This window comes from Amycolatopsis stemonae (assembly GCF_054781455.1).
The window spans coordinates 111,593-332,271 of record NZ_BAAGUJ010000007.1 but is presented as its reverse complement, the minus strand read 5'-3'; the positions used below and the strand labels follow the sequence as shown (position 1 = coordinate 332,271).

General features: G+C 72.2%; 225 protein-coding genes, 1 tRNA gene, 2 pseudogenes and 1 riboswitch. Of the genes and pseudogenes, 131 read left to right on the top strand and 97 right to left on the bottom strand.

All coding sequences use genetic code 11. The annotated features are described in order from the left end of the window. Positions 1-39: 39 nt before the first annotated feature. Positions 40-780, top strand: coding sequence for a Rossmann-fold NAD(P)-binding domain-containing protein (locus ACYVLJ_RS26845; RefSeq protein ID WP_460440781.1), 741 nt, complete (start codon positions 40-42; stop codon positions 778-780). A 187-nt stretch (positions 781-967) separates the two neighbouring features. Continuing rightward, the gene (locus tag ACYVLJ_RS26840) at positions 968-2,170 is read left to right on the top strand and encodes an LCP family protein (RefSeq protein WP_460440780.1); all 1,203 of its coding nucleotides are present in this window, start codon (positions 968-970) and stop codon (positions 2,168-2,170) included. Between the two features lie 4 nt (positions 2,171-2,174). Here the strand turns inward: ACYVLJ_RS26840 and ACYVLJ_RS26835 are convergent, their stop codons facing one another. From ACYVLJ_RS26835 to ACYVLJ_RS26785, 11 genes are all read right to left on the bottom strand, one after another. After that, on the bottom strand, positions 2,175-3,353 hold the full coding sequence (locus ACYVLJ_RS26835; protein WP_460440779.1) for an acyl-CoA dehydrogenase family protein: 1,179 nt from the start codon (positions 3,351-3,353) through the stop codon (positions 2,175-2,177). A gap of 1 nt (position 3,354) precedes the next feature. Continuing rightward, the gene (locus ACYVLJ_RS26830) at positions 3,355-4,260 is read right to left on the bottom strand and encodes a 3-hydroxyacyl-CoA dehydrogenase NAD-binding domain-containing protein (protein WP_460440778.1); all 906 of its coding nucleotides are present in this window, start codon (positions 4,258-4,260) and stop codon (positions 3,355-3,357) included. Then, the gene (locus tag ACYVLJ_RS26825; RefSeq protein ID WP_460440777.1) at positions 4,257-5,003 is read right to left on the bottom strand and encodes an acetoacetate decarboxylase; all 747 of its coding nucleotides are present in this window, start codon (positions 5,001-5,003) and stop codon (positions 4,257-4,259) included. The genes ACYVLJ_RS26830 and ACYVLJ_RS26825 overlap by 4 nt, the downstream gene beginning before the upstream one ends. Continuing rightward, on the bottom strand, positions 5,000-5,740 hold the full coding sequence (locus ACYVLJ_RS26820; RefSeq protein WP_451984015.1) for a crotonase/enoyl-CoA hydratase family protein: 741 nt from the start codon (positions 5,738-5,740) through the stop codon (positions 5,000-5,002). Before ACYVLJ_RS26820 ends, ACYVLJ_RS26825 begins: the two co-directional genes overlap by 4 nt. A gap of 13 nt (positions 5,741-5,753) precedes the next feature. Continuing rightward, positions 5,754-6,896 carry a CaiB/BaiF CoA transferase family protein gene (locus ACYVLJ_RS26815; protein WP_451984013.1) on the bottom strand — a complete coding sequence of 381 codons (1,143 nt, stop codon included), beginning with the start codon at positions 6,894-6,896 and terminating at the stop codon, positions 5,754-5,756. A 113-nt stretch (positions 6,897-7,009) separates the two neighbouring features. Continuing rightward, positions 7,010-7,915, bottom strand: coding sequence for a LysR family transcriptional regulator (locus ACYVLJ_RS26810; RefSeq protein ID WP_460440776.1), 906 nt, complete (start codon positions 7,913-7,915; stop codon positions 7,010-7,012). A 469-nt stretch (positions 7,916-8,384) separates the two neighbouring features. Further along, positions 8,385-9,734, bottom strand: a complete 1,350-nt coding sequence (locus ACYVLJ_RS26805; protein WP_460440775.1) for a sensor histidine kinase — start codon at positions 9,732-9,734, stop codon at positions 8,385-8,387. Further along, a complete protein-coding gene (locus ACYVLJ_RS26800; RefSeq protein ID WP_451984007.1) occupies positions 9,731-10,417 on the bottom strand; it encodes a response regulator in 687 nt (228 codons plus the stop codon). Before ACYVLJ_RS26800 ends, ACYVLJ_RS26805 begins: the two co-directional genes overlap by 4 nt. 42 nt (positions 10,418-10,459) lie before the next feature. Then, positions 10,460-10,648, bottom strand: a complete 189-nt coding sequence (locus ACYVLJ_RS26795) for a hypothetical protein (protein ID WP_451984005.1) — start codon at positions 10,646-10,648, stop codon at positions 10,460-10,462. Beyond that, entirely contained in the window at positions 10,645-11,064 is a 420-nt protein-coding gene (locus ACYVLJ_RS26790) for a hypothetical protein (protein ID WP_460440774.1), read from the bottom strand. Before ACYVLJ_RS26790 ends, ACYVLJ_RS26795 begins: the two co-directional genes overlap by 4 nt. Positions 11,065-11,129: 65 nt before the next feature. After that, entirely contained in the window at positions 11,130-11,678 is a 549-nt protein-coding gene (locus ACYVLJ_RS26785; RefSeq protein ID WP_451984001.1) for a TetR/AcrR family transcriptional regulator, read from the bottom strand. Between the two features lie 23 nt (positions 11,679-11,701). On the opposite strand from ACYVLJ_RS26785, the gene ACYVLJ_RS26780 reads away from it, so the two are divergent. The 6 genes from ACYVLJ_RS26780 (at position 11,702) to ACYVLJ_RS26755 (ending at position 15,753) form a co-directional block, all read left to right on the top strand. Next, the gene (locus ACYVLJ_RS26780; RefSeq protein ID WP_460440773.1) at positions 11,702-12,142 is read left to right on the top strand and encodes an SRPBCC family protein; all 441 of its coding nucleotides are present in this window, start codon (positions 11,702-11,704) and stop codon (positions 12,140-12,142) included. A 66-nt stretch (positions 12,143-12,208) separates the two neighbouring features. Next, complete coding sequence (locus ACYVLJ_RS26775; protein WP_451984164.1) at positions 12,209-12,784, top strand: TetR/AcrR family transcriptional regulator; 576 nt, start codon at positions 12,209-12,211, stop codon at positions 12,782-12,784. A gap of 39 nt (positions 12,785-12,823) precedes the next feature. After that, a complete protein-coding gene (locus ACYVLJ_RS26770; RefSeq protein WP_460440772.1) occupies positions 12,824-13,195 on the top strand; it encodes a winged helix-turn-helix transcriptional regulator in 372 nt (123 codons plus the stop codon). 42 nt (positions 13,196-13,237) lie between these two features. Next, positions 13,238-14,002 carry an isocitrate lyase/PEP mutase family protein gene (locus ACYVLJ_RS26765; protein WP_451983995.1) on the top strand — a complete coding sequence of 255 codons (765 nt, stop codon included), beginning with the start codon at positions 13,238-13,240 and terminating at the stop codon, positions 14,000-14,002. A gap of 31 nt (positions 14,003-14,033) precedes the next feature. After that, positions 14,034-15,044, top strand: coding sequence for an aminotransferase class V-fold PLP-dependent enzyme (locus ACYVLJ_RS26760; RefSeq protein WP_460440771.1), 1,011 nt, complete (start codon positions 14,034-14,036; stop codon positions 15,042-15,044). A gap of 112 nt (positions 15,045-15,156) precedes the next feature. After that, on the top strand, positions 15,157-15,753 hold the full coding sequence (locus ACYVLJ_RS26755) for a hypothetical protein (RefSeq protein ID WP_451984162.1): 597 nt from the start codon (positions 15,157-15,159) through the stop codon (positions 15,751-15,753). 6 nt (positions 15,754-15,759) lie between these two features. On the opposite strand, the gene ACYVLJ_RS26750 is transcribed toward ACYVLJ_RS26755, so the two are convergent. Beyond that, entirely contained in the window at positions 15,760-16,692 is a 933-nt protein-coding gene (locus tag ACYVLJ_RS26750; RefSeq protein ID WP_460440770.1) for a ferritin-like domain-containing protein, read from the bottom strand. A 109-nt stretch (positions 16,693-16,801) separates the two neighbouring features. On the opposite strand from ACYVLJ_RS26750, the gene rimP reads away from it, so the two are divergent. From rimP to ACYVLJ_RS26715, 7 genes are all read left to right on the top strand, one after another. Further along, positions 16,802-17,335 (top strand): ribosome maturation factor RimP, encoded by a 534-nt coding sequence (gene rimP, locus ACYVLJ_RS26745; RefSeq protein WP_460440769.1) that lies wholly within the window; start codon positions 16,802-16,804, stop codon positions 17,333-17,335. Then, positions 17,332-18,378 carry a transcription termination factor NusA gene (gene nusA / locus ACYVLJ_RS26740; protein ID WP_451983987.1) on the top strand — a complete coding sequence of 349 codons (1,047 nt, stop codon included), beginning with the start codon at positions 17,332-17,334 and terminating at the stop codon, positions 18,376-18,378. Before rimP ends, nusA begins: the two co-directional genes overlap by 4 nt. 110 nt (positions 18,379-18,488) lie before the next feature. Next, positions 18,489-18,773, top strand: coding sequence for a YlxR family protein (locus ACYVLJ_RS26735; protein WP_460440768.1), 285 nt, complete (start codon positions 18,489-18,491; stop codon positions 18,771-18,773). Positions 18,774-18,851: 78 nt separating this feature from the next. Beyond that, the gene (infB, locus tag ACYVLJ_RS26730; RefSeq protein ID WP_460440767.1) at positions 18,852-21,824 is read left to right on the top strand and encodes a translation initiation factor IF-2; all 2,973 of its coding nucleotides are present in this window, start codon (positions 18,852-18,854) and stop codon (positions 21,822-21,824) included. Positions 21,825-21,898: 74 nt separating this feature from the next. Then, positions 21,899-22,192 (top strand): DUF503 domain-containing protein, encoded by a 294-nt coding sequence (locus ACYVLJ_RS26725; protein ID WP_451983981.1) that lies wholly within the window; start codon positions 21,899-21,901, stop codon positions 22,190-22,192. 19 nt (positions 22,193-22,211) lie between these two features. After that, positions 22,212-22,688 (top strand): 30S ribosome-binding factor RbfA, encoded by a 477-nt coding sequence (rbfA, locus tag ACYVLJ_RS26720; RefSeq protein ID WP_451983979.1) that lies wholly within the window; start codon positions 22,212-22,214, stop codon positions 22,686-22,688. 4 nt (positions 22,689-22,692) lie between these two features. Beyond that, positions 22,693-23,517 carry an alpha/beta hydrolase gene (locus ACYVLJ_RS26715; protein WP_460440766.1) on the top strand — a complete coding sequence of 275 codons (825 nt, stop codon included), beginning with the start codon at positions 22,693-22,695 and terminating at the stop codon, positions 23,515-23,517. Between the two features lie 199 nt (positions 23,518-23,716). On the opposite strand, the gene ACYVLJ_RS26710 is transcribed toward ACYVLJ_RS26715, so the two are convergent. Continuing rightward, positions 23,717-24,337 carry a class I SAM-dependent methyltransferase gene (locus ACYVLJ_RS26710; protein WP_460440765.1) on the bottom strand — a complete coding sequence of 207 codons (621 nt, stop codon included), beginning with the start codon at positions 24,335-24,337 and terminating at the stop codon, positions 23,717-23,719. Further along, the gene (locus tag ACYVLJ_RS26705) at positions 24,334-24,876 is read right to left on the bottom strand and encodes a TetR/AcrR family transcriptional regulator (protein WP_460440764.1); all 543 of its coding nucleotides are present in this window, start codon (positions 24,874-24,876) and stop codon (positions 24,334-24,336) included. Before ACYVLJ_RS26705 ends, ACYVLJ_RS26710 begins: the two co-directional genes overlap by 4 nt. A gap of 131 nt (positions 24,877-25,007) precedes the next feature. On the opposite strand from ACYVLJ_RS26705, the gene ACYVLJ_RS26700 reads away from it, so the two are divergent. Together ACYVLJ_RS26700 and ACYVLJ_RS26695 are read left to right on the top strand one after the other, a co-directional pair. Continuing rightward, complete coding sequence (locus tag ACYVLJ_RS26700) at positions 25,008-25,235, top strand: hypothetical protein (protein WP_451983973.1); 228 nt, start codon at positions 25,008-25,010, stop codon at positions 25,233-25,235. A gap of 8 nt (positions 25,236-25,243) precedes the next feature. Beyond that, on the top strand, positions 25,244-26,380 hold the full coding sequence (locus ACYVLJ_RS26695; protein ID WP_460440763.1) for a flotillin family protein: 1,137 nt from the start codon (positions 25,244-25,246) through the stop codon (positions 26,378-26,380). Here the strand turns inward: ACYVLJ_RS26695 and ACYVLJ_RS26690 are convergent. Then, positions 26,377-27,408, bottom strand: a complete 1,032-nt coding sequence (locus ACYVLJ_RS26690; RefSeq protein ID WP_460440762.1) for a TRM11 family SAM-dependent methyltransferase — start codon at positions 27,406-27,408, stop codon at positions 26,377-26,379. The two genes, ACYVLJ_RS26695 and ACYVLJ_RS26690, sit on opposite strands and share 4 nt — an antisense overlap. A 25-nt stretch (positions 27,409-27,433) precedes the next feature. Between ACYVLJ_RS26690 and ACYVLJ_RS26685 the strand changes: the two genes are divergently transcribed. The 3 genes from ACYVLJ_RS26685 to ACYVLJ_RS26675 are packed head-to-tail and all read left to right on the top strand — an operon-like array spanning position 27,434 to position 30,906. After that, positions 27,434-28,423, top strand: a complete 990-nt coding sequence (locus ACYVLJ_RS26685; RefSeq protein WP_460440761.1) for a DHH family phosphoesterase — start codon at positions 27,434-27,436, stop codon at positions 28,421-28,423. Positions 28,424-28,433: 10 nt separating this feature from the next. Next, positions 28,434-29,573 carry a cytochrome P450 family protein gene (locus ACYVLJ_RS26680; protein WP_460440760.1) on the top strand — a complete coding sequence of 380 codons (1,140 nt, stop codon included), beginning with the start codon at positions 28,434-28,436 and terminating at the stop codon, positions 29,571-29,573. 13 nt (positions 29,574-29,586) lie between these two features. Beyond that, complete coding sequence (locus ACYVLJ_RS26675; protein ID WP_451984158.1) at positions 29,587-30,906, top strand: MATE family efflux transporter; 1,320 nt, start codon at positions 29,587-29,589, stop codon at positions 30,904-30,906. 117 nt (positions 30,907-31,023) lie between these two features. On the opposite strand, the gene ACYVLJ_RS26670 is transcribed toward ACYVLJ_RS26675, so the two are convergent. Continuing rightward, positions 31,024-31,827 (bottom strand): SDR family oxidoreductase, encoded by an 804-nt coding sequence (locus ACYVLJ_RS26670; protein WP_451983965.1) that lies wholly within the window; start codon positions 31,825-31,827, stop codon positions 31,024-31,026. Between the two features lie 156 nt (positions 31,828-31,983). On the opposite strand from ACYVLJ_RS26670, the gene ACYVLJ_RS26665 reads away from it, so the two are divergent. The 10 genes from ACYVLJ_RS26665 (at position 31,984) to ACYVLJ_RS26620 (ending at position 41,836) form a co-directional block, all read left to right on the top strand. Continuing rightward, the gene (locus ACYVLJ_RS26665; protein ID WP_451983963.1) at positions 31,984-33,309 is read left to right on the top strand and encodes an MFS transporter; all 1,326 of its coding nucleotides are present in this window, start codon (positions 31,984-31,986) and stop codon (positions 33,307-33,309) included. 44 nt (positions 33,310-33,353) lie between these two features. Continuing rightward, positions 33,354-34,259, top strand: a complete 906-nt coding sequence (gene truB / locus ACYVLJ_RS26660) for a tRNA pseudouridine synthase B (RefSeq protein ID WP_460440759.1) — start codon at positions 33,354-33,356, stop codon at positions 34,257-34,259. Between the two features lie 28 nt (positions 34,260-34,287). Continuing rightward, positions 34,288-35,271 (top strand): bifunctional riboflavin kinase/FAD synthetase, encoded by a 984-nt coding sequence (locus ACYVLJ_RS26655; protein ID WP_451983959.1) that lies wholly within the window; start codon positions 34,288-34,290, stop codon positions 35,269-35,271. Between the two features lie 86 nt (positions 35,272-35,357). Then, positions 35,358-35,831 (top strand): XRE family transcriptional regulator, encoded by a 474-nt coding sequence (locus ACYVLJ_RS26650; protein ID WP_451983957.1) that lies wholly within the window; start codon positions 35,358-35,360, stop codon positions 35,829-35,831. Beyond that, positions 35,831-36,334, top strand: coding sequence for a 2'-5' RNA ligase family protein (thpR, locus tag ACYVLJ_RS26645; protein ID WP_460440758.1), 504 nt, complete (start codon positions 35,831-35,833; stop codon positions 36,332-36,334). The genes ACYVLJ_RS26650 and thpR overlap by 1 nt, the downstream gene beginning before the upstream one ends. 146 nt (positions 36,335-36,480) lie before the next feature. After that, positions 36,481-36,750 carry a 30S ribosomal protein S15 gene (gene rpsO, locus ACYVLJ_RS26640; RefSeq protein ID WP_003084034.1) on the top strand — a complete coding sequence of 90 codons (270 nt, stop codon included), beginning with the start codon at positions 36,481-36,483 and terminating at the stop codon, positions 36,748-36,750. Between the two features lie 220 nt (positions 36,751-36,970). Then, a complete protein-coding gene (locus tag ACYVLJ_RS26635; RefSeq protein WP_451983953.1) occupies positions 36,971-39,217 on the top strand; it encodes a polyribonucleotide nucleotidyltransferase in 2,247 nt (748 codons plus the stop codon). 74 nt (positions 39,218-39,291) lie between these two features. Next, on the top strand, positions 39,292-40,656 hold the full coding sequence (locus tag ACYVLJ_RS26630) for a M16 family metallopeptidase (protein ID WP_460440757.1): 1,365 nt from the start codon (positions 39,292-39,294) through the stop codon (positions 40,654-40,656). Next, positions 40,653-41,393, top strand: a complete 741-nt coding sequence (dapB, locus tag ACYVLJ_RS26625) for a 4-hydroxy-tetrahydrodipicolinate reductase (RefSeq protein WP_460440756.1) — start codon at positions 40,653-40,655, stop codon at positions 41,391-41,393. The genes ACYVLJ_RS26630 and dapB overlap by 4 nt, the downstream gene beginning before the upstream one ends. After that, a complete protein-coding gene (locus ACYVLJ_RS26620) occupies positions 41,390-41,836 on the top strand; it encodes a tetratricopeptide repeat protein (protein ID WP_460440755.1) in 447 nt (148 codons plus the stop codon). The genes dapB and ACYVLJ_RS26620 overlap by 4 nt, the downstream gene beginning before the upstream one ends. Before the next feature lie 56 nt (positions 41,837-41,892). Here ACYVLJ_RS26620 and ACYVLJ_RS26615 read toward each other — a convergent pair whose 3' ends face one another. Further along, a complete protein-coding gene (locus ACYVLJ_RS26615; protein WP_451983945.1) occupies positions 41,893-42,411 on the bottom strand; it encodes a hypothetical protein in 519 nt (172 codons plus the stop codon). 86 nt (positions 42,412-42,497) lie between these two features. On the opposite strand from ACYVLJ_RS26615, the pseudogene ACYVLJ_RS26610 reads away from it, so the two are divergent. Next, a pseudogene (locus ACYVLJ_RS26610) lies at positions 42,498-42,959 on the top strand (GtrA family protein); the annotation flags it as partial. A gap of 72 nt (positions 42,960-43,031) precedes the next feature. Here the strand turns inward: ACYVLJ_RS26610 and ACYVLJ_RS26605 are convergent. Further along, on the bottom strand, positions 43,032-43,589 hold the full coding sequence (locus ACYVLJ_RS26605; protein ID WP_460440754.1) for a GNAT family N-acetyltransferase: 558 nt from the start codon (positions 43,587-43,589) through the stop codon (positions 43,032-43,034). Between the two features lie 100 nt (positions 43,590-43,689). Between ACYVLJ_RS26605 and ACYVLJ_RS26600 the strand changes: the two genes are divergently transcribed. Continuing rightward, positions 43,690-44,904 carry a winged helix-turn-helix domain-containing protein gene (locus ACYVLJ_RS26600; protein WP_460440753.1) on the top strand — a complete coding sequence of 405 codons (1,215 nt, stop codon included), beginning with the start codon at positions 43,690-43,692 and terminating at the stop codon, positions 44,902-44,904. Between the two features lie 64 nt (positions 44,905-44,968). Here ACYVLJ_RS26600 and ACYVLJ_RS26595 read toward each other — a convergent pair whose 3' ends face one another. After that, the gene (locus ACYVLJ_RS26595) at positions 44,969-45,931 is read right to left on the bottom strand and encodes a DUF4097 family beta strand repeat-containing protein (protein ID WP_460440752.1); all 963 of its coding nucleotides are present in this window, start codon (positions 45,929-45,931) and stop codon (positions 44,969-44,971) included. Positions 45,932-45,942: 11 nt separating this feature from the next. After that, positions 45,943-46,458, bottom strand: a complete 516-nt coding sequence (locus ACYVLJ_RS26590; RefSeq protein WP_451983937.1) for a toxin-antitoxin system HicB family antitoxin — start codon at positions 46,456-46,458, stop codon at positions 45,943-45,945. Between the two features lie 125 nt (positions 46,459-46,583). On the opposite strand from ACYVLJ_RS26590, the gene thyX reads away from it, so the two are divergent. The 6 genes from thyX (at position 46,584) to ACYVLJ_RS26560 (ending at position 53,474) form a co-directional block, all read left to right on the top strand. Continuing rightward, positions 46,584-47,336 carry an FAD-dependent thymidylate synthase gene (thyX, locus tag ACYVLJ_RS26585; RefSeq protein WP_451983935.1) on the top strand — a complete coding sequence of 251 codons (753 nt, stop codon included), beginning with the start codon at positions 46,584-46,586 and terminating at the stop codon, positions 47,334-47,336. Continuing rightward, on the top strand, positions 47,336-47,734 hold the full coding sequence (locus ACYVLJ_RS26580; RefSeq protein ID WP_451983933.1) for an ACT domain-containing protein: 399 nt from the start codon (positions 47,336-47,338) through the stop codon (positions 47,732-47,734). The genes thyX and ACYVLJ_RS26580 overlap by 1 nt, the downstream gene beginning before the upstream one ends. 125 nt (positions 47,735-47,859) lie before the next feature. Further along, a complete protein-coding gene (locus ACYVLJ_RS26575; RefSeq protein WP_460440751.1) occupies positions 47,860-49,101 on the top strand; it encodes a divalent metal cation transporter in 1,242 nt (413 codons plus the stop codon). A 77-nt stretch (positions 49,102-49,178) separates the two neighbouring features. Next, positions 49,179-50,663 (top strand): serine/threonine-protein kinase, encoded by a 1,485-nt coding sequence (locus tag ACYVLJ_RS26570; RefSeq protein ID WP_460440750.1) that lies wholly within the window; start codon positions 49,179-49,181, stop codon positions 50,661-50,663. Between the two features lie 103 nt (positions 50,664-50,766). After that, positions 50,767-51,780: a 4-hydroxy-tetrahydrodipicolinate synthase gene (dapA, locus tag ACYVLJ_RS26565; protein WP_451983927.1), complete on the top strand. Its 1,014-nt coding sequence runs from the start codon at positions 50,767-50,769 to the stop codon at positions 51,778-51,780. After that, the gene (locus ACYVLJ_RS26560; RefSeq protein ID WP_460440749.1) at positions 51,777-53,474 is read left to right on the top strand and encodes a ribonuclease J; all 1,698 of its coding nucleotides are present in this window, start codon (positions 51,777-51,779) and stop codon (positions 53,472-53,474) included. Before dapA ends, ACYVLJ_RS26560 begins: the two co-directional genes overlap by 4 nt. Positions 53,475-53,526: 52 nt before the next feature. Here ACYVLJ_RS26560 and ACYVLJ_RS26555 read toward each other — a convergent pair whose 3' ends face one another. Continuing rightward, positions 53,527-53,652, bottom strand: coding sequence for a hypothetical protein (locus ACYVLJ_RS26555; RefSeq protein WP_451983923.1), 126 nt, complete (start codon positions 53,650-53,652; stop codon positions 53,527-53,529). 157 nt (positions 53,653-53,809) lie between these two features. On the opposite strand from ACYVLJ_RS26555, the gene ACYVLJ_RS26550 reads away from it, so the two are divergent. Beyond that, on the top strand, positions 53,810-55,456 hold the full coding sequence (locus ACYVLJ_RS26550; protein ID WP_460440748.1) for a substrate-binding domain-containing protein: 1,647 nt from the start codon (positions 53,810-53,812) through the stop codon (positions 55,454-55,456). Here ACYVLJ_RS26550 and ACYVLJ_RS26545 read toward each other — a convergent pair. From ACYVLJ_RS26545 to ACYVLJ_RS26530, 4 genes are read right to left on the bottom strand one after another with little or no spacing between them, the layout of a single operon-like run. Continuing rightward, positions 55,410-56,780 (bottom strand): amino acid permease, encoded by a 1,371-nt coding sequence (locus ACYVLJ_RS26545; RefSeq protein ID WP_460440747.1) that lies wholly within the window; start codon positions 56,778-56,780, stop codon positions 55,410-55,412. The two genes, ACYVLJ_RS26550 and ACYVLJ_RS26545, sit on opposite strands and share 47 nt — an antisense overlap. A 41-nt stretch (positions 56,781-56,821) precedes the next feature. Next, complete coding sequence (locus tag ACYVLJ_RS26540) at positions 56,822-57,769, bottom strand: EamA family transporter (RefSeq protein ID WP_460440746.1); 948 nt, start codon at positions 57,767-57,769, stop codon at positions 56,822-56,824. Between the two features lie 49 nt (positions 57,770-57,818). After that, complete coding sequence (wrbA, locus tag ACYVLJ_RS26535) at positions 57,819-58,433, bottom strand: NAD(P)H:quinone oxidoreductase (RefSeq protein ID WP_451983915.1); 615 nt, start codon at positions 58,431-58,433, stop codon at positions 57,819-57,821. A gap of 33 nt (positions 58,434-58,466) precedes the next feature. Then, the gene (locus ACYVLJ_RS26530) at positions 58,467-59,282 is read right to left on the bottom strand and encodes a lysophospholipid acyltransferase family protein (protein ID WP_460440745.1); all 816 of its coding nucleotides are present in this window, start codon (positions 59,280-59,282) and stop codon (positions 58,467-58,469) included. A gap of 155 nt (positions 59,283-59,437) precedes the next feature. Here ACYVLJ_RS26530 and ACYVLJ_RS26525 point away from each other — a divergent pair, with 155 nt between their 5' ends. Further along, positions 59,438-61,909, top strand: a complete 2,472-nt coding sequence (locus ACYVLJ_RS26525; RefSeq protein WP_460440744.1) for a DNA translocase FtsK — start codon at positions 59,438-59,440, stop codon at positions 61,907-61,909. 36 nt (positions 61,910-61,945) lie between these two features. Further along, on the top strand, positions 61,946-62,383 hold the full coding sequence (locus tag ACYVLJ_RS26520; RefSeq protein ID WP_451983909.1) for a hypothetical protein: 438 nt from the start codon (positions 61,946-61,948) through the stop codon (positions 62,381-62,383). Here the strand turns inward: ACYVLJ_RS26520 and ACYVLJ_RS26515 are convergent. From ACYVLJ_RS26515 to ACYVLJ_RS26505, 3 genes are all read right to left on the bottom strand, one after another. Beyond that, the gene (locus tag ACYVLJ_RS26515; RefSeq protein ID WP_460440743.1) at positions 62,376-62,987 is read right to left on the bottom strand and encodes a nitroreductase family protein; all 612 of its coding nucleotides are present in this window, start codon (positions 62,985-62,987) and stop codon (positions 62,376-62,378) included. The two genes, ACYVLJ_RS26520 and ACYVLJ_RS26515, sit on opposite strands and share 8 nt — an antisense overlap. A 43-nt stretch (positions 62,988-63,030) precedes the next feature. Next, entirely contained in the window at positions 63,031-63,465 is a 435-nt protein-coding gene (locus ACYVLJ_RS26510) for a phospholipase (RefSeq protein ID WP_451983905.1), read from the bottom strand. Between the two features lie 102 nt (positions 63,466-63,567). Then, on the bottom strand, positions 63,568-64,071 hold the full coding sequence (locus ACYVLJ_RS26505) for an amino-acid N-acetyltransferase (RefSeq protein ID WP_451984156.1): 504 nt from the start codon (positions 64,069-64,071) through the stop codon (positions 63,568-63,570). A gap of 74 nt (positions 64,072-64,145) precedes the next feature. Between ACYVLJ_RS26505 and rimO the strand changes: the two genes are divergently transcribed. The 7 genes from rimO (at position 64,146) to ACYVLJ_RS26470 (ending at position 71,295) form a co-directional block, all read left to right on the top strand. After that, a complete protein-coding gene (rimO, locus tag ACYVLJ_RS26500; protein ID WP_460440742.1) occupies positions 64,146-65,582 on the top strand; it encodes a MiaB/RimO family radical SAM methylthiotransferase in 1,437 nt (478 codons plus the stop codon). Beyond that, a complete protein-coding gene (gene pgsA, locus ACYVLJ_RS26495) occupies positions 65,579-66,220 on the top strand; it encodes a CDP-alcohol phosphatidyltransferase family protein (RefSeq protein WP_460440741.1) in 642 nt (213 codons plus the stop codon). Before rimO ends, pgsA begins: the two co-directional genes overlap by 4 nt. Next, a complete protein-coding gene (locus tag ACYVLJ_RS26490) occupies positions 66,213-66,731 on the top strand; it encodes a CinA family protein (protein WP_460440740.1) in 519 nt (172 codons plus the stop codon). The genes pgsA and ACYVLJ_RS26490 overlap by 8 nt, the downstream gene beginning before the upstream one ends. 99 nt (positions 66,732-66,830) lie before the next feature. Next, on the top strand, positions 66,831-67,289 hold the full coding sequence (locus ACYVLJ_RS26485) for a helix-turn-helix domain-containing protein (RefSeq protein WP_451983897.1): 459 nt from the start codon (positions 66,831-66,833) through the stop codon (positions 67,287-67,289). A gap of 231 nt (positions 67,290-67,520) precedes the next feature. Then, on the top strand, positions 67,521-68,360 hold the full coding sequence (locus ACYVLJ_RS26480) for a PspA/IM30 family protein (RefSeq protein WP_451983895.1): 840 nt from the start codon (positions 67,521-67,523) through the stop codon (positions 68,358-68,360). A gap of 28 nt (positions 68,361-68,388) precedes the next feature. Then, positions 68,389-69,375, top strand: coding sequence for a phage shock envelope stress response protein PspM (pspM, locus tag ACYVLJ_RS26475; RefSeq protein ID WP_451983893.1), 987 nt, complete (start codon positions 68,389-68,391; stop codon positions 69,373-69,375). A gap of 477 nt (positions 69,376-69,852) precedes the next feature. Further along, a complete protein-coding gene (locus ACYVLJ_RS26470) occupies positions 69,853-71,295 on the top strand; it encodes an amidase (RefSeq protein ID WP_460440739.1) in 1,443 nt (480 codons plus the stop codon). On the opposite strand, the gene ACYVLJ_RS26465 is transcribed toward ACYVLJ_RS26470, so the two are convergent. From ACYVLJ_RS26465 to ACYVLJ_RS26450, 4 genes are all read right to left on the bottom strand, one after another. Continuing rightward, complete coding sequence (locus tag ACYVLJ_RS26465; protein ID WP_460440738.1) at positions 71,261-72,295, bottom strand: dihydroorotate dehydrogenase; 1,035 nt, start codon at positions 72,293-72,295, stop codon at positions 71,261-71,263. The genes ACYVLJ_RS26470 and ACYVLJ_RS26465 overlap by 35 nt on opposite strands. Before the next feature lie 68 nt (positions 72,296-72,363). Beyond that, positions 72,364-72,933, bottom strand: coding sequence for a GNAT family N-acetyltransferase (locus tag ACYVLJ_RS26460; RefSeq protein ID WP_460440737.1), 570 nt, complete (start codon positions 72,931-72,933; stop codon positions 72,364-72,366). 625 nt (positions 72,934-73,558) lie between these two features. After that, on the bottom strand, positions 73,559-74,368 hold the full coding sequence (locus tag ACYVLJ_RS26455) for a DNA-formamidopyrimidine glycosylase family protein (protein ID WP_460440736.1): 810 nt from the start codon (positions 74,366-74,368) through the stop codon (positions 73,559-73,561). Positions 74,369-74,371: 3 nt separating this feature from the next. Further along, positions 74,372-75,265 carry a ParA family protein gene (locus tag ACYVLJ_RS26450; protein ID WP_451983503.1) on the bottom strand — a complete coding sequence of 298 codons (894 nt, stop codon included), beginning with the start codon at positions 75,263-75,265 and terminating at the stop codon, positions 74,372-74,374. 106 nt (positions 75,266-75,371) lie between these two features. Between ACYVLJ_RS26450 and ACYVLJ_RS26445 the strand changes: the two genes are divergently transcribed. The 3 genes from ACYVLJ_RS26445 (at position 75,372) to ACYVLJ_RS26435 (ending at position 78,426) form a co-directional block, all read left to right on the top strand. Continuing rightward, a complete protein-coding gene (locus ACYVLJ_RS26445) occupies positions 75,372-76,097 on the top strand; it encodes a methyltransferase domain-containing protein (protein ID WP_460440735.1) in 726 nt (241 codons plus the stop codon). Between the two features lie 79 nt (positions 76,098-76,176). Beyond that, positions 76,177-77,391 carry a Y-family DNA polymerase gene (dinB, locus tag ACYVLJ_RS26440; RefSeq protein WP_460440859.1) on the top strand — a complete coding sequence of 405 codons (1,215 nt, stop codon included), beginning with the start codon at positions 76,177-76,179 and terminating at the stop codon, positions 77,389-77,391. Positions 77,392-78,018: 627 nt separating this feature from the next. Continuing rightward, positions 78,019-78,426: a DUF3040 domain-containing protein gene (locus tag ACYVLJ_RS26435; protein WP_460440734.1), complete on the top strand. Its 408-nt coding sequence runs from the start codon at positions 78,019-78,021 to the stop codon at positions 78,424-78,426. 145 nt (positions 78,427-78,571) lie between these two features. Here the strand turns inward: ACYVLJ_RS26435 and ACYVLJ_RS26430 are convergent, their stop codons facing one another. From ACYVLJ_RS26430 to ACYVLJ_RS26420, 3 genes are read right to left on the bottom strand one after another with little or no spacing between them, the layout of a single operon-like run. Then, entirely contained in the window at positions 78,572-81,070 is a 2,499-nt protein-coding gene (locus ACYVLJ_RS26430; protein ID WP_460440733.1) for a transglutaminase TgpA family protein, read from the bottom strand. Beyond that, positions 81,067-82,341: a DUF58 domain-containing protein gene (locus ACYVLJ_RS26425; protein ID WP_451983495.1), complete on the bottom strand. Its 1,275-nt coding sequence runs from the start codon at positions 82,339-82,341 to the stop codon at positions 81,067-81,069. The genes ACYVLJ_RS26430 and ACYVLJ_RS26425 overlap by 4 nt, the downstream gene beginning before the upstream one ends. Before the next feature lie 24 nt (positions 82,342-82,365). Next, positions 82,366-83,433 carry an AAA family ATPase gene (locus tag ACYVLJ_RS26420; RefSeq protein ID WP_451983493.1) on the bottom strand — a complete coding sequence of 356 codons (1,068 nt, stop codon included), beginning with the start codon at positions 83,431-83,433 and terminating at the stop codon, positions 82,366-82,368. A gap of 307 nt (positions 83,434-83,740) precedes the next feature. Between ACYVLJ_RS26420 and ACYVLJ_RS26415 the strand changes: the two genes are divergently transcribed. The 17 genes from ACYVLJ_RS26415 to ACYVLJ_RS26335 all read left to right on the top strand — a co-directional run bounded on the left by ACYVLJ_RS26415 (position 83,741) and on the right by ACYVLJ_RS26335 (position 102,183). Next, positions 83,741-84,091, top strand: coding sequence for a hypothetical protein (locus ACYVLJ_RS26415; RefSeq protein ID WP_451983491.1), 351 nt, complete (start codon positions 83,741-83,743; stop codon positions 84,089-84,091). After that, positions 84,084-84,623, top strand: coding sequence for a DUF3558 domain-containing protein (locus ACYVLJ_RS26410; RefSeq protein ID WP_451983489.1), 540 nt, complete (start codon positions 84,084-84,086; stop codon positions 84,621-84,623). The genes ACYVLJ_RS26415 and ACYVLJ_RS26410 overlap by 8 nt, the downstream gene beginning before the upstream one ends. 16 nt (positions 84,624-84,639) lie before the next feature. After that, positions 84,640-85,197 carry a PPE domain-containing protein gene (locus ACYVLJ_RS26405; protein WP_451983487.1) on the top strand — a complete coding sequence of 186 codons (558 nt, stop codon included), beginning with the start codon at positions 84,640-84,642 and terminating at the stop codon, positions 85,195-85,197. Continuing rightward, positions 85,194-85,940: an ESX secretion-associated protein EspG gene (locus tag ACYVLJ_RS26400; RefSeq protein WP_460440732.1), complete on the top strand. Its 747-nt coding sequence runs from the start codon at positions 85,194-85,196 to the stop codon at positions 85,938-85,940. The genes ACYVLJ_RS26405 and ACYVLJ_RS26400 overlap by 4 nt, the downstream gene beginning before the upstream one ends. A 519-nt stretch (positions 85,941-86,459) precedes the next feature. Beyond that, the gene (gene mraZ, locus ACYVLJ_RS26395) at positions 86,460-86,891 is read left to right on the top strand and encodes a division/cell wall cluster transcriptional repressor MraZ (protein ID WP_451983483.1); all 432 of its coding nucleotides are present in this window, start codon (positions 86,460-86,462) and stop codon (positions 86,889-86,891) included. Between the two features lie 210 nt (positions 86,892-87,101). Further along, complete coding sequence (rsmH, locus tag ACYVLJ_RS26390; RefSeq protein ID WP_451983481.1) at positions 87,102-88,055, top strand: 16S rRNA (cytosine(1402)-N(4))-methyltransferase RsmH; 954 nt, start codon at positions 87,102-87,104, stop codon at positions 88,053-88,055. Continuing rightward, positions 88,052-88,765 carry a hypothetical protein gene (locus tag ACYVLJ_RS26385; protein ID WP_451983479.1) on the top strand — a complete coding sequence of 238 codons (714 nt, stop codon included), beginning with the start codon at positions 88,052-88,054 and terminating at the stop codon, positions 88,763-88,765. Before rsmH ends, ACYVLJ_RS26385 begins: the two co-directional genes overlap by 4 nt. Then, positions 88,765-90,687: a peptidoglycan D,D-transpeptidase FtsI family protein gene (locus ACYVLJ_RS26380; protein WP_460440731.1), complete on the top strand. Its 1,923-nt coding sequence runs from the start codon at positions 88,765-88,767 to the stop codon at positions 90,685-90,687. The genes ACYVLJ_RS26385 and ACYVLJ_RS26380 overlap by 1 nt, the downstream gene beginning before the upstream one ends. A 236-nt stretch (positions 90,688-90,923) precedes the next feature. After that, the gene (locus tag ACYVLJ_RS26375) at positions 90,924-92,468 is read left to right on the top strand and encodes a Mur ligase family protein (protein WP_460440858.1); all 1,545 of its coding nucleotides are present in this window, start codon (positions 90,924-90,926) and stop codon (positions 92,466-92,468) included. Beyond that, positions 92,465-93,967 (top strand): UDP-N-acetylmuramoyl-tripeptide--D-alanyl-D-alanine ligase, encoded by a 1,503-nt coding sequence (locus ACYVLJ_RS26370; RefSeq protein ID WP_460440730.1) that lies wholly within the window; start codon positions 92,465-92,467, stop codon positions 93,965-93,967. The genes ACYVLJ_RS26375 and ACYVLJ_RS26370 overlap by 4 nt, the downstream gene beginning before the upstream one ends. Beyond that, positions 93,964-95,046, top strand: coding sequence for a phospho-N-acetylmuramoyl-pentapeptide-transferase (mraY, locus tag ACYVLJ_RS26365; RefSeq protein WP_451983473.1), 1,083 nt, complete (start codon positions 93,964-93,966; stop codon positions 95,044-95,046). The genes ACYVLJ_RS26370 and mraY overlap by 4 nt, the downstream gene beginning before the upstream one ends. A 1-nt stretch (position 95,047) precedes the next feature. Beyond that, entirely contained in the window at positions 95,048-96,454 is a 1,407-nt protein-coding gene (gene murD / locus ACYVLJ_RS26360) for a UDP-N-acetylmuramoyl-L-alanine--D-glutamate ligase (protein ID WP_451983471.1), read from the top strand. Then, a complete protein-coding gene (ftsW, locus tag ACYVLJ_RS26355) occupies positions 96,441-97,943 on the top strand; it encodes an FtsW/RodA/SpoVE family cell cycle protein (protein ID WP_460440729.1) in 1,503 nt (500 codons plus the stop codon). The genes murD and ftsW overlap by 14 nt, the downstream gene beginning before the upstream one ends. Then, on the top strand, positions 97,940-99,064 hold the full coding sequence (murG, locus tag ACYVLJ_RS26350; RefSeq protein ID WP_460440728.1) for a UDP-N-acetylglucosamine--N-acetylmuramyl-(pentapeptide) pyrophosphoryl-undecaprenol N-acetylglucosamine transferase: 1,125 nt from the start codon (positions 97,940-97,942) through the stop codon (positions 99,062-99,064). Before ftsW ends, murG begins: the two co-directional genes overlap by 4 nt. Further along, on the top strand, positions 99,057-100,445 hold the full coding sequence (gene murC, locus ACYVLJ_RS26345) for a UDP-N-acetylmuramate--L-alanine ligase (RefSeq protein WP_460440727.1): 1,389 nt from the start codon (positions 99,057-99,059) through the stop codon (positions 100,443-100,445). Before murG ends, murC begins: the two co-directional genes overlap by 8 nt. Positions 100,446-100,449: 4 nt before the next feature. Beyond that, the gene (locus tag ACYVLJ_RS26340; RefSeq protein WP_451983463.1) at positions 100,450-101,277 is read left to right on the top strand and encodes a cell division protein FtsQ/DivIB; all 828 of its coding nucleotides are present in this window, start codon (positions 100,450-100,452) and stop codon (positions 101,275-101,277) included. Positions 101,278-101,358: 81 nt separating this feature from the next. Further along, on the top strand, positions 101,359-102,183 hold the full coding sequence (locus tag ACYVLJ_RS26335) for a Rossmann-fold NAD(P)-binding domain-containing protein (protein WP_460440726.1): 825 nt from the start codon (positions 101,359-101,361) through the stop codon (positions 102,181-102,183). Here ACYVLJ_RS26335 and ACYVLJ_RS26330 read toward each other — a convergent pair. Next, a complete protein-coding gene (locus tag ACYVLJ_RS26330) occupies positions 102,180-103,349 on the bottom strand; it encodes an MFS transporter (protein ID WP_460440725.1) in 1,170 nt (389 codons plus the stop codon). The genes ACYVLJ_RS26335 and ACYVLJ_RS26330 overlap by 4 nt on opposite strands. Positions 103,350-103,427: 78 nt before the next feature. On the opposite strand from ACYVLJ_RS26330, the gene ACYVLJ_RS26325 reads away from it, so the two are divergent. From ACYVLJ_RS26325 to ACYVLJ_RS26305, 5 genes are all read left to right on the top strand, one after another. Then, positions 103,428-103,958 carry a CGNR zinc finger domain-containing protein gene (locus ACYVLJ_RS26325; protein ID WP_460440724.1) on the top strand — a complete coding sequence of 177 codons (531 nt, stop codon included), beginning with the start codon at positions 103,428-103,430 and terminating at the stop codon, positions 103,956-103,958. Positions 103,959-104,033: 75 nt separating this feature from the next. Continuing rightward, positions 104,034-104,228 carry a hypothetical protein gene (locus ACYVLJ_RS26320; protein ID WP_460440723.1) on the top strand — a complete coding sequence of 65 codons (195 nt, stop codon included), beginning with the start codon at positions 104,034-104,036 and terminating at the stop codon, positions 104,226-104,228. After that, positions 104,212-104,739 carry a DUF6879 family protein gene (locus ACYVLJ_RS26315; RefSeq protein ID WP_460440722.1) on the top strand — a complete coding sequence of 176 codons (528 nt, stop codon included), beginning with the start codon at positions 104,212-104,214 and terminating at the stop codon, positions 104,737-104,739. Before ACYVLJ_RS26320 ends, ACYVLJ_RS26315 begins: the two co-directional genes overlap by 17 nt. After that, positions 104,714-105,580, top strand: a complete 867-nt coding sequence (locus tag ACYVLJ_RS26310) for a helix-turn-helix domain-containing protein (protein ID WP_460440721.1) — start codon at positions 104,714-104,716, stop codon at positions 105,578-105,580. Before ACYVLJ_RS26315 ends, ACYVLJ_RS26310 begins: the two co-directional genes overlap by 26 nt. Before the next feature lie 110 nt (positions 105,581-105,690). Further along, the gene (locus ACYVLJ_RS26305) at positions 105,691-106,062 is read left to right on the top strand and encodes a hypothetical protein (RefSeq protein ID WP_460440720.1); all 372 of its coding nucleotides are present in this window, start codon (positions 105,691-105,693) and stop codon (positions 106,060-106,062) included. A gap of 43 nt (positions 106,063-106,105) precedes the next feature. Here the strand turns inward: ACYVLJ_RS26305 and ACYVLJ_RS26300 are convergent, their stop codons facing one another. Both ACYVLJ_RS26300 and ACYVLJ_RS26295 read right to left on the bottom strand, forming a co-directional pair. Further along, positions 106,106-106,540 (bottom strand): OsmC family peroxiredoxin, encoded by a 435-nt coding sequence (locus ACYVLJ_RS26300; protein ID WP_247024743.1) that lies wholly within the window; start codon positions 106,538-106,540, stop codon positions 106,106-106,108. Beyond that, on the bottom strand, positions 106,527-106,985 hold the full coding sequence (locus tag ACYVLJ_RS26295) for a MarR family winged helix-turn-helix transcriptional regulator (RefSeq protein ID WP_451983455.1): 459 nt from the start codon (positions 106,983-106,985) through the stop codon (positions 106,527-106,529). Before ACYVLJ_RS26295 ends, ACYVLJ_RS26300 begins: the two co-directional genes overlap by 14 nt. Positions 106,986-107,067: 82 nt before the next feature. Between ACYVLJ_RS26295 and ACYVLJ_RS26290 the strand changes: the two genes are divergently transcribed. Continuing rightward, a complete protein-coding gene (locus ACYVLJ_RS26290; protein ID WP_451983453.1) occupies positions 107,068-107,574 on the top strand; it encodes a DinB family protein in 507 nt (168 codons plus the stop codon). Here the strand turns inward: ACYVLJ_RS26290 and ACYVLJ_RS26285 are convergent. Next, complete coding sequence (locus ACYVLJ_RS26285; RefSeq protein WP_451983451.1) at positions 107,561-108,322, bottom strand: DUF1295 domain-containing protein; 762 nt, start codon at positions 108,320-108,322, stop codon at positions 107,561-107,563. The genes ACYVLJ_RS26290 and ACYVLJ_RS26285 overlap by 14 nt on opposite strands. Continuing rightward, on the bottom strand, positions 108,322-109,587 hold the full coding sequence (locus ACYVLJ_RS26280) for a class I SAM-dependent methyltransferase (RefSeq protein WP_460440719.1): 1,266 nt from the start codon (positions 109,585-109,587) through the stop codon (positions 108,322-108,324). Before ACYVLJ_RS26280 ends, ACYVLJ_RS26285 begins: the two co-directional genes overlap by 1 nt. A gap of 82 nt (positions 109,588-109,669) precedes the next feature. Between ACYVLJ_RS26280 and ACYVLJ_RS26275 the strand changes: the two genes are divergently transcribed. The 11 genes from ACYVLJ_RS26275 to ACYVLJ_RS26225 all read left to right on the top strand — a co-directional run bounded on the left by ACYVLJ_RS26275 (position 109,670) and on the right by ACYVLJ_RS26225 (position 118,785). Next, the gene (locus ACYVLJ_RS26275; protein WP_451983447.1) at positions 109,670-110,938 is read left to right on the top strand and encodes an NAD(P)/FAD-dependent oxidoreductase; all 1,269 of its coding nucleotides are present in this window, start codon (positions 109,670-109,672) and stop codon (positions 110,936-110,938) included. Continuing rightward, positions 110,932-111,666: a DUF1365 domain-containing protein gene (locus ACYVLJ_RS26270; protein WP_460440857.1), complete on the top strand. Its 735-nt coding sequence runs from the start codon at positions 110,932-110,934 to the stop codon at positions 111,664-111,666. The genes ACYVLJ_RS26275 and ACYVLJ_RS26270 overlap by 7 nt, the downstream gene beginning before the upstream one ends. Further along, complete coding sequence (gene sigK / locus ACYVLJ_RS26265) at positions 111,659-112,264, top strand: ECF RNA polymerase sigma factor SigK (protein WP_451983445.1); 606 nt, start codon at positions 111,659-111,661, stop codon at positions 112,262-112,264. The genes ACYVLJ_RS26270 and sigK overlap by 8 nt, the downstream gene beginning before the upstream one ends. Continuing rightward, positions 112,261-113,031: an anti-sigma factor gene (locus tag ACYVLJ_RS26260; RefSeq protein WP_451983443.1), complete on the top strand. Its 771-nt coding sequence runs from the start codon at positions 112,261-112,263 to the stop codon at positions 113,029-113,031. Before sigK ends, ACYVLJ_RS26260 begins: the two co-directional genes overlap by 4 nt. 242 nt (positions 113,032-113,273) lie before the next feature. Further along, positions 113,274-114,578 carry a cell division protein FtsZ gene (ftsZ, locus tag ACYVLJ_RS26255; protein WP_451983441.1) on the top strand — a complete coding sequence of 435 codons (1,305 nt, stop codon included), beginning with the start codon at positions 113,274-113,276 and terminating at the stop codon, positions 114,576-114,578. 74 nt (positions 114,579-114,652) lie between these two features. Beyond that, positions 114,653-115,357, top strand: coding sequence for a peptidoglycan editing factor PgeF (gene pgeF, locus ACYVLJ_RS26250; RefSeq protein ID WP_451983439.1), 705 nt, complete (start codon positions 114,653-114,655; stop codon positions 115,355-115,357). Then, on the top strand, positions 115,354-116,064 hold the full coding sequence (locus ACYVLJ_RS26245) for a YggS family pyridoxal phosphate-dependent enzyme (protein WP_451983437.1): 711 nt from the start codon (positions 115,354-115,356) through the stop codon (positions 116,062-116,064). The genes pgeF and ACYVLJ_RS26245 overlap by 4 nt, the downstream gene beginning before the upstream one ends. Before the next feature lie 96 nt (positions 116,065-116,160). Then, positions 116,161-116,757: a cell division protein SepF gene (locus ACYVLJ_RS26240; protein WP_460440718.1), complete on the top strand. Its 597-nt coding sequence runs from the start codon at positions 116,161-116,163 to the stop codon at positions 116,755-116,757. Positions 116,758-116,872: 115 nt separating this feature from the next. Continuing rightward, on the top strand, positions 116,873-117,148 hold the full coding sequence (locus ACYVLJ_RS26235) for a YggT family protein (protein ID WP_072477845.1): 276 nt from the start codon (positions 116,873-116,875) through the stop codon (positions 117,146-117,148). A gap of 52 nt (positions 117,149-117,200) precedes the next feature. After that, the gene (wag31, locus tag ACYVLJ_RS26230; protein WP_086670198.1) at positions 117,201-118,055 is read left to right on the top strand and encodes a DivIVA-like cell division protein Wag31; all 855 of its coding nucleotides are present in this window, start codon (positions 117,201-117,203) and stop codon (positions 118,053-118,055) included. A gap of 124 nt (positions 118,056-118,179) precedes the next feature. Next, positions 118,180-118,785, top strand: coding sequence for a hypothetical protein (locus ACYVLJ_RS26225; protein ID WP_460440717.1), 606 nt, complete (start codon positions 118,180-118,182; stop codon positions 118,783-118,785). A gap of 79 nt (positions 118,786-118,864) precedes the next feature. Here ACYVLJ_RS26225 and ACYVLJ_RS26220 read toward each other — a convergent pair whose 3' ends face one another. Further along, positions 118,865-119,629 (bottom strand): ArsR/SmtB family transcription factor, encoded by a 765-nt coding sequence (locus ACYVLJ_RS26220; RefSeq protein WP_460440716.1) that lies wholly within the window; start codon positions 119,627-119,629, stop codon positions 118,865-118,867. A 64-nt stretch (positions 119,630-119,693) separates the two neighbouring features. Between ACYVLJ_RS26220 and ACYVLJ_RS26215 the strand changes: the two genes are divergently transcribed. From ACYVLJ_RS26215 to ACYVLJ_RS26165, 11 genes are all read left to right on the top strand, one after another. Further along, complete coding sequence (locus tag ACYVLJ_RS26215; protein ID WP_460440715.1) at positions 119,694-120,992, top strand: MFS transporter; 1,299 nt, start codon at positions 119,694-119,696, stop codon at positions 120,990-120,992. Between the two features lie 236 nt (positions 120,993-121,228). Then, positions 121,229-124,396 carry an isoleucine--tRNA ligase gene (ileS, locus tag ACYVLJ_RS26210; RefSeq protein ID WP_460440714.1) on the top strand — a complete coding sequence of 1,056 codons (3,168 nt, stop codon included), beginning with the start codon at positions 121,229-121,231 and terminating at the stop codon, positions 124,394-124,396. Positions 124,397-124,478: 82 nt separating this feature from the next. Beyond that, on the top strand, positions 124,479-126,098 hold the full coding sequence (locus ACYVLJ_RS26205) for a penicillin-binding protein (RefSeq protein ID WP_460440713.1): 1,620 nt from the start codon (positions 124,479-124,481) through the stop codon (positions 126,096-126,098). Between the two features lie 84 nt (positions 126,099-126,182). Continuing rightward, positions 126,183-126,869, top strand: coding sequence for an ArsR/SmtB family transcription factor (locus tag ACYVLJ_RS26200; protein WP_451983423.1), 687 nt, complete (start codon positions 126,183-126,185; stop codon positions 126,867-126,869). 97 nt (positions 126,870-126,966) lie between these two features. Next, on the top strand, positions 126,967-128,445 hold the full coding sequence (locus ACYVLJ_RS26195) for a potassium/proton antiporter (protein WP_451983421.1): 1,479 nt from the start codon (positions 126,967-126,969) through the stop codon (positions 128,443-128,445). A gap of 338 nt (positions 128,446-128,783) precedes the next feature. Further along, positions 128,784-129,392, top strand: coding sequence for a M23 family metallopeptidase (locus tag ACYVLJ_RS26190; RefSeq protein ID WP_451983419.1), 609 nt, complete (start codon positions 128,784-128,786; stop codon positions 129,390-129,392). Between the two features lie 106 nt (positions 129,393-129,498). Then, positions 129,499-129,613, top strand: a riboswitch (SAM riboswitch). Positions 129,614-129,652: 39 nt separating this feature from the next. Next, entirely contained in the window at positions 129,653-130,987 is a 1,335-nt protein-coding gene (locus tag ACYVLJ_RS26185) for an aminotransferase class V-fold PLP-dependent enzyme (protein ID WP_460440712.1), read from the top strand. Positions 130,988-131,004: 17 nt separating this feature from the next. Continuing rightward, positions 131,005-131,583, top strand: a complete 579-nt coding sequence (locus ACYVLJ_RS26180) for a hypothetical protein (protein ID WP_460440711.1) — start codon at positions 131,005-131,007, stop codon at positions 131,581-131,583. A 4-nt stretch (positions 131,584-131,587) separates the two neighbouring features. Continuing rightward, on the top strand, positions 131,588-132,205 hold the full coding sequence (locus ACYVLJ_RS26175; protein WP_460440710.1) for a hypothetical protein: 618 nt from the start codon (positions 131,588-131,590) through the stop codon (positions 132,203-132,205). Positions 132,206-132,228: 23 nt separating this feature from the next. Then, positions 132,229-132,864 carry a signal peptidase II gene (gene lspA, locus ACYVLJ_RS26170; protein ID WP_460440709.1) on the top strand — a complete coding sequence of 212 codons (636 nt, stop codon included), beginning with the start codon at positions 132,229-132,231 and terminating at the stop codon, positions 132,862-132,864. Next, positions 132,861-133,790, top strand: a complete 930-nt coding sequence (locus ACYVLJ_RS26165) for an RluA family pseudouridine synthase (protein WP_451983409.1) — start codon at positions 132,861-132,863, stop codon at positions 133,788-133,790. The genes lspA and ACYVLJ_RS26165 overlap by 4 nt, the downstream gene beginning before the upstream one ends. Here the strand turns inward: ACYVLJ_RS26165 and ACYVLJ_RS26160 are convergent. After that, a complete protein-coding gene (locus ACYVLJ_RS26160; RefSeq protein WP_460440708.1) occupies positions 133,787-134,773 on the bottom strand; it encodes an AsnC family protein in 987 nt (328 codons plus the stop codon). The two genes, ACYVLJ_RS26165 and ACYVLJ_RS26160, sit on opposite strands and share 4 nt — an antisense overlap. A gap of 122 nt (positions 134,774-134,895) precedes the next feature. Here ACYVLJ_RS26160 and ACYVLJ_RS26155 point away from each other — a divergent pair, with 122 nt between their 5' ends. From ACYVLJ_RS26155 to ACYVLJ_RS26140, 4 genes are all read left to right on the top strand, one after another. Next, positions 134,896-139,854, top strand: coding sequence for a DUF885 domain-containing protein (locus ACYVLJ_RS26155; protein ID WP_460440707.1), 4,959 nt, complete (start codon positions 134,896-134,898; stop codon positions 139,852-139,854). Between the two features lie 43 nt (positions 139,855-139,897). After that, positions 139,898-141,103, top strand: coding sequence for a fumarylacetoacetase (gene fahA / locus ACYVLJ_RS26150; protein WP_460440706.1), 1,206 nt, complete (start codon positions 139,898-139,900; stop codon positions 141,101-141,103). Between the two features lie 101 nt (positions 141,104-141,204). Continuing rightward, on the top strand, positions 141,205-142,134 hold the full coding sequence (locus ACYVLJ_RS26145; protein WP_460440705.1) for a YihY/virulence factor BrkB family protein: 930 nt from the start codon (positions 141,205-141,207) through the stop codon (positions 142,132-142,134). Between the two features lie 85 nt (positions 142,135-142,219). Beyond that, positions 142,220-143,260 carry an LLM class F420-dependent oxidoreductase gene (locus ACYVLJ_RS26140; protein WP_451983399.1) on the top strand — a complete coding sequence of 347 codons (1,041 nt, stop codon included), beginning with the start codon at positions 142,220-142,222 and terminating at the stop codon, positions 143,258-143,260. Positions 143,261-143,267: 7 nt separating this feature from the next. On the opposite strand, the gene ACYVLJ_RS26135 is transcribed toward ACYVLJ_RS26140, so the two are convergent. Continuing rightward, the gene (locus ACYVLJ_RS26135) at positions 143,268-143,873 is read right to left on the bottom strand and encodes a class F sortase (RefSeq protein ID WP_451983397.1); all 606 of its coding nucleotides are present in this window, start codon (positions 143,871-143,873) and stop codon (positions 143,268-143,270) included. A gap of 225 nt (positions 143,874-144,098) precedes the next feature. Here ACYVLJ_RS26135 and ACYVLJ_RS26130 point away from each other — a divergent pair, with 225 nt between their 5' ends. Beyond that, on the top strand, positions 144,099-145,046 hold the full coding sequence (locus ACYVLJ_RS26130; protein WP_451983395.1) for a Ppx/GppA phosphatase family protein: 948 nt from the start codon (positions 144,099-144,101) through the stop codon (positions 145,044-145,046). Between the two features lie 40 nt (positions 145,047-145,086). Further along, the gene (locus tag ACYVLJ_RS26125) at positions 145,087-145,269 is read left to right on the top strand and encodes a hypothetical protein (protein WP_451983393.1); all 183 of its coding nucleotides are present in this window, start codon (positions 145,087-145,089) and stop codon (positions 145,267-145,269) included. On the opposite strand, the gene ACYVLJ_RS26120 is transcribed toward ACYVLJ_RS26125, so the two are convergent. The 3 genes and pseudogenes from ACYVLJ_RS26120 to ACYVLJ_RS26110 form a co-directional block, all read right to left on the bottom strand. Then, positions 145,250-147,685, bottom strand: coding sequence for a glycoside hydrolase family 65 protein (locus tag ACYVLJ_RS26120; RefSeq protein ID WP_451983391.1), 2,436 nt, complete (start codon positions 147,683-147,685; stop codon positions 145,250-145,252). The genes ACYVLJ_RS26125 and ACYVLJ_RS26120 overlap by 20 nt on opposite strands. Beyond that, positions 147,682-148,413 carry an HAD family hydrolase gene (locus ACYVLJ_RS26115; protein WP_460440704.1) on the bottom strand — a complete coding sequence of 244 codons (732 nt, stop codon included), beginning with the start codon at positions 148,411-148,413 and terminating at the stop codon, positions 147,682-147,684. The genes ACYVLJ_RS26120 and ACYVLJ_RS26115 overlap by 4 nt, the downstream gene beginning before the upstream one ends. Before the next feature lie 109 nt (positions 148,414-148,522). Beyond that, positions 148,523-148,855, bottom strand: a pseudogene (locus tag ACYVLJ_RS26110) (ArsR/SmtB family transcription factor); the annotation flags it as partial. A gap of 125 nt (positions 148,856-148,980) precedes the next feature. On the opposite strand from ACYVLJ_RS26110, the gene ACYVLJ_RS26105 reads away from it, so the two are divergent. Further along, the gene (locus tag ACYVLJ_RS26105) at positions 148,981-149,487 is read left to right on the top strand and encodes a PaaI family thioesterase (RefSeq protein ID WP_451983387.1); all 507 of its coding nucleotides are present in this window, start codon (positions 148,981-148,983) and stop codon (positions 149,485-149,487) included. A gap of 22 nt (positions 149,488-149,509) precedes the next feature. On the opposite strand, the gene ACYVLJ_RS26100 is transcribed toward ACYVLJ_RS26105, so the two are convergent. Further along, positions 149,510-149,986 carry a MarR family winged helix-turn-helix transcriptional regulator gene (locus tag ACYVLJ_RS26100; RefSeq protein ID WP_451983385.1) on the bottom strand — a complete coding sequence of 159 codons (477 nt, stop codon included), beginning with the start codon at positions 149,984-149,986 and terminating at the stop codon, positions 149,510-149,512. On the opposite strand from ACYVLJ_RS26100, the gene ACYVLJ_RS26095 reads away from it, so the two are divergent. Next, a complete protein-coding gene (locus ACYVLJ_RS26095; RefSeq protein WP_451983383.1) occupies positions 149,985-150,446 on the top strand; it encodes a pyridoxamine 5'-phosphate oxidase family protein in 462 nt (153 codons plus the stop codon). The genes ACYVLJ_RS26100 and ACYVLJ_RS26095 overlap by 2 nt on opposite strands. Here the strand turns inward: ACYVLJ_RS26095 and ACYVLJ_RS26090 are convergent. Both ACYVLJ_RS26090 and ACYVLJ_RS26085 read right to left on the bottom strand, forming a co-directional pair. Then, complete coding sequence (locus ACYVLJ_RS26090) at positions 150,443-150,778, bottom strand: hypothetical protein (protein ID WP_451983381.1); 336 nt, start codon at positions 150,776-150,778, stop codon at positions 150,443-150,445. The genes ACYVLJ_RS26095 and ACYVLJ_RS26090 overlap by 4 nt on opposite strands. Positions 150,779-150,965: 187 nt before the next feature. Beyond that, positions 150,966-152,123 (bottom strand): ROK family protein, encoded by a 1,158-nt coding sequence (locus ACYVLJ_RS26085; RefSeq protein WP_451983379.1) that lies wholly within the window; start codon positions 152,121-152,123, stop codon positions 150,966-150,968. Between the two features lie 142 nt (positions 152,124-152,265). Between ACYVLJ_RS26085 and ACYVLJ_RS26080 the strand changes: the two genes are divergently transcribed. Then, on the top strand, positions 152,266-153,006 hold the full coding sequence (locus ACYVLJ_RS26080; RefSeq protein WP_451983377.1) for a DUF427 domain-containing protein: 741 nt from the start codon (positions 152,266-152,268) through the stop codon (positions 153,004-153,006). On the opposite strand, the gene ACYVLJ_RS26075 is transcribed toward ACYVLJ_RS26080, so the two are convergent. Both ACYVLJ_RS26075 and ACYVLJ_RS26070 read right to left on the bottom strand, forming a co-directional pair. After that, positions 153,003-154,283 carry a carotenoid oxygenase family protein gene (locus ACYVLJ_RS26075; RefSeq protein ID WP_460440703.1) on the bottom strand — a complete coding sequence of 427 codons (1,281 nt, stop codon included), beginning with the start codon at positions 154,281-154,283 and terminating at the stop codon, positions 153,003-153,005. The two genes, ACYVLJ_RS26080 and ACYVLJ_RS26075, sit on opposite strands and share 4 nt — an antisense overlap. A 1-nt stretch (position 154,284) precedes the next feature. Beyond that, on the bottom strand, positions 154,285-154,845 hold the full coding sequence (locus tag ACYVLJ_RS26070; protein WP_460440702.1) for a hypothetical protein: 561 nt from the start codon (positions 154,843-154,845) through the stop codon (positions 154,285-154,287). A gap of 87 nt (positions 154,846-154,932) precedes the next feature. Here ACYVLJ_RS26070 and ACYVLJ_RS26065 point away from each other — a divergent pair, with 87 nt between their 5' ends. After that, complete coding sequence (locus ACYVLJ_RS26065) at positions 154,933-155,445, top strand: PadR family transcriptional regulator (protein WP_451983371.1); 513 nt, start codon at positions 154,933-154,935, stop codon at positions 155,443-155,445. 30 nt (positions 155,446-155,475) lie between these two features. Here ACYVLJ_RS26065 and ACYVLJ_RS26060 read toward each other — a convergent pair whose 3' ends face one another. Beyond that, entirely contained in the window at positions 155,476-156,186 is a 711-nt protein-coding gene (locus ACYVLJ_RS26060; RefSeq protein ID WP_460440701.1) for a zf-HC2 domain-containing protein, read from the bottom strand. Between the two features lie 31 nt (positions 156,187-156,217). Here ACYVLJ_RS26060 and ACYVLJ_RS26055 point away from each other — a divergent pair, with 31 nt between their 5' ends. Beyond that, a complete protein-coding gene (locus ACYVLJ_RS26055) occupies positions 156,218-156,769 on the top strand; it encodes a sigma-70 family RNA polymerase sigma factor (protein ID WP_451983367.1) in 552 nt (183 codons plus the stop codon). Positions 156,770-156,820: 51 nt separating this feature from the next. Here ACYVLJ_RS26055 and ACYVLJ_RS26050 read toward each other — a convergent pair whose 3' ends face one another. From ACYVLJ_RS26050 to mgrA, 4 genes are all read right to left on the bottom strand, one after another. Beyond that, positions 156,821-158,296 (bottom strand): sulfatase family protein, encoded by a 1,476-nt coding sequence (locus tag ACYVLJ_RS26050; protein WP_460440700.1) that lies wholly within the window; start codon positions 158,294-158,296, stop codon positions 156,821-156,823. Positions 158,297-158,366: 70 nt separating this feature from the next. Continuing rightward, a complete protein-coding gene (locus ACYVLJ_RS26045) occupies positions 158,367-159,236 on the bottom strand; it encodes an LLM class oxidoreductase (RefSeq protein ID WP_460440699.1) in 870 nt (289 codons plus the stop codon). Positions 159,237-159,252: 16 nt separating this feature from the next. Beyond that, positions 159,253-159,912 carry a TetR/AcrR family transcriptional regulator gene (locus tag ACYVLJ_RS26040; protein ID WP_460440698.1) on the bottom strand — a complete coding sequence of 220 codons (660 nt, stop codon included), beginning with the start codon at positions 159,910-159,912 and terminating at the stop codon, positions 159,253-159,255. An 89-nt stretch (positions 159,913-160,001) separates the two neighbouring features. After that, positions 160,002-161,030 (bottom strand): aldo-keto reductase family protein, encoded by a 1,029-nt coding sequence (gene mgrA, locus ACYVLJ_RS26035; protein ID WP_460440697.1) that lies wholly within the window; start codon positions 161,028-161,030, stop codon positions 160,002-160,004. Between the two features lie 63 nt (positions 161,031-161,093). Here mgrA and ACYVLJ_RS26030 point away from each other — a divergent pair, with 63 nt between their 5' ends. Further along, positions 161,094-161,975: an AAA family ATPase gene (locus ACYVLJ_RS26030; RefSeq protein ID WP_460440696.1), complete on the top strand. Its 882-nt coding sequence runs from the start codon at positions 161,094-161,096 to the stop codon at positions 161,973-161,975. Then, the gene (locus ACYVLJ_RS26025) at positions 161,972-163,339 is read left to right on the top strand and encodes a vWA domain-containing protein (protein ID WP_460440695.1); all 1,368 of its coding nucleotides are present in this window, start codon (positions 161,972-161,974) and stop codon (positions 163,337-163,339) included. Before ACYVLJ_RS26030 ends, ACYVLJ_RS26025 begins: the two co-directional genes overlap by 4 nt. On the opposite strand, the gene add is transcribed toward ACYVLJ_RS26025, so the two are convergent. Beyond that, positions 163,317-164,282, bottom strand: coding sequence for an adenosine deaminase family protein (gene add, locus ACYVLJ_RS26020; protein ID WP_460440694.1), 966 nt, complete (start codon positions 164,280-164,282; stop codon positions 163,317-163,319). The genes ACYVLJ_RS26025 and add overlap by 23 nt on opposite strands. Before the next feature lie 164 nt (positions 164,283-164,446). Between add and ACYVLJ_RS26015 the strand changes: the two genes are divergently transcribed. Then, complete coding sequence (locus ACYVLJ_RS26015; RefSeq protein WP_451983351.1) at positions 164,447-164,668, top strand: antitoxin; 222 nt, start codon at positions 164,447-164,449, stop codon at positions 164,666-164,668. A gap of 1 nt (position 164,669) precedes the next feature. Here ACYVLJ_RS26015 and recQ read toward each other — a convergent pair whose 3' ends face one another. Beyond that, a complete protein-coding gene (gene recQ, locus ACYVLJ_RS26010) occupies positions 164,670-166,508 on the bottom strand; it encodes a RecQ family ATP-dependent DNA helicase (protein WP_460440693.1) in 1,839 nt (612 codons plus the stop codon). 68 nt (positions 166,509-166,576) lie between these two features. On the opposite strand from recQ, the gene ACYVLJ_RS26005 reads away from it, so the two are divergent. Next, positions 166,577-167,014 carry a DUF6314 family protein gene (locus ACYVLJ_RS26005; RefSeq protein WP_460440692.1) on the top strand — a complete coding sequence of 146 codons (438 nt, stop codon included), beginning with the start codon at positions 166,577-166,579 and terminating at the stop codon, positions 167,012-167,014. Here ACYVLJ_RS26005 and ACYVLJ_RS26000 read toward each other — a convergent pair. Continuing rightward, the gene (locus ACYVLJ_RS26000) at positions 166,995-167,882 is read right to left on the bottom strand and encodes an SDR family oxidoreductase (protein ID WP_460440691.1); all 888 of its coding nucleotides are present in this window, start codon (positions 167,880-167,882) and stop codon (positions 166,995-166,997) included. The two genes, ACYVLJ_RS26005 and ACYVLJ_RS26000, sit on opposite strands and share 20 nt — an antisense overlap. 14 nt (positions 167,883-167,896) lie before the next feature. Further along, positions 167,897-168,631: a Rossmann-fold NAD(P)-binding domain-containing protein gene (locus ACYVLJ_RS25995; RefSeq protein WP_460440690.1), complete on the bottom strand. Its 735-nt coding sequence runs from the start codon at positions 168,629-168,631 to the stop codon at positions 167,897-167,899. Positions 168,632-168,898: 267 nt separating this feature from the next. On the opposite strand from ACYVLJ_RS25995, the gene ACYVLJ_RS25990 reads away from it, so the two are divergent. From ACYVLJ_RS25990 to ACYVLJ_RS25980, 3 genes are all read left to right on the top strand, one after another. Then, positions 168,899-169,567: a hypothetical protein gene (locus ACYVLJ_RS25990; RefSeq protein WP_460440689.1), complete on the top strand. Its 669-nt coding sequence runs from the start codon at positions 168,899-168,901 to the stop codon at positions 169,565-169,567. 2 nt (positions 169,568-169,569) lie between these two features. Further along, entirely contained in the window at positions 169,570-170,049 is a 480-nt protein-coding gene (locus ACYVLJ_RS25985; RefSeq protein ID WP_460440688.1) for a hypothetical protein, read from the top strand. Between the two features lie 70 nt (positions 170,050-170,119). Then, complete coding sequence (locus tag ACYVLJ_RS25980) at positions 170,120-170,629, top strand: mycothiol transferase (protein WP_451983337.1); 510 nt, start codon at positions 170,120-170,122, stop codon at positions 170,627-170,629. Here ACYVLJ_RS25980 and soxR read toward each other — a convergent pair whose 3' ends face one another. Next, positions 170,630-171,109, bottom strand: a complete 480-nt coding sequence (soxR, locus tag ACYVLJ_RS25975) for a redox-sensitive transcriptional activator SoxR (RefSeq protein ID WP_460440687.1) — start codon at positions 171,107-171,109, stop codon at positions 170,630-170,632. A 98-nt stretch (positions 171,110-171,207) separates the two neighbouring features. On the opposite strand from soxR, the gene ACYVLJ_RS25970 reads away from it, so the two are divergent. Then, on the top strand, positions 171,208-171,801 hold the full coding sequence (locus tag ACYVLJ_RS25970; RefSeq protein ID WP_460440686.1) for an NADPH-dependent FMN reductase: 594 nt from the start codon (positions 171,208-171,210) through the stop codon (positions 171,799-171,801). A 5-nt stretch (positions 171,802-171,806) separates the two neighbouring features. Here ACYVLJ_RS25970 and ACYVLJ_RS25965 read toward each other — a convergent pair whose 3' ends face one another. The 4 genes from ACYVLJ_RS25965 to ACYVLJ_RS25950 form a co-directional block, all read right to left on the bottom strand. Beyond that, positions 171,807-173,051, bottom strand: coding sequence for an FAD-dependent oxidoreductase (locus tag ACYVLJ_RS25965; protein WP_460440685.1), 1,245 nt, complete (start codon positions 173,049-173,051; stop codon positions 171,807-171,809). Between the two features lie 22 nt (positions 173,052-173,073). Next, entirely contained in the window at positions 173,074-173,571 is a 498-nt protein-coding gene (locus tag ACYVLJ_RS25960; RefSeq protein WP_460440684.1) for a hypothetical protein, read from the bottom strand. Beyond that, a complete protein-coding gene (locus ACYVLJ_RS25955; RefSeq protein ID WP_460440856.1) occupies positions 173,568-174,902 on the bottom strand; it encodes an ATP-binding protein in 1,335 nt (444 codons plus the stop codon). The genes ACYVLJ_RS25960 and ACYVLJ_RS25955 overlap by 4 nt, the downstream gene beginning before the upstream one ends. Before the next feature lie 65 nt (positions 174,903-174,967). Beyond that, positions 174,968-175,657: a response regulator gene (locus tag ACYVLJ_RS25950; RefSeq protein ID WP_460440683.1), complete on the bottom strand. Its 690-nt coding sequence runs from the start codon at positions 175,655-175,657 to the stop codon at positions 174,968-174,970. 110 nt (positions 175,658-175,767) lie between these two features. Here ACYVLJ_RS25950 and ACYVLJ_RS25945 point away from each other — a divergent pair, with 110 nt between their 5' ends. Both ACYVLJ_RS25945 and ACYVLJ_RS25940 read left to right on the top strand, forming a co-directional pair. Beyond that, entirely contained in the window at positions 175,768-176,673 is a 906-nt protein-coding gene (locus tag ACYVLJ_RS25945; RefSeq protein ID WP_451983324.1) for a phosphatase PAP2 family protein, read from the top strand. A 314-nt stretch (positions 176,674-176,987) separates the two neighbouring features. Beyond that, a complete protein-coding gene (locus tag ACYVLJ_RS25940) occupies positions 176,988-178,364 on the top strand; it encodes a pyridoxal phosphate-dependent decarboxylase family protein (protein WP_460440682.1) in 1,377 nt (458 codons plus the stop codon). Here ACYVLJ_RS25940 and ACYVLJ_RS25935 read toward each other — a convergent pair. Continuing rightward, on the bottom strand, positions 178,361-180,031 hold the full coding sequence (locus tag ACYVLJ_RS25935; RefSeq protein ID WP_460440681.1) for a thiamine pyrophosphate-dependent enzyme: 1,671 nt from the start codon (positions 180,029-180,031) through the stop codon (positions 178,361-178,363). The genes ACYVLJ_RS25940 and ACYVLJ_RS25935 overlap by 4 nt on opposite strands. Positions 180,032-180,033: 2 nt before the next feature. Between ACYVLJ_RS25935 and ACYVLJ_RS25930 the strand changes: the two genes are divergently transcribed. Both ACYVLJ_RS25930 and ACYVLJ_RS25925 read left to right on the top strand, forming a co-directional pair. Beyond that, positions 180,034-180,708 carry a GntR family transcriptional regulator gene (locus ACYVLJ_RS25930; protein WP_460440680.1) on the top strand — a complete coding sequence of 225 codons (675 nt, stop codon included), beginning with the start codon at positions 180,034-180,036 and terminating at the stop codon, positions 180,706-180,708. Between the two features lie 39 nt (positions 180,709-180,747). Further along, positions 180,748-181,593, top strand: coding sequence for an alpha/beta fold hydrolase (locus ACYVLJ_RS25925; RefSeq protein WP_460440679.1), 846 nt, complete (start codon positions 180,748-180,750; stop codon positions 181,591-181,593). Here the strand turns inward: ACYVLJ_RS25925 and ACYVLJ_RS25920 are convergent. From ACYVLJ_RS25920 to ACYVLJ_RS25910, 3 genes are all read right to left on the bottom strand, one after another. Beyond that, positions 181,567-182,577, bottom strand: coding sequence for a pirin family protein (locus ACYVLJ_RS25920; protein ID WP_460440678.1), 1,011 nt, complete (start codon positions 182,575-182,577; stop codon positions 181,567-181,569). The two genes, ACYVLJ_RS25925 and ACYVLJ_RS25920, sit on opposite strands and share 27 nt — an antisense overlap. Before the next feature lie 102 nt (positions 182,578-182,679). Beyond that, positions 182,680-182,964 (bottom strand): hypothetical protein, encoded by a 285-nt coding sequence (locus tag ACYVLJ_RS25915; protein ID WP_460440677.1) that lies wholly within the window; start codon positions 182,962-182,964, stop codon positions 182,680-182,682. A 184-nt stretch (positions 182,965-183,148) separates the two neighbouring features. Beyond that, complete coding sequence (locus tag ACYVLJ_RS25910; RefSeq protein WP_451983307.1) at positions 183,149-183,583, bottom strand: single-stranded DNA-binding protein; 435 nt, start codon at positions 183,581-183,583, stop codon at positions 183,149-183,151. A gap of 126 nt (positions 183,584-183,709) precedes the next feature. Between ACYVLJ_RS25910 and ACYVLJ_RS25905 the strand changes: the two genes are divergently transcribed. Continuing rightward, positions 183,710-184,321 (top strand): phosphate signaling complex PhoU family protein, encoded by a 612-nt coding sequence (locus tag ACYVLJ_RS25905; RefSeq protein WP_460440676.1) that lies wholly within the window; start codon positions 183,710-183,712, stop codon positions 184,319-184,321. A 211-nt stretch (positions 184,322-184,532) separates the two neighbouring features. Here the strand turns inward: ACYVLJ_RS25905 and ACYVLJ_RS25900 are convergent, their stop codons facing one another. Beyond that, positions 184,533-184,970: a zinc ribbon domain-containing protein gene (locus tag ACYVLJ_RS25900; RefSeq protein ID WP_460440675.1), complete on the bottom strand. Its 438-nt coding sequence runs from the start codon at positions 184,968-184,970 to the stop codon at positions 184,533-184,535. Between the two features lie 101 nt (positions 184,971-185,071). Here ACYVLJ_RS25900 and ACYVLJ_RS25895 point away from each other — a divergent pair, with 101 nt between their 5' ends. Beyond that, positions 185,072-185,497, top strand: a complete 426-nt coding sequence (locus ACYVLJ_RS25895; protein ID WP_451983298.1) for a nitroreductase/quinone reductase family protein — start codon at positions 185,072-185,074, stop codon at positions 185,495-185,497. Here the strand turns inward: ACYVLJ_RS25895 and ACYVLJ_RS25890 are convergent. The 5 genes from ACYVLJ_RS25890 to ACYVLJ_RS25870 form a co-directional block, all read right to left on the bottom strand. Then, on the bottom strand, positions 185,494-187,608 hold the full coding sequence (locus tag ACYVLJ_RS25890; RefSeq protein WP_460440674.1) for a transglycosylase domain-containing protein: 2,115 nt from the start codon (positions 187,606-187,608) through the stop codon (positions 185,494-185,496). The two genes, ACYVLJ_RS25895 and ACYVLJ_RS25890, sit on opposite strands and share 4 nt — an antisense overlap. 36 nt (positions 187,609-187,644) lie before the next feature. Further along, entirely contained in the window at positions 187,645-188,466 is an 822-nt protein-coding gene (locus ACYVLJ_RS25885; RefSeq protein ID WP_451983292.1) for an ABC transporter permease, read from the bottom strand. Continuing rightward, positions 188,426-189,229 carry an ABC transporter ATP-binding protein gene (locus tag ACYVLJ_RS25880; RefSeq protein WP_451983289.1) on the bottom strand — a complete coding sequence of 268 codons (804 nt, stop codon included), beginning with the start codon at positions 189,227-189,229 and terminating at the stop codon, positions 188,426-188,428. The genes ACYVLJ_RS25885 and ACYVLJ_RS25880 overlap by 41 nt, the downstream gene beginning before the upstream one ends. Beyond that, positions 189,226-189,666 carry a MarR family winged helix-turn-helix transcriptional regulator gene (locus ACYVLJ_RS25875; protein ID WP_451983286.1) on the bottom strand — a complete coding sequence of 147 codons (441 nt, stop codon included), beginning with the start codon at positions 189,664-189,666 and terminating at the stop codon, positions 189,226-189,228. Before ACYVLJ_RS25875 ends, ACYVLJ_RS25880 begins: the two co-directional genes overlap by 4 nt. Before the next feature lie 79 nt (positions 189,667-189,745). Then, positions 189,746-190,069, bottom strand: a complete 324-nt coding sequence (locus tag ACYVLJ_RS25870; RefSeq protein WP_460440673.1) for an ArsR/SmtB family transcription factor — start codon at positions 190,067-190,069, stop codon at positions 189,746-189,748. 83 nt (positions 190,070-190,152) lie between these two features. On the opposite strand from ACYVLJ_RS25870, the gene ACYVLJ_RS25865 reads away from it, so the two are divergent. The 3 genes from ACYVLJ_RS25865 to ACYVLJ_RS25855 all read left to right on the top strand — a co-directional run bounded on the left by ACYVLJ_RS25865 (position 190,153) and on the right by ACYVLJ_RS25855 (position 192,741). Beyond that, on the top strand, positions 190,153-191,157 hold the full coding sequence (locus ACYVLJ_RS25865; protein WP_460440672.1) for a zinc-dependent alcohol dehydrogenase family protein: 1,005 nt from the start codon (positions 190,153-190,155) through the stop codon (positions 191,155-191,157). Positions 191,158-191,381: 224 nt separating this feature from the next. Beyond that, positions 191,382-191,939, top strand: coding sequence for a PspA-associated protein PspAB (gene pspAB, locus ACYVLJ_RS25860; protein ID WP_451983277.1), 558 nt, complete (start codon positions 191,382-191,384; stop codon positions 191,937-191,939). A gap of 166 nt (positions 191,940-192,105) precedes the next feature. Then, on the top strand, positions 192,106-192,741 hold the full coding sequence (locus ACYVLJ_RS25855) for a hypothetical protein (protein WP_451983274.1): 636 nt from the start codon (positions 192,106-192,108) through the stop codon (positions 192,739-192,741). Here the strand turns inward: ACYVLJ_RS25855 and ACYVLJ_RS25850 are convergent. Then, on the bottom strand, positions 192,660-193,289 hold the full coding sequence (locus tag ACYVLJ_RS25850; protein WP_460440671.1) for a hypothetical protein: 630 nt from the start codon (positions 193,287-193,289) through the stop codon (positions 192,660-192,662). The two genes, ACYVLJ_RS25855 and ACYVLJ_RS25850, sit on opposite strands and share 82 nt — an antisense overlap. A 75-nt stretch (positions 193,290-193,364) precedes the next feature. Between ACYVLJ_RS25850 and ACYVLJ_RS25845 the strand changes: the two genes are divergently transcribed. Next, positions 193,365-194,057, top strand: a complete 693-nt coding sequence (locus ACYVLJ_RS25845; protein WP_460440670.1) for a GNAT family N-acetyltransferase — start codon at positions 193,365-193,367, stop codon at positions 194,055-194,057. On the opposite strand, the gene ACYVLJ_RS25840 is transcribed toward ACYVLJ_RS25845, so the two are convergent. The 6 genes from ACYVLJ_RS25840 to ACYVLJ_RS25815 form a co-directional block, all read right to left on the bottom strand. Next, entirely contained in the window at positions 194,054-195,478 is a 1,425-nt protein-coding gene (locus ACYVLJ_RS25840; protein WP_460440669.1) for an APC family permease, read from the bottom strand. The genes ACYVLJ_RS25845 and ACYVLJ_RS25840 overlap by 4 nt on opposite strands. A gap of 85 nt (positions 195,479-195,563) precedes the next feature. Then, positions 195,564-196,841, bottom strand: coding sequence for a sensor histidine kinase (locus ACYVLJ_RS25835; RefSeq protein ID WP_451983262.1), 1,278 nt, complete (start codon positions 196,839-196,841; stop codon positions 195,564-195,566). A gap of 130 nt (positions 196,842-196,971) precedes the next feature. Then, positions 196,972-198,402 carry a carboxylesterase/lipase family protein gene (locus ACYVLJ_RS25830; protein ID WP_460440668.1) on the bottom strand — a complete coding sequence of 477 codons (1,431 nt, stop codon included), beginning with the start codon at positions 198,400-198,402 and terminating at the stop codon, positions 196,972-196,974. Between the two features lie 146 nt (positions 198,403-198,548). Further along, the gene (locus ACYVLJ_RS25825; protein ID WP_460440667.1) at positions 198,549-200,723 is read right to left on the bottom strand and encodes a xanthine dehydrogenase family protein molybdopterin-binding subunit; all 2,175 of its coding nucleotides are present in this window, start codon (positions 200,721-200,723) and stop codon (positions 198,549-198,551) included. Then, positions 200,720-201,682, bottom strand: coding sequence for an FAD binding domain-containing protein (locus ACYVLJ_RS25820; protein WP_460440666.1), 963 nt, complete (start codon positions 201,680-201,682; stop codon positions 200,720-200,722). Before ACYVLJ_RS25820 ends, ACYVLJ_RS25825 begins: the two co-directional genes overlap by 4 nt. Next, on the bottom strand, positions 201,669-202,121 hold the full coding sequence (locus tag ACYVLJ_RS25815; RefSeq protein WP_451983251.1) for a (2Fe-2S)-binding protein: 453 nt from the start codon (positions 202,119-202,121) through the stop codon (positions 201,669-201,671). Before ACYVLJ_RS25815 ends, ACYVLJ_RS25820 begins: the two co-directional genes overlap by 14 nt. A 192-nt stretch (positions 202,122-202,313) precedes the next feature. Here ACYVLJ_RS25815 and ACYVLJ_RS25810 point away from each other — a divergent pair, with 192 nt between their 5' ends. After that, complete coding sequence (locus tag ACYVLJ_RS25810) at positions 202,314-202,880, top strand: TetR/AcrR family transcriptional regulator (protein ID WP_451983248.1); 567 nt, start codon at positions 202,314-202,316, stop codon at positions 202,878-202,880. On the opposite strand, the gene ACYVLJ_RS25805 is transcribed toward ACYVLJ_RS25810, so the two are convergent. From ACYVLJ_RS25805 to ACYVLJ_RS25795, 3 genes are all read right to left on the bottom strand, one after another. Then, positions 202,877-203,227: a hypothetical protein gene (locus ACYVLJ_RS25805; RefSeq protein ID WP_451983245.1), complete on the bottom strand. Its 351-nt coding sequence runs from the start codon at positions 203,225-203,227 to the stop codon at positions 202,877-202,879. The two genes, ACYVLJ_RS25810 and ACYVLJ_RS25805, sit on opposite strands and share 4 nt — an antisense overlap. Before the next feature lie 73 nt (positions 203,228-203,300). After that, positions 203,301-204,791: a CoA-acylating methylmalonate-semialdehyde dehydrogenase gene (locus tag ACYVLJ_RS25800; RefSeq protein ID WP_460440665.1), complete on the bottom strand. Its 1,491-nt coding sequence runs from the start codon at positions 204,789-204,791 to the stop codon at positions 203,301-203,303. Between the two features lie 79 nt (positions 204,792-204,870). Then, positions 204,871-205,740 (bottom strand): Cgl0159 family (beta/alpha)8-fold protein, encoded by an 870-nt coding sequence (locus ACYVLJ_RS25795; RefSeq protein WP_460440664.1) that lies wholly within the window; start codon positions 205,738-205,740, stop codon positions 204,871-204,873. 250 nt (positions 205,741-205,990) lie between these two features. Here ACYVLJ_RS25795 and ACYVLJ_RS25790 point away from each other — a divergent pair, with 250 nt between their 5' ends. Continuing rightward, positions 205,991-206,770, top strand: coding sequence for a GntR family transcriptional regulator (locus ACYVLJ_RS25790; RefSeq protein ID WP_460440855.1), 780 nt, complete (start codon positions 205,991-205,993; stop codon positions 206,768-206,770). A 12-nt stretch (positions 206,771-206,782) separates the two neighbouring features. Here the strand turns inward: ACYVLJ_RS25790 and ACYVLJ_RS25785 are convergent, their stop codons facing one another. Further along, the gene (locus ACYVLJ_RS25785; protein WP_460440663.1) at positions 206,783-207,649 is read right to left on the bottom strand and encodes an EamA family transporter; all 867 of its coding nucleotides are present in this window, start codon (positions 207,647-207,649) and stop codon (positions 206,783-206,785) included. An 83-nt stretch (positions 207,650-207,732) separates the two neighbouring features. Here ACYVLJ_RS25785 and ACYVLJ_RS25780 point away from each other — a divergent pair, with 83 nt between their 5' ends. Further along, positions 207,733-208,614, top strand: coding sequence for a LysR family transcriptional regulator (locus tag ACYVLJ_RS25780; RefSeq protein ID WP_451983233.1), 882 nt, complete (start codon positions 207,733-207,735; stop codon positions 208,612-208,614). A 31-nt stretch (positions 208,615-208,645) separates the two neighbouring features. Here the strand turns inward: ACYVLJ_RS25780 and ACYVLJ_RS25775 are convergent, their stop codons facing one another. From ACYVLJ_RS25775 to ACYVLJ_RS25750, 6 genes are all read right to left on the bottom strand, one after another. Beyond that, the gene (locus ACYVLJ_RS25775; RefSeq protein WP_460440662.1) at positions 208,646-209,521 is read right to left on the bottom strand and encodes a CE1 family esterase; all 876 of its coding nucleotides are present in this window, start codon (positions 209,519-209,521) and stop codon (positions 208,646-208,648) included. Positions 209,522-209,591: 70 nt separating this feature from the next. Further along, entirely contained in the window at positions 209,592-210,569 is a 978-nt protein-coding gene (locus ACYVLJ_RS25770) for a sialidase family protein (protein ID WP_460440854.1), read from the bottom strand. Positions 210,570-210,668: 99 nt separating this feature from the next. Beyond that, entirely contained in the window at positions 210,669-211,238 is a 570-nt protein-coding gene (locus ACYVLJ_RS25765) for a hypothetical protein (protein WP_451983227.1), read from the bottom strand. Positions 211,239-211,356: 118 nt separating this feature from the next. Further along, positions 211,357-212,952, bottom strand: a complete 1,596-nt coding sequence (locus ACYVLJ_RS25760; protein ID WP_460440661.1) for a fibronectin type III domain-containing protein — start codon at positions 212,950-212,952, stop codon at positions 211,357-211,359. Positions 212,953-213,013: 61 nt separating this feature from the next. After that, entirely contained in the window at positions 213,014-213,982 is a 969-nt protein-coding gene (locus tag ACYVLJ_RS25755; protein WP_460440660.1) for an NADP-dependent oxidoreductase, read from the bottom strand. Positions 213,983-214,137: 155 nt separating this feature from the next. After that, a complete protein-coding gene (locus ACYVLJ_RS25750; RefSeq protein ID WP_460440659.1) occupies positions 214,138-215,004 on the bottom strand; it encodes a helix-turn-helix domain-containing protein in 867 nt (288 codons plus the stop codon). A gap of 61 nt (positions 215,005-215,065) precedes the next feature. Between ACYVLJ_RS25750 and ACYVLJ_RS25745 the strand changes: the two genes are divergently transcribed. Then, a complete protein-coding gene (locus tag ACYVLJ_RS25745) occupies positions 215,066-215,569 on the top strand; it encodes a MarR family winged helix-turn-helix transcriptional regulator (protein WP_460440658.1) in 504 nt (167 codons plus the stop codon). A gap of 59 nt (positions 215,570-215,628) precedes the next feature. Here the strand turns inward: ACYVLJ_RS25745 and ACYVLJ_RS25740 are convergent. Then, a tRNA-Leu gene (locus tag ACYVLJ_RS25740) sits at positions 215,629-215,702 on the bottom strand. 164 nt (positions 215,703-215,866) lie between these two features. On the opposite strand from ACYVLJ_RS25740, the gene ACYVLJ_RS25735 reads away from it, so the two are divergent. Together ACYVLJ_RS25735 and ACYVLJ_RS25730 are read left to right on the top strand one after the other, a co-directional pair. Continuing rightward, complete coding sequence (locus ACYVLJ_RS25735) at positions 215,867-216,481, top strand: ANTAR domain-containing response regulator (RefSeq protein WP_086851473.1); 615 nt, start codon at positions 215,867-215,869, stop codon at positions 216,479-216,481. Positions 216,482-216,515: 34 nt separating this feature from the next. After that, on the top strand, positions 216,516-217,037 hold the full coding sequence (locus tag ACYVLJ_RS25730) for a DUF4352 domain-containing protein (protein ID WP_460440657.1): 522 nt from the start codon (positions 216,516-216,518) through the stop codon (positions 217,035-217,037). 44 nt (positions 217,038-217,081) lie between these two features. Here the strand turns inward: ACYVLJ_RS25730 and ACYVLJ_RS25725 are convergent, their stop codons facing one another. Genes ACYVLJ_RS25725 through ACYVLJ_RS25710 form a run of 4 tightly spaced genes read right to left on the bottom strand, consistent with a single transcriptional unit; the run spans position 217,082 to position 220,650 of the window. After that, on the bottom strand, positions 217,082-217,795 hold the full coding sequence (locus ACYVLJ_RS25725; protein WP_451983209.1) for an ABC transporter ATP-binding protein: 714 nt from the start codon (positions 217,793-217,795) through the stop codon (positions 217,082-217,084). Continuing rightward, positions 217,785-218,558 carry an ABC transporter ATP-binding protein gene (locus ACYVLJ_RS25720; protein WP_451983206.1) on the bottom strand — a complete coding sequence of 258 codons (774 nt, stop codon included), beginning with the start codon at positions 218,556-218,558 and terminating at the stop codon, positions 217,785-217,787. Before ACYVLJ_RS25720 ends, ACYVLJ_RS25725 begins: the two co-directional genes overlap by 11 nt. After that, entirely contained in the window at positions 218,555-219,682 is a 1,128-nt protein-coding gene (locus ACYVLJ_RS25715) for a branched-chain amino acid ABC transporter permease (RefSeq protein WP_451983203.1), read from the bottom strand. Before ACYVLJ_RS25715 ends, ACYVLJ_RS25720 begins: the two co-directional genes overlap by 4 nt. Further along, a complete protein-coding gene (locus ACYVLJ_RS25710) occupies positions 219,679-220,650 on the bottom strand; it encodes a branched-chain amino acid ABC transporter permease (RefSeq protein WP_460440656.1) in 972 nt (323 codons plus the stop codon). The genes ACYVLJ_RS25715 and ACYVLJ_RS25710 overlap by 4 nt, the downstream gene beginning before the upstream one ends. Positions 220,651-220,679 lie beyond the last annotated feature (29 nt).

Sequence of the window (220,679 nt, the reverse complement as noted above, 5' to 3'; positions counted from 1 at the left end):
CGGGCACGCTAGCGCACGCGGGGCTGGGAGACTGCTGCGGTGAGCGGAACGGTGCTGGTGCTCGGCGGACGCAGCGAGATCGGGCTGGCCGTGGCGAAACGCCTGGCCGGCGCGGGCGGCAAGGTCGTGCTGGCCGCACGGCCGGGCGCGGACCTGACCGAGGCGACGACCACCCTCCGCGAGGCCGGCGCCGAAAGCGTCGCGACCGCCGGCTTCGACGCCGACGACCTCGCCGCGCACGGTCCCTTCCTCGAGCAGGTCGCGGCCGAGCACGGCCCGCTGGACGTCGTCGTGCTCGCCTTCGGCATCCTCGGCGACCAGGCCCGCGCCGAGGAGGACGCCGCGCACGCCGCCGCGATCGTGCACACCGACTACGTCGCCCAGGTCGGCGTGCTCACCCACGCCGCGAACCTGCTGCGCGCCCAGGGGCACGGCAGCCTGGTGGTGTTCTCCTCGGTCGCCGGGATCCGCGTGCGCCGCGCCAACTACGTCTACGGCTCGGCGAAGGCCGGGCTCGACGGCTTCGCGAGCGGCCTCGCCGACGCGCTCCATGGTTCGGGCGTCCACCTCTTGCTCGTCCGCCCGGGCTTCGTCATCGGCCGGATGACCGAGGGGATCAGCCCCGCGCCGTTCTCCAGCACGCCGGACCAGGTGGCCGACGCGACCGTCGCCGCGCTGGGGAAGCGGCGCGGGGTGGTCTGGGTGCCCGGCGTACTCCGTCCGGTCTTCTTCGCGATGCGGCTGCTGCCCCGCGCGATCTGGCGCCGGATGCCCCGCTGACCCCACTGTGGCCGCGACCACAGCACTTCCGCGTACGCGTTCCGGCACAGTCCGTCGCGAAACCCGCGGAACGGCTGCGCCGATCGGCTAGCGTCACGAGCTTTCAACAACTTTCTCAGCTGATTCCCAGCTAACGCGGTGATCCTCGAAGGAGGGGTTCCACCCGAGGGAAGCAAGGGGAAGTGTCGTGCTGCTGTCGTCCCGGGGGCGTCGCATCGGCGGGCGGGTCGCGCTCGGCGTCGTGTCGGCGCTGGTGCTCGGTGCCACCGGGTACCTGTGGTCGCAGCTGGCCAAACTGGACCACGGCCTGGTCACCGCCGACGTCATCCCGCCGTCCGCGCAGGTCGACGAAAACGACACCGTTCCCGGCGAACCGCTCAAAGCCGCCCAGAACATCCTGCTCGTCGGCATCGACGCGCGCACCGACGCCTACGGCAACCCGTTGCCACAGAACGTGCTCGACGCACTGCACGCCGGAAGCGGCGACGACGGCGGCGACACCACCGACACGATGATCGTGGTGCACATCCCGGCGGGCGGCGCCGCGGCGACGGCGATTTCGATCCCGCGTGACTCCTATGTGGACATCGCGGGCGGCTACGGCAAGCACAAGATCAACTCGGCCTACAGCCGCGGCAAGAACGCCGCGATGGCCGGCTTGCGCGCGCAAGGGCTTTCCGGCGCGCAGCTGGAGGTGGCGGCGAACGAGGCCGGCGCGAAGACCGCGATCGAGACGGCGCAGAAGTTCACCGGGCTGACGATCAACCACTACGCGGCGATCAACCTCGCCGGGTTCGACGCGCTGTCGCAGGCCGTCGGCGGCGTCGAGGTCTGCCTCAAGGCGCCGGTGCACGACAGCTATTCCGGCGCGGACTTCGCGGCCGGCCCGCAGACGCTGTCCGGGCCGCAGGCGCTCGCGTTCGTCCGGCAGCGCCACGGCCTGCCCAACGGCGACCTCGACCGGATCGCGCGGCAGCAGGCGTTCCTGTCTGCGATGGCGAAGAAGGTGCTGAGCGCGGGCACGTTCACCGACGTGGCGAAGCTGAACTCGCTGGTCGGCGCGGTGCAGGGGTCGGTCGTGCTGGACAGGGGCTGGGACGTCCTGAGCTTCGCGCAGCAGCTGCGGGGGATGAGCTCGGGGGCGATCGGGTTCGCGACGATCCCGGTGCAGAGCCTGTCGCTGCAGACGCCGTCGGACGGCGATGCCGTGAAGGTCGACCCGGCGCAGGTCCAGCAGTTCGTGCGCACGGCGATCAGCACCCCGGCGGTCCAGGCTTCGGGCGACGAGGCGACCGGCGGTGTGCGGCCGGTCGCGGCGACTTCGGCGCAGCCGCCGTCGTCGACCGCGAAACAGCCGGCGACCAGTACGGCCGCCGGCTGCGTGAACTAGCGCGTCACACGAACGCGGACTGCCCGGTGATCGCCTTGCCGACGATCAGGGTGTTCATCTCGCGGGTGCCTTCGAAGGAGTAGATCGCCTCGGCGTCGGCGAAGAACCGCGCGACGTCGTAGCCGAGCACGATCCCGTTGCCGCCGAAGATTTCCCGGCTCCAGGCGACGACTTCGCGCATCCGCGACGTGACGAACGCCTTGGCCAGCGACGAGTGCTCGTCCTTGAAGATCCCGGCGTCCTGCAGCCGGGCGAGCTGCACGAGCATGCCCCACGACGCGGTGATGTTGCCGAGGCTCTTCACGAGCAGGTCCTGCACCAGCTGGAACTTCGCGATCGGCCGGCCGAACTGCGTGCGCTCCTGCGAGTAGGCGAGCGCGGCTTCGTAGGCGCCGATCATCACGCCCAGCGCCTGCCAGGCGACGCCGCCGCGGGTGGCGCGCAGGATCTCGGCGACGTCCCGGAAGGAGTTGATGCCCTGCAGGCGGTTCGCCTCCGGCACGCGGACGTCGGTCAGCGTGATCTCGGCGTTCTCGACGATCCGGAACGCGGTCTTGCCCTGGATCTTCTCCGGCACGAAGCCCGGCATGTCCTTCTCGACGACGAACCCCTTGACGTGGTTGTCATCCAGGTCGCGCGCCCACACGACGACGTAGTCGGCGAAGGTCGCGTTGCCGATCCACTTCTTGGCACCGTTGAGGATCCAGGTGTCGCCTTGTCGCTTGGCCGTCGTGCGCATGCCACCGGCCACATCGGACCCGCCGAGCGGCTCGGTCATCGCGAACGCGCCGATCTTGTCCATGGCGGCCATTTCGGGGAGCCAGCGGTCACGCTGCTCCTGGTTCCCTCCACTGTAGATCGAGTACATCGCAAGTCCGTTGTGGACACCGAAGAACGTCGCCACGGACGCGTCGGTGCGGCTCATCTCCATCGCCATCATGCCGGTGAGCAGGTGGCTGACCGCGGGCTTGTGCTCGCCGTAGCCCTCGTAGGGCAGGCCCGCGAGGCCGCTCTCCCGGAACATCCCGATCAGTTCCTTCGGGAAGGTGCCGGCCTCCCAGTTCTCGTTCACCAGCGGCTTGACGTCGTGCTGCATGAACTCGCGCGCCTTGACGAGCAGCTTGTGCTCGTCGTCCGGGAGCAGCGCCTCGAAGTCGTAGAAGTCGGCGGTCAGGGATTCCATCTCAGTTCTCCTCCACTGCGTGCAGAACGGCCAGCTGCTTGCGGTCGCGCGTCTCGGCGAGTTCCGAGTACGTGGAGGAGCCGTAAGCCTGTTCGACGGCTTCGATCAGCCGTTCCTGCTCTTCCGGGCTCTGGCTGGGCGTGCCCAGGCCGGCCCACATCTTCTTCATGGACTTGCCGATGTGCTCGGCCATGTGCCGGTACCCGCCGGGACCGCCACCGAGGTGCGAGCCGAGGAACGGCCCGACGGTCGCCCAGCGGATCCCGAGCGAATTCGTGATGACCTTGTCGAGGTCTTCCGGCGTGACGACGCCCTGCTCGACGAGGTAGATCGCCTCGCGGCTGAGGGCGTTCTGCAGCCGGTTGCCGACGAACCCGGCGATTTCCTTGCGCTCCACGACCGGCGTCCGGCCGAGGAAGGTGTAGAACTCGACGGCCTTTTCGACGCTTTCCTGGCTGGTCTGCTCGCCGGGAACGACCTCGACGAGCGGGATCAGGTGCGGCGGGTTGAACGGGTGTCCGATGAGGACGCGGCGGCCGTCGATCTCGCCGGTGAACGCCGTCGACGGGATGGCACTCGACGAACTCAGCAGCAGCGCGTGCTTCGGCGCTTCCTCGACGAGCTGCTTGAAGAGGTCCTTCTTGAACTCGACGTTCTCGGGGCCGTTCTCCTGCACGACATCCGCGTCTTTCACGGCTTCGGTGACGTCGGCGGCGATGTGCACGCGGCTCGCCAGGTCGTCGGCGGTGGTGCCAAGGTGCGGTGCGAACGTCTCCAAGGCCTCCGTGACGGCGTCGGCGAGGTCGGGGCGGGGGTCGGTGACCCGGACGGTCAGGCCGTGGCTCGCGAACAACGCCGTCCAGGACAAGCCGATCGTTCCCGCGCCGATGACTGCGGCGTTCTTCATGACCGGACTCCCTTAAGGTAGTCGAAGACCGGCTTGACCGGGGCGAGCGTCAGGTCGGTGAGGATGTGGCTCGCGGACACGACCTCCAGCACGGGCAGGTCGGCCAGCGGGGCCAGGACGTGCTGGAACAGCTGCAGCCGCGCGGGGCCGGTGTAGGCCTCCTTGACCACGACGTCGGTGATCTCGGTGCGCACCAGCTCCTGCACGCGCGGGGTGCCGTCGTAGCCCGGGATCGTCTTGAGCATGAACGTCGGGACGGTGATCTGGCGTTCGGCCTCGCGGGCGTCCAGCTCGTGGTGCTTGTAGCCCATCGTCGCGGTCGCCACTCGGAGCGTCCCGTAGTCCAATGTGCCCACGAGGACACCGTTGTCGACATGGAGATCCGGGCTGCCGACGGTCTTCGGGTACGCGCTCACTTCGCGTCCGGAAGCCGTGGCGGCGAAGTTGTCGAGGTACATCGCGTGCAGGTACTCGCCGCGCTCGCCGTCGAAGCTGACCTCGATCGCCTGGCCGGACTCGGTGTACGGGCCGTAGCCCGAGACGTCGCCCATCTTCATGACTTCGAAGCGCACCAACGGTTCTTCGACCTTCAGCGGCTCCGGCACGACGGCCCGCAGGGCGTCGGCGTCGGTACGGTAGACGATGTTCAGGTACTCGCGGTCGGTGAACCTCGGGACCACGGGCGCGAACGCCGGGGCGGTCAGGGGGGTGGTCACGTGCTGCCGGACTTCTTCGATCTTCATTCGCCTGTCCACTTCGGAGCGCGGCGCTCGGCGAAGGCGGTCATGCCCTCGCGGACGTCGTTCGACTGCATCAGGTTCTTGATTTCTTCGCGCTGCGCGGCTTTCGGGTCCGCGGCCCGCACGATCTTCTTGACGGCGGCCAGCGCGAGCGGCGCGTTCTCCGCCAGCTTCTCGGCCAGCTGGAGCGCGACGGCGGCGGCGTCGCCGTTCGGCGTCACGCGGTTGACCAAGCCCAGCTCGCCCGCCCGGCGGCCGGTGACCGGCTCGCCGGTGAGCAGGAACTCCATCGCCAGGTGGTGCGGGATCCGCTTCGGCAGCCGGAGCACGCCGCCGCCCGCGGCGATCAGCCCGCGCTTCACTTCCGGGAGACCGAACTTCGCGTCTTCCCCGGCAACGATCAGGTCGCAGCCCAGCGCCAGCTCGAACCCGCCGCCCATGGCGAACCCTTCGACGGCGGCGATCAGCGGCTTGGCCAGCTCGGCCTCGGTCAGACCGCCGAACCCGCGGCCCGGGATGTCCGGGGACTCGCCCTTGAGCGCGGCCTTGAGGTCCATGCCGGCGCTGAAGGTGTTCTCGGCGCCGGTCAGGACGCCCGCTCGCAGCGTGGGGTCGGCTTCCAGCTCGTCGAGGGCCGCGGCCAGCCCGGCCGCGACGGCGGCGTTGACCGCGTTGCGGGCCTGCGGCCGGTCGATCGTGATCAGCAGGGTGCTGCCGATCCGTTCGGTGCGTACGTCCATCGTCTTGCTTCTTTCAGTTCAGTTCCGCGAGGACTTCTTCGGTGTCCTGGCCGGCCAGCGGGGCCAGGCGGCGGATCGAGCCGGGCGTCGCGGAGAACTTCACCGGGATGCCGACCGTGCGGATCGCGCCCTCGCTCGGGTGCTCGACGGTGTCGAGCAGGTGGCCGTCGCGGACGTACGGGTCCTCGTGCGCCCGGTCCAGCTCGAGCACCGGCGCCATCGGGATGCTGTGCTTCGCGCAGACCTCGGCCCACTCCCCGGTGGTCAGCGCCGGGGCGCACTCGGCGATCTGCCCGGTCAGCCACTCGTTGTCGGCGCGGTCGATCGCGTCGCCGTTCACGCGCGGGTCCTCGGCGAGGTCCGGGCGCCCGGCCGCGGCGAAGAAGTCGCGGAAGTTCTTCGGGTTGTACGGGATCACGCAGGCGAGGCCGTCCTTGGTGCGGACCGCGGCGTGGCCCTTCGTCATCGACAGGGCGAACCCGGTGGGGCCTTCGGCCGGCTCGTAGGTGTGCCCGGCGAGGTGCTCGACCAGGTTGAACGCGAGCAGCGTGTCGGTCATCGGGATCTCGATCTGCTGGCCCTGCCCGGTCCTGTCGCGGTGCACCAGCGCGGCGAGCACGCTGTAGGCGATGGTCAGCGACGACACCTTGTCGCCGATGATCGTCGGCAGGTAGACCGGCTCGCCCAGCGCGCGGTTGGCCACGTCGACCAGGCCGGAGGAGGCCTGCACGGTCTCGTCGTAGGCGGCGTTGCCCGCCTGGGCGGAGTCGCTGCGGAAGCCCTGCGCGTGGGCGTAGACCAGGCGCGGGTTGCGCTCGGCGACGTCGGCGTAGTTCAGGCCGAGGCGGCTCAGCGCGCCGGGGCGCATGTTGGTGATCAGCACGTCGGCGGTGTCGATCAGCTTGAGGGCCTGCTCGCGCTCGGTCTCGTCCTTGAGGTTGAGGGCGACGCTGCGCTTGTTGCGGTTGACGTTGAGGTTCAGCGCGGTCATGCCCGGCGTGGTCCGGTACTGGCCCACCCGGACGGTGTCCGCGGGGGACTCGATCTTGATCACGTCGGCGCCCAGGTCGCCGAGGATCTGCGCCGCGTACGGGCCCATCACCACGGTCGAGAGGTCGATCACGCGCACGCCGTCCAGCGGTCCGGTGCTGTTCATCGTTCGTCCTTTCGCGCTCTTTCGCTCTACTTACGAACGTAGGCGCGGCCGGCGTGAAAGGGAATGATCATGATACGCACAATGGTATGACCACGGCGGTCATACCGTTTCTTTTACGTGCTGAGGGGCTCCGCGAAGATCTCTTTGGCCGCTTTGACGAGTTCGCGCAGGTCGCCCTCGGTGCGGTCCCGGTGCCAGAGCAGGCCGGTGTCGAGCTGGGGCCGGAAGTCGGTGAAGGGCAGCACGGCGACGTTGTCGAGCCGGTAGCCGTGCATCGGGGACTTCGCGTCGAGCATGGAAATGGAAAAGGCCTCGCCACTGGAAATGATTTCGGACGTCCCGCCGTAGCCCGTGTTGGTCAACCGGATGCGTTTCTTGACGCCCAGTTCGTTCAATTGGTGGTCGAGCTGGTCGAAATACGCCGGGGTGATTTCCCCTGGTGAGGCGACGTACGGGAATTCCTTCAGCTCGGCCAGGCTGACCGAGTCCCGCCCGGCGAACCGGTCGGCGGGCACGACCGCGCCGAGCCGTTCCGACATCACCGGCAGCTGCTCCAGCGCCGGGTCGGTGACGGGCAGCCGGGCCAGGGTGAGCGCGAGCTTGCCCTCGTGCACGCCCTGGACGAGGTCGGCGGTGGTGCCGGGCCAGCGCTTGAGCTCGTAGCGGGCTTTGACCCGCTCGGCGAGGGCCTTGACGCGCTCGCGCAGCGCGGGGTGCACGCCGGCGGGCATCCCGAGGAAGACGGTGCTGCGCTGCGGCCGCATGGCCTCTTCCAGCTTCCACGGAATGGCCCCGACCTGCTCGAGGACGTCCCGCGCGAGCGGCAGCAACGCCGCCCCGGCGTCGGTGAGCGTGACGTGGTGGGTGCTGCGGTCGAACAGCTGCCGCCCCAGCTCGTGCTCGAGGTCCTTGATCCGCTGCGACAACGGCGACGCGGCCATGTGCAGCTTCCGCGCGGCCGCGGAGAAGTTCAGTTCCTCGGCGACCGCGACGAAGTAGCGCAGGTGCAGCATCTCCATGCCCCGACCCTACGGCCCACCCCGTGTCGACCCGCCAATCACGCGTGATGCCCCTCCAATCACGGCTGATGCCCGCCCGATCACACGTGATGCCCGCCTGATCACGGCTGATGCCCGCCTGATCACGGGTGATGCCCGTCCAGGTACGCGTGATGCCCACTCGATCACGCGAGCCTGTCCGGCCCGCGATCGGGGCGCCGCCGGGCCGCGACGGACCAGCGTGAGCAGCCGCTCGCCTCCGGGCAATGCGATGCCCGTGGCCGGCAGGAGGAGGTCCAGCTCGGTGACGTCGTCGGCCACCGCGTCGGCCGTCCGGCCGCGGCCGAGGAGAGCCGCCGCGGTCGGGCATGGACATGATCCGCGTCCGCGACGGCCGCGTCGTCGAGCACTGGGCCCTGATGGACAGATCAGAATGGCATCATGCGTGATCAGAGAGTCAACACGTGTGATTGGAGGGACGACACGGTGGTCAGGGCAGGGGGAACGTGATCGTGAAGGCCGCGCCGCCTTCGGGGGCCGGGCCTGCCGCCAGACTGCCACCCATGCGGGTGACCAGGCCGTGGACCAGGGCCAGACCGATGCCCGAGCCGACCGGGCGGCGGTCGCGGTAGCGCGCGTTCAGCACGCCGCGCTCGAACGCCACCGGGTAGTCCTCCGGGGCGAGGCCCGGGCCGCCGTCGCGGACCGCGAGGTGTGCCTCGGAACCGGACACCGACAGGGAAAAGACCATCGGGGCCCCCGCCGGGGTGACGCGCAAAGCGTTTTCCGCCAGTCCGTCGACCACCTGACGCAGCCGCCGCGCGTCCGCGACCACCGTGACCGGCGAAGCGGGCGCCGACACCGACAGCCGCACGTCCTCCCGCGCGCACCGCAGCTGCCAGACCTCCGCGCAGTCGCGCAGCAGCGCCGCCAGGTCGACCGACGCGAAGTCGAGCCGGAACTCGTCCGCCCCCAGCCGGGCCAGCTCCAGCAGGTCGGTGACCAGCCGCTCCAGCCGCAACGCCTCGCGCTGGATCGTCTCCCCGGCCCGCACGGCGTCCGGACCGGACGCGACGCCGTCCGCGATCGCCTCGGCGAACCCCGTCACGGCCGTCAGCGGCGTCCGCAGCTCGTGCGACACCGAGAGCAGGAAGTCCCGCTGCCGGGCCTCGCTCTGCGCCAGCGCGTCGGCCAGCGAATTCAGCGACCCGGCGACCTCCGCCACCTCACGCGGTCCCTCCACCGGCACCCGGACGTCCCGGCGCCCGGCCCGCAGCGAGCCCGCGGCAAGCGCGGCCCGCCGCAGCGGACGGCCCAGCAGCCGACCGGAGAAGAACCCCGCCAGGGCCGCGACGAGCAGCCCGATTCCCAATGCCAGCGCGATGTTGCGCACCAACGCGCGTTGCGTCGCTTCGGCGTTGCGGGCGGGCAGGACCAGGGCGAACGCCGCCCCGAGGGTCCCGACCGCGCGCGTCTCGACGAGGTACTGGGCGCCCGCGACCGTGACGCGCCCCGAGTGGTTCGCGCCGAGCCCGAGCTTGCCCGCGGCCTGCACCGCGACGCCGTCGCCGACCGCCTGCCCGCCCGCGCGCCGGACCACCACGGAGATGCCCTGGCCGCGCACGACGTCGGCGACCTTGCCGACGCCGAGCCGGTTCCCGATGCCGGTTTCGTCGAGCTGCGAGGCGACGACGTCGGCCTGCGCGGCCAGCGACGACTGCAGCACGTTGTCCGCGGTGGTCCGGATCAGCCGGGCGCCGACGAGCCCGGCCACGAGCACGGCCACGCCCGCGACGGCCAGGCACACCAAGGTGATCCGCCCGGCGAGGGTCCCCCTCATGCCGGGTCCGCCGCGTAGCCGATGCCGCGCACCGTCCGAATCGGACTCGACGTGCCGAGTTTCGCCCGCAGCTGCGCGACGTGGACGTCCACCGTGCGCGTCCCCGCCGCGGCGGCGTACCCCCAGACGGCGCTGAGCAGCTGGTCGCGCGAGAGCACCTGCCCCGGGTGCCGGAGCAGGTGCGTGAGCAGGTCGAACTCGGTGGAGGTCAGCACGACCTCCGTGTCGCCCGCCCAGGCGCGCCGGGAGGTGACGTCGACGCGCGTGCCGCCCACGGTGAACGTCTCCGCGGCCGGTGACGCGCCCGAAGCGCGGCGCAGCACCGTCCGCACCCGGGCGGCGAGCTCGCGCGGGCTGAACGGCTTGGTCAGGTAGTCGTCCGCGCCGATTTCCAGGCCCAGCAGGCGATCCAGCTCGTCGTCGCGGGCCGTCACGAACAGCACCGGCGTCCAGTCGCCGGCCGCGCGCAGCGCCTTGCAGATCTCGATCCCGTCCATTCCGGACAGTCCGATGTCGAGCACGATCGCGACCGGCTTCAGCCGCCGGACGGCGTCCAGCGCCCGGCCGCCGTCGGCCTCGACGTGCACGCCGAAGCCGTCGCGCTTGAGGTAGAGCGCCGCCAGTTCGGCGATCGCGGCCTCGTCCTCGACCACGAGGACGAGGCCGCGCCCCGGTGACCCCATGCCTGCTCCCGTCTCCGCCGTCAGTGGGGAGACGCTAGCCGGTCAGGGCGAGCCATCGCTGTTCATGTCGGATTCGACGCCGTTGAGCGTCGACTCGATCCCGCTGAGCTCGGCCGACGCGGGCGCGCCGGTCTCGGACGGCGAGCCGACCAGGTTGTCGCGGCAGGCCGAGCAACCGAGCGCGATGAGCGCGGCCGCCCCGACCGCGGCCGCGATCCTCGCGGCCCTCACTTGGTCGGCGCCGGGGCGGCCGGCTTGCAGTGGGCGGTGGCGAACGCGTCGAGCTTCTGCTTCGCCGCGTTCAGCTCGCCGATCTTGCCCTGGCGCTTGGTGGCGCGGTCGTCGAGCTTCTTGGCGCGGTCCTCGTGGCCGGCGGCGCGCTGGTCCTGGGCGCGTGCCTTGAGGTTCGCGACCGACCCGGCCACCTCCGGGCCGCCGTTGATCCGCTTCTGCAGGTTCTCGGCGCGCTTCTCCAGCTTCGGCACCCAGTCGCCGCAGACCTGCTGCGACTCCTCGGGGCTGAGCGTGATCGGCGCGACCGGCGCCGGCGACGTGGTCTGGGCCGAGGCCAGCGGCGCCGCCACCAGCAGGCAGGCCGCGCTCCCGCAGCCCGCCAGCGCCAGCCGCGTCCGGGTGGTTCCTCGCATCGTGTCTCCCTTGTGTCGTGCTTGTGAGGAGAACTTTCGCGGGGCGGTGTTCGGAGGGCGTCCGCCTAGTGTTCGGGCTGTGTAAAGGCGTGCTCGAAGAGGGCCTGGAACCTGGCCATCGCCGCGTCGACGGCGGCCCGGTCCCCGGTCGTGACGAGGTCGAGCAGCAGCCCGCGCGTGACGGCGAGGCCGAGCCGGGCGTACGCGGGCCGGTCGGCTTCCGGGACGCCGAGCTCGGCCAGCAGTGCCTCGACCGGGCCGAGCCAGTCGTCGATCACGCCGTCGAGGAACTCCGTTGTGCCCGGCGTGCCGCCGAGGGCCTGGCCGTAGAGCTGGAAGAAGAGCTTCTCGTTCGCGCGCAGGTCGTCGTCGGTGAGCCGGCGCCAGAAGCCCGCCGGGTCCAGGTCGGCCAGCGCCGTCCGCTGCCGGGCCTCCACCTCGCGCGCGACCGCCGTGAGCAGACCTTCCTTCGAGCCGAAGTGGTAGATCAGCATCCGGTGGCTGGTGCCCAGGTCGGTGGCCAGCGCGCGCAGGCTCCGGGCCGCGCCGCCGTGGTGGGCGATGCGGTCGATGGCCGCGTCCAGGAGCTTCCGGCGCGGGCTTGCGTCGATCATGTACCAAATGGTACACGTACCAAATGGTACAGAAGATTTCGGTGCGCGGCCGGACGTCCGCACCCGCCGATACGGTGTACGCCCTGCTCAGAGCCGGCGCGAGCTGGCCGTCGTGGTCGCCGCTGGGCTCGTTCGAGCTGGTCAGCGAGGGGACGGACGAGCCGGAAGGGCTGGGCGCGGTCCGCCTGTTCCGGACCGGCCGGACCCGCTCGTACGAGAAGATCGTCGCGCTGGAGCCGGGCCGCCGGTTCGGCTACGCGCTCGAACACGGCCTGCCGCTGCGGGACTACGTCGCCTACGTCGACCTTTCGCCGCTCGACGGTGGCACGGAGATCCACTGGCACTCGACGTTCACGGCGGAGATCCCCGGCACCGGCTGGTTCTACCGGCGCTTCCTCGGTGTGTTCATCAAGCGGGTGGTGGCCGGGCTGGTCGCCGCGACCGAGGCGCGCGTGGCCCCATAAAGTAGGCGCATGTCAGCGCCACGACGGGGATCGACCGGCCGCACCCAGGAGGAACGCAGCGCGGCGATGCGCGTCCGGCTGCTCGACGCGACGATCGACTGCCTCGTCGAGTACGGCTACGCGGGCACGACGACCACCCGCGTCGCCGACCGCGCCGGCGTCACGCGCGGCGCGCAGGTGCACCACTTCCCGACGAAGGCCGACCTGGTGACGTCCGCGATCCGGCACCTGGCCGAGAAGCGCACGCAGGTCGCGATGGCCGAGCTCGACCGCCTCCGCGCGTCGAGCGACCCCGTGGGCGACGCGTTGCAGCTGATGTGGGAGATGCACCAGGGGCCGGTGTTCTCGGCGACGGTCGAGCTGTGGGTGGCCGCCCGCACGGACCCGGAGCTGCGCGGGCAGATGGCGGTCGTCGAGCCGATCGCGACGTCCAGCCTGGTCGAGTTCGGCCGGGCCCTGCTGCCGGACCACGCGGAGCACCACGAGTTCCTGCACGCGGTGTACACGGCGATGGACGTCGTGCGCGGGATCCTCATCGCCAGCTGGGCCACGCGGGACCAGGACGAGCTGGAGGCGCGCTGGGAACGGGCCCGCCACCACCTGCGGATCCTGTTCACGGCCTTGATGGCCGCCACTGCCTGATCGGCGTGTTACTCTCCTGCGGAAAGTGAGGAGACGCGCGTGCTGTCGAACCCGTACGACCGCAACTGCCCGACCCGCCAGCTGCTCGACCGCATCGGCGACCAGTGGACGGTGCTGATCGTCGGTGCCCTGAAGGACGGCCCGCTGCGCTTCACCGAGATCGGCCACCGCGTCGACGGCATCTCGCAGAAGGTCCTGACCCAGACGCTGCGCAGCCTGGTCCGCGACGGCATCCTCACGCGCACGGCGTACCCGGTGATCCCGCCGAAGGTCGAGTACGAGCTGACCTCGCTGGGCCGCAACCTGTCCGAGCCGCTGGACGTGCTGGACCAGTGGGCCCGCCGCCACATGACGGCGGTCCAGGAGGCCCGGGACGCCTACGACGCGGAGCACACCCCCGCGTCGGCGTGAGTTCGGCGCCCGCCGAAGCTTCGCCCGCCTAGGTTCGAGGGCATGGACGACTTCCGTGCCCTGCACGTCCCCGGCAACCCGCTGCTGCTGCCCAACGCCTGGGAGTTCGGCGTCGGGGCCTTCCTCGCCGCGCAAGGCTTCCGGGCCCTCGGCACCACCAGCCTCGGCGTGTCCGCCGCTGCGGGCGAACCGGACGGCGCGCCGTCGACGCGGGCCGCGACCGTCGCCCTCGCGAAGCGCCTGGCCCGGTTGGACGTGCTGGTCAGCGTCGACATCGCCGACGGCTTCAGCGCCGATCCCGCCGCCGTCGCCGACCTCGCCGCGGAACTCGCCGAAGCGGGCGCGGCCGGCGTCAACCTCGAAGACGGCCGCGCCGACGGCTCGCTCGCCCCGGTCGGCGTCCAGACCGCCCTCATCGAGGCGGTGAAGGACCGCGTCCCGGGCCTGTTCCTCAACGCCCGCACGGACACCCACTGGGCCGGCGACCGCTCGGCCGGGACGGCCGAGGCGCGGGTGAAGGCGTATGCGGCGGCGGGTGCGGACGGCGTCTTCGTGCCCGGGCTCGCCGAGCCGGGCGACGTCGAGCGGATCGTCGCCGCCGGCCTGCCGGTCAACCTGCTGTTCCTGCCCGGCAAGGTCACCTTCGCCGGCTTGGCCGAGCTGGGGGTCGCCCGGGTCAGCCTGGGCTCGCTGCCGTACCGGATGGCGCTCGCCGCGGCGGCCGGGACCGCGCTGGCCGTCCGGGACGGCGGCGAGCTGCCGCTGAGCCCGCCCGGCTACGCCGACGTCACCGCGCTGCTGCCGTAACCGGGTTGCCGGGTCTGCTTGAGTCGGGGGCATGCGTGCCTTCGGAACCGACTTCGCCGTCCCGCCCGGCTACCTGAACACGCCGAGCATCGGCGTCCCGCCGGCGCCGGTGGCCGCCGCCGTGGCCGAGTCCGTCGAACGCTGGCGCACCGGCGCGACCCGGCCGGGGGAGTTCGACCCGTACGTCGACCGGGCGCGCGCCGGGTTCGCGCGGCTGCTCGGCGCCGAACCCGGGCGGGTCGCCATCGGCGCGTCGGTCTCGCAGCTGGTCGCCAACGTCGCCGCCGCGCTGCCGGCCGGCACCCGCGTGCTCGTCGCCGAAGGGGACTTCACCAGCGTGACGTTCCCGTTCGCGGCGCAGGACGTCACGGTGACCGAAGTGCCCCTCGAAGTGCTGCCGGAGCGGGTCGAGGGGCATGACGTCGTCGCGGTGAGCGTCGTCCAGTCCGCCGACGGCCGGATCGTCGACCTCCCGGCCCTGCGGGCCGCGGCCGGGGCGGCCGGGACGGCCGTGCTGCTGGACGCCACCCAGGCCGTCGGCTGGCTGCCCCTGGACGTCGCCTGGGCGGACTGGGTCGTCGCGGCGGGCTACAAGTGGCTGCTGTCGCCGCGTGGCTGCGCGTGGCTGTACGTGCGGCCCGACGCGGCCGGGCGCACCCGGCCGGTCGCGGCGAACTGGTACGCCGGGCAGGACCCGTGGGCGACCGTCTACGGCCTGCCGCTGCGCCTGGCCGGCGACGCCCGCGCGTTCGACCTCTCCCCGGTCTGGCTCGCCCAGGTCGGCGCGGCCGCGGCGCTCGAGTGGCTCGGCGGCCTCGACCTCGCGCAGGTCGCGGCGCACAACACCGGCCTGGCCGACCGGCTGCTCGAGACGCTGGGCCTGCCGCCGCGCGGCACCGCGATCGTCTCGCTCGACGCCGAGCCCGAGCGGGTCGCGGCCGCGGGGATCGTGTCGAGCCTGCGCGGCGGCCGGGTGCGCGTCGGTTTCCACCTCTACAACACCGCTGACGACGTCGAACGCGTCTTACGCGCATTCGAGTGAACGGCCACGCGGGGGTGAACTACCGTATGGACCCGTGGTTGGTGCGCATTTCACCCCAGGCCCGTCCGACACGGCCCCGCTGGGCGCGGTGCCCCCGCAGCCCCGCCCGCCCGTGCCGGGACCGCCGGCGCGCGACACCCGGTCCCTGCTGCTCAGGGGCGCCGGGCTGGTCGCGATCGCCGTCGTGTCCGGGCTGCTGTGGTTCCTGATCCGGCACGACTCGACGCCGGACGAGCCGGTCGGCCAGCAGCCGGCCCAGAACTCCGGGCTGTACAAGTTCACGCTGGTCTCCGGGCCGGCGAAGTCCACCGACTGCGCCGCGAAGTCGTACGGCAAGACCAAGGACTTCTTCCAGGACAGCCCGTGCCAGTCGCTGACCCGCGCGCTCTACACGACCGAGTCGGGCGGCGCGAAGGCGCTGGTGTCCGTGGTGCTGGTCGGGATGCCGGACTCGTCGAAGGCGAAGGCGCTCAAGACGCTGACCGAGCAGGACAACACCGGCAACGTCTCCGACCTGGTCCGGGACAAGACGTACAAGGAGCCGGGCACGCCGAGCGTCAGCAGCGAAGACGCGGCGTTCGCCTCGAAGGTGGACGGCACGAACACGACGATCGTGCTGGCCGACTTCTACGCCAAGCACACGGACGCGGCCCTGCTCAAGAAGATCGCGGACGACGCCCTGCGCCTGTCCGCGGACTTCCACTCCTGAGGCACCTCAGCCCGCTTGCCCGGGCAGGGCGATGGCCACCGGCTTCTCGTCCGCCTCGGAGCGCCACGGCGTCCCGCGCCGCGAAGCCGCCACCAGGGCGTGCAGCGCCGTCGTGCGCAAGGCGCCGTCGTCGGTGTGGTTCACCACGGCCAGCCACGCGTTCGCACAGTCGGCCTCGGCGGTCGCGACCACCAGGGCCGCCGACTTCGCGTCGGTCACCGGCTTCTTCGGCACGTACGCCGCTTCCGGCGCGACCGGCGTCGCCCCGGCCGCCGACAGCATCGTCTGCAGCAGGTCGCGGCGGACCGCGTGCTCCGCGGCGCCGGCCTTTTCGGCGTCCCCGAAGTCGCCCGGCAGGAACGCGCTGACCAGGCCGTACACCCAGACGGCGGCGTGCTCGGCGGCGAGGGCCGTCTGCAGCGGGTCGACCGTCTCCGCGGGCACGGCACCCGAGGGCGCGGCGGGGACCGGCGCGTCTTCGCCCGGTCCCAGCGCCGGGGCCGTGCGCTGCAGCGCCGCGCAACCGGCCGCCACCGCCGCGACCAGGCCGGCGCGGTAGCGCGGCAGCCCGCCGACGAGGTCTTCGGCCTGCTTGCGCGCGGTCGCCAGCCGCTCCTTCAGCTCGCCCAGCGCGGCCGGGGCCGGGGGCGTCGCGGACGCCGGCGGCTTCGGGCGGTTCAGCCGGTCCACTTCGGACTTCAGGGCGGCCGCGTGGGCCGCGCGCGCGTCGGCGAGCTGGCCGGCGACGTCGGCGTTCTCGCCCTTGGCCAGTGCCCGCGCGGCGGCGGCGTCCGCCTCGGCGGCGGCCAGCAGGGGCTGCAGCGGGTCGGGGCTCTCGTCGTAGCCGGGCCCGCAGGCGGCCAGGGGGACGGCCAGCACGGCCAGGGCCCCGGCGCGGAGGGCGGCTCGACGGGTCAGGTCGGTCGGTCTCGCGGTCACGTCGGCCCATCCTGCCAGGCCCCGGGGTGGCCCCGCCGCTCGCGCGGGGTGACCGGGCGACCGGATAAGCTGGTCCACCACCGACCCGCGCAACCTAGGAGAGCCCCACGTGCCAGGAGAACTCGCCAGCCGGCTTCAGCCGATAGTGGCCGAAGCCGTCACCGCCGCGGGTTTCGACCTCGACTCGTTCGAGGTGCAGCAGGCCGGCCGGCGCCAGCTGGTCAAGGTCGTCGTCGACGCCGACGACGGGGTCGGGCTGGACGAGGTCGCCGAGGTCAGCCGCAAGGTCTCGGCCGCACTCGACGAAAACGAGCACGTGCTCGCGAGCGCGTACACGCTGGAGGTCACCTCGCCGGGTCTCGACCGCCCGCTGACCCAGCCGCGGCACTGGCGGCGCGCGCGGTTCCGCCTGGTGAAGATCACCCCGGCGGAGGGCGCGCCGTTCGTCGGCCGGATCGGTCACGCGGGCGAAGCCGCCGCCCGCGTCCTCGAAGGCGGCAAGGTCCGCGACGTCCGCTACGCCGACGTGGCGAAGGCGGTCGTGGAGATCGAGTTCAAGCAGCCGCCCGCCGAGGACCTGAAACTGCTCGAAGACGACGCGTCCGGCATGATCGCGGCCGAGACGGAGAAGGGGTCGAAGTGAACGTCGACATCGCCGCGCTGCGGGCGATCGAACGGGACAAGGACATCCCCTTCGAAACGGTGATCGAGGCCATCGAGACGGCCCTGCTCACCGCGTACAAGCACACCGAGGGCCACGAGCCGCACGCCCGCATCGACATCGACCGCAAGACGGGCCTGGTGCGCGTGCTCGCGCACACGCTGACCCACGACGGCCAGGTCGACGAGGAGTGGGACGACACCCCCGAGGGCTTCGGCCGGATCGCCGCCACCACCGCGCGCCAGGTCATCCTGCAGCGGCTGCGCGACGCCGAGCACGAGAAGACCTTCGGCGAGTTCTCCACCAAGGAGGGCGAGATCGTCGCCGGCGTGATCCAGCGCGACGCCCGCGCCAACGCCCGCGGCATGGTCGTGGTCCAGGTGGGGGACACCGAGGGCGTGCTCCCGTCCGCCGAGCAGGTGGCGGGGGAGTCCTACGAGCACGGCAGCCGGATCAAGGCGTACGTGGTCACCGTCTCGCGCGGCAACCGCGGCCCGCAGATCACGCTCTCGCGCTCGCACCCCAACCTGGTGCGCAAGCTGTTCGCGCTGGAGGTCCCGGAGATCGCCGACGGGACCGTCGAGATCGCCGCCGTCGCGCGCGAGCCCGGGCACCGCACGAAGATCGCGGTCAAGTCCACCGTGCCGGGTGTCAACGCCAAGGGCGCCTGCATCGGCCCGGTCGGGGCGCGCGTGCGCAACGTGATGAGCGAGCTGGCCGGCGAGAAGATCGACATCATCGACTACTCCGAGGACCCGGCCCGGTTCGTGGGGAATGCCCTGTCCCCGGCGAAGGTTGTTTCGGTACGAGTCGTGGACGAGCGGGCGAAGACCGCCCGCGTCGTGGTGCCGGACTTCCAGCTGTCGCTGGCGATCGGCAAGGAGGGCCAGAACGCCCGCCTCGCCGCCCGCCTGACCGGCTGGCGGATCGACATCCGCAGCGACGCCGCGCCGGCGGACGACGAGGGTGATCAAGACCACGCCAGTCCGTCGCGGCCCGCCGCGACAACCGGTTCGGCTGAGTGAAGGTCGAAGCGCTAGACTCAGGAGTGGTTCGAAGCCCGCGGCGGGTAGCCGAGCACCAGCCCCACCGGAATTCCCCGGTGCGGACTTGTGTCGGCTGCAAGCGGCGGGCATTGATCGGTGAGCTGCTGCGCGTGGTCGCGGTGGCCGGGCGGGTGGTCGTCGACGAACGTCGGCGGCTGCCGGGCCGGGGGGCTTGGCTGCACCCCGACCCGGACTGCCTGGCCAAGGCCGAACGGCGGAGAGCCTTCCCGAGAGCCCTGCGGGCTCCGGGAGCGCTGGACGCCCGCGAGGTCCGCGAGCACGTCGAGCGCACCACCCCGCACCACGACCCCGGGACGTCCCCGGGGTCGCGAGGAATCAAGGAAGCAGGTCGACCCGTCATGAGTCAGCCGTGAAGCTGAAGCCATGAGCGTCAGACAATAAGGACGAGGTCAGCGGGTTCTCCGCCTGGCCTCCCCTAGATGAGGAGAGTTGTGCCAGGCAAGGCCCGCGTACACGAGCTCGCGAAGGAGCTCGGCATCACCAGCAAGGACGTTCTCGCGAAGTTGAAGGAACAGGGCGAGTTCGTCAAGTCCGCGTCGTCCACGGTCGAGGCGCCCGTCGCCCGCCGTCTCCGCGACGCGTATGCGCCCAAGGGCGCGAAGAAGCCCACCCCCGGCCCCTCGGCGCGCCCCGGCCCGCCGGCCGCGAAGCCCGCCGCCCCGAAGCCCCCCGCACCTGCCCAGCAGGCGCCGGCGGCCCAGGCGGCGCCCGCTCCGGCTCCGGCCGCACCCCAGCAGCAGGCGCCCGCGGCGTCGAAGCCGGCCACCCCGGGGCAGCGCCCCGGTCCCCGGCCTGGCCCGCGTCAGCAGCCCGCCGCGCCCGCACCCCAGCAGCAGGTCCCGGCCGCCAAGGCCGAAACGCCTGCCGCGCCCAAGCAGGACACCCCGGCCGCGCCCGCCCAGGGCGGCAACACCGGCTCGGTCGTCCCGCCGAAGCCGCAGGGCCCCAAGCCCGGCGGTCCCAAGCCCGGTCCGCGCGCGCCGCGGGTCGGCAACAACCCGTTCGGCGTCGGCTCCGGCTCGCCGGCCCCGCGTCCCCCGGCCCGTCCCGGCCCCGGTCAGGGCGGCGACAGCCGGCCGCCGCGGCCCGGTGGCGGTCAGGGCGGCGGTGACCGTCCGGCCCCGCGGCCCGGCGGTGGCGCCGGTGGCAACCGGCCGAGCCCGGGCAACATGCCCCCGCGCCCGAACCCCGGCATGATGCCGGGCCGCACGCAGCGTCCCGCCGGTCCCGGCGGCGGCGGTCGTGGTGGCCCCGGTGGCGGTGCCCGTGGCGGGCCCGGTGGCGGCGGTCGTCCCGGTGGCGGCGGCGGTTTCCGCGGCGGTCCTGGTGGCGGTGGCGGCGGCGGTGGCTTCCGCGGCGGCCCCGGTGGCGGCGGCGGTGGCGGCGGTTTCCGTCCCGGCGGTGGCACGGGTGCCCCGGCCGGTGGCGGCGGCTGCGGCGGTGGCGGAGGCCGCCGCGGCGGCCGGGCTGGCCGTGGCGGTACCGCGGGTGCCTTCGGGCGCCCGGGTGGTCCCTCGCGCAAGGGCCGCAAGTCGAAGCGGCAGAAGCGCCAGGAGTACATGGACAACATGCAGGCGCCCAGCGTCGGCGGCGTCCGCCTGCCCAAGGGCAGTGGCGAGACGATCCGGCTGCCGCGGGGTGCTTCGCTGACCGACTTCGCCGAGAAGATCGACGCCAACCCGGCTTCGCTGGTGCAGGTGCTCTTCCACCTCGGCGAGATGGTCACCGCGACGCAGTCCGTGTCGGACGACATCCTCGAGCTGCTCGGCGGCGAAATGAACTACAACGTTCAGGTCGTCTCGCCGGAGGAAGAGGACCGCGAGCTGCTGGAGACCTTCGACATCACCTACGGTGAGGACGAGGGTGGCGAGGAGGACCTGCAGGTCCGGCCGCCGGTCGTGACCATCATGGGTCACGTCGACCACGGTAAGACCCGCCTGCTCGACACGATCCGGAAGACGAAGGTCCGCGAGAGCGAGGCCGGCGGCATCACGCAGCACATCGGTGCGTACCAGATCGAGACCGAGCTCGAGGGCAACCCGCGGCTGATCACCTTCATCGACACCCCGGGTCACGAGGCGTTCACCGCCATGCGTGCCCGTGGTGCGAACTCGACCGACATCGCGGTGATCGTGGTGGCGGCCGACGACGGTGTGATGCCGCAGACGGTCGAGGCGATCAACCACGCGCAGGCCGCCAAGGCCCCGATCGTGGTCGCGATCAACAAGATCGACAAGGAAGGCGCGAACCCGGACAAGATCCGGCAGCAGCTGACCGAGTACGGCCTGATCGCCGAGGAGTACGGCGGCGACACGATGTTCGTCGAGATCTCCGCGCGGCAGAACATCAACATCGACGGCCTGCTCGAAGCGATCCTGCTGACCGCCGACGCCGCTCTGGACCTCCGGGCCAACCCGGACATGGAGGCCCAGGGTGTCGCGATCGAGGCGCACCTCGACCGCGGCCGCGGCCCGGTGGCCACCGTCCTGGTCCAGCGCGGCACGCTGCGCGTCGGCGACTCGGTCGTGGCGGGTGACGCCTACGGCCGCGTCCGCCGGATGGTCGACGAGCACAACGTCGACGTGACCGAGGCGCTGCCGTCGCGTCCCGTCCAGGTCATCGGGTTCACCTCGGTGCCGGGCGCGGGCGACACCTTCCTGGTGGTCGACGAGGACCGCGTCGCCCGGCAGATCGCCGAGCGCCGGTCGGCTCGCACGCGGAACGCGCTCAACGCGTCGCGCCGCAAGCGGGTCAGCCTCGAGGACCTCGACTCCGCCTTGAAGGAGACGAACAGCCTCAACCTGATCATCAAGGGTGACAACTCGGGTACGGTCGAGGCCCTCGAAGCCTCGCTGCTCCAGCTGGACGTCGGCGACGAGGTCGAGCTGAACGTGGTCCACCGCGGTGTCGGTGGCGTGACCGAGTCGGACATCGACCTGGCGACCGCGTCCGACGCGATCGTCCTCGGGTTCAACGTCCGGGCCCAGGGCAAGGCGACCGAGCGGGCCACCCGCGAGGGCGTCGACGTCCGGTACTACACGGTCATCTACCAGGCGATCGACGAGATCGAGCAGGCCCTCAAGGGCATGCTCAAGCCGGAGTACGAAGAGGTCGAGCTGGGCCGCGCGGAGGTCCGCGAGGTCTTCAAGTCCTCCAAGATCGGCACGATCGCGGGTTGCCTGGTCATGTCCGGCGAGATCCGGCGCAACGCCCGGGCGCGTCTGCTCCGCGACGGCACCGTCGTGGCGGAGAACCTGCCGATCAGCTCGCTGCGGCGGTTCAAGGACGACGTGGTCGAGGTCCGCGAGGGCTACGAGTGCGGTCTGACGCTCGGTTCGTACAGCGACATCAAGGTCGACGACCAGATCGAGACGTACGAGCAGCGCGAGAAGCCGCGCGCCTGATGTTCGGGGCCGGGTGCGTGCGGGAAGTCCCGCACGCACCCGGCGCTTCCCTACTACACCAAACCCGCTTGCCTATGTTCGTCGGAGCTCTCGAGCTCGACATCCTGCTCGGCGACGTCCATTCGCTGAAGCAGAAGCGGTCCGTGGTCCGTCCGGTGCTGGCCGAGGTGCGCAAGCGCTTCGCCGTGTCGGTGGCCGAGGCCGGGCACAGCGATCTGCACCGCCGGACCCTCATCGGGGTGGCCGTGGTCGCCGAAGGTGGCGAGCACGTCCGGGACGTGCTCGACTCGTGTGAGCGGTACGTGGCGAGCAGGCCGGAGTTCGAACTCCTGTCCGCCCGCCGCCGGCTGCTCGGTCCAGAAGATTAGCGCTTTCTAGGAGAACGACATGGCTGATCCTGCTCGGGCTCGCAAGCTCGCCAAGCGGATCTCGCAGATCGTGGCGTCCGCGATCGAACACGAGGTCAAGGACCCGCGGCTGGACCACGTGACCATCACGGACACGAAGGTCACCGGCGACCTGCACGACGCGACCGTCTACTACACGGTGCTCGGGGAGAAGCTGGACTCCGTCCCGGACTTCGCCGGGGCGGCCGCCGCGCTCGAATCGGCGCGCGGCGTGCTGCGCACCAAGGTCGGGCAGGGCACCGGCGTCCGCTACACGCCGACGCTGACGTTCGTCGCCGACACGATCCCCGAAGAGTCGAAGCGGATCGAAGACCTCCTCGCCAAGGCCCGCGAGGCCGACGCGGAGGTCGCGCGGCGCTCGGCCGGTGCCCAGCACGCGGGCGACGCCGACCCGTACAAGGCGCCTCGCGAGGAGGCGGACGACGACGAGTTCGCGGAGGAGGAGAGCCGGGGCTGACCCCGTGCTCTCCCGCCGCGGCCTGCTCGCCGGCAGCGCTCTGACGCTGCTGGCGGGCTGCTCGCCGGCGCCGTCCGGCCCGCCACCCGGGCCGCCCGCGGTGCCGGAGCCGACCCGCCCGTCGGCCCTGCACGACCCGGTGACGGTCCAGCGCATGAAGTCCGTCGCCCGCGGTACCGACGTCGACCTGGTGCTGATCACGCCCGAAGGCGTCCCGTCAGCGGGGCTGCCGGTGTGCCTGGCCCTGCACGGCCGCGGCGCGCGAGCCCGCACGTTCCTGTCGCTGGACGTCCCTTCGGCGTTGACGCAGGTGGTCCGCGCGGGCACCCCGCCGTTCGCGGTGGCGGCGCTGGACGGCGACCACTACTGGGTCGACACCGGCTCCGGCGACGACCCCCAGCGCATGCTCACCGAAGAGGTCCCGGGCTGGCTGACGGCCCGCGACCTGCGCCCGGCATCGGCGGCGTTCGGCATCTCGATGGGCGGCTTCGGCGCGTTGCGCTTCGCCCGCGCGCACCCGGACCTGAAGGCGGTGGCCACGGCGAGCGCGGCGCTGTTCGTCAGCTGGCCGGATGCCCGCAGCCGCAAGGTGTTCTCGGGCGAGGACAACTGGCGTGCCGAGGAACCGTTGCTGCACACCGGAGACCTGCACCCGGCCGGCCTGGGCGTGTGGTGCGGCGAGTCGGACCCGTTCGTGGGCGCGGACCGGAAGCTCGCGAAGACGGTGAACCCGGCGGTGGCCCGGTTTTCTCCGGGAAAGCACGAAGACGCGTACTGGCGGGCGATCCTGCCGGAGGTCCTGAAGTTCGTCGGGCAGCGGTTGTCGTGACGCACCCGCCTTCCGGCCTGACCAAGGCCGTCTGGACCGACGAGGACTTCCCGGTGGCACCTGGAAGGGCACTCGTTCGACCTCCGGCTGCGGGCTCGCGCGTTCCGGCAGTACTGCGCACGCCGCCGCGGCACGGGGCCCGGCAGGTGCTCACGCTCACCGAGCGCGGCGGGATCAGCTTCGCCGAGCGGTCGTTCGCCTAGTCCGGGACCGACGCGAACAGGATCGCTTGCGACACTTCCCTTTCCGGGTCGAGTGCCCACTCCGCTTCGATCCGGAACCCGGCGTCCCGCACCCGCTTCGCGAGCCACCACGGCTGGCGGAGGTGGACGTTCACGCGCATCGGGTGGCCGTAGCCCTGCGTCTTCAGGCGCGTGCCCGCCCCGACGTGGTAGCCGATCACCAGGTGGCCGCCCGGGCGCAGGACGCGGCGGAAGTGCCGGAGCGTCGCCGGGACGTCTTCGTCCGGAACGTGGATCAGGGACCAGAACGCCAGTACCCCCGCGACCGACGCGTCGGGCAGCGGCAGGTCCGTCATCGAGCCCACCTCGAACCGCAGCTCCGGGTGCGTCTGCCGGGCCAGGTCGATCATCGCCGGGGAAAGGTCGACGCCGAGCGCCTCGACACCCAGGGAAGCCAGGTGGGCCGTGAAATGGCCGGGGCCGCAGCCGACGTCCGCGATCGGGCCGTCGACCTGGCCGGCCAGCAACGTCATGGCCGCCTTCATGTGCGGTTGCGACGACAGGGCGTCCGCCGCGAACTCCGCGTAGCTCGAAGCCACCGTGTCGTACGACGCGCGGGTGTCCGCGAGCCAGGTCATCGGACGCGCAGCCCGTCGAGGACGATGCCGAGCGCGCGCCGCCAGTCCGGGGTCGCCGTCGCCGCGGCGAACACGATCGCCAGGTCCTCGCCGCGGAAGTCCGGCCGGAGCACCCCGGCCTCCTGCGCGCGCGAGACGATCCGGTCGATCCGGGAAGCGTTGGCCTGCTTGGCTTTCTCCAGTCCCGACGAAGGCTCGAACGCCCGCGAGCACACCTCGGTGAACCCGCGGTCGGTGACCTGCATGCGGACCGAACGCTCGAGGAAGAGCACGAAGCCGTCCCATGGGTCCTCGCGCTCGAGAGCCTCGTCGACGATCGCCCGCGCCTCTTCCAGCGTCGGCAGGAACGCCGCCTCGACCAGGTCCGCCCGCGTCGGGAACCGGTTGTACAGCGTGCCGATCGCGACCTCGGCCCGGCGAGCGATCTCGTCGAGCGGGGCGTCGACGCCCTTGGCGCCGAAGACCTCCCGCGCGGCCGCGACGAGCGCCTCCCGGTTGCGCCGGGCGTCGGCGCGCAGGGGGCGTTGCTCGACGGTCACGCTCCGGAGTATAGCCGTCCGGTTGCCTCCTGATCGGAACCTCACAGTGCCTGCCGCCCGCGGCCGGCGGGAGCACAATGGTGCCAGCGGGGGGAACCCGCACCGAGACGGCCATCGAGGGAGGTCGGCGCATGCACTCCGACCTGTCCCCGGCCGGCCGCACCGGAGTCCTCCTCGTCGGCACCCGCGGGCAGCGGGGCCCCGGGGAGGTGCTGATCAGGATCCGGGGTGGCTTGGAAACCTTCCTGGCCTGGTCCGACACGGAGCTGCCGAAGGGCACGACCGTCCTGGTCGTGGACACCCGGGGCCGGCGCACGGTCGACGTCGTGGCGTGGGACGCCTCGGACCCATCTGAATAAGGACAGCGATGTTCGGATATCGCGTTCCCGCCCCCAACGAAGCCATGCTCATCTCGGGGGGCAAGCACAGCAAGGGGACGTCGCCGTTCCGGGTCGTCACCGGTCACGGCGCGTTCGTCATGCCGGTGTTCCGGAAAGTCCGGTTCCTGACGCTTTCCATGAACGAAGCCGAAGTGACCGAAGTGTGCGTCACGAAACAGGCCATCGCGCTGACCGTGCGGGCGGTGATCGCGTTCAAGGTCGGCAACGACACCGAGAGCATCGTCAACGCCGGCCAGCGGTTCCTCTCCGACCAGGACCAGATGTCCGTGCTGACCGGCCGGATCTTCGCCGGGCACCTGCGCTCGATCATCGGGTCGATGACCGTCGAGGAGATCATCACCGAGCGGCAGAAGCTCGCGACCGAGGTGCTGGACGGCTCGGCTGTCGAGATGGCGAAGATCGGGCTCACCGTCGACGCACTGCAGATCCAGTCGATCGACGACATGAAGCTCGGCTACATCGCCGCCATGGCCGCGCCGCACAACGCCGCCATCCAGCGGGACGCCCAGATCGCGCAGGCCGTGGCGAACCAGACCGCGGCGGAGGCCGAGCAGAAGTCCCAGCGGACGCAGGCGGAGTACGCGCGGCAGACGTCGATCGTGCAGGCGCAGTACCGCGCCGAAGTCGAGGCTGCGCAGGCCGAGGCCGCCCAGGCCGGGCCGCTCGCGCAGGCCAAGGCGCAGCAGGAGGTCATCGACGCGCGCACCGAACTGGCGCAGCGCGAGGCCGAGCTGCGCCAGCAGCAGCTGGTCGCCGAAGTCATCAAGCCCGCCGACGCGGAGGCCGAGCGGATCCGCATCCTCGCGCTGGCCGAGGCGGAGCGGATGCGCGTGCAGGCGGAGGCGGCCGCGTCGAACAACCGGGTAGCGCTCGACCGGATGCTCATCGACCAGCTGCCGCAGATCGTCAAGGAGGCCGGGCGCGGGCTGTCCGGGGCGAACGTCAACATCCTCAACGGTGCTGACGGCCTCGGGGAGATGGCCGCGGGGCTCGTCGGGCAGGGACTGTCCATTCTGGACTCGGTGAAGCGCGGCCTGGGCACGCCGCCGGCCCCCGCGCCGGAAACGAACGGTCAGGCGCCCGCGGAGCTGACGGAGCGTTAGGAGGCGGGCTTCACCGCGACGACCAGGTCACGCAGGATGGCCTGGTCCACCCGGTGGGTGAACTCCGCCCACGGGCCGCCCTCGCGGACGTCGAGCCCGGCCTTCCGGAGGATCTCGACGAGGTCCTCGCGCGGCAGCACGGTGGTGTTCCACGAGATGCCGAGCGCGCCGCCGGGCCGCAGCACGCGGGTCCACACGGGAACGGCCGCCGCGAGCAGGTCCCGCGGGCTGCGCTGCAGGCCGGCTTCGCGGTGGCTGCCGTGCTGCACGCCGTACGGCGCGTCGGTGACGATCACGTCGCAGGAGTTCGCCCGCAGCACCTCGTCGGTGGTCAGCGTGTCGGCCTGGAAGTACGTCAGCTTGCGCGTGTCGCCCGCTTTGTAGTCCTCCTTGCTCAGCGCGTACTCGATGTCGAGCCGCCGGCCGAGCCGGACCTTGTTGCGCCGCAGCTGGCCCGACTCGGCGGTGTGCTTGACGCGCTTGGTCCGCAGCCACGTCTTGATGAACGCCTCGTAGGCCTCGAAGTCCTTGGCGTCGACGTCCAGGCCGGTGGCGTGCAGGCCGTACATCATCGCCTGGTTGAGCGTGGTGCCGCGGCCGCACAGCGGGTCGAGCAGGTACTGCGGCTTGCCCGGGAACGGGTCCGCGGTCGCCAGCAGGGTGACGTTCAGCAGGAGCTTCGTGAACGACTCGTTGGTCTTGCCCGGGTACTTCTGGATGGTCAGCAGGTCCGAGTCGGCCTTCGCCAGCGGCGTCACGGTGACCGGGCGCAGGACGCCGTCACCGAGCTCGAACAGCGCGTACAGCGCGGACAAATTGGACAGCAGCGCCAGGTCGCGCTCGCCCAGGGGCGCCGAACTGGTGAAGCGCACGTAGCCGACGCCGCCGAGCTCGACCTCCTCGATCCCGGACAGCTCGGCCGGCATCGCCGTGCCGAACACCGCCAGCTCGGCGCGCAGCAGCGCGGGCGAGGAGGCGGCGTAGACCCGATTGGCGGACGGGTGGACCAGGATCACGTACTCAGGCATCCCGCAGAGCGTAGCGTGACGCACCGTGACCTCTACTTTGGCGCAGGACATCCGTGACGCGGCCGCGCTGCTCGCGTCGGCCACCGACGTGACGGTGCTCGGCCACGTCCGCCCCGACGCGGACGCCCTGGGCAGCGCGCTCGCCCTCGGCCGGGCTTTGCACCGGCGCGGCGCCCGTGTCCGCGTCTCCTTCGGCGAGCCCGACGAGGCCCCGGAGACGCTGCGGTGGCTCGACGAGGACGGCCTGCTGACCCACCCCGACGACCTGCCGGACAGCGAGGCGCTGCTGGTCTGCGTCGACACGCCGGTGCCGAAGCGGCTGGGGCGGCTCGCCGGGCGCGTCGAGCTGGCCGGGCAGGTGCTGGTGATCGACCACCACGCGACGAACACGTACTACGGCGGCTGCAACGTGGTCGACGAGAGCGCCGAGGCCAGCGCGATCCTGGTGTTCCGGATCCTGGACGCGATGGGCGTCGAGCTGGACGAGCCCATCGCGCGCGGGATCTACGCGGGGATCGTCACCGACACGAGCGGGTTCCGCCGGGCGAGCCCGGAAACGCACCGGATGGCGGCGCGGCTGCTGGAGGCGGGCGTCGACCCCGAGCTGGTGGTGCGGCGGATCGTCGACGAGCGGCCGTTCTCGTGGCTGCCGATGCTGTCGTCGGTGCTGAGCGAGGCCGAGCTGGAGCCGGAAGCCGCGCAGGGCCGGGGTTTCGTGCACGCGGTGGTCCGCGTCGACGCGGCGCGCACGGTGCGCGGCGAAGAGGTCGAGTCGGTGATCGACGTCGTCCGCTCGGTGCGCGAAGCGGCGGTCGCGGCGGTGCTCAAACAGGACGTGACGAACCCGGCGCAGTGGCAGATCTCGTTGCGCAGCATCGGGATCGACGTCTCGGCGGTGGCCGCCGAGTTCGGCGGCGGCGGGCACCGGCAGGCCGCGGGCTGCACGATTCCGGGCACCGCCGAGGAGGTCCTGGCGGGCCTGCGCGAGGCCTTGGAGCGCGCGCCCCTGCTCTAGGCTGGGCCGGGTGGTGGTGCGGTTCGACGAGGAGTTCCTGAAGGACCCGGTGTGCGCGTACGCGCGGCTGCGCGCGGAAGGCCCGGTGCACCGGGCGGAGGCGCCGGACGGTTCGCCGGTCTGGCTGGTCACCGGCTACGACGACGTCCGCGCGGGCTTGGCCGACCCGCGGCTGTCGCTGGACAAGGCGCACTCGGCCACCGGCTACCGCGGGCTCTCGCTGCCGCCGGCGCTGGACAAGAACCTGCTCAACCTGGACGCGCCCGAGCACACCCGGCTGCGGCGGATCCTCGGCCGCGCGTTCACCCCGCGCCGGGTCGAGGCCCTGCGGCCGGCGGTCGAGGGGATCGCGGCGTCCCTGGCCGACGCGGTCACCGGCGCGGACCTGCTGGCCGAGTTCTGCGTGCCGCTGCCCATCCGGGTGATCTGCGAGCTGCTCGGCGTCCCGCCCGCCGACGTCACGCTGTTCCGCGAGTGGACGGACGCGGTTCTGGTGCCGACCGACGCCGAGCGGGCGCGCTCGGCGATGGGCTCGCTGTACGCGTTCCTGACGTCCCTGGTGGAGGCGAAGCGCGAGTCGCCTTCCTACGACCTGCTGAGCGTCGTCGCGGACTCGCTGAGCGCCGAGGAGATGCTGAGCGCGGCCTTCCTGCTGCTGCTCGCCGGGTACGAGAACGTGGTGCACGTGCTGGGCAACGGCCTGGCGGAGCTGCTGTCGGCCGGGCTCACGTCGTCCACTGTGGACGAGCTGGTCCGGTACGCGTCGCCGCTGCAGCTGGCGATCCGCCGGTTCCCGGTCGTCGACGTCGAGATCGGCGGCACGACCGTGCCGGCGGGGGAGACGGTGATGCTGGCGGTGGCCTCGGCCCACCGCGACGCGTCGGTGTTCCCCGACGCCGACGTCTTCGACCCGTCCCGCGCCGAGAACCCGCACGTCGGGTTCGGGTTCGGGCCGCACTACTGCCTCGGGGCGCCGCTGGCCCGGCTCGAGCTGGAGGTGGGGCTCTCGGCGTTGTTCTCGCGGTACCCGGACATGGCCCTGGCCGTGCCGTACGCGGAGCTGGAGTGGCGGTCGGCGTTCCGGAGCCGGTCGCTGCGGGCCCTGCCCGTGCGCTTCCCGCGGTCCGGAACTGTCGGGGGTGCCGGTTAGAGTCCGGTTCGTGGTGAATGTGGAGGAACGGGAGCGCGTCCCGGCCAAGCGCGTGCTGGGGCTGGCCGTGCCCGCGCTGGGGGTGCTGGCCGCCGAGCCGTTGTACGTGCTGGTCGACACCGCGGTGGTCGGCCACCTCGACGCGCTGTCGCTCGCCGGCCTCGCGCTCGGCGGGGTCGTGCTGGCGCAGGTCTCGGGGCAGCTGACGTTCCTGTCGTACGGCACGACGTCGCGCACCGCGCGGCTCCACGGCGCCGGCCGCCGGGCCGACGCCGTGCGCGAAGGCCTGCAGGCGACGTGGCTGGCCCTGCTGGTCGGGCTGTTCGTGCTGGTCGCCGGGCAGCTGCTGGCCTGGCCGGTCGCGCGGGCGCTGTCGGGCAGCGACGAGATCGCGACCGCGGCCGTGTCGTGGCTGCGGATCGCGTTGTTCGGCGCGCCGCTGATCCTGGTCACCATGGCCGGCAACGGCTGGATGCGCGGGGTGCAGGACGCCGCGAAGCCGTTGCGGTACGTGCTGGCGGGCAACGGCATCTCGGCCGTGCTGTGCCCGGCGCTGGTCTACTGGGCCGGGCTCGGGCTGGAGGGCTCGGCGATCGCGAACGTCGTCGCGCAGGTGATCTCGGCTTCGCTGTTCATCGCCGCGCTGGTGCGCGAGAAGGTCGGGCTGCGGCCGGACTTCAAGGTGATGCGCGCCCAGCTCGGCCTCGGCCGCGACCTGGTGCTGCGCAGCCTGGCGTTCCAGGCGTGCTTCGTCTCGGCGGCGGCCGTCGCGGCCCGGACGTCGACGGAGGCGGTCGGCGCGCACCAGGTGGTGCTGCAGCTGTGGACGTTCCTGGCCCTGGTGCTGGACTCGGTGGCGATCGCCGCGCAGTCCCTGGTCGGCTCGGCCCTGGGGGCCAACTCGGCGCGGCAGGCGCGCGGGGTCGCGGCGCAGATCACCGGGTACGGGCTGCTGCTGGGGTGCTTCCTGTGCGTGCTGTTCGCGGCGCTGTCGTGGGTGCTGCCGCACGCGTTCACGTCCGATCCGGGCGTGCTGGCGGAGATCCCGCACGCGTGGTGGTTCTTCGTGGCCCTCCAGCCGATCGCGGGGGTGGTCTTCGCGCTGGACGGCGTCCTGCTCGGCGCGGGCGACGCGGCCTTCCTCCGCAACGCGACCCTCGGCAGCGCGGCACTCGGCTTCCTGCCGCTGATCTGGGCGTCCCTGGGCTTCGGCTGGGGCCTGACGGGCATCTGGACCGGGCTTTCGCTGTTCATGGTCCTGCGCCTGGCGTTCGTCCTGGCCCGCTGGCGCTCGGGAAACTGGGCCGTGACGGGCGCGATCCGCCCCACCTGACCGTGCGCCAACAGGCATCACGCGTGTCCAGAGAGGCATCACGCGTGATCAGGCGGGCATCACCGTGATGCCTCTCCAATCACACGTGATGCCCGTTCAATCACGTGTGATGCCTCCTCACACACGGGCTTGGCGGACTCGGCGGTCCACCAGACGGCGCAGGACCGGGGCGACGAGCGGGCCGAGGGCGGCGAGCAGGGCCACCGACCGGTCCGGGTAGACGGCGTAGCGCTTCCGCTCCACCGCCCGGACGATCGCCGAGGCGACGGCGTCCGGCGGCATCGGGCGGATCGTGCCGCTGATCGCGGCCGTCTCCCGCGGCTTCCAGCGGTTCTCCTCCGCCAGCTGTGGCGTGTCGACGTCCGGCGGGTACACGCACGCGACGTGCACCCCGGCCGGGTTCAGCTCGTCCCGCAACGCCTCCATCAGCCCGCGGACCGCGAACTTCGCCGGCGCGTACGCGGTGTACCCGTAGATCCCGAGCACCGCGGCCGCCGACGAGATCGCGACGATCGAGCCGGCGCCGCGCCGGACCATCGACGGCGCCACGGCCCGGACCGCGTGCAGCGTCCCGAAGTAGTCGACCTCCACCATCCGCCGGAACACCTCGTCGTCCAGCTCCAGGAACTCGCCCGGACGCGCCTGGCCCGCCGACGTCACCAGCACGTCGCACGGCCCCGCGGCCGCCTCCAGCGCCGAGAACGCTTCCGCGACTTCGGCCTGCGAGGAGACGTCGGCCACGGCCGTCCGGACCGCGAACCCGCGTGACTTCAGCGACACCGAGGCCTTCCGCAGCCGCGACTCGTCCCGGGCCACGAGCGAAACCGACGCGCCGCGCGAGGCCAGCGCGGCCGCCGTCGCCAGGCCGATCCCGCTGGACCCGCCCGTGATCACCGCGTGCGCCCCGCGCAGTCCGGTCACGCCACCACCCCCGAACATGAATGAGATTCACATCGAACCATGTGGTGAACGCCACCGGGATAACAGCTATGTTTCGTCGTTGCTTAGGCGCTACAAGTACTAGGGACGGCAGCGTGGGCGTCCTGTGCCCCGAACGCGAAAACCCTGGAGGAACTTGTGCCGCCCGCCACCGGCCGCGCCACCGCCCGGTCCTGGCTCATCTGGCTCGCCGCCGTCACCGTCTACCTTCTCGCGGTCTTCCACCGCACCTCCTTCGGCGTCGCCGGGCTGCAGGCGGCCGAGCGCTTCGGCGTCGGCGCGGCCGCGCTCGGGACGTTCACCGTCCTCCAGGTCGGCGTCTACGCCGCGATGCAGATCCCGACCGGCGTCCTGGTCGACCGCTACGGCCCCCGCCGCGTCCTCACCGTCGCCGTGCTGGTGCTCGGCGCCGGCCAGCTCCTCCTCGGCGTCGCCCACTCCTACGGCCTCGGCCTGCTCGCCCGCGGCGTGCTCGGTCTCGGCGACGCGCTCACCTTCGTCAGCGTGCTGCGCCTGGTCGCGGCCCACTTCCCGGGCCGCCAGTACGCGCTGCTGACGTCGTTCACCGCGGCCGTCGGCTACATCGGCAACCTCGCCGCCACCGTCCCGCTCGCGCTCCTCCTCGACGGCGCGGGCTGGACGCCCACCTTCCTCGCCGTCGGCGCGATCACGGTCCTCTACACCGTCGTCGTGGCCCTGCGCGTGCGCGACGTCCCGGCCGGCGTGCCGGAGCCGGTCCGCGAAGCCGTCCCCCCGCGCCAGCTCGCCCACCAGGTCGCCGAGGCGTGGCGGACGCCCGGCACGCGCCTGGGCTTCTGGGTCCACTTCAGCACGATGTTCGCCCCCAACGCCCTGACCCTGCTGTGGGGCGTCCCGTGGCTGGTGCAGGGCCAGGGGCAGTCGAAGGCCACGGCCAGTGCCCTGCTCACCGTGTTCGTCTTCGGGTCGATGGCCGGCGGACCGCTGCTCGGCGGCGTGATCGGCCGCCACCCTTCGCTGCGGATGCCGCTGGTCGGCGGGTACATCGGCGGCGCCGCGCTGATCTGGGCCGTGCTGCTCGGCTGGCCGGGTCAGGTGCCCGTGCCGGTGCTGGTGCCCGCGTTCGCCTTCCTCGCCCTCGGCGGCCCGGCCTCGATGATCGGGTTCGCGCTCGCCCGCGACTACAACCCGCTCAGCCGCGTCGGCACCGCGACCGGCGTGGTCAACGTCGGCGGTTTCGTGGCGACGACCATCGCCGCGCTCGGCGTCGGCGTGTTCCTGCAGTGGACGGGCGGGAACTTCCGCGTCTCGCTGCTGGCGATCGTCGCGATCCTCGCGCTGGGCACGGTCCGGATGCTCGTGTGGTGGCGCCGCACGCGCGCCCACCTGTTCCTCGCCGAGGCACGCGGCGAGGAGCTGCCGGTGCGGATCACCCGCCGCCGCTGGGACGCCGCCTTACCCGAGACGCCGATCGTCGCGGCCTGAACGGCCTGATCGAACCACGACCGGCGGCCGCTAGGGTTTGCCGCGTGTCGAGCCCCAAACCGCCCCGCCGTCCCGCCCCGCCGCCCGGTCTGCTGATCGTCGACAAGCCTGCCGGCATGACGTCGCACGACGTCGTCGCCCGCGCCCGCCGGATCATGGGCACCCGCAAGGTCGGGCACGCCGGCACGCTCGACCCGATGGCGACCGGCGTGCTGGTGCTCGGCATCGAGCGCGCCACCAAGCTGCTCGGCCACCTGGCGCTCGACCGCAAGACCTACCTGGCCACCCTGAGCCTCGGCAGCAGCACGACGACCGACGACGCCGAGGGCGAGGTCCTCACGACCGCGGACACCAGGGCGACCACGGACGAAGACATCGCGAGCGGCGTCGAAAAGCTGACCGGCGCCATCCAGCAGGTGCCGAGCGCGGTCAGCGCCGTCAAGATCGACGGCAAGCGCGCCTACGCCCGTGTCCGCGCCGGCGAGGACGTCGTCCTCCCGCCGCGCCCGGTCACCGTCTACCGCTTCGACGTGCTCGCCGTCCGGCACGAGGACGACCACGTCGAGGTCGACGCCGTCGTCGAGTGCTCGTCCGGCACCTACGTCCGCGCCCTGGCCCGTGACCTCGGCGCGGACCTCTGCGTCGGCGGCCACCTCAAGGCGCTGCGGCGCACCACGGTCGGCCCGTTCACGCTGGCCAGGGCGCGCACGCTCGACCAGCTCGAGGAGCAGCCCGAGCTGAGCCTGGACCTCGACGCCGCGGTCGCCGCGGCCTTCCCGCGGCGCGACCTCGACGCGGCCACGGCGAAGGCGGTCCGGCACGGCCAGCGCATCCCCGCGGCCGGCCTCGAAGGCACGTACGGCCTCTTCGGACCCGACGGCCGGGTGCTCGCCCTGGCCGCCGACGAACAAGGTGTGTCCCGCGCAGTGGTGGTGTTGCTGCCCGCCTAGGGTGGCCGGTGAGAGACGGGAGTCTGACGTGCTGCGGTGGCGTGGGCTGGGGGACCTCCCCGGCGGCTGGGGCCGGTGTGTGGTCACCATCGGCGTGTTCGACGGGGTCCATCGAGGGCACCAGGAGCTGATCAGCCGGACCGTCGCGGCGGCGGCCGAACGCGGGCTGCCGAGCGTGATGCTGACGTTCGACCCGCACCCGTCGGAGGTGCTGCGCCCGGGCAGCCACCCGGCGCAGCTGACCACGTTGCGGCGCAAGGCGGAAATCGTCGAAAGCCTCGGCGTCGACGTCTTCTGCGTGCTGCCGTTCACCCTGGAGCTGTCCCGGCTGCTGCCCGAGGAGTTCGTGCACGAGGTGCTCGTCGACCGGCTGCACGCGGCCGCCGTCGTCGTCGGCGACAACTTCACCTTCGGCGCCAAGGCGGCGGGTGACGTCGCGATGCTGCGCACCCTCGGCCGCCGGTTCGGCTTCGCCGCGTACGGCGCCGAACTGCAGGGCAAGGAACTGTCCGAACAGGACCAGTCGGCGATCACCTTCTCGAGCACCTACGTCCGCTCGTGCATCGACGCCGGCGACGTGGTCGCCGCCGCCGAGGCGCTCGGCCGCCCGCACCGGCTGGAGGGCATCGTCGTCCGCGGCGACGGCCGCGGCCACGAACTCGGCTACCCGACGGCCAACCTGTCGACGCCGCGCTTCGCCGCCGTCCCGGCCGACGGCGTCTACAGCGCCTGGTTCACCCGCTCGGCCGACCCGAAGCGCCGGCTGCGCGCCGCCGTCTCGGTGGGCACGAACCCAACGTTCTCCGGGCGCGAGCGGACGGTCGAGGCGTTCGTCCTCGACGTCGACGAGGACTTCTACGGCCAGCACGTGGCGATCGACTTCGTGACGCGCCTGCGCGACCAGGTCCGCTTCGCCGACTCGGCCGGGCTGGTCACGCAGATCGACGACGACGTGATCGAGACGAGAAAGGCACTGGAGGTGCCCCCGGACGCCCCGACCGGGGGCGAATAGGGGCAATTCACGTTCACGCACGTGACAGCGATGGCAAGATGCTCACGGACGGTGTGTGCGCAACCGACAAAGGGGGAGCGGAACTGGTGGAGGACCACAAGATCGTCCAGCGGAACATCGCGTTGCAGCGCGAGTGGTACGGGGAGCCGCTCGGCGACCGGGTGCGCCGGCTCGTCGTCGCGTTCGACGTTTCGCAGGCGTTCCTGGCGGAGGTCCTCGGGATCAGCGCCCCCATGCTCAGCCAGGTGATGAGCGGGCGGCGGGCGAAGATCGGCAACCCGGTCGTGCTGGCCAGGATGATCATGCTCGAGCGCAAGATCCTCGTGCCCGAGGTCGCCGCCGGCAACCGCGACGCGATGCTGGCCGCCCTCGAGGACGTCCGCGACTCGCGGCCCACCGTCGGCCGCGACAACATCCCGGTGGTCTCCGAAGACCAGAAGGTGCTCGCCTACCTGCGCGACCTGGCCGAGGACGAAGACCTGGGCGAGGCCGCCAAGCGGCTCGACGACGACTTCCCGGCGCTGGCCGACCTGCTCCGCAGGGCGGGCAACGGCGCCTGATGCCGGTCCTGTTCAGCGCGCTGCTGCCGCCGGACGACGTGGTCGAGGCGGTCGCCGAGGCCCGCGGCGAGCCGGGGGACGGCCTGCGCTGGGAGCCGCCGGAGCGCTGGCACGTCACCCTCGCCTACTACGGATCGGACGACCCGGACACCCGCGCGGCCTGGCTGGCCGGGCGGCTGGCCGGGCGGCCCGCCGTCGACGTCCGGCTGGAAAAGGCCGCGACGTTCCCCGGGGTGCTGTGGTTGACTGTCGCCGGACCGGAGCTGACGCCCCTGGCGATCGCCGCGGGAGCCGGCGCCGAGGACCGGCCGTACCGGGCCCACCTGACGCTCGCGCGGTTCCCCCGGGAAGAACCCGGGCTCGCCGCGCGTTGGACCGAACGGTTCTCGGGTTTCACCAGCCGCAGCTGGTCCGCCGCCGAGGTGGCGTTGATGACCAGCGAGCGGGACCGGGGCGGCGTCCGCTACCGGGTGGCCCGTTCGTTCGGGCTGGACCGCGGCTGACGACACGCGGCTGAAGCCGCTGTTCAGCGGGCTGGTAACCTCAATGATCGGGTCCGGCTGCAGTCCGTGGCGGCCGTGACCGTCTTCCCGGCGTGCATCCGGCGTCCGGGGCCGCACGGCACTGATTATTTCGAGGAGCAACACAAGTGGCGCTGTCCACCGAAGAGAAGAAGTCGATCCTGGCCGAGTACGGCGTGCACGACTCGGACACGGGATCCCCCGAGGCCCAGGTCGCGCTGCTGACCAAGCGGATCGTCGGCCTCACCGAGCACCTCAAGGCTCACAAGCACGACCACCACTCCCGTCGCGGGCTCCTGCTGCTGGTCGGCCGTCGCCGCCGGCTGCTGAACTACGTGATGAAGGTGGACATCGAGCGTTACCGTGCGCTGATCCAGCGCCTCGGCCTGCGCCGATAGCTTTACCCGAGGGGGAGTGACCACGCGGTCGCTCCCCCTCGCCACAAAACGGCGCGAGCGCGCACGAGGGTCCGTCCGCCGGTCCTCGGTAGTGGTTCCCGGGAAGCGTCCCGGGGGCTTCGATCGAAGACCGGCCTCATTCCTCGAGCGTCCTCAGGCGAAACGGGTCCCAGGGTGGGAGACTCGCGCCGTACAGAGGAACCAAAGAGGAGAACTGTCTATGACCGACTCCACCGGAGTCACCGTGCACGAGACCGAAGCCGTGATCGACAACGGCCGGTTCGGCACCCGCACCGTCCGCTTCGAGACGGGCCGCCTGGCCAAGCAGGCCGCCGGCGCCGTGGTCGCGTACCTCGACGAAGAGACCATGCTGCTCTCGGCGACGACCGCGTCGAAGCACCCGAAGGAGCACTTCGACTTCTTCCCGCTGACCGTGGACGTCGAAGAGCGCATGTACGCCGCGGGCCGCATCCCCGGCGCGTTCTTCCGCCGCGAGGGCCGCCCGTCGACCGACGCGATCCTGACCGCCCGCCTGATCGACCGGCCGCTGCGCCCGTCGTTCACCGACGGTCTCCGCAACGAGATCCAGGTCGTCATCACCGTCCAGAGCCTCAACCCGGACGACCCGTACGACGTGCTGGCGATCAACGCCGCGTCGGCCTCCACCCAGATCGCGGGCCTGCCGTTCTCCGGCCCGGTCGGCGGCGTCCGCGTCGCCCTGATCGAGGGCCAGTGGGTCGCGTTCCCGACCTGGTCGCAGCTGGAGAAGGCGACCTTCAACATGGTCGTGGCCGGCCGCATCGTCGGTGACGACGTCGCGATCATGATGGTCGAGGCCGAGGGCACCGAGCACACGCTCGACCTGATCGCCGCCGGCGGCACCGCGCCGGACGAGGCCGCGGTCGCCGCGGGCCTCGAGGCCGCCAAGCCGTTCATCAAGGTCCTGTGCGAGGCGCAGCAGCGCCTGGCCGCCGAGGCCGCCAAGCCGACCGGCGACTTCCCGGTCTACCCGGCCTACCAGCCGGACGTCTACGAGGCCGTCGCGGCGATCGCCACCGACGACCTGGCCCGCGCGCTGCAGATCGCCGGCAAGCAGGACCGCGACCGCGCGACCGACGAGGTCAAGGCCGCCGTCCTGGAGAAGGTCGGCCTGGGCGAGGGCGAGGCCTTCGAGGGCCGTGACAAGGAGATCGGCGGGGCGTTCAAGGCCCTGACGAAGAAGATCATGCGCCAGCGCGTCCTGACGGAGAAGATCCGCATGGACGGCCGTGGCCTCACCGACATCCGGTCGCTCTCGGCCGAGGTCGCCGTGATCCCGCGGGCGCACGGCTCGGCGCTGTTCGAGCGCGGCGAAACCCAGATCCTGGGCGTCACCACGCTGAACATGCTCCGCATGGAGCAGCAGATCGACTCCCTCTCGCCGGAGACGACCAAGCGCTACCTGCACCACTACAACTTCCCGCCCTTCTCCACCGGTGAGACCGGCCGCGTCGGTTCGCCGAAGCGCCGCGAGATCGGCCACGGCATGCTCGCCGAGCGCGCCCTGGTGCCGGTGCTGCCGAAGCGGGACGAGTTCCCGTACGCGATCCGCCAGGTCTCCGAGGCGCTGGGCTCCAACGGCTCGACGTCGATGGGCTCGGTCTGCGCGTCCACGATGGGCCTGTACAACGCCGGCGTGCCGCTGAAGGCGCCGGTCGCGGGCATCGCGATGGGCCTGGTGTCCGACGAGGTCGACGGCGAGACGCGCTACGTCGCGCTGACCGACATCCTCGGCGCCGAGGACGCCCTGGGCGACATGGACTTCAAGGTCGCGGGCACCAAGGACATCATCACCGCGCTGCAGCTGGACACGAAGCTCGACGGCATCCCCTCCGAGGTGCTCGCCGCCGCGCTGAAGCAGGCGAAGGACGCCCGTCTCACCATCCTCGAGGTCATCGCCGAGGCGATCGACGGCCCGGACGAGATGAGCCCGTACGCCCCGCGCGTCACCAGCGTGAAGATCCCGGTGGACAAGATCGGCGAGGTCATCGGCCCGAAGGGCAAGATGATCAACTCGATCACCGAGGAGACCGGCGCCGACATCTCCATCGAGGACGACGGCACGATCTACGTGGGCGCGGCCGACGGCCCGTCGGCGGAGGCGGCGATCGACAAGATCAACGCCATCGCCAACCCGCAGCTGCCCAAGGTCGGCGAGCGCTTCCTCGGCACCGTGGTGAAGACGGCCGCGTTCGGCGCGTTCGTCTCGCTGCTGCCGGGCAAGGACGGCCTGGTGCACATCTCGAAGCTGGGCAACGGCAAGCGGATCGCCAAGGTCGAGGACGTGGTCAACGTGGGCGACAAGCTCCGCGTCGAGATCGCCGACATCGACAACCGCGGCAAGATCAGCCTGATCGTGGTCAAGGAGGACGAAGCCGCTCCGGCCGACGCGCCCAAGGCCGACGCCGAGAAGGCCGACGCCAAGTAAGACCAGCTCCGTCGAAGGCCCTCTCGCCGTTTCCCCGGCGAGGGGGCCTTCACGGCATCGTGAGTAAGGAACCCATGGCACGGCAGGTTTCCGGGCACGAGCAGCCCGTCGGCACCACCCGCACGCTCGAGTCCACTCCGGACGGTGCGGTCGTCAGGCGCAGCGTCCTCCCCGGTGGCCTGCGGGTGATCACCGAGCACGTCCCGGCGTCCCGCTCGGCCACGGTCGGGCTGTGGGTGGGCATCGGCTCCCGCGACGAGCCGGTGGCCGTCGCCGGCGCAGCGCACTACCTCGAGCACCTGCTGTTCAAGGGCACGAAGAACCGCGACGCCACGCAGATCGCCGAGGAGATCGACGCGGTCGGCGGCGAGTTCAACGCCTTCACGGCGAAGGAACACACCTGCTACTACGCGCAGGTGCTCGACGCCGACCTCCCGCTGGCCGTCGACCTGGTCACCGACGTCGTGTTCGAGGCGCTCTGCACCGACCGCGACATGGACATGGAACGCAGCGTCGTCCTCGAAGAGATTTCGATGCGCGACGACGACCCCGAGGACCTCCTGCACGAGACGTTCGTCAGCGCGATCCTCGGCGACCACCCGCTCGGCCGCCCGGTGCTCGGCACCGAGAAGTCGATCATCGGGATGGCGCCCGCGGCGCTGCGGAACTTCTACAAGCGCCGGTACACGCTGCCCCGGATGGTGCTGGCCGTGGCCGGGAACGTCGACCACGGCCAGGTGCTCCGGCTGGTGCGCAGGGCGTTGCGGGACAAGCTGACCGGCACCGCGACCCCGGTCGCGCCGCGCGAGGGCCGGGCGCGGATCAAGACGCTCCCGAAGCTCGCGCTGCACACCGACGACACCGAGCAGGCGCACGTCATGCTCGGCCTGCGGTCGCTGTCGCGCCACGACGAGCGCCGCTTCGCGCTTTCGGTCCTCAACGCCGCGCTCGGCGGGGGCATGTCGTCGCGGCTGTTCCAGGAGATCCGCGAACAGCGCGGGCTCGCCTACCAGGTGTACTCGTCGGTGGCGAGCTACGCCGACACCGGGCACATGGCCGTGTACGCGGGCTGCCAGCCGGAGAAGCTCGGCGACGTCGCCGGCGTCATCCGCGAGATCCTCGACAAGGTCGGCGTCGACGGCCTGACCGAAGCCGAAGTGGCCCGCGCCAAGGGCCAGCTGCGCGGCGGGATCGTGCTCGGGCTGGAGGACACGTCGTCGCGGATGTCGCGGATCGGCAAGAGCGAGCTCAACTACGGCCGCTACCTGAGCGTCGACGAGACGATCGCGCGCATCGACGCCGTCACGACCGAGGACGTGTGTGCGCTCGCTCGCAGTTTGTTCGCACGACCGGGCGGGGTCTCGGCGGCGGCGGTCGTGGGGCCGTACGCTCACGCCGACGACCTTCCTGACGACCTGCACGAGGTGATCGCTTCATGACCATCAACGTCGGTGTGCTCGGCGCGCGCGGCCGGATGGGTGCGACGGTGGTGAACGCCGTCGAAGGTGCTTCGGACCTGAAGCTCGTCGCGGCCTTGGACGCGGGCGACGACTTCGCGGCGCTGGCCGAGGCCGAGGTGGTCGTGGACTTCACCCACCCCGAAGCCGTCATGGACAACCTGAAGTACCTGGTGGAGCACGACATCCACGCGGTCGTCGGCACGACGGGCTTCAGCGAAGACCGGTTGGCGTCACTGCGTTCCCTGCTCGAGCCGAAGCCGTCGCTCGGGGTGCTGATCGCGCCGAACTTCGCGCTGGGCGCGGTTCTCGCGATGCGCTTCGCGGCCCAGGCGGCGAAGTTCTACGCGTCCGCGGAGATCATCGAGCTGCACCACAACCGCAAGGCCGACGCGCCTTCGGGCACCGCCGCGCACACCGCCCGGATGATCGCCGCCGCGCGCGCCGAGGCGGGCGTGGAGCCGGGCCCGGACGCGACGACGGCGGAGCTGGACGGCGCCCGCGGCGCGTCGGTCGAGGACGTCCACGTGCACTCGGTCCGGCTCCCGGGCCTGGTCGCGCACGAGGAGATCCTGTTCGGCGGCGAGGGGGAGACCCTGACCATCCGGCACGACTCGCTCGACCGGACGTCGTTCATGCCGGGCGTGCTGCTCGGCGTGCGCACCGTGGTGACGCGTCCCGGCCTGACGGTCGGCCTGGAAAACGTCCTCGACCTGTGAGGGCCCGCAACGTCGCGCTGCTGATGACGGCGGCGCTGGTCGTCTACCTGGTCCTGCTGGCCGACCGGGCGTTCGCGCTCTTCGGGTCCGGCACGGGGGCCGGGATCGCGCTGGGGATCGGCGTGCTGCTGCTGCCGATCCTCGGCGTGTGGATCATCGTGGTGACCTGGCGCAGCGGCGTGCAGGTCCAGCGGCTCTCCCGGCGGCTCGACGCGGAGGGTGCCCTCCCGGACGTCTCGGACCTGCCGCGCCGCCCTTCGGGCCGGGTGGACCGCGACGCGGCCGACGCGTGGTTCCAGGAGCGCCGCGCGGAGGTCGAAGCCGACCAGGAGAACTGGCGGGTCTGGTACAAGCTCGCGTACGCCTACGACATCGCGGGGGACCGCCGCCGGGCGCGCGAGACGATGAAGAAGGCCGTCGAGCTGGAAGCCGCCGACCACTGACCCCGCGACAACTGCGGTAGGAGCGCACCTCCGCATGCGGGCTCGGGTGGCCGGGGTCAGTGGTGCAGCCAGCCCGCGAACACCGCGGGGGACGCGGCGATCAGGCTGAAGCGGATCCACCGGCCGGCCAGGCCGGCGGTCAGGAACGTCGCGAGCCGCATCCGCACCACGCCGGCCAGCACGCTCGTCGCCATGAACGGCGGCAGGCCCACGAGGGAGCTCACGCCGTACGTCCCGGCCATCCAGTGCGGGTGCCGGTGGCAGCGCTCGCGCAGCCGTTCGAGCCAGGCGCGCACCCGCTTGGTCCGCAGCTGCCAGCGCACGCGCCGCGCCGTCATCGGGCGCTCGCGGTGCAGCCGGTCGTGCAGCGGCTTCGGCAGCTTGATCGTGCCGCGCGCGGCGAGGTAGTAGAGCGACTTCCCGGCGATCTGGCCGACCGCGACGGCCGCGCCGAGCCAGAGCCAGTGCAGCCCGGGCTGGCTCGCGCACAGCCCGATCAGGAACACTTCGGCGTTGATCAGCGGCACGATGGCCGAACCGAACGCGACGCCCAGCGTCAGCAGGATCCAGCTCATCGTGTCACCTCCCGAAATTCGTTCGCGTACTCCAAGTTATCAGTTCGAAATCCCCGCGCACTGGGGTTGACCCCCCTGTTCGGCGGGTGGTCCGCACCAGAAGATCACCTGCCGGACGGCCGGTGGTCACCTCCTGCTGGAACGCTGACGGGGTGGCCGCCGAGCACCTCACCACGCCCGCTGACCGATTCGGCGCCCGGTGCCGGGCGATCGTGCGTGTCCTGCCGCTGGGTTTGTCGCGGATCGTGGCCCCGACGTTTCTGGGCTTCTGCCTCATCAACGGGTTCACGTTCGGCGTCGACTTGGGGCTGCTGACCGTTTTTCACGGTCTGCTCGGCTGGCCGGTGTGGCTTTCGATCACGCTGTCGTACGTCTGCGCGTTCGGCTTGAGCTTCGTGCTGAACCGGACGTTCAACTTCCATTCCCGCGCCGCGGTCGGAATGCAACTCGTGCTTTACATAGGTGCGATTGGTGTCAATTATGCGGCGTTTTTGCTGGGTGTGGGCGCGGGCCTGACGGCATTGGGCGTCGAATACCACCTGTCACGGGTGCTCGCGGGCGCCTGCGAGGGCGTGTTCATGTACTCGGTGCTGCGGTGGGTGGTGTTCCGGGACGCCGGCTCAGGCGAGCGAGAGGTCGAGGGTGCCGGTGAGGCGGACCTCGCGGAGCATGCGCTCGCCGGTGTCGAGGGTGCGGACCGTGCCGTCGGGGTTCCAGCCGGCCCGGCGGTAGAAGCCGAGGGTGGCGTGGTCCCCCTGGGCGACCCAGGCGATGCCGCGCCCGGCACCGTCGGCCCGCAGCCCGGCGGCGGCGGTCGCGAGTAGCCGTCCGGCGTGCCCGCGGCGTCCCCACCGCGGCTCGACGAGCAGGGTGGCGATCAGGCCGGTGCTGTCCGCGTCCTCGGGCAGGCTGCCGTCGGCGGCGGAGACCTCGTCGTCGGGGGCGCGGCCGGCCACGCAGAAGCCGACGGTGAACTCGCCCTCCGTGGCGACGTAGACCTGGGTGGCGGGGAAGTCGATGGTCTCGGTCCAGGTACCGACGAGGTCCGCGGCGTCCAGTTCGGCCAGGGCGGCCTTGCCGAGGAGGTCTTCGTAGGCGGCGTGCCAGGTGTCGCGCTGGATGCGGGCGATCTCCGCGGCGTCGGACAGGTCGGCGGGGCGGACGGCGGCGTCGCTCATGGGCAGAAGTTAGCGCAGCTCCTCCGCTGAGGGCGGTGGTGGGGGCAGGGACGGAACGGTGCGCGGTTTTGTCGGTGGTGGGTGGCACCATGACGGCACCATGCAGACGATCAGCGTCCCGGCGGCCCGGAAGACCTTCCTGGCCGCGCAGGGCTTCAGCGACCCGCGTCCCACCGGTGTGCCTTCACGGCGTCACCTGAAACGCGTGCTTTCGCGTGTCCAGCTGCTGCAGCTGGACTCGGTGAACGTCGCGGTCCGGGCGCACTACATGCCGGTGTTCTCGCGGCTGGGTGCGTACGAGCCCGCGCTGCTCGACTCGGCGGCGTGGGCGCACTCGGCCCGGCAGCCGCGGATGCTGGTGGAGACCTGGGCGCACGAGGCGAGCCTGCTGCCGGTCGAGGACTGGCCGCTGATCCGCTCCGGCGCGAAGCGCGACGGCTGGTGGAAGCACTACGGCCCGCTGATCGAGAAGTCGCCGGGACTGGTCGACGAAATCCTGTCCGTGGTCAAGGAACTGGGCCCGATCGGAGCGGGCGGCATCGAGCGCGAGGTGGAGGCGGACGCGCAGCGGCGCGGGCCGGGCTCGTGGTGGGAGCGCTCGGAGGTCAAGCGCGTCTGCGAGTACCTGTTCGGCATCGGCCAGCTGACCACGGGCACGCGCCGGTCGTTCGAGCGCCTGTACGACCTGACCGAGCGGGTGGTGCCGCCGGAGATCCTGTCCCGCTCGGTGCCGGCGGACGAGGGCGCGCGCGGCCTGATCGAGCGGTCGGCGCGGGCCCTGGGCGTGGCGACGGAGACGGACCTGCGCGACTACTACCGCCTGGGCCCGGCCCCGGCCCGCCGGGCGGTGGCGGAGCTGGTGGAGTCGGGCGTCCTCGAGCCGGTGGCGGTCCACGGCTGGAAGGCGACGGCCTACCGGCACGTCGACGCCCGCACCCCGCGCTCGGTGACCGGCCGCGCGCTGCTGTGCCCGTTCGACCCGCTGATCTGGGAACGCGCCCGCACCGAGCGCCTGTTCGGGTTCAGGTACCGCATCGAGATCTACGTCCCGGAGCCGAAGCGGGTGTACGGCTACTACGTGTTCCCGTTCCTGCTCGACGGGTCCCTGGTGGCCCGCGTCGACCTGAAGTCCGACCGCGCGGCGGGCGTCCTGCGCGTCCAGGGGGCGTTCGCGGAGGACGGCGCGGACCTGGCGAGGGTCCTGCCGGAGCTGGCCGGGGAGCTGAGCCACATGGCGGAGTGGCTGGGCTTGTCGGGCGTGGCCGTGGGTTCCCGCGGCGACCTGGCTGCGGGGTTGAAGAAGCTGGTGCGCTGAGGTTCCCGGCAGCGAGAACGGGTCGTTCCCGGCCCCCACCGGGAACGACCCGTTTCCCCCTTACTCAGCCGGCCGCGCGCGTCACCACGGCGTTGCCGGAGCCCGTGCGGGCGCGGACCTTCAGCTTCACGCCGCTCTCGGGGGCGGTGTCGGCGACGTCCAGCTCGCTGGACACCTTGCCGCCGCTGGAGGTCAGGTCGACCTCCGCCGCGGTGCCGCCGCGGATGCCGATCCGGACTTCGCCCGAGCCGGTGATCAGGTCGAGCGTGCCGGACGCCGCGTCGGCCACCGACAGGTCGCCGCTGCCGGTGCGGGCCATGACCTCGCCCGAAACCGCGCCCAGCCAGACGTCGCCGGTGCCGGTGGCCAGCGTGGCGGAGCCGGCGATCGACGACGCCTCGACGTGGCCGCTGCCGCTGCGCAGCTGCAGCCCGCCCAGCGTGGGCCCGAGCTTGATGGCGCCGCTGCCGGTGCGGATCGTCGCGGAGCCGTCGGCCCGGTCGAGCTTCACCTCGCCGGACCCGGTCAGCAGGTCGACGCGCCCGGCCGAGCCGGTCACCGTGACGTCCGCGGCGCCGGCCCGCACGTCCACGTGCGAGCCCGCCGGCGCGCGCACGGTCACCGACAGCGCGACGTTGCGCAGCTGCCACGCCTTGGGCGCCTGGACGACCAGGCGGTTGCCCAGCTTCTCGATCCGGCTCTGCCGCACGGCCTCGGCGGGGGAGGCCCCCGACGGGTCGACGCCGAGCTGGTCGCCGAAGCGTTCGCCGACCCAGGACAGCAGGCTGTTGACCCCCGCCACCCACGGCTGCTGCTCGCCCTGGTCGTGCCGCAGCTCGACGCGCGCGCCGGAGTCGCCTTCCAGGACGACCTGCACCCGGCCGATCGTCACCCCGAGGTCGAGCTCCAACGGGCCGTCGGCTTCGAACTCGTCGATCCGCACCAGCTCGTCGTTCGGCTGCCCGGACGCCTGCTCTTCGGAAGCCTTCGGCTCTTCGGCCGGTGTGGTCTGGTTCTCGTCGGTCATCTTCGATCCCCTCAGCCCTCGACCCAGCCGTGCAGGTGCGACCCGGACCGGCCGCCCCCCTTGCCCTGGTGCTTCTGGCCCGCACCGAGCGAGCCGTGCCCCAGCGCCCCCTGCACCGCCTGGGAAACGAACGTGTTCAGCGAGACGCCCTGGGCCGCCGCCGCGCGCTCGGCCTGTCCCTTGATCTGCTCGACCAGCCGCAGCGTGATGCGGCTGATGTCACCGCCGTCGATCGGTGGCGGCGGCGTGGTGTCACGTGGTGTCTCGCGCCGCGGCGCCTCTTCGGCGGCTCCGGTGACGACCACGCGGACGTCCCGGCCGTCCAGCCGCACGTCGACCACCTGGCCGGGCAAGGCGGCCGTGACCTCGGCGGCGAGGTCGGAAAGGGCGTTCATCAGCGTCAGGCGGACGGCGGGTTCGATCGCGGAGGACAGCAGCGCGGCCGCCCGCCGGGTGTGCTCGTCCCCGGCGGCAGCCGTGTTCGCGAGGTCCTCGCGAAGGTTGGCGATGTACGGCGTCAAGTCCATGACACCACTATGACGTCATCGGTGACGTCAGTCAAGGAAGCCGGTGACGCCACCGTGTCCCCCGGGAGTGGGCGCCCGGCCGCGGTTAGGCTGCCGGAGGGAGCCGGCGGAAGAGGAGTGCGGACGTGGCCGAAACCGTGTCACCGAGGGTGCAGCTGATCGCGAAGACCGAGTTCTTCCCGCCCGAGGACGTGCCGTGGTCGACCGACGCGGACGGCGGCGAAGCGCTCGCCGAGTTCGCCGGCCGGGCCTGCTACCAGTCCTGGAAGAAGCCGAACCCCGCCACCGCGACCAACGCCGGCTACCTCGAGCACATCATCGACGTCGGCCACCTGTCCGTGCTGGAGCACGGTTCCGTCACCTTCTACCTGACCGGCATCTCGCGCTCCCTGACCCACGAGCTGATCCGGCACCGCCACTTCTCGTACTCGCAGCTTTCGCAGCGGTACGTGCCCGAGCGCGACGCGGAGATCGTCGAGCCGGAGATCATCGCGAACGACCCGGTGCTGCACGAGAAGTTCCTCGCCGCGGCGCAGGCGAGCGTCGACGCCTACACCGAGCTCCTGGCCGGCCTCGAGGAGAAGTTCGCCGACGTCCCGAGCGCGACCCTGCGCCGCAAGCAGGCCCGCCAGGCTGCTCGCGCCGTGCTGCCGAACGCGACCGAGACGCGCATCGTCGTGACCGGGAACTACCGCGCGTGGCGGCACTTCGTCGCGATGCGCGCCACCGAGCACGCCGACGTAGAGATCCGGGAGCTGGCCGTGGAATGCCTGCGACAACTGCAGAAGGCCGCCGCGAACGTGTTCGCGGACTTCACGATCTCGACGCTGCCGGACGGCACCGAGATCGCCACGAGCCCGAAGGTGCTCGAAGGCTGATGAAACGTCTCGCGATCGACGTCCGGCCCGGTGAATACGCTGTCGTCCGCCTGCCCGCGGACGCCCCGGTGCCCCCGGAACTGCTCGCGCCCGGCGAAGCGGCCTTCGTGTCGGTGACCCGGACGCCCGACGAGCTGTCCGTGATCTGCCCGGCCGGCCGCGAGCCGGCGGGCAGCACGGCGGCGGAGGACGGCTGGCGGCTGCTGTCGGTCCGCGGCCCGCTGGAGTTCACGCTGACCGGCATCATCGCCGCGCTGGCCTCGGAGCTGGCGGCGGCCGGGGTGGCGCTGTTCTCGATGTCGACCTTCGACACCGACCACATCCTGGTCCGCGGCACCGACCTCGACCACGCCGTGAAGGCGCTGCGCGACTCCGGCCACGAAGTCGCGCACGCCTGACGCTTTCCGGCGGGATTCCCGGGTAACCCGCGGGTGACGGTGGGAGCCGTCACCCTTGAAATCGAAAGTTCGGCGTGCCTAAACTTCGATTTGGGATCCCCGACACCCGGTGAGAGGCAGGCGTCATGGCGGTCACGGAGGCGGCCCGGCCGAGACTGGGGGCGCGCCTGCGCACCGGCTCGGCCCTGCTCGGCCCGGCGTTCGTGGCCGCGATCGCGTACGTCGACCCGGGCAACGTCGCCGCCAACATCAGCGCCGGCGCGCGCTACGGCTACCTGCTGGTCTGGGTGATCGTCGCGGCCAACCTGATGGCCGTGCTCGTGCAGTACCTGTCGGCGAAGCTCGGCCTGGTCAGCGGCATGTCCCTGCCGGAAGCGCTGCGCGCCCGGCTGTCCGGGCCCGCGCGGCTGGCCTACTGGCTGCAGGCCGAGGTCGTCGCCATCGCCACCGACCTCGCCGAGGTCGTCGGCGGCGCCATCGCGCTGAACCTGCTGTTCGACCTGCCGCTGGTGGCCGGCGGCCTGATCACCGGCGCGGTCTCCCTGACCCTGCTGGCGGTCCAGGACCGCGGCGGCCAGCGGACGTTCGAGCGGGTCGTCACCGGCCTGCTGCTGGTGATCGCGATCGGCTTCCTGGCGAGCCTGTTCGTCGAGCCGCCGTCGGCGTCGGGCGCGCTCGGCGGGCTGGTCCCGAAGTTCGAGGGCTCGGGCAGCGTCCTCATCGCCGCGGCGATGCTGGGCGCGACGGTGATGCCGCACGCGGTCTACCTGCACTCCGGCCTGGTCCGCGACCGCCACGGCCGGCCCGAGGGGGCGAACAAGCGGCGGCTGCTGCGCGCCACCCGCGCCGACGTCGGCTTCGCGATGCTGCTGGCGGGCGCGGTGAACCTCGGCATGCTGCTACTGGCGGCGACGAACCTCCAGGGCCTGACCGGCGTCGACAGCATCGAAGGCGCCCACAGCGCGGTCGCGACGGCGCTCGGCCCGGGCATCGCATTGATGTTCGCGATCGGCCTGCTGGCCTCCGGCCTGGCCTCGACGTCGGTCGGCGCGTACGCGGGCGCGATGATCATGCAGGGGTTGCTGCACAAGCGGATCCCGCTGGTCCTGCGCCGCCTGGTCACGCTCACCCCGGCGATCGTGGTGCTGGCCCTGGGCGCCGACCCGAGCGCGGCCCTGGTCGTGTCGCAGGTGGTGCTGTCGTTCGGGATCCCGTTCGCCCTGGTGCCGTTGATCCGCCTGACGGCGGACCGGCAGCTGATGGGCCCGGACGCGAACCACCGGCTGACGACGATCGCGGGCGCGGTCGTGGCGACGGTCATCATCACCCTGAACGTGGTCCTGATCCTTCTCACGGTCACCGGCTGAGTCACGAATTCCGCGGAACCCCCGGCCGCGCGCGACGGTCCGACTAGCATCTGCGCGACCGCTGCCGAAGGAGCACCGTGACCGACGAACAGACCCGTCCGTATCCCCCGCAGGCGCCCGCCACGCCTGGTCAGCGGGTCGTCGCGGGCCGTTACGCCTTGCTCGGCGAGCTCGGCCGGGGCGGGATGGGCGTCGTCTGGCGGGCGCAGGACCAGGTCATCGGGCGGCAGGTCGCCGTCAAGGAGCTGCGGCTGCCCGACGCCGAGTCCGCCGCCGTGTTCTCCGAACGCGCCCTGCGCGAGGTGCGCACCGGGGGCCGGCTCAACGATCCCGCCGTCGTCACCGTCTACGACGTCGTCACCGACGGGGGCACCACCTTCATCGTGATGGAGCTCGTCGAGGCGCCGAGCCTCGCCGACCTCGTGCGGCAGCGCGGGCCGATGCCCGCCGCCCAGGCCGCGCAGCTGGGGGAGCGGGTGCTCGCCGCGCTGCAGGCCGCGCACGCCGCCGGGGTCGTGCACCGGGACGTCAAGCCGGCGAACATCCTCGTCGCGCCCGACGGCCGCGTGAAGCTCACCGACTTCGGGATCGCCCACGCCGTGGACGACCCGCGCCTGACCACCAGCGGCATGATCGTCGGCTCGCCCGCCTTCATGGCGCCCGAACGCGTCGAGGGCCGCGAAGCGCTGCCCGCGTCCGACCTGTGGTCGCTCGGCGCGACGCTGTTCTTCGCCGTCGAAGGCACGATCCCGTTCGAGCGCGCGACCACCGCCGCGACGCTGCACGCGATCATGACCGAGATCCCGTACCTCACGCGGGGCCAGGGCCCGATCGCCGCGGCCGTCCTCGGCCTGCTCGTCGCGAACCCCGACGCCCGCCTGACCGCCGCCCAGGCCCAGCACCTCCTGACCACGGCGCAGGGCGTGCGGCCCACGCCGCCGGGCGGCACCGCCATGGTCCAGCCGATGACGCGGGTCGCGCCGCAGCCGCCGAAAAAGGCCACGCGGGCCCTGTGGCTTTCGGCCGCCGCCGTCCTGGTGGTCGGGGCCCTGCTCGGCGGGTTCTTCGCGGGCAAGGCCTTCGAAGCCCCGGCCGTCGACCAGCAGAAGCAGCCGACCATGACGTTCGGCCTCGGCGGCCAGCTGCGGGCGGAGATCGGTTCCAGCTACCCTTGCTACAGCGCCCCGGTCCAAGAGGGCGGGATCATCAGCAGCGACAACGAAGTCACCTGCGACAAGAACCACACGCTCGAGGTCTACGACACCGCGGACGCGATCGCGGTCGGGAACTGGACCGACGAAGACGCCGCGGTCGCGGCTTACCCCGGTCTCCCGGCGGTCACCGCGGTCGCCGAAGCCCGCTGCGCGACGTCGTTCCGCTCCTCGATCGTCCCGGAGGCCAAGCGGGACGGCCTGATCTACCGGGCCCTCGTCCCCACCCAGGCGGAGTGGCAGAGCGTGCCCGACAAGAGCGGCGAGTACCCGACGCGCGAGTTCTACTGCCTGCTCACCAGGGCCGACGGCGGGCCGATCACCGCGCCGATCGTGACCAAGGTCAAGTAGAAGTTCCGCGACGAGCGGCCGGGTCCCGGAAATCCTCCGCACTTCGCCGGACCGGGCCAGGTCGACGCGTTTTTCGCCGGGGGTACGGGGTACCGTCTCCTCCATGTCCAACCCACCTACCGCAGCACCCGGCCGGCCCTTCGGGCGCGTGCTCACCGCGATGGTCACGCCCTTCGACGCCGAAGGCGCGCTGGACCTGAAGCGGGCGCAGGAGCTGGCCGAGCACCTCGTGGAGCTGGGGAACGACGGCCTCGTCATCAACGGCACCACCGGCGAGAGCCCGACCACGAGCGACGCGGAGAAGCAGGACCTGGTCCGCGCCGTGGTCGAGGCCGTCGGCGACCGGGCGACCGTCGTGGCCGGCGCGGGCACCAACAACACCGCGCACAGCATCGAGCAGGCGAAGCAGGCCGAGGAAGCCGGCGCGCACGGCCTGCTGGTCGTCACCCCGTACTACTCGCGGCCGAGCCAGGCCGGGCTGTACGCGCACTTCACCACCGTCGCGGACAGCACCGGGCTGCCGGTGATGCTCTACGACATCCCGCCGCGCTCGGTCGTCCCGATCGAGGTCGACACGCTGCTGCGGCTGGCCGAGCACCCGCGGATCCTGGCGGTCAAGGACGCCAAGGGCGACCTGATCGCCGGCTCCGAGGTCATCGCCAGCACCCACCTCGCGTACTACTCGGGCGACGACGGGCTGAACCTGCCGTGGATCTCCGTCGGCGGCACCGGCGTGGTGAGTGTGATCGGTCACGTCGTCGCGGGCCGGATCCGCGCGATGATCGACGCCTACGAGACCGGCGACACCTCCACCGCGCGCACCAACCACCGCGCCATGCTGCCGGTGCTGCGCGCGATGTCGCGGGTCGGCGGGGTCGCGTTCAGCAAGGCGGCGCTGCGGCTGCGCGGCTTCGACGTCGGCGAGCCGCGGCTCCCGATCGTCGCGCCGACCACCGACCAGACCGCGCTGATCGCCGCCGATCTGACCCAGGGCGGCGTGCCCCTGGGCGACACGGCGGCGCAGGACTGGCATGGTGAGCGGGTGGCACAAGCAGACTCGAGGGCCGCCTACACGGCGCCGACCTCGCACACCAGCGTTGGGACCCTGCCTCGGTGAGCTCACTTCCCCCAGGTCCAGGCCCCACCAACGCCCCGCCCGCACTGCCCGAGGGAGCCCTGCGCATCGTCGCGCTGGGCGGCATCGGCGAGGTCGGGCGCAACATGACCGTCTTCGAGTACGCCGGCCGGCTGCTCATCGTCGACTGCGGGGTGCTCTTCCCCGAGGACGACCAGCCCGGCGTCGACCTGATCCTGCCCGACTTCCGCGCGATCGAGGACCGCCTCGACGACATCGACGGCCTGGTGCTCACCCACGGGCACGAGGACCACATCGGTGCCGTCCCGTTCCTCCTGCGCCTGCGGCCGGACCTGCCGATCTACGGCTCGAAGTTCACCAACGCGCTGCTCGCGGCGAAGGCCAAGGAGCACCGGCAGCGGCCGAACCTGATCCAGGTCCGCGAGGGCGAGCGCCGCGACGTCGGCGCGTTCAACCTCGAGTTCTTCGCGGTCAACCACTCCATCCCGGACGCGCTGGCCGTGGCCATCCGCACCCCGGCGGGCGTGGTCCTGCACACCGGCGACATCAAGCTCGACCAGCTCCCGCTCGACGGGCGCCTCACCGACCTGGCCGGGTTCTCCCGGCTCGGCGACGAGGGCGTCGACCTGTTCTGCGTCGACTCCACCAACGCCGAGGTCCCCGGGTTCGTCATGCCCGAGCGCGACATCGGCCCGGTGCTCGACGACGTCATCCGCAAGGTCGACCAGCGCGTCATCGTGGCCTGTTTCGCCAGCCACGTGCACCGCGTCCAGCAGGTCCTCGACGCCGCGCACCGGCACGGCCGCCGGATCGCGTTCGTCGGCCGGTCGATGGTCCGCAACATGGGCATCGCGGCCGAGCTGGGCCTGCTGAACGTGCCGGACGGCCTGCTCGTCGACCTCGACCAGGCGAGCACCCTGCCGGAGAGCAAGGTCCTGTTCGTCTCGACGGGTTCCCAGGGCGAGCCGCTCTCCGCGCTGTCGCGGATGGCGCGCGGCGAGCACCGGCAGATCTCGATCCGCGCGGGCGACACCGTGGTGCTGGCCAGCTCGATGATCCCGGGCAACGAGACCGCGGTGTTCGGCGTGGTCAACGGCCTGACCCGGCTGGGCGCCAACGTCGTCCACCAGGGCAACGCCAAGGTCCACGTGTCCGGCCACGCGTCGGCGGGGGAGCTGCTCTACCTGTACAACGCGGTGCGGCCGAGCAACGTGATGCCGGTCCACGGCGAGTGGAAGCACCTGCGCGCCAACGGCGAGCTGGCGATCCGCACGGGCGTCGCGGCGGAGAACGTGGTCATCGCCGAAGACGGCGTGGTCGTCGACCTGATCGACGGCAAGGCGTCCCGCACGGGCCGCGTCGAGGTCGGCCACGTCTACGTCGACGGCCTGTCGGTCGGCGACGTCGGCGAGTCGACCCTGTCCGACCGGCTGGTCCTCGGCGAGGGCGGCTTCATCGCGATCAACGTCGCGGTGGACTCCAGCACGGGCCGCGCGGTCAGCAGCCCCACGGTGGCCGGCCGCGGCTTCTCCGACGACCCCAAGGCCCTGGCCGCGGTGGTGCCGCTCGTGGAGATGGAGCTGGCCCGCACGGAGGCCGAAGGCATCACGGACACGCACCGCATCGCCCAGGCGGTCCGCCGGGTGGTCGGCCGCTGGGTGGCGGACACCTACCGCCGCCGCCCGATGATCGTCCCGACGGTCATCCCGGTCTAGTCCGAAGCCCGCGAAGGCCACCTCGAGTCCTCGAGGTGGCCTTCACGGTTTTTCAGCGCGTGACCTTGGCCAGCAGCAGCGCGAGGGCCACGGTGGCGGTCTGGCGCAGCAGGGCCCGGCGAGCCCTGCGTTGTTCGACGCGGTTCGGTTTCATCGAGTACCCCCAGTGGTTCGCCACCCAGTGTTCCGCGCGAGCCGCGCGGTGACATCCCACTCGGGGACGGGCCGGGTCCTTCGCGGGTATGAGGTTTCGCTTAGGCCGTTTGGGCCACGAGCCACCGCTTTGCCGGGCGCTAACCTGGTCCCACTTCGCCTCGGGAAGAGAGGCCGCGCCGATGGGACGTCACTCGCCGGACGGAAGAAGACGCCGGCTGCTGGTACCCGTGTTCGCGACCGCCTCCGTGCTCGTCCTCGGGACCGCGGCCTGGGTGACCGTCTCGGTGGTGACCGCGAAGCCCGCCTGCGAGCGGCCGGCGAAGGTCCTCGTCAGCGCGTCCGCCGACATCGCGCCCGCGCTCTCGCTCGTCGCGGGCGGTCTGAACCTGCAGTGCGGCAGCGTCGAGGTCCAGACCAGGGACGCGACGTCGGCGGCCGAGCGGCTCGCACTCTCCGACGGCAGCCCGCGACCGCAGGTGTGGGTGCCGGACTCGACCCTCGCGCTGCGCCGCGCCCGCCAGCTCGGCGCGTCCGACGTCCCGGAAACCGGGGCGTCGGTGGCCAGTTCGCCGGTGGTGCTGGCCGTCGCCCAGGACGTCGCGAAGGGGCTCGGCTGGCCGGAGCGCACCCCGACCTGGGCGGAGATCCTCGGCGCGCCCGGTGCGGTGCCGGGGATGCCCGATCCGGCGCGCGACCCGGTCGGCGCGGTGGCCTTGCTCGGCCTCAAGGAGAGCGTCAAGACGGCCACCGAGCCCGCGGGCGCGTACGTCGCCTTGCTGCGGAAGTTCTCCGCCAACACCCTCGGCGGGGAGACCGACCTGATCGCGCGGCTGCCGGGCTCGAGCGGCAGCGGCGGCACGGCCGCGGTGACGGTGTTCCCCGCGTCGGAGAACTCCTTGCTGCGCCACAACATCGAGGACGCGTCGTCGCCGCTCGTCGCCGTCTACTCGACCGCGGTGCCCACTTTGGACTATCCGTTCGCGGAACTGGGCGGGATCTCGCCGCAGCAGCGGCCGATCGTCGAAGCGTTCCGTGACGCGGTGCTCGGCGACGCGGGTGCCGACGCCATCGCGAAGACGGGCCTGCGTGCCGCGGGCGGGCAGGCACTGCGCGAGCACTCCGACGACCCGCGGGTGTCGCCGCCCGGGATCCGCGTCGCGAACCTGCCCGCCGCCGCGGCGATCGACGAGCTGCTGAACCAGTGGGCCGGGGTCAACCTGAGCGCGCGGGTGCAGGTGCTCGTCGACGTCTCCGGGTCGATGAACGCGCAGGTGCCGGGGACCGGGCTGAACCGGATGCAGGTGACGATGCAGGCCGCGGCGAAGGCCATGCACCTGTTCAAACCCGCGACGCAGCTGAGGATGCTGGCGTTCTCGACCCGCCTCGACGGCGACAAGGACTACCGCGAGCTGCTGCCGATGGCGCCGGTCGCCCAGCACCTGGCGAGCGGCGCGCTGGACAAGCTGGCGCAGGTGAAGGCGACGCCGGACGGCGGCACCGGGCTGTACGACAGCGTGCTGGACACCTACCGCACCGCGCGGCGCGAGTGGGAGCCCGGCCGGCTCAACCTCGTGATCGTGATGACCGACGGCCGCAACGAGGACCCGCACGGGATTTCGCGCGCGGACCTGCTGACCGAGCTGGCGAAGCTGCAGGACCCGCGCCGCCCGATCCCGCTGATCGGCGTCGGCATCGGCCCGGACGCGGACAAGGCCGAGCTCGACCAGCTGACCGCGGCGACGGGCGGCCAGGCCTTCGTCGCCCCGGACCCGGCGAAGATCACGGACGTGTTTTTCGGGGCGCTGAGCCGGATCGCCGGCGGATGAGGGCGTAGCCGCCGAGGATCACCGCCAGGCTGATCAGGCTCAGGAACAGCTGCGACCGCGCGTCTTCGTCCACGAACAGCATCGACGCCACCACGACGAGCGTCAGGGCCAGCGTCAGCCAGCTGAGCCACGGGTAGCCCCACATCCGCAGCTGCAGCTTCTCCGGCGCCTCCGCCTCGAGCTGCCGCCGCATGCGCAGTTGCGAACCGCAGATGATGGCGTACACGAACAACGCCACCGCGCCCGCCGAGTTGATGATGAAGGAGAAGATCTTGTCCGGGGAGACGTAGCTCATCACCACCGCGACGTAACCGACCGAAGTGGACGCCAGGATCGCCTTCCACGGCACGCCGCGCGCGTTCGTGTCCGAGATCCACGACGGTGCCCACCCGTGGCGCCGCAGGGCGAAGAGCATGCGGGATGCCGTGTACAGCCCCGAATTCAGCACCGACAGCGCCGCCGTCAGGACCACGGCCGAGACGATGGTCGATGCCGCCGGGACGCCGAAGCGGCCGAACGCCGCGGCGAACGGGCTCGTCTCGCTCGGGATGTCGCGCCACGGCGTGATCATCACCAGCAGCGCCACCGAGCCGACGTAGAACACGATGACGCGCCACACGATCGTCGAGGTCGCCTTGCGGACCGCCGTCTCGGGCTGGTCGGACTCCGCCGCCGCGATCGTCACGATCTCCGCGCCGAAGTAGGAGAAGATCACGATCACCACGCCGTGCACCACCGAGAAACCACCGTTCGGCACGAAGCCGTCGAGGCCGATGTTGCCCACCGAGAAGTGCGCGCCCGGCCAGAGCCCGAGCACGAACAGCAGGCCCAGCACCAGGAAGACCACGATCGTCGCGACCTTGATGGAGGCGAGCCAGAACTCGGTCTCGCCGAACGAGCGCGCCGACGCCAGGTTCGTGGCCGTGAGCAGCAGCATCAGCGCCAGCGAGAACACCCACTGCGGAACCCCGGGGATCCAGCCCTGCAGGATCTTCGCGCCGGCCACGGCCTCGAACGCGACCACGCCGACCCAGAAGTACCAGTACAACCAGCCGATCGTGAAGCCCGCCCAGCCGCCGAGCGAGTCCCGGGCGTAGTCCATGAACGAGCCGAGCGCGGGCGCGGCCGTCGCCATCTCGCCGAGCATCCGCATGACGAGCACGACGAGCAGCCCGCCGAGGGCGTAGGACAGCACGGCCGCCGGGCCGACGGTGTGGATCACCGCGCCGCTGCCGATGAACAGGCTCGCTCCGATGATGCCGCCGAGGGCGATCATCCGGACGTGCCGCTGGCGCAGTTCGGGGCGCAGCCCAGTGGTCGACATGGTGGGGAATTGTCGCACTTCGGCGGCACCCCGTGAAGAACTCAGCTCGTGAGGATCTCCGACTTCCGCTGCACCAGGAACGCCCCGGCCAGCAGGATCGCCGAGCCGAGCAGCTGCGGCCAGGTGAGTTCCTCGCCGATCAGGGCCCAGGCCGCGACGGTGGTGATCACCGGCTCGACCAGGCCGAGCACGCTCGCCACCGACGCCGGCAGGTGCCGCAGCGACGAGATCCCGCAGACGTAGGCGAGCACCGTCGCCACCAGCACGAGCAGCACCATCAGCAGCCAGACGGGCGGGCGCCACGCGCCGAATTCGACGTCCACGGCGAGCAGCCCGACCGGCCACGTCCACGGCGGCGCGACCAGGCTGATCAGCACCGCGCCGAGCACCATGCCCCAGGTGACCAGGCCGAGCGGGTCGATGGCGGCCACCGCGCGCTCGCCCAGCAGGAAGTACCCCGCCGAGCACAGGGCCGCGCCGAAGCCGGCGAGCAGCCCGAGGCCGTTCAGCGTGACGCCCTGCCAGACCTGCGCGACCAGCGACAACCCGGCCATCGCCAGCGCGATGCCGCCCCACACCGACCGCGGCAGCCGGTGCCGCCGCACGAACCGCACCCACAGCGCGATGAGCACGGGCGAGACGAACTCGAGCAGGATCGCGATGCCGACCGGGATCCGGCCCGCGGCGACGAAGTAGAGCAGCTGCACGCCGGCCACCCCGAGCAGGCCGTAGCCCGCCAGGACGGGCAGCTCGGCCCGGCGGACCCGCAGCTTCCGCGGCGCCACCAGCGCCACCCCGGCGAGCAGCACGAACCCGGCCAGGCCGATCCGCATCGCGGCCACCTGCTCCGGGCTGAACCCGGCGGACATCGCGGACTTGCCCAGCGTGCCCGACGTGCTGAAGAACAGCGCGGCGAGCAGGACGAGCGTGGTCCCGCGGCCGCGGTGGGCGACGTGGGGAGGCGCGAGGACGGGCAGCTCGGTGGTCACGTGCGCGACTGTAAGCGCCGCGACGTGACTGCCAAAACGCTTTTTCCGGTTACTCGGCTTGCTTGAGCCCGGTCGCGATGTGCGTCGTGATCGTGGCCAGCCGCCGCCCCTGGAGGCGCAGCGCACCGAGGGCCAGTTCGTCCGGCGCGGCGGACTTGCGCGACACGAACGAACCGCCGTACGGGTTGCCGGACTCCATCAGGTGCGGGTCGGTGTAGCCGAGCGGGACGACGATCGCGCCCCAGTGGTAGAAGACGTTGTTGATCGCCAGCAGCGTCGACTCCAGGCCACCGTGCCGGGTGGAGGCGCTCGTGAACGACGTCGCGACCTTGTCGGCCAGCTTCCCCTGCGCCCACAGGCCACCCGTGCTGTCCAAATAGGACTTCAGCTGGGCGGTCGGGCCGCCGAACCGGGTCGGGCTGCCGAACGCGAGCCCGTCCGCCCAGACGAGGTCGTCGAGGGTGGCGAGCTCGTGGTGCGGCCCCGAATCGACCCACGCCTGCCAGCGCGGGTTCTTCGCGATCGCGTCGGCGGGCACCGTCTCCGGCACGGTCCGCACCCGCACGTCGGCCCCGGTCTCCCGGGCACCGGCGGCGAGCGATTCGGCCAGGGCGGCGGTGTTGCCGGTCGCGCTGTAGTAGACGACGAGGATCCGTGTGCTCACGTCCGCGACTCTAGGCGTGCCGGGCGGGCCGTCTCAGATTCCGGACGTCGGCTTCCACGGGCTGACCGTGTCGGTCGGCCGCGTCGGGTCGTGGAAGCGGGGGCGGTCCAGCTCGTCCGCGCGCAACGGGACCAGGCCGTCGGCGATCGCGCGCATGATCTTCGCGTGGGCGCGCACCCCGGCGCCCGGGCGCTCCGGCTCGACGTCCGACAGGTCGACGGGGTCGCCGAAGTGGACCTTGAACCGCGGCCGGCGCAGCGGGGCGCTGAGTCCCGAACGGGCGAGGGGGACCAGGTCGGCCGGGCCGTTGACCGTCTCCGTACCCCAGTAGACGGCTTCGTGCGCGCCCCACTGGCTGATCGGGATCACCGGGACGTCCGCCGCCAGCGCCAGCCGGGCCGCGCCGGTCTTGCCGCGTTCGGGCCAGAGGCCGGGGTCGTGGCTGATCCGGCCCTCGGGGTAGACGATGATCGGCTCGCGCGTGGTCTTCAGCGCCTCGACGGCCTCGGCGAACTGCCCGACGGCGGTCGCGGCGACCTTCCGGTCGACCCGCAGGTGGCCGCTGACCCGCAGCGCCGGCCCGATCACCGGGGCGTCCAGGATGCCGCCGGCCAGCATGAACCGCGGGTTGATGCCGATCCGCTTGCACGCCGCCATCAGGACGAACGCGTCGAACACGCCGATGTGGTTCGCGGTCATCAGCAGCGGCTTGCCCCGCAGCCGCGCCGGGATCCGCCCGCTGACGGTGAGCCGCCCGACCAGGTTCACCAGCCCGCGGTCGATGTTCAGCATGGTCCGCCAGATGGCGGGGGCTCGGCGAGACGTGTTGTCGGAGTGCAGCGCGACCATGGGGCAGAGCATGGCAGACGCCGATTTCACCCGAATGCGCACTGGCCGGATCGGTTCACCCGGATGGCCGCTCAAGGCCGGTGTGAGGCAGAAGTTCACCCTGGGCCGAGAGTGGCGCATGGGACGAACGGCCACGGCCGGTTACCGTAAAAGGCATGGCTGGGTCGGCGACGAGGAAGCGAAGCACGGGAAGCGGCGCGAAGGGGGCAGCGGCGCGAAAGCCGCGTACACCCGCGAAGTCACGTCCCGCCGCTCGCAAGCCCGCACCGCGCCGCAAGACACCCGGGGTGTTCGGGAAGGGCGTCCGCGGGACCTGGAACCTGCTGGCCAAGGGCCTGGGCACGCTGGCCCGCACGGTCGGCCGCACCCGCGAACTCGAGCCCGAGCACCGTCGTGACGGGCTCGCGCTCGGCCTGATCGCGCTGGCCATCGTCGCCGCCGTCGGGGTCTGGTGGCGGGCCGCCGGGCCAATCGGGGCCGGGGTCGAGATCGCCACCCGGACCGTCCTCGGCGCCGGGGCCGTCACGCTGCCGCTGGTGCTGGTCGTCGTGGCCGTCGCGCTCATGCGGTCCGAGCCGCATCCCGAGACGCGCCCGCGGATGGTCATCGGGACGATCATGGTCGTCCTGTCCGTGCTCGGGATGCTGCACATCTTCACCGCGCTCCCGGCCACCAACGACGGCCGGATGTACGCCGGCGGCATCATCGGCGCCTTCTCCGGCGGCCTGCTCACCATGGGCGTCACGACCTGGGTCGCCGTGCCGCTGCTGATCCTCGCGCTGGTCTTCGGCGTGCTCGTGTTCACCGGCACGCCGGTCCGCGAGATCCCGCACCGGCTGCGCAACTGGGGCCTCGACGAGGAAGAGATCGCCGAGGCCGAGCAGAAGTCCGGCTTCGCCACCGACGAGGACCAGGTCACCGAGGCCGACCCGAAGTCCGCGCGGCTGCGCAAGCCGTCGCGGCGCCGCCAGGCCAGCGACGCCGACCCCGAGCAGCTCGACATCGACGCGATGCTGGCCGAGCCGCCGACGCCGATCAAGCCGCCCAAGCCCAAGCCCGTCGCCGACGTCCCCGAGAAGAAGCCGAAGAAGCCCGCGGAGCCGCCGCTGGCCGTCACGCGGACCGTCGAGGGCGACTACCAGCTCCCGCCGCCCGACCTGCTCAAGCTCGGCGACGCGCCGAAGTCCCGCAGCAAGGCCAACGACGCCATGATCGAAGCGATCACCGGCGTGCTGGAGCAGTTCAACGTCGACGCGCAGGTCACCGGCTTCACCCGCGGCCCGACGGTCACCCGGTACGAGGTCGAGCTCGGCCCGGGTGTGAAGGTCGAGAAGATCACCGCGCTGACCAAGAACATCGCCTACGCGGTGGCCACGGACAACGTCCGGCTGCTGGCGCCGATCCCGGGCAAGTCCGCGGTCGGCATCGAGGTGCCGAACTCCGACCGCGAGATGGTCCGCCTGGGCGACGTCCTGCGCGCGCCGTCCACGGTCAAGGACAACCACCCGATGGTGATCGGCCTCGGCAAGGACATCGAGGGCCACTTCGTCACCGCGAACCTGACGAAGATGCCGCACCTGCTGGTCGCCGGCTCCACCGGTTCCGGTAAGTCGAGCTTCGTCAACTCGATGCTGGTGTCGCTGCTCGCGCGCTCGACGCCGGACGAGTGCCGGATGATCCTGATCGACCCGAAGATGGTCGAGCTGACGCCCTACGAGGGCATCCCGCACCTGATCACGCCCATCATCACCCAGCCGAAGAAGGCCGCCGCCGCGCTGGCCTGGCTGGTGGAAGAGATGGAGCAGCGCTACCAGGACATGCAGGTCAACAAGGTCCGGCACATCGACGACTACAACAAGAAGGTCCGCTCCGGCGAGATCACCGCGCCGCCCGGGTCCGAGCGCGAGTACCGGCCGTACCCGTACATCATGGCGATCGTCGACGAGCTCGCCGACCTGATGATGACCGCCCCGCGCGACGTCGAGGACGCGATCGTCCGGATCACCCAGAAGGCCCGTGCGGCGGGCATCCACCTGGTCCTGGCCACGCAGCGGCCGTCGGTCGACGTCGTCACCGGCCTGATCAAGACCAACGTGCCCTCGCGGCTGGCCTTCGCGACGTCGTCGCTGACCGACTCGCGGGTCATCCTCGACCAGCCGGGCGCGGAGAAGCTCATCGGCATGGGTGACGCGCTGTACCTGCCGATGGGCGCCGGGAAGCCGGTCCGCATCCAGGGCGCGTTCGTCGGCGACGAAGAGATCGCCTCGGTCGTCAACTACGCCAAGGAGCAGGCGCAGCCGGACTACCAGGACGGCGTCACGGCGCAGAAGGCCGGCGAGAAGAAGGAGATCGACCCGGACATCGGGGACGACCTGGACGTCCTGCTGCAGGCGGCGGAGCTGATCGTGACGTCCCAGTTCGGCTCGACGTCGATGCTGCAGCGCAAGCTGCGGGTCGGCTTCGCCAAGGCCGGCCGGCTGATGGACCTGCTGGAAAGCCGCGGCGTGGTCGGCCCGTCGGAGGGCTCGAAGGCCCGCGAGGTGCTGATCAAGCCGGAAGAGCTGGAAGGCGTCCTGTTCATGATCCGCGGCGGCGACCCGGTGCCGTCCGACCCGGACGACGAGTAGTGCAACCCGGCGGCGCGGTCGTTCCGTCCTGAGCACATGGACCTGCAGCGCTTGGCCGCCGGACTGTTCGCCTTCACCGTCGTCGTGGTGGGCGCGGGGAGTTCCGTGTCCTCCGGGCAGGCCGCCCCGGCCCTGCCCGGGCGGCCGGAGTCGCCGTCGACCGTCAGCACTGCTCCGCGGGGGGACGTCACCCTGCGGCTCGGCCAGGAGGCCGCGATCCAGGGGAAGGACCTGACCGTCCGCTACACGCGCATGGTCTCCGACTCGCGCTGCCGCCCGAACATGACGTGCATCTGGCAGGGCGAGGCGACGCTCGCGTTCCTGCTGAGCGAGCCCGGCCGGGGCGAGAGCACCACGGCCGAGCTGCACAGCGGCCCCCGCACCGGGCCCCAGGCCACCTCCTTCGCCGCCAGCCGTGTCGAGCTGGTGTCGGTGAGCGCGGACGGCGGGGAGGCCACGGTCCGGGTCAGCTGAGCGGCGTGCCCCAGTGGTCCAGGTAGGCGACCTCGGCCAGCGGGACGCGCTCGGCCGGCTTGAAGTCCGGCGTCGTCGTGTACGCGACCGGCAGCAGGCCGACCTGCGTGTAGCCGTCCGGGACACCGAGGATTTCCGCCGCCTCGGCTTCGCGGGAGAGGTGGTACGTCGTGAGCGTCGAGCCCAGCCCTCGCGAGCGCAGTGCCAGCTGGAAGTTCCAGACGGCCGGGAAGATGCCGCCGTAGAAGGCCGCGTCCACGGCGTTGTTCCCGGTCGGGCGGCCCTTCAGGACCGGGATGACGAAGACGGGCACTCGTTCGATCACGTCGACGAGGTGCCGCCCGGACGCCAGCGCCCGCGACTCGCCTTCCGCGGCGCGCTGGGCCAGATAGGCCGCGCCGACCTCGCGGAAGAGCACGCCGAGCCGGTTCTTCACGTCCTGGTCGCGCACGACCAGCCAGCGCCACGCCTGGACGTTGCCCGGCGTCGGTGCCTGCAGCGCCAGGTCGAGGCAGGCGGAGAGGACTTCGGGCTCGACCGGCCGGTCGAGGTCGAGCTTCCGGCGCACCGCGCGGGTCGTGCTGAGCAGCTGATCGATCTCCATGCCCCCATCCTGGCCCGGACGCGCGCCCGGGCCAGGGCGAGGCTCAGCCGCCGAACTTGCGGACGGCCTCGTAGTAGGTCCAGGCCGCGCCCTTGCAGGCGATGTTCGAGCCGCAGACGCTCTTCAGGTCCGAGTACAGGTTGTCGTCGATCTTCAGGCGGTTCGCCTCGGTGAAGCGGCCCTGCTTCTTGTAGTTGCGGTAGCCGAAGTCGTGGCGGTGGCAGCCCGGGAGGAACTTCCAGCCGAACGGGTTGTCCGGCGCCCACGAGCAGCCGTCCGAGGACCAGTCGAGCTGGCCGTTGTACGGAGCCTGGTTCCGGATCGTCTCGAAGTTCGAGAGCGACGTGCTGAAGAGGTACTGGTCGGTGACCGTCGGGATGTCGACGGCCGCCGCGGTGCCGGCGCCCATGAGGACGCCTCCGCCGACCGTCGCGGCCACCGCGGCGGTGGCCCCCAGGTTCCGCAAAGTCGTGCGCATCGTTGTGGTGTTTCCTCGCTGATCAGGGGACGGATGTGCGTGATCAGCATCAGGCCTCGGGTGGCGTGCGTCACCGCCCGAAAGAATGTTGTCGGGAAACTTTCAGAGTTCGAGCAGCATGCGGGAATTGCCCAGCGTGTTCGGCTTGACGTACGGGAGGTCGAGGAACTCCGCGACGCCCGTGTCGTGCGAGCGCCGCATCTCCTCGTAGACCTCGTGCGACACCGGCGTTCCCTGGATCTCCACGAAGCCGTGGCCGGTGAAGAAGCTGGTCTCGAACGTCAGCACGAACAGCCGCTTGAGACCCAGCTCACGGGCCTCGTCGATCAGCCGGGCCACCAGCACGCGCCCGACGCCCTGGCCGCGGACGGCCTTGTCGACCACGACCGTGCGCAGCTCGGCGATGTCCTCCCAGAGCACGTGCAGCGCGGCCGCCCCGACGACCTCGCCGCCGACCTCCGCGACCCAGAACTCCTGGACCGCTTCGTACAGCGTGACCAGGTCCTTCTCCAGCAGGACGCGACCGGCGTCCGAGTCGACCAGGGCCTTGATCTTGCGGACGTCGGCGATCCGCGCGCGGCGGACGGCGGGCGAGTCGGACGGCACGATGTTCAACACTGCCACACCACCGGGCCACGCCGTCGTCAACCTGCCCGGGACCGGCGGCTACCCTGAACGTCGTGCCTTCCCCTGCCACGGATCCCACCGCCACCCGACGCGTCTCCCTGCTGACCCTCGGCTGCGCCCGCAACGAGGTCGACTCGGAGGAGCTGGCGGGCCGGCTGGCGGCCGGCGGCTGGGAGCTCGCGGCCGATCCGGAGGACTCCGACGTCGTGGTGGTCAACACCTGCGGCTTCGTCGAGTCGGCCAAAAAGGACTCCGTCGACACGTTGCTCGCGGCGTCCGACACGGGCAAGAAGGTCGTCGCGGTCGGGTGCATGGCCGAGCGCTACGGGCACGAGCTCGCCGACAGCCTCCCCGAGGCCGACGCCGTCCTGGGCTTCGACCACTACGCCGACCTCTCGGACCGGCTCGACGACGTCGTCGCCGGCCGCAAGGTCGCTTCGCACACCCCCGGCGACCGGCGCAAGCTGCTGCCGATCAGCCCGGTCCAGCGGCCCGCCGCGGCCGAAACCGTCGAGGTGCCGGGCCACGCGCAGCACGGCTGGGGCCCGCGGGTGCTGCGCACGCGCCTCGACGACTCGCCGGTGGCCGCGCTGAAGATCGCCTCCGGCTGCGACCGGCGCTGCTCGTTCTGCGCGATCCCGTCGTTCCGCGGCTCCTTCGTCTCGCGGCAGCCCGACGAGATCGTCGCCGAGGCGATGTGGCTGGCCGAAAACGGCGTCAAGGAGCTGTTCCTGGTCAGCGAGAACTCGACGTCCTACGGCAAGGACTTCGGCCGCGACGGCGCCACCGCGCTGGAGCGGCTGCTCCCGCGGCTGGCGGGGATCGACGGCATCGAGCGCGTCCGCGTCTCCTACCTGCAGCCGGCCGAGACGCGCCCGCAGCTGGTCAAGGCCATCGCGACGACGCCGGGCGTCGCCGAGTACTTCGACCTGTCGTTCCAGCACTCCAGCGAGCAGGTGCTGCGCCGGATGCGCCGGTTCGGCTCGACCGACTCGTTCCTGGCGCTGTGCGAGCAGATCCGCGAGTACGCGCCCGAGGCGGGCATCCGCACCAACGTCATCGTCGGCTTCCCCGGCGAGACCGAGCACGACCTGAGCGAGCTGGAACGGTTCCTGACCGGCGCGCGCCTGGACGCCGTGGGCGTCTTCGGCTACTCCGACGAGGACGGCACGGAGGCCGAGACCTTCGACGGCAAGTTGGACGCCGAAGAGGTCGCCAAGCGCGTCACGCGGATCTCGGCACTGGTCGAAGAGCTGACCGCGCAGCGCGCCGAGGACCGGATCGGCACCTTCGTCGACGTCCTCGTCGAGCTGGACGACGACGGCGAGCTGACCGGCCGCGCGGCACACCAGGCGCCGGAGGTCGACGGCGAGTGCGTCATCCTCGACGCGCCCGAAAAGGCCCAGGTGGGTGACTTCCTCCGCTGCGAGGTCGTGGACTCGGCGGGGGTCGACCTGATCGTGCGCGCGGTACCGGACGCCGACCGGTGAGTGCGCTCCCCAGCGACGCCGCGGACGAGGGCACGACCCGCGAAGGTCCCGCCCAGGTCCCGGTCGCGACCCCGGTCCCGACGCTCAACATCGCGAACCTCCTGACGCTCTCGCGGCTGGTGCTGGTGCCGCTGTTCGTCGTCGCGCTGTTCGTCGGCGACGGCCACGACACGACCTGGCGCGCCATCGCCACCGGGCTGTTCGCGGTGGCCTCGGCCACCGACCAGCTGGACGGCTGGGTGGCCCGCAAGTACGGCCTGATCACCGACTTCGGCAAGATCGCCGACCCGATCGCGGACAAGGCGCTGACCGGCGCCGCGCTGGTGGGCCTGAGCATCCTGGGCGAGCTGGGCTGGTGGGTCACGATCGTCATCGCGGTCCGCGAGATCGGCGTCACGCTGCTGCGGTTCTGGGTGATCCGCCACGGCGTGATCCCGGCCAGCCGCGGCGGCAAGGCCAAGACGCTGGCGCAGATCGCCGCGATCGTGGCCTACCTGCTGCCGCTGCCCGCCGGGGCCGACCCGGTCCGCTGGTCCCTGATGGGCCTGGCCCTGGTGCTGACCGTGGTCACCGGCGTCGACTACCTGGTGCGGGCGATCCGGCTGCGGGCCGCGGGGCGCCGGGTCACCGGTGGCTGACCGGTCGCCGGCCGCGGGCGACGAGCAGGCCGCGGCGCTGATCGCGGCCCTGGCCGGCCGGGGCGAGACCGTCGCCGCGGCCGAGTCGCTCACCGCCGGGCTCGTCTGCGCCACCCTGGCGCGGGTGCCCGGGGCGAGCGCGGTGCTGCGCGGGGGACTGGTCGTCTACGCCACCGAGCTGAAGACCTCCCTGGCCGGGGTCGACGCCGCGCTGCTGGCCGAGCACGGCGCCGTCCACCCGGAGGTCGCCGCGCAGCTGGCCGAAGGCGCCCGCGACCGGTGCGGGGCCACCTGGGGCCTCGGGCTCACCGGCGTCGCCGGGCCGTCGCCCCAGGACGGCGTCGGGCCGGGAACCGTGCACGTCGGGCTCGCCGGGCGGGCGGAGCCCCCGACCCGGGGCGAAGCCTCGTTTGTCACGGTCCGTACCCTGGCCTTGAGCGGAGACCGGGACTTGATCAGGACCGAGTCGGTCCGCGCCGCGTTTGCCCTGCTCGGGGAACATCTGACGTGAATTGCGCGTTCGCCCTTGGCGTACGGGCACACCAACTCCTGCGCCCGGGGCGCCGCTCTGGGTAACGTAGGGGGTACTTGTACGGAAGGGAGGCGCGTGATGACCGTGCTGTTGCGTGAGGCGATCGGTGATCGGCTCCGTCATGCCCGCACCAACCAGCGTCGTACGCTGCGTGACATCTCCCGCGCCGCCAGGGTCAGCCTCGGCTACCTCTCGGAGGTGGAGCGGGGCCAGAAGGAGGCGTCGAGCGAACTGCTCGCGTCCATCTGCCAGGCCCTGGACCTTCCGCTCGGCGAACTGCTGCACAACGTGGCGGCGGACGTTTCGGCCCTCGACAACGTCGAGGTCGCACCGGTCGACGAGCGGATCACGGAAGGCGCGGCCCGGGAGAAGCGGGGCGCCGAGGCCGCCGCGGCCGGCATCGAAGGCGGTCGCCTGATGTCCGAGCTGATCGGCAACGACCTCGCCGACCTGCGGGTTTCCCCGGCACCGCGGATGAACACCACCCTGCGCACGACGATCGGGCAGCCGAAGCTGGCCTCGACGATCGCCGCGTAGTAACGGATCGGACACGACAACGGCCCCGGGCAACCCGCCCGGGGCCGTTCGCGTTGCCTACGGGGGGTGATCAGGGCGATCCCTGAATTCGGCCGGGTCGCCTGGAACGGACGTGGCCGACCTGACACGATGGAACCCAACGCCGGGGTCGGAGCGTTGCATGTGCAGGGGAGCGACGCCCCACACCCCGTGTACCTAGGCCCGTGGGACGCAAGAAGGCAGGCGGAGGAGATGGCCAACCCGTTCGTGAAGTTCTGGAAGTACATGATGGCGGCGTTCTCGTCGAAGATCGACGAGCACGCCGACCCGAAGGTACAGATCCAGCAGGCCATCGAGGAGGCGCAGCGCAACCACCAGGCGCTGACGCAGCAGGCCGCCTCCGTGATCGGCAACCAGCGCCAGCTGGAGATGAAGCTCAACCGCCAGCTCGGCGACGTCGAGAAGCTGCAGGCGTCGACCCGGCAGGCGCTCGTCCTCGCGGACGAGGCCCGCGCCAAGGGTGACGAGCAGAAGGCGACCGAGTTCGAGAACGCCGCGGAGAGCTTCGCGACGCAGCTCGTCACGGCCGAGCAGAACATCGAGGACCTCAAGACGCTGCACGACCAGTCGCTGCAGGCCGCGGCCCAGGCCAAGCAGGCCGTCGAGCGCAACTCGCAGATGCTGCAGCAGAAGCTGGCCGAGCGCACCAAGCTGCTCTCGCAGCTGGAGCAGGCGAAGATGCAGGAGCAGGTCTCCGCGTCGCTGAACCAGATGAGCCAGCTGGCCGCGCCGGGCAACACGCCGTCGCTCGAAGAGGTCCGCGACAAGATCGAGAAGCGCTACACCACGGCGCTGGGTCAGGCGGAGCTCGCCCAGAACTCGGTCCAGGGGCGCATGATGGAGGTCCAGGCCTCCACCACGCAGCTGGCCGGCCGCTCGCGGCTCGACCAGATCCGCTCCTCGATGCGCGGTGAGTCGGTCGCCCAGGTGACCGACGGCGGCAAGGCAGCCCAGCCCGCGAGCAGCTCGGCCGACATCCAGCGCGAGATCCAGGCGCGTGTGCAGGCCGAGCAGGGCAAGAACCCGGCCTGACGCGAGCGGGCCGTTCGAAGGGGCGAGCATGGGGCAGCAGGGCAGACGACGCGACTTCGGCGAGTTCAGCGCGAAGCTGGAGAAGCACATCGAGAAGCTGCCCGACTACGCCGTGCGCGCCCAGGAAAAGCTCCAAAAGGTGCAGAAGTACTTCCCGCCGGCCGAGCAGGCCGGCGGGAAGCCCGCGCCTCCGCGGCCCAACCCGTTGCGGCGCCCGCCCGTGCGGCGGCCCGACACGACGGTCACGTGGGCGTCGATGGCGAACCAGGTCCCGGCGTTCGCCGAAGCCCGGGCCAAGTGGGACCGCTGGAACCACCCCGCCGCGAAGCTGGAGCGACGCAAGCGCCGGACGTCGCGGGCGCTGACGCTGTGGATCCTGCTGACGATCCTGTGCGGCGTCCTGACCGTGGCGGCCGGCATGGGCTGGATGAGCGCCACGGGCGCGCCGATGATGCCGCAGGCGATCATGGCGTTCGCCGGTGCGGTCGTGTTCGGCACGTTCGGCGTCCGGTCCGGGCTCAAGCTGCGTGAGCTGAAGCGCATCCCGCTCCCGGCCGCCCCGGCCGGGCCCCCGCCGTTGCCGCCCGCCGGCTCCGTCGCGCGCGAGCCGATGGAGCGGCTGGCGGAGTGCGAAGCCTCGCTGGGCGAGCTGCTGCGCCAGCTGTCGGTGCCGTCCTCGGTGGGCACGACACCGGTGTCCGAAGTGTCCGTCGCGGACGCACGCCAGACGGCGACCGACGCCGCGGCGGCGTTGCGCGGCCTGGCGGCCCGCATCCAGGCGATCGAGCGCGGCCGCAACTCCGCGCCGGCCCGCGAACAGGCCGCCCTGGACGCCGCGGTCGGCAAGCTCCGCGAACAGCTGGAAGACGGCCTCGAGGGCTACCGCGGCCTGGTCGCCGCGGCGGGCCACACGGTGGCGGCGTCGAGCGACGGCCTGGTGACGTCCAAACAGGCCCTCACCGACGCGACCGACCGCCTGGCCGGCCTGGCCATGGCCCTGCGCGAACTCTCCTGACCCCACGCCACCCGTCCCCGCGTGATCGCGGAGTCAACACACGTGATTGCCGAGCCGACACGCGTGATTGAAGGGTCGACACGGCGAGTCCGGCCCGGCCGGGGCGTGTCGACCCCCTGATCACGCGTGTCGACTGTCCAAACACGTGTGTTGACCCCTCCATCACGCGAATCCGGGCCTTCGCTGCGCCGTTCGGATTTCAAACTCGGCCGTTCGAGTGCCGCCGTCCGGGGGTACGGCGTCTTCGTCACCCGGCGTGCGTGATCGTGCGTTTCACCCCGGCGTCGCGCCCTGTTCACCTCTTGGCTCCGAAACCCGCGCGTAATCGGAAACTGATGGTGACGGAAACGTAGGCCACGTAACGTTTCTCTCATGCATGCAGAGGTGTCACTCGCCGGGAGGCCCGCCGTGCGTTGAGGTCCGCAGGCGCCGACCGTACACAGTGGACTTTCTCGATCGCTGAGGAAAGGACGTCCCGTGAACACGCTCCCGCCGGAACCGGACTCCGCACCGCCGACACCGCCCACCGCGTCCCAGCGCGTCATCGAGGCCTTCGAGCGCCTCACCGAAGCCGGCCGGCCGGACCTCTGGTCCACCCTGCGCGCGGTCGAAGACGTCCTCGTCGACGCGAAGGCCGTCGACGAGCGGGTCAAGGCGGGGGAGGAGCTGCCGCTGGCCGGCACGGTCCTCGCCGTGCAGGACCTGATCGACGTTGCCGGGCAGCCGTCCGGGCGCCGGGTCCCCGAAACCTCCGCCACCGTCGTGGCCCGGCTCTCCGCCGCCGGGGCCGTCGTGCTCGGCAAGACCGGGCCCGCCACCGTCGCCTCGGCCTGGGACCCGGCCAAGACCGGCGGCAGCGGCGCGGCGGTCGCCGTCGCGCTCGGGATCGTCGACCTGGCCCTGAGCACCTCGGGCCCGGTCCCGGCCGCGCTGAACGCCGTCGTCGCGCTGAAACCGACCCGGGGCCTGCTGCCGATGACCGGCGTCGGCGCCTCGGACGGCATCTCCGTGTACGCGAACGGCCTCGTCGCCGGCCGCCGCGCCCTCGCGCTGATGACCGGCCCGGACGACGCCGACCCCGCGACGCGCACCTGGCCCGCCGACGTCCGCCTCGGCGCGGGCGAGCACCCGCGCATCGCGTACCCGCACGACCTGCCGCTGGGTGACGCCGCGGCGATCGCGTTCGAGACCGTCGTGAAGCGGCTGACGGCGACGGGCGCGGTGCTGGAGCCGGTCTCCATCGGGCAGCCGGACTTCGGCGACGCCCTCCTGCTGCCCACCGTGCCGGACCACCCGGCGCTCGCCGAAGCACTGGCCGACCCGGCCGCCGTGGCCCACCGCCTGGCCGGCTGCACCGCCTTCACGAACCTGCTCGACCTGGCCGCGGTGACCGTGCCGGTGCTGCCGGGCGACAAGCGCCCGTTCGGCGTCACCTTCGCGACGCGCGCGTTCGAAGACCAGATCGGGCTCGACCTCGCCACCGTCTGCACGGACGAACCCATGACGCCCTACCCGGAGCCGGGCGAGGACGTCGTCGTGTTCGGCGCGCACCTGCGCGGCCAGCCGCTCAACCCGCGGCTCACCGAGCTGGGGGCCCGGTTCACCCGGCCGGTCCGGACCACCGAGGACTACCGGATGGTGTTGCTGGACACCGAACCGCCGCAGCCGGGCGTGCTGGACCACCCGCAGGGCGGCGGCCTCGACGGCGAAAGCTGGCGGCTGTCCCCGGCGGCGTTCGAGCAGTTCGTGTCGACGCTGAAGGAACCCTTCGTCCTCGACCGGGTCGAGCTGGACGACGGCACCCGCCCGCTCGCGGTGCGGTGCGACCCGGCGGCGCGGGGCGCCCGCCTGGACCGCTACGAGTCCTGGCGCGGCTACGTCCGGTTCACCTCGACGGCCGGGCTGCGAGGCCCCGGCTGACCCGGCGCACCAGGCCCGGCCCGTGCAGCGCGAACCCCGTGTAGAGCTGCACGAGCGACGCCCCGGCGTCCACCAGCCGCACGGCGTCGTCCGGGCCCATGACGCCGCCGACGCCGATGATCGGCAGGCTCCCGCCGGTGTGGTCGTGCACGAACCGCACGACCTGCGCCGCGCGGGTGGTCAGCGGCCGGCCGGACAGGCCTCCCCCCTGCCCGGCCAGGCTGCTCTCCGCGGGCGCGATGCCGTCGCGGGCGAGCGTGGTGTTCGTGGCGATGATCCCGGCGACGCCGTGTTCGGACGCGACCTCCAGGAGCTCGCCGAGGGCGTCGTCGGTCAGGTCCGGCGCGACCTTCACCAGCAGCGGCGTCGGGGTGCCCGATCCGGCGAGTTCGGCGGACGTGGCCCGCAGTTCGCCGAGGAGCTCGCCGAGCGCGGTGCGGTCCTGCAGCCGGCGCAGCCCCGGCGTGTTCGGCGAGCTGACGTTGATCGCGAAGTAGTCGGCGTACGGGTGCAGTGCACGCAGGGAGAAGCGGTAGTCCTCGACGGCGTCTTCGAGCGGCGTCACCTTCGACTTGCCGATGCTGATTCCGAGCGGCACGCCGGGTTTCCCGTCGCGGGCGAGCTTGGCCGCGAGCGCCTCGGCGCCGTCGTTGTTGAAGCCCATGCGGTTGATCACCGCGTCGCTGGCGGGGAGGCTGAACAGCCGCGGCTTGGGGTTGCCCGGCTGCGCCAGCCGCGTCACCGTGCCGACCTCGACGAACCCGAACCCGAGCGCGGCCCACGCGGGCAGCGCACGCCCGTTCTTGTCCATCCCGGCGGCCAGGCCGACGCGGTTGGGGAACCGCAGGCCCAGCACCGTCACCGGGTCGTCGACCCGGAACACCCGGGGCATGGCTTTGCCGAACCGGGAAAGGACGCCGATCGTGCGCTCGTGCACCAGCTCGGGGTCGTGGTAGGAGAGCCGGTACAGGGCCGGGCGGACGATCTTGTCGAAGAACACGCCCCCATGCTGCCAAATCGCCCGGAACGCGCGACCGGAGCGTCACCCCGGCGTGAACGGGACCACGGTCAGCCCGCGGCCTGGAGGTCCTTCCACTCGTCTTCGAGCATCGCGTAGATCAGCTCGTCGGTCCACTCGCCCTTGACGATCTCGTTCTCCTTGAGGTGCGCTTCCTCGCGCATGCCGAGGCGTTCCATCAGAGCGGCGGACGCGGTGTTGCGGCCGTCGCAGCGGCCGATGATGCGGTGCAGTCCCAGATCTTCGAAGCCCAGCCGCAGCAGTTCGGTGGTCGCCTCGGCGGCCAGGCCCTTGCCGTGGTGGTCGGGGTGGAAGACGAACCCGATCTCCCCCTGCCGGTGCTCGCTGCTGAGCCACTCCAGATTCAGGTCGCCGATCAGCTGCCCGGTGGCGGCCAGTTCGACCGCGACGGCCAGGAACTGCCCTTCCTTCGTCAGCGTCGAACTGTGCACCCGTTTGGCCAGCGCGGCGGCCGATTCGGCGCGGCTGCGCGGCCCCCAGTACAGGTAGCGGGCGACGTCGGCCCGGGACTGGAAGGAGTTCAGCGCATCGAGGTCTTCGGGCGCGAACGGGCGCAGGAGCAGCCGGTCCGTGGTGATCGGGTAGTCGGGCCTGAGCATGCGTCCAGGCTAGCGACGTTCAGCCGTCCGGGGGACAGAACGGCGTAATGCGTTCGGCGAACCCCGCGGTCGGATCGCCGGACGGTCGTCCGGGGCCGCCGGATGGGGGTGACCTGCACAAATGAGCGCATAAGGGTGCCCCCGGGGTGCCTCTCGAGCGCCGTCAACGCCCGAGCCCGAGCCGGACTGGTGCTCGGGAACCCCGGAGGCCCGGTGACTGCCTGGTATTCGCTATCAGGCACCACGTGAAGCAGGCGATGAGCCGAAGGTGGCTCAGTTGTATCGCTGCTCAAAGTCCTCCACGTGCCATCCGCTAGCGGACAGCCACCTCACGAGTCCTGTTGGAATACAACTTAGGACCACCTCCTTTCTCGTGTACCACCACGCTAGGCGAAGTTCCCGGTCCCCGGCAACGTCATTTCGCCGATCTCACTCCGCAGCCGGGCCTTGCGCCGTTGGGCGTGACCAGGACGCCGTGGTCGGGCATCCGCCGGTGCGCGGCGACGCTCGCGACCTGGCCGGTGCGCACGTTCGGCGTCGGGCTTCGAGCGGGATCCGTTGTGCCGCAAAGTGGTCCGGCAGGACCAGGTCGGCCGCGCAGCTGGTGCCGTGGCCGATCCGCACTTCAGCTCGCCGGAGCCGGGCCGTGCTGGTCTTTCGGGCAGAACCACGTCGGCCGCCGCTGGACGTCGTGGCCCTGCGTGCGGACCTGGACCCGGCCGCCGCAGCGGAAGCAGCCCTGGCGGGTGCGCTCGTACACCCAGTTCTTGCGGTTGCGGTCGAGGTGGCCGGTGGTGCTCTGCTCGAAGCGCCCGGCGACGGCGTTGGCCAGGATCAGCCTGCGGGCCAGCAGAACCGTGCGGCCGACGTCCACTTCGGACACCGGCGTCCACGGCGTCACGCCGAGCAGGAAGCAGATTTCGCACTTGTAGAGGTTCCCGACGCCCGCCATGACGCGCTGGTCGAGCAGCGCCAGGCCCAGTTCGCGCCCGGGATCGGCGGCCAGCGCCGCGGCCGCGCGGGCCGCGTGCTCGTCGGTCCACTGTGGATCCAGCAGGTCCGGGCCGAGGTGCGCGACGAGGTCGTGCTCCTTCGCCGTGGCCACGAGTTTGAGGTCGTGGACGCGGAAGCCGATCACCTGGACGTCGGCCGCGGTCAGGACCACGCGGGCGTGGTGGCCGGGGCGGCGCCACTTCGCGCCGGCCGGGTAGACGTCCCACATGCCGTCCATCAGCAGGTGCGAATGCAGCGTCAGGTCGCCGGAGAAGCGCGTGAACAGGTGCTTGCCGACCGTGCCGACGCCCAGCACGTCGCGCCCGGAAAGGTCCACTGTGGCCAGCTGGGGCACGCGGAACTCCCCGCGCAGCAAGGTCTTGCCGGCGATGGCCCGGTCGAAGCGCTTTCCGACGAGGTAGACGGTGTCACCTTCGGGCACGGCTCATCCCGCGGATTCGGTCACCTCGGCCGGCGCCTCGGGCGTCTCCGGGGCCGGGCCTTCGGGCCAGTCCGGGCCCTCGGGTTCCTCGCCCGCGATGCGGTGCCGGCCGGCCCGGCTGGAGCGCAGGATCTTCGCCAGCACCATGTTGAACGTCAGCGCGATCTCCTGCGCACCCGGCGAGTGCCACTCGTGGATCGGGCTGCACGCGCCCTGCGCCTGCTGCACGGCCAGCCGGTCGGTGATCGCCGTCGGCATCACCAGCGAGCCGAAGTTCTCGCGCAGCTCGGCGATCCGGAACTGGTGCTCGTAGGAGCGCACGCGCAGCTTGTTCACCAGGACACCGATCGGGCGCAGCTCCGGGTTGAGCTCCTTGCGGATCTTCTCGATCGCTTCGAGCGCCCGGTGCGCGCCGGCGACGGCGTACATCGTCGGCTCGGTGACGATCAGCGCGCTGTCCGCGCCCACCAGCGCCGACTTCGTGAGCCGGCCCAGCGACGGCGGGCAGTCCAGGATCACCAGCTCGTACGGCGTCTCGCGCAGCGGTGTGCGGTGCAGCTCGTCCAGCGCGCGGGAGAAGTTCGCGAGCCGCTCGCTGTCGGCGCCGGGGTCGTTGAGCAGCTCCAGCTCTTCGGCGCCGACCAGGACGTCGACGTCCTCGCTCCAGACGCTCGGCGCGATCGCGCGTTCCAGCATCGCCCGGGTGGGGGTCTCGAGCACGTCGGCGAGCGTCGCGTCGGTGTACGGCGGGTCGAGGGAGGTCGTGGCGTTGCCCTGCGGGTCGAGGTCCACCACCAGCGTCCGCGTGCCCCTACGCAGGGCGGCGGACGCGATACCCAGAGCGACCGTCGTCTTGCCGACGCCTCCCTTGAGGCTGAGTACGGCGACCGTGTGCACGATCTCCAGCCTACGGGTGTCCGCGAGAGGCGCCGTCAGGCAAGGGGCGTTCACTCGAAGGGAGGAGCCGGGGAGGCGGGCGGGAGCGGGCACTACCCTGTGCGGCATGAAGACGGAGACCGTGGCCGCCCGGGGTTCGGGCGCCGTTCGCCGGGTGCTCGAGGCCGAGCTGAAGGCCGCCCGCGCCCGGGGCGCCGAGCACCCCCGCGTCGTCGACGTGGGCGGCGGCAGCGGCGGCTGGGCGGTGCCGTTCGCGGCGGCGGGCTGCCGGGTGACCGTCGTCGAACCGAGCCCGAACGCGCTGGCCACGCTGCAGCGGCGCGCCGAGGAAGAGGGCGTCTCCGAGCTGATCACGGTGGTCGCGGACGACTCCGACGCGCTCGGCCGCCACGTCGACGCCGGCTCGGCCGACCTCGTGCTGGCGCACGGGCTGCTGGAGATCGTCGACGACCCGGCCGCGGTGCTGTCCGCGCTGGCGACGGCGGTCGCCCCGGGCGGGGCGGTGTCGGTCCTGGTCGCGAACCGGCACGCGGCGGTGCTGCACCGCGCGCTCTCGGGCCGGGTCGCGGAGGCCCGGCAACTGCTGGAAAGCCCGGACGGCGTCGCCGCGGGCGACACGGTGCTGCGCCGGTTCGACAGCGCCGGCCTGACGGCCCAGCTGGAGGCCGCGGGCCTGGAAGTGACGCTGCTGCAGGGCGACCGGGTGATCTCGGACCTCGTCTCCGGCGACGTCCGCGAAGACGACTTGGCGGAGTTCGAGCTGGCGGCCGCGGGTTCCTCGCTGCGGGACGTCGCCGGCCGGCTGCACGCGGTGGCGCGCCCGCCCGTGTGAGCCGCGGGGTCGCCGAAACTGTCGGTGGTGGCCGGTAGCGTCCTTTCTCGTGGGGCGAAATGCTGAGCTGCCGGGCGGGATGGGCCGGTTCCGGGTCCGGGCGGGGGAACCGCTGCCGGACGACACCGGGTGCGGGATGCTGCACGTCGACATGGACGCGTTCTTCGTGTCGGTCGAGCTGCGGACCCGCCCCGAGCTGGCGGACAAGCCGGTCGTCGTGTCGGGCGGCGGGCCGCGGGCCGTCGTCGCCGCGGCGAACTACCCGGCGCGGAAGTTCGGTGTGCGCTCGGCGATGCCGTTCTCGACGGCGAAGCGGCTGTGCCCGCACCTGATCAACATCCCGCCGACGGGCGGCCTCTACAGCGAGGTCTCGCGGGGCGTGATGGGCATCTTCCGTGAGCTGACGCCGCTGGTGGAGCCGCTGAGCCTGGACGAAGCGTTCCTGGACGTCAGCGGGGCGCTGCGGCGGCTGGGCGCGACGCCGGCGTCGCTGGGTGCGCAACTGCGCGCGCGAGTGGCGGCCGAACACGGGATCACGTGCTCGGTCGGGGTGGCGAAGGTCAAGTTCGTCGCGAAGCTGGCGTCGGGCATGGCGAAGCCGGACGGCATGGTCGTGGTGCCGGCGGCGGAAACCCTGGCGTTCCTGCACCCGCTGCCGGTGTCGGCGCTCTGGGGCGTGGGTGCGCGCACGGAGGAGCACCTGCGCCGGCTGGGCCTGGCGACGATCGCCGACGTCGCGGCGTTCCCGCCGGAGCGCCTGAAGAAGTCCCTGGGCACGGCGATCGGCGAGCACCTGTACCGCCTCGCGCACGGCGTCGACGAGCGCGCGGTGGTGGTCGACTCACCGGACAAGTCGATCGGCGCGGAGCACACGTTCGACGTCGACCGCCACGACCGTTCCGAGCTGGGCCTGGAGCTGCTGAGGTTGTCGGAGCGCGTCGGAGCGACGCTGCGTGCGCGGGGCGTGCGCGGCCGGACGGTCTCGATCAAGGTGCGGTTCGCGGACTTCCACACGATCACCCGGGCCCGCACGCTGGTCTCGGCAACGGACGTGGCCCGCGAGATCCACGCGGTGGCGGTGGCCCTGCTGGCGGAGCACGCCCCGACGGGAGCGGTCCGGCTGATCGGGGTGCGGGTGGAGGGCCTGGACACAGGCGAGGCGGGGGAGCAGCTGCTGTTCGACTCACCGGCCCCGCGCTGGCGGGACGCCGAGGTGGCGGCGGACGTGGCAAGGTCGAAGTTCGGTTCGGCGGCCGTGCGACCGGCTTCACTGCTCGGGCCGCGGGAGGGGTGATCGGCCGAGGTATTAGGGCGCGGGGTTGAGGGCTGCGGGAGGGTGATCGGCCGAGATACAGGGCGCGGGGTTGAGGGCCGCGGGAGGGGTGATCGGCCGGGGCGTTGGTCCGTAGGCGGGGCCGCGGGAGGGTGGTCAGCCCGGGGTGGTTGCTGGGCCGCGGGCGAGGTGATCAGCCGAGGTGGGGCCGGGTCGATTCTCGGCGACCGCCCGGCCCCAGTGACGCCTCCGGGCCCGGCTGCCGTCTCCCGGCCCGGCCGCCGCAGGAGTCGGCTTGATCACGTGCCGCCGAATCCCCTCCCAGCCGCGGTGACCGGTTCATCACCATCCGGGCCGCTCGCCCCGCCGAACGCGCCGCCGCCGTATACGCACCGTGAAATCGCGCCCGACGAACGTCCCCCACATCGCGGCCGGAGCAGTGATTTGGTCACATTGGGCGACGGTGACCGTGCGCAACCCTCTTCGTGCGGGATTTAGCCCAATTCGATCCCTTCTGGATGCGGGATCGGGTAGTCGTCCGGGCGCGGGCCTCGTATCCTGGACAGTGCCACCCCGCCTGGGGTTGGCTGTTGGGTCCAGGACGTTGCGCGGCCCGGCGCCCGCGACAGCTGTGCCGGAGGAGGAAAGATGCCACTCTCCGAGCATGAGCAGCGGCTGCTCGATCAGATCGAGCGCGAGCTCTATGCCGAGGACCCCAAGTTCGCATCCACGGTGCGTGGCACCCGGTTGCGTCGCCCCGCTCGCCGACGGCGTATTCAGGGCATCGCCCTGTTCGTAGTGGGCGTGGCCCTGCTGGTGCTGGGCGTGGTGGTGCCGCAGTTCCGGGTGGCCGACATCCCGCTGATCAGCGTGCTCGGGTTCCTCGTGATGTTCTTCGGGGTCATGATGGCCGTCACATCGATTCGGCACGGTGGTGCCGAAGCCGACGGCAAGGGCGGTGGATCGGGATCTCGCGGGGGCAAGCAGTCGGGCCGCCGGAGTTCCTTCACCCAGCGGATGGAGGAGCGCTTCCGCCAGCGCTTCGAGGAGCAGTAGCGCCGCAAGACCACGAGATCCGCGTCCCGCCTTCCAGGGTGGGACGCGGATCTTCTTGTGTGCTCAGGCGGGCCCGGAAACCCGCGTGACAGTGGGTGACACCCGGTCGGGTGACGGGCCGCGGTGACCTCCGCGACAGCGCGGCTCAGTCGCGGGTGCGGAAGAGGGACTTCGGGAACAGCCGGCCCTTCCACGACAACGGAGCGTTCCGGTGCAGGCTCCGCCGGAGGTGGTCGAACGCCGGCGGGAGCGTCGGGTCCGGTTCGCCGTCCGCGCCGTACCAGGACCGCTCCACCACGCCGATCACCGTGCGCAGGCCTTCGCGGCCTTCGTCGTCCAGGTGGTGCTTCGCCGCCAGCTTCTGCCCGGCCACGCGGACCGTGTCGCTCGGCGGGATCGGCAGCCCGCGGTCGGCGCACTCGGCCCGCAGCTCGGACCACGCCGCGTCCGCCGCGCCGGGACGCTGCCCGACGATCTCCTGCAGGCGCCGTCGCCGGCCCACGTCCCGCGCCGCCGACGGACCCAGCAGCCCCGCCAGCAGCAGCACCACGATGAGGCTGAACCACCAGGCCACCAGCCAGGTCAGCACGCCCAGCACGGCCACCCACAGGGCGGCCGCGATCAGCGGCAGCCAGTTCTTGAGCACCGCGCCGAGCCCGGTCGACGCCGGTTCGCGGTCGGGGCGTCTCCGGCGCCCGCCGGCCAGCACCAGGACCGTCGCCACCAGGGCCAGCGCCACGAGCGCCAGGACGAGCACCCACACGAAGAACGGCGTGCCTTCGTCGGTCGCCTGCGGGCCCTGCGCCTGCTGGTTCTGCTCTGTGTCGCGGGGCACGCCCGTCGGCGCGGCGCTCGACTGGACCGTGCTCGGCGCCACCTGGGTGTCGTCGGGCTGGTTGCCGCCTTCGGTGCCGGCCTGCAGGTACGACGGGGTGATGCCGCGGCCGTCCGAAAGCGGCGTCGGGTCGAACGTCACCCAGCCCTTGCCGCCGAAGTACGCCTCGACCCACGCGTGCGCGTCCTGGGTGGTGATCGACAGGTAGTCGTTGACCTGCACGCCGGGGGTGAACCCGATGGCCACCCGCGACGGGATGCCCGCCACCCGCAGCATCACGGCCATCGCCGACGCGAACTGTTCGCAGAAGCCGCGCTTGCCGTTGAGGATGAAGTCGGCGAGGGCGTCCGAGTCGTTGGCCGGCGCGGTCTTCGTGTCGTAGACGAAGCCGTTCTGCGCCGTGAAGTACCGCCAGATCGCCGACGCGCGGTCGAAGTCGTTGGACGAGCCCGCGATCAGCTGCTGCGTCTTCGCACGGACGCGGTCGTCGACGCGGTCGATCTGGGTGTAGCGCGGCGGCAGGTCGTCGACGCGCGGGGTGACGCGCAGCTCCTGGGCCGTCGGCTCCTTCAGCGACGCGTATTCGGTGTAAGAGGGCGGAACCTCGCTGCGCGTGGTGAACACCGTGCCGCTGACCTGGTCGTAGAGGTAGCCGTTGGAGGCGCCGTCGATCACGCGCGGGGCGCCGTACACCGGCAGCCAGTTGTCGCGCCAGTTCGTCGGCTCGACGTCGATCCGGCGCGCGGCACCGCTGCCGTCGTCGCCGGGCGCGGCCGGCAGCTGCGGCCCGACCTGGACGCCCTGCTGCGACCGGCCGTCGTCGTGCAGGCCCCAGCCCTTGTTGGGGTAGTAGGTGTCCAGCGTCATCGCGCGCAGCAGCCGCCGGTCGGTGCCGAGGCCGCGGACCTTGAACAGCTCGCGGTTGGCGCCCTGGTCGAGCATGCCGCGCAGCTCGGTGAACGGCTGGATGCCGAACCCGCCGGCGCCCGCGCCGGGGCCGTCGCCGCCGTTGCCGAACGGGATCCGCCCTACCGTGCCGACCCAGGTGATCGCGCCGCCGAACAGGCCGAGCACGATCGCCGCGGCCACGACCGCGACGGGCGCGGACAGCACGCCCGGCTTGCCGCTGCGCCCGGGGGCTTCCCGGGTGCGCCAGCGCCGGTGCCGGTGGTTGCCGTCGACCGCCAGCAGGCCGGCGAACGCGGCCCCGCCGAGCAGGAACGTCCACCACGGCAGCATTTCCTCGGACAGCGCGGCCGGCACGGCGTAGACGCAGAGCAGCACGAGCCCGGTCGCGGCGGGGGCCGCGGCGGCCACGGTCAGCGTGTCGACCAGGACGGCGACCAGGCCGATCAGGATCGTCACCAGGCAGAGGATCGGCTGGCTGCCCTCGACCGGCGGCAGCCCCACGCGGATCTGCTCGGCGGCGGCCGAGAGCGTGTTCCCGATCTCGCCGAACGCCTCGGGGCCGGGGATGACCTGCAGGATGCCGTGCGTGGTGAACGCGCCGGTGATCAGGAAGAGCAGCACGAGCAGCTGGCCGAGCCCGACGAGCACGGTCGGTACCTGCAGCGAGCGCAGCGCCAGGCCGGTCGCGCCGATCAGCAGCACCGCGACGAAGAGGTAGCCGAACCAGGCCAGGCCGGACACGACGCTCGTGACCGACGTCGCCGCGCAGAGCGTGGCGATACCGGCGGCGGCGGGGGCGAGCAGGCTGCCGCGCCAGGCCGAAAGCGGGTGCTGGGAGGAGGGTCGCCGGGGCCCGTTCGCGGGCGCGCCGGACGGCCGGGGCGGGGCGCTGGTGCTCATCGCTGACCGCCGATCAGGGTGTGGCGGCGGGCGCCGCTGCGGCACAGCTCGGCCCACACCTGGGGCATCGGGGAACCGGGGCCGGCGACCACCACGCCCCAGCCCGCCGCGCGCAGCAGGGCCGCCGAGTCCTCCGTGGCGGCCGCCCGCTGCTCGGGGGCGCTCACCCCGGACGACCACGTGGGCGTGTCGAGCAGGACGGCGAGGCTGCGGATGCCGCGCGGGCGGAACTGGGTCAGCTCGTGGACGGCCTCGGTGCTGACCGTGCCGAGGACGGCGATCAGCTCCTGGCCGTCGGCCGGGTCGCCGGCCAGGGTGATGTCCCGCTGGTGGGCCGGCTGCAGCGCGGCCAGCGCGTCGAGCACGACGTTGTCGTAGTGGTCGCCGCCTTCGCCGGGGATGTCGGCGAGCGTGCCGCCGTGCTCGGTGACCAGCCGGACGCGGTGCCCGGACCGGCGCAGCTGCAGCGCGGCCGAGGCGGCGAACGACACCGCCCACTCCAGGCTGGCGGCCGGGCCGCTGCCGTGGTGGGCCGCGGCGCGGTGGTCGAGCAGCACCGTCGTGCCGCCGCGCCACGGCCGCTCCTCGACGCGCACCATGATCTCGTCGCGGCGGGCGGTCGAGCGCCAGTGCACCTTCCGCAGGTCGTCGCCCTGGCGGTACTGGCGGACGATCACGTCGGCCTCGCCCTGCCCGGCGTGCAGCCGGACCGTGCCGTCGTCACCGACGCCGATGCCCGCGCCGCTCGGCAGGCCCCACAGCGGGACCACCCGGGGCACGACGACCAGCCGCGAATGCCCGATCAGCTCGCGCTCGAACTCACACAGCCCGAACGGGTCGGTGATGGTCGCGCGCAGCGGCCCGACCTGCTGGATCCCGCGCAGCACCGGCTGCAGCGGGTAGCGCAGCGCGACCTTCCGGTCGTGCGGCAGGCGTTCGACGACGAACCGCGGCCGCGAGCCCAGCGCGTACGGCACGCCGTCTTCGAGCAGGATCTCGCCGGCCGGCAGCCGTCCGCTGCGCCACAGCTCCAGCTGCACCTCGCCGGCGCCGCCGACCGCGACCCGCTGGGGGTGCAGCGCGCGCGTGGCGCCGATGCGCAGCCGGGTCGCCGAGATGAACGCCGCCACCAGCAGCGGCAGCGCCACCACGAAGACGGCGACGCGCAGCAGGTCGCGCTCGTTGAGCACGAACGAGCACACCGCGGCCGCGAGTCCCGCGGCCAGCAGGCAGCGGCCGCGGGTGGTCAGGCCGGACAGGGCACGCAGCATGCCGTTTCTCCCCTTCGCCGCGGACTAGGGCCGGGAGCCCTGCGGCACCGGCACCCGGTGCAGCACCGCCCGCACGACGTCGGTCGCCGACCGGCGCGCCGCGTGGGCCTCCGTGGTCAGCACCAGGCGGTGCGCGAGCACCGGGCCCGCGACCGTGTGCAGGTCGTCCGGGACGACGTAGTCGCGCCCCGACAGCGCCGCCTGCGCCCGCGCGGCGCGGACGAGGTGCAGCGTGGCGCGCGGGGACGCGCCGAGCCGGATCTCCGGGACCTGCCGGGTGGCCGAGACGAGCTCGACGGCGTACCGGCGGACCTCCGGCGCGATGTGCACGCCGCGGACCGTCTCGATCAGCCGGTGCACGGTCTGGCCGTCGGACACCGGCTCCAGCTCTTCGAGCGGGTTGTGGCCGGCGTGCTCGTCGACCATGGCCAGCTCGGCCTGCTGGTCGGGGTAGCCGATGGAGACCCGCGCGGTGAACCGGTCGCGCTGGGCTTCGGGCAGCGCGTACGTGCCTTCCATCTCGATCGGGTTCTGCGTGGCGATCACCATGAACGGCTGCTCGAGCCGGTAGGTCGAGGTGTCGACGGTGACCTGGTGCTCTTCCATGCACTCCAGCAGCGCCGACTGCGTCTTCGGCGAAGCGCGGTTGATCTCGTCGCCCACCACGATGTTCGCGAACACCGGGCCGGGGCGGAAGTCGAACTCGCCGGACTGGCGGTTGTAGATCGAAACGCCGGTGACGTCGCTGGGCAGCAGGTCCGGGGTGAACTGGATGCGGCTGACCGTGCAGTCGATCGACCGGGCCAGGGCCTTGGCCAGCGACGTCTTCCCGACGCCGGGCACGTCCTCGACCAGGAGGTGGCCCTCGGCCAGCAGCGTGACCAGCGCGATCCGGATGACGTCGGGTTTGCCGACCAGCACCCGCTCCACGTTGGCGGCGATCCGCCGCGCGGTCTCGTGCAGTTCGTCCAGCGACACTCTGGCCGGGCGGCCGGGCGCCCGGCCGTTGCCCGTGGACTCCGCCGGATAAGGCGGGCGTCCGGATGCCTGCTCGCCCGATCCGGGCGTCGCAGACTGGATTCTCGACGTCACTCGACCTCCTGGGTGGCGCATGACCGCGCGCACTGTGCGCACCGCCGGGCCCGACGGCCCCCAAAACTGCTGTCCGCGCGCAGCGACCAGCCTTCCACTCAGTGTGTCAAACCCGGGCGAACCTGGGGGCGGAACCCCGTGAACCCCGGGGGACCGCGCCCGGCACGTCGGTTGATGACACTGCGCAAGCAGGGACGATACCCCGATCGGGTGTGTTGTCACCCGAATCTGGGCGCTCCCGTTGACCCGTTGTCCTGCCGTATGCTGCGGTTCGAGTTCGCCCGGCTACGGAGAGGCGTGACCAGGAATGAGCGAGGCGCGCACGCAGCCGCCGTACGACGTCCGCGGCTTCGCGGTCGCGCCCGAACTGGCCACGGACGCGTACGCGAAGCTCGGCGCCCTGCAGGACGTCGTCGGCGAGATGGTCCGCGAAGCCAAGGTGCTCGGCCGGACCGTGCCGCTCGGCGGCGGGTACGCGGGGGAGATCGGCAAGTTCATGGCCGAATACGGCATCGGCGGGCAGGGCTCGGCCGTGCAGCAGCTGACCGCGTTCGGCAAGGAGCTCGAGACGCTGAAGCACCGGATCGGCACGGCGCTGGCCAAGTACCAGCACGCCGACGAGACGGCGGCCGACGGCGTGGACTGCACGGGTGGCTGACCGGGTGCGCAGGAAGTACGTGTGGCCGCTCGCCGTCCTCTTCGCCGTCGCCGGGTGCGGGCAGCAACCGGCCGCCCGGCCGGCCGCCGGGCTCGTGACCGCCACGTCGGAGAAGCCGCCCGCCGCCTGGACCGGCCTGGCCGCGATCGACCCCTGCACGCTGCTCGGCCCGCAGGACCGGTCGACGGCCGGGGTGAGCGCGCTCGGCAAGCCGAAGGACATCGCCGGCTACCGCGCCTGCGACTGGACCGTGCCGGGCACCTTCGGCGTGACCGTGACCCTCAGCGACACCGACGGCCTGGCCGACCTCGAAGTCACGAAGAAGACCGCCACGAAGACCAAGGTCGGCACCCACCCGGCACTGCAGGTCGCGGACAAGAAGGCCGGCGACGGCACCTGCGCCGTGCTGCTCGGGGTGGGCGACTCGGCCAGCGTCCAGATCGACGTCAGCAACACCGGCTTCTCGGACACCCCGCTCGCGTGCCGCCGCGCGGGCACGGTGGCCGGGCTGGTCGAGCCCAAGCTGCCCTGACCCGGAGAGGTGCGCCGTGTCCGAACCCCCCGTGCCCACCGCGCGGTACGAGTCCTACAGCCACGAGGCGATGGCCGCGGAGGTCGAACGGGACAACGACCCGGTGGCCGCGGGCGAGGCGGGCGCGCGCTGGGACGGGCTGGCGAAGCGGCTGCACGAGTCGACCGCCGACCTCGCCGCGCTGGTCGCCTCCTCGCGGGAGCACTGGCAGGGCGCCGGCGGTGACGCGGCGCGCGAAGCGGTGAGCCGGGCCGCGCAGTGGCTTTCGCACTCCGCGGCCGTGTCGGCGTCGGTCGGCAGCGCGGTCGGCGCGCAGGCGGACGTGGCCGCGCGGGCCCGGGCGGACATGCCGCCGCCGGTGGCGTACGACCCGGCGTCGATGATCCGCGACGCCGCGTCGTCCGGGAACGTGCTCGTGCTGGCCGGGCTCGCCGAGGAGATGGCGGCCCGCCGCGCCGAGGCGGAAGCCGCGCGGCAGAAGGCGATCGACGTCATGCGCACCCGCGACACGGCGCTGCGCGGCCACGTGCCGGCGTCGGCTTTCGAGGCACCGCCGACGCTGGGGCCGGCTTGATCCGCGTCTCCGCGTCGGCGTTCGACATCCTCTGGACCGACCTGGGCCACGACCAGCCCCCGGAGCCGCTGACCGTGCGCAGCGTCGGCGGGACGGAAGAGGAGCGCGCCGAGGTGCGGAAGGCGGTCTACGAGAACCTCGCCGAGCGCGGCCTCTACGACGGTTCGGCGCTGGAGCCCGCGCTGGCCTCGCGCCTGGAGCTCTTGGCGGCCGGCGAGGTGTACGTCGCGTGCGAAGCGCTGGCGGACATGACGGCGTCGGCCCCGTTCCGCGCGGTGACGGCGACCCTCGGGCGCCGCGGGATCCTGGCGACCCAGCCGGAGCAGACGATCGCCCTGGACTCGATCCGCCCGGCCGAGCTCTGCACGGCGATCGTGGACGTCCTCCCGGAGCTGGCCGCCGGCCCCGGCTACGGCGTCAGCCTGGCGGCGTCGGCACTGTCGGGTTCGGCTCTGTCGGGTCCCGCGGAGTCCTCGTCGGCGGCCTCGTCGGCGCAGCTGCGCGAGGTCCTGGCGATCCAGTCCCGGCCGGTGTACGCGGCGGGCCAGTTCAGCGTCAGCCGTCGTTCGGCGTCGGGCCGGGTCTCGCGACTGGGTGGCCTGACGTGGTTCGACACCGACGTCGGCGCCTACTGCGCGACGAAGACCCCGGGCCGGGGTGGCGAGGAGTGGGTGAACGTCAGCCCGGTGGACAGCGCCCGGCTCGCGTCCCGCATCGCCGCCCTCCTGACCCCGCCGGACTGACCCGCCCGGGGCATCACCCGTGATTGGAGGGGCATCACGCGTGATTGGAGGGGCATCACGCGTGATTGGAGGGGCGACACGGTGATGCCCGCTGGATCACGGGTGATGCCCCGCCAGACACGGGTGATGCCTGCTGGATCACGCGTGATGCCCCGCTGATCACGTGCGGGTCCCCACTGGACCCCACCTGGGGTCCCCACACTGGTCCACCTCGCGTCCCCACTGGGCCCCACTCGGGGGTTTCGGGTTCTTTCGCGGCCGTTATGCGGACGTGCGGGGTACAGCTGAGGTTGCTCCGGCCCCCGGCATGGGGGATCTTGGCCACCGTCCCCCCACGACGCCCCCACCTGCCCCCACCTTGCTGACCTGCGCAAACGGAACACACGACGGAGTGGTCCGGGGTTTTGCCGCGTTGACTGTGGTGAAAAGTGGGGTACGGTGGTGGCCAGTGGGGCGGAAGGGAAGCCCCGGAGCCGCAGACGGAGGTTCGCCACCGGGTGCGGTAGGGAGGTGGAGGCCGTGTTCCTCGGCACCCACACCCCGAAGCTGGACGACAAAGGGCGGCTCGCGCTGCCCGCGAAGTTCCGTGACGCCTTGGCGGGTGGGCTGATGGTCACCAAGGGGCAGGACCACTGCCTCTTCGTCTTCCCCCGCGCCGAGTTCGAGCAGATGGCGCGCAAGGTCGCCGAGGCCCCGTTCACCAACGAGGCGGTTCGGGCCTACCAGCGCTACCTGTTCGCGGGCACGGACGAACAACGGCCGGACGGCCAGGGGCGCATCAGCATCGCGTCCGAGCTCCGCCGCTACGCGGGGCTCAGCAAGGACTGTGTGGTGATCGGGGCGATCACCAGGCTGGAGATCTGGGACGCCCAAGCGTGGCAGGGCTACCTGGAGGAACACGAAGACAGCTACGCGAAGGCTCGAGAGGAAGTACTGCCGGGCGTCTTCTAGACGCGTGGTCGCGGTGCACCTTCGTCGTCGGGGGACGAAGAGGTTCGCCGCCCGCGCGCCGGGGGAAGCCCACCCGGATGCCGTGAGGCCTCTGTCCGCTCAACAGCCCTGGTGCACCTTCCCCGGTACCAGGTCCGCAGCGGGCGGACAGGGACCTGACGGCATCCGCCATATTTCCCCCGGTCCGCAGGTGAGAAAGGGGGAGGGGACATGACGGCACCCGAGCACGTCCCGGTGCTGCTCGACCGGATCGTCGAGCTGTTCACTCCCGTGTTCGCCGACCGCGACGGCGTGCTCGTCGACGCGACGGTCGGCCTCGGCGGGCATTCCGACGCCCTCCTCGAAGCCTTCCCGCGGATGCGCCTCGTCGCGCTGGACCGCGACCCCGCCGCGCTCGAACGCTCCGGGGAACGCCTCGCGCGCCACGGCGACCGCGTCGACCTCGTGCACACCGTCTACGACGGACTCCCGGACGCTCTCGAAGGGCTGAACATCGCCAAGGCCGACGGGATCCTGTTCGACCTCGGTGTCTCGTCGATGCAGCTGGACCGCGCCGAGCGCGGGTTCGCCTACGCCAAGGACTCGCCGCTCGACATGCGGATGGACCCGACCACCGGGTTCACCGCCGCCGACGTGCTCAACACCTACGCCCCGGGCGAGCTGGTGCGGATCCTGCGCGACTACGGCGAAGAGCGGTTCGCGCAGCGGATCGTCAAGTCCGTCGTGAAGGCCCGCGAACAGGAGCCGTTCACGACCAGCGGACGTCTGGTCGAGCTGCTCTACGACGCCGTCCCGGCGGCGACGCGGCGCACCGGCGGGCACCCGGCCAAGCGCACGTTCCAGGCGCTGCGGATCGAGGTCAACGGCGAGCTGGAGGTGCTGCGCCGGGCGATGCCGGCCGCGCTGGGCGCCCTGAAGACGGGCGGCCGGATCGTCGTCGAGTCGTACCAGTCCCTGGAGGACCGCCTGGTCAAGCAGGCGCTGGCCGAGCTCGCGAAGTCCCGCACCCCGGAAGGGCTTCCGGTGGAGCTGCCGGGCCACGGACCGGAGCTGAAGCTCCTGACCCGCGGGGCCGAGAAGGCCGGCGAAGAGGAGATCGAACGGAACCCGCGCGCCGCTTCGGTGCGGTTGCGGGCCGCAGAGAGGATCGGAGAGCCGCGATGACCGCTCCCACGAAGTCCCGCCGCCGCAACGCGCCGGCGACGCGGGGCCGCAGCGAGGCCGCCCGCACCGCGACGCCCGTCGAGACGGACCCGCAGACCCTCCAGCCGGCCAAGCCCGCGCCCCGCCGCGCGTCGCGGGGCCGGACCTCGGCGGCCGAGCGCGCCTACGCGCGCCGCGCCCAGCGGGCAGACCTGCTCAAGGAGCGCGAGCCGCGGCCCGAGCCGAAGCAGGCCGAGCCGGGCGGGCGCAAGGTCCGGCTGAAGCTGCTGCTGCCGAAGTCGCGCGCGTCGTTCGTGCTGATGATGATGGCGCTGCTGGCCGCCGGCGTGGCGACCACCCTGTGGCTGACCACGCAGGCGATCGCGGACTCCTACCGGCTCGAGCAGCTGCGCACGACCAACGCCGGCCTGGCCGAGCAGAAGGAGCAGCTGCAGCGCGACGTCGCCAAGGCCGAGTCGCCGGCTTCGCTGGCGCCCGCGGCCCAGCAGCTGGGCATGGTGCCGGGCGGTGACCCGGCGCGCATCGTCGTGGGCCCGGACGGCAAGACCTCTCTTGTCGGCGAGCCCAAGAAGGCCAAGGCGGACGCGCCCGACGCGCCGGTCGCGCCGCCCGCCGCGCCCGCCGCCGGCACGCAGTCGCAGCAGGGTGCGCCGATCGAAGGCGACCAGCCCGCGGTGCCCGCCGACGCGCAGCCCGGGGGCGGCCAGTGATGGCTTCGAGCCGGGGACAGGCCCGCTCGCGCGCCGCGGGGAGCGCGCGGCGGACCTACGCCGCCGGGACGCGCAGCGCCACCGCGCGCCGGGGCAACGGCGGGCACCGCGGCCGGTTCTCCGCCGTGCGCCTGATCCTGGTCGCCGTGCTGCTCGTGGCGGGCGCGAAACTGGTGCAGGTGCAGTGGTTCGAGGCCGGGGCGCTCTCGGCCGCGGCCGAGCGGCAGCGCACCCAGACGATCGACATCCCCGCCCAGCGCGGGTCCATTGTGGACCGCAACGGCGCCAAGCTCGCGTTCAGCGTCGAGGTGCGCACGCTTTCGGTGAACCTCAAGGCCCTGCACAAGAGCATGGACGACTTCGCCGCGAAGAACCCCGGCACCAAGAAGACGTTCGACACCGAGACGGCCGCCGCCGCGAAGTACATCGCGGGCAAGCTGCCGAACGTGATCGGCGAGCAGCAGCTGCTCGACCTGTTCCACAAGCAGGCGTCGTTCACGTACCTGGTGAACAACGTCGAGCCGTCGATCGCGGCCGACATCGTGAAGAACTTCGCCTGGATCAGCGTCGAGAAGCGCGCGCTGCGCGAGTACCCGGGCGGCAGCCTGGCGTCGAACATCGTCGGCGCCGCGAACTGGCGCTCCGACGACGCGGACGTGTCCAAGCACAACCTGCACGGCCTGATCGGGCTCGAGCTGCTGCGCGACAACGACCTGGCGGGCACGCCGGGCCGGATGCTGGTCAACACCAAGAACGGCAGCGACAACGTCGTCATCCCGGGCACCGAGCGCGACCTGCAGGCCGCGGTGCCCGGGTCGGACCTCGAGCTGACCGTGGACTCCGACCTGCAGTACGAGGTGCAGCGGCAGCTGTCGGACTACGTCGAGCAGTCGCACGCCAAGGGCGGCCAGGCGGTGGTCATGGACGCCAAGACCGGCGAGGTCTACGCGCTGGCCAACGACAAGACGTTCGACCCGAACGACCAGTCGACCTGGACCAACGAGGACCTCGCCAACCCGGCGGTCACCACGCCGTTCGAGCCGGGTTCGGTCAACAAGGTGGTCACCGCGACCGGGGCGATCGACTACGGCGTCGCGACGCCGGAGTCGACGGTGCAGGTGCCCGGCGCGCTGCAGGTGGCCGACAAGACCGTGCACGACGCCTGGACGCACGGCACGCAGACGTTCACCACCACCGGGATCTTCGCGAAGTCGTCCAACATCGGCACGCTGCTGCTCGCCCAGAAGATCGGCGAGGAGCGGTACTCCGACCTGCTCAAGAAGTTCGGCCTCGGCCAGCGCACCGGCGTCGGCCTGCCCGGCGAGAGCGCGGGTTCGGTGCCGGCGCGCAGCCAGTGGTCGGCGACCACCTTCGGCAACCTGCCGATCGGGCAGGGCCTGTCCATGACCGTCCTGCAGATGGCGGGGATGTACCAGGCGATCGCGAACGACGGCCTGCGCGTCGAACCGCGGATCGTCAAGGCGAAGGTGAACCCGGACGGGACGACGGTGCCCGAGCCGGCGCCGAAGCAGGTCCAGGTGGTCAGCCCGCAGACGGCGAAGACGGTGCGCGACATGATGCGCGCGGTCGCGCAGAACGGCAAGGGCCTGCAGAAGGGCACCGCGCCGACCGCGGCGGTCGAGGGGTACCAGATCTCCGGCAAGACGGGCACCGGCCAGCAGGTCGACCCGCGGACCAAGGCCTACAGCGACCACCTCTACAACATCACCTTCGCCGGGATCCTGCCCGCGGACCACCCCCGGTTCGTCGTCGGGATCCGGCTGGACGCGCCGGACACGACGCTGCCGGTGGGGCACTCCGCCGCGCCGCTGTTCCACACCATCGCGTCGTACCTGACGCAGCGGTTCCAGATCCCGTTGTCGGACGGGCCGTCGCCCGAGGTCCCGCTGATCGTGCAGTGAGCACAATGCGTTAAAGCCCCCTTACCGCGGTAGGGGGGCTTTGACGCGTACAGCGTCCACATCGGTCCGAACGGCGGAGGAAAACGTTGTGCCGCAAGGACGTGCGCACCGCCATTTAGCACATCTGCCTCAGCCGCGCGCAATCGCCGTACCGCGTGCGGGGCACCCGGACGGCCGCCGGTAGCCTCTTGGCCGTGTCCGTGTCCTCGTCCAGTTCCCAGGTGCCGGAAAGCCCGGTGAAAGCGGTCCCCGCGCCGCCGCGCCCGGCGCGCATCGACCCGGTCCCGCTGGCGACGCTGCTCGCCAGGGCGGACGCGCGGCTGATCGCCGGCTCGCCCGACGCCGCCGACGTCACCGTCACCGGCACCACCCTGCGTGCCCAGCACGTGCTGCCCGGCGACCTGTTCGCGGCGCTCCCGGGCGCCCGCGCCCACGGCGCCGACTTCAGCGACCAGGCGATCGCCGCGGGCGCCGTCGCGGTCCTCACCGACGCCGCCGGGGCCGAGCGGCCCGTGCTGCGCGACGCCGGCGTACCGATCCTCGTGCACGAAGACCCGCGCGCGGCCCTCGGCGAGATCGCCGCCTGGATCTACGGCGAGCCGTCGCTGCAGCTGGCCGTCCTCGGCGTCACCGGGACCTCCGGCAAGACCACGACGTCGTACCTGGTCGACGCCGGCCTGCAGGCCGCGGGCCTGACCACCGGCCTGATCGGCACGGTCGAGACCCGCATCGCCGGCGAACGCCTGGTCAGCGGCTTCACCACCCCGGAGGCTCCGGACCTGCAGGCGCTGCTCGCGGTGATGCTCGAGCGGGGCGTCACGCACGTGCCGATGGAGGTCTCCAGCCACGCGCTCGCGCTCGGCCGGGTCAACGGCACCCGGTTCGCGGTCGGCGCGTTCACCAACCTGTCCCAGGACCACCTGGACTTCCACAAGGACATGCAGGAGTACTTCGCCGCGAAGTCCCTGCTGTTCGACGGCCGCTCGACGCACGAGGTCGTCGTGGTCGACAGCGCGTGGGGCCAGGCGCTGCTCACGCCGCAGACGATCACCGTGACCACGGACCCCGGGACCGCCGCCGCGTGGAAGGCCACCGACCTGGAGGCCACCCCGAACGGCGAGCAGACCTTCACGCTGCACGGCCCGGACGGCGTCAGCGCCCCCGCGAGGATCCCCCTGCCGGGCGAGTTCAACGTCGCCAACGCCGTGCTCGCGGCCGCGATCCTGAGCACCGCGGGTGTCGGCCTGGAGCACATCGTCACCGGGCTCGCCGAGGTGCAGGTGCCGGGCCGGATGGAGCGGGTCTACGTCGGCCAGGAGTTCACCGCCGTCGTCGACTACGCGCACAAGCCGGCCGCGGTCGCCCAGGGCCTGGACGCGCTGCGGGCGCGGGCCGAGGGCCGGATCATCACCGTGCTCGGCTGCGGCGGCGACCGCGACACCGCGAAGCGCCCGATGATGGGCGAGGCGGCGGCCCGGCGCAGCGAAGTCCTGATCGTCACCGACGACAACCCGCGCTCCGAGGACCCGGCGGCCATCCGGGCCGCGATGCTCGCCGGCGCCCGCGCCGTCGGGCCCGCCGAGGGCGGCGAGGTCATCGAAATCGGCGACCGCCGCGAAGCCATCGAGCACGCGGTCTCGCTCGCCGAGCCGGGCGACATCGTCTTCCTCGCCGGCAAGGGGCACGAGTCCGGCCAGGAGGCCGGCGGCGTCGTGCACCCGTTCTCCGACCGCGACGAGCTGGCCGCGGCCATCCGCAACAAACTCGAGGTGAGTGTGTGATCGTGCTCAGCCTGGCCGAGATCGCCGACGTCGTCGGCGGCCGGCTGCACCGCGCCGACCCGGCCGCGCAGGTGACCGGCAGCGTGGAGTTCGACACCCGGAAGCTCACGCCCGGCGGCCTGTTCGTCGCGCTGCCGGGGGAGAAGGTCGACGGGCACGACTTCGCGGCCCAGGCCGTCGAGGCCGGTGCGGTGGCCGTGCTGGCCGCGCGCGAGGTCGACGGGCCCGCGATCGTCGTGCCTCCAGTGGGGGAAGGGGAAGCCCACGAGCGGTCGGTCGCGCTGACCGGCGACAAGGACGGCTCCGGCGCCGCCGTGCTGGGCGCGCTGGCCAAGCTCGCCCGGTTCGTCGTCCAGCGCCTGGCCGAGGGCAACCTGACCGTCGTCGGCGTCACCGGCTCGTCCGGCAAGACGTCCACGAAGGACGTCATCGCGCAGCTGCTCGAGCCGCTGGGCCCGACGGTCGCGCCGCCCGGGTCGTTCAACAACGAGCTCGGCCACCCCTGGACCGCCCTGCGGGCCGACGCCGAGACCCGGCACCTGGTGCTGGAGCTGTCCGCGCGCGGGCCGGGCCACATCGCCCACCTCGCCGAGATCGCCCCGCTGCGGATCGGCGTGGTGCTCAACGTCGGCAGCGCGCACGTCGGCGAGTTCGGCTCCCGCGAAGGCATCGCGAAGACCAAGGGCGAGCTGGTCGAGGCCCTGCCCGAGGACGGCGTCGCGGTGCTGAACCTCGACGACCCGCTGGTCGCGGCCATGGCGAGCCGCACGAAGGCCCGGGTCGTGTACGTCGGCGAGAGCCCGTCCGCGCAGGTCCGCGCGGAGAACATCACCGTCGACGACGAGGCCCGCGCGTCCTTCCGACTGATCACCCCGGCCGGCGAGGCCGACGTCAAGCTGCCGCTCTACGGCGAGCACCACGTCGGCAACGCGCTGTCCGCCGCGGCCGTCGCCCTGGAGCTCGGGGCGACGACCGAGGAGATCGCCGCCCGGCTGTCCGGCCTCGAACGGCGGTCGGCCCGGCGCATGGAGGTCGTCACCCGCGCGGACGGCGTGACCTTCCTCAACGACTCCTACAACGCCAACCCCGAGTCGATGCGGGCCGGCCTGAAGGCGCTCGCGGCGATGACCCGGGAGTCCGGCCGCCGGTCCTGGGCCGTGCTCGGCGTGATGGGCGAGCTGGGTGCCGACTCCGTCACCGCGCACGACGAGATCGGCCGCCTGGTCGTCCGGCTCAACATCAACAAGCTCGTGGTGATCGGCCCCGAGGCGGCGGCCATGCACCAGGGCGCGTTCCAGGAGGGCTCCTGGGGCGAAGAGTCGACTCTGGTACCCGACGTCGGGGCCGCGATCGCCCTGCTGCATGATCAGCTCCGCCCCGGGGACGTCGTGCTGGTGAAGGCCTCCAAGGCGGCCGGGCTCTGGCGGGTCGCCGAAGCCCTGCTCGAACCCCGGGAAACCGACAACTCCGAGAATCGCTCGAACGGTGGTGACGCGTGATCAGCATCCTGATCGCGGCCGCGGCGGGCCTGCTGATCTCCATCCTGCTCACGCCCTACCTCATCCGGGTCTTCTCCCGGCAGGGCTTCGGCCAGGAGATCCGTGAAGAAGGCCCGCAGGGACACAAGTCCAAGCGCGGTACCCCGACCATGGGTGGCGTCGCGATCATCATCGCGATGGTCGTCGGGTACTTCGCCGCGCACTTGATCAACTGGATGTTCAACTCCCGCAGCGGCGCGCCGACGGCCTCCGGGCTGCTCGTGCTGATGCTCGCGGTGGGCCTCGGGGTCGTCGGGTTCCTCGACGACTTCATCAAGATCCGCAAGCAGCGCAACCTGGGGCTGAACAAGACCGCGAAGCTGGTCGGCCAGCTGGTCGTCACGGTCGCGTTCGCGGTGCTGGCGCTGAACTTCGCGGACTCGCGCGGCATCACGCCGGCGTCGGAGAGCCTCTCCTACGTCCGCGACCTCGCGCTGATCACGTTCCCCGCGGTGTTCTTCGTGATCTTCTGCTACATCGTGATCTCCGGCTGGTCGAACGCGGTGAACTTCACCGACGGCCTCGACGGCCTCGCGGGCGGCTCGGCGGCGATGGTGCTCGCGACCTACGTCGTCATCGCGTTCTGGCAGGAGCGGCTGAACTGCGCCAACGGCCCGGCGCCCGCCTGCTACGACGTCCGCGACCCGCTGGACCTGGCCGTGGTCGCCGCCGCGGCCACCGGCGCCTGCGTCGGGTTCCTCTGGTGGAACGCGGCCCCGGCGAAGATCTTCATGGGCGACACCGGCTCGCTGGCCCTCGGCGGCCTGGTCGCCGGGCTTTCGATGACCACCCGCACCGAGCTGCTCGCCATCGTCATCGGCGGCCTGTTCATGGTCGAGATGATCTCGGTGGTCGCGCAGATCGCGGTCTTCCGGACCACGCGGCGAAGGCTGTTCCGGATGGCGCCCTTCCACCACCACTTCGAGCTCGCCGGGTGGGCGGAAACCACGGTCATCATCCGGTTCTGGTTGCTGTCGGCGATCTGCTGCATGTTCGGGCTCGGCCTGTTCTACAGCGAGCAGCTCGGTTTCGGCGGCTGACGTGGATATCGCCGGTCGTCACGTCCTGGTCGCCGGTGCGGGGGTCACCGGCAAGTCGATCGTGCCCGTGCTCACCGAGCTGGGTGCTCGGGTCACCGTCACGGACGGCAACGCCGAGCGCCTGGCCGAGCTGGAGGGCCTGGGCGCCGAGCTGGTGCCCGGGCTGAGCGAACCCCCGGAAGACGTCGTCCTCGTCGTCACCAGCCCCGGCTGGCGGCCGACGGCGCCGCTGCTGGTCGCCGCGGCCGAGGCGGGCGTCGAGGTGATCGGCGACGTCGAGCTGGCCTGGCGCGTCGGGCAGCTGCGCGAGCACCCGCCGTCGTGGCTGGTGGTCACCGGCACCAACGGCAAGACGACCACCGCCGGCATGCTGGAGTCGATCCTCAAGGCGGCCGGCGCCAACGCCGTGGCCTGCGGGAACATCGGCTACGCGGCCCTCGACGCGGTCCGCGCGGGTTACGACGTCCTGGCCGTCGAGCTGTCGAGCTTCCAGCTGCACTGGTCCTCGACCCTCGCGCCGGACGCGGCCGTCGTGCTCAACCTGGCCGAGGACCACATCGACTGGCACGGCTCGATGGAGGAGTACGCCGCCGCGAAGGGCCGCGTCTACACGCGGGCCAAGGTCGCCGTGCACAACGCCGACGACGAGTGGTCCACCCGGATCGCCTTCGAACACGCGGGAGCGGACGCCCGTCGCGTCGGGTTCCGGCTCGACACGCCGCGGGCCGGGGAGCTGGGCATCGTCGAAGACCTGCTGGTCGACCGCGCTTTCGTCGCCGACCCGGCGACCAGTGCCGAAGAGCTGGCCACGCTCTCCGACGTCCGCCCGGCGGGCCCGCACAACGTCTCGAACGCCCTCGCCGCGGCCTCGCTGGCCCGCGCCCACGGCGTCACACCGGACGCCGTCCTGAAGGGCCTGCGCGAGTACCAGCCGGCCCCGCACCGGGCCGTCGAGGTGGCCGAGGTCGCCGGCGTCCGGTACGTCAACGACTCCAAGGCGACCAACCCGCACGCGGCCGCCGGGTCGCTGCGCGCGCACGAGTCGATCGTGTGGATCGCCGGGGGCCAGCTCAAGGGCGCTTCGGTCGACGAACTCGTGAGCAGCATCGCCGGCCGTCTCCGCGGAGTTGTGCTACTCGGGGTCGATTCACCCGTGATCGCCGCCGCGGTCGCGCGACACGCGCCGGATGTCCCGGTGAACAGCCTCCGTCCGGGTGACCATGAACCCATGACTGCGGCGGTGAGTGCGGCCAGCGCGATGGCCCGGCCAGGTGACGTGGTGCTGCTGGCACCCGCCGCTGCGTCGTTGGACATGTTCCGCAGCTACGGCGAGCGCGGCGACGCGTTCGCCGCTGCGGTGCGCGTCCTCCGCGACGACGCGGCGGGGGAGCCGAGTGACGGTCACTGAGCCCAAGCCCAAGACACCGCCGAAGCGGCCGCGCCGCGAGCGCAAGGAAAGCGGGTTCGTCGCCTTCCGGACCGCGCTGACCGCGTGGCTCTCGCGCCCGCTCGCGTCGTTCCACCTCGTGCTCGCCCTCACCGGCGTGCTCACCGTCATCGGCATCGTCATGGTGCTCTCGGCGTCTTCGGTGGCGTCCTACAACCCGAAGACCGGCAGCGGCGTGTACTCGCTGTTCATCAAGCACCTGGTGTTCGTCGCGATCGGCTCGGTCGTGTTCTGGCTGGGCCTGCGCGTGAAGCTCGAGCGCATCCGGTCGATCTCGGCCACCGCGACCGTCGTCTGCCTGGGCCTGCTGGTGCTCGTGCTGACGCCGCTCGGCTCGACGGTCAACGGCTCGCAGGGCTGGTTCAAGCTCGGCGACTTCACCTTCCAGCCGGTCGAGGCGGCGAAGGTCGCGCTCGCGTTCTGGGGCGCGCACATCCTGGTGATCAAGTACAACGTGATCCACCAGTGGCGGCACCTGCTGGTGCCCGTGGTACCGATCGCGCTGCTGATGTTCGCCCTGGTCATGCTGCAGCCGGACCTGGGCGGCACGGTCACCCTCGCGGTCGTCCTGCTGGCGCTGCTGTGGTTCGCCGGGGCGCCGAAACGGCTGTTCGGCGTGATCCTCGCGGGCGGCCTCGCCGGCGTGCTCGTGCTCGCCCTGATCGCGCCCTACCGCCTCCAGCGCGTCATGTCGTTCCTCTCGCCCGACGCCGACACCACCGCCGAAGGCTTCCAGGCCAACCAGGCCAAGCTCGCGCTCGCCGACGGCGGCTTCTTCGGCAAGGGGCTCGGCCAGGGCGCGTCCAACTGGGGCTACCTGCCCAACGTGCAGAACGACTTCATCTTCGCCCTGATCGGCGAGGAGCTCGGGCTGATCGGCTGCGTCGTGGTGCTCGCGCTGTTCGCCGGCGTCGCGATCGTGGGCCTGCGGATCGCCACCCGCAACATCGACCCGTGGATCCGGATCGTCTCCGGCACGCTGACCGTCTTCCTCGTGGCGCAGGCCGGCATCAACATCGGCTACGTCGTCGGCCTGCTGCCGGTCACCGGCGTCACGCTGCCGCTGATCTCCTACGGCGGGACGTCGCTGGTGATCACCATGCTCATCATGGGGGTGCTCGCGAACGCCGCCCGGCACGAACCGGAGGCGGTGGCCGCACTGCGCACACAGGGGCCGGGTAAATTCGGACGCCTGCTGCGGCTGCCCGCGCCCGACCCGTACCGCCCGCCCGCCACCCGCAAGGCGGCGGCGCGAAGTGGGGCGAAGGCGGCCAGGCCGGCGCCCCGTGCGGCGCGGCCCGCCCCGGCGCAGGAACGACGCAGGTCGGTCCGCGAACCGGTGCGCCGCAGCGCGGCACGGACGAGCACGGCCACGTCTCGCGGCGGGGCCGCGCGGTCAACAGCGAGCCGTGGTACCCGGAGTACCGCGAACCGGAGAGGTCATTGGTGAGTAACCCCGTCAAGGGTCCCGAGCGAGCCGCCGCGGGCAAGGCGCCCGTGGTCGTGGTCGCCGGAGGTGGCACCGCAGGACACATCGAACCCGCCCTCGCCCTGGCCGACGCCGTCAAGCGGCTGCGCCCGGACGCGACGGTCGTGGCCCTGGGCACCGAGCGCGGCCTGGAGAACAAGCTCGTCCCGGCCCGCGGGTACGACCTCGAGCTGATCCCGCCCGTCCCGCTGCCCCGCAAGCCGACGCCGGAGCTGCTGCGGCTGCCCCTGAAGGTCCGCGACTCCGTGCGGCGCACCCGCGAGGTGCTGGACCGGGTCGGCGCGGACGTCGTCGTCGGCTTCGGCGGGTACGTCGCCCTGCCCGCCTACCTGGCGGCGCGCGGGCGCGTCCCGATCGTCGTGCACGAGGCCAACCAGTCGCCGGGCCTGGCGAACAAGGTCGGCGCGCGGTTCGCCAAGCGAGTCGCGGTCGCCGTCCCTGGCACGCCGCTGCCGAAGGCCGAGGTCGTCGGGATCCCGCTGCGGCGGTCGATCACGTCGCTGGACCGCGCCGCGCTGCGCGCCGAAGCCCGCGAGCACTTCGGGCTGGCCCCGGACGCGCCGACGCTGCTGGTCTTCGGGGGTTCGCAGGGCGCGCAGTCGATCAACGCCGCCGTGTCCGGCGCGGCCAAGGAGCTGGCCGACGCCGGCGTCGGCGTGCTGCACGCGCACGGCCCGAAGAACACCCTGGTCGTCCAGGAGTTCCCGGGCAGGCCGGCGTACGTGCCGGTGCCGTACCTGGAGCGCATGGACCTGGCCTACGCGGCGGCGGACGTCGCGATCTGCCGGTCGGGCGCGATGACCGTTGCCGAGGTGACCTCGGTCGGGCTGCCCGCGGTGTTCGTCCCGCTGCCGATCGGCAACGGCGAGCAGGCCACCAACGCGCGCCCGGCGGTCGACGCGGGTGCCGCGCTGATGGTCGAGGACGCCGAGCTGAGCCCGGCCAAGGTCGCCGAACTGGTCGTCCCGCTGGTCACCGACGCCGACCGCGTCGCCAAGATGGGCGCCGCCGCGGTCGGCATGGGCCACCGTGAAGCCGACGAGACCCTCGCCCGGATCGTTTTGGAGGCCGCCGGTGCCTGAACTGCCTGAAGAACTGCGCCGGGCGCACCTGATCGGGATCGGCGGCGCCGGGATGTCCGGCATCGCGCGGATCCTGCTGGCCCGTGGGGCTTTCGTGTCGGGCTCGGACGCCAAGGAGTCGCGCGCGCTGCTGTCGCTGCGGGCCCAGGGCGCCGAGCTGTTCGTCGGTCAGAGCGCCGAGAACATCTCCGCGCTCGCCGAGCCGCCGTCCGCGGTGGTCGTCTCCACGGCGATCAAGGAGACCAACCCCGAGCTGGCCGCGGCGCGGGCCGCCGGGATCCCGGTGCTGCACCGGGCGCAGGCGCTGGCCGGGCTGATGGAAGGCCACCGCGTCGCCTGCATCGCGGGCACGCACGGCAAGACGTCGACCACGTCGATGCTCACCGTGGCGCTGCAGCAGTGCCGGCTCGACCCGTCGTTCGCCATCGGCGGCGACCTCAACGAGTCCGGTGCCAACGCCCACCACGGCGAGGGCGGCATCTTCGTCGCCGAGGCCGACGAGAGCGACGGCTCGTTCCTGACCTACTCGCCGTCGGTCGCGGTGGTGACGAACGTCGAGCCGGACCACCTGGACCACCACGGCACGGCCGAGGCCTACACGAAGGTGTTCACCGACTTCGTGAGCCGGATCGTGCCGGGCGGGCTGCTGATCGTCTGTGCCGACGACCCCGGGGCGGACGAACTGGGCAAGCAGGCCGCCGACCTCGGCGTCCGCGTGCGCCGCTACGGCCGCACGGCGACCGACGCGCGGATCCTGGAGTACGTCCCCGCGCCCGACGGCGGCGTCGTGCGGCTCGAGATGGACGGCGCCGAGCTGTCGGTGCGGGTCGCGGTGCCGGGTGAGCACATGGCGCTGAACGCCGTGGCCGCGCTGCTCGCCGGGATCGAGCTGGGCGCGCCCGCGGCCGAACTGGCCGACGGGCTCGCCGCGTTCGGCGGGGTGCGGCGGCGGTTCGAGTTCAAGGGCCGGGCCGGCGACGTGCGCGTCTACGACGACTACGCCCACCACCCGACGGAGGTGTCCGCGCAGCTGCGCGCGGTGCGGACGGCGGCCGGGTCCGGGCGGGTGATCGTGGTGTTCCAGCCGCACCTGTACTCGCGGACGAAGATGTTCTCTTCGGAGTTCGCGGCGGCGCTGTCGCAGGCCGATGAGGTCGTCGTGCTCGACGTCTACGGCGCGCGCGAAGAGCCCGAGCCGGGGGTGACCGGGGCGCTGATCGCCGATGCGGTGACCGTGCCGGTGCACTACGAGCCCGCGTTCGACGTCGCCGCCGGCCTGGCGGCGGGGCTGGCCAAGCCCGGCGACCTGGTCATCACCATGGGCGCCGGTGACGTGACGCAGCTGGGCCCGGAGATCCTCGCCGAGCTGGACAAGCGCTGAGCCCATGAGTTCGACCAGGGAACGCCGCCGTCCGTCCGAAGAGGACGAACGGGATCGTGCTGCCCTGGCGCGGGAACGGCGGGGGCGGCGTTCGGAAGAGGAGCGCCGCCGCACCCGCGCCACGCGGTCCGCGCCGCGCACCCGGCCGAACCGGCGGGTGGAGATCCGCCGCCGCTGGGTGGCGCTGCTGTCGGTGCTGACCGTGATCGCGCTGGTGTACCTGCTGTTCTTCAGCTCGATGCTGGGGGCCCAGGACGTGGCGGTCACCGGCTCGCGCACGGTGCCCGCCGACCAGATCCGCGCGGTGGCGGCGGTGCCGGTGGACAAGCCGATGCTGCGGCTGAGCACGGACGAGATCCGCGACCGCGTGGCGCAGATGCCCGGCATCGCCACGGTCGAGGTGTCGCGCTCGTGGCCGAACACGGTCGAGATCGCGGTGACCGAGCGGACGGCGATCGCGTTCTTCGACAGCGGCCCGGGCGGCGACGGGGTTCACCTGGTCGACGGCGGCGGCGTGGTGTTCAAGACGGTGCACGCGCGCCCGGCGGGGTTGCCGGAGCTGAAGCTGCCGAAGGTGTCGGCGGACGACCCGGTGACCCGTGCGGTGACGGCGGTGCTGGGGGTGATCCCGGAGCAGCTGCTGAAGCAGGTCACGACGGCGACGGCCAAGACCCCGGCGAGCGTGGAGTTCACGCTGTCGAGCGGCAAGATCGTCCGCTGGGGGACCGCGGAGCAGACCGACCGCAAGGCCAAGGTCCTGGCCGCGCTGCTGACCCAGGACGGCAAGGTCTACGACGTCGCGGCGCCGGAGTTGCCGACCATCTCGTCCTGAGCTTTCCCGGAAAACGCGTGCACCCGAGTTCTCGTATGCCGTACGATCTCGTACGGCATACGAGAACGAGAGGGGTGCTCGATGACGATCCTGGTGACCGGAGCGACCGGCAGCGTGGGGCGGCTGGTGGTCGACGAACTGCTGGCCACGGGCGCAACCGTGCGGGCCCTGACGATCGACCCGGCGCGTGCGAAGCTGCCGCCCGAGGCCGAAGTCGTCGTCGGGTCGCTGGCCAGGCCGTCGACCCTGCCGTTGGCCGGGGTCGACGCCGTCTACCTGGCTCCGATGGCGCGGACCGTGGGCCGGTTCTGCGAGCTGGCCCGGGCGGCGGGTGTCGAGCGGGTCGTCGCGCTCTCCGGCAGCAGTGTGGGTGACGGCCACGAGGGCTCCAGCGGCAACGAGTACGCCGCCGTCGAGGCGGCCGTCCGGGCAGCCGGGTTCGCCTGGACGTTCCTGCGTCCGGGCGCCTTCATGAACAACACCCTCGACTGGGCCGGCATGGTGCGCGCGGGCGAGGTCGCGATGGCCTGCCCCGGCGCCACGCAGACGCCCATCGACCTCGGCGACATCGCCGCCGTGGCCGCCCGGGTGCTGACCGGGGACGGGCACGTCGGGAAGACGCACGTCCTCAGTGGACCGGAGGCGATCAGCCTGCGCGAGCAGGTGGAGACGCTGGCATCCGTGCTGGGCAAGGACATCCGGTTCCGCGAGCTGACCCGGGCGGACCAGCGGGCGCAGTGGATCGGCTCCGGCGTCCCGGAACAGGCCGTCGACTGGATCCTCGACGGCTTCGAGGAAACCCTGCGGCACCCGCAGGTGCCGACCGGGGTCGTCGAGGACCTGCTGGGCCGCAAGGGAACGACGTACGCCCAGTGGGTCGGGGCGAACCGGGACGTGTTCGGCTAGACGCGGGTGCGGGTCATCCCGGCCAGGCCGATCAGCGGGAGGACGCCGGCGAACACCACGACCGCCGTCCAGCCGCCGACGTGGAAGGCGACCGAGCCCGCCTGCGAGCCGATCGCGCCGCCGATGAAGAACGTGCCGAGGTAGACGCTGTTGACCCGGGCGCGGGCCGCCGGGTCGAGCTGGTAGATCACGTGCTGACCGGTCACCAGCGTCGCCTGGACGGCCATGTCGACCGCGATCGCGGCGATCGCGAGCAACACCACGCTGTGCGCGCCGAACCCGGCGAGCGCGAACGCCGCCGCGCACAGCACGAAGGCGGCCGCGGTGAGCCGGCGGCCGTGGCCGTGGTCCGACCACCGCCCGGCCAGCGGCGCCACCGCGGCGCCCGCCGCCCCGGCCAGCGCGAACAGGCCGACGCCGAGCTGGGAGTAGTTGAACGGCGGGGCCGTCAGCACGAACGCGATCGTCGTCCAGAAGGCGCTGAACGCCCCGAACATCGCCGACTGGTACAGCGCGCGGTGGCGCAGCGCGGGGTGCTTCGCCCACATGGCGAAGGTCGAGCGCAGGAGCTGTCCGTAGTGGACGTCCGTCTTGGGGGCCCGGCGCGGCAGGATGAACCGCAGCACGACGGCGAGCGCGGCCATCGCCGCGGCCGAGATCAGGAACACGACGCGCCAGCTGGTGACCTCGGCGAGGAAGCTGGCGACGACGCGGGACAGCAGGATGCCGAAGAGCAGCCCGCTCACCACGCGCCCGACGATCCGGCCGCGGATGGCGTCGGGGGAGATGTCGGCGGCGAACGGGATGAGGATCTGCACGACGACGGACGTCGCCCCGACGACCAGCGAGGCGATCAGCAGCACCGCGAACCCGGGGGCGACGCCGGTGGCGACCAGGCCGGCGCACGCGACCGCGAGCAGCGTCGCGACGAGGCCGCGGTTCTCGAGGCGGTCGCCGAGCGGGACGAGCAGCAGCATCCCCGCGGCGTAGCCGATCTGGGTGGCGGTGACGACCCCGCCGGCGGCGGCCTCGCCGACGCCGAACGTCTGGCGCAGCTCCGCGAGCAGCGGCTGCGCGTAGTAGAGGTTGGCGACCGTCAGTCCACAGGAGACGGCCAGCAGCAGCACGAGCCACCCCGGTGGGGCTTTCTGCTCGGTTTCGGTCATGCGTCCCCCGCTTGTGGAACCGGTTTGATCGGTTCCCGACGGTACCAGTCAAACCGGTTCCAGCGTACTGTGACCCGTATGACGGACCGATTCCGCGAAGGCGCGGGCAGGTTGTGCCTCGACTTCGTCCGCACGCTGCGCTACCGGGGCACGCCGGAGGAGCAGGAGGAACTGCGCGACGCGGCGGCGTGGGGAGCGTGGATCGACCAGCTGGGCCCGTTCCCCGCCCCGGTGCGGCCCACCTCGGCGGACGACGCCCGGACCGTGCGCGAGGCGATCCACGAGCTGCTCACCCGTGAAGTGCGGCCGGCCACCCGTCAACGGTTGAACCGCGTCGCGGCGCTGCCGGTGCCCGCCCCTTCGCTGACGACGTCCGGCGAACTGCGGTGGCAGGCGGCGGATCCCGCGGAGGCGATGCTGGCGTCGCTGGCCCGCGACGCGCTGGAGCTGGTGACGTCCCCGGAGTTCGCGAAGGTCCGCCGCTGCGCCGGGCCGTCGTGCGGGGCGCTGTTCCTGGACACGTCGAGGCCGGGGACGCGGCGGTGGTGCTCGATGGAGATCTGCGGGAACCAGGCCAAGAAGTCGACTTATCGAGCCAAGGTGCACTGACGCGGGTTATGCGAACACGCGAATAGACGCTGGGTATTCTTGTCCGCACTCTCTGTTGTGCCTACCGTGATTGCCATGAAGCTCAGGAAGCTCGCCGGGACGTGCGACGACGGGACGTGTCCGAACGTCTACCTGTCGGACCGCGATACGCTCGTACTTCAAGGCAATGCGGTGCTGACCGCCGATGGGCTGGTCTTCGGGCCGGGTGAGCAGGCTGTCGAGTTGTCGGTGGACCTGGTCGAGGAGGCATTGCGTGCGCTTGGGCGCTGAGTGGGGGCAAAAGTACTTCGACGAGTTCGCTGTGTCTGCGTTCCGCTTGGAGGTGCGACAGAGCTACTTGATGCCGTCGGAGCAGGCGAACATCGAGCTGTACCTGGCCGGCAGCGAGAAGCCCGCCGAGCACAATGCCGCGTGGCGCAGGCGGATAGCGGCAATCGTCGCATCCGGGCGGAGTGTCCAGCGCGCCAAACTGGTCCGTCGTCCGTTGACGGACTACTTGCGGTATCAACGTGCCTGGAGCATCCCGGGGAACGTGGCCGCCGGCGAGGACTACCGGATAGTCGATGTCACGGAGCAGGACTGGGGATTGCCGGCTCAAGATTTCTGGCTCTTCGACGACGCGACGGTCGTGCACCTCGATTATCATCCCGATGGAACGTTTGCCGGCGCCGAGCTGGTGGAAGATCCCGATCTGCGGAAGTACCACGGCTGGCGAGACGTAGCCGTGAGCCATGGGGTGCCGTTTGGCGAGTGGGATGCTGGAGCCGGGTCGGCAGGATGAGCAGCGCGCGACGCTGGCGGAGACGCTTCGGGAGTTGCGTCGGGCCGCGGGACTGTCGGGCGAAAGGCTGGCCGCCCGGTGCGCGATGAGCCAAGCAAAGATCAGCCGCATCGAGACGGGCAAGGTGCTCGCCTCGGTGGTCGACGTCGAGCAGATCGTCGCGGCGCTGTCCGTTCCTCGCGATGCCGCCGAAAAGCTCGTGGCTCTCGCCCGTGTCGCGAACGTCGGCTATACCTCGTGGCGGTCCATGGCGCGCACCGGACTTTGGCGTGGCCAGCTCGAGATCAAGGCGCTGCACGAGTCGTCGCGATTGGTCCGGCAGTTTCTGCCCGCCATCCCGAGCGGTCTGCTCCAGACGCCGGACTACGCACGCCACGTACTGTCCTCCACCACGAAGGGGCGGCCGGCCCGTGATGTCGGCAAGATGGTCGGAGCCCGGTTGGCTTCGCAAGGGGTTCTCGACGACTTAGGCCGGCAGTTCGAGTTCGTCTTGACCGAGCAGGCAGTTCGCTGGCGGCGGGCGCCGCTTCCGGTGATGGTCGGCCAAGTAGCCAACCTCCTTACGGTGGCCGAACGGGAGAATGTCGATATCGCTGTCGTCCCCCAAGCTGCCGAGGTCCTGGTGTCTCCGCTGAACATCTTCGTCGTCCACGACGAGCGATTGGTGACGATCGAATTGTTCTCCGGCACCGTGGCGTTGCGTGATCCACAGGACGTCGCTTACCACGTCGAGCTGTTCGAAGCCTTTCGTGCTCAGGCGTACCGGGGTGAAGAGGCGATCGAATTCCTCCGGTCGGTCGCCGGCGACTTCCGGCGTGAGTGGCGAGCCGGTGGCCATTAGCCAATCAATGCGCGTTCGCGAGTAGAGCTGGCTTGCGCAGATCGCGCGATCTTACTGTTGGTGAATGGAAAACATCACTCGCACTTGCGGCGACTGTAGAGGAAAGGGCTGTGGAAGCTGCGATGGCACCGGCACGATCACCATTGTCGAAGACTGACTCGCTGCTCCGCCCCGGCCTCACACCGGAAGGCTTCACCTGCGGCAACCGGACACACGACTTCTACCGCGCGCCATACCCCTCCGAAGGGCCAGTGAAGGCAACCGACCGCACCGGCCGCAGAAGCTGGATGTACATGTACGCCCACTTCGTCTTCAGCTGGACCGAAGGAGCGTCGACCGTCCACGTAAGTCACGGTACTCTCAACGGCCCTAAAATTACCCTGTGGACCGACATCCGGATCGCCGGATGCTGGTCCGGCACCGTCCTGGCGGACTTCGGTCGCGACTGGGTGATCAAGCACCTCGCGAAGTTCGCGAATTGAAACGGCCCCCTCGGGGAGTCCGAGGGGGCCGTTCCGGAAAGCGTCAGTTGAGCGCGGCGTCCAGGGTGATCGTCGTGCCCGCGAGGGCCTTCGACACCGGGCACGTCTTCTCCGCCGTCTCCGCGTACTCCGCGAACTGCTCCGCCGTGACGCCCTCGATGGACGCGCGCAGCGTGATCGCGATGCCGCTGATCTCGAAGCCGCCGCCGGCGGCCGGGCCGAGGGTGACCTCGGCGCTCACGTCGATCGAGTCCGCGGTGAGCTTCTGGGCCTCCAGCACGCCCGACAGGTTCATCGCCAGGCACGACGAGTGCGCCGCCGCGATGAGCTCCTCCGGGCTGGTCTGGCCGTCGGGGTTGCCCGCGCGGGTCGGGAACGAGACGGAGAACGTGCCGGCGTTGGACGAGTCCAGGGTGACCTCGCCCTTCCCGTTCTGCAGTCCGCCGACCCAGTGGGTGGTCGCGTCACGGCTGGGCATCCGAGCCTCCAAGGGAGTAGGCGGCGGCCGACGCCGTCAGCCGCCGCAGGGTGTCGATCAGGGTTCGCCGCTCGGTGTCGTCGAGGCCCAGCGCGCAGCCGATGGCCGACGGGACGCCCGCCGCGCGGGTGCGCGTGGAGCGGCCTTTCCCGGTCAGGCTGACCACCACCGTGCGCTCGTCCGCGGGCAACCGCGTCCGCGTGACGAGCCCGTTGGCCTCGAGTCGTTTGAGCAGCGGGGAAAGCGTGCCGTAGTCCAGGTGCAGCGCCTCGCCGATCTCCTTGACCGGTCGGTCGTCGGACTCCCACAGCACCAGCAGCACGAGGTACTGCGGGTACGTGAGGCCCAGTTCGCCCAGCAGGGGACGGTAGGTGTCCGTCACCGCGCGCGACGCCGCGTAGAGCGCGAAGCAGGCTTGCTCGTCCAAGAGGAACTCATCCGGCACGCCTATAAACCTAGTCCCCGATTACATCGTGCGCAAGGTATTCCGGAAAAACCTGTCGGTGACGCCTGGCAGACTCCCGGGCATGACCGAACGACCCGAGCGCCCCCGGGCGCCGCTCACCGGTGGCGAGCGCGAAATCCTCACGACGATGCTCGACCACCACCGCGCCACCGTCGAGTGGAAGGCCGGCGGCCTGACCGACGAGCAGGCCCGGCGCGTCCACCTGCCCAGCGAGCTGACCACGATCGCCGGGCTGGTCGGGCACCTGACGCTCAACGAATGGTTCTGGTTCGCCGTCGTCCTCGACGGCGAGGAGGACACGTGGGACGAGCGCCTGAAGGCCGACCCGGACGCCGAGTTCCGCTTCGCCGCGGAGACGCCGGTGCCACAGCTCCTCGCCGACTACGAGAAGCAGTGCGCCCGCAGCCGCGAGATCGTCGCCGCGCGCGGCCTCGACGACCAGGTGACGTACAAGGACGAGACGTTCAACGTCCGCTGGGTGCTCACGCACATGATCGAGGAGACCGCGCGGCACGTCGGCCACCTCGACCTGCTGCGCGAGCTGACCGACGGGGTCACCGGGGAGTGACCTTCTTGGGCGGCAACGGGAAGAAGCCGCTCGTCCGCTCGACGTAGTGCGCGTACGCCGGGCGCGTGCGCGCCATTCCCTTCTCCAGCATGGGTTTGCCCGTTCCGCGAGCCAGCGTGAACGTCATCGCGACGGGGGAGAGGATCGTCAGCGCGCCCGGCCACGTCGAGCAGGCCAGCAGGTACAGGCCCCACCACACGCACGCGTCGCCGAAGTAGTTCGGGTGCCGCGTGTAGCGCCACAACCCCGTGTCGAGCACCTTGCCCTTGTTGGCCGGGTCGGCCTTGAACCGGCGCAGCTGGTCGTCGCCGACCGTCTCGAACGCGAACCCGACCAGCCACACGGCGATGCCGAGCCAGCCCAGGACGCCGATCCCGGTGCCGTCCACCGCGAACTGCACCGGAAGGGAGACGAAGTACAGCACCACACCCTGGAACAGGTAGATCCGCACGAACATCTTCAGCGGCCCGTAGCCCATCCGCGCGTACCGCGGGTCCTCCGGCAACTTGTGGTTGCGCAGGTGCAGGTGCACCGAGAGCCGCACGCCCCAGACGACCGTCAGCAGCACCACCACCAGCCGCAGGGACAGCGGGCCGTCGCCGAACGGGAAGGCCGCGACCGCGACGATCGCGAAGCCCAGCCCCCAGAACGTGTCGATCGTGTCGTAGCGCTTGCGCGCCCGCGCGATCCCGAAGGTCACGACCACCGCCACGAGCGTGACGGCGGCCGTGACGAGCAGCTGCGGCATCAGCACCACTCCCGCGTCGCCGGCATGCCGCTGGTGCCGTCCGGGTGCGGTCGCACCGAGAGGATCTGGTCCACGCCCATCCGGTTCTCCTCGAACGCCAACGCCCCGCCCACCAGGTACAGCCGCCAGACCCGCGCGCCGGTCTCGCCGATCAGCGCGACGACGTCGGCCCAGTTCTCCTCCAGGGTGTCGGCCCAGGCGCGGACCGTCCAGACGTAGTGCTCGCGCATCGCGTGCACGTCCCGCACCTCGAGGCCCGCGGACTCCAGGTGGTCGATGGTCCGGCCGACCGGGCGCATCGTCATGTCGGGGGCGATGTACCGCTCGATGAACGCGCCGCCGCCGGGGGCGACGTTCCCGCGCGACATCTGCTGGATCAGCACCCGGCCGCCGGGCTTGACCATCTTGTGCAACGTCGCCGCGTAGGCCGGGTAGTTGACCTCGCCGACGTGCTCGCCCATCTCGATGGACGCGACCGCGTCGAACGGCGCGTCCGGCAGCTCCCGGTAGTCCTGGCGGCGCACCTCGACGCGGTCTTCGAGGTCGTGCTGGGCGAGGCGGCCGCGGATGTGCTGCAACTGCTCGGCCGAGAGCGTGATGCCGACGGCCTCGACGCCGTGGTGCTTGGCCGCGTGGACCAGCAGCGAGCCCCAGCCGCAGCCGATGTCGAGCAGCCGCATCCCGGGCCGCAGGCCCAGCTTGCGGCAGATCAGCTCCAGCTTGTCGTGCTGGGCCTGTTCGAGGCTCTGCGACTCGGCGGTGAAGTACGCGCTCGAGTACGCCATCGACTCGTCGAGCAGGAGCTGGTAGAAGGCGTTGCCGAGGTCGTAGTGGTGGGCGATGGCGGACTTGTCGCGCAGCAGGCTGTGCAGCTTGCCGGTCAGGCGGGCTTCTTCGGCCGGTGGCCGCGGAGGCGGCCCGACGACCCTCAGCCGGGCCGCGAGCCGGACGGCTTCGGCCCACTCCCGCAGGCCGAGCTTCGCCCGGTTCAGCTCCCCCGTGCGGGTGAGGGCCCAGATCCGGCGGAAGCCGTCCGCGAGGTCTCCTTCGACGTCCAGGTCACCGGTCACGTAGGCGCGGGCGAGACCCAGCTCACCCGGCGCGTAGAGCAGGCGGCGCAGCGCGCGGCGGTTGCGCAGCACGACGGTGGGCGCGTCAACTGGGCCGACGCGGGTTCCGTCCCAGGTCCGGAGGCCGACGGGGAGCTGCCCGCCGAGGAGTTTTTCGGCGAACGAGGCGAGGCGGTGCGCGGTGCTGTTCGGCATGTCCGGGATTCGCTCCGCTCCGCGCGGTGGATTGGTGCCGCCCCCAGCCAATCCGAACCCGGGGCGGCGGCGAAGTACCGGTGTGGAGATCACGGGAGAACGCATCGCCGTCATCGGCAGCGGGGTGGCCGGGCTGACCGCGGCATACCTGCTGCAACGCAAGCACGAGGTGCTGCTCTTCGAGGCGGACGACCGCCTGGGCGGGCACGCGCACACCCACGACGTGCCGAGCGCGCACGGCGGGACCGTCGGGGTCGACTCCGGCTTCATCGTCCACAACGAGCGCACCTACCCGACGCTGCTGAAGCTGTTCGGCGAGCTCGGGGTGCGCACCCGGGACACCGAGATGTCGATGAGCATCCGCTGCGACGGCTGCGGCCTGCAGTACGCCGGCGCCAAGGGGCTGCCCGGGCTCTTCGCCCAGCGCGGCAACCTCGCCCGGCCCCGCTACCTGCGCATGCTGGCCGAGGTGAAGAAGTTCCACCGGCACGCGAAGCGGCTGCTGGCGGCGAAGGACGCCGGGGACGTCACGCTCGGCGCGTTCCTGGCCATCGGCGGCTACACCCGCTACTTCACCGACCACTTCATGCTGCCGCTGGTGTCCACGGTCTGGTCGGCCGACCGCAGCGACACCCTCCGCTACCCGGCCGGGTACCTGTTCGAGTTCCTCCGCAACCACGGCATGCTCTCGGTGAAGAACTCGCCGGCCTGGCGGACCGTCGTCGGCGGGTCCCGCGAATACGTCGAACGCGCGGCGAAGCAGCTCACGGCCGTGCACCTGTCGACGCCGGTGCGGTCGGTGCTGCGGACGGGAAGCGGCGTCGAGGTCCGCGACGACGCCGACACCCCGCACCGGGTCGACAAGGTCGTCGTCGCCACGCACGCCGACCAGGCGCTGTCCCTGCTGGCCAACCCGACCACGGCCGAGCGCGAAGTGCTCGGCGCGTTCCGCTACTCGGCCAACGAAGCCTGGCTGCACACCGACACCAGCGTGCTGCCGTCGCTGGCCGACGCCCGCGCGGGGTGGAACTACCGCGCCCCGGAGTGCGGCGCGCCGACCGGCGCGGTCCAGGTCAGCTACGACATGAACCGCCTGATGCGCCTCGACGAGCCGACCGGCTACGTCGTCACGCTCAACCCCGGCGACGGCCCGGGCCCGGACCGCCTGGTCGCGCGGATGAACTACGAGCACCCGGTCTACACGCCGGAATCCGTTGCGGCGCAACGCCGGCTGCCCGAGCTGAACGACGGCGTCTTCGCGTACGCGGGCGCCTACCACGGCTGGGGCTTCCACGAAGACGGCTGTTCCTCGGGCGCCCGTGCCGCCGAAAGCCTGGGAGTCGCCTGGTGACCAACGCGCTCTACGACGCGACCGTCGCGCACGTGCGGCGGATCGACCCGCCGCACGCCTTCGCGCACCGCGTGTACCTGTGGCTGGTCGACCTCGACGCGCCGCCGCGGCTGCCGGCGTGGCTGCGGCCGTTCGCCCGCTTCGACAGCCGGGACCACTTCGTCGCGAGCGATCCCCGCGGGATCCGCGAGAAGCTGGACGGCTGGCTCGCCGAGCGCGGCGTGGACCTGCGCGGCGGCAAGGTCGTGATGCTGGCCGCCGCGCGCGTGCTCGGGTACGTGTTCAACCCGATCAGCGTCTACTGGTGCCACGACGCCGCGGGCCGCCTCGCCTGCGTGGTCGCCGAGGTGCACAACACGTACGGCGGCCGGCACGCGTACCTGCTGCACCCGGACGAGCACGGCCGCGCCCGCGCGGCCAAGGAGTTCTACGTTTCACCGTTCCAGGAGATGGACGGCGAGTACCGGATGCGGCTGCCCCAGCCGGAAGCGTTGCTCGACCTCACCGTCGCGTTGCGCCGCGAGAACTCGACGCCGCTGGTCGCTACGCTGCGGGGTGTTCGCCGCCCGGTGAACCCGCGGTGGCTGGCCCGGCTCGTGCTGGCCCGGCCGCTGCTCCCGCAGCGGGTGTCCGCGCTGATCCGCCGCCACGGCGTCGCCCTGTGGCTGCGCAAGGCGGCGGTCGTGCCGCGCACCCCGCAGAACGCCGGAGGACAGCTGCATGGATGAGCAGGCCCGCCAGCGCTCCCTCGCGCCCGTGCCCGCCGAAGTCCCGGCGGGCCCGACGGCGGAGGAGCTGATGGTGCGCGTCGCCAAGGGCGACGAGCGGGCGTTCGAACTGCTCTACGACCAGTTCGCGGGGCCGATCTTCGGGCTGGTCCGGCGGATCGTGCGCGACGCGGCCCAGTCCGAAGAGGTCGCGCAGGAGGTGCTCGTCGAGCTCTGGCGCACCGCGACGCGGTATTCGCCCGAGCGCGGCTCGGCGCTGAACTGGGCGATGACGCTGGCCCACCGCCGCGCCGTCGACCGCGTCCGCTCGGCGCGCGCCAGCACCGAGCGCGAACAGAAGGCGACCTTCGAAGCGGCCCGCGGCCGCCCGTTCGACGAGGTCGCCGAGTCCGTCACCGCGCGGCTCGAACGCTCCCAGGTGCGCCGGTGCCTGTCCTTCCTGACCGATCTGCAGCGCGAATCCGTGCTGCTCGCCTACTACCAGGGCTATACCTATCGCGAGGTGGCCGAAGTGCTGTCGACGCCGCAAGGAACCATCAAGACGCGGCTGCGGGACGGGCTCATCCGCCTGCGGGACTGCCTGGGGGTGACCGCGTGAGCACCCCCGAGATGCACACCCTCGCCGGCGCCTTCGCCCTCGACGCCGTCTCCGACATCGAGCGCGCCGAGTTCGCCCGGCACCTCGAGCAGTGCGAGTCGTGCACGCAGGAGGTCGCCGAGCTGCGCGCGACCGCGGCCCGGCTCGGCGCGGCGATGGCCGAGGAGCCGCCGCCGGAGTTCAAGGACCGCGTCATGGCCGCCATGCACGCGACGCGCCAGTTGCCGCCGCGGACGCGGGCCGGCGCGCACGAGCGTCACCGCCCCCCGTCCCGCGCACCGCGCTGGGCGGTCCTGGTGGCGGCCGCCGCCGCGGTGGTCGGGCTGGCCGCCGGCGGCGTGTTCGGCGGGATCGCGCTCACCCAGCAGCAGGAGCTGCAGACCGCGCAGAGCCGGCTCGACCAGGCGAAACAGCGTTACGAGCCGGTGGCGGCCCTGCTCGCGGCCCCGGACTCGAAGACCGCGCACGGTGAGGCGCCCGGGGGCGGCGGGGTCACGGTCGTCCTGTCGAAGTCGCTGAACCGCGTGATGGTGATGGACGCGGGCCTTCCGGCGCAGCCCGGCGGGAAGGTCTACGAGGCCTGGCTGATCACCGGCGGCAGCGCGCCGCGCTCGGCCGGGGTGATCGCCGCCGCCGACGACGGTGGCCTGGTCGTGGCCGACGGCGTCGGGGCCGCCGACCGGCTCGCGGTGAGCCTCGAGCAGGCGGGCGGATCGCCCAGCGGGGCGCCCACGGACGTGCTCATGAGCATGCCCGTGCCGGCCTGATCTTCCGCCATAGCAGAGCGGGCCGGGCAGGTGATCGCGGCCTTCCGCTCTTGCGCGCTCGAACGTGTTGTGGCAAAACACCTTTGCGACACACGGCGTGCCTACTGGATTAGAGCCTGCCTGGTGCCTACCGTCCTGCCTAACGTCGGCAGTTGACATAACTCTCAATCTGGGGTTGAGGTTGAGAGTTGATCACCCGCCGGCGGGCTGTACGGGCACAACGATCAGGAAGGCGGACTTCGATGACGCCCCCGCACAACTACCTTGCGGTGATCAAGGTGGTCGGCATCGGCGGTGGCGGCGTGAACGCCGTGAACCGCATGATCGAGGTCGGCCTCAAGGGTGTCGAGTTCATCGCGGTGAACACCGACGCCCAGGCACTGCTCATGTCCGACGCCGACGTCAAGCTCGACATCGGCCGTGAACTGACCCGCGGCCTCGGCGCGGGCGCCGCCCCCGAGGTCGGCCAGAAGGCCGCCGAAGACCACCGTGAAGAGATCGAAGAGGTCATCAAGGGCGCCGACATGGTGTTCGTGACGGCCGGTGAAGGCGGCGGCACCGGCACCGGTGGCGCCCCGGTCGTCGCGCAGATCGCCCGCAAGCTGGGCGCGCTGACCATCGGCGTCGTGACCCGCCCGTTCACCTTCGAGGGCAAGCGCCGCGGCAAGCAGGCCGAAGACGGCATCCAGTCGCTGCGCAACGAGTGCGACACCCTCATCGTGATCCCGAACGACCGGCTGCTGCAGCTCGGCGACATCGGCGTCTCGCTGATGGACGCGTTCCGCTCGGCGGACGAGGTGCTGCTCTCCGGTGTCCAGGGCATCACCGACCTGATCACCACGCCGGGTCTGATCAACCTCGACTTCGCCGACGTCAAGAGCGTCATGTCCGGTGCGGGGTCGGCGCTGATGGGAATCGGGTCGGCCCGGGGAGAGGGCCGGGCCATCCAGGCCGCGGAGAAGGCGATCAACTCGCCGCTGCTGGAGGCGTCCATGGACGGCGCCCACGGCGCGCTGCTGTCCATCGCGGGCGGCTCCGACCTGGGCCTGTTCGAGATCAACGAGGCCGCGTCGCTGGTGCAGGAGTCCGCGCACCCGGACGCCAACATCATCTTCGGCACGATCATCGACGACTCCCTCGGCGACGAGGTCCGCGTCACGGTGATCGCGGCCGGGTTCGACGCGGGCGCGCCGACCCACAAGAAGCTCGACCCGCCGGCGTTCGGCTCGCGGTCTTCGTCGGGCAGCACGGCGTCCGCCTCGGCCGGGCAGGTCTCGAACCCGCCGACGCCGCCGTCGGGCGCCACCCCGGTGCCGCCGGCCGGCAGCTCCGGCTACCCGGTGGCGCCGCCGCGGTCGCACTCGCCGCTGCCCTCGGCCACTGGCGGCCAGCCGTCCGGCGGGCTCCCGCAGCCCGGCGGCGGTTCGCGCGGCTACTCGCCGATCGGCTCCAACGCGACCCAGGGCAGCCTGCCGGGGCGCGCGATGCCGGTGCACGACGACCCGTCCGACGACGAGGTCGACGTCCCGCCGTTCATGCGGCGCTAGCCACACCTGCTGAAGGCCACCACCCGCGAACTAGAGTCGTGGGTGGTGGCCTTCATCGATGTTCAGGAGGATTCGTGCGGGTTCGGCGAGTGGTCACGACCAGGGCGGGCGGCGCGTCGCGGCCGCCGTACGACACCTTCAACCTGGGTGACCACGTCGGTGACGACGAGGGGGACGTCTTCGCCAACCGCAAGCGGCTCGCTTCGGAACTCGGCCTGGCCGAGGACAGGCTGGCCTGGATGGAGCAGGTCCACGGCCGCACGGCGACGATCGTCGACGGCTCGGAGACCCGCGCGGCGGAGGCGACCGACGCGCTGGTGACCGCGACCCCGGGCGTGGCGCTCGTGGTGCTGGTCGCCGACTGCGTCCCGATCCTGCTGGCCGACGCCGAGGCCGGGGTGGTCTCGGCGGTGCACGCCGGGCGCGTCGGCACGCGCGTCGGCGTCGCCAAGGCGGCGGTTTCCGCGATGCGAGAAGCGGGTGCCGAGGTGGGCCGCATCGAGGCGCTGCTGGGCCCGGCGATCTGCGGCGACTGCTACGAGGTCCCGGCCGCCATGGCCGCCGACGTCGAGAAGCACGTGCCGGGCAGCGCCTGCAAGACGCGGAAGGGCACGCCCGGGCTCGACCTGCGCGCTGGGCTCTGGCAGCAGCTCGCGGACCTCGGCGTCGGCAAGATCGGCGTCGACCCGCGGTGCACCAACGAGGACAAGACGCTCTTCAGCTACCGCCGCGACGGCACGACCGGGCGGATCGCGGGCATCACCTGGGTCGAGGCATGACCGACCGCAAGGCCGAGCTGGCCGCGAACCTGGCCGAGGTCGAGGCGCGGATCGCCGCCGCTTGTCGCGCCGCCGGGCGCGCGCGGGACGAGGTCAAGCTGATCGCGATCACCAAGACCTTCCCCGCCTCCGACGCCGCGCTGCTGGCCGAGCTGGGCGTCACCGACGTGGGGGAGAACCGCGACCAGGAGGCCGGCCCGAAAGCCGCCGAGGTTCCCGGCCTCCGGTGGCACATGGTCGGCCGGCTGCAGCGGAACAAGGCACGGTCCGTGGTCGGGTGGGCGCACGAAGTGCAGTCGCTCGACTCGGCCCGGCTCGCCGACGCGCTCGCCAAGGCGGTGCGTGCGGCCCAGGACGCGCAGATACGTGACGAACCCCTCGACGTGCTGATCCAGGCGAGCCTCGACGACGACCCGGAGCGCGGCGGCTGCCCCCTCGACGAGCTGGGCCAGCTCGCCGAGCACGTCACTCACATGGGTGAACTGCGGCTTCGCGGCCTGATGGCTGTCGCGCCGCTCGGCGCGGACCCGGCGGCGGCCTTCGAACGACTCGCTCGCGCGGGTGAGGCGCTTCGCAAAGATCACCCGAATGCCGCAGAAGTCTCCGCCGGGATGAGCCATGATCTCGAGCAGGCGATCACGCACGGCTCGACCTGTGTGCGTGTCGGAACCGCGTTGCTCGGTGGGCGCGGTTTAGCCTCGCCGTAGGGAGCCCGTACCCGGTCACGTTTAGTGGTCGGCCGTACGGGGCACTGACGGCGTGGAGAAACGTCGGTGCGGGAGCGGCTAGGGCTAGGGAGAGGCATGAGCGCGCTGCAGAAGCTGAAGGCCTACTTCGGGATGGTGCCCGCGGACGACGACGGTTACGACGTCGAAGACGACTACCGGCGTGGCTACGACGACGAGTACGACTCCTACGAGGAGCCGGCTCCCCGGTCGTCGCGCTCACGCTACCGCGACGTCGACGACACGTACGACGAGCCCGTCAGCCGCAGCCAATCACGCTCCGTGGTCGGTTCCGAGCATGCCGTCCACGGCGCGCTCGCGGTCGACCGGCAGCCGGAGCCCGTGGCGCGGCTGCGCCCAGTCACCGAGCCGGCCCGGCCGCCGCTGCGCGACCCGCTCAGCCGGATCACCACGCTGCACCCCACGAGCTACGTGGAGGCACGGGCGATCGGCGAGCACTACCGCGAGGGCATCCCGGTGATCATCAACCTCACCGAGATGGAGAACGCGGACGCCAAGCGGCTCGTCGACTTCGCCGCCGGGCTCGCCTTCGCGCTGCGCGGGTCGATGGACAAGGTCACCAACAAGGTGTTCCTTCTCTCACCGCCCGATGTGGACGTCACGGCGGAAGACCGCCGACGGATTGCCGAGGGCGGATTGTTCCTGCGCGGCTGAAGTCGCGCTTACCGCTGAGCGCAAGCAGACGTGATTTTGTCGACCCGATGCCGCGTCGACCCCCTCAACAGCGTCTTCTACGGGGGCGCATGGTTAGAGTAGGTGCGTGGAAGCTGTGTGGCTGGTCGTCTGGTACGTGCTGTTCGCCTTCTGGCTGCTGCTGACGGCGCGGATCGTGATCGAACTCGTTCGCACCTTCGCGCGTGAGTGGCATCCCGCCGGGGGGGTTGCGGTGACGCTCGAGACCATCTACACAGTGACGGACCCGCCGGTCAGGTTGTTCAGGCGAATCATTCCGATGGTTCGGATCGGCGGCGTCGGACTGGACTTGTCGATTATGGTGCTGCTGTTGGTTGTGTTCTTCGCGATGCAACTGGCGACTCCAAGTTGATCGGGGAGACTTGGGTGGACCCTGCAGGCCATGGAGTGCGTGAGGTGATCTGATGTCGTTGACCCCCGCTGACGTGCATAACGTCGCGTTCAGCAAGCCGCCCATCGGCAAGAGGGGCTACAACGAGGACGAGGTGGACGCGTTCCTCGACCTGGTGGAGACCGAGCTGGCCCGCTTGATCGAGGACAACAACGAGCTGCGCCAGCAGATGGAGCAGCTCGACGCCGAGCTCGAGTCGACCCGAGGCGAGCTCGAAAACGCCAAGGCGAACGTCGGTGCCCCCCCGATGCGTGAAGAGCCGTCGCGCCGCCTGGCCCCCGTGCCGCCGCCGCAGTCGGCCATGGAGCAGACCCAGGCGCACTCGATGGTCGGCGACAGCGCCGAGCCGAACGTGCAGGCCGCCAAGGTTCTGGGCCTGGCCCAGGAGATGGCCGACCGGCTGACCGCCGAGGCGAAGACCGAGTCCGACGGGATGCTGGCCGAGGCCCGCACCAAGTCCGAGCAGCTGCTCTCGGACGCCCGGGCGAAGTCCGACTCGATGGTCAACGAGGCGCGCACGCGCGTCGACACGATGCTGAACGACGCGCGGACCCGGGCGGAGACCCTGGAGCGCCAGGCGCGTGACAAGGCGACCACGCTGGAGCGCGAGTCCCAGCGCAAGTACACCGAGACGATGAACAGCCTCAACGCCGAGAAGGGCGGGCTGGGCAAGAAGATCGAAGAGCTGCGCACGATCGAGCGGGAGTACCGCACGAGGCTGCGCGGGTTCCTCGAGTCCCAGCTGCGCGAGCTCGACGACCGCGGCTCCGCGGCCCCGGCGTCGGCGTCCTCGAACTCCGGGCAGTCGTCCGGTTCCTCGAGCGGCGGCCAGGGCTACTCGTTCGGCCCGCGCGCCGAGGCCGGCTGAGTTTTCTTCCCCGGGCCCACCCCACCGGCGACGTCGGCGGGGTGGGCCACGGTTCGGAGTCGATCCGGTACCGCACGTGGGCGGGTCGACGGCCGATCTTGAGCGGTTCGTGCTGTAATTCAGCGTGCTTTACATCGTGCTGGTACTGGTACTGGCGGCTCTGGGGTTGCTCGTCACGGCGCTCATCACGGCTTCTTCGCTGTGGGCGTGGGTTTCCATCGGTCTCTCCGTGCTGGCCGGGCTGATCCTGGTCGCCGACTGGCTGCGCCGCCGTCGTCGTGCCGCGGCTCCGGCTCCCGAACCTCCCGCGGAACCTCCGGCCGAGGAAGAGCCACCGGCCGAAGAGCCACCCGCCGACGAGAAGCCGGTGGAAGAGGAACAGACCGCCCTGATCCCGGCGGCGGGCGACCTGGGTGACCCGGCCGACACGCCCGAGCCCGAAGCACCCCCGGCCGAAGAACCGGTCGCGGAAGAGCCCGCACCGGCGAAGCCCGAGTCCGACGCCGAGCCGGGCGAAGAAGAGACCACGTCGGCGGACCTCGCCGTCTTGGCCGACCTCGAGGACGAGGTCGTGGTGGTCGACGAGCACCCGCGCTACCACCTCAGGACGTGCGTCTGGCTGGGCAAGCGCGACACGATCCCGATCGGCGTCGGCGAAGCCCGTCAGCTCGGCTTCACGCCGTGCAACCGCTGCCGCCCCGACGCGACCCTGGTGGCCGCCCACCGCTGACCCCCGTGTCGACCCTCCAATCACGCGTGATGCCCCTCCAATCACGCGAGATGCCTCTCCAATCACGCGAGATGCCGCTTCAATCACGTGTGAGGCCGTGCGGGAGGGACGACACGCGTGATTGAAGGGACGACACGGCGTCGGCTCCTTCCGGGGTGAGCCGCAGCGCGCGGTGGGCTTGGCCGCGCCGCCGCACCCAGCCCGCGTCCACGAACCGGGTCGCGACCGCCGCGCCCAGGGCGCCCGCCAGGTGGTGGCGCTGCTCACTCCAGTCCAGGCAGAACTTCAGCAGCGGACGGCGGCCGGCCGCGGCCGCGTCGAGGTCCACGCCCAGTTCGCCGAACACCTCGCGGGCCGCGGGACCCAGCGTGTACGGGTGTTCGCTCAACGGAGCCGAAATCCGGTCGCCCGGACGTCGTCGCGTGTCGGAGGGCCCGGTCAGCGCACCCCGCGCCAGCAGCGCCGAGGTGACCGCAACGCCGAGCCGTCCGGCGAGGTGGTCGTAACAGGTGCGCGCCGTGCGCAGCGCCTCCGCACGCGTGCCCTCCCGCAAGGACGTCACGGGCTGCGAAGGGGAGAACCGCGCCAGCGTCTCCAGCAGCTCCGCGGTGTCCGGACCGGCCAGGCGGTAGAACCGGTGCCGCCCCGACTTCTCCGCGACGACCAGGCCGGCGTCCCGCAGCTTCGCCAGGTGCGCGCTGACGCCCGGGGCGGACAGCCGGGCCTCGGCGGCCAGCACGGACGCCGCCAGCGCCCGGCCGTCGCCCAGCGCGAGCAGCACGCGGACGCGCGCCAGGTCGGCGAACAGCGCGGCCGTGCGGGCGATGTCGGCGTCGCCTTCCATGCCCCCAGGATGCCCCCGGCACACTTCCACCGCGACGGAAACGTCCGCGCGGTGCACTGGGGGCATGCTCCTGCTGACCATGTGCGCCGGGATGTTCCTGGTGCAGCTCGACGTGACGGTCGTCAACGTCGCGCTGCCCGCCATCGGCACCGACCTCGGCGCGGACCTCACCGCGCTGCAGTGGGTGGTCGACGGCTACGCGGTCGTCCTGGCGGCGTTCCTGCTCACCGGCGGCGCTCTCGGTGACCTCCTCGGACACCGCCGGGTCGTCGTCGCGGGCTTCACGCTCTTCGGCGCGGCTTCGGCCGCGTGCGGGCTCGCCGGCGCCGCGCCGTGGCTCGTCGCCGCCCGCGCCGGTCAGGGCCTGGGCGCCGCGTTGCTGCTGCCCGGGACGCTCGCCGTGATCACCGGCGCCTACCCGGGACGCGCCGAGCGTGCCCGGGCCCTCGGCGTCTGGGCGGGGGTGTCGGCCCTGGCGCTGGCGGCGGGCCCGGTCCTCGGCGGCGCACTCGTCACCGCGGCGGGCTGGCGGCCGGTGTTCTGGCTCAACGTCCCCGTCGTGCTGGTGGCCGCCCTGGCGACCCGGCGGCTCGTGCCGCGCGGCGACCGCAGGCCCGGGAGGGTCGACTTCGCCGGCATCGCGACGGCCGCGCCCGCGCTCGGCGCCGCGGTCTACGCGGTCATCGGCGGCAGTGTCGTCGCCGGGGTGCTCGCGGTCGTCCTGCTGGGGGCGTTCCTGGTCGTCGAACGCCGGTCGGCGCACCCGATGCTGCCCCTCGACGTCGCCCGGCGGACCCTGCCCGCGAACTTCGTCTCGGCCGCGATGAACTTCGTCGGCATCGGCTCGATCCTCGTGCTGACGCTCTACCTGCAGGGCGTCCGGCACGCGACGCCGTTGCAGGCCGGGCTCGAAGTCCTGCCGCTGTTCGGGCCGCTGGCGGTGCTGGCGCCGGTCACCGGCCGGCTCGTCGCCCGGTTCGGGCCGCGGCCGCTGACGGTGTCCGGGCTCGCCCTCGGCGTGCTCGGGATGCTGAACCTGGTGCTGATCAACGAAACCAGCGGTTACCCGGCCCTCCTGCCGACGCTGCTCGGCCTCGGCGTCGGGATGGGCCTGCTGACGACGGCAGTCGTGACGGCGGCGGTCAGCGACATCCCGGCCGAGCGGGCGGGCGTCGCCAGCGGCATCAACAACACCGCCCGCCAGGCCGGCGGCGCGCTCGGGGTGGCCGTGCTCGGCGCGGTCTCGGGTGCGGGGCTGCCGACGGTGGGTGTCATCGCGGCGGCGTTGTGGCTGACGGCCATCGGCGTGACGCTGGCCGGGGTACGTGCCCCTCGTGACAACCCGGTTGCGCGGGCCCGTTAATCTGGTAGGCAACAAGGCGTCGATCCGGCCATCACCGGGGAGCCTCCGGAAGAACCGAGCGTCACCGCTCTCAGTAGAACCGGACGGGTGCGGCCCGTGACAGCCGTCAACGAAGCGGCCTGCGCGAGCAGGCAAGCGGGGTGGTACCGCGGTACGCCGTCAAGGCGTCTCGTCCCCGTGTGGGTGACCGGGAACCCGGTCGTCCGTACGAGAGCGACGAACCGAGGAGCACCGGGATGTACCCCCAGGCCCAACTGGACGACGGCGCGGGAGTTCCGTCGCAGCCGTCCTTCCCCGCGCTGGAGAAGCAGGTCCTCGCCTACTGGGAGACGGACCGGACGTTCCAGGCGACCATCGACGCCCGCCCGGCGGGCGAGCACGGCGACAACGAGTACGTCTTCTACGACGGCCCCCCCTTCGCCAACGGCCTGCCGCACTACGGTCACCTCCTCACCGGGTACGTCAAGGACCTGGTGCCGCGCTACCAGACGATGAAGGGCCGCAAGGTCGAGCGCCGCTTCGGCTGGGACACCCACGGCCTGCCCGCCGAGCTCGAAGCCATGCGCCAGCTCGGGATCACGGAGAAGTCCGAGATCGAAGAGATGGGCATCGCGAAGTTCAACGAGGCTTCGCGCGAGTCCGTCCTGCGCTACACCAACGAGTGGCGCGACTACGTGACCCGCCAGGCCCGCTGGGTCGACTTCGACAACGACTACAAGACGCTCGACGTCACGTACATGGAGTCGGTGCTCTGGGCGTTCAAGCGCCTGTGGGACAAGGGACTCGTCTACGAGGGCTACCGCGTCCTGCCGTACTGCTGGCGCGACGAGACGCCGCTGTCCAACCACGAGCTGCGGATGGACGACGACGTCTACGCCACCCGCCAGGACCCGGCCGTCACGGTCGGGTTCCGCTTGCAGGACAACGACAACGACCTCGACGGCACCTACCTGCTGATCTGGACGACGACGCCGTGGACGTTGCCGTCGAACCTCGCGACCGCCGTGCACCCCGAGGTGCAGTACGTCGTCGTGGAGAGCGAGAACTTCCCGGGCAAGCGGTTCCTGCTCGCCGAAGCGCGCGTCGGCGCGTACGCGCGTGAACTCGGCGAAGAGCCGGCAGTCGTCGCGCACTACACCGGTGCCGAACTGCTCGGAACCCGTTACGCGCCGCCGTTCCCGTACTTCACCGGCACCGAGAACGCGCACCGCGTGCTGGCCGCGGACTACGTCACCACCGAAGACGGCACCGGCGTCGTGCACATCGCGCCCGCCTACGGTGAAGAGGACAAGGTCGTCACCGACGCCGCCGGCATCACGCCGGTGACGCCGGTCGACGCGCAGGGCAAGTTCGACGCGACCGTGCCGGACTACGCCGGGCAGCAGGTGTTCGACGCCAACCCGAACATCATCCGCGACCTCAAGAACGGCACCGGATCCGCGGCCGAGCAGGGCGCGTTGCTGCTGCGCCACGAGACCTACGACCACCCGTACCCGCACTGCTGGCGCTGCCGCAACCCGCTGATCTACCGCGCGGTGTCGTCGTGGTTCGTCGCGGTGACGCAGTTCAAGGACCGGATGGTCGAGCTCAACCAGCAGATCACCTGGTACCCGGAGAACGTCAAGGACGGCCAGTTCGGCAAGTGGCTGGAGAACGCGCGCGACTGGTCGGTCTCGCGCAACCGCTACTGGGGCACGCCGATCCCGGTGTGGCGCAGCGACAACCCGGAGTACCCGCGCATCGACGTCTACGGCTCGCTCGACGAGCTGGAGGCGGACTTCGGCGTGCGGCTGGACAACCTGCACCGGCCCTACATCGACGAGCTGACCCGGCCCAACCCGGACGACCCGACCGGCAAGTCCACGATGCGCCGCGTCGAGGACGTCCTGGACGTCTGGTTCGACTCCGGCTCGATGCCCTACGCCCAGGTGCACTACCCGTTCGAGAACGCCGACTGGTTCGAGCACCACTACCCGAGCGACTTCATCGTCGAGTACATCGGGCAGACCCGCGGCTGGTTCTACCTGCTGCACGTGCTCGCGACGGCGCTGTTCGACCGGCCGGCGTTCCGCACCTGCGTCTCGCACGGCATCGTGCTGGGCTCCGACGGCGCGAAGATGTCCAAGTCGCTGCGCAACTACCCGGACGTCAACGAGGTCTTCGAGCGCGACGGCTCCGACGCCATGCGCTGGTACCTGATGGCGAGCCCGATCCTGCGCGGCGGCAACCTGGTCGTCACCGACAAGGGCATCCGCGACGCCGTCCGCCAGGCCGTGCTGCCGCTGTGGAACTCGTACTACTTCCTCGCCCTGTATGCGAACGCCGAGGGCGTGGACGGCAAGTGGCGCACGGATTCGCCGAACGTGCTCGACCGGTACGTGCTGGCGAAGACGCACGAGCTCGTCACCGACGTCGAGTACGCGATGGACCACTACGACGTCGCGGGCGCGTGCCAGACCGTGCGGGACTTCCTCGAGGTCCTCACGAACTGGTACGTCCGGCGCTCGCGCGACCGCTTCTGGGCGGGTGACCGGGACGCGATCGACACGCTGCACACCGTGCTCGAGGTGACGTCGCGGGTCGCGGCGCCGCTGCTGCCGCTGACCACCGAGGTCGTCTGGCGCGGGCTCACCGGCGGCCGTTCGGTGCACCTGACCGACTGGCCGAACGCGAACGACCTGCCCGCGGACGCGGCGCTGGTCACCGCGATGGACCGGGTGCGGCAGGTGGCGTCGTCGGCGCTTTCGCTGCGGAAGGCGAACAAGCTGCGCGTGCGGCTGCCGCTGTCGTCGCTGGTCGTGGCGGCCGAGGACGCCGAGTCCCTGGCGCCCTTCGCCGACATCCTGCGCGACGAGGTCAACTTCAAGGCGGTCGAGCTGACCACCGACGTCGCCGCGCACGGCGGGTTCGAGGTCGCGGTCAACGCCCGCGCCGCCGGCCCGCGCCTGGGCAAGGACGTCCAGACCGTGATCAAGGCCGTCAAGGCGGGCGACTGGTCGTTCCAGGGCGGCGCCGTGGTCGCGGCCGGGATCGCGCTGCGCGAAGGCGAGTTCGAGCGGCGGCTGGTCGCCAAGGGCGGCGGCGCGGCGGCGGAACTGCCCGGCGGATCCGGGCTGGTGCTCATCGACACCGAGGTGACGCCGGAACTGGCGGCCGAAGGCCTGGTCCGCGACCTGGTCCGGGTCGTGCAGCAGGCCCGCCGCGACGCCGGGCTCGACGTGGCCGACCGGATCTCGCTGACCGTCGACGCGCCCGCCGAGGTCGTCGACGCGGCCCGGACGCACCAGGAGTTCCTGGCGTCGGAGACGCTGGCGACGTCGGTGACCTACGGCCCGGTGGACGGCGGGTCCGCCGGCACGGTCGGCGACGGCACGAAGGTCACCGTCTCGGTCGAAAAGGCCTGACTGCCGGAGGTGGCCAGTATGGTGTGAACCGACTGGCCACCTCCGTTGGCGGGTGGCGTGCTTTGGGGGAGGGGTACGCGAAATGAGTCCTGCCGGCAGACGGGGGATCCTGATCGGCGGCGCGCTGCTGGTCGTCGTGGTCGTGGTGGCGGCGTTCTTCGTGCTGAACGGCGGTTCGGCGCCCGAGGCGGCCGCCGGGGCCACGAGCGTCGAGAGCCCGGGGGCCATCGACCCGCATTCGGCGATCACCGAATACCTGCAGGAAGTGTCCGAGAACAACCCCGACGCGGCGGGCCGGCTGACCGACGACAACGCCGCGGCCGCCGTCGCCCTGCGGGATGCGCGCAACACGCTCAACCCGTCGTCGGTGACGGCCAAGCTGACCGTGCTGCAGCCGACGCCGGCCGGGGCGAAGACGACCGGCGGGACGTTCGCCGTGTCGTGGTCGCTCAAGGGCGGTCCGTGGGCCTACGACGTTCCGTTCCAGCTGGTCCAGGCCGGCGGCAAGTGGCTGGTGCACTGGGCACCTTCGCTGCTGCACCCGAAACTGGAGGCCGGGCAGCGGCTGGTGGTCAGCACGGCGGTGCGGGACACGACGGCCGTCGTCGACCGCGACGGCAAGCCGTTGCTCATCAGCGGGGCCGGCGGCACGCGCCCGGTCGAGGGCGATCCCGCGCCGCTGCTGCGGTCCGCGCTCACCGGGCAGGTCACGGCCGCGGCGGGCACCGGGTTCGCCGTCGAGCGCGTCGACACGAGCGGAAAGAGCCTCGAGACGCTCTTCGGGAAGGCTGCCGCGGGCGAGGCCAAGCCGCTGACGTCGAGCCTGAGCCTGGCCGCGCAGAACGCGGCGCAGAAAGCGGTCGACGGCTACCGAGGCTCGGCCATGGTGGTCGCGCTCGACACGGGTTCGGGGGACATCCTGGCCGTCGCGCAGAACGCGGCCGCCGGGAACCAGCCGAAGGCGCTCAACGGCCTGTACGAGCCGGGCTCGTCGTTCAAGATCGCGACGTCGGTGGCGGCGATCCAGCAGAGCGGACTGACGTCGGCGTCGCCGGTCGACTGCCCGGGTGTCGCGACGATCGGCACGCGGACGGTCAAGAACGAAGGCTTCGAGCTGGGCGCGACGAACCTGCAGACGGCGTTCGCGCGGTCCTGCAACACGACGTTCGGCCGGCTCGCGCTGGCCCTGCCCGCCGACGGACTGGTGAAGGCGGCGAACGAGCTGGGGCTCAACGCCGACTACGACATCCCGGGCATCCCCACCGAGCTGGGCAAGGTCGAGCCCGCGGCGAGCAAGGACGAGCAGGTCGAAGACGGGTTCGGCCAGGGCCGCATCCAGGCCAGCTGCCTCGGTGGCGCCGTGATGGCGGCGACGGTCGCGTCCGGCAGGGCGATCACGCCGCGGCTGTGGCACGACCTGGAAACGCAGGTCGTCAAGGGGTACTCGCCGCCGCCCGCGTCGGTGCTCGGCGAAGTCCGGAAGATGATGCGCGCGGTGGTGCAGAGCGGGACCGGGCGTGGCGCCGCGAGCGCGGGCGACGTGTTCGGCAAGACGGGCACGGCCCAGTTCGGCGACGGGTCGAACGCCACGGGCTGGTTCGTCGGCTACCGCGGGAACGTCGCCTTCGCGGTGGTCCTGGAGAACTCGAACGACTCCGGGCCGGCGGTCACCCTGGCCGCCCAGTTCCTCAAGGCCCTCTGAAGTCTCCGCACCGGCGGCGCTTTCCCGGGAAAGCGCCGTGTCGGTTCGGCCGTGGGCGAAGCGTGGCCGTCGTACCGTGGGCGCATGGAGACGATCGCTCTCGCCGAGGTGGCCGCGGTGCTCGCCGACCCGAGCCGCGCCACCATGTGCCTCGCCCTGCTCGACGGACGGGCGTGGACCGTCGGCGAGCTGGCCAAGGCGGCCGGGATCGCCCTCTCCACGGCCAGTGAGCACGTCACCCGGCTGGTCGACGCCGGGTTCGTCGCGCGGGTGAAGCAGGGCCGGGCCAGTTACGTCCGGATCGCCGATCCGCGCGTGGCCGAGCTGATCGAGCACCTGGCCCAGCACGCCGAGCACCGGCCGGTGACCGGGCTGAAGTCGTCGCTGCGGGTGAAGCGGCTCGGCTTCGCGCGGACCTGCTACGACCACCTCGCCGGCTCGCTCGGCGTCGCCGTCCGCGACGGCATGCTCGCGACCGGCCTGGTCGACACCGCCGACGGGCTGACGCTGACCGCGCGCGGCCGCGAAGTGCTGGCCGGTCTCGGCGTGCCGGTCGCCGCCGGGCCGCGGCGGCCGCTGCTGCGCGACTGTCTGGATTGGACGGAACGCCGAGACCACCTCGCCGGGGCGGTGCCCGCGGCCCTGCTCGAGCGGGCGGTCGACGCGGGCTGGGTCGGCCGGGACGGCCACCGCGCGGTCAAGGTCCTGCCGGCCGCCGCCCGGCCGTTCGCCGCTCTCGGTGTCGATCTCGACGCGCTGAGTGCGCCTTAACACACCGGTTGTCCGACTCGCGGCAGCGGTACACGAACGAGTTAACCCACCCGCTTCACTATTCTGAGTGCCCCACGGCACTCGGGAGGGAGGCGGCATGGACCAGCTTCCGGTCCTGCTCGGCGTCGGCGGCGTCGTGCTCCTCGCCTCCGTGCTCGCCGTGCGCGTCTCGATCCGGCTCGGCCTGCCCTCGCTGCTGCTGTACCTCGCGATCGGCGTCGTGCTCGGCGAAGCCGGCTTCGGCATCCGGTTCGACAACCCCGGCCTGACCCAGTCGCTCGGGCTCGCCGCGCTCGTCATGATCCTCGCCGAAGGCGGGCTGACCACGCGGTGGTCGGCCGTGAAACCCGCGCTGGGCCTCGGCATCGCACTGTCCACAGTGGCCGTCGCGGTGAGCGTCGCGGTCACCGGCGCGGCCCTGCACTGGCTGCTCGGCCTGGACTGGCGGTTCGCCCTGCTGTGGGGCGCCGTGCTCGCCTCGACCGACGCGGCCGCGGTGTTCTCCGTGCTGCGCACCGCCGGGATCGGGAAACGCCTGGTCGGCGCGCTGGAGCTGGAGTCCGGCATCAACGACGCACCGGCGTACATCGCCGTCGTCGTGCTCGCCGCCGGCACCACTGTGGACTGGACGCTGCCGCTGCTGGTGGTCTACGAGCTCGCGGCGGGCCTGGCCATCGGGCTCGGGTTCGGCTGGCTGGGCGGCATCGCGCTGCGCCGGGCCGCGCTGCCGGCGACCGGCCTCTACCCGCTGGCCACCGTCGCGGTGTGCGTCGTGGCGTACTCCTCCGGCCAGCTGCTGCACGCGTCCGGGCTGCTCGCCACCTACGTCGCCGCGCTGGTGCTGGGCAATTCGCGGCTGCCGCACCGCTCGGACACGCTGTCGTTCGCCGAAGGCCTCGGCTGGCTGGCGCAGATCGGGCTGTTCGTGCTGCTCGGGCTGTTCGCCTCGCCCGGCCGGCTGTTCGAGACGATCGTGCCGGGCCTGGTCGCCGGGGCCGTCGTGCTGCTGCTGGCGCGGCCGATCTCCGTCGTGCTCTCGGTGCTGCCGTTCCGGCTGCCGTGGCGGGAACAGGCGTTCCTGTCGTGGGCCGGGCTGCGCGGCGCGGTCCCGATCGTGCTCGCGATGATCCCGCTGTCGGAGGGGGTGCCCGGCGCGCAACGGCTGGTCGACGCGGTGTTCGTGCTGGTCATCGTGCTGACGCTGGTGCAGGGCGCGACGCTCGGGCCGCTCGGGCGCCGGCTCGGGCTGGCCAAGAAGTCCGAGGCGCACGAGATCGAGGTCGACTCCGCGCCACTGGACGAGCTGGGTGCCGAGCTGCTGCAGGTCCGCATCCAGCCCGGGTCGAAGCTGCACGGCGTGTACCTGTCCGAGCTGCGCCTGCCGACCGGCGCGACGGTCAGCCTGGTCGTGCGCGAAGGCGCCGGCTTCACCCCGCAGAAGACCAGCCGGCTGCAGGAGAACGACCAGCTGCTGGTGGTCACGACGAGCGGCGTCCGCGACGCCGCCGAGCGCCGGATCCGCGCGGTGGACCGCGCCGGCCGCCTGGCCCGCTGGAAGGGCGAGTCGGGCCGTTAGCCCGTTCGTGGTCGCCCCCGCGACGTGACCGGTCGGACGACTTCGTGTCGCCCCCCACTCACGCGTGATGCCCCTCCAATCACGCGTGATGCCCGCCCCGTCACGCGTGATGCCCGCCCCGTCACGCGTGATGCCGTTTTCGGCAGGGCAAGGCCGTGAACAGCGCTTGTCCGGTCCTTGTCCGGTCTCAGTGCCGACCTGGTGATCTTTTCCCGCAAGGGTGAGGGGCGCCTCACGAAAATCTCACGTGATCTTCCCAGTGATCCAACCTTTGGCCTACTGTGCGCTCGATCGGGTTAGTTCGAATGGGTGAGCGTTAGGCCAAAGGAGTACGCAGGGTGACGAAACTGCACGTTCGCGGGGCGCTCCTGGTCGCCGCCGTCACGACCGCCCTCGGGCTCGTCTCGGCGCCGGCCGCGACCGCCGAAGTCGCGCCGTTCCCCGCGCTCGCCCTGCCGTTCAAGGCCGGTCAGCAGGTCTACTCCGCCGGTATCCACTCCGACGACGGCAGCACCGGCGTCGAGAACGCCATCGACTTCAGCCCGGCCGACCGGACCGTCCGCGCGCCGCTCGCCGGCACCGTCCGCCTGCAGCACTGCGCGGGTGGCGACTGGGTGACCATCGACCACGCCGGCGGCTGGCGGACCGGGTACTACCACATGGAAGGCATCAAGGTCAGCGACGGCGAGCACGTCGAGGCCGGTGCCGTGCTCGGGTCGACCGGCAACGCGCTGCCCTGCGGCGGCAGCAGCACCGGTGCCCACGTGCACTTCACGCTCTGGACCCTGCCGGACGCCTCGGCGGCGGCCCACGGCGAGCCCGTCGACGGCAAGACCATCGGCGGCTGGCTGTTCACCGCGGGTGCCGAGCAGTACGCGGGCACCGCGACGCACCTCTCCGACCATGCGGTCACGCAGCTGCCGGGGCACTTCCGCGCGAAGCTCTGACCAGCGCGAACGACGCGGGAAACGTCCGGCGTCGGCTGTGAGCGGCGTCTCAGAATGTGAGCCGGGGGTTGGCCGCCGGGCGCGTTCTCGGTTACCTTCTGTGCCAGGTCATGAGTGCCAGCGCGAAGCCCCGGCTTGCTGGCCGGCAACCCTCCTACCGCGGTGGGGTGCCCCGGGTGAAGACCGGGCCGGTCGCGTCGTGCGACGGGCAAGCGCGGGCCCCTCGCCGGGGTCCCCCGGACCGCCGAGGAGGCACCCCGATGACTCTCGCCCTCGACCGCACCACCGCGATCACCCCTGCCGCGCAAGGCATCCCGGCCGTCGCCGGCGCCGCGCTGCGGGTCCCGCTCGTCACCGGGGACACCATCGGCTACGCCAACCTCGACCACGCCGCGAGCGCCCCGTGCCTCGACGCCGTCCGCGCCAAGGTCGACGAGTTCCTGCCCTGGTACGCCAGCGTCCACCGCGGCGCCGGCTTCGCGTCGCAGGTCTCCACCAAGCTCTACGAACGCACTCGCGACGTCCTGCGCCGCTTCGTCGACGCCCGCCGGACGGACACGGTCGTGTTCACCCGCAACACCACCGACTCGTTCAACCTGCTCGCGCGCAGCCTTCCCCGCCACACCACGGTGATCGTGTTCGACACCGAGCACCACGCCGCGCTGCTGCCGTGGCAGGGCCCGAACGTCCGGCGGATCCCGACCCCGCGCACGCGTCTCGCCGCGGTGTCCGCTGTGGACGAAGCGCTCGCGGACGCGCCGCAGGGGCCGCGGCTGGTCGTCGTCACCGGAGCGTCCAATGTGACCGGTGAGCTGCTCCCGGTCGCCGAAATCGCCGCCGTGGCGAGGAAGCACGGCGCCCGCGTCGCGCTCGACGCCGCGCAGCTCGCCCCGCACCGGCGGATCTCCGTCAGGGACCTGGACGTCGACTACGTCGCCATCTCCGGCCACAAGCTGTACGCGCCCTTCGGCGCGGGCGCGCTGATCGGCCGCGCCGACTGGCTGCGCGCCGCCCGGCCGTACCTCGCCGGCGGCGGCGCGACGAAGCTCGTCACCGAAGACGCGGTGGTCTGGAACACCGGTCCGGAGCGCCACGAAGCGGGCTCGCCGAACACCGTCGGCGTGTACGCGCTCGGCGTCGCGTGCGAAACCCTCAGCGAGAACTGGGACGTCGTCGTGGCGCACGAACAGGCCCTGCTTTCCCGGCTGCGCAAGGGACTCGAGGGTATCCCGGGCTGCGCCGAGCTGCGCCTGTTCGACGCGCCGGTCGACCGCGTCGGCACGGTCAGCTTCGTCGTCGACGGCTTCGACCCGGGCTGGCTGGCGGCCGTGCTGTCGGCCGAGTACGGCATCGGCGTGCGCGACGGCGCGTTCTGCGCCCACATCGCGGCGAAGCGCCTCATCGGCGTCACCGGCGGGGAGGGGCAGCAGGCGGTCCGCGTCAGCCTCGGGCTGGGCAGCACCGAGGAGCACGTCGACCGCGTTGTGCTGGCCCTGCGCCAGATCGTCGCGCGCGGCGCCCGCTGGGAGTACGCGAAGGTGGACGGCCGCTGGGCCCCGGTCGGCGACCCGCGGGAGCTGCCGCCCTTCTGCTGAGGGGCTAACCTGGGCCGATGGGGCGAGGGCGGTACTGGTTTCCGGTGGCATTGCTGGGGTTCGCCCAGCTCGGCATGGTGGCGGCACAGCTGCGGGCCCGCCGCAGCCCGGCCGAGTGGCAGTCCCCCGACGTCTTGCTCCGCCCGCAGCCGGCCGGGTACGGCGCCCTGCAGTTCCTCACCCAGGATCCGCTGTTCACCCCCGGGCCGGGGCTGCCGGCCGGGCCGGCGTGGCAGGTCGCGCTCGGCGTGGCGGTGCTCGGCACGGCCGTCTGGTACGCGGTCGTCCTGCGGCCCGTCCGCACCGGGTGGTTCGTCCTCGGCACGGCCGGCGCGCTGCTCGCCGTCCCGCTGCTCGACCTGGTCGGGTCGTGGCAGTTCCGGCTCGCCGACGGGCTGCGCGGACCGCTGCTGGCCACGCTCGGTCTGCTGGTGCTCGCCGCGTACGAGCGCAGCCTGCTCGTCCTGCTCACCGCGGTCGCGTTCGCGGTGCTCGCGGTGGTGCTGCCGGCGGGGCCGGCGGGTGCGCTGCTGTCGGCGGCGGTGCTGATCGCCGCCGCTTTCGCCGCCGTGCTCCGGCCCCGGGCGATACCCTGACCCGATGGGGGATGTCCGACGGTCCTGGTTCCCGGTGGCCGCACTGGGTTTCGCGCTGCTGGTCATGGTGGTCGTCGAGCTGGTGCCGGACACCCCGGTGACCGGCTCGTTCGTCTCCTTGTACGCGGTCCCGATGACCCCGGACAACCAGCTGTACGGCACCGGCGGCGTCGGCGGGACCGGGCTGTCCGCGGCCACCACTGCCACGGCCGTGCACCCGGCCGCCCTCGGCTGGCTCGCCGGGCTCGCGTCCGTCGTGCTCGTCGCGGCGGGGTGGTACTGGCTGAGCTTGCGCCGCCTCGGCACGTCCCCGCGGACCGGCCGGTTCGTGCTCGGGACGCTCGGGGCCCTGGCCGCCGTCCCCGTGCTCGACCTGGTCGGCGCGCTGCAGTTCCGGCTCGACGGCGACGTGCGCGGGCCCCTGATCGCCACGCTCGGGCTCGTCCTGCTGGCCGGGTTCGAGCGCAGCTTGCTCCTGCTGGCCGTCGCCGTGGTGTTCGCCCTGCTCACCGTCGTTTTCCTGCCTCCGGTCGCCGGTGCGCTCGCCGCCGCGGGGGTGCTCTTCGCCGTCGCGTTCGCCGCCCTCCTGCTGCGTCCCCGCGACACTGCCGGGGCGCCCTGACCAGGGCCGTGGACAATGGAGCCGTGAGCACCGAGCCCAGCCACTCCGAACCCGACACCGAACCCGACGCCGCCGAGGCGCCGCCCGAAGCCGGGCCGGAGACGCCGGAAGCCCCGGCCAAGCCCCTGCCGAAGCGCCGGGTCGGCTGGGTGTTCGCCGTCGCGGTCGTGTTCTGGGTGATCGACCTGGTGACGAAGAACCTCGTCACCGCGAACCTGGAGGGCAAGGAGCCGGTCCGCATCCTCGGCGGGCTGATCTACCTGCAGGTGATCCGCAACCCGGGTGCGGCCTTCTCGATGGCCACCGGTATGACGTGGGTGCTCGCGCTGGTCGCGCTGGCCGTCGTCATCGCGATCGTCTGGCTGTCGCGGCGGCTGCGCTCGATCGGCTGGGCCATCGGCCTCGGCCTCGTGCTCGCCGGGGCCACCGGCAACCTGACCGACCGCATCTTCCGCGCGCCGGGCGGGCTGCAGGGCCACGTCGTCGACTTCATCTCGGCGTTCGCGCCGAACGGCAAGGGCTTCGCGATCTTCAACATCGCCGACTCGGCGATCTGCGTCGGCGGCGCCCTGATCGTGCTGCTTTCCCTGCTGGGCAAGGACTACGACGGTACGTCGACCAAGGACAAGAAGAAGCAGCAGCAGGAGGAACAGGCGTGAGCGCGCGGATGCTCCCGGTGCCCGACGGGCTCGACGGGATGCGCGTCGACGCCGGCCTCGCGAAGCTGCTCGGCCTGTCGCGCACGGTCGTCGCGGAGCTGGCCGAGGCCGGCGACGTGCTGCTCGACGGCCGTCCGGCGGGCAAGTCCGACCGGCTCTCCGGCGGCGGCCTCCTGGAGATCACGCTGCCGGAGCCCGCGAACCCCGTCGAGGTCGTCGCCGAGCCCGTCGCAGGCATGCAGATCCTGCACGACGACGACGACATCGTCGTGCTCTCGAAGCCGGTCGGCGTCGCCGTGCACCCGAGCCCGGGCTGGACCGGCCCGACGGTCGTCGGCGGCCTCGCCGCGGCCGGCCTGCGGATCGCGACGTCGGGCGCGGCCGAGCGCCAGGGCGTCGTGCACCGGCTCGACGCGGGCACCACCGGCGTGATGGTGGTGGCCAAGAGCGAGCACGCCTACACCGTGCTGAAGCGCGCCTTCAAGGAACGAACGGTCGACAAGGGCTACCACGCGATCGTCCAGGGACACCCGGACCCGACGCGCGGCACGATCGACGCCCCGATCGACCGCCACCCGCGCCACGACTACAAGTTCGCGGTCGTCCAGGGCGGCCGCCCGAGTGTGACGCACTACGAGGTCGTCGAGGCGTTCCGCGCGGCGTCGCTCGCGCACATCAAGCTCGAAACCGGGCGCACGCACCAGATCCGCGTCCACTTCTCGGCGCTGCGGCACCCGTGCGTCGGCGACCTGACCTACGGCGCGGACCCGGTTCTCGCGCGCCACCTCGGCCTGAGCCGCCAGTGGCTGCACGCCAAGACGCTGGCGTTCGCCCACCCGGCGGACGGCCGGTGGGTCGAGTTCGAGTCGGAGTACCCGGACGACCTGGCGAAGGCTCTGGAGATCCTGCGCGAAGAAAGCTATTAGTCCTCGATCGACCAGGTCAGCGTGCGCTCGTCCGGCTCCGGCCGCGGGCTCCAGCGGACCGACACCACCCGCGTCGCTTCCGGGAGGACGTACACCGTGTGGCCGCCCAGGGTCTCGCCCGGGTTGACGCCGATCTTGTGCGGGGGCCGGGACGTCAGGGACACCGGGGCCTTGCCGATCGCGGCGCCGTCGGCGGCGAGCAGCTCGAGGTAGTTGTCCGGCAGCGAGACGAACGGGAGCTGCCCGCGGTTGGTGATCTCCGTGTGCACGACGACCGCGCGTTCGCCGTCCTCCAGGCGGTAGCCCGCCGCACTGAACAGGTAGTCCGCCGGGTCCTGGACCTCGAGCAGCTGCACCGACAGCTGCTCGCCCTCCAGGCCCTGGGTCTCCAGGACTTCGCCGAGCCGGCCGCGCTTGCCCGTGGCGGCGGCCGCCGGCTTGGCCTGCTCGTCGCCGCGGGCCCAGGACGCCGTCTGCGGCAGGCCCCACGTGCTCACGGCCGGGTCGAGCGGCGGCGCCGGGAACGGCGGCTGCGGCGGGCGCTGCTGCGGGGGCCGGGGCGGCGGGCCCGGGTACCGCCCGGACGGTGTGCCCTGGACGTTGTACGGCCCGGACGGCGCACCCTGGACGTTGTAGGGGCCCGACGGCACGTTGTGCGGGCCCGACGGCGTCCCCTGGACGGGCGGCGCGGGCATCGGCATCGGCGGGGCGGACTGCTGGGGGACCGGCTGCGACGGCGGGGGCGGGAACTGCGGCCGGTTCGCCCACGACGGCGGGGCGCCGGCGATGGCCGCGCGCAGGCCGTTCGGGTCGCTCTCGACGCCCACGAGCAGCGGCAGCCCGCTGCCGGAGAGCGCGACCAGGCGGTAGGCGACCTCGCGCGGGTCCATGCCGACCTTGGCCGCCAGCTCGTGTACCGCGGCCTTGCCGAGGTCGGCGAGCGCGGCGAGCAGTCGGGTATCCACGGGATCGGTCACGGCCACCTGCTGAACGCTACCGCCTCGCCGAACGCCCGTGCCGAGGCCGTCCGCGGCTTCACCGTTCTTGTCGGTGATCTCCGTTAGGGTCGGCCGGGAGCACACCATCGAAGCTGGGGGTCCTGCCCATGACCGCGGTCACCGAACTCGCCGACGAGTTCGTCGAAGCGCTGTTCGCCGCCGATCCGCTGACGCCTGCCCTGCTGGGCATCCGGCCGGCGGAACCCGGCCTGCCCGACTTGTCCGCCGAAGCCGAGGCCGCCCACCGCGCGCGGCTCGCGGAGTTCGCCGAGCGGGCCCGCGCACTGGACACCGCCGGGCTGTCGGCGGAGGACCGCGTCACCCGCGACGTCCTGATCGCCACGGCCGAAGACCGCATCGCGGGCATCGACAGCCGGATGGCCGAGTTCACGGTCACCGACGTCTTCGTCGCGCCCGCGGCCTCCCTGCTCGTCGCCCTCCCGATGACGACCGTGACGGCGGGGGAGGCCGCGGAGGCCCAGCTCGGCCGGCTCGCCGCGGTCCCGGAGTTCCTGCGCCAGGCCGCGCGGCGGCACGCCGAGGGCATCGAGCGCGGGCTCGTCCCGGTGGCGCACCTGGTCGACGCCGCGGTCGCGCACCTCGACCGCTACCTCGCCGACCCGGCCGCCGACCCGCTGCGCCGCCAGCCGGCGCCGGACGAGGAGTTCGGCCGCCGGCGCGACGAACTGCTGGCCGACGTCGTGCGCCCGGCGTTCGCCGAGTACCGCGAGTTCCTCGCCACCGAGGTGAAGCCGCACGGGCGGCCCGCCGACCGGCCCGGCCTGAAGTGGCTGCCCGGCGGCGAAGAGACGTACGCGCGGCTCGCGAAGGTGCACACGACCACCGACCGCACCCCGGAAGAGCTGCACCGGACCGGGCTCGACATCATCGACTCGCTGGCCGCCGAGTACCGCGAGCTGGGGCAGCGGGTGTTCGGCACGGACGACCTGGCGGAGATCTTCCGGCGCCTGCGCACCGACCCGGCGCTGCGGTGGACCGGCGCCGAGGAGCTGCTGGAGACCGCCCGCACGGCCGTCGCCCGCGCGACCGCCGAAGCCCCGAAGTGGTTCGGCACCGTGCCGTCGCAGCCGTGCCTGGTCGAGCCGGTGCCGGAGGAGGCCGCGCCCGGCGCGCCCCCGGCGTACTACCTGCGCCCGGCCGCCGACGGCTCCCGGCCCGGCATCTACTTCGCGAACACCCACGAGGCCACCGAGCGGTTCCGGCACTCGGCCGAGTCGACGGCCTACCACGAGGCCGTGCCGGGGCACCACTTCCAGCTCAGCGTCGCGACCGGGCTCACCGAGCTGCCGCTGCTGCGCCGGATCGGCAGCTTCACCGCCTACACCGAAGGCTGGGGCCTCTACAGCGAGCGCCTGGCCGACGAGATGGGCCTGTACTCCGACGACGTCGCGCGGCTGGGCATGCTCACCGCCGACTCGATGCGGGCGGGCCGGCTGGTCGTCGACACGGGCCTGCACGCGCTGGGCTGGAGCCGGCAGCAGGCGGTCGACTACCTGGCCGAGCACACGCCGATGGCGCGCGTCGAGATCGAGGCCGAGACCGACCGCTACATCGCGTGGCCGGGGCAGGCCTTGGCGTACATGGTGGGGCGCCTGGAGATCCAGCGGATCCGCGCCGGCGCGGAAGAGCGCCTCGGCTCGCGGTTCGACATCCGCGCGTTCCACGACCTCGTGCTCGCCGGGGGCGCGCTGCCGCTGTCGGCGCTCGCGTCCGCCGTCGACGACTGGGTGGCCGGGCACGGCGACACGGTCAACGGGCTGGCCGCGGAGCTCGTCGAGCTGACGTTCGAGCAGGAGCCCGTGGCCCCGTCGATCCACGGGCTGCCGGGCGACCACGACCGGCTCGCCGACCAGACCCGGGAAGCGCAGGAGCGGTTCCTCGCCGCCTACCGGGCGCTCGCCGCCCGCGCCCGGGCGCTGTCCGCCGGGGACCTGTCGCCGGAAGAGGCCGTGACGCGCGAGGTCGTGATCGCCGCCGCCGAGGTCGAGGCCGACCGGCTGGCGGCGCGCTCCGCCGACATCGCGGTCAGCGACGGGCTGACCGCCCCCGCGCTGGGTCTGCTGCTGTTCCTGCCGTTCTACAAGCTCGACGACGAGAAGAAGGCCCGCGGCTACCTCGCCCGGCTCGCCGCGATCGAGCCGTTCCTGGCGGACCTGACCGAGCGCCAGCGCGAAAGCCTGGCCGACGGGCTGGTACCGCCGGCGTACCTGGCCCGCGTCGGCATCGAGTACGTCGAGCGCTACCTCGCCGCGCCGGAGAGCGACCCGCTGAAGGTAGGCACGACGGCCGACGTCGAGGGCTTCGAGGCCGAGCGCGACCGGCTGCTCGCCGAGGTCGTCCACCCGGCCTACGCCCGGTACCGCGACTTCCTGCGCACCGAGGTCGAACCGGCCGGCCGGCCCGACACCGCGCCCGGCATCGGGCACGTGCCGGGCGGTGCGGAGCGGTACGCCGCGCTGATCCGCGCGGAGACGACGACCGAGCGCACGGCCCAGGACCTGCACGACACCGGGCTGGCGCTGATCGAGAAGCTCGGCGAGGAGTACCGCGAGCTGGGGCGGAAGGTGTTCGGCACCACCGATCTCGCCGGGATCTTCGAGCGCCTGCGCACCGATCCGGCGTTGCGCTGGCGTGACGGCGAGGAGCTGCTGTCGGCGGCCCGCGACGCCATCGCCCGCGCCGAAGCCGTGGCCCCGCAGTGGTTTTCGCGCATCCCGGCGGAGAAGTGCGAGGTCGCGCCGGTGCCCGAGGCCGACGCGGCGAGCGGCACGATCGCGTACTACATGCAGCCGTCGCTCGACGGTTCGCGGCCGGGCACCTACTACGCCAACACGCACGAGGCCGGCAAGCGCCCGCGGTTCACGAGCGAGGCGATCGCGTTCCACGAAGCCGTGCCGGGGCACCACTTCCAGCTGAGCCTGGCCCAGGAGCTGCGGAACCTGCCGCTGCTGCGGCGGATCGGCATGTTCAACGCCTACGCGGAAGGCTGGGGCCTGTACGCGGAGCGGCTGGCCGACGAGATGGGCCTGTACTCCGACGACGTCGCGCGGCTGGGCATGCTGACGCAGGACTCGATGCGGGCGGGCCGGCTCGTCGTCGACACCGGGATGCACGCGCTCGGGTGGAGCCGGCAGCAGGCGATCGACTACCTCGTCGACCACACGCCGATGGCGCGCCTGGAGATCGAGGCGGAGATCGACCGGTACGCCGGCTGGCCGGGCCAGGCCCTGGGCTACATGGTGGGGCGGTTGGAGATCCAGCGGCTGCGCGCCGAGGCCGAGGCGGCCCTAGGCGAGCGGTTCGACATCCGGGACTTCCACGAAGTCGTGCTGGGCCACGGCATGCTGCCCCTGCCGGCGCTGGCCAAGGTCGTCGCGGACTGGGTCGCGGCCGGCACGGACACGCCCGACGGGCTGGCCGACGAGTGCCTGGAGCTGATGTTCGAGGCGCAGCCGCTGCTGCCGTCGCTCTACGGCCTGCCCGGCACGCACGACAAGCTCGCCGACCAGTCCGCCGAAGCGCTCTCGCGGCAGCGCGCCGCGTTCGGCGCCCTCATCACGCGCGCCGAGGCGCTCGGTCCGCTGTCCTCGGCCGGGCGCGTCACGCGGGACGTCGTGGTCTGGCAGGCCCGCACGATGATCGACGTGCTCGACTCGGGCCGGGCCGACATCGCGGTGAGCGACGGGCTCGCGGCGCCGGCGCTGGAGCTGCTGATGCTGCTGCCGCAGACGGTGGTCGACGACGAGGCCAAGGCCCGCGGCTACCTGAGCCGGCTCGCGGCCGTGGGCACGTACCTGGACCAGGTGATCGAGCGGCAGCGGGCGGCGCTGGCCGAAGGCCTCACGCCGCCGGAGTTCCTGGCGCGCATCGGCGTCGGGTACGTCGAGCGCTACCTGGCCGCCCCGGACGCCGATCCGCTGAAGGTGCCGGTCCAGGGGCTCGAGGCCGAGCGCGACCGGTTGCTGGCCGAGGTCGTGTGGCCCGCGTACGCGCGGTACCGCGACTTCCTGGCCGACGAGGTGGTTCCGGTCGCGCGGCCGGAGACGTCGCCGGGCATCGGCGACCTGCCCGGCGGCCCGGCCCGGTACCGGGCGCTGATCCGCGCCGAGACGACGACCGAGCGCACGGCCCAGGACCTGCACGACACCGGGCTGGCGATCATCGAGAAGCTCGCCGAGGAGTACCGCGAACTCGGGCAGAAGGTGTTCGGCACCACCGATCTAGCCGGGATCTTCGAGAAAATCCGCACCGATCCGGCGCTGCGCTGGCGTGACGGCGACGAGCTCCTGGACGCTGCCCGGCAGACGATCGCCCGGGCCGAAGCGGTTGCGCCGCAGTGGTTCTCCCGCGTTCCGGAGCAGAAGTGCGAGGTCGCGCCGGTGCCGGCCGCCGAAGCCGAGAGCGGCTCGATCGCGTACTACATCGACGCGTCGCTCGACGGTTCGCGGCCGGGCACGTACTACGCCAACACGCACGAGGCCGACCAGCGGCAGCGGACGCTCGGCGAGTCGGTCGCGTTCCACGAAGCCGTGCCGGGGCACCACTTCCAGCTGACCCTCGCGCAGCAGCTCACCGGCGTCCCGCTGCTGCGGCGGATCGCGATGTTCAACGCCTACGCCGAGGGCTGGGGCCTCTATGCGGAGCGGCTGGCCGACGAGATGGGCCTGTACTCCGACGACGTGGCGCGGCTGGGCCTGCTGACGCAGGACTCGATGCGGGCGGCCCGGCTGGTCGTCGACACGGGGTTGCACGCGCTGGGCTGGAGCCGGCAGCGGGCGGTGGACTTCCTCGTCGAGAACACGCCGATGGCGCAGATCGAGATCGAGGCGGAGATCGACCGCTACGCCGGGCACCCCGGCCAGGCGCTCGGCTACATGGTCGGGCGGCTGGAGATCGAGCGGCTGCGGGCCGAGGCCGAGGCGGCGCTGGGCGAGCGGTTCGACATCCGCGAGTTCCACGACACGGTGCTGGGCAGCGGCACGCTGCCGCTCCCGGTGCTGGCGGACGTGGTGGCCGACTGGGTGGCCGCGCGGGGCGCGGAATGACCCGGCCACCGTCCACTTCGGACGACCGAGCCGAGGAGCGGCCGTGACCTGGCTCGACCTCGCCGACGACACGCCGTTCGGCCTGGACAACCTGCCCTACGGCGTGTTTTCCGTGGGCGGCGCGCCGGACCGCCGCATCGGCGTGCCGGTCGGCGCGGAGGTGCTGGACCTGACCGCCGCCGCGGCCGGGACCGCGGCGGCGTTCGCCCCGCTACTCACCGCGGGGGTGCTCAACCCGCTGCTGGCGGCCGGGCCGGACACGTGGCGGGAGGTGCGGGAGAGCGTCCGGGAGTGGCTGACCGAACCCCGGTACGCCGACCAGCTGCGCCCGCACCTCGTGCCGCGGGCCGAGGTGACCACGCACCTGGCGTTCGAGGTCGCCGACTACGTCGACTTCTACTCGAGCGAGCAGCACGCCCTCAACGCCGGCCGGATCTTCCGGCCCGACGCGACCGAGCTGCCGCCGAACTGGAAGCACCTGCCGATCGCCTACCACGGCCGGGCGGGCACGGTGGTGGCGTCGGGCACGCCGGTCGTCCGCCCGCACGGCCAGCGGAAGCCGCGCAACGCCGACGCGCCGTCGTTCGGCCCGTCGAAGCGGCTGGACATCGAGGCGGAGGTCGGGTTCGTCGTCGGCGTCCCGTCCGCGCCGGGCACGCGGGTGCCCACTGAGGACTTCGCGGACCACGTCTTCGGCGTGTGCCTGGTCAACGACTGGTCGGCGCGCGACATCCAGGCCTGGGAGTACCAGCCGCTGGGCCCGTTCCTCGGCAAGTCGTTCGCGACGTCGGTGTCGCCGTGGATCGTCCCGCTGGCGGCGCTGGAGCACGCGCGCGTCGACGGCCCGCCGCAGGACCCGGAGCCGTTCGAATACCTGCGCGGCGGCGGGAAGTGGGGCCTGGACCTGGCGATGGAGGTCCGGCTCAACGGTCACCTGGTGTCGAGCCCGCCGTTCGCCACCCAGTACTGGACGGCGCCGCAGCAGCTCGCGCACCTGACCGTCAACGGCGCTAGCCTGCGCACCGGCGACCTGTTCGGCTCCGGCACGGTGACCGGCCCGGAGCCCGACCAGCGAGGCTCGCTTCTCGAGCTGTCCTGGGGCGGCCGCGAGCCGCTGGAGCTCCCGGGCGGCGAGACGCGGACGTTCCTGGAGGACGGCGACGAGGTGGTGATCAGCGCGACGGCCCCCGGCCCGGGCGGCAGCCGCATCGGGTTCGGCGACGTCCGGGGCACGGTGGTCCCCGGCTGACCCGCGGGTTCCGCGGCCGGCCGTGACGATCCGGCCGCCGGGGTGTCCGGACTGCGGGGAACACGCGCGGATGAGAGGGTCGGCCGGTGGGACGTGGAGCGGTGAAGGCCGTCGTGGGGAAGCCGTTCCGGCGGGCCGGGGCCACCCTCGCCCGGTACCGGGAACGCGACGGCGACCACTACGCCGCCGCCGTCACCTTCTTCAGCCTGCTCGCGCTGGTGCCGCTGATCATGGTCACGGTCTCGGTGATCGGGTTCGTGCTGGCGGGGGACCGGCTGCTCGCGACCGAGCTGGACCGGGTCATCGACGGCGCGCTGCCGCCCGAGATCGCCGGGCGGGTCACCGACATCGTGCACACGGTCGTGGGCGAACGCGGCCGGATCGGGCTGCTGGCCCTCGCGGTCGCCGGGTACTCGGGCTGGAGCTGGATCAGCAACGTCCGCGACGCCGTCACCGCGATGCTCGGCCAGGACCGGACGCCGCGGCCGCTGCTGCGCGGGATCCTCGCCGACGTCGTCGCGCTCGCCGGGGTCGGGCTCGCGATGTGCGTGTCGTTCGGGCTGGCGGCGCTCACCGGCGCGGCCGGGACCTGGCTGCTCGGCCTGACCGGGCTGACCGGCGGGTTCGCGCACTTCCTGCTGGTCGCTGGCTCGCTCCTGCTCGGTCTCGCGGCGAACTGGCTGGTCATCGCCTGGTGCCTGGCCCGGTTGCCGCGCCGGCCCCTGCCGCTGCGCTCGACGCTGCGCCCGGCCGGGGCTGCCGCCGTCGGGCTCGCGGCGCTCCAGCAGGCCGGCGGGCTCTACCTGCACCTGCTCGGCCGCTCGCCGGCGGTCGCCGCGTTCGGCACGCTCGTCGGCGTGCTGCTGTTCGTCTACCTGGTGGTCCGCTGGCTGCTGATGGTCACGGTGTGGATCACGGTCCGGGACGAGCCCCCACCGGGCACGCTGGCCGCCGACGTCCGCTACGCCGGCACGACGCTCGGCGCCGGCGCCTCGGCGGAGCTGGTGGTCCGCACCCTCACCGGCCGCTGAGTGGCGGCGCGCACATAGTCCCGCACGGCTCGCGCGGGCTCGTTAAGATGCGCGACTAAGCGCTTGCTCAGCAACGGAGGTGGACATGCGGATCGGGACCGCGATCAACTACGCCGGAGGCTTCGCCGACAGCGTCGCGGACATCGTCGAGCTGGAGAAGGTCGGTCTCGACGTCGCCTTCGTGCCCGAGGCGTACTCGTTCGACGCCGTCAGCCAGCTCGGCTACCTGGCCGCGAAGACCGAGCGCGTCCAGCTCGCGTCGGGCATCTTCCAGATCTACACCCGCACGCCGACCCTCACCGCGATGACCGCCGCGGGGCTCGACTTCGTCTCCGACGGGCGCTTCATCCTCGGCCTCGGTGCCTCCGGCCCGCAGGTCATCGAGGGCTTCCACGGCGTGAAGTACGACGCGCCGCTGGGCCGCACGCGCGAGATCGTCGAGATCTGCCGCCAGGTCTGGCGCCGTGAGCGCGTGGTGCACGACGGCAGGCACTACACGATCCCGCTGCCGCCGGAGCAGGGCACCGGCCTGGGCAAGCCGCTCAAGCTGATCAACCACCCGGTGCGCGAGCGCATCCCGGTGCTGCTGGCCTCGCTCGGCCCGAAGAACGTCGCGCTCACCGCCGAGATCGCCGAGGGCTGGCAGCCGATCTTCTTCCACCCGGAGAAGGCGAACGACGTCTGGGGCGAGTCCCTGGCTGCGGGCAAGGCCAAGCGCGACCCGGCGCTGGGCGAGCTGGACACGTTCGTCAGCGCCGCGCTGGCGATCGGCGACGACGTCGAGCCGCTGCTCGACCACCTGCGCCCGATCGTCGCCCTCTACGTCGGCGGGATGGGCGCGCGGGGCAAGAACTTCTACAACGACCTCGCCTGCCGCTACGGCTACGAGGCCGAGGCGAAGCTGATCCAGGACCTCTACCTGGACGGCAAGAAGGAAGAGGCCGCGGCCGCCGTGCCGCTCGAGCTGCTGCGCTCGATCTCGCTGGTCGGCCCCGCCGGGTACGTGAAGGAGCGGCTGGCCGCCTTCCGCGAAGCGGGTGCGACGACGCTGGTGGTCAACCCGCTGCTGCCCGGCCGCGAGGCGCGCGTCGCGGCGGTCTCGCAGCTGCGGGAGCTGCTCGGCTGAGCGGGCCTCAGCCGGGCGTGGCGTAGACCGCGACCCGCGGGGAGTTCATCCCGGCGGTGTCGAGGGTGCCGTCGCTGGTGATCAGCCGCAGCTGCGGGCCCGGGCCCTCCGGGGCGACGAGCGTGCTGTCCGGCTCGCCGGGCAGGAACGTCGCCGTCCTGCGGACGGCGAACCGGGCCTCGCGGCCTTGGTCGTCGCGCACGACGACCGCCGCGCCCGGCTTGAGCCGGCCGAGGTGGGCGAACGCGCCGCCGGCGTAACCGAAGCCCGAGTGCCCGGACAGCACGGCGACCCCCGGGGCGCCGGGCGCCGGTCCGTCGGCGAACCAGCCGACGCCGAGCGCGGTGCCCGGCTGCTCCCGGCGGCCGCCGACGTGGCCGAGCTCCACCACGTGGCCGAGCGTGAGGTCCAGGTCGGGGATCGACAGCGAGGCGGGCAGGACGCCGGCCGTCACGGGCCGCTCCTGGGCCGCGGCGCCGGGGGTGACCGACACGCCCGGGGCGAGCACGGTCGTGACGCCGAGCAGGACGCAGCCGAGCCCGGCCACCACCGCGAGCACCGCGGCGGCCGGCCGCACGAGCTCCGAGCGCCGCTCGGTCGTCCCCTGCCCCATGCCGGTAAGGTCGGGCTTCGAAGAGCCGGCGTTACCGAATCGTGTCCAGGCGTGGGGTGCTTCACTCGAACGGGCCACCTGAATGTGACCTTCGCGTCAAAAAAGTTCGTCCGGTGAGACCAATGCGTCAATGACCGGCTAATTTTGATGAATTCGGGCATAATTATGTGTTTCGATTAGTGGAACTGGGGATATCCACGAGGTGGAAGTGAGGTGCGCCGAGCAGTGCGAAAAATCGAAGAGCCCGCTGTGGGCGTACTGGACGTCGGATCGTTCAGCGCCCGGTTGGTGGTGGTTCCGGTCGACGGCTCGCCCCGTGAGCCGGTGCTGAACCACCAGACGCGGCTGCGCCTCGACCGCGAGCTCGACGTCCGCGGCCGCCTCTCCCGCCGGGGCATCGCCGCCGTCACGGCCGCCGTCGCCGCGGGCATGACCACCGCGTACCGCCACGGCGTCGGCGGCATCTACCCGCTCGCGACGTCCTCCATCCGCGACGCCGCCAACGCGACGGAGGTCGTCCGCCACGTCGCCGGCGAAACCGGGGTAGAGCTGCGGTTCCTCTCGGGCCGGTGCGAAGCCGAGCTGACCTACCTCGCCGCCCGCCGCTGGTACGGCGCGGAGGCCGGGCCGCTGCTGGTCCTCGACATCGGCGGTGGCACGGTCGAGCTGGCCGCCGGCTGCGGCGACCAGGCCACGTTCGCGCGGTCGCTGCCGCTGGGCGCGCGGTCGATGACCCGGGACTGGCTGCCGAGCGAACGCGTGTCGAACAAGCAGGTCAAGGCGTTGCGCGCGCACGCACTCGACGTCGTGACCACCACGCTGGGCGCCGCGGACGTCGACAACCCGCGGGTCGTCGGCTGTTCGAAGGTGCTGCAGCAGCTCGCGCGGCTGGCCGGGGCCCGCCCGAACCGGCGCAAGGAGCTGCGCCTCGACGACCTCCGTGCCTGGATCCCTCGGCTCGCCGGGCTGCCGCCGCAGAAGCGCGCGGAACTGCCGGGCATCTCGCGCAGCCGCGCGCACCAGGCGCTGGCGGGCGCGATCGTGGCGGAAGCGCTGCTGACGGTCGCGGGCGGCAAGGTGGCGATCTGCCCGTGGTCGACCCGGGACGGCCTGCTGCTGGCGCTGCAGGACAAGGCGCGGGAAAAGGCCGGCGACGGGTTCGTCGCGGCCTGACCCCTGGTCGCCACCGCGAAAACCGGGTATTCCGGAAGGCATGAGCGAACAGCAGCGCATCCACGCCCACGACGACGAGGACGACGAGCTCCCCAAGCTGCCGACCCCCGGTCGGCTGACGCACGACGTGCCGACCGCGCCGGACCCCGACGTGAGCCCGGGCGGGACCGAGGAGATCCCGGCCCCGCCCGGGCGCGACGCCGTCAGCGACCTACCGGAGTGACGCCGGGCTGGGTGGTGTAGACCTCGCTGATCGGGTTGGCCGGTTCCGCGTACTGGCGCACCTTTTCGGAGTCGCGCCGCATCGGGGCGCGGCCCGGGGGCTGCTTCGGCGGGTCGCCCGCGTCGATCTTCGGGATCGCGAACCGCTGGGGCTCCGCGGTGAGCGTGACGCGCTCGCCGTGGTTCAGCACTTCGAGGGGCTCGCCGTCCAGCACGTGGTAGGTCGCCTGGTCGCGGTCGATCTCCACCTGGAACCGGGTGCCGCGGAACATCAGGCGGAACGTGATCCGGTCCAGCTGCGGCGGCAGCCGCGGCGCGAAGGACAGCGTGCCGCCGTGGTCGCGCAGGCCGCCGAAGCCGGCCACGGCGCCCTGCCAGGCCCCGGCCAGGGAAGCCATGTGCAGGCCGTTGCGGACGTTGTTGTGCACGTCGTGCAGGTCCGTCAGCGCGGCTTCGGCGAGGTAGTCGTAGGCCAGCTCGAGGTGGCCCACCTCGGCCGCGACCACCGACTGCGTTCCCGCCGAGAGCGAGGAGTCGCGCACGGTCCTCGCTTCGTAGTAGGCGAAGTTGCGCGCCTTCTCCTCCGGGCTGAACGAGTCCCCGCACAGGTGCAGCGCCAGCACCAGGTCCGCCTGCTTGACGACCTGCTTGCGGTAGAGGTCGAAGTACGGGAAGTGCAGCAGCAGCGGGTAGTGCGCGATGTCGGTGTGCTCGTAGTCCCACTCGTCGTGGTCGAGGAAGCCTTCCGACTGGGGGTGCACGCCGAGTTCTTCGTCGTAGGGCAAGAACATCGCCTCGGCCGCCGCGCGCCACGAGTCCAGCTCGACGGCGTCGACCTGCAGGTGTGCCGCCACGTCCGGGAACCGCTCGCACGACTGCGCCGCGGCCAGCAGGTTCCGCCGCGCCATCAGGTTCGTGTAGACGTTGTTGTCGGCCACCGCCGAATACTCGTCCGGCCCGGTGACGCCGTCGATGCGGAAGGCGCCGTGCCGGTCGTGGTGGCCCAGTGACGCCCACAGCCGCGCGGTCTCCACCAGCAGCTCGGCGCCGTAGTCGCGCTCGAACTCCTCGTCGCCCGTGGCGTTCAGGTAGCGCAGCACGGCGTCGGCGATGTCCGCGCTGACGTGGAAGGCCGCCGTGCCCGCCGGCCAGTACGCCGAGCACTCGGCGCCGTTGATCGACCGCCACGGGAACGCCGCGCCGCGCAACCCCAGCTGGTGCGCGCGTTCCCGCGCTTTGTCCATTGTGGAGTGACGCCAGCGCAGGGCGTCGCGCGCCGCGTCCGGCATCGTGTAGGTGAGCACCGGCAGGACGAAGGATTCGGTGTCCCAGAAGGCGTGCCCGTCGTAGCCCGGGCCGGTCAGCCCCTTGCCGGCGATCGCGCGGCTCTCGCCGCGGGCCCCGGCCTGCAGGAGGTGGAACAGCGCGAAGCGGACCGCTTGCTGCAGCTCGGGATCGCCGTCGATCTCGATGTCCGAGGTGGCCCAGAAGTCGTCGAGGAACTGGCGCTGCTCGGTGACCAGGCCCTTCCAGCCGGTCTGGCGCGCACCCGCCAGCGCGGCCTCGACCTGCGACCGCAGGGCCGGTACCGAGCGCTGCGCGGACCAGCCGTAGGCGAGGAACTTCGTGATGCGCAGCCGGCCGCCCTTGGGCACGTCGACCGCGACGGTGAGCCGCGCGAGGTCCTCCTCGGAGTGGATGCGGGCGCGGATCCCGTCGTCCACCTCGATCTTGTGGTCCATCGCCGCGGCCATCCGCAGCCCGGACCGGCGCGTCTGGTGCACGAGCACGGCGTTGTAGTCCGACGCGCGGTGGAACTCGCCGACCAGCGGCGAGTTCAGCGCGGCGGCCACCCGGGGGTCGCTGGTGTCGGACTCGATCGGCTCGTTGGCCAGCAGGTCGGACTGGACGACCAGCTGCAGGTCCTCGTCGAGCGGCTCGACCTCGTACCGGATCGCGGCGATCGCGCGCTGGGTGAACGACACCAGCCGCTCGGTGCGCACGCGCACGCGCCGCCCGGTCGGCGACGACCATTCCGTGCTGCGGCACAGCGTGCCCTTGCGGAAGTCGAGCACCCGGTCGTGCTTGGTGGCCGCGCCGTAGCGCATGTCCAGCGGCTCGTCCTCGACGAGCAGCCGGATGATCTTGCCGTCGGTCACGTTGACGACGGTCTGGCCCTCTTCGGGGTAGCCGTAACCCGCCTCGGCGTAGGGCAGTTCGTGCTGCTCGTAGAAGCCGTTGAGGTAGGTGCCGGGCAGCCCGCGCGGCTCGGCCTCCTCGAGGGTGCCGCGCAGGCCGATGTGGCCGTTCGACACGGCGAACGCCGATTCGGTGCGCTGCAGGGCGTCGACGTCCATGCCGCGCCAGCGCAGCTCCCACGGCGAGCACTCGTAGCCGCGGGGTTCTTCTTCGGTCATTGATCCTCCAGCAGGTCGGCGAGGTCGTCGACCACGATGTCGGCCCCGTGGGCCTTGAGCTCGGCGGCCTGGTCGGCGCGGTTGACGCCCACCACGTAGCCGAAATGGCCGGCTTTCCCGGCCTGGACGCCGGACTGGGCGTCCTCGAACACGGCGGCGTGCGCGGGCTCGACGCCGAGCGCCTCGGCGCCGGCGAGGAAGGAATCCGGTGCCGGCTTGCCCTTCAGGTGCCGCTCGCGGATCACGATGCCGTCGATGCGCGCCTCGACGTACTTGCTGAGGCCGGCGGCGTCGAGCACCTTGGCGCCGTTGGCCGACGACGTCACGACGGCGATCCGCAGCCCGGCCGCCTTGACCGCTTCGAGGTAGCGGATCGAGCCCGGATAGGGGTTCACGCCGCGCTCGTCGATGATCTTGAGGACGAGATCGTTCTTGCGGTTGCCGACGCCGTTGACCGTCGGGGCGTCCGGCGGGTTGTCGGGGCTGCCTTCGGGCAGCTCGATGCCGCGCGAGCGCAGGAATTCACGGACTCCGTCGGCGCGCGGGCGGCCGTCCACATAGGTCGCGTAGTCCTGGTCGGTGAACTCGCGGAAGCCGGCCCCGTCCCGGGCGCGAAGAAACTCGTCGAACGTCCGTTTCCAGGCTTCGCGGTGCAGAACCGCCGTGCCGGTCAGCACTCCGTCGAGGTCGAACAGGCAGGCGGTGATGGTCTCGGGCAATCCCGTCATGGGCCGCAGGCTACCGGTCGGCGTCTTTGTTCGCGGGCTTTGCGGGGGTCCGGGTGGCGGAGCCCCCGGCGCGAGGCGCGGTCTCGCTTGTCACAGCGGTCTGTTCGCGGTGGGGACGCACCCGATGGATGAGTTCGTGCACCGTCGCGTCCGCGAGCCGGTACCGGACCACCCGTCCGGTGCGTTGGGTGGTGACGAGCCCGTGCGCCCGCAGCAGCCGCAGGGCCTGTGAAACGGCGGTGTCCGTCATGCCGGTGACCACGGCGAGGTCGGTGACGCTGATTTCGCGGGCGTAGTGGATGGATACCAACAGGGCCAGCCGCGACGGGTCGGCGACGACGGAGAACCGCTGCGCCCACTCGTCGATGACGGCGCGGTCGCCCAGCCCGTCGACCGCCGCGGCCACCCGTTCGGGGTCGATGAGCTTGCGGCCGGGGTCGATGTCCACCCCCGCGATGATTCCACCTCGGGTGCCGGGTCCGGTGGCCTGGGTCACGCCGCGCTTGACGCCGTCCGGTTCCCGGGCGAGGCTGCGATTAAGACAGTCGTCATAATCGAGGAGCCGAGATGACCGACGTGGCCGCCGACGCGCAGACCCGCTCGAAGACCATCACCTGGCAGGACCCGCTGCCGACCGCGCGGCTCGGCGGCACGATGTCCGGTTTCGAGTACCTGACGGCCATCGCGGAGGGCCGCGTGCCCGCGCCGCCGATTTCCGCGCACTTCGGGATGCGCTGGGAGCACATCGGGCACGGCGAGGTCGTCGCGGTCGCCGAGCCGGACGAGTCGCTGTACAACCCGATCGGGATGGTCCACGGCGGCGTGGCGGCCACGATGCTGGACTCGGTCGTCGGCTGCGCGGTGCACACGACGCTCCCGGCCGGCGTCGGGTACTCGTCGGTGGAGCTGAAGGTGAGCTACCTGCGCGCCATCCACGCGGGCCGCGGCGAAATCCGCGCCACCGGGCGGGTCGTGAAGGAGGGCTCGCGGATCGCGTTCGCCGAAGGGGAGATCCGCGACGCCGAGGGCAAGCTGCTGGCGACGGCGTCGGGGACCTGCGTGCTCACGCGCTGAGCGGCTGCCGCGTCGCGGGTGATCAGCGGGGCGGCCGGACGCGCCGGGCGCGGACGGCCTCGTCGCCGCCGAACCGCCCGATGACGGCGGCCAGCAGTTCCTTGGTCTCCTCGACGCGTGCCGCGCCGAATTCCTCTTTCAGTTCGGTTTCGAGGTCCTCGCGGAGAATCCGGGTCGCCTCGACGGCCCGCCGCGCGTGCCCGGTGAGGTGCAGCAGTTTCGTGCGCGCGTCGGCCGGGCCGGGTCGGCGGTTCAGCAGTCCCCGGCGTTCGAGGTCCGCGACGGCTTTCGACGCGGCCTGCTGGGTCACACCCATCCGCTCGGCGAGCGCGGTGATGGACAGCGGCGCGGCCAGGACGTGCTGGATGACGACGCCGTCGTTGAACCGGAGGTCGCCGAAGTCGTTTTCGGTGAGCCGGCGCTGGACCTCGTCGGTCATCGCCCAGCCTGCGAAGAGCGTGACGAGGGAGAGGTCGAGAGTGCTAGGATCCACAACCATGGTTGTGGAATCTAGCAGGGTCCCGGCCGAGCTGGCCGAAGCGTTCGTGCGCGTGGCGCACCGCGTGGTGTGGTGCACGCTGGTGACCGTCGACCGCCGGGGCCGCCCGCGGTCCCGGGTGGTGCACCCGATCTGGGACCTGGCCCCGGCCGGCCTGACGGGCTGGGTCTTCACGCGGCCGACGCCCTTGAAGGTGGCGCACCTGGCGGCGTCGCCGTACGTGTCGTGCTCGTACTGGGACCCGCGGCACGAAGTGGCGGTGGCGGAGTGCCGCGCGGAGCTGCGGGACGACGAACCGACGCGGAAGTACCTGTGGGACCGCTTCGCGTCGGCACCGGAGCCGGTGGGCTACGACCCGAAAATCCTGGGTGGCGAGGACTTCCGTGACCCGAAGATCACGGTGCTGAAGCTGACGCCGTGGCGAGTATCGACCGGCGGCGAAGCCTGGCGAGCCGCTTAGAACAAGCGCAGCTGTCCCCGGAGGGGCCGCGTCCGGGCTGCGCGGTCCGCGCACCGGCCGCAGGTCACGTCGTCGTCGGTCGGCTGGAGCCCGCGGTAGTCCCAGCTGTTCAGGCCGGCCCCGCAGGCGGGCAGCCACTCGCCGGTGACGAGGTGCACGGTTCCGGCGGGGGAGCGGCCCCGCTCGCCGGCGTGGGCCTGACGCCAAGCCGACGGCGGCCCCGGCGGACCGTCGGCAGGGCGGTGGTGGGTGAGCCGGCTTCGGAACGCCGCCAACGGTTCGCGCCGCGCGGGCAGCGCGAACAACGCGGGCGGATCGGCCTCCGGATCCATGGAGTCCACGGTCGCAGGCGTGATCGCCGCTCGGCTACCGCCATCCCGGGCACGACCCGGCGGTCTACCCGGGTCGCCGAAGAAGCTGCCGAGGATCGCCTCCTCAACTGAGGCGGTCCAGGGAGACGGCGAACCCGTTGAGGTCGCGGAGCACCTCATCGACGGGCGGCGAAGCCTGGCGGGCGGCTCAGGCCGCACCCACGCGGCGGTCGAACACCAGCCCCTCGGCCGCCCGCAGTCCCACGCTGATCGCCCCCGTCAGGACCGCGTCCTCGCCCAGCTCGCCCTGGACCACCTTCGGGACCAACGGCGTGAACGCCCTCAGTGCCCGGTCGATCGGCTCCAGCAGCAGGTCGGCCGCCGTGCCCATGCCGCCGCCCAGGACGATCAGCTCCGGGTCGATCACCGCCGCCACCGAGGCCACCGTGTACGCCAGGCGGTCCGCCTCCGCCTCCAAGGCCCGGCGGGCGAGTTCGTCGCCTTCGCGGGCCAGGCGGAAGACCTCGCGGGCCGACTTGGCCGTGCCCAGGCCGAGTTCCCGGGCGCCGCGGACCACCGACTGGGCCGCCGTTGCCTCTTCGAGGTGGCCGCGGGCCGGTGGGGCGCCGTCTTCGGAGGACGAGCGCGTGCGGCCGTACGGGAGGTAGCCGATCTCGCCCGCCGCGCCCGTGGCGCCGCGGAACACCCGGCCGTCGACCATCAGGCCCATGCCGACGCCCGTGCCGATCGTGATGCAGCCGAACACCGACGCTCCGCGCGCGGCGCCGCTTTCGCCTTCGCCGACTGCCGTCAGGTTCGCGTCGTTCTCCACCATCAGGTCCGGGCCCAGCGCGGCTTCGAGGTCGTCGATCAGGCCGGCGCGGCCCCAGCCCGGCAGGTTCGGCGCGTGCCGGAAGCAGCGCTTCTCCGGGTCGGCGACGCCGGGGGAGCCGACCACGCGGACAACGATGTCGGCGGCCGTCAACCGGGCGTCCGCGACGGCCGAGGCCGCGATCTTGCCGACGGCCGTGACCAGCGCCGCGCCGGAGCGCGCCGAGTTCCGCTCGTCGCGGCGCGCCACGATCGCGGCGCCGAGGTCCGCCACCGCGACGCGGATGTGCTCGCGGCCGATGTCGACGCCCAGCACGTAGCCCGCGGTCGGGTCGGCCTCGTAAAGCACCGCCGAGCGGCCGGTGCCGGTCGACGTGTGCCCGGTCGGGCGCGCCAGCCCGGCGGCTTCGAGGGCCAGCAACGCCTGGCTGACCGTCGGCTTCGACAGCCCGGTGTCCTTCGCGACCTGCGGCCGGGTCGCCGGGCCGCTGCGGCGCAGCAGGTCGAGCACCGCCCGCTGGTTGATCTTGCGCATCCCGGCGGGGGTCCCGACCGTTGGAGCATCTACGCCGGCCACCCGTGCCCGCCTCCTGTCGTCCTCGTTCTCCCTGCCACGCTAGCCGCCCGCACCCCGGTTTCGCCGGAATACGTCCGCTCCGGGACCGGTTGACCGCGGTATGAGCACTCCGGTCCGCGGCCGGGTCCGCGTGGCACAAGGCGCGAAACGGGTACGCGTGTTCCTCGGCGGGCAGGTCGTCGCGGACACCGTGCACCCCCTTCTGGTGTGGGAAGTCCCGTACTACCCCACGTACTACTTCCCGCGCGCGGACGTCGTGAGCGGCGTGCTCGCCCCCTCCGGGCGGACGTCGCACTCGCCCAGCCGCGGAGAAGGTGTTCTGTCGACGATAAAGGGTGACCGAGCCGAGGCGGTGGATGCCGCGCTGGAATACCCGGATTCCCCCATCGAGGAGCTGCGGGGCCACGTCCGGTTCGACTTCGCCGCCTTCGACTGGTTCGAAGAGGACGAACAGATCTTCACGCACCCGCGCGACCCCGGCGTCCGCGTCGACATCCTGCCGAGCTCACGCCACGTCCGGATCGAGGTCGGCGGCGTCACCGTCGCCGACACCGTCCGGCCGCACCTGCTGTTCGAGACCGGCCTGCCGACCCGTTACTACCTGCCGCGCGTCGACGTCCGGATGGACCTGCTCGCGAAGATCGACACCGTGACGCACTGCCCGTACAAGGGCGCGGCCGACCACTTCGACGTGGCCGGGCAGGCGGATCTCGCCTGGAGCTACCCGACGCCGCTGCCGGAAAGCGAGCGCGTCGCCGGCCTGGTGGCGTTCCTCGACGAGAAGGTCGACGTCTTCGTCGACGACGTCCGGCAGGAGCGGCCCAAGACGAAGTTCGCCTAAGCGTCCGGCAGCCAGTTCCCGTGGAAGCCCGCGGGAACGCGCTGCGGCAGGTGGACGGTCGCCACGGGCGCCGCGGCGACGTTCCCGGCGTCGAGCACGACGAGGTCGCTGCGGTCCTCCGCCGCGTCGTAGACGTAGGTGAGCAGCCAGCCTTCGCCGTGCTCCGCCGGGACGAACACCGCTTCGCCCGGGATGTGCCCCGCGCCGAAGACGTGCTCGGTGGCCGTGCCCGCGTGCAGGTCGTAGCGGCGCAGGACGTCGTGGCCGGTGACGTGCCCGAAGCGCGCGTCGGACCCGGCGAGCCGGTCGTCGATGCGGGGGAACTCGCCCGGCCGGTCGTCGAGCCGGTCCTCAGTGACCGTCCCGGCGACGACGTCGACCGTCCAGCGCCACAGCGACGCCGGCGGGTCGTCGTGGCCGGCCCACCACTGGTGGTCGTAGCGCATGACGTGCACGACGATCCGGCCGTCCGGGGTGTCGAACGCGTTGAGCGTGTGGAAGACGTAGCAGGGCTCGATCTCCAGCCAGCGCACGCCGGCCTCGGGCCGGTCGCGGCGGAGCACGCCGAGCCGGGCGCCGTAGGCCGCGTCCCACGCGTAGGGCATGCCCTTGCCGACCGCCGCCCGGTCGAACACGACCGGCAGGTCGTAGAACACGGCGTGCGCGGCGGTGAGCGCGAAGTCGTGCATCATCGTCAGCCCCGGGACGTCGATGGGCTGCTTGACGACGAGCTTCCCGGCGGCGTCGGTGCGGTAGTAGCTCACGTGCGGCGCGGTGATGCTGCCGTAGCCGAAGAAGTGCAGTTCGCCGGTGGCGGGGCAGATCTTCGGGTGCGCGGTCATCGAGTCGGCCAGTTCGCCGTGGAAGTCGTACGCACCCACGGTTTCCAGGTCCGTCGTGATCTCGTACGGCAGCGACGACTCGACGAGCGCGAGCGTGCGGCCGGCGTGGCTCACCACGTGCGTGTTCGCGACGCTGGCGTGCAGGTTCCGGGTGCCGTCTTCGTGGTACAGCTTGAGGTCCGGGTCGTCGAAGCTGTCGGTGCGGACCCAGCGGTTGCGGTACCAGGCGGCGCGGCCGTTTTCGAGCCGGACGCCGTGGACCATGCCGTCGCCGGTGAACCAGTGCTTGCTGTCCTCGCGCGGGTTCGGCCCGTTGCGCAGGTACCAGCCGGTCAGCTCGGGCGGCAGCGCGCCGGAGACGGGCAGGCCGAACGCGGTCAGCTCGTCGTGGACGGGGGCGTAGACCCCGCTCAGGTGGAAGTCGCTGGTGGTCATGTCAGGCGGCCTTTTCGGCTCGGGCGCGCACGATGCGCGGGTAGCGGATGGTGAAGGCGACGGGCACGGCGAAGCCGAGGACCTTGAGCGTGATCAGCGCGGCGGTGGCGTGCGGGGCGAAGTTCAGCAGCGCGATGCCGGCGAGGCCGGTGACGGTGAAGCTCGCGGCCCACACGAGCGTGATGAGCACGTTGACGCGCTTGAAGATCGGGTTGTCCCACAGCTCCGGCGGCGTCATCGTGCGCGCGATGCCGAGGGTGAACGGCTTCCCGAGGGCGAGCGAGCCCCAGGCGGTGAGCGCCAGCCAGGCGTCGGTGAGCGCGCCGGTGTAGGTCTTCAGCGGCGACGCCGGGAAGGCGAACGCCGTCGCCGTCAGCAGGGCGAAGAACGCGAGCGCGCTCCACTCGATGATGAGGGCGTCGTTCTTGCGGCCTTCGCGGCGGGCGAGCAGCAGGAGCGCGGCCGAGATGACCAGCCCGGTCAGGCCGGACCAGCGCCAGTCGGCCTGCGTCGCGACCACGGCGAACGCGATCCACGGAAGGAAGCTCTTCAGGTAGTTCATGCCGTTCTCCCCACATTCCAACTTTGACATGTCGAAACTAGAAGCTTCTAGTTGGACATGTCAAGAGTGGAATGTCAGACTGGGGGCATGAGCCTTCGACACGCGGTGCTCGGGATGCTGGCCGACGAGCCCGGCAGCGGCTACGACCTGCTCAAGCGGTTCGAGCGGGCGATGGCCAACGTCTGGCCCGCGACGCAGAGCCAGCTCTACGGCGAGCTCGGCAAGCTGGAGGCGGCGGGCATGATCCGCGTCCTGGCCGAGGGCCCGCGCGGGCGCAAGGAGTACGAGATCACCGAGGCCGGGCTCGAGGAGCTGCGGCACTGGCTGGTCGAAGTCGACCCGGGCGGCCCGCCCCGCAGCGCCGGCTTGCTGCGCGTGTACTTCCTCGGCTCGGTTTCCCCGGCACAGGCGCGCGGCTACGTGGCATCGATGGGGGAGGCGGCCCGGGTGCGCGAAGAGCGGCTGGACGAGCTGGAGGACTCGATCGACTGGGGCGAGGACAACCAGTCGCTCTACGGACGGCTGGTCCTCGAGTGGGGCAAGCGTTTCTCGGCGATGCAGCGCGAGTGGGCCGAGTGGGCGGTCAAGCAGATCGAGTGACTTGCGTATAACGCCCTACACGGCGTCGCGTCAGGCCGCGTGGCGGCCGTGGGCCTGACGCCGGAAGGGCCGGGGCCGCGGCCGTCCCGTCGCCGGGGCGTCCACAGTGGACCCGCCGACGCCGGTCCCGTCGTCGGCCGTGGCCGCGGGAAGGGGCGCGTGCCGATCGCGGTGCGCCCGGTGCACCGCCCACAGCAGCACCAGCCCCGCCACCACGAGCACGTGCGTCGCGAGCCGGGCCACCGTCACCTGCCCGGCCGCCAGATCACCCGCCGACAGGACGAGCAGCACCCCGACGAACCCGGCCAGCAGCGGCAGTTGCCCGCCCGCCGTCCGGGGCCGGAAGACCGCGACCAGCAGGCCGATGCCGACCGCCATGTTCCACGCGCCGCTCTCGTGGTCGAGGTGGACGACGCCGTGCGCGTCCAGCAGCTGCCCGAACGCCAGCCCGAGCTGGGCGATCGCCACGACGGCCAGCGCGATCCGCAGGCCCCAGCCCTCGCCGGACGGCGCCGGCGTGCGCTCGAGGATCGCCGCCGTGAGGTCCGGGACCCGCGGCGCGGGACGCAGCAGCATCTCGCGCCGGAGGTCGGACGCGCGCGCGAACCACGCCCGGCACGCCGCGCACGACGTCAGGTGCTCGTCGGGCGACGCAGGCTCTTCTTCGCCGTCCAGCCGGGCCGAAAGCGCTTCGCGGCAGTCCTCGCACCTCATCTCCCAGTAGTCGGACGGCGGACGCATTCGGTTCCCGATGACTGCTAGGTTCCGGACCATGACCCGCGGTGAGGACGACGAACGCGGCACGGCCCTGGCGATGGCGGCCGGCCGTGGCGATCGGCGTGCCCTTGAGGAGTGGGTCCGTGCGACCCAGGCCGACGTCTGGCGCTTCCTCGCGCACCTCACCGACGCGGCCCAAGCCGACGACCTGACGCAGGAGACCTACCTTCGCGCCTTCGGCAGCCTTCGCCGCTTCGCGGGACGCTCGTCGTCGCGGACGTGGCTGTTGTCGATCGCGCGGCGGGTCGTCGTCGACCAGATCCGGGCCGCCGGGGCGCGGCCCAAGCTGGCCGACACCGACTGGGAATCCGCCGCGGACCGCGCGAGCGGCACCGAAGCGGGCTTCGAGGAGCTCGTCGAGCTGGGCCTGCTGCTCGACGGCCTGGACCCGGAACGGCGCGAGGTGCTCGTGCTGACCCAGGTGCTCGGGCTGTCCTACGCCGAGGCCGCCGACGTCTGCGGCTGCCCGGTCGGCACCGTCCGCTCCCGCGTGGCCCGCGCCCGCGAGGACCTGATCCAGGCCCGGCGGGCCCAGGGCGCCGGCTGAACCAGCCCGCTACGAAGCCGACGTCCTGTTCCCGGAGGCCGCGTACCTGCGTCAGGGCAGCAGGTGGTCGGCCGCCGCGCAGGCCTGGCTGCCGTGGCAGTTCTTCTGGGCCTGCAAGGCGTTGTGCAGCTGGGTTTTCCGGTCGGGCGGCAGCGTCGCCGCGGTGTTGTCCAGCTCGTCCGGGTCCCGGGTGCGGTCGTAGAACTCCGTGGTGCCGTCGGTGTACTCGACGTAGGTGATCGCCGGCGTGCGGAGCGCTTCGTACGTCGTCGGGTTGCCGCTGTTCTTCGCCGGCATGTCCGGGTCGGTCGGGTCGGTGTCGGGCCCGTGGTGCTCGACCAGGGACGCGGTCCGCCAGCCCGGCGCCTGCTGCCCGGTGAGGAGCGGGACGAGGCTGCGCCCGTCGGTGGCCGGCGGGGGCGTGGCGCCGGCCAGCGACTCGAACGTCGGGGCGAGGTCGATGTTCGCCGCCGGGTTCGCCACGGTCCTGCCGGCCCCCGTACCCGCGCCGGCGGCGATCAGCGGCACGTGGACGTCGGTGTCGAACGCCGTCATCTTGCCCGGCGTCAGCCGGTGCTCGCCCATGTGGAAGCCGTTGTCGGAGCTGAAGACCACGAGCGTGTTGTCGGCGACGCCGGCCTTGGTCAGGGTCTCGCGCAGCGAGCCGACCATCCGGTCGACCGACTGCACGGCCTGGACGCGCTTGCGGAAGTCCGTGTCGATGCCGGTCTTTTCCTTGTCGGTCAGGGGTTCCCGGCCGGCGAGCCACGCGGGCGGGTTGGCCGGCAGCGTGTCGAACGCGGGCGTGCGCGGCGCGGTGAGGCCGGGGAAGGCGTCCTTGTCCTGCGGCGCGGGGGTGTAGGGCCCGTGCGGCGCGAAGGTCGCGACCTCCAGGAAGAAGGGCTTCTTCAGCTCGGTGGACGCCGAAACGAAGCCGCCGGCCTTCGCGGCCAGCACGTCGGTGAGGTAGTCCTGCGGGGCCTCCCCGTGGTGGGTCAGGTCGTGGTTCTCGTTGAGGGTGTAGTCGTATTCGGGGTAGCCGTTGCCGGCGACGTCCCACTCGTCCCAGCCGGGCGGGACGTAGTGCTCCTGACCGTCCACTGTGGCCTTCGGCTGGTAGCCGTTGAGGTACTTGCCCATCATGCCCGTGCGGTAGCCGGCGTGCTGCAGCTGCCCGGCGAAGGTGGCGGATTCGTCGCCGCGCTTGTGGAAGGTGCCGAACCCGCCGTCGTCGCCCCCGTTGGTGAACACGCCGGTGTCGTGCGGGAACTCCCCGGTGAAGATCGACGACCGCGACGGGCAGCACAGCGAGTCGGTCACCGTGTAGTTCGCGAACGTGGTGCCGTCACGGGCCAGCTTCCGCACGTTCGGCATGTACTGCACCAGGTTCATCGCCAGGTCGTCGGTCAGCACGAACACGATGTTCGGCTTCGCGGTCGCGGCCTGGGGTTCGGCGGTGCCGCAGGAGACCGCGGTCAGCCCGAGTGCGACGACCAGCGTGGCGAGCGACTTCCGTGGCGTGACCATGGTTTCACGGTAACGCCGGTTCGCCGCGCGGAAGCTGAAGATCCGCTGAAGATCATCGGCGGGCGCCGGTTCACGCGGCCATCAGCTCGCGCGTGCGGGCCTGGTCTTCGGCCGGGCCGAACGGCATCACCAGCAGTTCGGTCGCGCCCGCGTCTTCGAGGGACTTCACCTGACGGCGCACGGTTTCCTCGTCGCCGATGATCGCGCTGTCCGAGGCGCGTTCGTAGCCATCGCGGTCCAGGACCGCCCGGTAGGCGGGGACGGCCGCCGCCGCGCCGTAGGTGTCCTCGACCCACGCCCGGCGTTCGTCCACTTCGGACGTCACGCAGATCAGCTGGCCGGAGACCACCCGCCGGTCCGCGCCGAGCGCCGGGACCACGAACTCGCCGATCGCGCGCGGGCCCGCCCACGTCGTGATCACGCCGTCGGCCAGCTCGCCCGCCAGCCGCGTCGACCGCGGGCTCACCGAGCCGACCAGCACCGCGGGCGGGGCCGCGCCCGGCGTGGTCAGCCCGCCCGCCGCCGTGAGCGATTCGCCGTGCACGTCCGCCTTTTCCCCTCGCAGCAACGGGTTCAGCGCTTCGAGGTATTCGCGCAGGTGCCGGATCGGACGGTCGTAGGAGTACCCGAACTCCTGCTCGACGATGAACCGGTGGCTCAGCCCGACGCCGAGGTGGACCGGCACGCCGGTGGCGGCCTGGACGGTCAGTGCCTGGGCGGCCATCGTGATCGGGTGCCGCGGGTAGGTCGGCACGACACACGTACCCAGCGCGACGCCGGGAGCCGCGGCGCCGAGCGCGGGCAACGCCGTGAGGGCGTCCCAGCCGCCGCGCTGGGCTAGCCAGAGCGTGGTGTAGCCGAGCTTCACGGCTTCGCGTGCTTGCGCGGTCATGGCGTCGAAGCCGACGCCCAGCTCGTCGATCAGGATTCCGGTGCGCACGGTGTCCTCCCAGTGGTCAGTACGCGCGCTCGAGCTGCTTCCGGTCGAGCGCGACGGATTCGGTGAAGAGCGCGAGGACCCGCGGCGCGACGGCGCGCAGCTGCCTCGTCGAGACGGTGAGCGGTTCGAAGGCGTGCGCGACGGTGTCGGCGATCAACCCCGGAGGGTGCGCGGCGAGGAGGAACCCGTGCAGCACGGCCTGGTAGGCGACGGCGAGTTCGGCCGCTGGGCGGTCCGTACGGAGCAGGTCGTTCGCCGCCAGCAGTTCGAGGTATTCGACGAACGCCTCGTCGTGGCGCGGGTCGAGCTTGGCGTGCAGCTTCGGGAGCAGCTTGCCCAGCGTCTCGGTGTCGTCGGCGTACCCGGCCCGCAGCAGCGGCCGGCCCAGCACGTTCGCGTACTGGAGCTCCGTCAGCCGGGACAGCCGGGCGGCGAGCGGATCGGCTTCGAGCGCCCGCACGAGGTCTTCGAGGCTCCGGACGGACTCCCGCAGGAGCACCGTGAGGAACAGTTCCTCACGGTTCTTCCAGTGCAGGTAGACGGTCCCTTTGCCGACGTCGGCGCGCTCGGCGACGTCCTCGACGGTCGTGCGCCGGTAGCCCGCCCGCAGCAGCAGGTCGGCGGCCGCGTCGAGGATCCGCTCGGCCCGTTCGGCGCGGTCTTCGGCAGGAGGCATGCGGCCATCGTATGACCAAATACGAAATCTGGTCAAACGTTGGGACAGAAGAACGGCGAGGTGCGCCGGGCACCTCGCCGTTCCGCCGCTCAGGCGTCCGACGAACGCTTCCAGAGGTTGATGTCCGCGTCGGTGGCGTGGCCGTCGATCTCGGTCAGCTCCTCCGAGCCGAAGTCGAGGTTGCCGAGCGCGCCGACGTTGTCCTCCAGCTGCTTGACGCTGCTCGCGCCGATCAGCACCGACGTCACCCGGCTGTCGCGCAGGGCCCAGGCCAGCGCCAGCTGGGCCAGCGACTGGCCGCGGCGGGCCGCGATGGCGTTGAGCGCGCGGACGCGGCCCAGCCGGTTCTCGTCGAGGGTGTCCGGGTCCAGCGACTTGCCTTGCGCCGCGCGGGAATCCGACGGGACGCCCTTCAGGTACTTGTCCGTCAGCAGGCCCTGGGCCAGCGGCGAGAACGCGATGCAGCCCGCGCCGGCCTCCTCGAGGGTGTCGAGCAGGCCGTCCTCCTCGATCCAGCGGTTCAGCATCGAGTACGACGGCTGGTGGATCAGCAGCGGCGTGCCGAGCTCGCGCAGCAGGCGCGCGGCCTCGGCGGTCCGCTCCGAGTTGTACGACGAGATCCCGACGTAAAGCGCTTTCCCGGCGCGGACGGCGGCGTCGAGCGCCCCGACCGTCTCCTCCAGCGGTGTCTCGGGGTCGAACCGGTGCGAGTAGAAGATGTCGACGTAGTCCAGGCCCATCCGGCCGAGGGACTGGTCCAGCGAGGACAGCAGGTACTTCCGGGAGCCCCATTCACCGTAGGGGCCGGGCCACATGTCGTAGCCGGCCTTGGTGGAGATGACCAGCTCGTCGCGGTAGGGCTTGAAGTCCGTGGCCAGCAGCCGGCCGAAGTTCTCCTCCGCCGAGCCGTAGGGCGGGCCGTAGTTGTTGGCCAGGTCGAAGTGCGTGATGCCGAGGTCGAAGGCGCGGCGGGTGATGTCGCGCTGGGTCTGCAGCGGCCGGTCGTGGCCGAAGTTGTGCCACAGCCCGAGCGAGATCGCGGGCAGCTTCAGCCCGGAGCGCCCGCAGCGCCGGTAGGGGATCGTTTCGTATCGGTCGGAAGCCGCAACGTAGGTCACGCGGCCGATGCTAACCCGCCGGTCGGGTACGCTCCTGGTGAGCGACCGCTTAGGAGGTCAGTGGTGGGCACCGGATTCTTCACTTCCGTCGACGACGTGTCGGCGAAGCTGGCCGAGGCCGGCTACCTGGCGTCCACGGCCGTGGCGACCACGGTGTTCCTCGCCGACCGGCTCGGCAAGCCGCTGCTGGTCGAGGGCCCCGCGGGCGTCGGCAAGACGGAGCTCGCCAAGGCTGTCGCCCAGGTCAGCGGTTCGCGGCTGGTGCGCCTGCAGTGCTACGAGGGCATCGACGAGGCCCGCGCGCTCTACGAGTGGAACCACGCGAAGCAGCTGCTGCGGATCACCGCCGGCCGCGACGAGACGTGGGAGCAGGCCCGCACCGACATCTTCGGCGAGGAGTTCCTCCTCCGCCGCCCGCTGCTCACCGCGATCTCGTCGGACGAGCCCACGGTCCTGCTCATCGACGAGACCGACAAGGCCGACATGGAGGTCGAGGGCCTGCTGCTGGAGGTCCTCGGCGACTTCCAGGTGACCGTGCCCGAGCTGGGCACGATCACCGCGACCCGCGCGCCGTTCGCGGTCCTGACTTCGAACGCGACGCGCGAGCTGTCCGAGGCCCTGCGCCGCCGGTGCCTCTTCCTGCACATCGACTTCCCCGACGAAGAGCTCGAGCGCGACATCGTCCGGCTCAAGGTCCCGGGCATCGACGCCGCGCTGGCCGATTCCGTCGTCCGGGTGATCGCCGCGCTGCGCGCGATGGACCTGCGGAAGCTGCCGTCGGTCGCCGAGACGATCGACTGGGCGCGCACGCTGCTCGCGCTCGGCGCGTCGACGCTGGACGAGCGGGTCGTGCGCGAGAGCCTCGGCGTCGTGCTCAAGCACCAGGACGACATCGCCAAGGCGGGCGCCGGACTCCAGCTCGAACAGGTCCTGGACGCGTCGTGACCACCGGCGTGCCGGAGCGCCTCGCGTCGTTCGTCCGGGCGCTGCGGGCCCAGGGCATCCCGGCCGGCCCCGCCGAGACGGTCGACGCCGCGGCCGCGCTGGAGGTCCTCGGCCTCGACGACCGCTCGCTCGTCCGGGAGGGCCTGGCCGCCGCGCTCGTCCGGCGGGGCGGGCAGCGGGCGGTGTTCGACGCCGCGTTCGACCTGTACTTCCCGGCCGGGATCGGCGCGCCCGAGCGGGCACGCGAGGACCAGCCGTCGACGCTGGAAGAACTCCGGGAGGAACTGGCCGCCGCGCTCGCCGACGGCGACCAGCAGGCCCTCGCCCAGCTGGCCGGGCTCGCCGTGGAGATGCTGGGCCAGTACGGCTCGGCGTCCGGTCCCGGCGGCGGGTTCTCGGCCCACCAGACCCTGGAGCGGCTCCAGCCGCAGACGCTGATCGCGCGGGTGCTGGCCGCGGTGCGCGGCGGCGGCGCGCCCGGCGAGTTCACCGACCGGCTCGACCGCGACGAGATCCGCCGCCGCGTCGAAGGCTTCCGCGGGCAGGTCCGCACCGAGGCCCGTCGTCGCGCGGCCGAGGTCCGCGGCCGCGAGCGCGTCGCCAAGCACGCCATCGCGCCCGCCCCCGACCGCGTCGACTTCCTCATCGCCAGCCGCAAGCAGCTCGCCGAGCTGCGCCGGACGATCCAGCCGTTGTCCCGCAAGCTCGCGACGCGGCTGGCGGCCCGCCGCAAGCGCACCACGCGCGGGCAGATCGACCTGCGCCGCACCCTGCGGCGGTCGCTCTCGACCGGCGGCGTGCCGCTGCGCCCGGCCTACCGCCACCGGCGGCCCGGCCGGCCGGAAATCGTGCTGCTGTGCGATCTTTCCGGGTCCGTGGCCGGCTTCGCGAACTTCACGATGCTGCTGGTGCAGGCGCTGCGCGACCAGTTCGGCAAGGTCCGCGTGTTCGCGTTCGTCGACAGCGCGGACGAGGTCACCCACCTGGTCACGACCGGCGTCGCCGACCCCGAGCACCTGGGCGCGCGGATGCTGTCCGAAGCGGCGCTGGTGCGCTGGGACGGCCACAGCGACTACGGCGGCTCGCTGCGCCAGTTCACCGAGAACTGGCTCGACGCGGTCGGCCCGCGCACGTCGGTGCTGATCCTCGGCGACGCCCGCACCAACGGCGGCGACCCGAACCTCGACGCGGTGCGCGAGATCAAGGCCCGCGCCCGCCACGTCTACTGGCTCAACCCGGAGCGCCGGTCGCTGTGGTCGACCGGCGACTCGGCGGCCCTGGAGTACGCCGAAGTCGTCGAAATGCACGAGTGCCGCACGGTGCAGCAGCTCTCCACGCTGGTCACGCGCCTGCTGCCGGTGTGAGCCACGCGTCGATGTCCGCGAGGATCTTCTTCTTGGTGCTCTCGGGCGCGAAGGACGCCCGGACGCTCGCCCGCGCGAAGTCCGCCATCGCGGTGTCGTCGTAGCCGAAGGCCGCCTGGACGCGGGCGTACTCCTCGGCGAGGTTCGCGCCGGTGACCGACGGGACGTCGGTGTTGAGCGTGACGGTCAGCCCGGCCTCGACGAGCCGGGAGAGCGGGTGCTGTGCCAGGGAAGGCACCAGGCCGAGCGTCACGTTCGAGGACGGGCAGACTTCCAGCGCCAGGCCCCGGTCGCGGACTTCCCGGACCAGCGCCGGGTCTTCGAGGACGCGGATGCCGTGCCCGAGCCGCTCGGTGCGGCCGACGCCCAGTGCCTCGCGGATGCTGTCCGGGCCCGCGTCTTCGCCGGTGTGGTGCAGCAGGTGGATTCCGGCTTCGCGAGCCTTGCCGAACACCTTCGCGAAGGGTCGGAGCGAGTGGTTTTCCTCGCCGGCCATGCCGATCGCGAACACGTCGTCGTACTTCAGCGCGAGGTCGAGGGTGCGCTCGGCGCGTTCGACCGAGCGGCGCCGCGAGTGGTCCAGCACCACGCGGCACTCGAGCCCGGAGAGTCCTTTGAGGACGGATTCGAGCGGCATTTCGAGGTCGCCCAGGCGTTCCCCGTGCGAGGCCGCGGTGAACGTGACTTCGGCGTAGCGCGTGCCCTGGGCGGCTTCGTCTTCGCAGTACTCGCGGGCGATGCGCTCGAAGTCTTCGGGACGCTGGAGGCAGGAGCGGATCAGCGCGTTGTAGTCGGCGAAGGCGCGGAAGCCGTCGAACACCGGTGGCTCGCCCGGGACGGCGACACCGTTCGCTTCGCCGAGTTCGCGCAGCGTGGCCGGCCGGATCGTGCTCTCCAGGTGGACGTGCAGGTGGGCCTTCGGCAGGGCGGCCAGGTCGCGCATGATCGCGAGCCTAAAGGCGCGCCAAGGCGGCCCGCGCGGCATTTTCCGGACCCGTCACCGGCCCGTCACGCTCCGCGCGCAGGTTTGGCGGAGGTCACACGGGGAACCTCCGGGTGGTTCGTCCGCGTTGTCAGGATGACCGCTACCGATGAGGGAGGACCACCGTGGCATTCCTGCGCAAGCTGACCGTGTTGGCCGGGGCCGCGGGCGCGGCCCGTGCCTACGCCAAGAAGAACCCCGAAAAGGTGAACGAGGCCGTCGGCAAGGCCGCCAAGTTCGTCGACGACAAGACCAAGGGCAAGTACCACGAGCAGATCGCCGGCGCGGTCCGCAAGGTCAACTCCGTGACCGGGCCGAACGGGCAGCCGGGGCCGGCCGCCCGGTAGGTCACCCGTCCGACAGCGTCTCGAGGACCCCCTCGCCGTACTTGGCGAGCTTGTTCTCGCCGACGCCGCTGACCGTGCCCAGCTCGGCCAGCGAGGACGGCCGTTGCGTGGCGATCTGGCGCAGGGTCGCGTCGTGGAAGATGACGTACGCGGGCACGCCCTGCTCCTTCGCGACGCCCGCGCGCCACGCCCGCAGCCGCTCGAACAACGGGGCCGCCTCCGCGGGCATGTCCGCCGCGGCGGCGGCCTTCTTCGTGCTGCGGACCTTCGCCGCCGCCGCCGCGCGCTCGGGCTCGCGGCGCAGCATCACCTGGCGGTCGCCGCTCAGCACCTCGGCGCTGGCCTCGGTGAGCACCAGCGAGCCGTAGTCGCCTTCGACGGCCAGCAGGCCCTGCGCCAGCAGCTGCCGCACCACCGCGCGCCACTCCGGCTCGCGCAGCTCGGTGCCGATGCCGAACGTCTTGAGCGTGTCGTGCTGGAACTGCGTGACCTTCGGCGTGGTCTTGCCGAGCAGGATGTCGGTGACCTGGCCGGCACCGAACTTCTGCCGCCGTTCGTTGCGCAGCCGCACGACCGTCGACAGCAGCTTCTGCGCCGGGATCGTGCCGTCCCAGCTTTCCGCCGGGTTCAGGCACGTGTCGCAGTTGCCGCACGGCTCGGACTTCTGCCCGAAGTAGTTGAGGATCTGCACGCGCCGGCATTCGACCGTCTCGCACAGCGCGAGCATCGCGTTCAGGTGCGCGCCGAGCCGGCGGCGGTGCGCTTCGTCCCCCTCGGACGTGTCGATCATCTTGCGCTGCTGCACGACGTCCTGCAGCCCGTACGCGAGCCACGCGGTGGACGGCAGCCCGTCCCGGCCCGCGCGGCCGGTCTCCTGGTAGTAGCCCTCGACCGACTTCGGCAGGTCGAGGTGCGCGACGAACCGGACGTCCGGTTTGTCGATGCCCATGCCGAACGCGATCGTCGCCACCACGACCAGGCCGTCTTCCCGCAGGAACCGCGACTGGTGCTTCGCGCGGGTGTGCTTGTCGAGCCCCGCGTGGTACGGCACCGCCGGAATCCCGTTCTGCACCAGGAACTCCGCGGTCTTCTCGACCGAGTTCCGGGACAGGCAGTAGACGATCCCGGCGTCACCCTGGTGCTCGGTCCGCAGCAGTTCCAGCAGCTGCCGCTGCGGGGAGTTCTTGCCGACGATCCGGTACTGGATGTTCGGCCGGTCGAAGCTCGCGACGAAGTGGCGGGCTTCGTCGAGCTTCAGCCGGGTCGAGATCTCCTTGTGCGTGGCCTCGGTCGCCGTCGCGGTCAGCGCGATCCGCGGCACGTCCGGCCAGCGCTCGTGCAGCGACGACAGCGCCAGGTACTCCGGCCGGAAGTCGTGGCCCCACTGGGAGACGCAGTGCGCTTCGTCGATCGCGAACAGCGAGATCTTGCCGCGGTCGAACAGCCGCCCGGTGGACTCCATCGAGAGCCGTTCCGGGGCCAGGTAGAGCAGATCGAGCTCGCCGGCCAGGAACGCCGCTTCGGTCTCCTGCCGGGCCGCGTAGTCCTGCGTGGAGTTGAGGAAACCCGCGCGGACGCCGGCGTTGCGCAGCGCGTCGACCTGGTCCTGCATCAGCGCGATCAGGGGCGACACCACGACGCCCACGCCCGGCCGCACCAGCGACGGGATCTGGTAGCACAACGACTTCCCGCCACCGGTGGGCATCAGCACGAGCGCGTCGCCGCCGGCGATCACGTGCTCGACGATCGCCGCCTGGTCGCCGCGGAAGCTGTCGTAGCCGAACACGCGCTGGAGCGTCTCCAGCGCTTCGGACACGGTCGCGAGGTCGGTGTCTGCCACCCGGCCGACTATAGAGCGGGGGTCCGACAGTTCCGGCCCGGCCCGCCGCGGGGTGGCAGACTGGACGCGTGGAGTACTGGCCGGTTCCCGATCTCGTCGCGCATTTCACCGGCGAGTGGCGCTTCGATCGCGAAATCCGCACCGCCGACGGCGATCCGGCGGGCGACGTCACCGGTACCGCCACCTTCACCGAGGAGGACGGCGTCCTCGTCTACCGCGAAGCCGGCGAACTGCGGCTCGGCGGCTACACCGGCCCGGTCACCCGTGAGCTGCACTACCGGCCCACCGCGCCCGGCCGCGCCGACGTGCACTTCGACCACGGCGGCTACTTCCACGCCGTCGACCTGCGCGCCGGGCACTGGGACGCGGACCACCCCTGCCGCGACGACCTCTACCGAGGCAGCTACCGCGTGCTCGACGCGCGCCGCTGGCGGCAGGAGTGGGCGGTCCGCGGCCCGGCGAAGGACCACCTGATCGTGACGCGGTTCAGCCGGCTGCCGGGCTGAGCAGGTCGCCCAGGCCGATCCGGCGCAGGAACTCGCCGCGGATCCGGTCGCCCACCTCGGCGACCAGCCACCCGCCGTCGTCGGACGGGTCGACGTGCACCCGGAACGGCCGCTTGCCCTTCGGCAGGTCCACCACGCGCGCCAGCTCGTCGGCGACGACGGCGACGTCCGCGTCCGCCGGGGTGATCTCGGCGAGCTTCGCCGCGACGTGGTCGGTCAGGCCCGCGTAGCGCTCTTCGTAGGCCTTCGCGACGGCCTCGTCGGCCGGGTGCCCGGAGTGCGGGAAGTGGTTGGTGCCCGAGGTGAACGCGCCGGGCACCACGATCGTGGTGTCGATGCCGAACCGGGCGACCTCGGCGGCGTAGCTGACCGCGAGGCTGTCCATCGCCGCCTTCGCCGCGAAGTACGGCGCCAGGTAGGGCGGGGTGCCACCGCGGACGCTGCTGCTCGACACCCACACGAGCAGCCCGTCGCCCTGGGCACGCAGGTGGGGGAGGGCGGCGCGGTTGACGCGCTGGGTGCCGATCGCGTTGGTGTCGTAGATCTGCGCGAGCTGCTCCGGCGTGAACGCTTCGGCCGGGCCGAGCACCATGTGCCCGGCGTTGTGCACCACGACGTCCAGGCGGCCGTGCGCGGCGACGACCGACGCGATGGCGGCATCGGCCGAGTCCTGGCTGGACACGTCGAGTTCGACGCTGCGCAGGTCGACGTCGTGGTCCTTCGCGTACGCGGCCGCGGCGCCGACTTGCGGGGCATTGCGGCCGCCGGTGTCGCGCATGCCGGCGTAGACGGTGTGCCCGGCGCGGGCCAGCGCCCGGGCGGAGAGGGCGCCGATCCCGCTGGAGGCGCCGGTGACGACGATGATCACGGTCTTGTCCCCTCTCAGACGATTCCGCCGTTGGCGCGCAGCACCTGGCCGTTGACCCAGCGGGCCGGGCCGGCGAGGAACGCGACGACCTCGGCGATGTCCTCGGGACGGCCGAGGCGCTCGAGCGGCGGCTGCTTGGCCATCCGCTCGACGGTCTCCTCGTCCTTGCCGTCGAGAAACAACGCGGTCGCCGTCGGGCCGGGGGCGACGGTGTTCACGGTGATGTCGCGGCCGCGCAGCTCCCGCGCCAGGATCATGGTGATCGCCTCGACCGCGCCCTTGGTCGCGTTGTAAATGCCGTAGCCGGGCAGGTTCAGCCCGAGCACGGACGTCGAGGTGGTGATCACCGCCCCGCCGTCGCGCACGCGCTTCGCGGCTTGCTGGGCCACGGCGAACGTGCCGCGGATGTTCGTGCGGTGCACGCGGTCGAGGACGTCGAAGTCGGTGTCCGCGATCGGCGTCGGCGGGTTCATCACCCCGGCCAGGTGGGCGACGACGTCCACGCCGCCGTAGGTGGTCTCGGCGGCGTCGAACAGCGCCGCGACCTGGGCGGGTTCGGCCACGTCGGCGCGGACGGCGATCGCCTGGCCACCGCGCTCGGTGATGGCGTCGACCGCGGCCCGGGCCTCCTTCTCGTTGCCGGCGTAGGTGACGACGACCGCCAAGCCGTCGGCGGCCAGGCGCTCGGCGACCTGGCGGCCGATGCCGCGGGAGCCGCCGGTGACGATCGCGACGCGGGGAGTGCTCATCGGGGTTTTCCTTCCTCCGGTCCGGGCGGCGTCCGTAGCGCCGCTTCCGTCTTTCTGTTATCGACGATAGCACTCGAGTGGTAACAAGGATAGTCATCTGTTGTTATCGTCGTTACACCCCGGCGGACGGGTGACGGCATCCGGACGCACGGGCGCCGCCGGTCGGCCGAATCCGGAGGTCGAGAGCGGGTCGGCCGGTTTCGGGACGCGCGATCCGGGAACACCGGACCCATCGGGGGGCTCGACATCCTTGAAGGAGTTTGTGCGATGCCCACATGGCTGATCGTCCTGATCGTCGTCGTGGCCGTCGCGGTGCTCGGCGCCGTGATCTGGCTGGTGACGCAAGAGATGCAGCGAAAACGGCTGCAACAGCGGTTCGGTCCCGAGTACGACCGGGCCGTCGAAGAGAGCGACAATCCCCGTGCGGCGCAACGGGAACTGGCCGAGCGGGAACGCCGGCACAAGGAGCTCGACATCCGCCCCCTGTCGGCGTCGGCGCGCGAGCGCTACGCCCGGGAGTGGACGCAGGTCCAGGAGAAGTTCGTCGACCACCCGGCCGCCGCGGTCGCCGAAGCCGACCAGGTCCTGGTCGCCCTGATGGCCGAGCGGGGCTACCCGACCGAGGGCTACGAGCAGCAGGTGGCCGATCTTTCCGTGCGGCACGCGAAAACCCTGGAGCACTACCGCGCGGCGCACGCCACGCGGCAGAAGCGCGACGGAGCGTCCACTGAGGACCTTCGCGACGCGATGGTGCGCTACCGCGCCGTCTTCGAGGACCTGCTGACCGACGGCGCCGACGAGCACGACGAGCACCACGACCGCCGCAACGGCCATGACCACAACGGACACGAGCACGACGCCGACCGTCGTGAGACCGACCGGCCCGAAGGCCGGGCGACCGCGCAGCCGCGGACCGAGTGGAACGGAGGACGCTGACCATGACCGAGCACCTGACCCGCCACGGCGCGGACCACGACGAGGACGTCCGTGAGACCACGGAGGTACCCGGACAGGAGCGGCCGGACTTCGAGGAGCCGGACGAGAGCCGCGAGCCGGCCGGGCGGCACCTGAGCACGGCCGATCTCGCTTCCGCGGCCGACCGGCCCGAACCCGCGCGTGGTGCCGCTCCGACGTCCGACGGCGAGGCGGAGACGCCGCCGCTGATCGACGGGGAGAAGGTCACCGGGTTCCGCGACCGCTGGCAGAACGTGCAGACCGGCTTCGTCGACGACCCGAAGCAGGCCGTCCGCCAGGCCGACGAGCTGGTCGCGGCCGTCATCAGCGCGCTGGCCACGACGTTCGCCGAGCACAAGAGCGAGCTCGAAGGCCAGTGGCAGCAGGGCGAACCGGCCACCGAGGAGCTGCGGATCGCGCTGCGCCGCTACCGCTCGTTCTTCGACCAGCTGCTGCCGGGCTAGCCCGGCCCGTTTGCCGGCGGGCATGATCGGGTAGGTCGCCGGGGTAGGCACCAGCAACGGGAGGCAGCCGATGAACGTGGCCGATCTGCTCGTCGACGGGTTCAGCCGGGTCCAGGGCACGGTGCACGCGGCGGTGGAGGGGCTCACCGCCGAGCAGCTCACGGCCCGGCTGGACGACGACGCCAACTCGATCGCCTGGCTGGTCTGGCACCTGACCCGCGTCCAGGACGACCACGTCGCCGACGCGGCCGGGACCGAGCAGGTGTGGACCGGCGAAGACTGGCTTTCGCGGTTCGGCCTGCCGTTCCCGGCCGGCGACACCGGTTACGGCCACCGCCCCGCCGACGTCGAGGCGGTCCGGGTCGACAAGCCGGACCTGCTCACCGGCTACTACGACGCCGTGCACGAGCAGACCGTCCGGTTCGTCAGCGGCCTCGACGGCCAGGCGCTCGACCGGATCGTCGACGAGGCCTGGGATCCGCCGGTGTCGCTGGGAGTCCGGCTGATCAGCGTCCTCGACGACGACATCCAGCACGCCGGGCAGGCGATGTTCGTCCGCGGCGTGCTCGACCGCCGCTAGTCAGTCTTCGTAGCCTTCGCCCCGGTGGTCGGCGAGGCGCCGCGGGCCCGGCCCGTCGGTGCCCAGCCGGTCGCCGGGGTTGGCGAGCCGGCACTTCGCCAGCGACATGCAGCCGCAGCCGATGCAGTCGGTGAGCTGGTCGCGCAGCTGTTCCATCTGGCGGATCCGCGCGTTCAGGTCCTCCTGCCAGCACTTCGAGATCCGCGCCCAGTCGGCGCGCGTCGGCGTCCGGTCGTCCGGCAGCAGGGCGAGCACTTCGCGGATGGCCGACAGCGGCATGCCCACCCGCTGGGACATCCGGATGAACGTCACCCGCCGCAGCGCGTCGCGGCAGTAGCGGCGCTGGTTGCCGGCGGTGCGGCGGCTGCGGATGAGGCCTTCGTCCTCGTAGAACCGCAGGGCCGACGCGGGTACTCCGCTGCGCCGGGAGAGTTCGCCGACGGTGAGGTCGGGCAGCGGCCGGGCCGTGGCGTTCACCATGCTTTCCAGCCAACCACAGCCGCACGCTTGACTTCAAGCGAGCTTGAAGTCCGATCCTGACCCGGTCGGCACCAACGCCGCTGTGTCAAGGAGGAAGCGTGTCCGAAGCACCCGTGCGGGTCGCGGTGATCGTGGGAAGTGTCCGGGAAGGACGGTTCGGCCCGGTGGTGGCGGACTGGCTGGCCGGCGTCGCGGGCGACCACGGCGGCTTCGAGGTCGACGTCGTCGACCTCGCCGAGCCCGCCCTGCCGATGGCGATGCCGGCGTTCGGCGCGGCACCGGCGGAGGCGGTCGCGGCCGAGGTCGCGAAGGTGACCTCGCGGCTCGAGTCCGCCGACGCGTTCGTCGTCGTCACCCCGGAGTACAACCACAGCTACCCGGCATCGCTCAAGAACGTCATCGACTGGCACCGCGTCGAGTGGAGGGCGAAGCCGGTCGCGTTCGTTTCCTACGGCGGGATCTCCGGCGGCCTGCGCGCGGTCGAGCACCTGAGGGCGGTCTTCGCCGAGCTGCACGCGGTGACGATCCGCGAGACGGTCAGCTTCCACGGCGCCCACGCGCGCTTCGGCGCGGACGGCCTGCCCACGGACGACGGCGCGGCCGTCGCGGCCGAGGCGCTGCTCGACCAGCTGGGCTGGTGGGCCCGGTCGCTGGCGGACGCGCGGGCCGTCCGGCCGTACCCCGCGGCCTGACTCGTTCACGACATCGGCTTGCCGTGGCGCTCCACAGTGGACGGACGGCGGGCGAAGCGCGGCGCGTGCTCCGGCCGGAGGCCGAACCCGATCAGGTAGGCGCCGAGGGCCTGCAACACCGGCGTCCGCCCGACCAGGCGCAGCAAAGCCGGCATGCCGCGCAGAGTCCCGTCGAGACAGGGCTTCAGCAGCAGCGCGTGCTCGGCGCGCTGGGCCCACTGGACCGCCGCCGTCGGGAGCCACCGGCGCCGCCGGAGCGCGGCGAGCTTCCGCGGCGGCACCCGGCCGTGGCGCAGCGGTTTCGCCAGCAGGGCCGCCGTCGCCACCGCGTCCTGGATCGCCAGGTTCACCCCGACGCCGCCGGTCGGCGACATCGGGTGAGCCGCGTCGCCGATGCACAGCACGCCGTCGGCGTGCCAGCGCCGCAGCCGCCCCATCCGGACGTCGAGGTGGCGCACGTCGTCCCACGAGCGGATCGCCGCCAGCCGGCCGGTGTCCCAGCCCATCAGCGCGCCGATCCGGGCGCGGAAGCCGGCGATGTCGCCCCGGCGCAGCTCGGCGTCGTGGCCCTTCGGGATCAGGTAAGACGTCTGGAAGTAGCTCCCGCGGTCCATGGTCGCCGCGGCCTGGCCGTCGCCCAGCCGCACGAACAGCTGGCCGTCCGGACCCGGTCGCGGGCCCTTCGGCACGCGGACCTGCCAGACGTCCATCGGCACCGGGAACTCCCGCAGCTCCAGGCCGGCCGCGCGGCGCACCGCCGACCAGCGGCCGTCGCAGCCGACCGTGAGGTCCGCGGCCAGCTCGCGGACCTGGCCGCGGTCGTCTCGGTAGCGGACCCCGGTCACGCGCTCGCCTTCGCGCAGCAGTCCGGTCACCTCGCAGCCCCTCCGCAGCGACAGCCCCGGCTCGGCGCCGGCGAGCAGGGCGAGGAAGTCGGCCTGCGGCACCATCGCGAGGTGGTCGTACGGCTTCCGGAGCCGCCCGAAGTCGGCGGCGACGATCTGCTCGTCGCGCACCCGCAGCCGCGCCTTCGCCAGCAGGCCGCGCGGCAAAGTGGCGAAACGCTCGGCCAGCCCCAGCTCGGCCAGCAGCCGCAGGGTCGACGGATGCACCGTGTCGCCCCGGAAGTCCCGCCGGAAGTCGTGGTGCTTCTCCAGCACGACGACGTCGACCCCGGCGCGGACCAGCAGCAGCCCGAGCATCACCCCAGCCGGGCCGCCGCCGGCGACGCAGCACCGCACGCGTTCCATGCCCCGACCGTAGCCACCGCGCTCAGGAGGCCTGGCAGGTCTGGGCCGGCAGCGTGGTGTCCTGCCCGACGAGCGTGATGGTGCCGCCCACGACGTACGAGCCCACGGCGGCCAGCGCCGCGAACGAGGTGCACACCAGCTGGTCGACCGCGGTCGCGCTGAGCCGGCCGATCGGGAACGGGAACGTGATCGCCGCGGGCGTGCCGGGGGAGAGCGCGATCGGCCCCGCCTCGGGCGGCAGCATCGTCGTGTAGCCGTCGGCCGCCTCGGCGTCGGTCGGACCGCTCAGCAGCACCGAAAGTGCGGTGCTGACACCGACGGAGTGATCCGACGGCCGCGCCACGGGCCGCACCCGCCCGTCCATGACGAAGTAGAGGATCAGGTCGGCACCGCCCCCGCCGCCCGCCGGGTTCCGCAGCGTCGGCGCCGGCCCGGCCCCGACCGCGGGCGTCGGCTTGATCCCGCACCCGCCGGCCAGCGCCAAGACGGCCAGCGTCACCACGACGAAGAGCTTCTTCACCACGCCTCCCGAGGCAGCCGCAGCTCGAACCGGGCGCCCGTGCCGGTGTTCGCCGCGACGATGTCGCCGCCGTGCAGCCGCGCGTTCTCCCGGGCGATGGACAGCCCGAGCCCGCTGCCTTCCGAGCGCGCGCGGGCGGTGTCGGCCTTGGTGAAGCGGTCGAACACCCCGGGCAGCACCTCCGCCGGGATGCCCGGCCCGTGGTCGGTCACGGTCAGCACGACCTCGCCGTCCTCGGCCCGCAGCACCACCTCCACCGGCGGCGCGCCGTGGCGCATCGCGTTGCCGACCAGGTTCGCCACGACGATGTCCAGCCGCCGCCGGTCGAGCGCGGCCTCGATGCCGGCCGGCAGCTCGGTCACCAGGTCTTCGCCCGGCTCCCAGCCCCGCGCGGCGAGGCTGTCGGCGACCGCCGAAGCGACGTCGAGCTGCTCCCGCCGCAGCTCCGCCCGCCCGGCGTCGAACCGGGAGATCTCGATCAGGTCCTGCACCAGCCGGGTGAGCCGCTTCGTCTCGGCCGACACGAGCCGCGCGGCGACGGCGGTGTCCGCGGGCAGCTGGCCGGCGTCCTCGTCGAGCACGTCGGTGACGGCGTTCATCGCGGCCAGCGGCGTGCGCAGCTCGTGCGAGACGTCGGCGACGAACCGCCGCGCGTCGGCCTCCATCGCGCGCAGCGTGCCGACCGTGCGCTCCAGCTCGGCCGCGGTGTTGTTGAACGTCGTGACCAGCTGCGCGAGCTCGTCGGACCCCTTGACGCGCAGCCGCACGTCCAGCCGGCCCCGGCCGAGCTGGCTCGCGGCGGTGTTGAGGGCACGCACGGGCCGCAGGACCTGCCGTGCGGCCAGCAGCGCGACGGCCACGGCGAACGGCAGCGCGAGCGCGGAGTACAGCCACGCCGTCGTGGCCAGCTCGCCGATCGCGGCCTGCTGCTGGGACAGCGACGTCACAGCGTAGACCTCGAGGCCGCTCGGTTTGGCGCCGGTCTGCACCGGGATCCCGACGAAGAACTGCGGGAACCCCTGGGTGACGACCCGCTGGAACTGGATGTTCGTGCTGGTGGCCACGGCCCGGCGCAGCTCGGCGGGCACCTCCTCGAGCAGCAGGCCCGACGACGAGTGCAGGCCGTGGTAGACGACGAGCGCGCCGCTGGACTTGAGCGCCGCGGCGAACGCGTCGAGCGTGGCCTGGTTCGGCGGCAGCGACACGGTCGGCAGGTACGTGACGATCTGGTCGCGCAGCTTCAGCATCGTCTGGTCCTGGACGCCGCCGAGGATCGCGTTGCGCGCGGAGATGTAGCTCGCACCCGCCGCGGTCGTCGCGCCGAGGATCATGATCACCGCGAAGGCGGCGACCAGGCGGGGCCGCAACCCGGCGAGCCACGAGCGGATCCGGTGGTTCACGAGCGGCCGAACCGGTAGCCGAACCCCCGGACCGTCTGCACGTACTCCGGCTTCGCCGGCACGTCTTCGATCTTCGCGCGCAGCCGCTGCACGCAGGCGTCGACCAGCCGCGAGTCGCCGAGGTAGTCGTGGTCCCACACGGCGGAGAGGATCTGCTGGCGGCTGTACACCTGCCCGGGCGTGCGCGAGAGTTCCAGCAGCAGCTTGAGCTCGGTCGGCGTCAGCGAAACCGGGGCACCGCGCTTGGTCACCTCGAGCCCGGCCCGGTCGATCACCAGGTCGCCGTGGCGTTCCTCGGGCTCAGGTACCTCGCCGGGGCGCTCGGCGACGGCCCGGCGCAGCACGGCCCGGATCCGCGCGTCCAGCACGCGCGGTTCGACCGGCTTGGCCACGTAGTCGTCCGCGCCCGCTTCGAGCCCGGCGACGATGTCGAAGTCGTCGCTGCGCGCGGTGAGCATGATGATCGGGATCGGCCCGGCCACGCGCATCCGGCGGCACGTCTCGAAGCCGTCCATGCCGGGCAGCATCAGGTCGAGCACGACGATGTCGGGCCGGTGGTGCACGAGCGCCTCGATGCCGCGCTCGCCCGATTCCGCCGTGCGCACCACGTGTCCCTGCCGGCGCAGGGCCAGTTCCAGTCCTTCCCGCACCGCCGCGTCGTCTTCCACCACCAGTACCTCGGCCACGGCGCCATTATTCGGAAAAGCGCACGTCGTGGCGACCCGGGCGGATCTTGTAGCAAAACCATGACATCGCGCTGACGGGATCTCGAAATGCCGTCCCCAGACTCGGGGACATGGCAGTGATGACCTCCGAGGCCCGTCCGACCACCCCGCCCTCCGGCCGCCACGCGCTCGTGACCCGGGCCGCGTCCCGCACCGCCGTGCTGGCGGCGAGCGCGGCCGGGTTCGCCCTCGCGTTCGTCGCGGCCTATCTCCTGTTCGTGCGGACGGAGGCCGGCCGCGGCGTCGAGAACGGCGTCGTCCGCAGCGCCCAGTCCGCGGGGACCACAGTGGACTGGGCGGCCCCGCTGCGCGACGTCGACCTGGTGGCCGTCCTCGGCGGCGTCGCGGTGCTGCTGGTGGTGCTCGCCCTGGCCCGGCGGCGGCTCGCGCTGGGCGTGACGGCACTGGCGCTGCTCGCTGCTCCCCTGGTGGTGGCGCAGTTGCTCAAGCTGTACGTCCTCGACCGCCCGGTGACGGGCGAGCGGTTCGGCGTCGCGAGCCACAACAGCTTCCCGAGCGGCCACGTCAGCGCGGCGATGGCGGTGCTGGTCGCGCTGGCGATCGTCCTGCCGCGCCGCTTCCGCAGGCTGACGTTCGTGGCGGGCGGCCTCGGCGTCGCCTGGGTCTCGGCGGCGGCGGTGGCCCTGGGCTGGCACCGCCTGAGCGACACCATCGGCGGCTGCCTGCTGGTCGCCGCGGTCACGTGTACGGGCGCGGCGGTGGTCTCCGCCCGCCGCCCCGACGGTGACCGGGTCCCGCCGGTCCCGGTCCTGTGCGGCCTGTTCGCACCGGCGGCCCTGGTGCTGGCCGGGTATTGGGTGCTGAGCACGGCGACGTCGGGCGCGGCCCAGTTCGTCGCAGCGATGGTCTTGGCGGCGTTGTCGGCGATGGCGGTGGTGCTGCTGCTGGCCGGGCCCCTGCGCCGGGTGACGTTCGACCCGGCCGAGGCCCGGGTCCGGCGGATTCGGCGTCGCTGACCGGGCTTGGCACTCGGGTGTTGGTCGCCCGGTAGGCGGGCGGGCTCGCGATCCTGGGGCTGGCTCGCGGGTCTGGGAAGGACGGCTCGCCAGGTCAGCGGCCAGGCCCGCGGGTCTGGCGGGGGTTGCTTCCGGGCATCTCCCGTGATTGGCGGGGTATCTCGTGTGATTGGGCGGGCATCTCGCGTGATTGGAGAGGCATCATGCGTGATTGAAGGGGCATCACGTGTGATTGGCGGGTCGACACGGGTGGCGGGCCAGTTTTGGTGGATTGGACCGCGACAGGCGTTGGTGGGCGGCCTAGCGTCGGGGTTGTGCATCCTAGGCTTGCCGAAGACCTGAAGTCCTTGCCCGAACTTCTTGATGCCGCGCGGAAACTTGCCGGCGAGGCGCTGGCCGGGCTGTCTGAGCGGGCTGCTGCCGTTCCGCCCGGCGATGTCGTTCGCGCGCCTTTGCCGCGTGAAGGGGTTGGCGCGCGTGGGGCGCTGGAGGAGTTTTCGCAGCGCTGGGAAGGCGGCTTCGCGGGGAGCGCCGGGCCGCGGTACCTCGGGTTCGTCACCGGCGGTGCGACTCCGGCGTCGCTGGCCGGTGACTGGCTCACCGCCACCTATGACCAGAACCCCGCCAGTGGCATGGATTCCTCGGCGCAGGACCTGGAACGCGAGACGGTCGGCTGGCTGGCCGAGTTGTTCGGGCTCGGCCCGGAGTTCTCCGGCGCCTTCGTCACCGGGGCCACGATGTCCACCGTCACCGGCCTCGCCATCGCCCGCGAATGGCTCGGCGAGCGCGCCGGGGTGGCGGTGTCCGACGACGGCGCCGCGGCGCTCGGCCCGGTCACCGTGCTGTCCGGCTCGCCGCACTCGAGCATCCTGAAAGCGTTGTCGTTCCTCGGGATGGGCCGTTCGGCGCTCCGGAAGGTGCCGGTGCTCCCGGACCGCGAAGCCGTCGACGTGGCGAAACTCGCCGAGGCGCTCGACGAGCAGGACGGCCCGATCGTCGTCGTCGCGAACGCGGGCACGGTGAACACCGTCGACTTCGACGACCTGCGCGCGATCGCCGCGCTCAAGCAGCGGTACGACTTCTGGCTGCACGTCGACGCCGCGTTCGGCGGCTTCGCCGCGCTGGCCCCGCAGCACGCAGCGCTGACCGCGGGCCTCGACCAGGCCGACTCGGTCGTCATCGACCTGCACAAGTGGCTCAACGTGCCCTACGACTCCGCCGTCCAGTTCACCCGCCGCCGCGACCTGCAGCTGCGCGTGTTCGGCAACAACGCCGCCTACCTCGGCGAAATCGGCGACGACCCGGACTTCCTGCACCTCACGCCCGAGAACTCCCGGCGGCTGCGCGCCCTCCCGGCCTGGTTCTCGCTCGTCGCCTACGGCCGGGACGGGCACCGCGAGATCGTCGAGCGGTGCGTCGCCCTCGCCCGGGACCTCGGCGCGCGCCTCGACGGATCGCCGCGCTGGCGGCTGCTCGCACCGGTGCGGCTGAACGTCGTCTGCTTCGCCCCGGCCGCCGGGGGTGACGTCGACGCCCTCGTGCGTGCCATCGCCGAGGACGGGACCACCTTCTTGACCCCCACCGTGTACGACGGCCGGCCCGCCCTCCGGGCCGCCTTCAGCAACTGGCGGACGACCACCGCCGACGTCGACCGCGTGTTCGCCGCGCTCGAGCGTGTGGCCGCCGGCTAGCTGCGGTCCGACTTCGGCATCAGGTACTTCCACGGCGAGGCGCCGACGCCCAGCTCGCACAGCACGTGCACCAGGGCCGGCCGGCCCGCGGCGAACGCCTTCTCCAGCGCGCCGCGCAGGTCGTCCGGGGTGCGCGCGGTGAGGCCGAGCGCGCCGAACGTCTCGGCGAGCCGCGCGAAGTCCGGGTTCCGCAGCCGCCCGCCGAGCGCCCGGCCCTCGAACAGCCGCTCCTGGTCGAGGTGGACGTTGCCGTAGTAGCCGTTGTCGAACACGACCGCCACCACGTTCAGCCCGTACTGGACGGCCGTCGCGAGCTCCTGGGCGGCGAACATGAAACCGCCGTCCCCGGTCACCGAGACCACCGGGCGGTCGGGGAACGCCGCCTGCACGCCGAGTGCCGTCGGATAGCCGAAGCCGAGCGTGCCCTGGTGGCCGCACGTGACGAAGGTGCGGGGCGAGTAGACCTCGAACCCGAAGTAGGACGCGAAGCCGACCTGGCAGATCTCTTCGACGAAGAAACCGTCGCGGGGCAGCACGTCCCGGATCGCCTGAAGGTACTCCAGCTCCGGCCCGACGTCCGCGAAGCGTTCGGCCACGGTGGCCTTCACCGCCGTGAACTCCTCGGTCCGGTCCGTCCTTTGTGGACCTGCGGCCTCGGTCAGCGCGGCCGTCGCGTCGGCCGCGTCGGCGACGATCGCGACGTCCGCCGCCAGCCGGGTCGCCTGCCGCGGGTCGATGTCGAGCAGGACGGTCTTCAGCCCGGCGGGCTTTTCCGGCCAGCGGAACCACGACAGCTCCATCCGCGACCCGATGCCGATCACGACGTCCGTCTCGGCCCACCGTTCGAACCCGGAGACGCAGGTGAAGCCCAGCGGGTGGTCGTCGCCGACGATGCCGCGCCCGCCGCGGAACGGCACCACCGGCGCCTGCAGCCGTTCGGCCAGCGCCCGGACCTCGGCGGCCGCGTGCCGGGCGCCGCCGCCCACCATGATCATCGGGTTCTTCGCACCGGCCAGCAGTTCCGCCGCCTCGGCGACGGCAGCCGGGTCGACGGCCGGCCGGGGGAGCGGGCGCGGCCCGGCGACCGTCGCGGGAGCCCGCAGGCCCAGGACGTCCCACGGGACGGCCAGGGACACCGGCCTCGGCCGCCCGCCCGCCGCCTCCCCGAACGCGGTCGCCAGCGCGTCCGGCACCTCGACCGGGTGCTCCACCAGCGCCGACCACTTGGTCATCGTCCGGAGGGTGGCCAGCTGGTCGGGCATCTCGTGCAGGTGCCCGAGCCCGCGGCCGAGGTAGGCGCGCGGGATCTCGCTCGTGAGGCACAGGACCGGCGCGCTCGCACCGTGCGCCGAGAGCAGCGCGGCCGACGCGTTGAGGACGCCGGGACCGGGCACCACGGTGTAGACGCCCGTCCGCCCGGTCGCCTGGGCGTAGCCGAACGCCATGTAGGCGACGGTCTGCTCGTGCCGGGCGCCGATCACCCGGATGGCGTCCCCCGCGCGGGCCAGGCTGTCGAACAGGTCGTAGGTCTGCACGCCGGGCAGTCCGAAGACGGTGTCCACGCCGTGGGCCCGCAGCCCGTCGACGATCAGGTCGGCCGCGGTCGGCGCGGGCTGGGGGATCGGCATCGGCACGGCCTCCTGGGCGTCGTCCGTCGGCAGGACCATATATGGTTTCCTACATGATCAGCGCGTCCTCGGGAAGACCGGTCACGAAGTCCCAGCTGGCCTACGAGACGATCAAAGCCAGGATCCTCGACGGCCGCTACGGGCCCGGGTACCGGCTGGTGCTCGACCAGATCGGCCGCGAGCTCGACGTCAGCGCGGTGCCGGTCCGCGAGGCCCTGCGCCGGCTCGAGGCCGAGGAGCTGATCCAGTTCGAGCGGAACGTCGGTGCCCGGGTGGTGGCCATCGACCCCACGGAGTACCGGCACGCGATGCAGACCGTGGCGATCGTGGAGGGGGCGGCGACCGGTCTCGCCGCGCCGTTGCTCACGCCGGAGGCCCTGGCGCGTGCCCGTTCCCTGAACGAGCGGATGCGCCGCAGCCTCGCCGAGTTCGACCCCCTGGCCTTCACCGCGCTGAACGCCGAGTTCCACGAGGTGCTGTTCGGCGCCTGCCCGAACCCGAACCTGGTCGACCTGGTGCAGCGCTGCTGGACCCGTCTCGCCGCGGTCCGCGACAGCACGTTCGCCTCGGTGCCGGGGCGCGCCCCGAAGTCCGTCGAGGAGCACGAGCGCCTGCTCGAGCTGATCGAGGCGGGGGCCGATCCGGCGGAGGTCGAGGGGTTCGCGCGGGGACACCGGCTGGCGACGCTGGACGCCTATCTCGCCCGGGCGAAGTGAAGGCTTGCCCGGCGTGGCCGGGAGGTGCCAGGGTCGGGAATGCCGATCTTCCCCGCGCCTGACGGGACCGCGCTCGCCTGCCGGCTCCTGGGTTCCGGTGGCGAGCCGCCCCTGGTCTGCCTCCCGGGCGGGCCGATGCGGGCCGGGGCGTACCTCGGTGAGCTCGGCGGGCTGGCAGCCCGGCGCCGGCTCGCTGTGCCGGACCTGCGGGGGACCGGGGAATCCGAAGAACCCGCCGACCCGGCGACCTACCGGTGTGACCGGCAGGTCGAGGACGTCGAGGCGCTGCGCAAGCACCTCGGGCTCGAGCGGTTCGACCTGCTGGGGCACTCGGCCGGGGCGAGCCTGGCCGTGCTGTACGCCGCCCGGTATCCCGGACGGCTGCGCCGGCTCGTGCTCGTGACGCCCAGCCCGCGGGCCGTCGGTTTCCCGCTGTCCGTCGGCGAACGACGGCTGATCATGGCCCGGCGGGCGGGCGAGCCCTGGTTCGCCGCGGCCGCCGCGGCCTACGAGGCCATCGCCGCCAGGACGGCGACCAGCGCCGACTGGGCGGCCGTCGCGCCGATGTACTACGGCCGCTGGGACGACGCCGCCCGGCGGCACCAGGCCGCCGAGCCCGGTCAGCGCAACGGCGTCGCCGCGCGCGCCTTCAACGCCGACGGTGCCTTCGAACCCGAAGTCACGCGAGCCGCTCTCGGTGCGGTCGAGGCTCCGGTCCTGGTGGTCGCCGGCGAGCTGGACTGGATCGCCAGCCCGGCCGTCGCGGCCGAGTTCGCCGCGCTTTTCCCTGCCGGCCGCGTGGCCGTCATGCCCGGCGCCGCGCACTATCCCTGGCTGGACGACGGGCCCGCGTTCGTCTCAGCCGTGGCGGGTTTCCTGGCCTGAACCCGGGTTCCGGCGCGGCTTGATGCGGACGGCCGGCAGCTCCGGCGCGGGGAGGCGTTGCGGGGTGCCCGTGTAGCCGTCGACCTTGCCGAACTGGTCGGATTCCGCCTGCCACGCCTCGCGGAAGGCGGCGATCTCCTCGTGGGTCCGGCCGACGAAGTTCCACCACATCAGGATTTCTTCGTCGAACGGGGTCCCGCCGAGCAGGAGGAACCGGGCGGGCGCCGTGCCTCGGTTGCTCAGCGTCAGGGAGTGCACGCCGATGCCGACGTAGCCCAGTTCCGCCGCGCGGACACGGGTGCCCGCGACGACCACGTCGCCGGTGTCGACCAGGACGCCGTGCTCGAAGCGCGGGTCGACGCCGAGGGACATGTGAGCGTCCGGGCCCAGGACGATTTCCGCGCCCAGCAGCGGGGTGAACGTCGGGATCGGGGACGTGCGCCCGGCCAGCGAACCGAGGAACACCCGGATTTCGGCGCCCTCGATCCGGTTCACCGACGGCACGTAGTGGTCGAAGGCCCGCGCCGTGTGCCGGTGCCGCTCGGGCAGCGCGACCCAGAGCTGGACGCCGTGGAGCGTCTTCGTGGCCGCGGTCGAGACCTCCGAGTGGCAGATGCCGTGCCCGCCGGTCATCAGGTTCAGCTCGCCGGGGCGCACCATCGCGTGGGTGCCGAGGCTGTCGTGGTGCTCGATTTCGCCGGCGAACAGCCAGCTCACCGTCTGGAGGCCGGTGTGCGGGTGCGGGGCCACGTCCATCGCGCCGGCGCCGGCGACCTCGTCCGGGCCGTAGTGGTCGGCGAAGCACCAGGCGCCGATCAGCGAGCGGGCCCGCTGCGGGAGGGTGCGCCGGACCCGCATCGCCCGCGGGCCGCCCAGGGGGACCTCGCGCGGGGTGAGGATCTCGACGGCCGGGCGCTCGGGGTCGGCGGCCGTGGGCCGGTCGCCACAGGCGAGCTCGGCGGGGGCTGCCTCGGTGTTGCTCATGGGCGCCACGGTAGTCGCGTCGGCCGGGGAGGCTCGGGTGGTGCGGGCTCGGTCAGCGCCGCGATTCCTTCTGGAGTTGTCAAGCTTCGGGGCCGCCGGGGGTCAGGCGGCCGTTTGCCGGTGCTGGGCCGAGACGATTGCTTGGCCGTCAGCCGTCAGGATCGCCGGGACCAGCTCGCCCGGGAGGCCGGGGCGGGCCGCGCGGACCAGGCCCAGGTGGGCCAGCGCGTGGGCCGCGAACTGGTCGCCGCACGACAGGCCGTCGATGAACAAGTCCGGTTCACTGCTGCAGGACACCCGGCCGCGGCCCGCGCCGACCGCTCGCAGCATCGCCAGCATCCGGTGGTTCGGCACGGCCGGTGATCCGGTCCGTTCGTTCCCGTTCATCTCGGTCCCTCCGCTCGTGGTTCGACCTCTGTCTGCTCATGCGTCGAACCAGCTGACGGGATTTCGACAGCGCGTCCGGAATCGGTCGGGCCAGTGCGTCCCGTCCATCGTCAGCGCCACCGGTCGAGCCCGGGTCGACTTCCCGTCAACGGGCTTTCGAACGCCGGGCGTGACCGGATGGGAGTCAGAACGGCGGCGATTCGGAGACGGCCGGTTCCGGCGTCCACGGACTGCCCGGCTCCCCGGCCACCGCCCGGACGGCCTTGGTCACCTGCGCCGTGGCGTAGCGCAGGGCCGGGCCGACCTCGTCGACGTCCAGCTCCGTCACGGTGCGCTTCTCGCCCTCCTTCGTGTCGTACGACCGCTGTCTCAGCCGGCCCTGGACGACTACGTGCGCTCCGCGGCGAAGCGACTCCGCGACGTTCTCCGCGTACTGCCGCCACACGCTGCAGCGCAGGAACATCGGTTCGCCGTCGCGCCAGGCCCCCGAATCGCGGTCGAACGTGCGGGGCGTGGACGCGACCGTGAAGTTCGCGACCGCCGCGCCGGACGGGGTGAACCTCAGCTCCGGGTCGGTCGTCAGGTTGCCGACCACGGTGACCAGCGTTTCGCCTGCCATCGGTCTCCTCCTTCTCCAGCGGGTGCGGGGTGCACCGCTCTCGCCGACGAGGAGAGCACGGGGGTCCGACAATTCCGGTCCGGGCGACGAGATGCCGACACCCGGCCGGGCTGGTTTCCTGCCGCCATGCCGACGGCGTTTCAGAAGGAGCTGGTCACGCTCGCCCACCGGCTGGCGGACCTGTGCGCACTGGTCGCGAGTGCGCTCGAAGAGACCACGCGGTGCGCGCTCGAAAGTGACCACACGCTGGGCGGACGTGCGCGGGAACAGGCTTCGGCGGTGGACTCGCTCGGGGCCGCGTGCGAGGACCAGGCGTGTGCGCTGCTGGCCCTGCACGCGCCGCGGGAGAGGGACGTGAAGGCGGTCGTCGCCGCCGTCCACACCGCTGCCGATCTCACTCGGATGGGTGGACTTGCGCGGGAGGTCGCGGAGTCGCGGGGACCCGTGCCGTCGGCGGCGCGGCCGGTGCTCGCCCGGCTCGGGGCGCACGCGGTGGACGCCGCTCGGGCGCTGCGGGAACTGCTCGCGGGCGGGGACGCTGCCGGGCTTGACGAGGCGGTCGCGCTCGCCGGTGCTGCCGAGAAGGAGCTGCGGGCGTGGGCGGAGAAGCGGGACTGGCCGGGTGGAGCCGGGGCCGCGGTCGATGTGGTGCTGCTCGGGGCCGCGTGTGGTGGGTTCGCGAGGATCGCGGCTCGGATTGCGCGGCAGACCGCGGGGTTCGCGCCGGTCGGTGCCTGAGGTCGGCGGGACGCGGTGATCGGCTGGGCGCGATCGCGGTGGCCCGTTGCGATGGGTTGGGTGCGCGGGGGGTCCGTGGTGACACGGGTCGTGGGTTGCGATGGCGCCGTGCTGGGCGTGATTTGGCTCGATTGGTAGCCGTTTGTCCGGATTGGACAGCTCGACCCCGGCGTCGGCGTGCGCCGGGCCCGGGTGCCGAGCGTCGGGTGGGTCAGTTGCCCTGGTGGGGTTGCTGGCCCTGCTGCGGGTACGGCTGCTGGAAGCCCTGCGACGGGTGCTGCGGCTGCGGGAAGCCCTGCGGCTGCGACGGGTGCGGCGACGGGAAACCCTGCTGGGGCATGCCCTGCTGCGCGGGGAAACCCTGCGCCGGGGAAGCCTGGGCCGGGAAGCCCTGAGCCGGGGACGCCTGCGCCGCGGATTCCTGCTCCTGCAGGCGGACGGCGTCCTCCTTCGAGATGCGGTTCTCCACCCCGCAGAACGTGCACTGCGCCGAATACTTGACGCCGATCGGGAAGAGCGGGATGAAGAACAGCGTGAACTTCGTGACCGCCTTGCGGACCGAGTGCGACGCCGGGTTGCCGCAGCGGCCGCACAGGAAGGTGGTCATCGCCAGTACGTAGACGCGTGTGCGCCAGCCCCAGATCAGCATCGGTGCTTCTTTCTCCCAGTTCGTCTCTTCGCGGCGCAGCCTCGCACACCGGCGCGCCGCCGCGTGGTGGTTTCGGGGAACTCGGGGACTAGATTGTGATCATGCCGAGCGATTTCGCCCTCAAGACCATGAACGCCGTGCACCGCGGCCTGATCAAGCTCACCGGCGGGCGGGTCGGCTGGCACGCCGCCATGCCCGTCCTGGAGCTCACCACCGTCGGCCGCAAGAGCGGGCAGCCGCGGTCGGTTCTGCTCACCTCGCCGCACCAGGACGGGGACACGCTGGTCGTCGTGGCCTCGCGGGGCGGGGACGACACGCACCCCGCGTGGTTCCTCAACCTGCGTGACAACCCCGAGGTCGAGGTGTCGCTGAAGGGTGCGCCGAAGCGGCCGATGCGCGCCCGCGTCGCCGACGCCGACGAGCGCGCGAAGCTCTGGCCGAAGATCGCCGGCGACTTCAAGAACTACGCGCAGTACCAGACGAAGACCGAGCGCGAGATCCCGCTCGTCTTCCTCGAACCGCGCTAGTTCCGCGCCGTCAGGTACTCCGGGTCCGGCCCGGGGATCGGCTGGTCCGGCACGCCCTGCAGCAGCGTGCTCATCGCGTGGAAGTACGGCGGCGCGGCGACCGTGCCGCCGAACGCGCCGTGACCGCAGTTGCCCAGGTGGACCGGCGTGCCCGGGCAGATCTCGCGCGGGTGCGAGCCGTCGGCGAAGACCATCGACGACACCGCGTAGCCGTCGACGCCGCCGACGAACGCGACCGACTCGCTCTGCTGCGTCGTACCCGTCTTGCCGATGTCGGGACGCGTCCAGCCGGCCGCGTGGGCGGCCTCCGCCGACGTCCCGCTCGTGGTGTCCTTGCTCAGCCCCGCCTCGAGGGTGTTCGCGACGCCCGTCGGGGTGACCTGCTCGCACGCCTGCTGCGGCACCGGGACGGCGTTCCCGTTCCGGTCCGTGACCGACAGGATCGGGTTCGGCGGGCACCAGACGCCGCCGCTCATCAGCGTCGCCGAGACGTTCGCCATCTCCAGCGGGCTGACCGGGCTGTTGCCCAGGGTGAACGACAGCAGATTCTGGAAGTACCGCGACTGCGGCTGGCTGTATTGAGGGTTGCTCGAAGCCGGGTTCGGCGCGGCTCCCGCGTCGTTGGTCGCGAGGGTGTTCCGCAGCCCGAGCTTGTAGGCCATGTCGAGCACCGCGGGCATCCCGACCTGGCTCTCGAGCCCGACGAACGCGACGTTCGGCGACGTCGCCAGCCCGTCGGCGAGGCTGATCGGGTCGGCGTAGTGGCCGTCGTTGTGGACCGTGTAGCACGCCGCGTGCGAGTCCGGCACCGGGAAGCACTGGCTGTCCGGGTTGGGCAGCGGCGTCTCGAGACCCGCCTTGCCCGTGACGAGTGCCGCGGCCGAGGTGAAGATCTTGAACGACGAGCCCGCGCCGAACTCGTTGCTCGCGTCGGAGACGATGTCGGTGGACGTCTCGCCCTGCGCCGGGTCCGTGCCGTAGTTCCGGTTGGCGACCATGGCGAGCACCTGGTGGCCCGTCGAACCCGGCCGCACGACGGCGAAGGTGTTCGCGACGCCGTCCTGGGTGGTCGGCACGTTCGCGTCGACGGCGTCCTTCGCCACCTGCGAGACGCGCGGGTCGAGCGTGGTCTTGATCGTGTACCCGCCGGTGGCCAGCCGGTCCGCGGTGAACCCGGCGTGCACGAGGTAGCTTTCCGCGTAGGCGCAGAAGAACCCGGCGTCCGGCGCCGCGCCCATGCACGTCGAGGACGGCGCCACCGGCCCGTTCGGCAGCACGCCGAGCGGCGCGCCCTTCGCCGTCGCGGCGTAGGACGCCGGGATGGAGCCGTTGGTGACCATGTCGTCGATGACGAGGTTGCGCCGCTGCGTCGCCTTGTCCGGGTGCGTGTACGGGTTGTAGACGCTCGGGTTGTTCACCATTCCGGCGAGCAACGCGGCCTGCGGCACGGTCAATTTGTCCGCTGTCGTCCCGAAGTAGGCTTTCGCCGCGGCGCCGACGCCGTACACGGTGCCGCTGAATTCCACGACGTTCAGGTAATCGGCGAGAATGTCGTCCTTGCTCATCGTGTCGTTGAGCTGGACGGCCATTTTCGCTTCCCGCAGCTTGCGCGCGACCGAGTCCTCGCGGTCGGCGGCCTGGGCCACCGGGTCGGTGCGGTCGACGACGTTCACGAGGTAGTTCTTGACGTACTGCTGCGAGATGGTCGACGCGCCCTGCAGCGAGCCGCCGGCGCTGTCGTTGATCGCCGCGCGGAGCATGCCCTGCACGTCGACGCCGCCTTCGGTGTAGAACCGGCGGTCCTCGACCGCGATGATCGCGGCCTTCATCGTCGTCGCGATGCCGGCCGCGGTGACCGGCAGCCGGTACTGCGCGTACAGCGTCGCGATCGGGGTGCCGTCGCGGTCGGTCACCGTCGTGGTCAACGGCGGGTCGGCGGCGGCGAGCTGCGCGGAAATGGCGTCCACCGAATCACTGACCTGATTCGACAACAGGCCCGCGCCGATGGCCGCGGGAGCCACCGTGCCCGCCACCAGAATTCCGGCGAGAACGCACAATACGACCAAAGAGGCCAGGCGAGGGCGACCATTCACGAAACCGAGATTAGCCATCCGGGAATGAAGCCTCCGTTCGGTGAGACATGTGCCTCACCGGGCCAACCTGCCGAGCAGCGCGGACGCGACGGCGATCGCGGCGACCGTCGCCGCGGCCAGCACCCCGAAGTCGAGCCCGAGGTGGGCGGGCGTGCCGATCAGCAGCCCGCGCAGCGCGTCGACCTGGTAGCTCAGCGGGTTGACGTGGCTGAGCACCTTCAGCCACGACGGCATCAGGTCCACCGGGTACAGCGCGTTGGAGCCGAAGAACAGCGGCATCGTGATCGCCTGGCCGATGCCCATCAGCCGTTCCCGCGACAGCACGATGCCGGCGATCACGATGGACAGGCAGCAGAAGAACGCCGACCCGAGCACGAGCACGACGGCCATCGCGAGCAGCTTCAGCGGGTTGACGGTCAGCCCGACGCCGAGGATCGCGGCCAGGACCAGCACCATCAGCGCCTGCACGAGCGCGCGGACGCCGGCGGCGAACGCCTTGCCGGCGACGAGCGCGGCCCGCGGGGTCGGCGTCACCAGGAGCTTGGAGAGCACGCCGGCGTCGCGTTCCCAGATGATCTGGATGCCGTAGAAGATCGAGATGAACAACGCCGACTGCGCGAGGATGCCGGGCGCGAGGTAGTCGAGGTACGGCGTCGAGCCGGTCGGGATCGCCCGGATCCGGGTGAACGTCTCCCCGAAGATCAGCAGCCACAGCGCGGGCTGGATCGCCCTGGTGAGCAGTTCGGTCTGGTCGCGGCGCAGCTTCTGCAGTTCCACCAGGCACATCGCGCCGACGCGCGCGGCGAGGATGCGCAGCTGGCGCAGCGGTCCGGGGTCAGCCGAGACGGCGGGCGGTGCGGCGAGCGGCACGGACACTGCGGATCCCTCCTTCGTCGGATTCGAGGCGGTCGCCGGTGACCGCGCGGAACACGTCGTCCAATGTGGACTCCGGGCCGAGGTCCGCTTCGAGCTCGGCGGGCGTGCCGAGCGCGCGGATCCGGCCGGCGTGCATGAGCGCGACGCGGTCGCAGTACTGCTCGGCCTCGTCCATGTAGTGGGTCGTGACGAGCACGGTCATGCCCGTGTCGGTGCGGATCTGCGTGATCCGTTCCCAGACGGCCGAGCGGGCGACGGGGTCGAGCCCGATCGTCGGTTCGTCGAGGATCAGCAGCCGCGGTGAGCTGACCAGAGCCTGGGCCAGTTCGAGCCGGCGGATCATGCCGCCGGAGTAACCCTTCGCGACCCGGTCGGCTTCGCCCGCCAGCCCGACGAGGTCCAGGGCACGCCGCACCTCGCCGTCGCGCCGGGCGCGGGGGACGTCGAAGAGCCGCGCGAACAACGCGACGTTCTCGCGGCCGGTCAGCGCGCCGTCGGCGGAAAGCTGTTGCGGCACATAACCGATCAGCCGGCGCACGGCCATCCGGCGGCGCGCGACGTCGACGCCGAAGACCGTGATGTGGCCGGGTGCGGTGGGCAGCAGCGTGGTGATCATCCGGAGGGTGGTGGTCTTGCCCGCGCCGTTCGGGCCGAGCAGGCCGAACACCTCGCCTTGGCCGATTTCCAGGTCGACGCCGTCGACGGCGCGGGTCGTCCCGAACGAGTGGCTGAGCCCGGTGCACCGCACCGCGGGTTCGGTCATGGCTGCTCCTTCAGGATGCCCATGAGTTTTTCCAGTGCCGGCAACGCGTGTTCGATCGCCTCGATGTCCTCTTCGGACAGTCCGGTGAGGGCGCCGGCGACGATCCCGGTGCGGGCGAGCCGCAGGGTCGCCATCCGCTCGCGCGCCGCGTCCGTGATCTCCAGCCGGGTCGCGCGCCGGTCGGCCGGGTCGGGTTCACGGCGCAGCAGACCGGCTTCGTCGAGCTGGTTGACCAGCGTGCTGACGGAGTTGGCGGCCAGGTGCAGCTCGCGCGCGGCGGCGGCGACGCCGATGCCGGGGTGGTCGGCGACCACGCGCAGGACCTCGACCTGGGCGCCGGGCAGGGGGTAGTCCGGCACGTCGGCGCGCACCCGGCGGCGCACCACGCGGCGGATGCCCTGGACGGCACCCAGCAGCCGTTCGGCGAGTTCGGTCATGTCCCCAAAGTAGCTCTGACTCAGATCTATTAGCAATGCTAAATGTCTGGTTGGGGAAGAACGCGGGGGAAGATCCGGATCAGCTGCGCGCGGCTTCGGCGAGCGCCAGGCCGAGCAGTCCGGGGAAGCGCGCGTCGAACTCTTCGCGACGCAGGGCGTTCAGGCGTTGCGTGCCGCTGTCCCACTGCTTGAGCAGGCCGGCCGCGCGAAGGATCTTGAAGTGCCGTGACGCCGCGGGCTTGCTGACCGGCGGCATGATCGCACCGCACGACTGACCGGGCTCGCGGGCGAGCGCGGCGACCATGGCGAGCCGGTGCGGGTCGCGCAGTGCCTCGAGGGCCTCGGGGAACGTGACGTCCTCGAGGGCCGGGTGCTCCAGGGGGGTCGCGGTGCGGCTGGCCATGGTCCGAGTATCCCCGGTTGCCCCGGTGCGGGCCGCTGTGCCATGGTCGATGTTAGCCAATCGATTAACATGAGGAGGACGCGGTGCACGTCTACCGGTCCCACGCCGGCCGTCTGGTCCGGCTGGAAGAACCCGTTCCCGAGCCGCAGCGCGGCGAGGTGCTCGTCCGGGTCCGGGCGACGTCGCTGAACTACCGCGACCTGCTCATCCTGCGCGGCGACCACTTCACCAACGGGCCGGGGGACCTGATCCCGGTCTCCGACGCCGCGGGCGAGGTCGCCGCCGTCGGCGAGGGTGTCACGCGCTTCGCGGCCGGCGACCGCGTGCTCGACGCCTTCCACTCGAACTGGATCGGCGGCCGCCTGCCCGCCGCGGAAACCCTGCGCGGCTACGGCAACGCCCAGGACGGCTGGCTCGCCGAGTACCGGGCCGTCTCCGAGAACGCGCTCGTCGCGCTGCCGGACTCGCTGACCTACGAACAGGGCGCGACACTGCCGTGCGCCGCCGTCACGGCGTGGACCGCGCTCAACGGCGGCACGCCGCTGAGCCCGGCCGACGTCGTGCTCACCCTCGGCACCGGCGGGGTTTCCCTGTTCGCGCTGCAGCTGGCCAAGGCGAACGGCGCGCGGGTCGTCGCGACGACGTCGAGCCCGGAGAAGGCCGAAAGCCTGCGGAAGCTCGGTGCGGACACCGTCATCGACTACCGCGCGACGCCGGAGTGGGGCAAGGCCGTGCTCGACGCGACCGGCGGCCGCGGCGCGGACCGGATCGTCGAGGTCGGCGGGCCCGGCACGTTCGCCCAGTCCCTGGTCGCGGCCGGCACGCACCACGCCGAGATCGCGCTCGTCGGGTTCGTCGGGGCCGAGGGCCCGCCGGTGGACTACATGGACCTGTTCCGCAGTGGCGCGACCATCCGGAAGACCTGGGTGGGCAGCCGGGACGACACCGAGGACCTCGTGCGGCGCCTCGCGGTCCGCCCGATCGAGCCGGTCATCGACAGCGTTCACCCGTTCGAGGACGCGGACGCGGCGTTCCGGCGGTTCGAGAGCCGGGAGAACTTCGGAAAGGTCGTGGTCTCGGCGCGTTGAGGCGAGCGGGATACCGCTGATCGGTGGAACCTGCGTTCGGATGACCGTTCGCCGTCGCGGTGCTGCCGTTCGCCGCGTGACCGTCCGGTTCCCGTCCGGAACCGGCGGCCACGGGCGCATGCTGTCCTTTCCGACCCCGCGTCCCCGCGCCTGACGTCCACTGTGGACATTGCCAGTGCGCCCGGCCCGGCGGTCTTTCTCTACCCGAGATAGGACACATCGTCGTGACCCTGCTGGACAGCAAGCTCGTCCGGTGCTGGACGTCCCGCCCGCACCTGCAGTCCCTCTACACGCTCGCCGCGGCCGGCCCGCGGGTGCGCGCCGCGCTCGGCCTGGCGCCGACCGGCGGCGGCACCGTCGGCTTCAAGGTGGACGGGGACGCGCTGGCCCGCACCGAAGCGGAGCTGATCGCCGCGACGTCGGCGCGGCTGCCGGTGCACCCGCTGGTGACGCAGGACCTCCACGGCCGCTCGACCGTCCGCTGCTGGCGCCGCAACCGCGACCTGCGCGTGCTGACCAGCGACCTGGTGGACGTCGCGGACCGGCTGGCGCGGGCGGGCTACGGCGGCTGCCTGCGGTCCGCGACGGTCGAGTTCGCCGAGCCGGACGGCCGCCGCGAGCGGAAGCTCGCGCTGGTCTACCTGTTCGACCGCGGCACGTTCCACGCCGCGGCGGCGCCCGGCACCGGTCCCCTGGACCACGCACTGGAGCTGCGCGCCCGCGCCGCGCTGCACGGCGCGATGCCGCTGGAACCGCACGCGCACCGCCGGTTCGTCGTCTGACGGTTCACCCCGGGGAGATGACGCCGGCGGGGCCGGGCACGGCAGGCTGGAGCCGACGACGACGGGTGAACGTCGTCCATCGGGCGTAACGGGGCTTTGCGCCTCGCGCGTCCCCGGGTGACGATGAGGTGCCGGCGTGGAGTGGCGCCGGGCCGAAGGAGGCCCCATGGCGGGTTCCCCGTGGACGTGTGCGCAGTGCGGCGCGGTCAACGACGGCGCCGCACAGCACTGCCGCATCTGCACGGGCCTGGCCCCCGGCCGGGCCCGCGCGCGGGCGCTGTGGGTCCTGCTCACCCTGATGCTGGTCGCCGCCGTCGCGGTGGTCGGGGTCCTGCTCTTCGCCGGACGCTCGAAGCCGGCGCCGGCCGCGTCCGGGCCGTACCCGGCGTACACCACGCCCGTGCTGCCGACGACCAAGACCGTCGTCACGACGGCGAACGGCTTCACCCCGCCGATCACGCCCTCGACGACGTCGACATCGGCGACGCCCGAGGGCAAGCCGTGCCCGGGGGACGCCGCGCGCTACCTGCCGGGTGGCGAGGGGACGGCGCTGCTCGTCGCGCAGACCGCGCGGTCGCTCGTCACGATCTGCCGCGTCCCCGACGGGCGGGTCTTCTACGACGGCCAAGCGCGCGGGCAGGCGGCCTCGGACGACACCCACATCGTCCTGCCGGCCGAGGCATCGGGAGACGGCTTCGTCGCGAAGAACGGCGAATACCGCTACACGGTCGGCGGCGGGAGGCTCGTCGTCTCGGTCGGGGACAAGGTGCTTTCGGACGACGAGCTGACCACGGTCGGCTGATCCGGGTACAGCTCGTCCACCGGCTCCGCGTCGAACCCCAGGTCGGCGCGCATCCGGGCGCGCATGACGCGGTAGCCGCGCTGGCCGGCGTCCCAGGCGCCGCGCGTCTTGCCGCTGTCGTCGTCCGGGTCCAGCAGCATCGCGGCCAGCCGCATCCGGGGGAGCGTCGCGTCGCTGACCAGCCGCCGGACGGCTTCCGGCGCGTGCAGCACGACCGGTCCGAGTGCGTGCTGGGCCTCACTGCGGACCTCGCGCAGCTCGGTGATCTGGTGCTCGTCGAGGGCGTCACCGGACTCGCGGACCGCGCGGGCCTGGAACAGCACGCCGTCGAACGCCTCGAGGACCCCCATCAGCTGGGCGTAGGCGTCGGCGCGGGTCTCGTGCGTCCGGGCTTCGCGTTCGCGCTGCCAGCGGCGCTCCTCGCGGGCCGCCTCCTCGGTCATCCGCTTCGTCTCCCGCCGCCCCGAAAGCACCTGCGTGAGGATCACCCCGGCGAGGCCGAGCAACGCGACGACGACCGGTATCCACACCGGGACCTGAGAACCCACGCGCGCACCCTATCGAGCACGCTCACGATGTGGGAGCGCCACCGCGGGCCCGGCGGTTTTGCGCATCCTGGCGGGATGGGATCTCCGCTCGACAACCCCACGTGGGCTTCGCTGTCCGGCCCCCACGCGCACTTCGCGGAACGGCAGGGGCGCGTGCTGCGCTACCCCGAGGACGTCGCCCCCTTCCTGGCCCTGCCGGACGACCCCGGCGAGCAGGACTGGCGGGACGTCGCCGAGCTGGCCGGGCCCGGCGCGACCGTCGTGCTCGCGACCACCGCCGCCGCGCGGCCGCCGGCCGGCTGGGAGGTGCTCGACGTGATCCCGGGCGTCCAGCTGGTGGACGAGGGGGTCGCGGCCGCGCCGGAGCCGGAGGCCGTGCGGCTGGGCCCCGCGGACGTGCCGGAGATGCTCGACCTCGTCGAGCGGACGAAGCCGGGGCCGTTCCGGAAGCGGACCGTCGAGCTCGGCACGTACCTCGGGATCCGCCGCGAGGGCGCGCTGGTCGCGATGGCCGGGGAGCGGCTGCACCCGCCCGGCCACACCGAGATCAGCGCCGTCTGCACGGATCCGGCGTACCGCGGGCAGGGCCTGGCGACCCGGCTGGTGCTCGCGGTGGCGGCGGGCATCCGCGAACGCGGGGAGACGCCGATGATGCACGCGGCGGCGAGCAACACCTCGGCGATCCGGCTCTACCTCTCGCTCGGGTTCGCGCTGCGGCACCGGCCGGACTTCGTCGCGGTGCGCGTGCCGCTCGCGGTCGCGGTCTAACCGACCACGGATTGGAGGCCGAGCTCGTCGAGTCCCGCGTAGACGTCCGGGCGCCGGCTCCGCAGCCACGCCGCGAGCCCGAGCCCGCCCGCCGCCGCGACGGCCAGGAGCCACGGCAGCAGCGCGATCGCCGGCGCGTCCGATCCGGCCAGGGTGGGGAAGTTGAGGACCGCCAGCGCCGTCACGGCGATCAGGCCGATCCCGCCGAGGCCGGGAGCGATCGCCGTGCGCCAGATCCGGGGGTCGCGCCGCCTGCGGAAGAACGCGACGACCGCGATCCCGGCCAGGGCCTGCAACGTGATCACGCCGAGTGTGCCGATGCCCGTCATGCTGGCCGTGAGGTCGGCGAGCGGGTCCAGCCCCGCCAGCGCGTAGACCGCGGCGATGAGCGTCGCGAGCCCGATCTGCGTCCCGCTGGCGACGTACGGCGCGCCGTTGGCCGCGTTCGTCCGGCCGAGGACAGCCGGCAGGACCCGGGCCCGGCCGAGCGCGAACAGGTACCGCGTCGCCGAGTTGTGCAGGGCCAGCAGGGCCGCGAACAGGCTGACGACCAGCAGCAGCATCATCACGTCGGTGAGGAACGAGCCCAGGTACGTCCGGCTGATCGAGAAGACCAGGTCACCGGTCGAGAGGTGGTCCTGGGCGGTCTTCCCGGCTTCGGCGACGCCCGTCGCGCTGACGATCGCCCACGTCGTGAAGGCCGCGAAGACGCCGATGAGCACGATCGCCGTGTAGGTCGCGCGGGAGATCGTCCGGCGCGGGTCCCGCGCCTCTTCGCTGAACAACCCGGTGGCCTCGAACCCGACGAAGGCGTTGAAGGCGAACAGGAACGCGATCCCGACCGAGCCGCCGAAGACGACGCCGGGGGAATACGCGTGGACGTCCAGACCGGTCCGGACGGCGACCGCGACGTCGAGCACGAGCAGGATCGAGACCTCCAGGACGAGCGAGACGCCGAGAACCTTCGCGCTGACGTCGACCCCGCGCCGGCCGAGCGCGAACACCGCGGCGGCGGACAGCAGGCTCCACAGCTGCCACGGCGTGTGCCACCCGAAGACCTGCTCGACGACGTTCGCCGTGAAGAACCCGCTCGTGCCGACCGCGCCGGCGACGAAGCAGTTGTAGCCGAGCAACGCGATCAACGCGGCGACCAGGCCGAGCGGGCGGCCGAGTCCCTTGGTGACGTAGACGTAGAACCCGCCCGCGCCGGTGACGACCTTGCTCATCTGCGCGTAGCCGACGCCGAAGAGCACGAGGATCACCGCGGCGAGCAGGAACGCGCCCGGCATGCCGCCGCCGTTCCCGAGCGCGATGCCCAGGGCCGCGATGACGACGATGCCGGTGAGCGGCGCGACGGCCGCCAGGACGAGGAAGACGACACCGGCCGTGCCGAGTGCGTCGCGGCGCAGCGTTCCGGCCATGGTGAGCTCCTCCCGCGGGTGGCTGTGCGGGAATCGTGCGCCGCCCGGCCGCTCGCGGTCTTGCCCGCCAGCGCACTACCGTTGTCTAGCTCGGCACCCACATCGTCACGCGGGTGCCGCGGCCCGGCTGCGAGTCCACCGTGCCGTGCCCGCCGACCTCGGCCAGGCGCGCCACGATCGACTGGCTGATACCGAAGCCCGGCGGCCGTTCGCGGACGTCGAAGCCCTGGCCTTGGTCGCGCGCGACGACCGCGATGCCGCCGTCGCGTTCCTCGACGCGCAGCACGACCTGCTTCGTCCCCGAGTGCTTCACGGTGTTGCGCAACGCTTCCCGCACCGCTTCGCACATCGCGGTGCGGCGGTCCTGCGACAGCTTGTCGTCGTCGGCGAAGTCCGCGGCGACGAGCTGGGTGCGCAGGCCGTCGCGCGCCATCTCGGTCGCGACGTCGGCGAGCTCGACGGCGAACCCGCGCGCGGTCCCGTTCGGCACCGGTTCGGTGATCCGGCGGCGGATCTCGGCGGCCTCCGCCTTCGCCACCGACCGCACTTCGGACAGCCGGCTCACGGCGTGCGTGTCGTCCCCCGGGGCGGTGATGGCCAGCGCTTCCAGGGTCTGCAGCACGCTGTCGTGCATGATGCGCCGGGTCCGGCGGCGCTCGGCCTCGCGGCCGCGCCGGATCCCGATGTCCACGGCGAACCGCGTGCCGGCGCCGAGCAGGATGAGGATGCCCGCGGCCAGCACGATCGCCACCGCCAGCGCGATCATGCAGCCGATCGACCGCGTCACCGAGAGCGGGTCGGTCAGCGGCAGGCCGCCGGCCAGGGTGAGCGCGGCGCGGAGCGGGACGGCCGCGACCAGCAGCCACAGCGCCGACGGCAGCCCGGACGTGCCCGCCCACATGGCGACCGCGCCGACCAGCCAGGTCCAGGAGACGTCGACGGCGAACGGCTGCACCGCCGCCGGGGCCGTCGCGGCGACGGCGAAGTTGAGCGCCACGCCGACGGCCAGGTCGAGGGCGAGGGCCCGGCCGGTCATCCGGGCGCGCAGCCCGCCGGAGCGCAGCACCCAGGCCACGGCGCCGGCGTTCGCCGCCACGGCGAAGAGAGTCGCGGCCAGCACCGGCCCGAGCCCGAGCCGCCCGTTGGCCGCGGTGAACCCGATGAACACCTTGACGAACGCCGCGATCCGGTAGGTCAGGGGCACGACGACCCAGTAGCGCGCGGCGCGGGCGAGCGTCGCGTCCCCGATCGCGGTGAGGTCACCGTTCTCGTCGGGGGGCTCGGCCGGTTCCGCGGGTGTGCCGCTGCGCAACAGCGTGCGAACGAGCGCGCGCGGCGGTGCGGCAGAGCCCGCCTCGGGCATCGGGGTCCCCATTTCGTCCGGCCGTCCGGGCGGCCTGAGCCTGGCAGCGCCGCGGGGCCTCGTCAACTGCCCGGGACGGGGTCCAGCCCGGTGGAGCAAGGGGACTGGTCCGGTCAGCAGCGGGCGCCGCTCAGTAGGCGTGGAACATCGTGTCCTCGCCCGCGTACTCCACCCAGCCCGGTGCCCCGGTGGCGGCGAAGCGGTACCACGCGCTGTTGAGGTCGCGGGCCAGCTCCCGCGGCGCGTGCTCGCCGACCAGGCCCTGGGGGCCGGACATCGGGCCCAGCGCGTCGAACACGAAGGGCAGCTCGAGCCCGTGGCACGCGCCCAGCCCGCCGTCGAGCAGCGGCGAGCCCCACTCGAACTCGTACCGGAAGGTCCGGCCGGCGTGGTGCTCCGCCAGGTCCCGCACGCCGTCGCGGAAGACCAGATCGGTCAGGGCCGCCACCAGGACCTCGCCCGCCGAGCGGTCGGAGCCGAGGCCGTAGCGCTGCAGCACGCCGGCCGGGTCGGGGTGCGACACCGCCAGCGACGCGACGGCCTGGTCGTCCGTGACCGCTTCGAGCACCCCGGTGGGCACCAGGTAGAGCCGCATCTCCTCGCTGCAGCTGCCGACGACCAGGTCGACGTCGCGGCCCGCGCCCGCGCGGATCGCCTTCGCCGGGTGCTGCGGCAGGACGTCGTCGCCGACCACCGGGAGGAACGGGCTGAGCCCGTACCCGCGGTCGTACCCCAGGGCGTCCCGCAGGTCGGGCGCGCCACCCGGCCGCAGCACGGCGTCCTGCGCGTCCAGCAGTTGCTCGGTCGACACCTTCCGGAACGCCTCGGCGGTCGGTTCGGCTTTCAGCTCGTCGGCGATCACCTTGGCGAGCCGGCGTGCCTGGACGCCGTCGCGCACCATGTCTGGGTGTCCACTCTGGACGATCGCGCGGCGGAAGAGCCCTTGGGAGAGCGGGGAAGCGAGGAGGCAGGCGACGCTGACCGCGCCGGAGGCGGCGCCGAAGAAGGTGACCTTGGCGGGGTCGCCGCCGAACCCGGCGATGTTCTCCTGGACCCACCGCAGCGCCGCGAGCTGGTCGCGCAGCCCGAGGTTCGTCGTGCCGCCCTCCAGCGGCAGGAAGCCGTCGACGCCGAGCCGGTACTGCACGGTCACCAGCACCGCGCCGGCGTACCCGAACGCCGTGCCGTCGTAGACCGGCGCCGACCCGGTGCCGCCGAGGAACGCGCCGCCGTGCACGAACACCAGCACCGGCAGGCCGGCCGCGCCGAGCTGCGGGGTCCAGACGTCGACCGTCAGGTACTCCGGGCCCGGCCGCCAGCCCGTGCCGGCGAGCGGCGCGAGGTCGAGCCCGGGCACGTCGTGACGGCGCTGCGGAGCGGTCGGCCCGGGTCTTCTCGCGTCGCGGACCTCTTCCCAGGGTGGCGCCGGGACCGGTTCGGCGAAGCGCAGGTCGCCCTCGGGCGCGGCGGCGTACGGGATGCCGCGGAACAGCGCGAAGCCGGCGGCGGTGACCTGACCGCGGACCGCGCCGGACGTGGTGGGGACGACGGGGTCGGTCATGCCGGGAGGTCCCTTCGTGGAAGATCGGGGGAGCGCCCGTCAGCCTAGGACCGGGGACGGGCCGCCGTCATGGGCGAACCGTCGCGGGAGTTGTCGCGGATGGATAACGGCGGGAGCGGGACGCCCTCGCGTCCCGCTCCCGGCCGTCAGTCTTCGAGCAGATCCTCGATCGTGATCGGGATGTGCCGCACGCGGACGCCGGTGGCGTTGTGCACGGCGTTGGCGACCGCGGCCGCCATCCCGACGGTGCCGATCTCGCCGACCCCGCGCGCGCCGACCGCGTTGTGCAGCGTGTCCGGGTACTCGACGAAGTGGACGTCGACGTCGGGGATGTCGGCGTTCACCGGCAGCAGGTAGCTCGCGAAGTCGCCGTTCGCGAGCCGGCCGTTCGCCTCGATCTCCAGGCCCTCGTGCAGGGCCGCCGAGACGCCCCAGATCATGCCGCCCATGAGCTGGCTGCGGGCCGTCTTGTCGTTGATGATCCGGCCCGCGTCGAACACGCCGAGCATCCGCGACACCCGCGCCTCGCGCGTCCACTTGTGCACGCGCACCTCGACGAACTGGGCGCCCCACGAGCTGAACGAGTGCTTGGTGACCTCTTCGCCGGGCGCGGACGAGCCGGTCACCTCGAGCTTCTCGCGGCCCAGCGCGCGCAGCAGTTCGCCGAACGTCATGGTCCGCCCGTCGGCGAAGACGCGGCCGTCGGCGTAGGTGACTTCGGCGCCTTCGAACGGTGCGCCGGGGTCGGCGGCCAGGGCCATCAGCTCGTCGATCGCCTTGGTGGCGGCGATCATGATCGCCGTGCCCGCGCTCGCCGTCGCCGTCGAGCCGCCGGAGAGGCCGCCCGGCGGCAGGGCCGAGTCGCCCAGCTTCGGCGTGATCCGGTCGGCCGGGATGTCCAGCGATTCCGCGCCCACCAGGGAAAGCACGGTCAGCAGGCCGGTGCCCGGGTCCGCGCCGCTCGTCGCCACGACGGCCGTGTCGTCCGCGTTGAGCGTGACGCCGACCGTGGCCGGGAAGCGCAGCGCGGGGAACATCGCGGTGGCCGCGCCCATGCCGACGAGCCAGTCGCCGTCGGTCCGGCCGCCCGGACGGCGGTGCTGCCAGCCGAACCGGGCCGCGCCGACGCGGAAGCACTCGTCGAGGTGCTTGCTCGACCACTGCAGGTCCTTGCCGGGCGGGGCGGTCGAGTTGTTCTTGACGCGCAGCTCGATCGGGTCCATGCCGAGCGCTTCGGCCAGCTCGTCCATCGCGCTCTCCAGCGCGAACGAGCCGGGCGCCTCACCGGGCGCGCGCATGAACGTCGTCGGCGGCACGTTCAGCGGCACGATCTTCTGGCTGATCGCCAGGTTCCGCGTCGCGTACCACTCGCGCGAGGTCCCGTGCGACGTCGGCTCGACGAACGACCGCGCGGTGTCGGTGCTGCACCACGAGTCGTGGCTCAGGGCGACGATCGTGCCGTCCGCTTCGGCGCCGAGCTTGATGGTCTGGACCGTCGCGGCCCGGCCGGCGGTCGCGGTGAAGACCTGCTCGCGGGTCAGCGCGGACTTGACCGGCCGGCCGAGGTCGCGAGCAGCCGCGGCGGCCAGGAACGCCGGCGAGGACGTCCGGCCCTTGCCGCCGAACGCGCCGCCGACGAACGGGTTCACGCAGTGGACGGCCTCCAGCGGCACGTCCAGGGCGCTGGCCAGCTCCATCGCCTGCAGGTTCGAGGCCTGGTTGCCGCTGTAGACGGTCACTTCGCTGCCGTCCCACACCGCGACCGCGGAGTGCGGCTCCATCGCGGCGTGGTTCTGCGTTGCCGTCGTGTAGGTCGCTTCGACGACGACCGGGCTCGCGGCCAGGGCCTCGGCGAAGGACTCGACGCCGTCCTCGAGCACCTCGAGGGTCGGTCCCTCGCCGTCGCGGCCCGGCGGCGCGTCCTCGGCGTCGGCGAGCCCCTCGGCCAGCGACGTCTTGGCGGGCAGCTCGCGGTACGCGACCTCGACCAGGGCGGCGGCGTCGCGCGCCTGCTCGAAGGTCTCCGCGACGACGAAGCCGATCGGCTGGCCGTAGTAGGTGACTTCCTTGGTCTGCAGCGGGACCCACGTCTCGCCGAACAGCGGCGAGGTCGCCGTCTTGAGCTTCAGCGGGTCGAACGGCGAGTACACGCCGACGACGCCGGGAGCCGCCCGGACGGCGGAGAAGTCCATCGCTTCCAGCTCGCCGTGGGCGATCGTGCTGAGCACGACGTAGCCGTAGACCTGGCCGGGGAAGGTGTGGTCGGCGCCGTACTTGGCTCCGCCGGTGACCTTCAGCGGCGCGTCCAGCCGGGTGATCATCGGGGGCTCCCCTCGGTCAGTTCGAGCAGCGCGCGGACGATGGTCCGCTTCAGCAGTGGCACCTTGAAGGCGTTGTCCGGCAACGGTTCGGCGCCCTCGGCCGCCACGGCCGCGGCGGCTTCGAAGCTCGCCTGCGTCGCGGGCGCACCGCGCAGCGCGTCCTCGACGGCGGGCAGGTGCCACGGCACCGTCCCGACCCCGCCCGCCGCGATCCGCGCGTCGGCGACGACCCCGTCGCGGACGTCCAGCGCGACGGCGGCGGAGCACAGCGCGAACTCGTAGGACTGCCGGTCGCGCACCTTGACGTAGGTGGAGTTCACCGCCCAGTCGAGCCGCGGGACGCGCACCTCGGTGATCAGCTCGCCGGGGCGCAGGTCGTTCTCCAGCGCGGGGGTGTCGCCGGGCAGCTGGTAGAAGTCGCGAAGGGCGACTTCGCGGGTGCCTTCGGCGTCGGCGAGGCTCAGGCGCGCGTCGAGCGCGACGAGGGCGACGGCGACGTCACTCGCGTGCGTGGCCGCGCAGGAGTCGCTGGTGCCGAGGATGGCGTGCATCCGGTTGGCGCCTTCGAGGGCGGGGCAACCGCTGCCGGGCTCGCGCTTGTTGCACGGCATCGCGACGTCGCGGAAGTACGAGCACCGCGTGCGCTGCAGCAGGTTCCCGCCGATGCTGGCCATGTTCCGGATCTGCTGGGACGCGCTCAGCAGCAGCGCGCGCGAGATCGCCGGGTACACCTGGGGGTGCGCGGCGATGGCGCTCATCCGCTCCAGGGCGCCGATCCGCAGGCCGTCGGTGGTGTCGATGCCGCGCAGCGGGACCTCGTTGATGTCGAGGACGTGCTGCGGCGTGAGGACGTCGAGCTTCATCAGGTCGACCAGGGTCGTCCCGCCGGCCAGGAAGGTGCCGGACGACGCGAGGGCGTCCTCGACGGTGGTGGGCGCGGTCAGCTCAAAGGGTCGCATCGGCCCGCCTCGCCTGCTCGACGGCCTTGACGATGTTCGGGTAGGCGGCGCACCGGCAGATGTTGCCGGACATGAACTCCCGCACGTCCTCGACGTCCTGCTCGACGGCGGCCACCGCCGACATCACCTGCCCGGCGGTGCAGAACCCGCACTGCAGCGCGTCCTGGTCCACGAACGCCTGCTGCACCGGGTGCAGCCGGTCCTCTGTGGACAGTCCTTCGACGGTGGTCACCGGCTGCTTCACGGTGGCGGCCAGGGTGAGGCACGAGAGCACGGGCCGGCCGCCGACGTGCACGGTGCAGGCGCCGCACTGCCCGCGGTCGCAGCCCTTCTTCGGCCCGGTGATTTCGAGGCGCTCGCGCAGGGCGTCGAGGAGTGTCACACCGGGATCTACGTCCAGGTGCTCGGTACTTCCGTTGACTTCGAGTGAAATGTCCACTGGTCTCTTTCCGCAGCTCGTCCGGAGGGTGCCCGACGGTGGTGGTGGCGGCGAACAGGGAGCGGATAGTCATCCGCTTCACCTGGAGGCGAGGCTAGCGGATTACAATCCGGTTCGCAACGAGCCGGTCACGCTGGAGCCGCTCCAGGTCTGGGTTAGATTCGGCGGACGGAACGACGAGCGGGAGGGACGATGACGACGGGATCGGTCAGCCCCCGGCGCGCGGACACCCGGCGCAACCACGAGCGCATCCTCGTCGCGGCCGCGGAGTCGCTCTCGAAGGCCGGCGAAGTCTCGTTCAACGCGATCGCCAAGCAGGCCGAAGTCGGCGTCGGGACCGTGTACCGGCACTTCCCGACGCCGGAGTCGCTGATCCTCGCGGTGTACGAGCGCGAAGTGCGGCAAATCGTCGAAATCGTGCCGGTGCTGCTGGAGCGGCGGGCGCCGGACGAGGCGTTCCGCGTGTGGGTGACCGACCACCTGGCGCACTACATGATGACGAAGAAGGGGCTGGCCGACGCCCTGCGCCGGGCGACCGCGTCCCGCGGCGAGCTGCCGGCGAGCGCCTGGGAGGCGATGATCGGCGCGGTCTCCACCTTGCTGGCGGCGAACGAGGCGGCCGGCACCGTCCGCCCGGGTCTGGACCCGGTGGGCGTGCTGCGCGGACTGGCCGGGCTGCTCATGCTCGACCCGAACGGCGAGTGGCGTGGCGCGGCGGAAGACCTCGCCGACCTGCTCTGGCACGGGATGGCGTCCTAGCCGAGCCGGACGGTCACGGTGACGCGGCCCTTCGCGTCGCGGTGCGCCACCGCGTGGCCGGTCCGGGCGGCGTCGTCGAGGTCCAGGGTGAGCGGTCCGCCGTCGCCGGTGAAGTTGCGCCACCACTGCTTCGCGTCGGGCAGCCGGACGCCGATGGTGACTACGTCGCCCGCGCGCCGGTAGCCGACGGGCGTGCTGAACGTGCGCCCCGACCGCCGGCCCGTGTAGGTGACCTGCGTGAGGTGGCGGCGGACCAGCCGTCCCCAGCGCGGCGACGTCCGGAGTTCGCCGACGCAGGTGTTGACGCGGTCGACGGCGTTCTTCGGGAGCGGTCCTCGGTACCCCACGACGGCCTCCTTCGGTCGGTGAAACCCACCGTACCGGAAACCGGAGACGAGTGTTCCGGTTACCGGGCGCGGCTCAGCTCGACGTCGGGAAGGTGAACGCCGCCGAAGCGCTCGTGTGCGGCCACCGGGTCGTGACCACCTTCGCCCGCGTGTAGAAGCGGACGCCCGCGGGCCCGTGGATCGGGCTGTCGCCGATGAGCGAGTCCTTCCAGCCGCCGAAGGAGTAGTAGGACATCGGGACCGGGATCGGCACGTTGACGCCGATCATGCCGACCTTCACCTCGCGCTGGAACTTGCGCGCCGCCTCGCCGCTGCCGGTGAAGATCGCGGTGCCGTTGCCGTACGGGTTGGCGTTGATGATCGCGATCGCCTCGTCCACGGTCTCCGCGCGGACGACCGCCAGCACCGGGCCGAAGATCTCCTCGCGGTAGGCGTCCATCTCGGTGGTGACGTTGTCCAGCAGCGACGGGCCGACGAAGAAGCCCTCCTCGTGGCCGTCGACGGTCAGCCCGCGGCCGTCGACCACCACCGACGCGCCTTGCGCCGCACCACCGGCCACGGCGTCGACGACGCGTCGGCGGGCGGCCTCGGTGACGACCGGGCCCATGTCGCTGGCCGGGTCGCTGCCCGGCCCGACCCGCACCTCGCCGGCCTTGCGCGCGAGGATTTCCACGAGCCTGTCGCCGGCCGCCCCGACCGCCACGCCGACCGAGACCGCCATGCACCGCTGCCCGGCCGAGCCGAACGCGGCGGCCGTGAGGTGGTTCGCGGCGTACTCCAGGTCGGCGTCCGGCAGGACGACCGCGTGGTTCTTCGCACCGCCGAGCGCCTGGACACGCTTGCCGGCCGCGGTCCCGCGCTCGTGCACGTACCGGGCGATCGGCGTCGAGCCGACGAACGACACCGCCGCGACGTCCGGGTGGTCCAGGAGTGCGTCGACCGCCGTCTTGTCGCCGTGCACGACGTTGAACACCCCTTCGGGCAGCCCGGCCTCGGCGTACAGCCGCGCGACGAAGTTCGACGCCGACGGGTCGCGTTCGCTCGGCTTGAGGACGAACGTGTTGCCGGTGGCGATCGCGATCGGGTGCATCCACAGCGGGACCATGATCGGGAAGTTGAACGGCGTGATCCCGGCGACGACCCCGAGCGGCTGCCGGAAGTCGTGCACGTCGACGTCGTGCGAAACCTGGTCGGAGAAGCTGCCCTTGAGCGCGTCGGCGATGCCGCAGGCGTACTCGACGACTTCGCGGCCGCGCACGATCTCGCCGCGCGCGTCGTCGACGACCTTGCCGTGCTCGCTCGAGATGATCCGGGCGAGCTCGTCCTCGTGCTTCACCAGCAGCTCGCGGAACGCGAACATCACCTTGGTCCGCTGGGAAAGCGAAGAATTGCCCCACGACTCGAAGGCCTTGCTCGCGGCCGCGACCGCGGTGTCGACGTCTGAGGCCTCGGCGAGCACCACTTCCGCCTGCGGCCGCCCGGTGGCCGGGTCGAAGACGGGCGCCGTGCGGGTCGAGCCCGCGGACGTGCCGGTGCCGTTGATCCAGTGTTCGATGGTGTTCACCGTGCTCCTCCGGGTAGTGGCGCTGGGCCTGCCAGGCTGCGGCGTGGGTTTCGCGGGGCCTGCGCGGTGCTGAGTCGCATCACAGCAGTCCCACCGCCGTGTCGACGGCCTTGGCGACGTCCCCGTCGTGCGGGTAGAGCAGCGACCGGCCCACGACCAAGCCCTGCACGGTCGGCTGGGCCAGCGCCTGCTGCCAGGCGGCGAAGGCCGCGTCCGCGTCCTTGACCTCGCCGCCGAGCAGGACCGCCGGCAGGGACGAGGAGGCGAGGACGCGCTCCATGTCGGCCACGACGGGGAGCTTGAGCCAGGTGTAGGCCGACGAGCGGCCGAGCCCGGCGGCGATCGTGATCGACTTGATCACCGCGTCGGGGGAGAGGTCGTTCTTGAGCCGGCCTTCGGCCCAGGTCGACAGGAACGGCTCGACCATCGCGATCAGCTTGCGGTCGGCCAGTTCGTTGACCGCTTTCGCGGTGTTCTCCAGGACGCTCGGTGTGGCCGGGTCGTCGAGGCAGATCCGGGTGAGCGTCTTGCCGCCGTCGAACCGCATCCGCTCGATCGCTTCGGCGTCGTAGCAGGCGAACCGGTCGTCGACTTCGAAGCTCGACCCGGCCAGCCCGGTCCGGTTCATCGACCCGATCACCGTCTTGCCGTCCAGCACCTCGAGCAGCAGCAGGTCGTCGATGACGTCCGCGGTCGCCAGGACACCGGTGACGCCCGGGCGTTCCAGCGCGAGGCACAGCCGCTCCAGCAGCTCGCCCCGGTCGGCCATCGCCGTCGGGTCGCCGCCCACTGCGTTGGCGCCGCGGGCGGGGTGGTCCGCTGCGATGATCATCGTGTGGCCCTTGTCGTTGAAGGGCGACTCGGCCCGCACCCGGTTCGCGGCCGCCTCGGCGATCGCTTCCGGGTCGTGCACCCGTTTCGCGGCGAGGCGCCGCAGCAGGTCGGTCACCGTTCCGCTCCCGGCATGCACGGGACCTGGTCCCCGGTGGGCATGGCGTCGGAGCACGCCCGTTCGCGGGACTCCCGGAACATCGGCCGGTAGTCGAGGTCGAACCGCGTGGTCATCGATGTCCTCCCCGGAGAGTTGCGGGTCCTTCCGGAATCGACAGTGCCAGTGCCTCGGAACTTTGTCAAGACATATGGACATACAGTCATCCCTATGTCGGGTCGGAGGCGGTAGGCTCCCGGTGGTGAGCACCCTGCCGCCGCTGCCCCCCGGAACGGACGTCACCTGGGACCCGGGCCGGGAGATCGTCGTGGACCCGGGCAGCCCCGAGCCGCTGTACTTCCAGGTTTCGCAGCAGCTCCACGCGGCCATCGAGGACGGCAGGCTCCCCGCGGGGGCGAAGCTGGGCAACGAGGTCGACCTGGCGGCGAGCCTGCGGCTGTCGCGCCCGACGATCCGCCAGGCGATCCAGACCCTGGTCAACCAGGGCCTGCTCGTGCGGCGGCGCGGCGTCGGCACCCAGGTCGTCCGGACGAAGGTGGCGCGCCCGCTGCGGCTGTCCAGCCTCTTCGACGACCTCACGGGGCTCGGCGGCAAGCCGACATCGGTAGTGCTGGCCAACAGTGTCGAGGAGGCGGACGCCGAGGCGGCCGAGCTCCTGGAAGCGCCGAACCTGACGCACGTGCGGCGCCTGGCGCGGCTCCGCTCGACCGACGGCGAACCGCTCGCCCTGATGAACAACTACCTGCCCGACGGCGTTCTCGACCCGACCGACGAAGAGCTGCGCGAAAAGGGCCTCTACCAGCTGCTGCGCGCGGCGGGAGTGCGTTTGCACGCGGCGGAGCAGAGCATCGGGGCCCGCCTGGCGACCGAAGAGGACGCGCAGCTGCTGGACGAGGAGCCGGGGGCGGCCCTGTTGACCATGCAGCGCACGACGTACGACGACACCGGCCGTGTGGTCGAGTACGGCTGGCACGTCTACCGCGCGTCCCGCTACGCGTTCAACCTGTCGCTGACGAACGGCCCCCGGTAGTCCACACCGGACTCAGGAGTGGACGCGGTCCGCCGGGGGCACGGGCTCCCGCGCCCCCGTCCGTTCCGCGCCGATCCCGGCCGCCACGACGAGCAGAACCCCCGCCACCGCACCGGGATTCGGCACCTGGTGGAGGACGACGAGCCCGATGGTCAGGGCGATGGCCGGTTCCAGGCTCATCAGCGTGCCGAACGCGGACGTGGTGAGCCGGCGCAGCGCGAGCATCTCCAGGCTGAACGGGATGACCGGCAGCAGCACCGCGAGCCCGAGGCCGACGAGCAGCAGCTCCCAGGTCAGGTGCCCGAACACGCCCGGCCCGTAGGCGAGCGTCGCCACGATGCCCGCCACCGGCATCGACACGGCGAGCCCGCGCACGCCCGCCACCTCGTCGCCGACCCGTTGCGTCAGCAGGATGTAGGCCGCCCAGCACACCGCGGACGCGAGCGCGTAGCCGACGCCCAGCAGGTCGGCGCCGCCCCGCCACGGCTCGGTCAGCAGCACCACGCCGAGCGCGGCGAGGACGGGCCACAGCCGCTTGCCCCCGCGGCCCTGCGCGACGGCGACGGTCAGCGGGCCGAGGAACTCCAGGGCGCTCGCCGTGCCCAGCGGCAGCCGGGCGACGGCCTGCATGAACAGCATGGTCATCCCCGCCGTCACCACGCCGAGCCCGCAGCAGGCCACGAAGGTCGTCCGCCGGAACGTCGACGGCCGCGGCCGGACCACGACCAGCAGTAACACGCCGGCCCACGCGAGGCGCAGCCACGCGGCGCCCTCCGGTCCGACGCGGTCGAACAGGCCGACGGACACGGCGAGGCCGAGCTGGACGCAGAGCATCGCCGCGACGGCCATGGCCGCTCCGGCCCGGGGTGAGGACAGCACGCGTCCAGGAAAGCCGAGCCGGACCGTCCATGTCCACGTGCCGATCATGGACGTACCGTTCACCAATCCTGGACAATGACGGGATGGACACCCGCAGGCTGCAGTTTCTCCTCGAGCTGTCCCGCCACGGCTCGATGCGGGCCGTGGCGGATGTGCTCGGCACCACGACGTCGACGGTCTCGCAGCAGATCGCGGTGCTGGCGAAGGAAACCGGCGCGCCGCTGCTCGAGCCGGACGGCCGTCGCGTGCGGCTGACCCCCGCGGGACGGCGCCTGGCCGAGCACGCCGTGACGATCCTCGCCGCGGTGGAAGCCGCGCGCGCCGACCTCGACCCCCACGCCGAGCCGGCCGGCACGGTCCGCGTCGCCGGGTTCGCCACGGCCGTGCGGCGCTCGGTCCTCCCGGCAGCGGCCGCGCTCGCCGAGGACCACCCCCGGGTGCAGTTGCGGATCAGCGAGTACGAGCCGCACGAGGCGTTCGCCGCGCTGCTGGCCGACGACATCGACCTCGCCCTCACCTACGACTACGACCTCGCCCCGGCCACCACGGACCCCGCGGTCACCGTGAGTCCACTGTGGACCGCCCGGTGGGGCCTCGCGGTCCCGGCCGCCGACGCGGCGAATGGCGACACGGTCGCCGTCTTCGCGGCGTTCCGCGACCACGGCTGGATCGTCAACTCCCGCAACACCGCCGACGAGGACGTCATCCGCAGGCTGGCGTCGATGGCCGGGTTCACCCCGCGCGTCACGCACCGGGCGGACAGCCTGGAGCTGGTGGAGGACATCATCGCGACCGGCCCGGCACCCGCCGTCGGCCTGCTGCCGGCGGCCCGCACGACGCGGCCCGGAGTCACGCTGCTGCCGCTCGCCGGGCCGGACGTCCGGCAGCGCGCCTTCGCGTGCACCCGCCGCGGGCGGGAGGTGTGGCCACCGCTCGCGCTGGTCCTCGGGCTCCTGGCCCGCTGACGCCGAACGGAACCACCGACACAGGCGGCCCTCACGCCGCCGCCGGATGCGCGGCGAAGAACTGCGCGATCACGTGCGTGGCGTCCAGCGCGGGCGACGGCGGATCGATCCCGGGGACGCGGCCGTCGAACCGGCTTCCCCGGGCGCCCGGCCACTGGTGCCCGGCGCCGGCGATGGTGATCAGCTCGACCGCGCGTCCGCCGGGACAGATCGCGGCCGACGTCGTGACCACGCCGGTCGTCGAAGTCGCCGGGGCCGGGCAGCGGTCGACCTCGCGCCAGCGGGCGACGACGTCGGGGACCGGCGGGCCGTCGATGCGCGCGACGCCGCGGCCGGGGCTTCCGTCGTAGGGGATGTTCTCGTCGGCCGTGCCGTGGAGGTGGAGCACCGACACCGGCGCCGGCCGGGGACAGTCGCCCAGCTGGGTCGCCGAGTCCGGCGCGATCGCGGCGAAGAGCGTCGTCGCGCAGGCCAGGCGGTAGGCCATCATGCCGCCGTTGCTGATGCCCGTGGCGTAGACCCGTGCCGGATCCACGTTTTCGGCACGGCTCACGTCCGCGACGAGCCGGGTCAGGAAGCCGACGTCGTCCACCCCGGTCCGGCCCGGCTGCCCGCAGCAGCCGCCGCCGGCGTTCCAGGCCCGGCCGACGCCGTCCGGGTAGGCGACCAGGAACCGCCCGGCATCGGCTTCGGCGTCCCAGCCGTAGGCCGCTTCGGCCTGCTCGCCCGAGCCGAACCCGCCGTGCAGCACGAGCACGAGCGGCACCGCGCCGGTCAGCCCGGCCGGGCGGTACAGCCGGTAAGTGCGCTCGATCCCGCCGACCGGCACGGTCCGCGTCGAGGTGGCCGGGGGAGCGCACCCGGCGAGGGCGAGGGCCAGGACGAGAACCAGCGGGAGACGGCGCACGCACCGGAGGGTCCCCGTCGCCGGTGAAGACCGCGTACGCGTGGTGTTCGAGCTGCGTAAGGACCCTGACCTATGCGCCGAACACGCCGAGGCCGAACGGCGTGAACTGCATGACGCCGTCCGCGGTGTCCTCCCAGAAGATGCCGAACGTCCCGTCGCCGAGCCGGACCATGCTCGAGTACGCGGCGCCGCCGTCGAAGACCCGCCACGCGGCGGGCCAGGTGGCGCCGCGGTCGGTCGACAGCCAGACCGTCAGGTTCGTGCGGCTCGCCGTCGACGCGCACCCGGACACGAGCAGCCAGTCGCGCCGCGCCGACGTGTCGTCCGGGTCGACGCGGACCAGGTCGCCGTTGCACGACGGGTCCGGCAGGTCCGGGCGCACGGACGCCGTCCACGGGCCCGTCATCGACGGCGCGGTGAAGAACCGGCGGGCGCCCGGCGTGCCCGGCCGCGCCGAGATGAGGAAGCGGCCGTCGGACAGCTGCACCCCGTGGTTCTCGCCGGGGTTGTTCGCGGTGATCAGGGCGCTGCGCTGCCAGGTCTGGCCGTGGTCGGCCGAAAAGGCGGCGAACACGCCGGACGTCGACGACCCGGCGGCGACCTGGTAGCTGTAGGGCACGTAGAGCGTGCCGTCCGCGCCCACCCAGCCGTGCCCGGAGGACGCGAACAGCCCCCACATGGCCGACGTCTTGACCTGGCCGATCAGTTCCTGCTGGGCCGACCAGGTCACGCCGTCGTCGTCGCTGTAGCGGCAGCACGGGCGCACCGACGTCGTGGTGGACGGGCTGGTCGAGTTGTCGCTGTTGGCGTAGCCGACGCCCGGCGGGGCGTACAGGTAGTGCGCGAAGATCCGGCCCGTGGCCGGGTCGGTCAGCAGGCACACGTCGCCGCACCCCCACGCGGTGGCCGGGGTGTCACCGCCGGTGTGCCGCGCGAGGACGGCCGGGGCTCCCCACGTCGCACCGCCGTCGGTGGACCGCGAGCACACGACGTCGATCACGTTGGGCAGGTCGGCGCCCGAGCCGATGCGGTGGTCCCACGCCGCGATCAGGGTGCCCGCCGTCGTGCGGGTGATGCCCGGGATCCGGTAGACGTCGGACCCGGCGTCGGTGGCCAGCCTTCGGGAACCCCCGGGGTCCCCGGCGCTTCAAAACGCCGACAGCCACGCGGGAAGCGCGGTGGTGCTCCAGCCGGTCGTGAAGTCCATGACGTCCGGCAGCGTCGTCGCGGCCCGGGTGAGCGCGGTGTACGCACCGGGCGCCGGATTGAGGAAGCCGGCTCCGGCCACGTTGTTCGCGCTCGGGGTCGTCAGCCGCGGCGGAGTGGCGCCGGCCGCGGTGCACGTGAACACCAGCGCCAGCCAGTTCGGTGTGACCGCCGCGGCGGCGCCCCACGCGACGTCGACCTTGGCACCGGCCGTGGTGAACGGCGCGGCGGCGGGGGAGGAGATCCGCGTCAACGCGCCCTGCGACGGCCCGCTGTACGCGGTGACGGTCACCGAGTTGCCGGCCGTGCCGGAACTGCTGGAGGTCACGTACCGCGTGCCGGTCGACGAGAACGCCGCGGTCACCGGGATGAGGTAGGCGTACTGGTTCCCGGCCCGCAGGCTGGCGAAGTTCACGGCGGCGTTGAGGGCCGAGCGGGGCATGGTGGAGACGAGGTCGCCGAAGGCCTGGGCATCGGCTTCGCCCCAGCCTCCGAAGGTCGCGGCGGTCATTGGTGAGTCTCTCCCCGTGGCCTCGGTCGGTGTCGTCTTCGAACTGGTCGCCCTCGGCCCGGCCTCCGTTACGGGCGAAGGCACGAGACCGCGTTCGAGGCCGCGGCGCTCCGGCCGGTCAGGCGTCGGAGCGGGGTCGCTGCAGGGTGAAGGTTTCGAACGCCTTCAGGGCGCCGTCGGTGCCGACGACGTCGTAGTAGGTCACCTGCATCGTCGTCACCCCGCCGCGGTGGGTGCCCGGGTCGACCGTGAAGGCCGCGAAGCCGTAGGAGTTCGCCGCGTCGCGGACCGCCGACCAGGGGGCGTCTTCGGTGACGTACACCGGCGGCCGCTTGCCCGTCGCCGGGTCGGGGGCGCCGACCTTGGTGATCACCCGGCAGCGGGGCGGGGTGAAGAACAACTGGTTCGACGGCGCCGACGTGCCACCCCCGCCGAGTACCATGTGGACAGTGCCCTTCGAGGTGTCGACGACGTCTGTGCGGGTCGAAGCGGGCACGGGCGTCCGCGTCGGGTTCGCCGCCGCGCCGCGGATCGGGTGCGAGCGCTCGTAGTGGTGCTCGTGGCCGCAGACGACCAGGTCGACGCCGTAGCGGTCGAACAACGGCACCCACTCCTCGCGGACGCCGAGGTCGGCGCCGTTGAACTGGTCGGCGGTGCTGATCGCGACCTGGTGCATGCAGACGACCACCCAGTCGACGCCGCGGTCGGCCCGGGCCGCGCTCAGTTCCTTCTCCAGCCAGGCCTTCTGCGCGCCGCCTGAGTAGCCGCGGACGTAGGAGTTGCCGCCGTCCTGGTAGCAGATGTCGTCGTTGGCGAGGCTGATCACGCGCACCGAGCCGACGGTGAAGGAGTACCAGAGGCCGCGGGTGACGTCGGTCTGCCCGGACGCCGGCGGCACCGAGAAGTACGTCTGGTAGGCGGCGTAGCCGATCGGGCCGTTGCCCAGCTCGTTCTCGTGGTTGCCGGCGGCGGGCATCCACGGGCGGTTGCGCGCGCTGCGGCTGTTGTTGGTCCAGAAGTCCCACCAGGTCCGGACCCGGTCGGTGGCCAGGTTGGCGTAGCAGAGGTCGCCGTTGAACAGGTGGAACAGCGGCCGCACGCGCTCGACGCCGGCGGTGGTGTCGCCCGCGGCCGGCGAGCCGAGGTTGTCGTTGACCAGCGGCGGGTTCGGCAGGGTGACCCCGGCCGGCGGCACGTAGCGCTTGCCGAGCGTCGGGGTGCCCTGGTCGCCGAAGCTGGTGAAGGTGAACTTCGCGCGGCCGCGCGGCGCGGTGCGGAACGTCGCGAGCACCGGTTCGGCGCCGTCGTGCAGCGCGGCGTAGATGTACTCGCTGTCCGGCTGAAGCCCGCGAAGCGACGCGTGGAAGGCGTAGACGACCTGGCCGGACTTCGCGTCGGTGTAGCTGACGGTCTTGGCCGGGACGCTGCGTTCGTACCGGCCATCGGCCCGGCCGAGGAGCACGCGGGCGTTGCGCGTCGGCTGCAGCGCGTGCCACGAGACGACCACTTCGCCGGCGGCGTCGGCGCCGAACTGCAGGTGCAGTCCGGCGACGGCGGGGGACTTCGCCGGGTCGCCGTCGGTCGTGGTGAGCTCGACGGCGGGCTCGGCATCGGCGGTCCCGGCGAGCGGCCCGGCGGCGAGCGCGACACCCGCGGCGGTGAGGAACCCGCGGCGACTCACGTGGTGGGTGAAGATCTTCTCGTCGTCAGTCATCCGCACACGGTTGCCCACCGGCGCCGCGCTTTCCACCCCGCTCCGGTGAACGGATCCGAAACTAACTCGCGCTGGGCGGCGCTATGTCCGTTAGGGCCGGAACGACGACGACCTTGCCGTGCACCGCGCCCTCGGCGGCCCGGGCGTGCAGGGCCGACAGCTCGGGCAGTGCCACGCGCTCGGCGACGTCGACGCGCAGTTCGCCGCGGTCGACCGAAGCGACCAGCTTCGCCAGCTGTCCGGCGTCACTGCGGACGAACAGGTCGATGCCGCGCACGCCGCGTGCTTCGTCCGCGGGGGCGGGCATCCACACCGTCGTGTTCACCACGACGCCGCCCGGCCGGACCAGCGTGACGAGCGCGGCCAGCTCGGCCGGGTCGACCGGCGCGAGGTTGAGCACGACGTCGACCGGCTCGGTCACCGCCGCGGTCACCCTGGTGGTGGTGTGGTCGGCGACTTCGTCGGCACCGGCGGCCTTGACCGCGTCGCCGCTGCGCGGGCCGGCCGTGGCGATGACGTGGGCACCGGCGCTCTTGGCCAGCTGCACGGCATAGCCGCCGACCGCTCCGCCGGCGCCGTTGATCAGCACGCGCTGCCCGGCCGTCAGCTTGGCGTGGTCGAACAGCGCCTGGTACGCGGTCAGCCCGACCACCGGCAGCGCGGCGGCGTCGGCCAGCGGGAGGTTCTGCGGCGCGGGCGTGAGGACCTCGGCCGGCGCGAGGACGTAGTCCGCGGCGGCGCCGTCGCCGTCCATCGGCAGGAAGCCGATGACCGCGTCGCCGACCTGGAAGCCGTCGACGCCCTCGCCCAGCGCGTCGACCGTCCCCGCGACGTCGAGGCCGGGGATGTGCGGCAGCTCGACCGGGATCGGGCCGCGCATGAAGCCGCCACGGATGTTGCCGTCGACTGAGTTGAACGACGTCGCGGCGACGCGGACCCGGACCTGCCCGGCTCCGGGAACCGGCTGCGCCACGTCCTCGTAGCGCAGGACGCCGGGGTCGCCGTACTCGTGGAAACGCACTGCCTTCATCGGAGTTCTCGCCTTCGCCGAGTTCGATTCGCTTCGAATTCGAAGCAACTGCGGACCACGGTACTGCTGCTTCGAATTCGAAGCAAGTGAGACGGGTCACCGTCCGCCGGGTTCCCTTGATCCACCGGCCCTCAGGATCGTGGCCGCGGGCGTGGTCAGCCTGGGCCGGTTTGGCCCACCCTGACCACGGCCGGGTGCCCGGAGGCGCGGACGACCTCGCCGAGCCGGGCCGCGTCGGCCGAGCCCGGCGCGGCGGTGAGGACCACGGCCATCAGGTCGTCGCCGGGCACGTCGAGCAGGGCGCCGTCGAGCGCGATCGCGCCACCGTCCGGATGCCGGAAGACGGCACGGTTCTCGGCGATGGCCGGCGTTTTCGGGGTGCGCCACAGGGTGTCGAACGGACGGCTGCCGGTGCGCAGCTCGTCGACGAGCGTGCCGAGCGATTCGTCGGCCGGGTAGCGCAGGTGGGCGTCACGCAGCCGGGTGGCGAGCACGGCCCGGAACCCGGCCTGGTGCTCGTCGGTGCGATCGATCTCCGCGCGTGCGTCGCAGAACGTGCGCCACGCGACGTTCCAGTCCCGCGCGGTCCCGGTCGCCGTCCCGCCGCCGAGTGCCAGCCACGCACCGTTGACGGCGACGACGTTCCACGCCGCGTCGGTCAGGAAGGCGGGAGTGTCGCCGAACCGCTCAAGGAGCCGCACCGCGGTCGCCCCGGCTTCGCGCGGCACCTGCCCGTCGGCCGCGGCGTACCCGGCGAGGGCGCAGAGCCGCTCGTAGTCCGCCCGGCCGAGCCGCAACGCGCGGGCGATGGCGGTGACCACGCCGGCCGAGGGGTGCCGCCGCCCCTGTTCCAGCCGCCGGAGGTAGTCCGCGGACACCCCGGCGAGCTCGGCGAGTTCTTCCCGGCGCAGCCCGCGCACCCGCCGTGAGCCGCGCGGTCCGCCGCCTGCCGGCCCGGCGGCCGCGGGCTCGGTGTGTTCGCGCAGCCAGCGGACCGCGGCGCCGAGGTCGGTCGAAGACATGCCGCCAGTGTGCACCGGCGAGGGACGTCCCCTTCGAATTCGAAGCAGTAAGCTCCCGGTCATGTCTGACGCACCACCGTCGCTGGACCCCGTGCAGCTCGGCGCCTACTTCGACCTGATCGAGGTGACCAGCCTGCTCCGGCACGCGGTCGAGCAGCAGCTGCGCGAGGCCGGCGACCTGAGCTACGTCCAGTTCCAGCTGCTGGCCCGGCTCGGCGACGCCCCGTCCGGCAGCCACCGCATGACCGACCTGGCCGACGGCGTGGTCTACAGCCGCAGCGGCCTGACGTACCAAGCGGGCCTGCTGGAAAAGGCGGGCCTGGTAACACGCACCCCCTCCCCGGACGACGACCGAAGCACAACGGTGACGATCACGGAAGCGGGCCGCGAGCGTCTCGCCAAAGTGCTGCCAGGACACGTCGAGGTGGTGGGAGGCTTGCTCTTCGAGCCGCTTTCCCGCGACGACGTGGAAACTCTCGCCGCGTTGCTGGCCCCGGTACGAAACCACATGCGTTCAACGCCCCCTCGCTCGGCGGCGCCACGTCACCGCACGAAGAACGAGTAAGTCTGCCTGAGAATTAAGCGAAAGACGGTGCGCCGGAAACGGCGGCTCAGGGAATCCTGTGCCCCCGGTGAGATTCGAACTCACACTGGACGGGTTTTGAATCCGTTGCCTCTGCCAGTTGGGCTACGGGGGCGCGACGCAGTGACTCTACGGGATCACCGGCACCCCGCTGTGAGTGGGTCGGGCGTGTCACTACGTGGTGAACGCCATCTCGTCAACTGGATCGTTCCCGGTAGGCTTCAGGTTCGCGGGAAGCCGCGAGACCCAACGTCCCGCCGAGTCTTCAGGAGGACCCCGGTGACCGATCAGGCTACCGAGGCCAACGGTGCCGACACCGTGCCGCAGCGTCGGGTGCTCGTCGCGGAGGACGAGGCGCTCATCCGGCTGGACCTCGTCGAAATGCTGCGTGAAGAGGGCTATGAAGTGGTCGGGGAGGCGGGGGATGGCGAGCAGGCCATCTCGCTGGCCACCGATCTCAAGCCCGATCTCGTGATCCTCGACGTCAAGATGCCCAAGCTGGACGGGATCGAGGCCGCGGCCAAGATCACCGGTGACCGGATCGCGCCCGTCGTGATCCTCACCGCCTTCAGCCAGCGTGATCTCGTCGAACGCGCGCGTGACGCCGGCACCATGGCCTACCTCGTCAAGCCCTTCGCCAAGCGGGACCTCGTGCCCGCCATCGAGCTCGCCGTGAGCCGGTTCTCCGAGCTGCAGGCCCTCGAGGCCGAGGTCGCGGGGCTCACGGACCGGCTCGAGACGCGGAAGGTCATCGACCGCGCCAAGGGCCTGCTGATGAGCCGCCAGGGGCTCACCGAGCCCGACGCCTTCCGCTGGATCCAGCGCACCGCCATGGACCGCCGGACCACCATGAAGGCCGTCGCCGAGGCGGTCGTCGAGAGCATCGGGAGCTAGCCGAACCCGGCGGCCGGCGGGCAGAATCACGAACGTGAAACTGCTCCCGGCCGTCGTCGCTCTCGCCCTCCTGACCGGCTGCGAAGCGGCCCCGAGCGCGCCCGCGCCCACCACCTACGAGCTGCCGCCGCGGCAGGTGCGGCCCGACGAGACCGCCCTCAAGGTGCCGCCCGCGAAGAACGGCGACACCGAGTTCACCCTGATCGGCCTGGCCGCCGGGCTGCCCAGCATCACCGGCAGCCACGCCGAGATGCTCCCCAAGGGCCAGTACGTGCGCCTGCGGCTCGTCGTCACCAACACCGGGACCTCCAGCGTCCTGTTCGACACCAAGCGCCAGCTGCTCGTCGACGACCAGGGCGCCACCCACCCGTCCGACGAGCAGGCCATGCTCATCAAGCGCCAGCCCGCCCAGTTCGACCTCGGGCACGGCGTGCGCGTCGAGTTCGACCTCTACTGGGACATCCCCAAGGACCGGAAGCCGGTCGCCCTCCGGGCCTTCGGCGGGCCGACCATCACCGACATGAAGAACCTCAACGGCACCGACGTCAAGCTGTGAAAAGGGGCCCGGCACACGAAGTGCCGGGCCCCGTGGAACAACACTCAGACGCCGAGGTCGCCACCCAGGTAGGCGGCCCGCACCTTCGGGTCGTCGAGCAGGTCGGCGCCGCGGGCGGTCTGCACCACGCGGCCCGTCTCGAGCACGTACGCCCGGTCCGACAGCTTCAGCGCCTGCTGGGCGTTCTGCTCCACCAGCAGCACCGTCGTCCCGCGCTTGTTGATCTCGCGGATGATGTCGAAGATCTGCGCGATCAGCATCGGCGCCAGGCCCATCGACGGCTCGTCGAGCAGCAGCACCTTCGGCTTGGTCATCAGCGCCCGGCCGATGGCGATCATCTGCTGCTCGCCACCGGACATGGTGCCGCCGAACTGGTTCTTCCGCTCCGCGAGCCGGGGGAACAGCTCGAAGACCTCGTCGAGGTCGGCCGTGAGGTCGTCCTTGCGGGTGTAGGCACCCATCAGGAGGTTCTCCTGCACCGTCATGCCCGGGAACACGCCCCGGCCTTCCGGCGCCTGGCCGATCCCGAGCAGCACGCGCTTGTGGCCCGGGGTCTTCGAGATGTCCTGGCCGTTGAACACGATCCGGCCGCTGGTGAGCGGCCGCAGCCCGGAGATCGTCTTGAGCGTCGTGGTCTTGCCGGCGCCGTTGGCCCCGATCAGGGAGACGATCTCACCCTGGTCGACCTGGAGGCTCATGCCCTTGAGGGCCGCGATCTTGCCGTAGTGGACGTTGATGTCCTCGACCTCAAGAAGCATCTTCGGACACCCCCAGGTAGGCCTGGATGACCTTCTCGTTGTTCTGCACCTCGTGCGGCAGCCCTTCTGCGATCTTCTGCCCGAAGTCGAGCACCGCCAGCCGGTCGCTGATGTGCATGACCAGGCCCATGTCGTGCTCGATGAGCAGCACGGTGCGGCCGTCGTCCCGGATCTTGCGGATCAGCGCCTGCAGGGCGTTCTTCTCCGCCGGGTTCATGCCCGCGGCCGGCTCGTCGAGCAGCAGCAGCTTCGGGTCCGTGGCCAGCGCCCGCGCGATCTCCAGCCGGCGCTGGTCGCCGTAGGAGAGGTTCTTCGCGACGCTGTGCTCCACCCGGCCGATGCCGACGAAGTCGAGCAGCTCCCGGGCCCGTTCGCGGCCGTGCTTCTCTTCCTTGCGGTGCCAGGGCAGGCCCAGCGTCGCCCCGATCGCGCCCGTCTTGTGGTGCGCGTCGACGCCCACCATGACGTTCTCCAGCGCCGACATGTTGTGGAACAGCCGGATGTTCTGGAACGTCCGGGCGACGCCGCGCTTGGTGACCTTGAACCGCTTCATGCCGTCGATGCGGTCGCCGTCGAAGCGGACCTGGCCCTCGGTCGGGTGGTAGACGCCGGTGACGACGTTGAACACCGTCGTCTTGCCGGCGCCGTTCGGCCCGATCAGGGCGAAGATCTCGCCTTCGTTGATGGTGAGGTTGACCTCGCGCAACGCCGTGACACCGCCGAAGCGCATGGTCACGTTCTCGAACTCGAGCAGGGCGTTCACTTGGTCACCTCCGCCGAGGCCTCGGAGTCCGGGCCGGCGACTTCCGCGCCCATCGCGCCCATGCCGCCGGTTCCTTCCCGTAGTTCGGCCTTGCGCTGCCGCGACGGCAGCAGGCCCTCCGGCCGCAGCGCCATCATCAGCACCAGGACGGCCCCGAACACCAGCACGCGGTAGTCGTTGAACTGGCGGAACCGCTCCGGCAGCCAGGCGATCACGAACGCGCCGAGGATGACGCCGGGCAGGTTGCCCGAACCGCCCAGCACGACCGCGGCCAGGATGGTCGCGGACAGGATGAACGGGAAGTTGTTCGGCTCGATGAACACGGCCTTGCTGGCGTAGATCGTGCCGGCGAAGCCACCGATCATGGCGCCGATGGCGAAGGCGAGCAGCTTGAACTTGAACGTCGGCACGCCCATCAGCTCGGCCGCGTCCTCGTCCTCGCGGATCGCCGCCCACGCCCGGCCGACGCGGCTCTTGTTGAGCCGCACCGAAAAGACGATGACGAGCACGATCGCGAACAGCATCAGGTAGTAGTACGGCGCCGGGTCGAGGAAGAACTCGACCCCGAAGATCGGCTCCGGGTGCGGGACGTTCGTGATGCCGCGCGCGCCGCCGATCGCGTCGGTGTTGTTCGCGGTGATCCGGACGATCTCACCGAAGCCCAGGGTGACGATGGCCAGGTAGTCGCCCCGTAGCCGTAGTGTCGGCGCGCCGAGGATGACGCCCGACACCGAGGCCAGGAAGATGCCGAGCACCACCGTGGGCCAGAACGACCAGCCGTAGCTCGTGCCGATCGACGCCCAGGTGTAGGCACCGATCGCGAAGAACGCCACGTACCCGAGGTCGAGCATGCCCGCGTGACCGACCACGATGTTGAGGCCGACGGCGAGCAGGATGTACGTGCCGACCGGGAAGATCAGCACCGTCGTCCAGTCCGAGTACGGGGACATGAACGAGCCGATCCACGGCGCGGGCAGGATCAGCGCGAAGGCGATCAGCAGGATGTAGACGCCGTACCGCTGCCAGTGCGGCGCGTCGGCCCACCAGTCGCGCATCCCGTCGATGGGGTGGAAACCCTTGCGCGCCGGGGTTTCGTTGTTGTCAGCCACTCCGTCGCCTTTCATGCGCGTGCCCGTTGCAGGGATTCGCCGAGGATGCCGGTGGGCCGGAGCATGAGCACGAGGACGAGGACCACGAACGCGGTCACGTCCTTCCACTCGGAACCGAGGAAGATGGAGCTCCAGTTCTCGACCAGGCCCAGCACGATCCCGCCCAGCAGGGCGCCGCGCAGGTTGCCGATACCGCCGAGCACGGCGGCGGTGAACGCCTTGATGCCGAGCAGGAAGCCGATGCGGTAGTCGGTGTTCTCGTACTCCATGACGTACAGGGCCGCGGCGACGCCGGCCATCGCGCCACCGAGCAGGAAGGTGATGCGCACGATGCGGTCGATGCTGACGCCCATGAGGACGGCGGCTTCGGGGTCCTGGGCGGTCGCCCGGATACCGCGGCCGATGCGCGTGCGGCTGACCAGCTGGTCGAGCACGACCATCACGACGACGGCGGCGATGATGACGAAGACGTGGTCGGTGCGCACGACGCCGTTGCCGATGCGGAACAGTTCCTCGTGCGGCACGAACCGCGGCGCGTTCTGCTGGACCTTGCCGGCCTTGTCCGACAGCGCGGGGATGATCGCGAGACCGAACAGCTCCTGCAGGAACAGCGAGGCGCCGATCGCGGAGATCAGGGCCGCGAGCCGGGTCGCGCCCTTCTTGCGCAGGGGCCGGTAGGCCAGCTGCTCCAGCACGATGGCCGAGCCGCCGGACGTGGCCGCCGAGGCCACCGCGATGAGCAGGAGGATGCCGATCATCCCGAACACGCCCACCGAGATCGGGGCGGTGCCGCCGGCGATGGCGATGAGGATGAACAGGGACGTCATCGTCCCGATCATGAAGATTTCGGAGTGCGCGAAGTTGATCAGCCTCAGCACGCCGTAGACCATCGTGTAGCCGAGGGCGATGAGGGCGTAGATGGAGCCGGCTACCAGGCCGCCGATGGTGCTGCCCAGAAACTGGCTCTGCAGATCTTGGAACATGACGTAGTTGCCTTACCTGACGGGGCGAG

Bases quoted from the DNA above. Each gene is read 5' to 3' on its own strand.
- ACYVLJ_RS26835 (WP_460440779.1), bottom strand. From the start codon at position 3,353: ATGGAATCCCTGACCGCCGACTTCTACGACTTCGAGGCGCTGCTCCCG.
- ACYVLJ_RS26830 (WP_460440778.1), bottom strand. From the start codon at position 4,260: ATGAAGAACGCCGCAGTCATCGGCGCGGGAACGATCGGCTTGTCCTGG.
- ACYVLJ_RS26825 (WP_460440777.1), bottom strand. From the start codon at position 5,003: ATGAAGATCGAAGAAGTCCGGCAGCACGTGACCACCCCCCTGACCGCC.
- ACYVLJ_RS26820 (WP_451984015.1), bottom strand. From the start codon at position 5,740: ATGGACGTACGCACCGAACGGATCGGCAGCACCCTGCTGATCACGATC.
- ACYVLJ_RS26815 (WP_451984013.1), bottom strand. From the start codon at position 6,896: ATGAACAGCACCGGACCGCTGGACGGCGTGCGCGTGATCGACCTCTCG.
- ACYVLJ_RS26810 (WP_460440776.1), bottom strand. From the start codon at position 7,915: ATGGAGATGCTGCACCTGCGCTACTTCGTCGCGGTCGCCGAGGAACTG.
- ACYVLJ_RS26805 (WP_460440775.1), bottom strand. From the start codon at position 9,734: ATGAGGGGGACCCTCGCCGGGCGGATCACCTTGGTGTGCCTGGCCGTC.
- ACYVLJ_RS26800 (WP_451984007.1), bottom strand. From the start codon at position 10,417: ATGGGGTCACCGGGGCGCGGCCTCGTCCTCGTGGTCGAGGACGAGGCC.
- ACYVLJ_RS26790 (WP_460440774.1), bottom strand. From the start codon at position 11,064: ATGCGAGGAACCACCCGGACGCGGCTGGCGCTGGCGGGCTGCGGGAGC.
- ACYVLJ_RS26785 (WP_451984001.1), bottom strand. From the start codon at position 11,678: ATGATCGACGCAAGCCCGCGCCGGAAGCTCCTGGACGCGGCCATCGAC.
- ACYVLJ_RS26780 (WP_460440773.1), top strand. From the start codon at position 11,702: ATGGTACAGAAGATTTCGGTGCGCGGCCGGACGTCCGCACCCGCCGAT.
- ACYVLJ_RS26775 (WP_451984164.1), top strand. From the start codon at position 12,209: ATGCGCGTCCGGCTGCTCGACGCGACGATCGACTGCCTCGTCGAGTAC.
- ACYVLJ_RS26765 (WP_451983995.1), top strand. From the start codon at position 13,238: ATGGACGACTTCCGTGCCCTGCACGTCCCCGGCAACCCGCTGCTGCTG.
- ACYVLJ_RS26760 (WP_460440771.1), top strand. From the start codon at position 14,034: ATGCGTGCCTTCGGAACCGACTTCGCCGTCCCGCCCGGCTACCTGAAC.
- ACYVLJ_RS26725 (WP_451983981.1), top strand. From the start codon at position 21,899: ATGTTCGTCGGAGCTCTCGAGCTCGACATCCTGCTCGGCGACGTCCAT.
- rbfA (WP_451983979.1), top strand. From the start codon at position 22,212: ATGGCTGATCCTGCTCGGGCTCGCAAGCTCGCCAAGCGGATCTCGCAG.
- ACYVLJ_RS26710 (WP_460440765.1), bottom strand. From the start codon at position 24,337: ATGACCTGGCTCGCGGACACCCGCGCGTCGTACGACACGGTGGCTTCG.
- ACYVLJ_RS26700 (WP_451983973.1), top strand. From the start codon at position 25,008: ATGCACTCCGACCTGTCCCCGGCCGGCCGCACCGGAGTCCTCCTCGTC.
- ACYVLJ_RS26695 (WP_460440763.1), top strand. From the start codon at position 25,244: ATGTTCGGATATCGCGTTCCCGCCCCCAACGAAGCCATGCTCATCTCG.
- ACYVLJ_RS26690 (WP_460440762.1), bottom strand. From the start codon at position 27,408: ATGCCTGAGTACGTGATCCTGGTCCACCCGTCCGCCAATCGGGTCTAC.
- thpR (WP_460440758.1), top strand. From the start codon at position 35,831: ATGCCGGTCCTGTTCAGCGCGCTGCTGCCGCCGGACGACGTGGTCGAG.
- ACYVLJ_RS26635 (WP_451983953.1), top strand. From the start codon at position 36,971: ATGACCGACTCCACCGGAGTCACCGTGCACGAGACCGAAGCCGTGATC.
- ACYVLJ_RS26630 (WP_460440757.1), top strand. From the start codon at position 39,292: ATGGCACGGCAGGTTTCCGGGCACGAGCAGCCCGTCGGCACCACCCGC.
- dapB (WP_460440756.1), top strand. From the start codon at position 40,653: ATGACCATCAACGTCGGTGTGCTCGGCGCGCGCGGCCGGATGGGTGCG.
- ACYVLJ_RS26615 (WP_451983945.1), bottom strand. From the start codon at position 42,411: ATGAGCTGGATCCTGCTGACGCTGGGCGTCGCGTTCGGTTCGGCCATC.
- ACYVLJ_RS26605 (WP_460440754.1), bottom strand. From the start codon at position 43,589: ATGAGCGACGCCGCCGTCCGCCCCGCCGACCTGTCCGACGCCGCGGAG.
- ACYVLJ_RS26600 (WP_460440753.1), top strand. From the start codon at position 43,690: ATGCAGACGATCAGCGTCCCGGCGGCCCGGAAGACCTTCCTGGCCGCG.
- ACYVLJ_RS26595 (WP_460440752.1), bottom strand. From the start codon at position 45,931: ATGACCGACGAGAACCAGACCACACCGGCCGAAGAGCCGAAGGCTTCC.
- ACYVLJ_RS26590 (WP_451983937.1), bottom strand. From the start codon at position 46,458: ATGGACTTGACGCCGTACATCGCCAACCTTCGCGAGGACCTCGCGAAC.
- ACYVLJ_RS26580 (WP_451983933.1), top strand. From the start codon at position 47,336: ATGAAACGTCTCGCGATCGACGTCCGGCCCGGTGAATACGCTGTCGTC.
- ACYVLJ_RS26575 (WP_460440751.1), top strand. From the start codon at position 47,860: ATGGCGGTCACGGAGGCGGCCCGGCCGAGACTGGGGGCGCGCCTGCGC.
- dapA (WP_451983927.1), top strand. From the start codon at position 50,767: ATGTCCAACCCACCTACCGCAGCACCCGGCCGGCCCTTCGGGCGCGTG.
- ACYVLJ_RS26550 (WP_460440748.1), top strand. From the start codon at position 53,810: ATGGGACGTCACTCGCCGGACGGAAGAAGACGCCGGCTGCTGGTACCC.
- ACYVLJ_RS26545 (WP_460440747.1), bottom strand. From the start codon at position 56,780: ATGTCGACCACTGGGCTGCGCCCCGAACTGCGCCAGCGGCACGTCCGG.
- ACYVLJ_RS26530 (WP_460440745.1), bottom strand. From the start codon at position 59,282: ATGGTCGCGCTGCACTCCGACAACACGTCTCGCCGAGCCCCCGCCATC.
- ACYVLJ_RS26525 (WP_460440744.1), top strand. From the start codon at position 59,438: ATGGCTGGGTCGGCGACGAGGAAGCGAAGCACGGGAAGCGGCGCGAAG.
- ACYVLJ_RS26520 (WP_451983909.1), top strand. From the start codon at position 61,946: ATGGACCTGCAGCGCTTGGCCGCCGGACTGTTCGCCTTCACCGTCGTC.
- ACYVLJ_RS26515 (WP_460440743.1), bottom strand. From the start codon at position 62,987: ATGGAGATCGATCAGCTGCTCAGCACGACCCGCGCGGTGCGCCGGAAG.
- ACYVLJ_RS26510 (WP_451983905.1), bottom strand. From the start codon at position 63,465: ATGCGCACGACTTTGCGGAACCTGGGGGCCACCGCCGCGGTGGCCGCG.
- ACYVLJ_RS26485 (WP_451983897.1), top strand. From the start codon at position 66,831: ATGACCGTGCTGTTGCGTGAGGCGATCGGTGATCGGCTCCGTCATGCC.
- ACYVLJ_RS26480 (WP_451983895.1), top strand. From the start codon at position 67,521: ATGGCCAACCCGTTCGTGAAGTTCTGGAAGTACATGATGGCGGCGTTC.
- pspM (WP_451983893.1), top strand. From the start codon at position 68,389: ATGGGGCAGCAGGGCAGACGACGCGACTTCGGCGAGTTCAGCGCGAAG.
- ACYVLJ_RS26460 (WP_460440737.1), bottom strand. From the start codon at position 72,933: ATGCTCAGGCCCGACTACCCGATCACCACGGACCGGCTGCTCCTGCGC.
- ACYVLJ_RS26445 (WP_460440735.1), top strand. From the start codon at position 75,372: ATGAAGACGGAGACCGTGGCCGCCCGGGGTTCGGGCGCCGTTCGCCGG.
- dinB (WP_460440859.1), top strand. From the start codon at position 76,177: ATGGGCCGGTTCCGGGTCCGGGCGGGGGAACCGCTGCCGGACGACACC.
- ACYVLJ_RS26435 (WP_460440734.1), top strand. From the start codon at position 78,019: ATGCCACTCTCCGAGCATGAGCAGCGGCTGCTCGATCAGATCGAGCGC.
- ACYVLJ_RS26430 (WP_460440733.1), bottom strand. From the start codon at position 81,070: ATGAGCACCAGCGCCCCGCCCCGGCCGTCCGGCGCGCCCGCGAACGGG.
- ACYVLJ_RS26425 (WP_451983495.1), bottom strand. From the start codon at position 82,341: ATGCTGCGTGCCCTGTCCGGCCTGACCACCCGCGGCCGCTGCCTGCTG.
- ACYVLJ_RS26415 (WP_451983491.1), top strand. From the start codon at position 83,741: ATGAGCGAGGCGCGCACGCAGCCGCCGTACGACGTCCGCGGCTTCGCG.
- rsmH (WP_451983481.1), top strand. From the start codon at position 87,102: ATGACGGCACCCGAGCACGTCCCGGTGCTGCTCGACCGGATCGTCGAG.
- ACYVLJ_RS26385 (WP_451983479.1), top strand. From the start codon at position 88,052: ATGACCGCTCCCACGAAGTCCCGCCGCCGCAACGCGCCGGCGACGCGG.
- ACYVLJ_RS26380 (WP_460440731.1), top strand. From the start codon at position 88,765: ATGGCTTCGAGCCGGGGACAGGCCCGCTCGCGCGCCGCGGGGAGCGCG.
- ACYVLJ_RS26340 (WP_451983463.1), top strand. From the start codon at position 100,450: ATGAGTTCGACCAGGGAACGCCGCCGTCCGTCCGAAGAGGACGAACGG.
- ACYVLJ_RS26335 (WP_460440726.1), top strand. From the start codon at position 101,359: ATGACGATCCTGGTGACCGGAGCGACCGGCAGCGTGGGGCGGCTGGTG.
- ACYVLJ_RS26330 (WP_460440725.1), bottom strand. From the start codon at position 103,349: ATGACCGAAACCGAGCAGAAAGCCCCACCGGGGTGGCTCGTGCTGCTG.
- ACYVLJ_RS26325 (WP_460440724.1), top strand. From the start codon at position 103,428: ATGACGGACCGATTCCGCGAAGGCGCGGGCAGGTTGTGCCTCGACTTC.
- ACYVLJ_RS26320 (WP_460440723.1), top strand. From the start codon at position 104,034: ATGAAGCTCAGGAAGCTCGCCGGGACGTGCGACGACGGGACGTGTCCG.
- ACYVLJ_RS26310 (WP_460440721.1), top strand. From the start codon at position 104,714: ATGCTGGAGCCGGGTCGGCAGGATGAGCAGCGCGCGACGCTGGCGGAG.
- ACYVLJ_RS26300 (WP_247024743.1), bottom strand. From the start codon at position 106,540: ATGCCCAGCCGTGACGCGACCACCCACTGGGTCGGCGGACTGCAGAAC.
- ACYVLJ_RS26290 (WP_451983453.1), top strand. From the start codon at position 107,068: ATGACCGAACGACCCGAGCGCCCCCGGGCGCCGCTCACCGGTGGCGAG.
- ACYVLJ_RS26285 (WP_451983451.1), bottom strand. From the start codon at position 108,322: ATGCCGCAGCTGCTCGTCACGGCCGCCGTCACGCTCGTGGCGGTGGTC.
- ACYVLJ_RS26280 (WP_460440719.1), bottom strand. From the start codon at position 109,587: ATGCCGAACAGCACCGCGCACCGCCTCGCCTCGTTCGCCGAAAAACTC.
- sigK (WP_451983445.1), top strand. From the start codon at position 111,659: ATGGATGAGCAGGCCCGCCAGCGCTCCCTCGCGCCCGTGCCCGCCGAA.
- ftsZ (WP_451983441.1), top strand. From the start codon at position 113,274: ATGACGCCCCCGCACAACTACCTTGCGGTGATCAAGGTGGTCGGCATC.
- ACYVLJ_RS26245 (WP_451983437.1), top strand. From the start codon at position 115,354: ATGACCGACCGCAAGGCCGAGCTGGCCGCGAACCTGGCCGAGGTCGAG.
- ACYVLJ_RS26240 (WP_460440718.1), top strand. From the start codon at position 116,161: ATGAGCGCGCTGCAGAAGCTGAAGGCCTACTTCGGGATGGTGCCCGCG.
- wag31 (WP_086670198.1), top strand. From the start codon at position 117,201: ATGTCGTTGACCCCCGCTGACGTGCATAACGTCGCGTTCAGCAAGCCG.
- ACYVLJ_RS26220 (WP_460440716.1), bottom strand. From the start codon at position 119,629: ATGGAAGGCGACGCCGACATCGCCCGCACGGCCGCGCTGTTCGCCGAC.
- ACYVLJ_RS26215 (WP_460440715.1), top strand. From the start codon at position 119,694: ATGCTCCTGCTGACCATGTGCGCCGGGATGTTCCTGGTGCAGCTCGAC.
- ileS (WP_460440714.1), top strand. From the start codon at position 121,229: ATGTACCCCCAGGCCCAACTGGACGACGGCGCGGGAGTTCCGTCGCAG.
- ACYVLJ_RS26205 (WP_460440713.1), top strand. From the start codon at position 124,479: ATGAGTCCTGCCGGCAGACGGGGGATCCTGATCGGCGGCGCGCTGCTG.
- ACYVLJ_RS26200 (WP_451983423.1), top strand. From the start codon at position 126,183: ATGGAGACGATCGCTCTCGCCGAGGTGGCCGCGGTGCTCGCCGACCCG.
- ACYVLJ_RS26195 (WP_451983421.1), top strand. From the start codon at position 126,967: ATGGACCAGCTTCCGGTCCTGCTCGGCGTCGGCGGCGTCGTGCTCCTC.
- ACYVLJ_RS26185 (WP_460440712.1), top strand. From the start codon at position 129,653: ATGACTCTCGCCCTCGACCGCACCACCGCGATCACCCCTGCCGCGCAA.
- ACYVLJ_RS26180 (WP_460440711.1), top strand. From the start codon at position 131,005: ATGGGGCGAGGGCGGTACTGGTTTCCGGTGGCATTGCTGGGGTTCGCC.
- ACYVLJ_RS26175 (WP_460440710.1), top strand. From the start codon at position 131,588: ATGGGGGATGTCCGACGGTCCTGGTTCCCGGTGGCCGCACTGGGTTTC.
- ACYVLJ_RS26155 (WP_460440707.1), top strand. From the start codon at position 134,896: ATGACCGCGGTCACCGAACTCGCCGACGAGTTCGTCGAAGCGCTGTTC.
- ACYVLJ_RS26140 (WP_451983399.1), top strand. From the start codon at position 142,220: ATGCGGATCGGGACCGCGATCAACTACGCCGGAGGCTTCGCCGACAGC.
- ACYVLJ_RS26135 (WP_451983397.1), bottom strand. From the start codon at position 143,873: ATGGGGCAGGGGACGACCGAGCGGCGCTCGGAGCTCGTGCGGCCGGCC.
- ACYVLJ_RS26125 (WP_451983393.1), top strand. From the start codon at position 145,087: ATGAGCGAACAGCAGCGCATCCACGCCCACGACGACGAGGACGACGAG.
- ACYVLJ_RS26120 (WP_451983391.1), bottom strand. From the start codon at position 147,685: ATGACCGAAGAAGAACCCCGCGGCTACGAGTGCTCGCCGTGGGAGCTG.
- ACYVLJ_RS26115 (WP_460440704.1), bottom strand. From the start codon at position 148,413: ATGACGGGATTGCCCGAGACCATCACCGCCTGCCTGTTCGACCTCGAC.
- ACYVLJ_RS26105 (WP_451983387.1), top strand. From the start codon at position 148,981: ATGACCGACGTGGCCGCCGACGCGCAGACCCGCTCGAAGACCATCACC.
- ACYVLJ_RS26095 (WP_451983383.1), top strand. From the start codon at position 149,985: ATGGTTGTGGAATCTAGCAGGGTCCCGGCCGAGCTGGCCGAAGCGTTC.
- ACYVLJ_RS26100 (WP_451983385.1), bottom strand. From the start codon at position 149,986: ATGGTTGTGGATCCTAGCACTCTCGACCTCTCCCTCGTCACGCTCTTC.
- ACYVLJ_RS26090 (WP_451983381.1), bottom strand. From the start codon at position 150,778: ATGGATCCGGAGGCCGATCCGCCCGCGTTGTTCGCGCTGCCCGCGCGG.
- ACYVLJ_RS26085 (WP_451983379.1), bottom strand. From the start codon at position 152,123: ATGCGCAAGATCAACCAGCGGGCGGTGCTCGACCTGCTGCGCCGCAGC.
- ACYVLJ_RS26080 (WP_451983377.1), top strand. From the start codon at position 152,266: ATGAGCACTCCGGTCCGCGGCCGGGTCCGCGTGGCACAAGGCGCGAAA.
- ACYVLJ_RS26075 (WP_460440703.1), bottom strand. From the start codon at position 154,283: ATGACCACCAGCGACTTCCACCTGAGCGGGGTCTACGCCCCCGTCCAC.
- ACYVLJ_RS26070 (WP_460440702.1), bottom strand. From the start codon at position 154,845: ATGAACTACCTGAAGAGCTTCCTTCCGTGGATCGCGTTCGCCGTGGTC.
- ACYVLJ_RS26065 (WP_451983371.1), top strand. From the start codon at position 154,933: ATGAGCCTTCGACACGCGGTGCTCGGGATGCTGGCCGACGAGCCCGGC.
- ACYVLJ_RS26060 (WP_460440701.1), bottom strand. From the start codon at position 156,186: ATGCGTCCGCCGTCCGACTACTGGGAGATGAGGTGCGAGGACTGCCGC.
- ACYVLJ_RS26055 (WP_451983367.1), top strand. From the start codon at position 156,218: ATGACCCGCGGTGAGGACGACGAACGCGGCACGGCCCTGGCGATGGCG.
- ACYVLJ_RS26050 (WP_460440700.1), bottom strand. From the start codon at position 158,296: ATGGTCACGCCACGGAAGTCGCTCGCCACGCTGGTCGTCGCACTCGGG.
- ACYVLJ_RS26040 (WP_460440698.1), bottom strand. From the start codon at position 159,912: ATGCCTCCTGCCGAAGACCGCGCCGAACGGGCCGAGCGGATCCTCGAC.
- add (WP_460440694.1), bottom strand. From the start codon at position 164,282: ATGCGCGACCTGGCCGCCCTGCCGAAGGCCCACCTGCACGTCCACCTG.
- ACYVLJ_RS25995 (WP_460440690.1), bottom strand. From the start codon at position 168,631: ATGAGCACTCCCCGCGTCGCGATCGTCACCGGCGGCTCCCGCGGCATC.
- ACYVLJ_RS25990 (WP_460440689.1), top strand. From the start codon at position 168,899: ATGCCCACATGGCTGATCGTCCTGATCGTCGTCGTGGCCGTCGCGGTG.
- ACYVLJ_RS25985 (WP_460440688.1), top strand. From the start codon at position 169,570: ATGACCGAGCACCTGACCCGCCACGGCGCGGACCACGACGAGGACGTC.
- ACYVLJ_RS25980 (WP_451983337.1), top strand. From the start codon at position 170,120: ATGAACGTGGCCGATCTGCTCGTCGACGGGTTCAGCCGGGTCCAGGGC.
- soxR (WP_460440687.1), bottom strand. From the start codon at position 171,109: ATGGTGAACGCCACGGCCCGGCCGCTGCCCGACCTCACCGTCGGCGAA.
- ACYVLJ_RS25965 (WP_460440685.1), bottom strand. From the start codon at position 173,051: ATGGAACGCGTGCGGTGCTGCGTCGCCGGCGGCGGCCCGGCTGGGGTG.
- ACYVLJ_RS25955 (WP_460440856.1), bottom strand. From the start codon at position 174,902: ATGATCCTCGGCGCGACGACCGCGGCGGGTGCGAGCTACATCTCCGCG.
- ACYVLJ_RS25945 (WP_451983324.1), top strand. From the start codon at position 175,768: ATGGCAGTGATGACCTCCGAGGCCCGTCCGACCACCCCGCCCTCCGGC.
- ACYVLJ_RS25935 (WP_460440681.1), bottom strand. From the start codon at position 180,031: ATGGTCCTGCCGACGGACGACGCCCAGGAGGCCGTGCCGATGCCGATC.
- ACYVLJ_RS25930 (WP_460440680.1), top strand. From the start codon at position 180,034: ATGGTTTCCTACATGATCAGCGCGTCCTCGGGAAGACCGGTCACGAAG.
- ACYVLJ_RS25925 (WP_460440679.1), top strand. From the start codon at position 180,748: ATGCCGATCTTCCCCGCGCCTGACGGGACCGCGCTCGCCTGCCGGCTC.
- ACYVLJ_RS25920 (WP_460440678.1), bottom strand. From the start codon at position 182,577: ATGAGCAACACCGAGGCAGCCCCCGCCGAGCTCGCCTGTGGCGACCGG.
- ACYVLJ_RS25915 (WP_460440677.1), bottom strand. From the start codon at position 182,964: ATGAACGGGAACGAACGGACCGGATCACCGGCCGTGCCGAACCACCGG.
- ACYVLJ_RS25910 (WP_451983307.1), bottom strand. From the start codon at position 183,583: ATGGCAGGCGAAACGCTGGTCACCGTGGTCGGCAACCTGACGACCGAC.
- ACYVLJ_RS25905 (WP_460440676.1), top strand. From the start codon at position 183,710: ATGCCGACGGCGTTTCAGAAGGAGCTGGTCACGCTCGCCCACCGGCTG.
- ACYVLJ_RS25900 (WP_460440675.1), bottom strand. From the start codon at position 184,970: ATGCTGATCTGGGGCTGGCGCACACGCGTCTACGTACTGGCGATGACC.
- ACYVLJ_RS25895 (WP_451983298.1), top strand. From the start codon at position 185,072: ATGCCGAGCGATTTCGCCCTCAAGACCATGAACGCCGTGCACCGCGGC.
- ACYVLJ_RS25890 (WP_460440674.1), bottom strand. From the start codon at position 187,608: ATGGCTAATCTCGGTTTCGTGAATGGTCGCCCTCGCCTGGCCTCTTTG.
- ACYVLJ_RS25880 (WP_451983289.1), bottom strand. From the start codon at position 189,229: ATGACCGAACCCGCGGTGCGGTGCACCGGGCTCAGCCACTCGTTCGGG.
- ACYVLJ_RS25875 (WP_451983286.1), bottom strand. From the start codon at position 189,666: ATGACCGAACTCGCCGAACGGCTGCTGGGTGCCGTCCAGGGCATCCGC.
- ACYVLJ_RS25870 (WP_460440673.1), bottom strand. From the start codon at position 190,069: ATGGCCAGCCGCACCGCGACCCCCCTGGAGCACCCGGCCCTCGAGGAC.
- ACYVLJ_RS25855 (WP_451983274.1), top strand. From the start codon at position 192,106: ATGGCGGGTTCCCCGTGGACGTGTGCGCAGTGCGGCGCGGTCAACGAC.
- ACYVLJ_RS25845 (WP_460440670.1), top strand. From the start codon at position 193,365: ATGGGATCTCCGCTCGACAACCCCACGTGGGCTTCGCTGTCCGGCCCC.
- ACYVLJ_RS25840 (WP_460440669.1), bottom strand. From the start codon at position 195,478: ATGGCCGGAACGCTGCGCCGCGACGCACTCGGCACGGCCGGTGTCGTC.
- ACYVLJ_RS25835 (WP_451983262.1), bottom strand. From the start codon at position 196,841: ATGCCCGAGGCGGGCTCTGCCGCACCGCCGCGCGCGCTCGTTCGCACG.
- ACYVLJ_RS25830 (WP_460440668.1), bottom strand. From the start codon at position 198,402: ATGACCGACCCCGTCGTCCCCACCACGTCCGGCGCGGTCCGCGGTCAG.
- ACYVLJ_RS25825 (WP_460440667.1), bottom strand. From the start codon at position 200,723: ATGATCACCCGGCTGGACGCGCCGCTGAAGGTCACCGGCGGAGCCAAG.
- ACYVLJ_RS25820 (WP_460440666.1), bottom strand. From the start codon at position 201,682: ATGCGACCCTTTGAGCTGACCGCGCCCACCACCGTCGAGGACGCCCTC.
- ACYVLJ_RS25810 (WP_451983248.1), top strand. From the start codon at position 202,314: ATGACGACGGGATCGGTCAGCCCCCGGCGCGCGGACACCCGGCGCAAC.
- ACYVLJ_RS25780 (WP_451983233.1), top strand. From the start codon at position 207,733: ATGGACACCCGCAGGCTGCAGTTTCTCCTCGAGCTGTCCCGCCACGGC.
- ACYVLJ_RS25765 (WP_451983227.1), bottom strand. From the start codon at position 211,238: ATGACCGCCGCGACCTTCGGAGGCTGGGGCGAAGCCGATGCCCAGGCC.
- ACYVLJ_RS25760 (WP_460440661.1), bottom strand. From the start codon at position 212,952: ATGACTGACGACGAGAAGATCTTCACCCACCACGTGAGTCGCCGCGGG.
- ACYVLJ_RS25755 (WP_460440660.1), bottom strand. From the start codon at position 213,982: ATGAAGGCAGTGCGTTTCCACGAGTACGGCGACCCCGGCGTCCTGCGC.
- ACYVLJ_RS25750 (WP_460440659.1), bottom strand. From the start codon at position 215,004: ATGTCTTCGACCGACCTCGGCGCCGCGGTCCGCTGGCTGCGCGAACAC.
- ACYVLJ_RS25745 (WP_460440658.1), top strand. From the start codon at position 215,066: ATGTCTGACGCACCACCGTCGCTGGACCCCGTGCAGCTCGGCGCCTAC.
- ACYVLJ_RS25725 (WP_451983209.1), bottom strand. From the start codon at position 217,795: ATGCTTCTTGAGGTCGAGGACATCAACGTCCACTACGGCAAGATCGCG.
- ACYVLJ_RS25715 (WP_451983203.1), bottom strand. From the start codon at position 219,682: ATGAAAGGCGACGGAGTGGCTGACAACAACGAAACCCCGGCGCGCAAG.
- ACYVLJ_RS25710 (WP_460440656.1), bottom strand. From the start codon at position 220,650: ATGTTCCAAGATCTGCAGAGCCAGTTTCTGGGCAGCACCATCGGCGGC.